178 protein-coding genes, 1 tRNA gene and 2 rRNA genes (2 of these 181 running past the window's edge) are annotated in these 192,500 nt (G+C 58.4%); 100 read left to right on the top strand and 81 right to left on the bottom strand.

Going from position 1 to position 192,500, the window contains the following annotated elements; all coding sequences use genetic code 11:
* The 6 genes from RDA78_RS10510 to RDA78_RS10485 form a co-directional block, all read right to left on the bottom strand.
* On the bottom strand, nt 1-701 hold the 5' portion of the coding sequence (locus tag RDA78_RS10510) for a dihydropteroate synthase (RefSeq protein ID WP_434055266.1). 184 nt of this gene lie to the left of the window's left edge; the window shows 701 of its 885 coding nt (coding positions 1-701); its start codon is at nt 699-701; the stop codon falls past the left edge of the window.
* A gap of 80 nt (nt 702-781) precedes the next feature.
* The gene (locus RDA78_RS10505; RefSeq protein ID WP_434055265.1) at nt 782-1,183 is read right to left on the bottom strand and encodes a dihydroneopterin aldolase; all 402 of its coding nucleotides are present in this window, start codon (nt 1,181-1,183) and stop codon (nt 782-784) included.
* A 97-nt stretch (nt 1,184-1,280) separates the two neighbouring features.
* Nucleotides 1,281-2,447 carry a mannonate dehydratase gene (gene uxuA, locus RDA78_RS10500; protein WP_434055264.1) on the bottom strand — a complete coding sequence of 389 codons (1,167 nt, stop codon included), beginning with the start codon at nt 2,445-2,447 and terminating at the stop codon, nt 1,281-1,283.
* A 28-nt stretch (nt 2,448-2,475) separates the two neighbouring features.
* Nucleotides 2,476-3,216, bottom strand: a complete 741-nt coding sequence (locus tag RDA78_RS10495; RefSeq protein WP_434055263.1) for an FCD domain-containing protein — start codon at nt 3,214-3,216, stop codon at nt 2,476-2,478.
* A complete protein-coding gene (locus RDA78_RS10490) occupies nt 3,213-5,030 on the bottom strand; it encodes a glycoside hydrolase family 2 protein (RefSeq protein WP_434055262.1) in 1,818 nt (605 codons plus the stop codon). Before RDA78_RS10490 ends, RDA78_RS10495 begins: the two co-directional genes overlap by 4 nt.
* A 27-nt stretch (nt 5,031-5,057) precedes the next feature.
* The gene (locus RDA78_RS10485; protein ID WP_434055261.1) at nt 5,058-6,041 is read right to left on the bottom strand and encodes a TRAP transporter substrate-binding protein; all 984 of its coding nucleotides are present in this window, start codon (nt 6,039-6,041) and stop codon (nt 5,058-5,060) included.
* Nucleotides 6,042-6,278: 237 nt separating this feature from the next.
* On the opposite strand from RDA78_RS10485, the gene RDA78_RS10480 reads away from it, so the two are divergent.
* From RDA78_RS10480 to RDA78_RS10415, 14 genes are all read left to right on the top strand, one after another.
* Nucleotides 6,279-6,803 (top strand): TRAP transporter small permease, encoded by a 525-nt coding sequence (locus tag RDA78_RS10480; RefSeq protein WP_434055260.1) that lies wholly within the window; start codon nt 6,279-6,281, stop codon nt 6,801-6,803.
* Between the two features lie 24 nt (nt 6,804-6,827).
* Nucleotides 6,828-8,129, top strand: a complete 1,302-nt coding sequence (locus tag RDA78_RS10475; protein ID WP_434055259.1) for a TRAP transporter large permease — start codon at nt 6,828-6,830, stop codon at nt 8,127-8,129.
* 19 nt (nt 8,130-8,148) lie between these two features.
* Nucleotides 8,149-10,536 (top strand): TIM-barrel domain-containing protein, encoded by a 2,388-nt coding sequence (locus RDA78_RS10470; protein WP_434055258.1) that lies wholly within the window; start codon nt 8,149-8,151, stop codon nt 10,534-10,536.
* 3 nt (nt 10,537-10,539) lie between these two features.
* Nucleotides 10,540-11,982: a mannitol dehydrogenase family protein gene (locus RDA78_RS10465; RefSeq protein ID WP_434055257.1), complete on the top strand. Its 1,443-nt coding sequence runs from the start codon at nt 10,540-10,542 to the stop codon at nt 11,980-11,982.
* A gap of 16 nt (nt 11,983-11,998) precedes the next feature.
* The gene (gene uxaC, locus RDA78_RS10460) at nt 11,999-13,405 is read left to right on the top strand and encodes a glucuronate isomerase (protein WP_434055256.1); all 1,407 of its coding nucleotides are present in this window, start codon (nt 11,999-12,001) and stop codon (nt 13,403-13,405) included.
* A 140-nt stretch (nt 13,406-13,545) separates the two neighbouring features.
* Nucleotides 13,546-14,796 (top strand): MHYT domain-containing protein, encoded by a 1,251-nt coding sequence (locus RDA78_RS10455; RefSeq protein ID WP_434055255.1) that lies wholly within the window; start codon nt 13,546-13,548, stop codon nt 14,794-14,796.
* Nucleotides 14,797-15,231: 435 nt separating this feature from the next.
* A complete protein-coding gene (locus tag RDA78_RS10450) occupies nt 15,232-16,098 on the top strand; it encodes an FAD binding domain-containing protein (protein ID WP_434055254.1) in 867 nt (288 codons plus the stop codon).
* 22 nt (nt 16,099-16,120) lie between these two features.
* A complete protein-coding gene (locus RDA78_RS10445) occupies nt 16,121-16,630 on the top strand; it encodes a (2Fe-2S)-binding protein (protein ID WP_434055253.1) in 510 nt (169 codons plus the stop codon).
* Complete coding sequence (locus tag RDA78_RS10440; RefSeq protein WP_434055252.1) at nt 16,627-19,047, top strand: aerobic carbon-monoxide dehydrogenase large subunit; 2,421 nt, start codon at nt 16,627-16,629, stop codon at nt 19,045-19,047. The genes RDA78_RS10445 and RDA78_RS10440 overlap by 4 nt, the downstream gene beginning before the upstream one ends.
* A 207-nt stretch (nt 19,048-19,254) precedes the next feature.
* Nucleotides 19,255-20,136 carry an AAA family ATPase gene (locus RDA78_RS10435; RefSeq protein WP_434055251.1) on the top strand — a complete coding sequence of 294 codons (882 nt, stop codon included), beginning with the start codon at nt 19,255-19,257 and terminating at the stop codon, nt 20,134-20,136.
* Between the two features lie 3 nt (nt 20,137-20,139).
* The gene (locus RDA78_RS10430; protein WP_434055250.1) at nt 20,140-21,339 is read left to right on the top strand and encodes a vWA domain-containing protein; all 1,200 of its coding nucleotides are present in this window, start codon (nt 20,140-20,142) and stop codon (nt 21,337-21,339) included.
* Between the two features lie 19 nt (nt 21,340-21,358).
* Nucleotides 21,359-22,234 (top strand): XdhC family protein, encoded by an 876-nt coding sequence (locus RDA78_RS10425; RefSeq protein ID WP_434055249.1) that lies wholly within the window; start codon nt 21,359-21,361, stop codon nt 22,232-22,234.
* 22 nt (nt 22,235-22,256) lie between these two features.
* The gene (locus RDA78_RS10420) at nt 22,257-22,826 is read left to right on the top strand and encodes an SRPBCC family protein (protein ID WP_434055248.1); all 570 of its coding nucleotides are present in this window, start codon (nt 22,257-22,259) and stop codon (nt 22,824-22,826) included.
* A gap of 58 nt (nt 22,827-22,884) precedes the next feature.
* The gene (locus RDA78_RS10415) at nt 22,885-23,073 is read left to right on the top strand and encodes a hypothetical protein (protein WP_434055247.1); all 189 of its coding nucleotides are present in this window, start codon (nt 22,885-22,887) and stop codon (nt 23,071-23,073) included.
* A gap of 106 nt (nt 23,074-23,179) precedes the next feature.
* Here RDA78_RS10415 and RDA78_RS10410 read toward each other — a convergent pair whose 3' ends face one another.
* The 6 genes from RDA78_RS10410 to RDA78_RS10385 all read right to left on the bottom strand — a co-directional run bounded on the left by RDA78_RS10410 (nt 23,180) and on the right by RDA78_RS10385 (nt 29,348).
* Nucleotides 23,180-23,830 carry a peroxiredoxin gene (locus RDA78_RS10410; RefSeq protein ID WP_434055246.1) on the bottom strand — a complete coding sequence of 217 codons (651 nt, stop codon included), beginning with the start codon at nt 23,828-23,830 and terminating at the stop codon, nt 23,180-23,182.
* Nucleotides 23,831-24,026: 196 nt separating this feature from the next.
* A complete protein-coding gene (locus tag RDA78_RS10405; RefSeq protein WP_434055245.1) occupies nt 24,027-25,052 on the bottom strand; it encodes a trans-3-hydroxy-L-proline dehydratase in 1,026 nt (341 codons plus the stop codon).
* A gap of 10 nt (nt 25,053-25,062) precedes the next feature.
* The gene (locus RDA78_RS10400) at nt 25,063-26,166 is read right to left on the bottom strand and encodes a cis-3-hydroxy-L-proline dehydratase (protein WP_434055244.1); all 1,104 of its coding nucleotides are present in this window, start codon (nt 26,164-26,166) and stop codon (nt 25,063-25,065) included.
* Between the two features lie 10 nt (nt 26,167-26,176).
* Nucleotides 26,177-27,424: an FAD-dependent oxidoreductase gene (locus RDA78_RS10395; RefSeq protein WP_434055243.1), complete on the bottom strand. Its 1,248-nt coding sequence runs from the start codon at nt 27,422-27,424 to the stop codon at nt 26,177-26,179.
* A gap of 41 nt (nt 27,425-27,465) precedes the next feature.
* Complete coding sequence (locus RDA78_RS10390) at nt 27,466-28,398, bottom strand: proline racemase family protein (protein ID WP_434055242.1); 933 nt, start codon at nt 28,396-28,398, stop codon at nt 27,466-27,468.
* Entirely contained in the window at nt 28,389-29,348 is a 960-nt protein-coding gene (locus RDA78_RS10385; protein ID WP_434055241.1) for a dihydrodipicolinate synthase family protein, read from the bottom strand. The genes RDA78_RS10390 and RDA78_RS10385 overlap by 10 nt, the downstream gene beginning before the upstream one ends.
* A gap of 361 nt (nt 29,349-29,709) precedes the next feature.
* Here RDA78_RS10385 and RDA78_RS10380 point away from each other — a divergent pair, with 361 nt between their 5' ends.
* The 4 genes from RDA78_RS10380 (at nt 29,710) to RDA78_RS10365 (ending at nt 31,806) form a co-directional block, all read left to right on the top strand.
* A complete protein-coding gene (locus RDA78_RS10380) occupies nt 29,710-30,369 on the top strand; it encodes a GntR family transcriptional regulator (protein ID WP_434055240.1) in 660 nt (219 codons plus the stop codon).
* Between the two features lie 80 nt (nt 30,370-30,449).
* On the top strand, nt 30,450-30,776 hold the full coding sequence (locus RDA78_RS10375; RefSeq protein WP_434055239.1) for an ArsR/SmtB family transcription factor: 327 nt from the start codon (nt 30,450-30,452) through the stop codon (nt 30,774-30,776).
* Nucleotides 30,773-31,231, top strand: a complete 459-nt coding sequence (locus RDA78_RS10370) for an SRPBCC family protein (protein WP_434055238.1) — start codon at nt 30,773-30,775, stop codon at nt 31,229-31,231. The genes RDA78_RS10375 and RDA78_RS10370 overlap by 4 nt, the downstream gene beginning before the upstream one ends.
* Nucleotides 31,228-31,806 (top strand): dihydrofolate reductase family protein, encoded by a 579-nt coding sequence (locus RDA78_RS10365; RefSeq protein WP_434055237.1) that lies wholly within the window; start codon nt 31,228-31,230, stop codon nt 31,804-31,806. Before RDA78_RS10370 ends, RDA78_RS10365 begins: the two co-directional genes overlap by 4 nt.
* Here the strand turns inward: RDA78_RS10365 and RDA78_RS10360 are convergent.
* Together RDA78_RS10360 and RDA78_RS10355 are read right to left on the bottom strand one after the other, a co-directional pair.
* Entirely contained in the window at nt 31,803-33,026 is a 1,224-nt protein-coding gene (locus RDA78_RS10360) for an oxidoreductase (RefSeq protein WP_434055236.1), read from the bottom strand. The two genes, RDA78_RS10365 and RDA78_RS10360, sit on opposite strands and share 4 nt — an antisense overlap.
* 71 nt (nt 33,027-33,097) lie before the next feature.
* Nucleotides 33,098-33,406 (bottom strand): ArsR/SmtB family transcription factor, encoded by a 309-nt coding sequence (locus RDA78_RS10355; protein ID WP_434055235.1) that lies wholly within the window; start codon nt 33,404-33,406, stop codon nt 33,098-33,100.
* A gap of 235 nt (nt 33,407-33,641) precedes the next feature.
* Here RDA78_RS10355 and RDA78_RS10350 point away from each other — a divergent pair, with 235 nt between their 5' ends.
* Complete coding sequence (locus RDA78_RS10350; RefSeq protein WP_434055234.1) at nt 33,642-35,600, top strand: adenylate/guanylate cyclase domain-containing protein; 1,959 nt, start codon at nt 33,642-33,644, stop codon at nt 35,598-35,600.
* A 5-nt stretch (nt 35,601-35,605) separates the two neighbouring features.
* On the opposite strand, the gene RDA78_RS10345 is transcribed toward RDA78_RS10350, so the two are convergent.
* Both RDA78_RS10345 and RDA78_RS10340 read right to left on the bottom strand, forming a co-directional pair.
* Nucleotides 35,606-36,379: a substrate-binding periplasmic protein gene (locus RDA78_RS10345; RefSeq protein ID WP_434055233.1), complete on the bottom strand. Its 774-nt coding sequence runs from the start codon at nt 36,377-36,379 to the stop codon at nt 35,606-35,608.
* A 156-nt stretch (nt 36,380-36,535) separates the two neighbouring features.
* Nucleotides 36,536-37,444, bottom strand: coding sequence for a LysR family transcriptional regulator (locus RDA78_RS10340; RefSeq protein ID WP_434055232.1), 909 nt, complete (start codon nt 37,442-37,444; stop codon nt 36,536-36,538).
* Between the two features lie 112 nt (nt 37,445-37,556).
* Between RDA78_RS10340 and RDA78_RS10335 the strand changes: the two genes are divergently transcribed.
* The 3 genes from RDA78_RS10335 (at nt 37,557) to RDA78_RS10325 (ending at nt 39,673) form a co-directional block, all read left to right on the top strand.
* On the top strand, nt 37,557-37,922 hold the full coding sequence (locus RDA78_RS10335; RefSeq protein ID WP_434055231.1) for a DoxX family protein: 366 nt from the start codon (nt 37,557-37,559) through the stop codon (nt 37,920-37,922).
* A 157-nt stretch (nt 37,923-38,079) separates the two neighbouring features.
* Nucleotides 38,080-38,730, top strand: a complete 651-nt coding sequence (maiA, locus tag RDA78_RS10330) for a maleylacetoacetate isomerase (protein ID WP_434055230.1) — start codon at nt 38,080-38,082, stop codon at nt 38,728-38,730.
* A 64-nt stretch (nt 38,731-38,794) separates the two neighbouring features.
* The gene (locus RDA78_RS10325) at nt 38,795-39,673 is read left to right on the top strand and encodes a LysR family transcriptional regulator (protein WP_434055229.1); all 879 of its coding nucleotides are present in this window, start codon (nt 38,795-38,797) and stop codon (nt 39,671-39,673) included.
* A gap of 182 nt (nt 39,674-39,855) precedes the next feature.
* Here RDA78_RS10325 and RDA78_RS10320 read toward each other — a convergent pair whose 3' ends face one another.
* Entirely contained in the window at nt 39,856-40,917 is a 1,062-nt protein-coding gene (locus RDA78_RS10320; RefSeq protein ID WP_434055228.1) for a Gfo/Idh/MocA family protein, read from the bottom strand.
* A 112-nt stretch (nt 40,918-41,029) separates the two neighbouring features.
* The gene (locus RDA78_RS10315) at nt 41,030-41,950 is read right to left on the bottom strand and encodes a LysR family transcriptional regulator (protein WP_434055227.1); all 921 of its coding nucleotides are present in this window, start codon (nt 41,948-41,950) and stop codon (nt 41,030-41,032) included.
* 131 nt (nt 41,951-42,081) lie between these two features.
* Between RDA78_RS10315 and RDA78_RS10310 the strand changes: the two genes are divergently transcribed.
* Nucleotides 42,082-43,098 carry a Gfo/Idh/MocA family protein gene (locus tag RDA78_RS10310; RefSeq protein ID WP_434055226.1) on the top strand — a complete coding sequence of 339 codons (1,017 nt, stop codon included), beginning with the start codon at nt 42,082-42,084 and terminating at the stop codon, nt 43,096-43,098.
* A complete protein-coding gene (locus tag RDA78_RS10305; RefSeq protein WP_434055225.1) occupies nt 43,099-43,887 on the top strand; it encodes a 3-keto-5-aminohexanoate cleavage protein in 789 nt (262 codons plus the stop codon).
* Between the two features lie 70 nt (nt 43,888-43,957).
* Here the strand turns inward: RDA78_RS10305 and RDA78_RS10300 are convergent, their stop codons facing one another.
* Nucleotides 43,958-44,356: a cupin domain-containing protein gene (locus tag RDA78_RS10300; RefSeq protein ID WP_434055224.1), complete on the bottom strand. Its 399-nt coding sequence runs from the start codon at nt 44,354-44,356 to the stop codon at nt 43,958-43,960.
* A 55-nt stretch (nt 44,357-44,411) separates the two neighbouring features.
* Here RDA78_RS10300 and RDA78_RS10295 point away from each other — a divergent pair, with 55 nt between their 5' ends.
* A complete protein-coding gene (locus RDA78_RS10295; protein ID WP_434055223.1) occupies nt 44,412-45,476 on the top strand; it encodes an Ldh family oxidoreductase in 1,065 nt (354 codons plus the stop codon).
* A gap of 53 nt (nt 45,477-45,529) precedes the next feature.
* Here the strand turns inward: RDA78_RS10295 and RDA78_RS10290 are convergent, their stop codons facing one another.
* From RDA78_RS10290 to RDA78_RS10245, 10 genes are all read right to left on the bottom strand, one after another.
* On the bottom strand, nt 45,530-46,069 hold the full coding sequence (locus RDA78_RS10290; protein ID WP_434055222.1) for an OsmC family protein: 540 nt from the start codon (nt 46,067-46,069) through the stop codon (nt 45,530-45,532).
* 61 nt (nt 46,070-46,130) lie between these two features.
* Nucleotides 46,131-47,090, bottom strand: a complete 960-nt coding sequence (locus RDA78_RS10285; protein WP_434055221.1) for a tripartite tricarboxylate transporter substrate binding protein — start codon at nt 47,088-47,090, stop codon at nt 46,131-46,133.
* 83 nt (nt 47,091-47,173) lie between these two features.
* Nucleotides 47,174-48,655 (bottom strand): tripartite tricarboxylate transporter permease, encoded by a 1,482-nt coding sequence (locus tag RDA78_RS10280; RefSeq protein WP_434055220.1) that lies wholly within the window; start codon nt 48,653-48,655, stop codon nt 47,174-47,176.
* Nucleotides 48,652-49,200 (bottom strand): tripartite tricarboxylate transporter TctB family protein, encoded by a 549-nt coding sequence (locus RDA78_RS10275; RefSeq protein ID WP_434055219.1) that lies wholly within the window; start codon nt 49,198-49,200, stop codon nt 48,652-48,654. Before RDA78_RS10275 ends, RDA78_RS10280 begins: the two co-directional genes overlap by 4 nt.
* 95 nt (nt 49,201-49,295) lie before the next feature.
* Nucleotides 49,296-50,225 (bottom strand): TRAP transporter substrate-binding protein, encoded by a 930-nt coding sequence (locus RDA78_RS10270; protein ID WP_434055218.1) that lies wholly within the window; start codon nt 50,223-50,225, stop codon nt 49,296-49,298.
* Nucleotides 50,226-50,236: 11 nt separating this feature from the next.
* Complete coding sequence (locus RDA78_RS10265; RefSeq protein WP_434055217.1) at nt 50,237-51,364, bottom strand: Gfo/Idh/MocA family protein; 1,128 nt, start codon at nt 51,362-51,364, stop codon at nt 50,237-50,239.
* 11 nt (nt 51,365-51,375) lie between these two features.
* A complete protein-coding gene (locus tag RDA78_RS10260; protein ID WP_434055216.1) occupies nt 51,376-52,893 on the bottom strand; it encodes a tripartite tricarboxylate transporter permease in 1,518 nt (505 codons plus the stop codon).
* Nucleotides 52,893-53,459 carry a hypothetical protein gene (locus RDA78_RS10255; protein ID WP_434055215.1) on the bottom strand — a complete coding sequence of 189 codons (567 nt, stop codon included), beginning with the start codon at nt 53,457-53,459 and terminating at the stop codon, nt 52,893-52,895. Before RDA78_RS10255 ends, RDA78_RS10260 begins: the two co-directional genes overlap by 1 nt.
* A 79-nt stretch (nt 53,460-53,538) precedes the next feature.
* Nucleotides 53,539-54,660 (bottom strand): tripartite tricarboxylate transporter substrate binding protein, encoded by a 1,122-nt coding sequence (locus RDA78_RS10250; RefSeq protein WP_434055214.1) that lies wholly within the window; start codon nt 54,658-54,660, stop codon nt 53,539-53,541.
* Nucleotides 54,661-54,710: 50 nt separating this feature from the next.
* Nucleotides 54,711-55,295: a carboxymuconolactone decarboxylase family protein gene (locus RDA78_RS10245; protein WP_434055213.1), complete on the bottom strand. Its 585-nt coding sequence runs from the start codon at nt 55,293-55,295 to the stop codon at nt 54,711-54,713.
* A gap of 223 nt (nt 55,296-55,518) precedes the next feature.
* On the opposite strand from RDA78_RS10245, the gene RDA78_RS10240 reads away from it, so the two are divergent.
* Nucleotides 55,519-56,454, top strand: a complete 936-nt coding sequence (locus tag RDA78_RS10240) for an AEC family transporter (RefSeq protein ID WP_434055212.1) — start codon at nt 55,519-55,521, stop codon at nt 56,452-56,454.
* A 24-nt stretch (nt 56,455-56,478) separates the two neighbouring features.
* Here RDA78_RS10240 and RDA78_RS10235 read toward each other — a convergent pair whose 3' ends face one another.
* Both RDA78_RS10235 and RDA78_RS10230 read right to left on the bottom strand, forming a co-directional pair.
* Entirely contained in the window at nt 56,479-57,117 is a 639-nt protein-coding gene (locus RDA78_RS10235; RefSeq protein WP_434055211.1) for a glutathione S-transferase family protein, read from the bottom strand.
* Nucleotides 57,118-57,164: 47 nt separating this feature from the next.
* Nucleotides 57,165-57,830 (bottom strand): FadR/GntR family transcriptional regulator, encoded by a 666-nt coding sequence (locus RDA78_RS10230; RefSeq protein ID WP_434055210.1) that lies wholly within the window; start codon nt 57,828-57,830, stop codon nt 57,165-57,167.
* Between the two features lie 279 nt (nt 57,831-58,109).
* Here RDA78_RS10230 and RDA78_RS10225 point away from each other — a divergent pair, with 279 nt between their 5' ends.
* The 10 genes from RDA78_RS10225 (at nt 58,110) to RDA78_RS10180 (ending at nt 67,124) form a co-directional block, all read left to right on the top strand.
* The gene (locus RDA78_RS10225; protein WP_434055209.1) at nt 58,110-59,255 is read left to right on the top strand and encodes a zinc-dependent alcohol dehydrogenase; all 1,146 of its coding nucleotides are present in this window, start codon (nt 58,110-58,112) and stop codon (nt 59,253-59,255) included.
* An 11-nt stretch (nt 59,256-59,266) separates the two neighbouring features.
* A complete protein-coding gene (locus RDA78_RS10220) occupies nt 59,267-60,190 on the top strand; it encodes a dihydrodipicolinate synthase family protein (protein WP_434055208.1) in 924 nt (307 codons plus the stop codon).
* Nucleotides 60,191-60,207: 17 nt separating this feature from the next.
* Nucleotides 60,208-60,687 carry a hypothetical protein gene (locus RDA78_RS10215; protein WP_434055207.1) on the top strand — a complete coding sequence of 160 codons (480 nt, stop codon included), beginning with the start codon at nt 60,208-60,210 and terminating at the stop codon, nt 60,685-60,687.
* A gap of 90 nt (nt 60,688-60,777) precedes the next feature.
* Nucleotides 60,778-61,839 carry a C4-dicarboxylate TRAP transporter substrate-binding protein gene (locus tag RDA78_RS10210; protein ID WP_434055206.1) on the top strand — a complete coding sequence of 354 codons (1,062 nt, stop codon included), beginning with the start codon at nt 60,778-60,780 and terminating at the stop codon, nt 61,837-61,839.
* A 102-nt stretch (nt 61,840-61,941) separates the two neighbouring features.
* Nucleotides 61,942-62,442 carry a TRAP transporter small permease gene (locus RDA78_RS10205; protein WP_434055205.1) on the top strand — a complete coding sequence of 167 codons (501 nt, stop codon included), beginning with the start codon at nt 61,942-61,944 and terminating at the stop codon, nt 62,440-62,442.
* A 12-nt stretch (nt 62,443-62,454) separates the two neighbouring features.
* Nucleotides 62,455-63,792, top strand: a complete 1,338-nt coding sequence (locus RDA78_RS10200) for a TRAP transporter large permease (RefSeq protein WP_434055204.1) — start codon at nt 62,455-62,457, stop codon at nt 63,790-63,792.
* Nucleotides 63,793-63,808: 16 nt separating this feature from the next.
* Nucleotides 63,809-64,114, top strand: a complete 306-nt coding sequence (locus RDA78_RS10195; protein WP_434055203.1) for a DUF1330 domain-containing protein — start codon at nt 63,809-63,811, stop codon at nt 64,112-64,114.
* Between the two features lie 28 nt (nt 64,115-64,142).
* A complete protein-coding gene (locus RDA78_RS10190) occupies nt 64,143-65,117 on the top strand; it encodes a quinone oxidoreductase family protein (protein WP_434055202.1) in 975 nt (324 codons plus the stop codon).
* Between the two features lie 9 nt (nt 65,118-65,126).
* Nucleotides 65,127-66,518 carry an SLC13 family permease gene (locus tag RDA78_RS10185; RefSeq protein WP_434055201.1) on the top strand — a complete coding sequence of 464 codons (1,392 nt, stop codon included), beginning with the start codon at nt 65,127-65,129 and terminating at the stop codon, nt 66,516-66,518.
* 99 nt (nt 66,519-66,617) lie between these two features.
* Nucleotides 66,618-67,124 carry a flavin reductase family protein gene (locus tag RDA78_RS10180; RefSeq protein ID WP_434055200.1) on the top strand — a complete coding sequence of 169 codons (507 nt, stop codon included), beginning with the start codon at nt 66,618-66,620 and terminating at the stop codon, nt 67,122-67,124.
* Between the two features lie 311 nt (nt 67,125-67,435).
* On the opposite strand, the gene RDA78_RS10175 is transcribed toward RDA78_RS10180, so the two are convergent.
* Nucleotides 67,436-68,338, bottom strand: coding sequence for a LysR family transcriptional regulator (locus tag RDA78_RS10175; protein ID WP_434055199.1), 903 nt, complete (start codon nt 68,336-68,338; stop codon nt 67,436-67,438).
* 117 nt (nt 68,339-68,455) lie between these two features.
* Here RDA78_RS10175 and RDA78_RS10170 point away from each other — a divergent pair, with 117 nt between their 5' ends.
* A complete protein-coding gene (locus RDA78_RS10170; protein ID WP_434055198.1) occupies nt 68,456-69,562 on the top strand; it encodes an LLM class flavin-dependent oxidoreductase in 1,107 nt (368 codons plus the stop codon).
* On the top strand, nt 69,559-70,374 hold the full coding sequence (gene pcaD / locus RDA78_RS10165; protein WP_434055197.1) for a 3-oxoadipate enol-lactonase: 816 nt from the start codon (nt 69,559-69,561) through the stop codon (nt 70,372-70,374). Before RDA78_RS10170 ends, pcaD begins: the two co-directional genes overlap by 4 nt.
* A gap of 60 nt (nt 70,375-70,434) precedes the next feature.
* Here pcaD and RDA78_RS10160 read toward each other — a convergent pair whose 3' ends face one another.
* The 8 genes from RDA78_RS10160 to RDA78_RS10125 form a co-directional block, all read right to left on the bottom strand.
* Nucleotides 70,435-71,067, bottom strand: coding sequence for a glutathione S-transferase family protein (locus tag RDA78_RS10160; RefSeq protein WP_434055196.1), 633 nt, complete (start codon nt 71,065-71,067; stop codon nt 70,435-70,437).
* A 186-nt stretch (nt 71,068-71,253) separates the two neighbouring features.
* The gene (locus RDA78_RS10155; RefSeq protein WP_434055195.1) at nt 71,254-71,994 is read right to left on the bottom strand and encodes a glucose 1-dehydrogenase; all 741 of its coding nucleotides are present in this window, start codon (nt 71,992-71,994) and stop codon (nt 71,254-71,256) included.
* A gap of 44 nt (nt 71,995-72,038) precedes the next feature.
* Nucleotides 72,039-73,493 carry an aldehyde dehydrogenase family protein gene (locus RDA78_RS10150; RefSeq protein WP_434055194.1) on the bottom strand — a complete coding sequence of 485 codons (1,455 nt, stop codon included), beginning with the start codon at nt 73,491-73,493 and terminating at the stop codon, nt 72,039-72,041.
* A 10-nt stretch (nt 73,494-73,503) separates the two neighbouring features.
* Nucleotides 73,504-75,093: an ABC transporter ATP-binding protein gene (locus RDA78_RS10145; protein WP_434055193.1), complete on the bottom strand. Its 1,590-nt coding sequence runs from the start codon at nt 75,091-75,093 to the stop codon at nt 73,504-73,506.
* Nucleotides 75,090-75,920 (bottom strand): ABC transporter permease, encoded by an 831-nt coding sequence (locus RDA78_RS10140; RefSeq protein ID WP_434055192.1) that lies wholly within the window; start codon nt 75,918-75,920, stop codon nt 75,090-75,092. The genes RDA78_RS10145 and RDA78_RS10140 overlap by 4 nt, the downstream gene beginning before the upstream one ends.
* Nucleotides 75,917-76,864, bottom strand: coding sequence for an ABC transporter permease (locus RDA78_RS10135; protein WP_434055191.1), 948 nt, complete (start codon nt 76,862-76,864; stop codon nt 75,917-75,919). Before RDA78_RS10135 ends, RDA78_RS10140 begins: the two co-directional genes overlap by 4 nt.
* Nucleotides 76,865-76,962: 98 nt before the next feature.
* Nucleotides 76,963-78,447, bottom strand: coding sequence for an ABC transporter substrate-binding protein (locus RDA78_RS10130; protein WP_434055190.1), 1,485 nt, complete (start codon nt 78,445-78,447; stop codon nt 76,963-76,965).
* On the bottom strand, nt 78,437-78,574 hold the full coding sequence (locus RDA78_RS10125) for a hypothetical protein (protein ID WP_434055189.1): 138 nt from the start codon (nt 78,572-78,574) through the stop codon (nt 78,437-78,439). Before RDA78_RS10125 ends, RDA78_RS10130 begins: the two co-directional genes overlap by 11 nt.
* A gap of 212 nt (nt 78,575-78,786) precedes the next feature.
* On the opposite strand from RDA78_RS10125, the gene RDA78_RS10120 reads away from it, so the two are divergent.
* The 4 genes from RDA78_RS10120 (at nt 78,787) to RDA78_RS10105 (ending at nt 84,452) form a co-directional block, all read left to right on the top strand.
* The gene (locus RDA78_RS10120) at nt 78,787-79,341 is read left to right on the top strand and encodes a LuxR C-terminal-related transcriptional regulator (protein ID WP_434055188.1); all 555 of its coding nucleotides are present in this window, start codon (nt 78,787-78,789) and stop codon (nt 79,339-79,341) included.
* 332 nt (nt 79,342-79,673) lie between these two features.
* Nucleotides 79,674-81,608, top strand: a complete 1,935-nt coding sequence (locus RDA78_RS10115) for a PrkA family serine protein kinase (protein ID WP_434055187.1) — start codon at nt 79,674-79,676, stop codon at nt 81,606-81,608.
* Between the two features lie 20 nt (nt 81,609-81,628).
* On the top strand, nt 81,629-82,951 hold the full coding sequence (locus RDA78_RS10110) for a YeaH/YhbH family protein (protein ID WP_434055186.1): 1,323 nt from the start codon (nt 81,629-81,631) through the stop codon (nt 82,949-82,951).
* Nucleotides 82,944-84,452, top strand: a complete 1,509-nt coding sequence (locus tag RDA78_RS10105; protein ID WP_434055185.1) for a SpoVR family protein — start codon at nt 82,944-82,946, stop codon at nt 84,450-84,452. The genes RDA78_RS10110 and RDA78_RS10105 overlap by 8 nt, the downstream gene beginning before the upstream one ends.
* Nucleotides 84,453-84,461: 9 nt before the next feature.
* Here RDA78_RS10105 and RDA78_RS10100 read toward each other — a convergent pair whose 3' ends face one another.
* A complete protein-coding gene (locus RDA78_RS10100; protein WP_434055184.1) occupies nt 84,462-85,382 on the bottom strand; it encodes a LysR family transcriptional regulator in 921 nt (306 codons plus the stop codon).
* Nucleotides 85,383-85,461: 79 nt separating this feature from the next.
* On the opposite strand from RDA78_RS10100, the gene tcuA reads away from it, so the two are divergent.
* Both tcuA and tcuB read left to right on the top strand, forming a co-directional pair.
* The gene (tcuA, locus tag RDA78_RS10095; protein WP_434055183.1) at nt 85,462-86,847 is read left to right on the top strand and encodes an FAD-dependent tricarballylate dehydrogenase TcuA; all 1,386 of its coding nucleotides are present in this window, start codon (nt 85,462-85,464) and stop codon (nt 86,845-86,847) included.
* A complete protein-coding gene (gene tcuB, locus RDA78_RS10090; protein ID WP_434055182.1) occupies nt 86,837-87,904 on the top strand; it encodes a tricarballylate utilization 4Fe-4S protein TcuB in 1,068 nt (355 codons plus the stop codon). The genes tcuA and tcuB overlap by 11 nt, the downstream gene beginning before the upstream one ends.
* A gap of 13 nt (nt 87,905-87,917) precedes the next feature.
* Here tcuB and RDA78_RS10085 read toward each other — a convergent pair whose 3' ends face one another.
* On the bottom strand, nt 87,918-89,450 hold the full coding sequence (locus tag RDA78_RS10085) for a multicopper oxidase family protein (RefSeq protein WP_434055181.1): 1,533 nt from the start codon (nt 89,448-89,450) through the stop codon (nt 87,918-87,920).
* A gap of 221 nt (nt 89,451-89,671) precedes the next feature.
* Here RDA78_RS10085 and RDA78_RS10080 point away from each other — a divergent pair, with 221 nt between their 5' ends.
* A complete protein-coding gene (locus tag RDA78_RS10080; protein ID WP_434055180.1) occupies nt 89,672-90,211 on the top strand; it encodes a helix-turn-helix transcriptional regulator in 540 nt (179 codons plus the stop codon).
* A gap of 169 nt (nt 90,212-90,380) precedes the next feature.
* The gene (locus RDA78_RS10075; protein ID WP_434055179.1) at nt 90,381-91,262 is read left to right on the top strand and encodes a homocysteine S-methyltransferase family protein; all 882 of its coding nucleotides are present in this window, start codon (nt 90,381-90,383) and stop codon (nt 91,260-91,262) included.
* A 47-nt stretch (nt 91,263-91,309) separates the two neighbouring features.
* Here RDA78_RS10075 and RDA78_RS10070 read toward each other — a convergent pair whose 3' ends face one another.
* On the bottom strand, nt 91,310-92,197 hold the full coding sequence (locus RDA78_RS10070) for a LysR family transcriptional regulator (RefSeq protein ID WP_434055178.1): 888 nt from the start codon (nt 92,195-92,197) through the stop codon (nt 91,310-91,312).
* Nucleotides 92,198-92,294: 97 nt separating this feature from the next.
* Between RDA78_RS10070 and RDA78_RS10065 the strand changes: the two genes are divergently transcribed.
* Both RDA78_RS10065 and RDA78_RS10060 read left to right on the top strand, forming a co-directional pair.
* Entirely contained in the window at nt 92,295-92,765 is a 471-nt protein-coding gene (locus RDA78_RS10065) for a c-type cytochrome (protein WP_434055177.1), read from the top strand.
* 21 nt (nt 92,766-92,786) lie between these two features.
* Complete coding sequence (locus RDA78_RS10060) at nt 92,787-93,347, top strand: luciferase family protein (protein ID WP_434055176.1); 561 nt, start codon at nt 92,787-92,789, stop codon at nt 93,345-93,347.
* Nucleotides 93,348-93,371: 24 nt separating this feature from the next.
* Here RDA78_RS10060 and RDA78_RS10055 read toward each other — a convergent pair whose 3' ends face one another.
* Nucleotides 93,372-94,739: a sensor histidine kinase gene (locus RDA78_RS10055; RefSeq protein ID WP_434055175.1), complete on the bottom strand. Its 1,368-nt coding sequence runs from the start codon at nt 94,737-94,739 to the stop codon at nt 93,372-93,374.
* Entirely contained in the window at nt 94,736-95,407 is a 672-nt protein-coding gene (locus RDA78_RS10050) for a response regulator transcription factor (RefSeq protein ID WP_434055174.1), read from the bottom strand. Before RDA78_RS10050 ends, RDA78_RS10055 begins: the two co-directional genes overlap by 4 nt.
* A 126-nt stretch (nt 95,408-95,533) precedes the next feature.
* Here RDA78_RS10050 and RDA78_RS10045 point away from each other — a divergent pair, with 126 nt between their 5' ends.
* From RDA78_RS10045 to RDA78_RS10020, 6 genes are all read left to right on the top strand, one after another.
* On the top strand, nt 95,534-96,640 hold the full coding sequence (locus tag RDA78_RS10045) for a tricarboxylate transporter (RefSeq protein ID WP_434055173.1): 1,107 nt from the start codon (nt 95,534-95,536) through the stop codon (nt 96,638-96,640).
* Nucleotides 96,641-96,710: 70 nt separating this feature from the next.
* Nucleotides 96,711-98,738: a tripartite tricarboxylate transporter permease gene (locus tag RDA78_RS10040; protein ID WP_434055172.1), complete on the top strand. Its 2,028-nt coding sequence runs from the start codon at nt 96,711-96,713 to the stop codon at nt 98,736-98,738.
* A 9-nt stretch (nt 98,739-98,747) separates the two neighbouring features.
* Complete coding sequence (locus tag RDA78_RS10035; protein ID WP_434055171.1) at nt 98,748-99,809, top strand: isocitrate/isopropylmalate dehydrogenase family protein; 1,062 nt, start codon at nt 98,748-98,750, stop codon at nt 99,807-99,809.
* On the top strand, nt 99,806-100,897 hold the full coding sequence (locus RDA78_RS10030) for a 4-oxalomesaconate tautomerase (RefSeq protein ID WP_434055170.1): 1,092 nt from the start codon (nt 99,806-99,808) through the stop codon (nt 100,895-100,897). Before RDA78_RS10035 ends, RDA78_RS10030 begins: the two co-directional genes overlap by 4 nt.
* Nucleotides 100,898-101,164, top strand: a complete 267-nt coding sequence (locus tag RDA78_RS10025; RefSeq protein ID WP_434055169.1) for a hypothetical protein — start codon at nt 100,898-100,900, stop codon at nt 101,162-101,164.
* A complete protein-coding gene (locus RDA78_RS10020; RefSeq protein WP_434055168.1) occupies nt 101,161-102,141 on the top strand; it encodes a D-2-hydroxyacid dehydrogenase family protein in 981 nt (326 codons plus the stop codon). The genes RDA78_RS10025 and RDA78_RS10020 overlap by 4 nt, the downstream gene beginning before the upstream one ends.
* Nucleotides 102,142-102,205: 64 nt before the next feature.
* Here the strand turns inward: RDA78_RS10020 and RDA78_RS10015 are convergent, their stop codons facing one another.
* Entirely contained in the window at nt 102,206-103,066 is an 861-nt protein-coding gene (locus RDA78_RS10015) for a LysR substrate-binding domain-containing protein (protein ID WP_434055167.1), read from the bottom strand.
* 124 nt (nt 103,067-103,190) lie between these two features.
* Here RDA78_RS10015 and RDA78_RS10010 point away from each other — a divergent pair, with 124 nt between their 5' ends.
* The 12 genes from RDA78_RS10010 to RDA78_RS09955 all read left to right on the top strand — a co-directional run bounded on the left by RDA78_RS10010 (nt 103,191) and on the right by RDA78_RS09955 (nt 113,669).
* Nucleotides 103,191-103,478, top strand: coding sequence for a DUF1330 domain-containing protein (locus tag RDA78_RS10010; RefSeq protein ID WP_434055166.1), 288 nt, complete (start codon nt 103,191-103,193; stop codon nt 103,476-103,478).
* Between the two features lie 588 nt (nt 103,479-104,066).
* Nucleotides 104,067-104,906: a transporter substrate-binding domain-containing protein gene (locus RDA78_RS10005; protein WP_434055165.1), complete on the top strand. Its 840-nt coding sequence runs from the start codon at nt 104,067-104,069 to the stop codon at nt 104,904-104,906.
* Nucleotides 104,907-104,978: 72 nt separating this feature from the next.
* Nucleotides 104,979-105,722, top strand: a complete 744-nt coding sequence (locus RDA78_RS10000; protein WP_434055164.1) for an amino acid ABC transporter ATP-binding protein — start codon at nt 104,979-104,981, stop codon at nt 105,720-105,722.
* Between the two features lie 201 nt (nt 105,723-105,923).
* The gene (locus RDA78_RS09995) at nt 105,924-106,607 is read left to right on the top strand and encodes an amino acid ABC transporter permease (RefSeq protein ID WP_434055163.1); all 684 of its coding nucleotides are present in this window, start codon (nt 105,924-105,926) and stop codon (nt 106,605-106,607) included.
* The gene (locus tag RDA78_RS09990) at nt 106,607-107,272 is read left to right on the top strand and encodes an amino acid ABC transporter permease (protein ID WP_434055162.1); all 666 of its coding nucleotides are present in this window, start codon (nt 106,607-106,609) and stop codon (nt 107,270-107,272) included. Before RDA78_RS09995 ends, RDA78_RS09990 begins: the two co-directional genes overlap by 1 nt.
* A gap of 15 nt (nt 107,273-107,287) precedes the next feature.
* Nucleotides 107,288-108,217: an N-carbamoyl-D-amino-acid hydrolase gene (locus RDA78_RS09985; RefSeq protein ID WP_434055161.1), complete on the top strand. Its 930-nt coding sequence runs from the start codon at nt 107,288-107,290 to the stop codon at nt 108,215-108,217.
* A 4-nt stretch (nt 108,218-108,221) separates the two neighbouring features.
* Complete coding sequence (locus RDA78_RS09980) at nt 108,222-108,863, top strand: flavin reductase family protein (protein ID WP_434055160.1); 642 nt, start codon at nt 108,222-108,224, stop codon at nt 108,861-108,863.
* A complete protein-coding gene (locus RDA78_RS09975; RefSeq protein WP_434055159.1) occupies nt 108,860-109,798 on the top strand; it encodes a dihydrodipicolinate synthase family protein in 939 nt (312 codons plus the stop codon). Before RDA78_RS09980 ends, RDA78_RS09975 begins: the two co-directional genes overlap by 4 nt.
* Nucleotides 109,788-110,573: an SDR family oxidoreductase gene (locus tag RDA78_RS09970; RefSeq protein ID WP_434055158.1), complete on the top strand. Its 786-nt coding sequence runs from the start codon at nt 109,788-109,790 to the stop codon at nt 110,571-110,573. The genes RDA78_RS09975 and RDA78_RS09970 overlap by 11 nt, the downstream gene beginning before the upstream one ends.
* Before the next feature lie 17 nt (nt 110,574-110,590).
* Nucleotides 110,591-112,054, top strand: a complete 1,464-nt coding sequence (hydA, locus tag RDA78_RS09965) for a dihydropyrimidinase (RefSeq protein ID WP_434055157.1) — start codon at nt 110,591-110,593, stop codon at nt 112,052-112,054.
* Nucleotides 112,055-112,066: 12 nt separating this feature from the next.
* Complete coding sequence (locus RDA78_RS09960; RefSeq protein ID WP_434055156.1) at nt 112,067-112,720, top strand: aspartate/glutamate racemase family protein; 654 nt, start codon at nt 112,067-112,069, stop codon at nt 112,718-112,720.
* 28 nt (nt 112,721-112,748) lie between these two features.
* The gene (locus RDA78_RS09955) at nt 112,749-113,669 is read left to right on the top strand and encodes a LysR family transcriptional regulator (RefSeq protein ID WP_434055155.1); all 921 of its coding nucleotides are present in this window, start codon (nt 112,749-112,751) and stop codon (nt 113,667-113,669) included.
* 157 nt (nt 113,670-113,826) lie between these two features.
* Here RDA78_RS09955 and RDA78_RS09950 read toward each other — a convergent pair whose 3' ends face one another.
* From RDA78_RS09950 to RDA78_RS09920, 7 genes are all read right to left on the bottom strand, one after another.
* Nucleotides 113,827-114,252, bottom strand: coding sequence for a GlcG/HbpS family heme-binding protein (locus RDA78_RS09950; RefSeq protein ID WP_434055154.1), 426 nt, complete (start codon nt 114,250-114,252; stop codon nt 113,827-113,829).
* A gap of 42 nt (nt 114,253-114,294) precedes the next feature.
* Nucleotides 114,295-115,500, bottom strand: coding sequence for a CaiB/BaiF CoA transferase family protein (locus tag RDA78_RS09945; RefSeq protein WP_434055153.1), 1,206 nt, complete (start codon nt 115,498-115,500; stop codon nt 114,295-114,297).
* Nucleotides 115,497-116,273, bottom strand: a complete 777-nt coding sequence (locus RDA78_RS09940) for an enoyl-CoA hydratase/isomerase family protein (RefSeq protein WP_434055152.1) — start codon at nt 116,271-116,273, stop codon at nt 115,497-115,499. Before RDA78_RS09940 ends, RDA78_RS09945 begins: the two co-directional genes overlap by 4 nt.
* Nucleotides 116,270-117,550, bottom strand: coding sequence for a TRAP transporter large permease (locus RDA78_RS09935; protein WP_197000742.1), 1,281 nt, complete (start codon nt 117,548-117,550; stop codon nt 116,270-116,272). The genes RDA78_RS09940 and RDA78_RS09935 overlap by 4 nt, the downstream gene beginning before the upstream one ends.
* Nucleotides 117,550-118,116: a TRAP transporter small permease gene (locus RDA78_RS09930; RefSeq protein WP_434055151.1), complete on the bottom strand. Its 567-nt coding sequence runs from the start codon at nt 118,114-118,116 to the stop codon at nt 117,550-117,552. The genes RDA78_RS09935 and RDA78_RS09930 overlap by 1 nt, the downstream gene beginning before the upstream one ends.
* Nucleotides 118,117-118,217: 101 nt before the next feature.
* Entirely contained in the window at nt 118,218-119,198 is a 981-nt protein-coding gene (locus RDA78_RS09925) for a TRAP transporter substrate-binding protein (RefSeq protein WP_434055150.1), read from the bottom strand.
* 35 nt (nt 119,199-119,233) lie between these two features.
* Nucleotides 119,234-120,412 (bottom strand): pyridoxal-phosphate-dependent aminotransferase family protein, encoded by a 1,179-nt coding sequence (locus tag RDA78_RS09920; protein WP_434055149.1) that lies wholly within the window; start codon nt 120,410-120,412, stop codon nt 119,234-119,236.
* 167 nt (nt 120,413-120,579) lie between these two features.
* On the opposite strand from RDA78_RS09920, the gene RDA78_RS09915 reads away from it, so the two are divergent.
* Entirely contained in the window at nt 120,580-123,423 is a 2,844-nt protein-coding gene (locus tag RDA78_RS09915; RefSeq protein WP_434055148.1) for an FAD-binding and (Fe-S)-binding domain-containing protein, read from the top strand.
* Between the two features lie 9 nt (nt 123,424-123,432).
* Nucleotides 123,433-124,122 (top strand): GntR family transcriptional regulator, encoded by a 690-nt coding sequence (locus RDA78_RS09910; RefSeq protein ID WP_434055147.1) that lies wholly within the window; start codon nt 123,433-123,435, stop codon nt 124,120-124,122.
* A 95-nt stretch (nt 124,123-124,217) separates the two neighbouring features.
* On the opposite strand, the gene RDA78_RS09905 is transcribed toward RDA78_RS09910, so the two are convergent.
* The 5 genes from RDA78_RS09905 to RDA78_RS09885 form a co-directional block, all read right to left on the bottom strand.
* Nucleotides 124,218-125,303 carry an Ldh family oxidoreductase gene (locus tag RDA78_RS09905; protein ID WP_434055146.1) on the bottom strand — a complete coding sequence of 362 codons (1,086 nt, stop codon included), beginning with the start codon at nt 125,301-125,303 and terminating at the stop codon, nt 124,218-124,220.
* Nucleotides 125,287-126,153, bottom strand: coding sequence for an ABC transporter permease (locus RDA78_RS09900; RefSeq protein ID WP_434055145.1), 867 nt, complete (start codon nt 126,151-126,153; stop codon nt 125,287-125,289). The genes RDA78_RS09905 and RDA78_RS09900 overlap by 17 nt, the downstream gene beginning before the upstream one ends.
* The gene (locus RDA78_RS09895) at nt 126,150-126,947 is read right to left on the bottom strand and encodes an ABC transporter ATP-binding protein (protein ID WP_434055144.1); all 798 of its coding nucleotides are present in this window, start codon (nt 126,945-126,947) and stop codon (nt 126,150-126,152) included. Before RDA78_RS09895 ends, RDA78_RS09900 begins: the two co-directional genes overlap by 4 nt.
* Before the next feature lie 8 nt (nt 126,948-126,955).
* Nucleotides 126,956-127,981, bottom strand: a complete 1,026-nt coding sequence (locus RDA78_RS09890) for an ABC transporter substrate-binding protein (protein ID WP_434055143.1) — start codon at nt 127,979-127,981, stop codon at nt 126,956-126,958.
* A 66-nt stretch (nt 127,982-128,047) separates the two neighbouring features.
* Complete coding sequence (locus RDA78_RS09885) at nt 128,048-128,974, bottom strand: fumarylacetoacetate hydrolase family protein (RefSeq protein WP_434055142.1); 927 nt, start codon at nt 128,972-128,974, stop codon at nt 128,048-128,050.
* A gap of 137 nt (nt 128,975-129,111) precedes the next feature.
* On the opposite strand from RDA78_RS09885, the gene RDA78_RS09880 reads away from it, so the two are divergent.
* Nucleotides 129,112-129,807, top strand: coding sequence for a FadR/GntR family transcriptional regulator (locus RDA78_RS09880; protein ID WP_434055141.1), 696 nt, complete (start codon nt 129,112-129,114; stop codon nt 129,805-129,807).
* A 134-nt stretch (nt 129,808-129,941) separates the two neighbouring features.
* The gene (locus tag RDA78_RS09875; RefSeq protein WP_434055140.1) at nt 129,942-130,625 is read left to right on the top strand and encodes a fumarylacetoacetate hydrolase family protein; all 684 of its coding nucleotides are present in this window, start codon (nt 129,942-129,944) and stop codon (nt 130,623-130,625) included.
* A gap of 322 nt (nt 130,626-130,947) precedes the next feature.
* Here the strand turns inward: RDA78_RS09875 and RDA78_RS09870 are convergent, their stop codons facing one another.
* Nucleotides 130,948-131,604 carry a DUF1028 domain-containing protein gene (locus RDA78_RS09870; RefSeq protein WP_434055139.1) on the bottom strand — a complete coding sequence of 219 codons (657 nt, stop codon included), beginning with the start codon at nt 131,602-131,604 and terminating at the stop codon, nt 130,948-130,950.
* A gap of 83 nt (nt 131,605-131,687) precedes the next feature.
* On the opposite strand from RDA78_RS09870, the gene RDA78_RS09865 reads away from it, so the two are divergent.
* The 7 genes from RDA78_RS09865 (at nt 131,688) to hutC (ending at nt 140,335) form a co-directional block, all read left to right on the top strand.
* A complete protein-coding gene (locus tag RDA78_RS09865) occupies nt 131,688-132,542 on the top strand; it encodes a MurR/RpiR family transcriptional regulator (RefSeq protein WP_434055138.1) in 855 nt (284 codons plus the stop codon).
* Between the two features lie 257 nt (nt 132,543-132,799).
* Entirely contained in the window at nt 132,800-134,353 is a 1,554-nt protein-coding gene (locus tag RDA78_RS09860; protein WP_434055137.1) for an ABC transporter substrate-binding protein, read from the top strand.
* Between the two features lie 421 nt (nt 134,354-134,774).
* A complete protein-coding gene (locus tag RDA78_RS09855) occupies nt 134,775-135,698 on the top strand; it encodes an ABC transporter permease (RefSeq protein ID WP_319384311.1) in 924 nt (307 codons plus the stop codon).
* 88 nt (nt 135,699-135,786) lie between these two features.
* Nucleotides 135,787-136,566: an ABC transporter permease gene (locus RDA78_RS09850; protein ID WP_434055136.1), complete on the top strand. Its 780-nt coding sequence runs from the start codon at nt 135,787-135,789 to the stop codon at nt 136,564-136,566.
* Nucleotides 136,563-138,230 (top strand): dipeptide ABC transporter ATP-binding protein, encoded by a 1,668-nt coding sequence (locus RDA78_RS09845; protein ID WP_434055135.1) that lies wholly within the window; start codon nt 136,563-136,565, stop codon nt 138,228-138,230. The genes RDA78_RS09850 and RDA78_RS09845 overlap by 4 nt, the downstream gene beginning before the upstream one ends.
* On the top strand, nt 138,227-139,168 hold the full coding sequence (locus RDA78_RS09840; RefSeq protein ID WP_434055134.1) for a DUF6963 family protein: 942 nt from the start codon (nt 138,227-138,229) through the stop codon (nt 139,166-139,168). The genes RDA78_RS09845 and RDA78_RS09840 overlap by 4 nt, the downstream gene beginning before the upstream one ends.
* Before the next feature lie 453 nt (nt 139,169-139,621).
* Nucleotides 139,622-140,335 carry a histidine utilization repressor gene (gene hutC, locus RDA78_RS09835; protein WP_434055133.1) on the top strand — a complete coding sequence of 238 codons (714 nt, stop codon included), beginning with the start codon at nt 139,622-139,624 and terminating at the stop codon, nt 140,333-140,335.
* A gap of 199 nt (nt 140,336-140,534) precedes the next feature.
* Here the strand turns inward: hutC and RDA78_RS09830 are convergent, their stop codons facing one another.
* From RDA78_RS09830 to RDA78_RS09800, 7 genes are all read right to left on the bottom strand, one after another.
* A complete protein-coding gene (locus RDA78_RS09830) occupies nt 140,535-141,566 on the bottom strand; it encodes a zinc-dependent alcohol dehydrogenase (RefSeq protein WP_434055132.1) in 1,032 nt (343 codons plus the stop codon).
* 5 nt (nt 141,567-141,571) lie between these two features.
* Complete coding sequence (gene hisD / locus RDA78_RS09825) at nt 141,572-142,897, bottom strand: histidinol dehydrogenase (RefSeq protein WP_434055131.1); 1,326 nt, start codon at nt 142,895-142,897, stop codon at nt 141,572-141,574.
* A 30-nt stretch (nt 142,898-142,927) separates the two neighbouring features.
* Nucleotides 142,928-143,728 (bottom strand): ABC transporter permease, encoded by an 801-nt coding sequence (locus RDA78_RS09820; RefSeq protein WP_434055130.1) that lies wholly within the window; start codon nt 143,726-143,728, stop codon nt 142,928-142,930.
* Nucleotides 143,725-144,669: an ABC transporter permease gene (locus tag RDA78_RS09815; RefSeq protein ID WP_434055129.1), complete on the bottom strand. Its 945-nt coding sequence runs from the start codon at nt 144,667-144,669 to the stop codon at nt 143,725-143,727. The genes RDA78_RS09820 and RDA78_RS09815 overlap by 4 nt, the downstream gene beginning before the upstream one ends.
* Nucleotides 144,670-144,736: 67 nt before the next feature.
* Entirely contained in the window at nt 144,737-145,840 is a 1,104-nt protein-coding gene (locus RDA78_RS09810; RefSeq protein ID WP_319384320.1) for a PotD/PotF family extracellular solute-binding protein, read from the bottom strand.
* 20 nt (nt 145,841-145,860) lie between these two features.
* Nucleotides 145,861-147,024 carry an ABC transporter ATP-binding protein gene (locus tag RDA78_RS09805; protein WP_434055128.1) on the bottom strand — a complete coding sequence of 388 codons (1,164 nt, stop codon included), beginning with the start codon at nt 147,022-147,024 and terminating at the stop codon, nt 145,861-145,863.
* A gap of 115 nt (nt 147,025-147,139) precedes the next feature.
* Complete coding sequence (locus RDA78_RS09800) at nt 147,140-147,907, bottom strand: glucose 1-dehydrogenase (protein ID WP_434055127.1); 768 nt, start codon at nt 147,905-147,907, stop codon at nt 147,140-147,142.
* Nucleotides 147,908-148,004: 97 nt separating this feature from the next.
* Here RDA78_RS09800 and hisC point away from each other — a divergent pair, with 97 nt between their 5' ends.
* From hisC to RDA78_RS09775, 5 genes are all read left to right on the top strand, one after another.
* A complete protein-coding gene (gene hisC, locus RDA78_RS09795) occupies nt 148,005-149,117 on the top strand; it encodes a histidinol-phosphate transaminase (RefSeq protein ID WP_434055126.1) in 1,113 nt (370 codons plus the stop codon).
* An 806-nt stretch (nt 149,118-149,923) separates the two neighbouring features.
* Entirely contained in the window at nt 149,924-150,841 is a 918-nt protein-coding gene (locus RDA78_RS09790) for an ABC transporter permease (RefSeq protein WP_434055125.1), read from the top strand.
* 40 nt (nt 150,842-150,881) lie between these two features.
* The gene (locus RDA78_RS09785) at nt 150,882-151,790 is read left to right on the top strand and encodes an ABC transporter permease (RefSeq protein WP_434055124.1); all 909 of its coding nucleotides are present in this window, start codon (nt 150,882-150,884) and stop codon (nt 151,788-151,790) included.
* Between the two features lie 85 nt (nt 151,791-151,875).
* On the top strand, nt 151,876-153,471 hold the full coding sequence (locus RDA78_RS09780; protein WP_434055123.1) for an ABC transporter substrate-binding protein: 1,596 nt from the start codon (nt 151,876-151,878) through the stop codon (nt 153,469-153,471).
* Nucleotides 153,472-153,525: 54 nt separating this feature from the next.
* Nucleotides 153,526-155,271, top strand: coding sequence for an ABC transporter ATP-binding protein (locus RDA78_RS09775; RefSeq protein ID WP_434055122.1), 1,746 nt, complete (start codon nt 153,526-153,528; stop codon nt 155,269-155,271).
* Here RDA78_RS09775 and RDA78_RS09770 read toward each other — a convergent pair.
* Nucleotides 155,268-155,810 (bottom strand): GNAT family N-acetyltransferase, encoded by a 543-nt coding sequence (locus RDA78_RS09770; RefSeq protein ID WP_434055121.1) that lies wholly within the window; start codon nt 155,808-155,810, stop codon nt 155,268-155,270. The two genes, RDA78_RS09775 and RDA78_RS09770, sit on opposite strands and share 4 nt — an antisense overlap.
* 289 nt (nt 155,811-156,099) lie before the next feature.
* Between RDA78_RS09770 and RDA78_RS09765 the strand changes: the two genes are divergently transcribed.
* The 8 genes from RDA78_RS09765 to RDA78_RS09730 all read left to right on the top strand — a co-directional run bounded on the left by RDA78_RS09765 (nt 156,100) and on the right by RDA78_RS09730 (nt 165,550).
* Nucleotides 156,100-156,993 (top strand): PHP domain-containing protein, encoded by an 894-nt coding sequence (locus RDA78_RS09765; protein ID WP_434055120.1) that lies wholly within the window; start codon nt 156,100-156,102, stop codon nt 156,991-156,993.
* A gap of 22 nt (nt 156,994-157,015) precedes the next feature.
* Nucleotides 157,016-158,563: an ABC transporter substrate-binding protein gene (locus RDA78_RS09760; RefSeq protein WP_434055119.1), complete on the top strand. Its 1,548-nt coding sequence runs from the start codon at nt 157,016-157,018 to the stop codon at nt 158,561-158,563.
* Between the two features lie 101 nt (nt 158,564-158,664).
* Complete coding sequence (locus RDA78_RS09755) at nt 158,665-159,564, top strand: CehA/McbA family metallohydrolase (protein ID WP_434055118.1); 900 nt, start codon at nt 158,665-158,667, stop codon at nt 159,562-159,564.
* A gap of 22 nt (nt 159,565-159,586) precedes the next feature.
* Nucleotides 159,587-161,116, top strand: coding sequence for an ABC transporter substrate-binding protein (locus RDA78_RS09750; protein WP_434055117.1), 1,530 nt, complete (start codon nt 159,587-159,589; stop codon nt 161,114-161,116).
* Between the two features lie 53 nt (nt 161,117-161,169).
* Nucleotides 161,170-162,090, top strand: a complete 921-nt coding sequence (locus tag RDA78_RS09745) for an ABC transporter permease (protein WP_434055116.1) — start codon at nt 161,170-161,172, stop codon at nt 162,088-162,090.
* Nucleotides 162,091-162,948: an ABC transporter permease gene (locus RDA78_RS09740; protein ID WP_434055115.1), complete on the top strand. Its 858-nt coding sequence runs from the start codon at nt 162,091-162,093 to the stop codon at nt 162,946-162,948.
* The gene (locus RDA78_RS09735; protein ID WP_434055114.1) at nt 162,941-164,647 is read left to right on the top strand and encodes a dipeptide ABC transporter ATP-binding protein; all 1,707 of its coding nucleotides are present in this window, start codon (nt 162,941-162,943) and stop codon (nt 164,645-164,647) included. Before RDA78_RS09740 ends, RDA78_RS09735 begins: the two co-directional genes overlap by 8 nt.
* 174 nt (nt 164,648-164,821) lie before the next feature.
* On the top strand, nt 164,822-165,550 hold the full coding sequence (locus RDA78_RS09730; RefSeq protein ID WP_434055113.1) for a GntR family transcriptional regulator: 729 nt from the start codon (nt 164,822-164,824) through the stop codon (nt 165,548-165,550).
* 149 nt (nt 165,551-165,699) lie between these two features.
* On the opposite strand, the gene RDA78_RS09725 is transcribed toward RDA78_RS09730, so the two are convergent.
* From RDA78_RS09725 to RDA78_RS09710, 4 genes are all read right to left on the bottom strand, one after another.
* Nucleotides 165,700-166,989 carry an ABC transporter substrate-binding protein gene (locus RDA78_RS09725; protein ID WP_434055112.1) on the bottom strand — a complete coding sequence of 430 codons (1,290 nt, stop codon included), beginning with the start codon at nt 166,987-166,989 and terminating at the stop codon, nt 165,700-165,702.
* Nucleotides 166,990-167,018: 29 nt separating this feature from the next.
* Complete coding sequence (locus tag RDA78_RS09720; RefSeq protein ID WP_434056131.1) at nt 167,019-167,780, bottom strand: carbohydrate ABC transporter permease; 762 nt, start codon at nt 167,778-167,780, stop codon at nt 167,019-167,021.
* A 118-nt stretch (nt 167,781-167,898) separates the two neighbouring features.
* Nucleotides 167,899-168,807: a carbohydrate ABC transporter permease gene (locus RDA78_RS09715; protein WP_434055111.1), complete on the bottom strand. Its 909-nt coding sequence runs from the start codon at nt 168,805-168,807 to the stop codon at nt 167,899-167,901.
* Entirely contained in the window at nt 168,804-169,961 is a 1,158-nt protein-coding gene (locus RDA78_RS09710) for an ABC transporter ATP-binding protein (protein WP_434055110.1), read from the bottom strand. Before RDA78_RS09710 ends, RDA78_RS09715 begins: the two co-directional genes overlap by 4 nt.
* 329 nt (nt 169,962-170,290) lie before the next feature.
* Between RDA78_RS09710 and RDA78_RS09705 the strand changes: the two genes are divergently transcribed.
* The gene (locus tag RDA78_RS09705) at nt 170,291-171,112 is read left to right on the top strand and encodes a metallophosphoesterase (RefSeq protein WP_434055109.1); all 822 of its coding nucleotides are present in this window, start codon (nt 170,291-170,293) and stop codon (nt 171,110-171,112) included.
* Nucleotides 171,113-171,280: 168 nt separating this feature from the next.
* Here the strand turns inward: RDA78_RS09705 and RDA78_RS09700 are convergent, their stop codons facing one another.
* The 6 genes from RDA78_RS09700 to RDA78_RS09675 form a co-directional block, all read right to left on the bottom strand.
* Nucleotides 171,281-173,272, bottom strand: coding sequence for a DUF3732 domain-containing protein (locus tag RDA78_RS09700; RefSeq protein ID WP_434055108.1), 1,992 nt, complete (start codon nt 173,270-173,272; stop codon nt 171,281-171,283).
* Complete coding sequence (locus RDA78_RS09695) at nt 173,212-173,694, bottom strand: three component ABC system middle component (RefSeq protein WP_434056130.1); 483 nt, start codon at nt 173,692-173,694, stop codon at nt 173,212-173,214. Before RDA78_RS09695 ends, RDA78_RS09700 begins: the two co-directional genes overlap by 61 nt.
* On the bottom strand, nt 173,694-174,899 hold the full coding sequence (locus tag RDA78_RS09690) for an ABC-three component system protein (protein ID WP_434055107.1): 1,206 nt from the start codon (nt 174,897-174,899) through the stop codon (nt 173,694-173,696). Before RDA78_RS09690 ends, RDA78_RS09695 begins: the two co-directional genes overlap by 1 nt.
* Nucleotides 174,900-175,057: 158 nt before the next feature.
* A complete protein-coding gene (locus RDA78_RS09685) occupies nt 175,058-176,893 on the bottom strand; it encodes an AAA family ATPase (protein ID WP_434055106.1) in 1,836 nt (611 codons plus the stop codon).
* Between the two features lie 143 nt (nt 176,894-177,036).
* Entirely contained in the window at nt 177,037-177,366 is a 330-nt protein-coding gene (locus RDA78_RS09680; protein WP_434055105.1) for a DUF6634 family protein, read from the bottom strand.
* 169 nt (nt 177,367-177,535) lie between these two features.
* Complete coding sequence (locus RDA78_RS09675) at nt 177,536-178,453, bottom strand: hypothetical protein (RefSeq protein ID WP_434055104.1); 918 nt, start codon at nt 178,451-178,453, stop codon at nt 177,536-177,538.
* An 85-nt stretch (nt 178,454-178,538) separates the two neighbouring features.
* Between RDA78_RS09675 and RDA78_RS09670 the strand changes: the two genes are divergently transcribed.
* Nucleotides 178,539-178,784 carry a helix-turn-helix domain-containing protein gene (locus RDA78_RS09670; protein ID WP_434055103.1) on the top strand — a complete coding sequence of 82 codons (246 nt, stop codon included), beginning with the start codon at nt 178,539-178,541 and terminating at the stop codon, nt 178,782-178,784.
* A 1,006-nt stretch (nt 178,785-179,790) separates the two neighbouring features.
* Here RDA78_RS09670 and RDA78_RS09665 read toward each other — a convergent pair.
* Nucleotides 179,791-180,693 (bottom strand): helix-turn-helix transcriptional regulator, encoded by a 903-nt coding sequence (locus tag RDA78_RS09665; RefSeq protein WP_434055102.1) that lies wholly within the window; start codon nt 180,691-180,693, stop codon nt 179,791-179,793.
* 310 nt (nt 180,694-181,003) lie between these two features.
* Between RDA78_RS09665 and RDA78_RS09660 the strand changes: the two genes are divergently transcribed.
* The 8 genes from RDA78_RS09660 (at nt 181,004) to RDA78_RS09625 (ending at nt 189,891) form a co-directional block, all read left to right on the top strand.
* Nucleotides 181,004-181,591 carry a DUF1236 domain-containing protein gene (locus RDA78_RS09660; RefSeq protein WP_434055101.1) on the top strand — a complete coding sequence of 196 codons (588 nt, stop codon included), beginning with the start codon at nt 181,004-181,006 and terminating at the stop codon, nt 181,589-181,591.
* A gap of 63 nt (nt 181,592-181,654) precedes the next feature.
* Entirely contained in the window at nt 181,655-183,271 is a 1,617-nt protein-coding gene (locus RDA78_RS09655) for a DUF1254 domain-containing protein (protein WP_434055100.1), read from the top strand.
* A gap of 67 nt (nt 183,272-183,338) precedes the next feature.
* Nucleotides 183,339-184,220, top strand: coding sequence for a hypothetical protein (locus RDA78_RS09650; RefSeq protein WP_434055099.1), 882 nt, complete (start codon nt 183,339-183,341; stop codon nt 184,218-184,220).
* Nucleotides 184,221-184,472: 252 nt separating this feature from the next.
* A protein-coding gene (locus RDA78_RS09645) for an IS630 family transposase (protein ID WP_434055098.1) occupies nt 184,473-185,418 on the top strand; the annotation gives its coding sequence in 2 pieces (ribosomal slippage) (nt 184,473-184,813 and nt 184,812-185,418; 948 coding nt in all).
* Nucleotides 185,419-185,720: 302 nt separating this feature from the next.
* Nucleotides 185,721-185,957 carry a hypothetical protein gene (locus RDA78_RS09640; RefSeq protein ID WP_434055097.1) on the top strand — a complete coding sequence of 79 codons (237 nt, stop codon included), beginning with the start codon at nt 185,721-185,723 and terminating at the stop codon, nt 185,955-185,957.
* 430 nt (nt 185,958-186,387) lie between these two features.
* Nucleotides 186,388-187,479, top strand: a complete 1,092-nt coding sequence (locus RDA78_RS09635) for a hypothetical protein (RefSeq protein WP_434055096.1) — start codon at nt 186,388-186,390, stop codon at nt 187,477-187,479.
* Between the two features lie 140 nt (nt 187,480-187,619).
* Nucleotides 187,620-187,937: a hypothetical protein gene (locus RDA78_RS09630; protein ID WP_434055095.1), complete on the top strand. Its 318-nt coding sequence runs from the start codon at nt 187,620-187,622 to the stop codon at nt 187,935-187,937.
* 154 nt (nt 187,938-188,091) lie between these two features.
* Nucleotides 188,092-189,891, top strand: coding sequence for a recombinase family protein (locus RDA78_RS09625; protein WP_434056129.1), 1,800 nt, complete (start codon nt 188,092-188,094; stop codon nt 189,889-189,891).
* Here RDA78_RS09625 and RDA78_RS09620 read toward each other — a convergent pair.
* The 3 genes from RDA78_RS09620 to RDA78_RS09610 form a co-directional block, all read right to left on the bottom strand.
* A tRNA-Met gene (locus RDA78_RS09620) sits at nt 189,848-189,924 on the bottom strand. The two genes, RDA78_RS09625 and RDA78_RS09620, sit on opposite strands and share 44 nt — an antisense overlap.
* Nucleotides 189,925-189,968: 44 nt before the next feature.
* Nucleotides 189,969-190,083, bottom strand: a 5S ribosomal RNA gene (rrf, locus tag RDA78_RS09615).
* A gap of 405 nt (nt 190,084-190,488) precedes the next feature.
* Nucleotides 190,489-192,500, bottom strand: a 23S ribosomal RNA gene (locus tag RDA78_RS09610) (it continues 711 nt past the right edge of the window).

The following is a 192,500-nucleotide window of genomic DNA, read 5'->3' as shown; positions in this document are numbered from 1 at the left end:
CGGAACGATTGCAGGATGCTGTCGGTCTGGTACCGGATCCTGTCGGGACCATCCGGCAAATGCAATGCAAAACCGAACCCTGGATCGACCCAGAGACGCTCCACGCCTGCATTGGTCGCAAGATCGACACGCTCCCTGAAGAAGGTCAACTGATGATCGAAAATGTCTTCGGCCGGTGGCAGGTAGTCTGCCGAGCGCGAGTTTTCTCCGGGCGTGTAGCACAGGATGATGCCGGCCTGGTGCGACGCGATTGCCTCGTAAAAAGCGCTGTCATCGACACGTCCGGTCAGATTGATCACACCGGCACCGGCTTCCAGCAGCGCGACGCCGACTTCAGGGTGATAGGTTTCGACAGAGACCAGGATGTTCTCCTCCGCGAGCGCCGTGACGACCGGCCGCATGCGGTCGATCTGTCTCTCGATGGAGACGATGTCCGCCGTATCTCCGGTCGACTCCGCTCCGATATCAACCATCGCCGCCCCTTCGAGCGTCATCCGCCGGCCGCGGTAGAGCGCGGCCTCGAACGTGTGGCAAACGGTTTCCCGGTAGGTGCTGTCCGATGACAGGTTGAGCACTCCCATCTGGTATGTCCTGTCCTCGAAGCTGCGGCCGAATTTTGGAAACGCGAACGTTCTGACCGGGGTTTCGAGGGCCTCCCTGTACTTCAACCACAGCGGCAGGATACGATCAGCGGAAATCATGAGAAAGGCTCCAGGTATTTGGGAGGCTGAGGGAGAGGAACGGCGTGACTGCGAGGAAACTGCCGAGAAACGCGGGATCGTCAGGCACGTCTGCGCGTGATCCGGATGCCGACCGCGCCGGCGTCGTCAAAGATGTCGGGCTTCGTTACCTTCACCGTGACCCTCGCCGCAAGCGGATTGGACAGAACGAACTCGGCAATGGCCTCTGCCCAGTCTTCGACAAGGTCAACGTGGCCGCCGGAGCCGGCCTTTTCCTGGATAAAGAAAACGGTGTCTGCATAGGAAACGAACGTGCCCGTTTTCTGGACCGTTTCGCGATATCCGGCAATCGTTTCGATTTCAACGCTGAAACAGACAGACTGGCGCCGGCCCTTTTCACTGTCGAGAATGCCGATTTCGGCAGGTAACAGCAGATTTTCAATCAGGATCGTGTCAGGGCCGTCTTCAACCAGGGTGCGCGTAGCGTCCGTCGTTTCGCTCATCAAACATTTCGTCCTTCAGAATCTGTTTCAGGACATGGATGTAGCCGGAAGCTGGACAAGGTCAAGTGAGGTCAGGTGACGTGAAGCCCGGCCGCGTTCAATGACCGTCAAAATAGTCGACGGCCCTGAGCACGCCGCGAAGCTCCGAAAGCCCCCTCAAACGTCCGATGGCCGGGTATCCGGGTGTGGACGTTCCGGTCAGATCATTCAGGATCCGGTGTCCGTGATCGGGGCGCATGGGGATCTGTTTCTCCGAACCGGTTTCCATGCGACGCAGTTCGCGCACAATCGACACCATGTCGATGTCGCCGGCCAGATGGGCGTCTTCATAGAAACTGCGGGGATCGGCCTCGCGCCGCGTTGCCCGAAGATGGGCGAAGTGGATGCGATCGCCCAAGGCGCGCGCGATCGCAGGCAGGTCATTGTCCGGGTGAACGCCAAGCGACCCGGTGCAAAGCGTGAAGCCGTTCGAAGGCGACGCATTCATGGAGGCAATTTGTTCAAGATCCGCGAGCGTGCCTGCAATGCGCGGCAGTCCGAACAGGGACCGGGGTGGATCGTCCGGGTGGATCGCCAGGACCGCGCCCGCTTCCTCGGCAACCGGGACAACGATGTCGAGGAAATTTCGAAGGTTCTGAAAGAGCTCCTGCCGGCCAACACCGCGATAGGCTGCAAGCCGCTCCCGGAACGTCTCGAGCGTGTAACTTTCCTCAGACCCCGGCAATCCCGCGATGATGTTGGCTGTCAGCCGGTCGCGGTCCTCCTTGGATGCGGACGCCAGATAGGCTTCCGCCGCCGCGATGTCGCCGGCGCCGTAGTCCGCCGCGGCATTCTCTCTTTCAAGAATAAAGAGGTCGAAGGCCGCGTAGGCAGAAAACTCAAACCGGAGCGCAGTCGCGCCGTCGTCAAGCTCAAAGTCCAGATCGGTCCGTGTCCAGTCCAGAACCGGCATGAAATTGTAGCAGATGGTCTTCACGCCCTGATGCGCGAGCGCGCGTGCCGTCTCTGCCCAGTTGCGGGCCCACTGTTCCCAACCGGGCGCTCCGGTCTTGATGTCTTCATGAACCGGGATGCTCTCGGCAACCACCCAGCTCAAACCCGCCGCCTCGATCATGCGTTTGCGTGCGGCAATCTCCTCTTCCGGCCAGAAGGTCCCGTTGGGAATTTCATGGAGCGCCGTGACGATACCGGTAGCGCCTGTCTGGCGGACATCCTTGAGCGATACCGGATCCTGGGGCCCGAACCAACGCCAGCTTTCGATCATCGCCTTGCCTTTGCTTTTCTTGTTGTTCTCAAGGAGACGCCACCGCGGGCGTATAGAGGTAACCGTCGAATTCCGGATCTCCCACATCGGAGAGCTCGAGCAGCGTCAGGCGCACGTTTTCGAGATGCTGCCACATTGCGCTTCGTGCCTGTTCGGCATTGCGGTGCCGCAGCGCCTCCAGGATCACGGCGTGGTCGTCGAGCCACCTGGTCCTGTAGCTGATATCGAAAATCCGGTCATGCAGCCGCGCCCACATGGAGCTGTTTTCCCGCTTGGTCCACAGGTCGGCAACCTGGTCGACCAGGACGCTGTTCTGGGTGGCTTCGGCAATGAGCAGGTGAAACTGTTTGTCGGCGAAATAATCCTCGACCCCGTTTTCGATCGCCTTGCGCTCAAGTTCGAGGGTTTCGCGCAGCTTCAGGATGTCGTGCTTGGTGATCGTGGACGCTGCGAAGCCGGCGATGCTGCTTTCCAGCAGCTGGCGGGCCTGCAGCAATTCAAACGGACCGAAATCCGCTTTGTGCACATTCAGGGAAATCTTCTCTCCGGACGCGACGTAGCTGCCCGACCCCTTGCGCACATCCAGATAGCCCTCGATCTCCAGAACGATAAAGGCCTCACGCACGAGAGACCTGCTGATGCCCAGTTCGAGCGAAATCTGGCGCTCGGTCGGAAACTTGTCTCCCGGCCGATAGCCTTCATTGGTAATCCTTCGTGCAAGCAGCTCGGCTATTTCCTGGTAGCGACGTTTTCCATCCTCGCCGGTCATGAAGCCTTCCCTGCGTTCTTCTCTGCGGCGGCAATCTCGCGATAGTAGTCCGCCAGAATATGGAACGCTTTTTTTTTGGTTTTCTTGTTCGCGGCAATCAGCCCCTTATGGTTATAGCCATTCTGGAAGATGTTTCGCCGGCGTTCAACGCGAAAATCATAAAGGATCCACGGGGACATGCCCTTGACGTAGTCCAGTTCCCGCAAAACCGCGATCTGTTTGCGGTATACCTCGGCCATGTAGTCTTCGCTGAAAAGACCGCGCGCCGGTCCGTGTTCGCCGATGACCCCGTCGGCTCCGGTCTCCGTAATGACCACAGGTTTGCCCGGATCGGAGTTTCGGCCGATCGCAGCGAGGTCATCGAAATTCTCTTCGTACCAGCCGTAATATTCATTCAGGCCGATGATATCGATGTGGTCTGCCAGCCGGTCCTCGATCCGGTTCGCCGCGTGGTTGACGAGACAGGCGGCCGATGTCAGCCGCGTGGGATCGAGCTTTCTGGCGGTCACGGCAAGCGCGCGCATGAAGTCCAGCCTCGCGTCCGTATCCGGGTTTTCGTTGCCGACGGACCAGATGATCACACTGGCCCGGTTCCGGTCCCGCTTGATCAGCTCGGCAAGCTGGTTCTCCGCGTCCAGGAACGTCGCCGGATTGGCAAAGTCAATTGCCCAATAGACCGGGATCTCCTCCCACAGAAGAAAACCCAGTTCGTCCGCCAGACGCGCCGCGAGATCATCATGCGGGTAATGCGCAAGACGCAGAAAGTTGCAGCCAAGCTCCCGCGCATGTTCGAATCGGCGCCGCAAATCGGCTTCGTTTGTAACCTTGCCCAGCACGGCGTCATCCTCGTGCACGGATATTCCGCGCAAGAACAGAGGGGTGCCGTTCAGCACGATATCCGTGCCGTCCCGCTCGATCTGGCGGAAACCGACCCGGTCCGAAACGCGATCCTCGCCAAAGGAAAGGTCGGCGTCGTAAAGAACAGGATTGTCCGGGCTCCAGAGCTCCGGCGTCACGGATAACGCAATCCTGCCCTTGCCGTCACTCACAGGTATCGTTGTGTCAACGGACAGGCCCGGAATGGACAGCTCGGCAGCACCCGACGATGCGCCAGAGATTTCGATCTCCGCGCAGACTTTCGAGAAGGTGCCGTCGGGCACCAGATAAAGAAAGAAATCCTTGATCAGGGAACGCGGTGTTTCAAAGAAGCTTATGTCGCGGTAAAGGCCGCCATAGTTGAACCAATCCGTGTTGCGCATCGGCACCCGGTCACGGGTGCGGGTGTTGTTGACACAGGCCATGAGCCAATTGCGTCCGGGTCGCAGCAGGCCCGTCAGTTCCACGCAAAACGGCGTCGACGCGCCATAGTGATTGCCGACGAACTCTCCGTTCAGAAAGATCTTGCAGTCATAGCTGGCCGCGCCGAAACGAACAAATTGGCGCTTGCCGTCATCGACACTCTCCATGTCGAGCGGGCGGGTGTACCAGGCGCTGCCCTCAAAGAAATACCATTTTTCCTTCAGCATGGCCCAGTTGGAGGGAACCGGCACCGTCTCACCCATATAAGGGTCATAGTCCCAGGGCTCAGTCCGGTCCTCCGGTGCCTCCGGCAGCATGGCAAACCATTTCTGCCGAAGGCCCGTGTCCAGGAGATCCACGCAGAAGTTCCAATTGCCGTTGAGACTTTCAGATGCCCGCCCGCCCATGAAAATCAGGCCATTGTGGTTCAGGGACTGCGTGTTGAACGGAAGATCGTAATCCTCGTCATGCAGCGCCTGCAGCGCATTTTCGGCGAGTTTCGAGCGTTCGAGCATCTTTCCGGTCTCCGGCTGGACCTCAGCTTACTGCGGCGCGATCGCCTTGATGCGGCCGATCAGATCAGCAACGACCGGTGATTTTTCAGCCGCTTCCTCGTGCATCGGCAGGACCGCCTCGATAAATGGACCCTTCTCGACTTCGATGAACTTGACGCCGAGTTCGCTCTTGGCCGTTTCAACGGCTGCCGCGCTCATGGCATCCCACTGCTCCCGATGGAAGTCCATCGACTCGCGTGCCGCCTTCGTCAGGGCCGCCTTGTGATCGTCGGACAGCTCGTTCCAGCTCTTGGAAGAAATCATGACCACGGACGGGATCATGGTGTGACCGTCATCGGAATAGACCTTGGAAACCTCACCGTGGCGCGCGGACGTCAGGGCCATCGGATTGTTTTCGGCGCCGTCAACGACACCTTGCTGCAGCGCGGAGTAGAGTTCACCCCAGGCGATCGGGGTCGGGTTTCCGCCGAGCAGTTCCACCATGCGGATCGCGGACGGGCTGGGCTGGACGCGGATCTTCATGCCTTCAAGATCAGCCGGGGACCGGATTTCCTTGTTGGCATAGAACGAGCGCGCGCCTTCAATGTAAAACGCAATCCCGATAAAGCCCTTGTCCTCGGAGGCGGCCAGAATGTCCGATCCGATGTCGCCGCTCAAAACGTCGTAATAATGGTCGGCATCGACAAAGATGTAAGGCAGGTTGAGCGCGCCGTAGGATTCCTCGAACGCTTCGAGCTCTGACGCGTTCGACCGGGCCATGTCCAGCGATCCGTTCTGCATCAGCTCCATGGACTCACGCTGCGTGCCCAGCTGCGCATTGGCGTAGATGCGGATCTTGAGATCACCGCCCGTCGCTTCTTCAAGACGCTCGGCCATGAACTCCATGGACTTGTGAAGCGGGTGGTCTTCCGGGTTGTTGTGATTGAGACGCAAGGTCTTTGCACTGGCGGCGGTTCCAAGCGCAACCACGCCTGCAGCCAGCACGGCTGCGAGCTTTGCGAACTTCATCATGATTTCCTCCCAAATGCAGGCCGGGCAAATGAATTCACCTCAAAAAAGGCACCACACCGGCTGCGGTTTCGCAGTCCAGATCGCTGCGGATGGAGAATTGTTCGTCCAATTTTTAAAATCAGTCAACCTTTTTTGCAATATTGGTTGACCAATTTGAATTCTTGACGCATGTCTTACGCGGGAATGCACCGCCATCATGCGTATAAACGCATCGCGGGCCGGTCTGGGAGGACAAACGTGACGAGCATTACAAGAGGCGTGGACCTTGTCCTGCGCCTTGTCATCACCCTGGCATTCGCCGTTCTTGTCGCCTGCGTCATCTGGCAGGTCTTCTCGCGCTACGTGCTGGAAAGCCCGAGCACGGTCACGGACGAAATGGCGCGCTTCCTGTTCATCTGGGTCGCGCTTCTGGGCGGCGCCTACACACTGGGACAGCGCCGGCACCTGGCTATCGACCTGCTGCCGCAGATCACGCATGGCAACCTCAGGCTCGCCGTCAACGCCGGTATCATCATTGCCATCGCAACATTTGCTGCGCTGGTCATGATCTACGGCGGACTGGATCTGGTGAACCGGACGCTGGCAACCGGACAGGTTTCCCCCGCACTCAGACTGCCGATGGGTCTCGTCTATGTCGCCATCCCCTTTTCGGGGATCTGCATCTTCTACTACTGCCTGACCTTTCTTGCCGACCTTTTCCGAACCGGCAGGGGACCGAACGACCAGGCCGGCACGCCCAGGGCGGGCGGCCCGCTTGACTGACCGCGCAGGAAATTGAGGCTTTAAATGGATACTCAGTCTGTCCTCGTCCTGTTCGGGACATTTGCACTGCTCATGATACTCGGCGTGCCAATCGCCTTCTCGATCGGCCTGGCGGCGTTTGCCACTTTCCTGCTGTTCATGTCGTTCGACCAGTCGGTCTATATCGTTGCGCAGCAAGTTGCCTCCGGCCTCGACAGTTTCACACTGCTGGCCATCCCGTTCTTCATCCTGGCCGGGAACATCATGAACCGCGGCGGCATCGCGATACGCCTGATCGAGTTCGCAAAGGTTCTGGGCGGCCGCCTGCCCGGCGCACTGGCCCATTGCAACGTCATCGCGAACATGATGTTCGGTTCGATTTCCGGCTCTGCAGTTGCCTCCGCTGCCGCCGTCGGCGGCGTCATGGCCCCGCTGCAGATAAAAGAAGGCTACGATCCGGCCTACAGTGCAGCGGTCAACATCGCGTCCTGCCCGACGGGCCTGCTCATTCCGCCAAGCTCAACCTTCATCGTCTATTCGCTGATCACCAACGGCACCTCGGTCGCGGCCCTTTTCGTTGCCGGATACATTCCCGGAATCCTGATGGGCCTCAGCCTCATGGTTGTCGCAGGGATCATCGCAAAACGGCGTGGCTATCCCGTTGCCGAGCGCCCAAGCGGGTCGGAAGTCGTGAAAAAAGCGGCCGATGCCATGTTGCCGCTCGGCCTTATCGTCATCGTCATGGGTGGCATCATCGGTGGCATCTTCACGGCCACGGAAGCGTCCGCCGTTGCGGTCGTCTACACGCTTTTTCTTGCCCTGATCTGGTACCGCGAGATTACCTTGAAGGAACTCCCAGGCATCATCTTGGAAAGCGCGGTGACGACATCGATCGTGCTCCTGATGATTGGCTGTTCCATCGCCATGTCCAAGGCCATGGCTTTTGCGGATATTCCCTATTCGATCTCCGACGCGCTGTTGTCGTTGTCCGAAAACCCGATCGTGCTTCTGCTCATCATCAACATCGCTCTTCTCGTGGTCGGCACTTTCATGGACATGACGCCGGCGCTGCTGATCTTCACGCCGATCTTCCTCCCCGTGGTTGAAGACCTCGGCATGGATCCTGTACATTTCGGGGTGGTCATGACGTTCAACCTGTGTATCGGTATCTGCACACCACCGGTCGGTTCGGCGTTGTTCGTCGGCTGTTCGGTCGGTGGCGTCAAGATCGGCCAGGTCATCAAGCCGATGCTCGGATTTTACGCGGTCCTGGTATCGCTGCTATTGGTGATAACCTATTTCCCGGCGCTCAGCCTGTTCCTGCCGCGCGTCCTCCTCGGATACTAGAGCGGCCCAGAGACACAAGATGAAAGCACTCAAAGCCTGGCAATTGACCGCCCGCACAGAAACCGGCGTGCGCCTGCTTGTCGAAGACAGGCATCACCTCAACATTTCGGTGCTGGAAAACGATCTCATCCGGATCTCGCTTTTGAAGGACGGCAAGTATCGTCTCGACCGGACCTGGGCGATCGCTCCGGCGGGAGACGCGCCTTTCGAGGGCCGTAACCGGGATGATACGACCGGATTTTCGTGCCCCGAATTCCACCTGGACGAGCGCGAAGACGGTATAGCAATCGAAACCGGGACGCTTCGTCTCAAAATTGGTCGACCACTTGCCTTGACCTGGGAAGCGCGCTTCAAGGCGGCCGATCCATGGAGCGAAGTCGCCCGGGACAGGCCCCTGAATGCCTACATGCTCGGGCGCAAGGATCACCGGAACCAGCACCATCTTCTCCGGTTTGCTGACGAGACATTTTACGGTCTCGGTGAAAAGTCCGGAGCGCTGGACCGGTCCGGCCGGCGGTTCGAGATGCGCAACCTCGACGCCCTCGGCTATGACGCCAGAACAACGGACCCGCTCTACAAACACATTCCCTTCACGATCACCGACAAGGGCGCTCTCGGTACCTGTGGCCTCTTTTACGATACGCTGTCCTCCTGTTGGTTCGACCTCGGCAACGAAAGAGACAACTACCACCCGCCCTTCCGCGCTTTCCGGGCCGAAGATGGCGATCTGGATTACTATTTCAGCTGGGCGCCTTCCGTGCTCGACATCGTCAAACGTCACCATTGGCTGACCGGCGGCACGGCCTTCATGCCGCGATGGGGGCTGGGCTATTCCGGTTCCACCATGTCCTACACGGATTCGGAAAACGCACAGGAACGGCTTCTGACGTTTCTCGACAAACTCGATGCGGAAGACATGCCGTGCGACAGTTTCCAGCTCTCGTCCGGCTACACCGCGATCAAGGGCAGACGGTACGTCTTTAACTGGAACACCGACCGCTTTCCGGACGTGGAAGGCCTGACGTCGGCCTATGCCGAGGCGAAAATAAACCTGATCGCCAACATCAAACCCGTGCTTCTCGACGATCATCCGCTCTACGAACAGGCTGTCGACTCAGGCCTCTTCATCCTCGACAGTGAGAGCGGCAAACCCGAAAAGTCGCCTTTCTGGGACGGAACGGGGTCCCATCTCGATTTCACCAATCCGGCGACCATCCGCTGGTGGCAGGACAACGTGACCGCCAAGCTCCTCAATCGGGGCATCAAGAGCACCTGGAACGACAACAACGAATACGAAGTCTGGGATGATGATGCGATCTGCGCAGGCTTTGGCGCATCGATCCCGATCAGTCTGATCCGTCCCCTGCATAGCCAGTTGATGACCCGCGCCTCCTATGAAGCCCAGCAACGGGACCAGCCGGACAAACGGCCCTACCTGATTTCCCGCTGCGCCTCTCCAGGAACACAGCGTTATGCCCAGACCTGGACCGGCGACAATCATACGAGTTGGGATACGCTGCGGTGGAACATCCCCATGGGTCTCGGTCTCAGCCTCTCCGGCTTTTACAATGTCGGCCACGATGTCGGCGGTTTCGCCGGGCCGAGACCTGAGCCGGAACTGTTTCTGCGATGGGTCCAGAACGGCATCTTTCATCCCCGTTTCACCATCCATTCCTGGAATGATGACGGGACGGCCAACGAAGCCTGGATGTATCCGGAAATCACGCCGCTTGTCCGTGATGCGCTCAAACTGCGGGCTCAGCTCATTCCGTATCTCTACACCCTGCTTCACCAGGCGGTCACCGAAGGCGAACCCATATTGCGGCCGCTCTTCCTGGATCATCCGGACGACCCGAACTGCAGAACAGCGGAATTCGATTTCCTTCTTGGAAAGGACCTGCTGGTCGCGACGGTTGTCGAAGCGGGTGCCGAAACGAGACGCGTGACACTGCCCGCCAACGCGGATGGCTGGTGGTCCTTCGACGGTTCCACCTGGCACGCGGGCGGAGAGGTGCTGGAGGTTCCCGTCACGGACGAAACGATTCCGCTCTTCGTTCGCGGCGGTTCTGTTCTGCCGATAGCCGCGCCCAATCTCCGTTCCGATGCGGGTTCCGACACGGATCGGACCTGGCGCATCTACCCTCAGCCCGCACACCGTCCGTCACGCACGTCCCGCGCCTACGACGATGACGGGGTCTCTCGAGATGCCTTGAGTGACCGCCACTGTCTCACAACATTTGAACTGTCACGAAAAGACGGCATGCTGCATCTGGACTGGTCCAGGTCCGGCAGTTGGCACCCTGCCTATTCCGGCGCGCGGATCTGGCTTGCCGATCAATCTGACCTTATCGTGAATGGTCACGCCTGTTCTGCGGGCGACACTCTCAGTCTCAACGCGGCCCCGTAATACATGTCCGACACATCGTCACCCGTTCAAACCATCCCCTATGACCGCAGCGCCTTGCAGCCCAGGATTTTGCATCTGGGCTTTGGCGCCTTTGCTAAGGCGCACGTCATGGTGTTCCACGACCACATGCTGCGGCAGACATCCGGGGACTGGGGCGTCATTGCCGCCCGGCTTCACTCCGGTGCGGAAGAAATGACGCAACTGGATCAGGCAGGCGGTATTTTCACGGTTGGTGAAATGTCCGGCGAAGACATTCATTTGCTTGAAATCGGCTGCATCTCCGGGACTCTCCATGCCAAGCGAGACGGCCTGCCGGCGCTGCTGAGCCGGATCGCCGATCCAGGGCTTGCCGTGATCACACTTACAATCACCGAGAAGGGATACTGTCTTTCAGGCGGCACCCTCGATCTTGGCCACGAAGGGATTCAAGACGACCTGGCCAATCCCGACACGCCCCGGACCGCGATCGCGATCATAGCGAAAGGGCTCGCGCTGCGTATGGCGGCAGGCGCATCCGGACTGACCATTCTGTCCTGCGATAATCTTCCGGCCAACGGGCATCTTTGCCGCCGGGCGCTGCTCGATTATGCCGCGCAGCTTGATCCGAAGCTTAGGGAATGGATTGAGGACGAGTGCCGGTTCCCCTGTTCCATGGTCGACCGGATTACACCTGCCATGACCGAGGCATCACAGCAAAAACTTGAGGCGGCGCTTGGACGACCCGATCCCAACGGCATCCTGTGCGAACCTTTTCGCCAGTGGGTCATTGAGGACACGTTCGCGAGTGAGCGTCCGCAATGGGATCTTGCCGGAGCGCAATTCGTTGCGGACGTTGCGCCATTCGAAGAGATGAAGCTGCGCCTATTGAACGGATCGCATTCCTTCCTCGCTTATCTCGGCGCGCTGGCGGACAAAGAGACAATCGCGGACTGCATGAACGAGCCCGTTCTGAAAGCGGCTGCAAAGAAACTCATGCTCGACGAGCAGGCCCCAACGCTCAAGGTGCCGGAGGGTGTCGATATCGTGCGTTACGCGGATGACCTTATCGCGCGTTTCTCAAATCCGGCGCTTCGGCACAAAACAACGCAGATTGCGTCGGACGGCAGCCAGAAACTGCCGCAAAGACTGCTTGCCCCGATCAGGGATCACCTTCGCACCGGCCGCCCCTGGGCGCTGTCCGCTTTTGCGGTTGCCGGGTGGATGCACTATTGCCGCGGCACGTCGGAAACTGGAAACACCCTTCCGATCAATGATCCGCTCGCCGATCAGATCCGGTCGATTGCCGGACAATCCGATGGTGCCGACTACGTCGACAACCTTTTGTCGCTCAAGCCGGTTTTCGGTGAAGAGCTGCCGGCGTCGCCGGCCTTTGCGGACAGGATCCGGTCCGCGTACGATGCAATCGGCTCCCGAGGCGTGATCAACTCGATCGCCGCATCGCTCTGACGACAGGACGCAACACATGACCGCACCATTTCTCGGGCCGGACTATTTCCTCGACACGGCGACAAGCCGCCGCCTCTACCATGAGGTCGCCGCGCCCCTGCCGCTCGTTGATTTTCACAATCACCTGGACCCGGCCGCAATTGCCGACGACAAACACTGGACCTCCATCGGTGAAATCTGGCTGGAAGGTGATCACTACAAATGGCGCGCGATGCGCTGGAACGGCGTCGCGGAAGACCTGGTGACCGGCACCGCCGACTTCCGGGACAAATTCGACGCGTTCGCGCAGACGATCCCGCATTGCGTCGGCAATCCGCTCTACCATTGGACCCACCTGGAGCTGCGCCGTTATTTCGGCTGGGACGGCGTCTTCGGCCCGGATACGGCTGCGGAAGTCTGGGATGTTGCCAACGAGACGCTTTCGAAGCCAAGCCACGGCGCACGTGGACTGCTTCAGCAGATGAATGTCAGCTACGTCGGCACCACCGACGATCCGACCGACGACCTCGCTCATCACGCAACCGCGCAAGCCGATCCGGATCTGGGATTCAGGATCGCGCCAAGTTTTCGACCCGACAAAGCGCTGTCACCCTCAGCGCCCGGGTTTGCGGACTATTGCCGCAAGCTCTCGCAGGCGTCTGGCGTCACGATCACGCGATTTGACGATTTGATCCAGGCGCTCCTTGTCAGGCTGGATCACTTCATCACGTTCGGCTGCAAGGCCAGCGACCACGCGCTCAACACGCTCCCGCAATTCGAAATGCGCCCTGAAAGCAACCTCGACCAGATCCTCCGGCACGGCATCGACAGTGCGCTGGATTCCGCGCAAGACGAAGCGGATTTCAAAGCCGCAGTTCTGGTGGAACTCGGGCAAGCCTACCGGGAGCGCAACATCGTCATGCAGTTCCACATCGGGGCCTTGCGCAACAACAACAGCGGCCTCTTTGCCCGACTCGGACCTGATACGGGCGGCGATTCAATGTCTGACCAGTCGGTCGCGGGGCCGCTGAACCAACTGCTTGACCAAATCGACAGGCGCAAGGGCCTGCCCCGCACCATTCTCTATTGCCTCAACCCGGCCCTCAACGAAGTGATGGTGACAACGGCGGGCAATTTCCAGGACGGCTCGGAGCCGGGCAAGATCCAGTCGGGACCGGCATGGTGGTTCAACGACCAAATGGAAGGCATGGAACGGCACCTCAATCAGGTTGCGCAGATGGGGCTGCTGTCGCGTTTCATCGGCATGCTCACCGATTCGCGCTCGTTCCTCTCCTTCCCACGCCACGAATACTACCGGCGGCTGGTTTGCAGGATGGTTGGCAGATGGGTCGAAGACGGGAGCATGCCCGCCGACAAGAACCTGACAGACGGGCTCATTCGCAGGATTTGCCACGAAAATGCCCGCGACTGGTTTGTTGAATAAAAGCAGCGCGATACGTTGGCGTTGCAGGCGCGTATCTTCGCCGAAGGTCATCGTTGCTGGCATTCTTCCTTTACCCTATCATGCGTTCCGGAGACCCGGTCTGGAGGCGGATACGGGCAACGAGGGAGGAGAGCCTCGGCATGACAGTGACGCACGAGCCCTGGCTCGTTGCGCTTTCCCTGGTAATGGCCTTTCAGGGAAGCTTTGTTGGTTTGAGCCTGGCCGTTCAGGTCAGAAACGCGGTTGAACCGAGGCGGCGGCTGCTCCTTGTCGGAGCTGCGCTGACACTGGCTCTCGCCATCTGGTCGATGCATTTCGTTGGAATGCTCGCCGTGAAGTTTCCGCTCGGGGTCGATTTCCTCGTGCTACCGACGCTTCTGTCTTTTCTCGTGTGCGTGCTCGTGGTCGGCGTTGCGGTCTTCACCGCCAGCAATCGCCGGCTCACATCCATCAGGCTCGGGCTGGCGGCGTTCGTCATGGGCACCGGCATCTGCACGATGCATTACCTGGGCATGTATTCCCTGCACACCTCGCTGCAGATGGCGCACAATCCGACCTACGTCCTGGCGAGCTTCCTCATCGCATTCAATGCCGCAGGCCTGGCGCTCTGGCTGCTGTTCGGCCTCGGCAAGCGCCCTCCCCTGGTTGTTTCGGCAGCGGTGATGGCGCTTGCCATATCGGCGATGCACTACACCGCGATGACAGGGCTGACCTACGAACTGACGCAGAGCCCGGACCAGTTGTCCGCCCCTTCGTTGGGGCCGGGAACGCTTGCCATTTTCGTGTCTTGCGTCGCTTTCCTCGTGTCGGGTCTGTTCCTTCTGGCTCTTGTTCCAAGCGAGACTGCAACAACCGCACCCGAGAATTCGGACGAGGACCAGCCAGAAACGGAACCGGCACAGGTTTCGGAAAACGGGGAGGCTGACCTCCTCCAGGCGGCCGAAGACCTCTCACGCCGGCCTGCCGCGGGCCTGCAGGCGGTTGCGTCCAAACCGAGGGCGTCGGCTCCCGCTTCAAGACGCACACTTCCAATCGAACGCGACGGTCAGAAAACCCAGATCAGCGTTTCCGATATCTCTGCCATTCACGCGGATGCCCACTACACCAAACTTTACGATGGCGAACGGGAACACTTCTGTCCGCTGTCCATCAGCGAAGCCGAACAGCAACTGGATTCCAAGGTCTTCAAAAGGGTCCACCGCAGTCACATCGTGAATCTCTCCCGGGTCACCAGTTTCAAACGCTCCGGCGACGGGGGTGTGCTGGTGCTCGAGGGCAGCGACGGGCAGACGGTTCCCGTCAGCCGGTCCAGATGGAGCCGCATTCGCGAGAGACTGACGACCCTTTCAGACACCTCCGACCAGCAGGATCAGGCCGCCCCGGCACAGTGAGCCGAACGGGTCCGTACCCTAGTGTGTGCAGTGCAAAAAAATCGACTTTTTGCCGTCGTTCGTGCGAATTGCACGAAATGCGACTCATTCAGAGCCAAACCGGTCAGTCTAGTGCGAGCGCGAAATACGCACCGGTTTTTCAGAGACTTTCGTCCAAAACCCTCGATCCGGGACGCCTGCAACTCGTGAAATACGTCAGGCTTTCTGACGCATTTCATGCCCGAAGCAACCGCTGTCGATGTATTGCCCGCGGTCTTCCGTGAATGGCGCCTTGAGTGTGCGGTGCACCCTTTATCAACCTTGGGGCATGTGACATTCCGCCGCCCAGTCGTGGCGGTCTGTGATTTTGCCGCTTGAGTGACACTGGACGCGACAGGCACCAATCGGCGTTTGGTTCCGGATCTGTCCGGGACGGCGAATGGGAGGAGAGAGAACGTGATCCCCGGTGAATTCACCTATCACAGGCCATCATCTGTGGCCGAAGCCGTTGCCATCCTGGCAAGCCACGGCGATGAAGCCCGGCCATTATCCGGCGGCCATAGCCTGATCCCCATGATGAAACTCCGCATGGCGGCCCCGGAGCATCTTGTCGATCTCGCCGGCATTGCCGACCTGAAAGGCATCACAGAGGACAGCGCCACGATCACCATCGGCTGCATGACCACCCAGCACGAACTGATCCACTCGGACCTTCTGGCCGGCAAGCTGCCGATCATCAGGGAAACGAGCCTGCTGATCGCAGATCCGCAAATCCGCTACATGGGAACGCTCGGCGGCAATGTCGCCAATGGTGACCCGGGCAACGACATGCCGGGCCTGATGCAGTGCCTGAATGCCACGTACGTCCTGACCGGACCGGATGGCGACAGAGACGTTGCGGCGCGCGATTTCTACGAGGCCGCCTATTTCACGGCACTGGCGCCGGAGGAAATTCTCACTTCAGTCAAGATCCCCGTTCCCCCGGCCGGACATGGCTATGCTTACGAAAAGCTCAAGCGCAAAGTGGGTGACTACGCCACGGCGGCGGCAGCAGTTGTCCTCAGCATGAATGCTGGCACGGTGGCAAGCTGCTCCGTTGCTTTGACCAACGTCGCTGATACGCCGCTCTACGCAGCAGACGCCAGCGCGATCCTGACCGGGTCCACGCTTGACGAAGGCACCATTGCCCGAGCCGTTGCGGCTGCGGAAGCGATTACCGATCCGGCATCGGACGGACGCGGCCCCGCAGAATACCGCACCAAGATGGCCGGCATCATGATGCAGCGCGCGCTTGCCCGTGCTTCCGGGCGCGCCGGCGCCTGAGACCCCGACCGAGGAAAACCCAATGAGTGATATCGAACAGATCCCGGTCACCGTGACCGTCAACGGCAAGAAGGTGCAGCGTTTCGTGGAAGCGCGCACCCTGCTGATCCATTTCCTGCGTGAAGAACTGAACCTGACCGGCCCACATATCGGCTGCGAGACCTCGCATTGCGGCGCCTGCACCGTCGAGATGAACGGCATGTCGGTAAAGTCCTGCACGCTCTTCGCCGCCCAGGCAAACGGCGCGGAGCTGACAACAATCGAGGGCATGGCCAATCCCGACGGCACGCTGTCGGCCCTGCAGGAAGGCTTCCGTCAGATGCACGGCCTCCAGTGCGGCTTCTGCACGCCCGGCATGATTACACGCGCGCATACGCTCTTGAAGGAAAACCCGAATCCGACGGAAGAGGAAATCCGCATGGGGATCGCGGGGAACCTGTGTCGCTGCACCGGCTACCAGAACATCGTCAAGGCCATCCAGTATGCCGCCGAACAGCTCAACCAGCCTGAAACCCAGGAGGCTGCAGAATGAATGACATGACCCCGACACGGGAACAGCGCGAAGCCGCCCTGGAAGGCATGGGCTGCAAGCGCAAGCGCGTGGAAGATGTCCGCTTCACGCAGGGCAAGGGCCAGTATGTGGACGACCTGAAACTGCCGGGCATGGTGTTCGGCGATTTTGTCCGCTCCCCTTACCCGCACGCAAAGATCACCAAGATCGACGCCACCGAAGCCCTGAAAATCCCGGGCGTGATCGCGGTTCTGACCGCCGAAGATCTTAAGGGCGTCAATCTTGCATGGATGCCGACCCTGGCCGGTGACGTGCAGATGGTGCTGGCAGACGGCAAGGTTCTCTACCAGAACCAGGAAGTCGCCTTTGTCGTCGCTGAAGACCGCTACATCGCGGACGACGCCATCCAGCTGGTGGAAGTGGAATACGAAGAGCTGCCGGTTCTGGTCGACCCCTTCAAGTCCATGGAGCCGGATGCTCCGGTTCTGCGCCCGGATCTCGAAGGCAAGACGGAAGGTGCGCACGGTCCGCGCAAGCACCACAATCACATCTTCAACTGGGAAGTCGGCGACGAGGATGAAACCGCGAAGGCCTTTGCTGAAGCGGACGTGACCATCAACGAGATGATTTCCTATCACCGCACACACCCGTCGCCACTGGAAACCTGCCAGTGCGTCGCGTCGATGGACAAGGTGAAGGGTGAACTGACCGTCTGGGGCACGTTCCAGGCCCCGCACGTGATCCGTACGGTCGCCTCACTGCTGTCCACGATCCCGGAGCACAAAATCCACGTGATCGCGCCTGATATCGGCGGTGGCTTCGGCAACAAGGTGGGCGCCTATCCGGGTTACATCTGCTCGATCGTGGCGTCGATCGTCACCGGTGTCCCGGTGAAATGGGTCGAAGACCGGATGGAGAACCTCTCCACCACGTCCTTTGCCCGCGACTACCACATGACCACGGAAATCGCCGCCAAGAGCGATGGCACCGTGACCGGTCTGAAAGTGCACGTCCTCGCCGACCACGGCGGCTTTGATGCCTGTGCCGATCCGTCCAAATGGCCGGCGGGCTTCTTCAACATCGTGACGGGGTCCTATGACTTCCCGGCTGCTCACCTTTCAGTGGACGGTGTCTACACCAACAAGGCTCCGGGCGGCGTCGCCTACCGCTGCTCCTTCCGGGTCACGGAAGCCGCCTACTGTATCGAGCGGGCGATGGATATCCTGGCGCAGAAACTGGACATGGATCCGGCCGACTTGCGCATGAAGAACTTCGTCAAGGCGGACCAGTTCCCGTATCAGTCGGCACTCGGCTGGGAATATGACAGCGGCGACTATCACACCGCCATGCAAAAGGCGATGGACACCATCGGTTACCGTGAACTGCGCGCCGAACAGAAAGCCAAACAGGAAGCCTTCAAGCGCGGCGAGACCCGCGAGGTCATGGGAATCGGCGTGTCGTTCTTCACCGAGATCGTCGGTGCAGGCCCGTCCAAGAACTGTGACATTCTCGGTGTCGCCATGTTCGACAGTGCGGAAATCCGCGTTCATCCGACCGGGTCGGTGATCTCGCGCATGGGCACGAAGTCCCAGGGGCAGGGCCACGAAACCACCTGGGCCCAGATCATTGCAACAGAAATCGGCATCCCGGCCGCGGACATCATGGTCGAGGAGGGCAACACCGATACGGCGCCCTACGGTCTTGGCACCTACGGCTCCCGGTCGACACCTGTCGCCGGTGCCGCCATTGCGCTCGCAGCCCGCAAGATCCGCAACAAGGCCCAGATGATCGCAGCCCACATGCTGGAAGTGTCCGAATATGACCTTGAATGGGACATCGACGGTTTCCAGGTGAAAGGCAATCCGGAAGCGCGCAAGTCGATGAAGGAAATCGCATGGGCGGCCTATCATGCGCCGCCGCCGAACATGGAACCGGGTCTGGAAGCGGTCAGCTACTATGACCCGCCCAACATGACCTATCCGTTCGGCGCCTATTTCTGTGTCATGGACATCGACGTTGATACCGGCGTTGCCACGACGCGGCGCTTCTACGCACTGGACGACTGCGGTACTCGCATCAATCCGATGATCATCGAGGGCCAGGTCCATGGCGGCCTGACGGAAGCCTTCGCCATCGCGATGGGCCAGGAGATCCGGTACGACGAGACGGGCAACGTGCTCGGTGCCTCGTTCATGGATTTCTTCATTCCGACCGCGGTCGAGACCCCGCACTGGGAGACCGACCACACGGTGACACCGAGCCCGCATCATCCGATAGGGGCGAAGGGCGTCGGCGAGAGCCCGAACGTCGGCGGTGTTCCGGCGTTCTCGAACGCGGTCAATGATGCATTCCAGTTCCTCGGCAGCACCCACATCCAGATGCCCCACGATGCGTGGCGTATCTGGCAGGCTGCAAAAGACCTCGGCGCACACGGCTGAGTGAACAGGGCATCGCGGGACGGCACCCCCCTCACCACGCCTGATCCCGCGATGCCCTTTTTCCGTCATTCCATGGCTCAACCATGGGGTCCGGGCCAATGCGGTCCTGTCGCAAGGGCCTCGTCAAATTGCGCGGGAACGGACTGGATTGCCGGAAAAATCCGGAAATAACCAAGAAAACTCTTTCAGGTGACCAAGACAACTCGGATGACCAAGACAAGGGAACAATTGGCGCAGGCGCTCTCGGAAACCGGCTATGTCGCCGATGACGGGTTGGCGACCGCTTTGCTGCTGACGGACATGTTGAACCGGCCGCTTCTGCTGGAAGGCGAGGCAGGCGTGGGCAAGACAGAAGTCGCCAAGGCTCTCTCGCGGCTGGAGGACACCGACCTCATCCGACTGCAATGCTATGAAGGTCTTGATCGTTCCGATGCGATCTACGAGTGGAACTACCAGCGGCAGCTTCTCGCCATCAAGGCACGCGAAGGGTCCGGCGAGGCGGCGGATCAGGTGGAAGAAGCCGTCTTTTCAGAAAAATACCTGCTGGAACGCCCGCTGCTTGCCGCGATCCGCCAGGAAAAACCGCCGGTGCTGCTGATCGACGAGGTTGACCGGGCCGACGAGGAATTCGAAGCCTTTCTGCTGGAGATCCTGTCGGACTACCAGGTCTCCATCCCGGAACTTGGAACGGTTGAAGCGACCAGCATTCCGCGTGTCGTGCTGACGTCCAACGGCACGCGCGAGCTCTCCGACGCGCTGCGCCGCCGCTGTCTCTACCACTATGTCGACTACCCGACGCCGGACCGTGAAGCGCGCATCCTGCTTGCGCGCATTGACGGTCTCGATGCGGCGCTCGCGCTCCAGATCGCCGAACTCATGGGTAAATTGCGCAAGGAAGACCTGACGAAAGTGCCGGGCGTCGCAGAAACCATTGACTGGGCGGCCGCCCTGCTCGGGCTGGGGACCAAAAACCTCCACGAAAGCCGGGAACTTGTTTTCGATACCCTCGCCTGCGTCCTGAAAACCCGCGAAGACCAGTCCCGCGTCACGCAGGAAGTCACCGACCGCCTTCTGGGCAAGGTGGCGTGAACGATGGCCGCCGCCGCGACCTTCACGAGCAAAGAGATCGGGGCCGCCCTGAGGGTTCGTCTCGCCGGCTTCGTCCGGTCGCTCAGGGACAGCGGGTTCAAGGTTGGCCTCGCGGAATCGCAAGACGCCCTGCGGCTCCTGCAGACCCCGGCCGTGCGAAAGGCGCACACGCTCAAGCGTGCGTTCCGGTCCCTCTTTTGCGGCCGGCTGTCGGACTGGAAGGTGTTTGACGAGCTCTTCGACGCCCACTGGACAGGCAAAGGCGTCAAAGCCGGGGTCAAGGTCTCGGGCAGCAGTTCGAATAAGAGCATGAAGACGATCCGGGAGCTGATGGATGCCCAGGGCACGCGCCAGGACACGGTTGCAGGCGATGTCGAACGGCAACCGGGCGAGGAAGACGAAGACACCGACGACAGCCCATCCGGACGGCGGGAGGGGGCGAGCATTGCGGAAAATCTCGGCCAGGTTGACTTCCGCAAGATGCAGGACCCCGAAGCGACGGCAAAGGCGCATGAACTGGCGGAACGTCTCGCCCGAACCATGCGCGTGCGTCTAACGCGACGCGACAGGCAAAAACGCAAGGGGCCACGCCTGGACCTCCGCAAGACGATACGGCATTCAATCGCCCATGGCGGCACGCCGATCGAGCTGATACGCAAGGGACCGCGCCAAAGGCAATTGCGGCTGGTGATCCTGCTGGACGCTTCCGGATCGATGAGTAACTACACCGCTGTGTTCACCCGCTTCGTGCATGGCATGCTGGACAATTTCCGCGAAGCCGAAGCCTTTCTGTTTCACACCCGGCTCGTGCATGTCTCCTCCGCTCTGTCGGAACGTGACGCGGCACGGGCGCTCGACCGCATGGGACTGATGGCCCAGGGCGTTGGCGGCGGCACCAAGATCGGCGAAGCACTTGCCGAATTCAATCGCTGGCACGCGGCACGGGTGATCCACTCGCGCACCTGCGTGCTGATCCTGTCCGATGGGTACGACACTTGCGCACCGGGCGCTCTCGGCGAGGAAATGGCCAAGCTTCGGCGGCGCTGCAAACGCATCGTCTGGCTGAATCCACTGATTGGCTGGCAGGGGTATGAACCCACGGCCGGCGGCATGCAGGCCGCCCTGCCACATGTCGATCTGTTCGCGCCCGCGCACAATCTCGACAGTCTCGCCGCTCTCGAGCCCTATCTGGCGAAGTTGTGATCCCATGGGAGATGAAGACATGAAACACGCATCCATCCCCGGCCCACACGCAGGTGCAGCCGCTGAGCTGACCAGTGACCTCCAGCCGCTCATGAGCCGTCTGCAGGACGCCAGCGAACCCTTTGCGCTTGCGACGGTCGTCAGGACCATCTCGGTCACGGCCGCGAAAGCCGGGGCGAAGGCGATCATCGCCAGGGACGGCAGCATCGCGGGTGGCTGGATCGGCGGCGGCTGTGCGCGCTCTGCTGTTGTCAAAGCAGCCAGGGCGTCGCTGGAAGATGGCGAAACACGGCTGATCTCGATCCAGCCGGAAGACCTGTTGTCGGATCTCGGTGTCGAAGCAGGAGAGGAACGGGAAGGCGTCCAGTTCGCCAAAAATATGTGCCCGAGCCAGGGCACGATGGATATCTTCGTGGAACCGGTTCTGCCGCGTCCAAGCCTTGTCATCTGTGGCGCGAGCCCGGTCGCCTTCGCACTTTCCAAACAGGCACCCACCATCGGCTTCGATGTCACGATCTGCGCGCCGGTGGAGGACCATGCCTCCTTCCCGGATGCTGTCCGCCGGATCGAGGGCCTTGGTCCGGACGCAATCGGAAACGCGGATACCTATGTCATCGTCTCAACGCAGGGACGCGGCGACCTTGCCGCGCTGGAAAGCGCCCTGTCCGTACCCGTGAGGCATGTCGGCTTCGTCGGCAGCCGCCGCAAGATCAGCGCCCTGAAGTCGAAACTGCGGGAAAAGGGCGTCAGCGATCCGGAACTTGAGCGGATCGAAGGGCCAGCCGGCCTCGATCTCGGCGCGATCACACCGGAAGAAATCGCGCTCTCGATCCTCGCCGAACTCCTTGTGATCCGGCGCAGGGGCCAGCGCCAAACCAATGTCCAATACATCTGACATCTCAATCGGAGTACCCCACATGCAAATGAACGACAGCCAGCGGATCGAAGCCCCGAGACAGAAGGTCTGGGAGGCCCTGAACGATCCTGACGTGCTGAAAGCGTCGATCCCCGGCTGCGAGGAGCTGACAAAACACTCCGACACCGAGATGGAAGCAAAGGTCAAGCTCAAGGTCGGTCCCGTGAAGGCGACATTCGGCGGCAAGGTGACGCTGAACGATCTCGACCCGCCAAACGGTTACACAATCGAGGGCGAAGGCTCCGGCGGCGTCGCGGGCTTCGCACGAGGAGGCGCAAAGGTCCGGCTCGAAGAAGACGGACCGGACGCGACCATCCTTCACTATGACGTCGATGCCAAGGTCGGCGGCAAGCTTGCCCAGCTTGGTGCGCGCTTGATCGATTCGACCGCCAAGCGGCTTGCCGGTGAGTTCTTCACGGCCTTCGCCGAACAGGTCGCACCGAGCGCACCTCAGGAAGATGCTGCCGGTGAAGCTGGCGCGGCAGAGGCCACTGAACAGAAGAAGGGATGGCTTGGCGGTCTCTTCGGCGGAAAGAAAACGGAAGCGCAGACGGAAGAACCCGTCACCTGATCCTGACGGCGCCCGGGCTCACACTTGCCGGGGCGCCGCGTGTCCGAGGGAGGAACACATGCAATATCCGCAATCCAGAGGCACCGCCGCTCTGCGCGAAATCCGGCAGGACCCGTCGCTCATGCTCGCGCTTGCAACGGGAACCGTGCTGACCGCATTTCTGCTGACCGTTCACGCGTGCTGCATCGGTCTCGCAACACCTGATCATCTGGCCGCTCTGCTGCAGATCTGCTTGCCGCTCGGCTGACAAATCGCCTTCGATGGTGGTCACCCCGGACAGGCGAAGCGCTGTTCCGGGGCGACAGGTTGAAATAGAGCCGAAGGCAGCCAGTCAGACCCAATCAATACCGGGATCAGGCCGGGGCCTTGATTTTGCGCAGGTAGGGCAGGACCGCGTCGAACTCACCGAACTTGGCACGGGCATCATCGTCGTTCACGCTCGGCGGGATGATGACGTCTTCACCGACATTCCAGTTCGCCGGTGTTGCGACGCCCTTCGACGACATCTGCAGGGCGTCGAGGGCACGGATGACCTCGGCAAAGTTCCGGCCGACCGTCATCGGATAGGTCATGGACAGTTTCAGTTGCTTGTCCGGTCCAATGATGAACACCGAGCGGACGGTTGCGCTGTGCGCCGGGGTCCGGCCATCGGGAAGGTAGGCTTCTGCCGGCAGCATGTCGAACAGCTTGGACACCTTCAGACCTTCATCCGCGATGATCGGGAAGCCCGGGGTCGCGCCCGAGACCTTCTCGATATCGACTTTCCATTTCTTGTGATCTTCCGCATTATCGACGGACACGCCGATGACCTTGGTGCCGCGCTTTTCCCACTCATCCTTCAGTTGGCCGACGACACCGAACTCTGTGGTGCAGACCGGTGTGAAGTCTTTCGGGTGACTGAACAGAATGGCCCAGCTGTCACCGATCCACTCGTGGAAGCTGATCGGGCCCTGATCGGTCTCGGCGGTAAAATCCGGCACGGTGTCATTGATGCGAAGCGACATGGAAAGTTTCCTTTCGGATATTTGCGAAAGCGGCAAACAGCCTCCCGCTGTTTGCGATGCTTTAACTAAGTCTTCCGCGCCCGATGAGCAATGGCCTCATCCACGATTATCTTTTTCATGACGCGTCAGACCCGGGATCGAGCTTACCACGCTTACCAAAAATGGGAATGTCGACCCGAGTGCTGACTCGACGGTGTCATGCGCCCCATGTATCACTCAGCTTGTAGCCTTGCGGCCAGGGGTCGTCCGGGTCGAGCATGTGCTGGTGCGTACCGGTAATCCAGCCGCGCCCGCTGATCTGCGGCACGATCCCCGCCGTTTCTCCGACCGTCGCGGTGCCGAGGATCTTGCCGGTAAATCTCGAGCCGATGATCGAAAGCGCTTCAAACTCCTGTCCGACGCGCATCTGGCCCCGGGCCGCCATCAGTGCCATGCGCGCGGACACGGCAGTTCCGCAAGGCGAACGGTCCACCTTGCCGGGCTGGATCGCGATCGCCGAACGTCCCGTGAAGCCGTTTTCGGTCTCGCTCAGGGGGCCGCAGAATGCGCAGAAGGAGATGTGGTTCCAATCGGGGTTCTCTGGATGCAAAAACCCGAGCTGTTCGTTCGCCGCATTTGTGATTCGAACACCGAGCCTTGCGATGTCCGCCGCCTCGCTTTCGTTCATGGCAAGACCGAGTGCCGCTGCCTCCACGACCACGAAACTGTCGCCGCCGAAAGCCGTATCGACCGTCAGGGTTCCGATCCCCTCGACTTCAAGCGCGACATCCATCTTGTCCGCAAAGCTGGCGACATTCCGGACGTGGATCTTTTCCGCCTTGCCGTTTCTGCAATCGGCGGTCAGGTGCACCAGCCCTCCTGGCGCTTCGAGAAGAAGTTCGGTAACGGGCTCAGTCATGGGCAATATACCGCTGTCCAGGAGCACGGTCGCCACGCAAATGGAATTCGACCCGGACATCGGAGGCGTGTCTTCCGGTTCCATGATGATGAAGGCTGCATCGGCGTCCGGATGTTTCGGCGGCACAAGCAGATTGACATGACGGAACACGCCGCCGCGTGGTTCGTTCAGCACAAAGTTGCGCAGGGTCCGGTCGCCGGCAATGAAGCTGCGCTGCTCCCAGAGCGTATCGCCCGGAGGCGGTGCGACACCACCGACGATGACGTCACCGACCTCGCCCTCCGCATGGCAGGAAATCACGTGAATTGTTTTGCTGCTGCGCATCTTGATTGCCTCATGAATAGCGGGCGACGGGCTCACCGAGCGCATCGAAGATCGGTGTGACGCCAAGGCCTGGACGATCGGGTGCCGTCATCCGCCCGTTCACGCGCTTCGGCGCGCCTTTGGCGATATCCACGGTGCCGTAACTGTTGAAGTCGGTCGCCGAGAAGGTGAATTCCGCCGGAGTCGACCTTGCCAGGTGAGCGATGGCCGCCGTGGTGATATCACCGCCCCAGGTGTCTTCAATCGTCATGGGAATGCCGTGCGCGACGCACAGGTCCCGCATCAATTTTGCCCTGGTGAGCCCGCCGACCTTTGAAATCTTCAGGTTGATGCAATCCATGGCATCCTCCTCAAGGCTGCGCACGAGGATGTTCGGGCCATCGATGACTTCATCGAGCACAAACGGAAGACCCGTGCGCCTGCGGATCGAGAGACATTCCTCGTAGGTCATGCAGGGCTGCTCGATGTAGACGTCGAGCGAGGAAACAGCGCCAACCACACGGGCCGCCTCGTGGCGGGTCCAGCCGGTGTTGGCGTCCGTGACAAGCAGGTCCGAGGGTTTCAGAACGTCGCGTGTCGCATGAATGCGTTGAATGTCCTCATTGGCGTCACCCCCGACCTTCAGCTGAAACTTGGTGTAGCCTTCGGCGGCATACCCTTCGATTTTCCGCGCCATGACGTCAGGCGCTTCCTGACTGATCGCCCGGTAGAGCACGACATCGTCCTGCGCAGAACCGCCAAGCAAAGTGTAGACCGGCTGGCCCGTTGCCTGTCCGAGAAGATCCCAGCACGCGATGTCGACCGGTGCCTTGGCATAGGGATGCCCGCGGAGCGCGGCATCCATGGCACGGTTGATCGCGCCGATATTGAGCGGATCCTGGCCGATGAGTTGTGGCGCAAGTTCTTCCAGGCCAGCCCGGACCCCGCGTGCGTAGCTCGGCAGATAGGCCGAGCCGAGGGGGCAGCATTCGGCGTAGCCTTTCAGACCCTCGTCTGTCACGATCTCGACGACCGTGCTGTCAAACACCTCGACAAAGTTCCCGTTCGACCAGCTGTAGCGTCCCTCCTTCAGCGGCAAGTCGACCTGGAAGACATTGATCGCAGAAATTTTCATCAGGCTCTCCTCAAAAGCGGCGCGCAGAAAATGGGGTCAGGTCGATGGGTGGAGCCGTGTCATTGACAAGATGCGCCACGAGCTCGGCCGTCCCGGCTGATTGTGTCAGACCCAGGTGACCATGTCCGAACGCATAGAACACGCGGCGGTCCGACGGCGACCGGTCGATAACCGGGAGACTGTCCGGCAGGGACGGACGATACCCCATCCACTGCCGGCCACCGTCACATTTCAGTTCGGGCAGAAAATGGCCGGCCTTGGTCAGCAGCGTCTCCGCGCGCCGGTAATTCGGCGGCAGCGACAAACCGCCGAGTTCGACCGCACCGCCAACACGAATGCCGTCGCCGATGCGCGTGACCACGAAACCATGTCCGGGGAAGGTCAGATGGGTTTTCAGATCAAAAGCCCCTGCACCAAGCGTGGTGTTGTAACCCCGCTCCGTTTCGAGCGGAAAACGGTCACCGATCGTCCCGGCAAGGTGATGCGACCATGCACCGGCGCAAATGATGACCTGACCGGCGCACGCCTCACCCTGCGGACCGGACAGACAGACGGATGTTTCGGTCAGTCCGAGCGAACCGACCTCGGTTCTTATGATCCGCCCCCCGCGCGACAGGTAGGTTTCCGTCAGTGTTTCGAGCCAAAGCGCCGGATCGCAGGTGTTGATCCACCCCGGGGTGAAACCGGCATGAGTGAAGCTTGAGCGGATACCCGGCTGGAATGCGGCAATCGCGCCCGGCGTCGCCAGCAATTCGAAGTCTATGCCGTGTGCCCGGCGAAGGTCCCATGAGGGCAGACTGGCCCGGTACTCACGCTCGCCCTGATAGAGCTGGAGCTGCCCTTCCCTGCGAAAGAGCCGTTCCGTGGCCGTTTCGCGGATCAGACTTTCCAGCGCAGTTTGTGCCGTTCCCATCAGATCCGCCTGGGCTTTCAGGGCCGCTTGATACCGGCCTGATCTGCTGGCGCGCCAGAAACGAAGCAACCAGGGTGCAATCTTCAACGCATAGCGCGGCGGGACCGACAGGGCGCCAAGCGGATCGAGCAGCCATTTCGGTGCCTTGCGCATGATACCGGGCGTGGCCAGCGGCTCGATATCAGTGAAGGCAAAAGCGCCGGCATTCATTTCCGACGCTCTCGGTTTGCCGTCGTGGCGGTCAAGCACGACAACCGAGCGTCCGCTCGATTGCAGTCGGAGCGCAGCCGTGATGCCGATGATCCCGGCTCCGACAACAATGATGTCCTGCAATTCGCTTTTCATCCGCGTTTTCCACGAAGTCCCGCCTGAAGCCGGGCAAAAATCTAAAAGCGTATCCCGGTGCGATAGGGATCTGCCGGATTGAACCTGAGGGTGGCATCCGAAGTGACATATGCCTGACCTGTAATCGTCGGGACAACGGTTGAGCCGGCCCCCTTCCGGTAACCGGCTTTATAGGTGCTGCCGATAACACTTTCCTGGATCCAGTCCTGTCCGGGCGCAAGCAGACCGTCTTCGGCAAGGCAGGCCAGTTTCGCGGAGCACCCCGTGCCGCAGGGCGACCGGTCATAGGCACCACCAGGACACAGGACGAAATTCCGGCTGTCGGCTTCCAGACTGACAGGCGGACCGAAGACTTCGATATGGTCTATCCAGGCGCCGTCCTTGCCCGTGATGTCGTTGTCCTCGAGGGCCTTGCGGATCTTCAGGGTCAGATCCGTCAGGTCCCGGATGTTCTGCGGGACAATGTCGACCGGGCTCTCCTTGACAAGGAAAAACCAGTTACCGCCCCAGGCGACATCACCGGTAACGGCACCAACGCCGTCAACATCGACCGTCACATCCTTCATATGGCGGTAGCTTTCAACGTTGGTGACGGAGACCGTGTTTGCATCATGGAGCAGGATTTCGACCACGCCGACGGGTGTTTCGAATTTGTGCCGGCCAGGTTCGATCCGGCCCAGATAGGCGAGCGTCGCACCAAGGCCGATCGAGGCATGCCCGCACATGCCGAGATTCTGCAGGTTGTTGAAAAAGATGACAGACGCAACGCGGTCGTCCTGTGACGGCGGCAGCAAAAGCGCACCGATGATCGCATCGTGGCCGCGCGGTTCGAGAACGACAGAGGCGCAGAAATCAAGATGATCCGTTTCCAGGCGCGCGGCACGCTCGGCGAGTGGCCCCGGTCCGAGATCCGGTCCGCCTTCGATCACGACCCGTGTCGGCTCGCCCGCCGTGTGACTGTCGATCACGCGCATTCGGCAATCACTCCGTCCTGCCGGGACCAGTCGGCATACCAGGCCTTGAAGAGGGCATACTGCGCCTCGGCGTAGTTGCGCTGCGCATCCGTCAGGGCGTCGGTCTCGTTGAATTGCAGACGGTAGATGTCTTCCCCGTTCAGAACCATTAGGTGCTTGTAATAGAGAACCAGATCGGGACCCTCGTCAAAACTGGACAATACCGCCATGGCGTCTTCCAGTTCCTGAGCGCGCTGGCGCGCCTCGACATGGCCTTCGGCGGCCTTTTGGCACAGGCGAACCAGATGAAGAACTTCCTTGGGAATTGCATTGCCGATGCCGGTGATGGCGCCGGTCGCACCGCAATTGACATATCCATGCAGAACCGCCGTATCGACGCCGACCATCAACGTCACTTCATCGTCCTGGGAGGTGATGTTCTCAGCAGCATAGCGCAGGTCTGCCTTACCCCCGAATTCCTTGAAACCAACGAGATTCGGAAACGCCTTGCGCAGCTCGAAGAAGAGGTCGGCGCGTGTTGCAAAGCCATAATAGGGGCTGTTGTAAATCACCGCTGGAAGCGAGCTGGCCGCAGAAAGAATCGCGCTGAAATGGCTGCGCTGCGCCGCGGCTGAACTGCCGCGCGACAGCACCCTCGGAATAACCATCAGGCCGTGGGCACCGACGTCCGCTCCATGCAGGGCATGCGCGACGGCGGAGGCCGTGTTGATCGCGCCCGTGCCGACGACGACGGGCACGCCCGCCTTCACGAGCCGCTCGACGCCTTCCATCCGTTGGGCATCGTTGAGCAGCGGCCAGTCACCCATCGATCCGCAATAAACGACCGCGGACATGCCGGCGGCAATCAGTTCCTGCCCCTTGGCAACAAGCGCGTCGTAGTCCGGTGTCCGATCGGGCCGGCACGGGGTCATGAGGGCTGGCATCACGCCGGTAAAGACATTCGACGTCATCGATCACTCCTTGGCAAAAATCTGCCACTATCCATGCGCATCGCCTGAGATGACGCGCTTCATAAGTTATTCCGAACGCTCGAGCCACAGGCCTGCATCAACGTGTCTCGAATAGCGCGCTCCTGGCGCATTTTTAGAGCGGAGTCTGCCTCGCCTGTATTCCGTTCGACCCGTCCGTATGCTTTCCTTGACTGCAGATCCCTCACACAAAACGTGACGCCATCGGACACGCTGCTCCACTGGAAAAGACCGCTGTTGGGGATTGATAAATCAGATTGGATCCAATATTCAATATTAAATATCCGAAAAATGACATCGTCCGCGAAATAAGATCCGGCGATACCGGTTAGGGATACGGCATTTGAAACTGACATCGATGGACATTTCCGCCACGGCCTCTGCGTCATCGATCGTTTTCGAAGCGCTGCGCAAGGCCATCATTCAGGGACAGCTTAAAGAGGGTGAACCGCTGCGCCAGGACGAAATCGCCCGGCTTTTCAACACGAGCCGGATCCCGGTCCGCGAGGCGATTTCCCGGCTCGAAGAACAGGGTCTCGTCAAGACCCGACGCTACAAGGGCGCATTCGTTGCCGAGCTCTCGCCAAGGGAGACGGAGGAGATCTTCAATCTGCGGGCGCTCCTTGAACCGGAGATCATCAGGAATGCGGTTCCACGGATGACACCGGCGCAACTCGTGGAGGCGCGCGAAAAATGCGCTGCGTTCTCATCGTCACAGGACCCGATGGCATGGGGCGATCTCAACCGCGACTTTCACGAAACGCTGTACAGTGCGAGCGACCTGACGTTTTTCAAGGAGATTGCGCATAACGCCATCGACCGGGTGGAACGCCAGATTCGTGCCCAACTGGTTATGTCGAACGGCATGGACCGCGCCGACCGGGAGCACAATGCGATCATTGATGCCTGCGAGGCGGGAGACGCGGACCATGCAGCCGATCTGACCCGCTGCCACATCGAAGGCGCCAAGGCGTCGCTTCTGAAACACTTGTCCGCAGTCTGAACGTCACGCTCCAGCGAAAGCTTGACGGAAGAGCATTCATTGATTTATATAGCCATATGGCTATACATTATCAGAACGAGATGGATCGGGCCTTTCATGCGCTCGGAGACGGCACACGGCGCCAGATCATTTCCATGCTCGCCAGAAACGGTGCGCAATCCGCAAATCAGTTGCGAGCACCCTTCGATGTCGCGCAGCCGACGATTTCCAAGCATCTGAAAGTGCTCGAAACAGCCGGTCTTGTCCGCCGCGAAATCACCGGACGCATGCATCTGTTCCATCTGGAAACCGCCCCCCTGCAGCAAACCGAGGACTGGATCGCCAGTCATCGCAGTTTCTGGGAAGGCACACTGCGCCGCCTGGATCAGTTCGTCAGCGCAACGGAGCCGAAGGACGGTCAGACATGACCGCGGCACCCGTTCCCCTGATCGTTCGCCGGACCATCAAGGCGCCGCGCGCGCGCATATTCAGCGCATTCCGGGACGCGGAGACGCTGACGCAGTGGTTTACGCCCGACCCGGGCATCACAGTGGAGGCACTGGAGTTCTCATTTGAACAGGGCGGACGCTTTCGGTTGCGCTACCTGATGCCCGACGGACGAACACCCTGTGTTGCAGGTATGTTCCGCGAAGTAGATCCCTCCCAGTACATCAGCATGTCCTGGGAGTGGCAAGCTCCCGATCCGTTTGAAAATGTTCCCATGACAGTCAGTTTCCGGTTCCTGGATGTTCCCGGCGGCACCGAGGTCGTCGTCGTGCACGAGGGCATTCCGTCGGACCAGGCATGCACCATCCACGCTGAAGGCTGGGAAGCAACGCTGAAGATCCTTGAAACCTTTCTTATCCGGGAGACCCGCTCATGAGAGACATTGCCGCCCTGACATTCGTCACACTGGACGGCGTGATGCAGGCCCCCAGCATGCCGGACGAGGACCGCAGCGGCAGCTTCGATCGAGGTGGATGGGCCGCTCCCTACTGGGAAGGTGTCATGGAGCAGGTGCAGGCCAATGCGATGGCCGAGCCTTACGACATGCTGTTCGGTCGCAAGACTTTCGACCTTTTCGCCGGACACTGGCCGGAGGTCGAGGACAATCCGGTGGCAGACAGGATGAACGCTGCCCGGAAACATGTCGTGACGTCTTCAAACGTCCCCCTCGCCTGGACCAACGCAGCACCGGTGTCAGGAGAGATCGAATCAGAGATCTTGAAGCTGAAGTCGCACGAAGGTCCCCTGCTTCAGGTTCACGGAAGCTGGCAACTGCTCCAGTTCCTGATCAGCCGGAACCTTGTCGACGAGTTCCGGCTCTGGACGTTTCCAGTCGTTGCGGGCTCGGGCAAGCGCCTGTTCGAGCCCGGCAGCGCACGGCAGGATCTGAAACTCATCAGATCTGCGCCCTGTTCCAACGGTGCAATCATGAGCATTTACAGACGCGGCTAGTGCTTTGAGGGAATGCCGCTGAAGTGCGCCCGCCAGCGGCCACAGCGCTCCGCGTCGCGCGCCTCATAGAGCTTCAACGCCTCCCGGGCGGTCATCTCGAATGCTGTTTCAGCATCCTCGCCAAGCGCTGTCAGGCGCATCGTGTACCAGGCCGTCACCGCACCTGCAGGCGGCGCTTCAAAGGCGGGAAATGCAGGGTCTCCAACTGTTCCGTTCAGCCAGTTTTTCGCTAGTCCAGGCTCCAAAACCATGGTGCGCGCCAGACCGACCGCGTCGGCAACACCGGATTCAATCACCGCCGTGGCGGCGGCCCTGGTCTTGTTGCCGCCCGTCAGCATGAGCGGAATGTCGGTGACCGACTTGGCGCGGCGCGCGAAATCCGCGAAGTAGGGCCCGGTAGCCGACACCCCGTCGGAGCTTGCCGGGGCGCCGGGAAAATAGGTGCCGCCGCTGACGTCGATGAGATCGACCGAGGTCCGATCCAACAGGCGCACCACTTCAATCGCCTCTTCCTCGGTAAGCCCCCCTTCCAGTTTGTCGGTGGAATTGATCTTGATGCCGACCGGAAAACCAGGTCCGACGGCCATTCGAACAGCATCAATGACCTCCCCGATCACGCGGAACCGGTTTTGGATTGATCCGCCATAGGCATCCGTCCGTTTGTTGAACAACGGCGACAGGAACTGACTGAACAGGAAGCCGTGTCCAGCATGGATCTGCACTCCACCAAAGCCTGCCTGCCGGGCAAGGGCAGCCGCCCCGGCATAGGTTTCAGGCAAGGTCCGGATATCTTCCGGCGTCATGCCATCGCATTTCAATCCCGCGACATCCAGGGGCGATGGCCCCTTCGGATGGCTGATGGGCGCATGCGCCAGGGCTCCCGCGTGGCCGAGTTGTGGCCAGATCTGCGCGCCGTCAGAAGAACCGCGCTCGGCCAGCCTCCGCAACGCGGTCATATCGCTCAACGGTCCAAGGACAAGATTGCCCGGCTTTTCCGGGAAATGCGGATTTGTCTGCACTTCGCCGATCAGTGACAGGGCTGCCCCGCCCTCCGCCCAGCGCTCGTACAGCCGGACCTGCAGGTCCGTCGGATTGCCCCGTCCGTCGCCAAGAGAATCCGACATCGCCGCCTTGACCATGCGGTTCTTCAACATGACACCGCAGGGCAGGTGCAAGGGCCGTTCGATCCCGCCTCCTGCATGTTTGTTCGCCTCGGTCATTTTCATCCTTCCATCGAAATATTTCGATATAACGTGTTACCAATCGCCGTCCCGGGCTGGCTCTGACGGCATCAGGTTCTCGACAGCTCGTCCTGAACCGCCTTCAGAAAGACCCGAATATTGGTCTCGTTACGCCTGTAGAATGTCCACTGGCCATGCCGCTCGGCGGTGACGAACCCCGCCTTTTTCAGGAGACCCATATAGTTCGAAACGGTCGACTGAGAGAGCCCCGCCTTTTCCTGGATATAGCCCACGCACACACCTTCCAGGCCCGCATGTTCAGGCAACGCAGGCGGAAAATTCGAGCGGTCCTTGAGCCACTCGAGGATTTTTCGCCTGATCGGGTTGTTCAGGGCTGCAATCGCATTGTCCACGTCCATAAATCGAAATATCTCGATATATATCTTCTTGTCAACCCTCGGTGTTCCCCTGACTTCCGATCCGAGTTTTCCAACGCGGAAGAGCGTATCCGAAGAGGCTCCGCGCCGCCGGACACAATCATTTCCTTGAAAAACGAATGTGTTCGTGCCGAACTGTCTGCTCAGGATCGTCTTCACCGGGCATCAAAGACACGCCACAGAGACCCAGACCGAGCCCACCAAACCGAAGGGGCGCATGCAGACCCAAAGCATCAGCACACGCTTCAATCTGACGCTCGCAATCATCGTTGCGATCATAATGCTGTTTTTTGCGGGTGCAGCTGTCCACTTTACCGGTCAACGAAACTCTGAAGCACTTGACGAGAAGCTCGACAACTACATCAGCATTTCCCGGGTCGGGCTTGAAGCTCCGTTGTGGAATTTCGACTATCCGATTGTTGAAGGGTATCTGGAGAGCCTGATCCTCGACAAATCCATCGTTTTCGCCGGTGTAACGTCAACAGACGGGTCCGAAGTTGTTCGGGAAAAGCAAAATAGCGGCGACATCGACTACACCACCATATCCGAGGGCCGTGACTATTCGGTTCGCGAGGGAAAAATCGTCCACGACGGCAACGAGATAGGCGTTATCCGCCTGGTTGCGAGCCGTGAAGCATTGCATGAAGAAATTCTCACCAACACGATTGCTATCGGCGTCGTCACGCTCATCGTTCTGGCGACGATAACGCTCGCATCCGTTTTGATTTCACGACGCCACATCGTCAAACCCCTGGCCGAGCTTCAGAAATCTGCAAGCGCAATTGGAGCCGGCAATCTGGATACGAGCATCAGCCTGTCCGCACAGGATGAAATCGGCCAGCTTGCCGGGTCCTTCTCGCTCATGCGTCAATCAATCAGACAATTGGTAGAGGAGCTTCGCCAGGCCAACGAAACGCTTGAGGCCCGTGTTGTCGAACGCACCAGTGAAGTGACAGCGGCTCGGCAGAAACTCGTCGATGCAATCGGCAGTACGTCGGAGGGCTTTGCCTTTTTCAACGCGGACGACACACTCATCCTGCACAACGAGCAATATCTGAAACTGCTCTACGGAGACACCAGGGTTGAAATCAAGCCTGGCATGTCATTCGAGGAGATCCTGCGCCTCGGGATCAAGGATGAGCTTATCGATGTCGAGACCGGTGATCCTGAAGACTTCATCAAAAGGCGTTTGGAGCAGCACCGAAATCCGACCTCATCGATCCTTCAGAAACGCGGAAAAGGCAAGTGGATACAGATCAGCGAGACCAAAACCAGCGACGGAGGCACTGTCGCGGTTTTCAGTGACGTTTCGGAACTCAAACTCCGGGAAACCGAACTGACCGAAAAAACCGTGATGCTCGAAAACCTGTCGAGCCAACTCGCAAAGTATCTCTCGCCGCAAATTTATGCGTCGATCTTTGAAGGCACCAACGAAGTCAAGCTGGCTGCAAACCGGAAAAAGCTCACCGTGTTTTTCTCCGACATCGAAGGCTTCACGGAAACGGCCGAGCGCATGGAGTCGGAGGAACTGACGGGCCTTTTGAACAACTATCTCACTGAAATGTCCAAGATCGCGATCGAACATGGTGCAACGATCGACAAGTATGTCGGTGACGCCATCGTGATATTCTTCGGCGATCCGGAAAGCAGGGGGATCAGGGAAGACGCCCTTGCTTGCGCGCGCATGGCAATTGCGATGTCCGAACGGATGACGGAACTGCAGGATCAATGGAAGAAGGCGGGTATCCTCGAACCGCTCAGATGCAGGATCGGCATTCACACCGACTATTGCACGGTCGGAAACTTCGGCAGTGAGAGCCGCATGGATTACACGATCATAGGCCGTGGTGTGAATACAGCCTCAAGACTGGAGTCTGCGGCCGAGCCTGGCCAGATTCTCGTTTCCTATGCGACACACGCCCACATTTGCGACGAAATCCTGTGTGCACCGCGTGGCAAGATAGAGGTCAAGGGAATTCCATATCCGATCGAGGTGTTCGAAATTGCCACGTCCAGGACTTCGGCACTTCAGGCGGAAATCGACGGGTCCGCCCCGGACAGACTCACTCTGGATATGGAAGCTCTTTCTGGCAAAGAACGCGAAAAGTTTGCGGGATTGCTCGAGACACTGCTTTCGGATCTCAAGAACGGCACCAGAGGTGGCAAGCCGGAATAAGCCGGTCAGTTCATCACAACGCCGGCCTCAACCCCATATTTCAGTTTCAATTCGTTTATCGCATCCGCTTCATTGACAAGGAACTGGTTGAATTCCGCGATAAGCTCAGGATGGTTCGTAGATGAAAGCAACCGCGCGCTTCTCACGTGCGGCAAGGATTGATCGAATGCCAGCGCCGCAGGTTGCCCGACCACGTTCTTGAGGTAGTAGTTGCTGGTCGCGACGTTGGAATAGGCCCCGTCGATGCGTCCCGCGATGGCCTGCTTCAGGAGGCCGGAATACGAGTTGTTCTCAAACAGGCTGACCTGTCCGCTCTCAATTTGCTCTTGAAAGCCGATTGGAGTCCAGCCCGCGACGAGGCCCAGTTTCTTGATCGCCCCTGTCCCTGCGCCCAACTTGTCCGGCCTCACCAGCACACCATTGACGTAGGTCACGACCGGATCGCTGTAGTGGATTTCCTTGTCTTTCTTGATATGGAGCGCCCATTTGTCGTTGTCCGGGTATTTCAGATCACCCACGCCGTTTACAAACTCATGAAACAGGCGCTTCACCGGAAAGGCCTTGTAGACAAAGGTGTACCCGTTCCGCTCCGCAAAGAGGTCGAGAAGCTCCCGGTTGAACCCGCCGTAAGTGCCGTCCTGATAGGTAGAATAGGGTGGCAGTTCCTCATAGTCCTGAACCACGACGGTATAGGTTTTCTGATCCGCAAACGCCGGGGATGACATCAGAAGCAGCAGCACTCCGATAAACCGGCAAAACAAACGTCCCGTGAAATCCATCTTTTCGAACTCCTTGGTAAGCAAGGATTGTCTAAAAATTCTATTGCCCGCGAAGAAATATGCGAGAAAACCGTACTCGATCTTCATTTCAACTAACTATAAACAGCGTATACGTCGCATGACAACGGAAGAAGCAAGATCGTGCGGACGGCGATTCTATCCGATTAACGTCGTTCCGCAGCCAGTTATCGCATTTGCGTCGCGCTGAAGGGCTTTTATATGCGCAAGCATCTCCTGCACCTTCTCGGTTCGATGCAGATCAACATGCGTTACCAGCCAAAGCGGGACGGCCCAATCCTCGTTGTCTGGAAAAATGGCCCGAAGACTGTCTCTGCCTTCCGCATCGAACGCGCTCAAAACCCCGAGCCCCAGTCCTGCAAGAACGGCTTCCCGAACGACGAGAGGATCGTTGGCAGCAACAGCCACCTTCAGATCCGCGATCTCGTCGAAAATCCAGGACCATATTGCGAGGCGGCTTTCATTGGCCGCCGGCATGACGAACTCATGGAATGCCAGGTCTGCCAGATCGCTTGGCTTGCCTTTTCGAGATAGATAACTGGTATGAGCGTAGAGGTTCAGCCCGACGCGCCCAAAGGACTGGACGACATAGTCGGGATGCTCCGGTTTCGCTCCTGCTCGCAGCGCGATGTGTGCTTCGCCATATTCGAGACGTTGCAGGTTTTCGGTTGACATGAGCGTCACCTGGCAATTCGGGTTCGCCAACCGAAAGGCCGCGATCGGTTCCATCAGCACGCTCGCAATCGGCAGAAGCGACGTGATCTTGATTTCGCCCTCGACGCGACCATCACGTCCCCTCGCACGATCAACCAGGTCTTCAAGGAGTTCGTCCGTCTTTTGCGCGGCCTTGAGGAGGTCTTCGCCGAGTTCGGTCAGCGTGTAGCCTTTCGGATTGCGGATGAAAATCTTTGCGCCCAACTCCTCTTCAAGAGCATCGATGTGACGATTGACGGTGGCTCTGTGCGCACCCAGGGCGCGCGCCGCGGCGCTTACCGTACCAAGCTTGGCGACGTGATAGGCCGTCCGAAGTTCGGTCCATTTCTCCATGTTATACCTGCTAAATTTTCGCGCATTTAGCGCGCTTTTCCGCGCATTGAATTGCAACGATGCAGCATACAATTTGGAGCAAGACAACGGCAAACCCTATCTGGAATTGGATATGACCTACCTTTCTCTTGGACTGCGCGCGCTCCTTACGCTCGTATTCGTAACCGCCGGCGGCGCGAAGCTTGTCGGTGTTCCGATGATGGTCGAGGGCTTCGACGCCATCGGATTCGGTCAGTGGTTGCGATACTTCACTGGTCTGATCGAAGTTGGCGGCGCGGCACTTTTATGGTGGCCGAACCGGCAGGCTGCCGGCGCTTCAGTTCTTGGCGGAACAATGGTCGGCGCTGTCATGACGCACTGGTTCATAACAGGCCCGTCGGCGGTTCCTGCGATCGTGCTCGGACTGCTTTGCGCGACAGTCCTTTACTTGCATCGTGATCAGGTCACGGCACTCCTGGGGCATGATCGGGCGTCCTAGTCGACCGGGCACGAAAGTTGACCGACTTTCGCGATGGGCCCACCTTGGGCGTGCGCCCGGTCTTTGAATAGCCATCGCTTCAATTCGCCCCGCGCCATTGCGCTTGTTCCTGTTGAGGGTCTATCAAGACCAGAAAGCAACCAACGGGAGATCCAAGATGGCGCGAACGGCAACCCTATCCGATTACTGGCGATCATCAGCCAGTTATCGCGTTCGCATCGCGCTGAACCTGCTGGGAATTCCGGCCACACTCAAACCGGTCAACCTGCTGAGCGGAGGTCACCGCTCCGAAGGATATCTGGCGCAGAACCCGCAAGGGCTTCTGCCGACGCTCGAGATCGACGGCAAAGTTCTGACCCAGTCCCTCGCCATTATCGAATACCTGCATTCAACCACCGATGGATCTTCGCTGCTGCCCGACGAAATCGACGGTGCGTACCGCGTACGCCAGCTCTCCTATGCAATTGCCATGGAGATCCACCCGGTTTGCAACCTCAGTGTCGCTCAGCATGTTCTGGACCTGACCGGCGGCGGCAATGACACCAGAGCGGAGTGGATGCGGCACTTCATTCAAAAAGGTCTCGCTGCCTTCGAGGAATTGCTACGAAACTCGGACGGTCCGTTCTGTTTCGGCGTGCAGCCGACCATGGCGGACTGTTGCCTGATCCCTCAAATCTACAACGCCGATCGCTGGGGAGCCGACGTTTCCGCATTTGCCAGAATACGTGAAGCCGCAGACGCGGCACAGGATCTGAAAGCCTTTCAGGACGCACACCCCGACGCGGTCGGCGCGCCGGCGGCCGAGTAGTCAGGCGTAAGCTCGCAGCGGAAGACCGGAGCGCCCCAAGCCAAATTAGAGGATAGTCCAACCTATGAATTTCCGGCAATTGGAGGCATTCCGAGCGGTCCGCGACACGGGTTCGACGACAATGGCTGCCGACCGGATCGGTGTCACACAGTCAACGGCGAGCCGCCTGATCCTGCAGTTGGAAGAAGACATCGGTTATCAGCTCTTCGACCGGCAGGGCGCCGGGCTGACGCTGACCCCGGAAGGGCTCGATTTTTCGGAAATCGCCGAGCGTATTCTGGCCGAGATCGAGCGCATCAACCTGATGTCGCGAAACATCCGGCAACTCAGCACCCGGACCGTGCGTATCGCGGCCATGCCTGCGATCGGCACCTGTATGACCCCCGAACCGCTCAGACGTTTTCTCGACGAGAATCCGAATGTGCATCTCAAGGTAGACTTGAAACCAAGATCGGAAGTGCAATCGCTTGTCGTCAACGGAAAATGCGATCTCGGGCTGGTGACCTTGCCGCTGTCGGATGACGGTCTGCATATCGAGCCGCTTTGCCAAGAGGAGACGGTCTGCGTCCTGCCGCCCGGACACCGCCTCGAAGAAAGAGACACCGTGTCCTTTGAGGACCTGTCCAGCGAGCGCCTGATCAGCATCGCCACGCACACGATCCTCCGCTATCGCCTGGAAGAAGCGCTCAGCAGTGCAGGCGTGCGGCTCGGGTCTGTCTGCGAAACGGATTCAACGGTGCTCGTTGCCAATCTCGTCGCGGCGAATGCCGGGGTTGCCATCATTCACAAAGTGGTGGCCGATATGCTCAAGGACCGCCTTGTCATTCGCCCGCTCACGACCCCGATCCAACTGTCTTACGGCATTATTCAACGCAGAGGCAGTTCGCCCCGGGTCCTGACGGAGCGGCTGATTGCATGTCTGAAGGATTCGTTTTCTGAATGACTGCTTTCGTTGGGCTTCAAACCCGCCTCGATGAAATCTGCCGTCACGCAAGCGCGCAGCGCGAACCGGGACCTGCTGCCGGCACATTGAGTTTTGAGCCAGGGCCCCGGTTACCGGGTCTTCGCCTCGTTCATCCTGGAAGGCACCGAATGATGCCAAGCTCGGGAAACAAGGGACTTTGCTTACGCCATGATCGAGCTCTGGTTGGCATCATTCAATGGCAGGTGAACCGGTTCGCCTCGCTCGGCCGACAGATCCGCCGCGATATAGACTTCCATGACCTGACGCGCCTGATCGGCCGTTACCAGAACCGGCTTGTCCCGGGCGCAGGCATCTATGAAATGATCCGTCTCCGGCGCCATCGGTCCGGCATAGGCATGCCCGACAAATTCACCCGGCATGGATGACATCGGAAACTGGATGCCATTGTCTTCGGTGTTCAACACCACATCCTTGTGGCTGTCATCGACCATGAGCGCGCCCTTGGTCCCGACCATCTCCAGCGTTGTGCTGGAATAATTGGGATAGCCGAGAGGCAGGATCCAGCCGGCACCGATGGTGAAGGCGATGCCGTTGTCCATCGTCACGATGATCCAGGTACAGTCCGGCGCGTCGACACCTTTGCCCTTCATGTAGCGATAGACGTTCTGCGCATAGACTTTCACCGGTTTGGCCGGCTCCAGGCACCACAAGACAAAGTCGAGATCATGGGTCGCTTCCATTGCGGCCGGCGACAGTTTGGTCCGGCCCGAAATCTTGTTGCCGAGGCCGCGCGTGATGTGGCGGCTGACCAGAGCGGAGACCGGATCGCCCAGTGTGCCGTTCAAAAGGCTCTCGCGAATATAGGCATATTTGTAGTTGAAACGCTGCGAATAGCCGATCGTGAATTTGACCCCGTTTTCCTTCGAAAGAGCCACAAGCTCATCGGCCTCTGCAAGCGTGATCGCAATGGGTTTTTCCAGGAAGACATGTTTGCGGGCCTGAAGAGCGGCTTTCGCCATGGGGTAATGTGTATCCTCAGGCGTTGCGGAAATGATCACCGAGGAGATATTGCCGTTTTCGATGATTTCCTGGTAGGTGTCCGTCGCCGTTGCCGGCGCATACCGGTCTTTCATTTCCTGAAGGCGTTCGCCGCGGGTCTCGGCAATATGGATCGCTGCAACTTGAGGGTTTCGGGCCGCAGCCTCGATGCGAATGCCACCGCACCAGCCCGCTCCGACAACACCCAGTTCGATCTGTTCCATAATCCTCGCTCCCCTGATGGCGGAGCCGCCGCAAGACAGGCCCCTTCTCTTGTTGAAAGCATGTTGGGCAAACGGATCTGACGGGTAAAATTCTGATTCTGCGTTGCCTTATTCAAACTCCGCATCGCGCCGCTTTTCGCGTCGAGGCAATGGTTCTCGTCAGTTCATCCTGCAGGATTTCGCAAAAGGCTTGCGCAGCGCCGTTGAGCGGTTTTGCCGCCGGTTCGATGCGGCTGTAGCTCACCGACAACTCCGGCCCGACGATCGGGTGTAGCCGGCGGCGCTGCCCGTCAATATCGGCTGCGCACATGATCCCGGGAAGGATCGTATGCCAGTCTGAACGGGCGACAAGATCGATCGTGCCGAACATCGCATCAAGCTCCAGGACATCCTCCACCTTGATGTGGTGATCCGCGAAATAGCGGTCGATACGGCGCCGACGGGAGTTGGCGGGGCTCGGAAGCACGTAGCGCAACGGCCAGTGTTCCTTCAGGTCGACAGGCCGAAGATGCGTATCGCCTGGCGCTCCCACCAGAAACTCGTTGTCGGTCCCCATGGGCTCTGCCCGAATGTTCTCATGTCCTTCGAAGGCCGGAACAATTGCAAAATCAAGTTCTTCACGCCCAACCGCTTCGATCAGCTGAAACGAATAGGCCTCCACCATGGACAGGCGGACCATCGGATAGGAGTTGGTGAACCGCAACATCGCCTCGGAAAGGACGCTTCGCGTTAGCGTAGGAATCAGGCCGACCCGCACCTGGCCGGTCAGGGTTCCCGACGCGCGCTTGAGCGTCTCATCCGCGTCGGCAGCCGCACGCAGCACGTCAATCGCCTTCGAGTAGAACAGCCTGCCGGTCTCCGTCGGGCTGACGCCCGTAGACTTTCGGATCAGCAATTGCACGCCGTAGCGGTCCTCAAGCTCTCGAACCTGCATCGAGATGCCTGATTGTGTTGCGTGTACCCGGTTGGCCGCAGCCGAAAAAGAACCTTCCTCGTAGACGGCAACGAAGAATCTGAGTTGTTGGAGCTTCATCCCTGGCCATCACTTTTTCTGTTGGCAAATATCATTGATAATGAGTTGCCTTGAAGGCGGCAAGACCTGCTAACTAGCACAGGGAGACGCCGAAAGAGCAGAAGAACCAGACCGGTCAACGGGGCAAAGCCATGAACATACAGAGTAAATCGTTTTGTGTCGCAGTCGCCGGGTTCGGTTGGTGGGGCCGTCATATCGTAAACCGCCTGAAACTCGTGCACGGGTTTTCCGTTCCGGCCGTGATTGAACCAAATGAGACTGTTCACGGTGAGATTCGCGATGCGGGCCCCACGCCTTACGCTGATTTTGAAGAGGTTCTGAAACGGCCTGACGTTGATGCGGTCGTGCTCACGACACCCAACCCGCTGCACGAGGAACAGGTGCTGAAATGCGCTGCCGCAGGCAAACATGTCTTTTGCGAAAAACCGCTCGGCCTGACCGGCGCGAGCGCGCGCAGATCGGTCAAGGCCTGCGCTGATGCGGGCGTGACGCTCGGAATCGGACACGAACGCCGTTTCGAACCGGCCATGGAGGCGCTCAAGGCAGAGATCGACCGCGGCAGCCTTGGCAAGATCATGCATGCTGAGGCGGCTTTCAGCCATGACAAGCTGATCAATGTGCGCTCAGGTGACTGGCGCACGTCCAAAGCGGTCTCGCCGGCAGCCGGCATGACCGCCATGGGGATCCATCTCACCGACCTTTTGATCTCGTTTTTCGGGCCGGTCAAAACGGTTCAGGCAATGACCGCGGATCGCTCGCTCGGTTGGGAGACGGGTGATCTGGTGACCGTTCAGCTCGGCTTCAGGGAAGGCATGACCGCCACACTGAGCGCGATCCTGCACACGCCTCATTTCATACGCATGCATGTGTTCGGCACGGACAAGTGGGTGGAGGCCCGCAACGAAACCCACCCGGACACGCCCGGCGGCAAGGTAAGCTATGTGGAATCGGTGACCGGAGAGCCGTTGAAGGAAACTCTTTATGACTGGAGCGACGCCGTGGTGAAAAACCTCGAAGCCTTTCGCGATGCGTGTCTCAGCCATAAATCCTATCGGTTTTCCCACGAGGAAATGATCCACAATATTGAAGTTCTGGAAGCAATTGCGCAGTCTGCCGAACATCGTGAAACCATCCATCTGAATGTCTGAATGATCGAACTTCCAAAAATTCTCGTCGCACCGAACGGTGCGCGGCGGGACAAGTCCGCCCATCCCGCATTGCCGTTGTCCGTCGATGAACTTGTCGATACATGCCGTCAATGTGCCGCGGCAGGTGCGGGTGGCGTCCACGCACACGTGCGTGACGATCAGGGCCGTCACAGCCTCGATACGACCCGCTACCGGGAAGTGATCGACCGGCTGGGGCGAGAATTGCCCGGCTGGTTCGTGCAGATCACGAGCGAAACAGCAGGCCGTTTCAGCGCACGCGATCAGCGGGACCTGATCACCAGCATGTGCCCGCGCTCGATCTCTGTCGCCCTCCGCGAATTCGTGCCGGACGAGGCCGCGTTGCCGGAAGCCCGACAGGTTTATCATTGGGCCGCCAGCAACGGCGTCTCGGTCCAGCACATCTGCTATTCGAAGCCCGAACTTGACCGTCTCATGGGCTACATCGCAGATGGAACCATTCCCGGCGGATCCCACCAGGTGCAGCTCGTTCTGGGGTCCTATGACGGTTCAATTGCAAGCCGTCCAGAGGACATAGAGCCGTTTATCCGGCCCATGGTGCGACACGAGGGAAACCAGGCGTTCGACTGGATGTTGTGCGCCTTCGGGCCAGAGGAGACCGATTGCCTTCTCCACGCGTTGAAACTCGGCGGCAAGGCGCGGATCGGATTTGAGAATTCCCTGTGGAATCGGGATGGCACGCTCGCCAGGGACAATGCGGATCGTGTCAGCGAACTTGTCGAACTGGCTGGCAGAGAAGGACTTCTCTAGTGCGGTGAATTTGAAGTTCGCATCATTGTTTCAGCAAACTCCGAAGCGAACTTCAAATTCGTAAACCGCACTAGACCTTATCGCCTGTCGACAGATGCGGAACGGTTTCGCCGGTTTCGACAAAGGTGCGCGTGACGTCACGGGCACCGTAAACCCAGAGAATGACCAGGCGGCCCTTGCCCCTGTTCTTGAAGTAATGCGGTGACCCGGCTTCGGCAAAGGCCGTATCGCCTACGCTCAGGTCGTAGGTCCTGCCGCCGACGCTGGCCTCGGCCTCGCCCTCCAGGATTGTGACCTGTTCGTCGCAATTATGGTAGTGCATCGGCGCGCTGCAGCCGGCCGGAAACACGGTCGTTCCGGTGGTGAACGGTACGGTTTCGCTGACGGCCTTGCCTATCAGGAGACGCGTTTCGACGCCGTCCCCGCGCTGGAAAGGCTTGATGTCCTGATGGGTGATGACGGTAGGCACGAATTCATCCTCTTGCTGAAACAGGGCGAGGCCCGGGAATAGATGGAGCAGGCACATGGCTGAAGCACTTGTAACCGCAAAGAACCTTGAACAATTCATCTTCCGGGTTCTGGCGGCCAACGGCCTGCCGGAGGTGGATGCCCGGACTGTTGCAAATCTCATGACAGCCGCCGATCTCATCGGTCAGGACGGCCACGGCGTCTTTCGCCTCGCCCAGTATGTCAAACGTCTGAAAGCTGGCGGGATCAACCCGACGCCGGATCTGGTCCTTGCCCAGGAGTTTCCCGCGAGTGCTGTCGTAGACGGCGACAACGGCATGGGACATCTGGTGATGGATAACGCGGCCAATGTCGCAATCGACAAAGCCCGGCAGACGGGTGTGTCCTGGGTCGGGTCGCGCAATTCGAACCACGCCGGCCCGGCATCCCTTTACGCAATGAAGGCGCTCGCGGAAGACATGATCGGCCTTTATGTCGCCGTAGGCAGCGCAAACCATATGCCGCCCTGGGGCGGGACGGATATGCTGTTGTCGACCAACCCGATTGCGGTTGCCATCCCGGCGGCCGAACGACCGCCGATCGTACTCGACATGGCCACCACGGTCGCCGCGTACGGCAAGGTCAAGACTGCTGCCCAGCGCGGTGAAATGATACCCGAAGGCTGGATGATCGACCGCAATGGCAAGCCCCTCCTTGACCCGAAGCGGTCCTCCGAGGGCTTTCTCCTGCCGATTGGAGGCCCCAAGGGCTATGGGCTTTCTCTGGTCTTCGGCATATTGGCAGGTGTTCTCAACGGCGCCGCCTTTGGCCGCGACGTTGTTGACTTCAATACAGATTCCGAAAGCAGAACCAATACGGGTCAATTCATCCTCATGCTCAACATTGGCGCCTTTATGGACCCGGTGGAGTTCAAGTCATCGATCGACGGGGTCTGGGACGAAATGAAATCCTCAGCGTGCCTTCCGGGCGTTTCGGAAATCCGCCTCCCTGGCGAGCGGCTTCACGCAACCCGTGTAGAAAGAAGCTCCAACGGGATCCCTTTGCCGGCCGCACTGCTTGAGGTGCTTGACGGCCTTGCCGAAGAAAATGCGGTCCCGAAGTTAGAACGTGCTGCGGGCTGAAGTGTCAGACCGGACCGGAATGCTCCGGCCGGTCTGACTTGGCCGGTTCCCGGTCAGGCGGCCTCTGCCCCCCAGTTGCGGCCGTTTATCATCCATGACTCCGATACGCGGCTGCCCGACATTTGCAGCATCTTGGAGACGGCGCAGTGATGGCGCAGTTTTTCAACCACAGCGGTGATGTCCTCATCGCTCCCGTCCATCTCTGCGGTGATGGAAATCCTCACGTCCGGAAACGGCACATCAATCGGCTCGACAAGCCTTGTTCCACGGCTGTCCATGGTCGTGACCACATCGATATCCATCGCGGTAATATCGACGCCATTGGCAGTGGCGAGCTTGTTGGAGATGACATGGGTGCATCCCACAAGACCTGCGATCATAGTCTCGACCGGCATCGGCCCCAGATTGGTCCCGCCACGCTCGACCGGCTCGTCTATTACCATCTCGACGTCACGCGCCCGAACCACCGACTTGGTGTTTGTTTCCTGGTGGCCCGAGACCTTGAATGTCCAGATTTGCTTTTCCTTGATCCTCATGCCAGATCCCTTCCGCAGGCGTGACGCGTCCCCGGCGCCAAGGTTGTCCGGGGTCATTCGTCGGTCTTAGAATTGCCATCGAAGACCGGCCGGGGTCCGGCCGGTCTCACACCAGGTCTTACTGCGTGATCGAAGCCACCAGATCCTTGTAAGCTGCTGCCTGCTCCTCGCGCATTTTCTGGTAGTCCGCCCCAGACATGTAGTCGACGTTTTCGCCGAGACGGGACATCATGCGATTATAGGTCTTATCCTCCAGAAGGGCCGCGAACGACGCTTCAAGTTTTTCAAGCACCTCCGGAGGCGTTCCGGCCGGGGCGAGAACCACGCGGTGCATGAAACCCACATCGCCTTCAACGCCGACTTCACCGAATGTCGGCACGTCCGGATAGATCCGCTCAGCACCTGCCGTTGCCAGAACCCGGACGTCCCCCGAGGCCAGCAAAGAGGACAGCGTCGAAGGGAAGCCCATCGTCAGATCCGCATCGCCTGACAGAAGCGCCTGCATAGCCGGACCACCGCCCTGGTAAGGCACCATGTTGAAATAGGCGTCCCGCGCCTTCATGATCTGCGCCGCAGGCACGAAAAGCGCGCCCCAGTTGCCGGAATGCGCCATGCGGATTTCTCCCGGCTTTTCCTTCGCGGCCGCAATCAGATCGTCAAAGGACTGATAGGGACTGTCGGCGCGAACAACGACGGCAATCGGCGCGTAATTGATGCGTGCGACAGGAACGAAATCGTCCATCGGCTTGTAGGGGAGATTCTCCACATGCTGTTGAAGCATGTCGATATAGTTGTGGCTGAAAAGCAGCGTATAGCCATCCGCATTGGCGTTGGCGACTTCCTGCGTGCCCTTCTGACCGCCGGCGCCCGGTGTCAGCCGCACGATCATGGCCTGATCGAGGAATGACGGGATCGTCGACGTGATCACCCGGGCGTTCAGATCGTGCGATCCGCCGGCTCCGAGCGGGATAACCATCGTCACGGGTTTTTCGGGATATTCTGCCAGCGCCGGGGAGACAGCTCCCGCGAGAGTCGCTGCAGCGGCAAAAACAACGCCTTTCCAAAGCTTATTGAACATGACTTCCTCCTCCATATGCATCGATTGGTTTTTTGAAAGGCCTGCGGGCGATGCGGACGCGGCCTTTCAGTCCCTCAAGACCCCTAGCCCGTCGCCAGCCTCTTCATCCTCCTCCAGAGGACGAAGCCGATGACCGGAATGATGAGCAGAAGAAAAAGCATGCCCTGACGCTCTGTCAGCAGGAACGCGAGCGGAGCGTTCTGTGCCATCGCGACCGTCTGTCCAAAGGCGTATTCCATTGGCGGACCGAGGATGAACCCCATCACCATCGGCATGACATCAAACCTGGCAGCCCGTGCAACGAGGCCGAATGCGCCGAAAGCAACAAGCATCAGAAGGTCGAACGAGTCCGAGCGGAACACGAATGCTCCGGCAAAGGCAAACATGATCACGACAGGCACCAATATGGAGTTTTTCAGCGTTACCAGCCGTGCAAAGAACGGGACCGACAAGTAGCCAATCACCAGGAACAGCAGGTTTGCGATCACCATCGCAATCAGGATGGCGAATACCGTTGCACCCTGCTCTTCAAACAGTTGCGGTCCTGGACGAAGGCCCTGCGCGACAAAGGCCCCGAGTAAGACGGCCGTGACATTGTCACCGGGTATGCCGAGCGTCAGCAAAGGTACAAGCGTTGGCCCATTGACTGCGTTGTTCGCCGATTCCGCGGCAGCAACGCCTTCGATTTCCCCCTTGCCGAATTTTTCCGGATTTTTTGAAGCGTTCTTGGCCGCCGTGTAACCCATCATGGCCGCAACCACCTGGCCGAGCCCGGGAATGATACCGATGCTTGTCCCGATCACGCAGGACCGGCAAAGTGTCCGGAAAATCCGCTTGAACTCGGACCATTTCAGCCGCTCACCGACGACTGCGGCCAACGCTTGGCCCTGTGTCGATCGCATGACAACGTTGACGATTTCAGGGATGGCGAACACACCGATCAGCATCGGCAAAAGCGGAATACCCGACTTGAGATCGAAGAAGCCGAACGTAAACCGCTCAACACCGCCCAGAGGATCCGTCCCGATAAAGGAGAGCCAGATCCCGAGAAGCATCATGATCAGGCTCTTCAGGACATTTCCGCCGGTGGTCACTGCGATGATCACGAGCGACAACAGCAGCACGGCAAAGATTTCCGGTGGTCCGAACTGCATCACAAGAAGCGCGATAGGGAAAATCATGATGAGCGTGAACACATCCGAAAACGTGTCGCCAAACGCGGACGAAACCAGGGCTGTATCCAGCGCCTTGCGTGACTGTCCCTTTTTTGTCAGCTGATATCCGTCAAGCGTCGTTGCAACCGCCGCGCCCGTTCCCGGCATGGACACAAGAATGGCCGGTACGCTGCCGCCGAACATGCCACCCTTGTAAATCCCGAGCAGGAAGGGAATACCAACCAGGGGATCAAGAAAGAATGAGATCGGCAGAAGGATCGCCATTGCCATCAGGGTCGTGAAACCGGGTAGCGCGCCGACCAGCATGCCACCGAAAAGGCCCAGGCAGATGAACACGATCGTGTCCAGACGGAACGCCATTTCAAACCCTTGGGCAAACTGCTCGATCATTGCGCCGCGCCTCCGGTTCCGCCGGACTCACCAAGGATGTAGGCGTAGAAAAATTCGATAGGCGAGAGTTCCGGCAAGGCCACCGCGAGCAAACGCGTCGCGCCCAGGTAAAGCAGGATTGGCGGCAGGCCCGCGATCAGGATTATTTGCCAGGGATTTCGGTTGCCAACGAGGATCGAGATCATCGCGAGCGACAGAACGCTTGAAATCAGGAAGCCGAGCGGCACCATTGCCAGTGCATAAAACAGCATGATCGCAAACAGCAGATAGCCGCGCATCCGGCTGTGATCGTTGTAGATCGCATCGGACCAGATGCCTTCCGGGCGCGTCTTGCAGCGATAGAGAAAGAGAAGGTTCAGCGCCACCAAAGCACCCAGAACCAGATAAGGAAACAGACTGGGCGAAATCGCGGTGAGCGACCGGCCGAAAAGCACCTTTGGCGGCGCCACCAGCAAAGACATGAACACAAGTGACAAGGCCGACGACACACCAAGGATTGCCGAGACAATCACTTCCGGATCGATGCGTCTGTTAACAGAATTCATCCGTGCTTTTCCTCCCGTAAGCACCAGACTAGCGACCTGCCAAAATGATCCGAAATGCTAACTTTGAGTAGACGCATGCAGAACACGAATAGCGTTCAAACCGCCTCTAACTCCCTGTCAAACAAAGAGATTAGCTCTTCATCAAATGCCTTTCGGGTCAGTTCGACTTCGTTGCGGCACCGGCTTGCAAACCGGGCGCGCTCTGTTTCGTTCAGGTCAATGATTTCGACGCCGTCTTCTTCGAGCGCGCGCCGGCAAATATCGTCATCTTCCTCCGCAAAACCGCGCTGTGCGAAGGTCGCCTCGGCAACGGCAGCTTTGACGGATTCGCGAATTTCCACCGGCCAGCTTTCAACGGTCTTGGTTCGGAAAAGAACCAGCGCGACACCCAGAAGATGCCGCGTCAGCGTGATTGATCGATGTGTTTTGTGAAGGTCGAAATTATAGATGTTTGTGAGTGGATTTTCCTGCGCATCGACCCTGCCGTCCGCAACAGCCGCCGGCAGATCGCGCACGTCGATGGCGCGCGGATCGAAACCGAGCGACCGGAAGACGCGCTGGTGATCCTCGTTTGCCAGAGTTCGCAGTCTCCGGCCTGTGCAGTCGTCGGGCGCACGGATCGGACTGCGGCTTGAAATGTGGCGCAGACCGTTGTCCCAGTATCCGAGCACCGTGTAGCCGGTGGCAGCCGACACTTCCCGCTTCAGCCGCTCGCCAAGCTCACCATCAAGCAGGGCGTAGGCGCGTCGGCGGTCCGGCACGACAAAGTGCTGGTCGAAAACCCCGAGTTCAGGCACACGCTTTGCCAGATAGCTTGAGGAGAAGTAACAACCGTCAAGATCACCGTTTTCCGTCATTGACAGTAGATCCGCGGCCTTGTGCCCGCGCTCGACAATATTCTCATCGAATTCCAGGGACGCCGCACCGTTGCTTGCCCGTGCGAGCGCTTGCGCAAGCGCGCGTCCTCCGCGCGTGTGAACGGATTTGTCTCCCTGATACCCGCCGAACCTGACAGTGATGGTCATTGAGATTTCTCCTAGGACAGTTCCGCCATCAGCTCGGCCGGGTCAGGGGGAAGGGCAACAGGCTCCCCGCGTTTCGCCGAGACGTCCATTGCCATCGTGAGAAGAAGGTTCCGGTGCCCGTCCTGCGCGGATGCATGCGGCGTATCGAGACCCGCGTAGAGCCGCTGATACCATGCATTCGTCTCTTCGCGCATCGGGCCCCAGAGCTGCCCGAGATGAAGGTCGCCCGGCGGGTAACTTGTCAGGAAATCGACATGCCGGTCCGGGGCCTTGTAACCCTCCGGCGCGTACCCGGCCCCTTGCGCGACATTGGTCGCCATAACGAGATCCCTGTGCGTGTCCTCAATGTCGATGACACCGACCGAACCGACGATACCAATCTCGATACCGTAGACCGCACCCGGCCAGACCTCGGGCAGCGCCCACGAGATATTCATGGAAAAGATCGTGCCGTCATCCATCGTGAAGATGCCGAATGTGGAGTCCTTGGTGCCCCAGGCCCCGAGCACCTTGTCGGTCGAACGGGCGTAGACACTGACCGGCGTCTTGCCCTCCATGAGCCAGAGCGACATGTCGAGACTGTGGGTTCCGGACACCACCATCGGTGTGAGGGTTGCCCGTTCCTGAGTGCGCTGGACCGTTGCAATCGGCACCATCCGATTCATGAAGGCGCGGGTCACCACGGAATGAACATCTCCGATCTGGCCGGTCACAAGGCGTTCCTTGACGGCCAGGAACCGGCGGCGAAACCGCTGGGTATATCCGATCACCGCATCGACGCCGGCTTCCTCGATCGCCGTCAGGATCTGTGCGGACTGCCGCGCATCCGTTGCAAGAGGCTTTTCGATGAAAAGGTCATGACCTTGCGAAACTGCCAGCATGGTTGGTTCGAAGTGGAAGTTTTCGTCGGTTGCGATGATGGTCGCGGTAATCTCCGGGCGAACCAGCAATTCCCTGAAGTCGGTGGTGAAAAAGTCAGCCTGAACGTCATCCGCAAGTTTCTGACCGATGTCCGACTTGATATCGCACAGGCCGATCCAGCCCACTCCCGGATAGGCGCGCGCGATCTCGGCGCGGATCCGCCCGATTGTTCCGCAGCCCACAATGGCCAGACCGATTTCCCTTGTCTTCGTTGACACCAGGCGACTCCTTAGTTTGGTGGGGAGGTGAGCGGTTCTTCAGCGTCATCTGTTCCTTTGCGCAGCGAGAAAAGGGCGCGAAGGACCCCTTCGATGACGACAAACAGCACCGCGAACATCAAGAACGTGCCGATCCACTGGGACAGGATGAAGCCGAGCGACTTGTCTTCGAAAACAAGCAGGGAGCGGCGCAGATTCTCATCGGCAAGCGGTGCCAGGATCACTCCGAGCACGACGGGCGCCGTGGGAAACCGCATCATCGTAAACAACCAGCCGAAGACACCGGCTGCAAACATGATCCAGACATCAGCCATCGTCAGCTTGACCGCGAAGGCACCGATCACGCAGACCGGGAGGATCATCGGCATCAAAATTCCGCGCGGCAGGCTAAACAGTTTCACGCAAGGGCCAATCAGTGCGAACGCAGCCACGTACATCATCAGATTCGCCACGATGAGGCAGGCGTAGATGAAGTAGATCAGACCCGGGTGATCGATCTCGATCGTCGGCCCGACGACGACATTCTTGAGCGTCAGCGCCGCCAGAAGAGCGGCCGCAGCCGCATTTCCGGGGATACCGAGTGCAAGCGTCGGCAGCATCGATCCGCCAATATTGGCATTGTTGGCCGTTTCAGCGCAGACGATTGCCTGGTAGCTGCCCTTGCCCCATTTTGCCTTTTCCTCCGGCCTCGCCCAGCGGCGGCCGATGTCGTAGGCCAGGAACGAGGCGACGTTGGCCCCCGCGCCCGGGATAGCCCCGATGAACGCTCCGATGGATCCCGAACGAAGAGCGCTTGGAATATACTTTGCGAGTTTGCCGAGAGGCGGAAACACGCGCCCGACGTCGGACGGAATTGTCGGCATGTCCTTCGCCGGCAGCGTGCGCAGGATTTCAGACAGACCGAACAGCCCGATCAGCACCGCCACATAGGAAATTCCGTCGTAAAGAGCAAAGGAACCGAATGTAAAGCGCGGTACCGCATGAATCGCATCAAGTCCGACGAAGGCGATCAGCATGCCGATCCAGCCGGCGATCCACCCCTTGAGCGGCAATGACCCCGCCGCCATCGAACCCGCAACCATGATCCCGATGATCGCCAGCCAGAACATTTCCCAGGATTTGAAATTCAGGGCGAATGCCAGGATAAGCGGGATCAGAAGAATTAGCAGCGCGATACCGACCATGCCGCCGACAAACGAGGCGGCAATGGACATGCCAAGCGCTTGGCCTCCCTCGCCCCTCTGGGCGAGTTGGTGGCCTTCGATCATGGTCGGCACGGCGTCGGGCGTCCCGGGGATATTGATGAGAACCGCGGAGATTGCTCCTCCGAAGACGCTTCCGGTATAGACACCCAGCATGAAGCTGATGGCGACGTCCTGGGACATTCCCGCCGACAATCCGATCAGCAGCCCCATGGCCATGGTCGTGGACAGACCCGGCAGCGCGCCCCAGACAATCCCGAGGCAGACGCCGCAGAGCGACATAACAAGCAGGCTCGGCTGCAGGGCCGCGACAAGTGCCTCGATCATCAGAAGGACCCCGGCAACGGGATGTTGAATACATGCTGGAAGACAGCGCTCAACAGCAGGGTCCATGTGATCGAAACGGCAGCGATGATCCAGAGCGGCCCATGCCAGGACATCCTCATGATGACAGCCAGTGCCAGGATGGTGACCGGTTCGAACGCGGTTAGGGAGTGTCGAAAACCTCCAAGCACGACGTCATGCCTGAAGGCGAGATACTGAAGTCCCGCGATATAAACCGCGATCGCACCGGCAAGCGCGAGTGACTTGAGATCCGTCGTGATATCGCGTCCGGCCAGCACCGGCATCCTGACACCGTTCTTCCATCTGCCGACGGCCGATGCACCAAGGCCAAGCGCCATGACCAAGAGACTTGCTGCGACAAGAAACGGCAAAAGGCCGGGCGCAGTCATCAGATCACTGGGAACCGGCAACGCCAGACTGCCAAGCATCACGGCAACGGTGAGCAGTATGAGCAGGACAGTCGCAATCAGGTCGAGCGCCGGCGAGGCATAGCCGGTACCGGCTTCTTCACCCTCGAATTTCACTTCAGAGTGCGGGTGATCGCTCACTGGCGTTCCCTCGATCCAGATGCAGGAAAGGTTCAGGCTGACCGGCCCCGGGATTGATCACCCGAGGCCGGACCGTTCATCAGGCGCCGGATTTGATCGGCGGCGGCGTGTAACCCTCGGGCGGCCACCAGGCGTCGAAGTCTTCCGGTTTCGGCAGACCGAGCTGTTCAGCGGTTTTCACTTCAGCGCCGATCTGGTCTTTGAACTTGTTGAAGATTTCAACGGTCACGGATTCCATCAGGGCGCCTTCGCGATCCGCTTCTTCACCAATCTTCACATCAGGCTGGAAGAACTTGGATTTCAGCAGCTCCTGGAAGCCATCGGAATTGACCGCGGCGACAAACCCGTCCGCAAGAGCCTGCATGGCTTCAGGTGGAATGTCGCGCTTGACCATGAAGTTGTAGGTTGCACCGACCGGCAGCAATGCGCGCGACTCTGGAATAATCGATGCGACGGACGGCAGAACGGTGCCATCATCCAGTGCGATGTCCTCGATACTGGTGTGGCAAAGATTGCGCAGTTTTCCGGCACGGATCAGGTCGATATGCTCGTGGAGCCCCCCGCCTGCAATATCGGTTTCCCCTTGCAGGCCGGCCAGCGTCGCGGGCTTACCGCCTTTATATGGGACATATTTCAGTTCGACACCGGCCATGTTGGCGATGATCATCGCAAGCTCGTGCCAGACACCGCCAGTTCCTGACGTTGAGATGGTCACACTTCCGGGATTGGCCTTGGCTGCGGCAATGACGTCAGCCATGGACTGGTGCGGGCTGTCAGCCGCCACCGACCAGGAAGCCAATGCGTTCGCCGCCTTGAAAGGCACCCAGTCCTTCCAGGGTGTGAATTCAGCATGCCCGAGAACTCGGACAAAGCGATTGTAGTTGGCCCCGCCCAGCACGGTGTAGCCGTCCGGCCGCTGCCCGCTTACGAATTGCGTTGCAATCCCGCCAACGGCGCCCGGCTTGTTTATGACATTGACGTTCCAGCCCTGCGCGTCCGCCATTTCCTGCGCAATTTTGCGCATGATGGTGTCCGTGCCACCGCCTGCGGAATACATCACGACCAGGGTTATCGGGCGTTCGGGGAATCCCGCCGCCAGTGCTGTACCTGGAATGGTAATCTGAAGTCCTGTCATCCCCGCTGCTGCGCCGGCTCCTGCCAGGAACGATCTGCGGCTTGCGCCATTCTTGTTCTCAGTCATGGTTTTCCTCCTCCTTGTTCGGACCGCCTCCTCAAACGGTCCGTGTCCCCTCACGCGTTCGCGTCAGGACCGTGGTATTTCTTGCTTTCCACAAAATTTATGACGCTCTCCTCCAACTCGGTTTCCATCAGCGCGTTCCAGCGGTTGTTGAAGCCGAACAACGCAATGACAGAGCAGATTTCGACGATCTGTGCCGTCGAGAAGTGATTTCTGAGAATGTCCATATCGGCGGGGTCTGCCGACGCAGGACACTGGCCACCCGTCAGCGCGACCCGCAGTGCGGCGCGCTCCACATCCGAAAACAGCGGATTGGTTTCAAACTCCCAAAGGGCTTCAAGCTTGTCCTGCGGCACCCCGTTGTCGGCGCCGTTCTTGAACGTGTGTGCGGAACAATAGCTGCAGCCATTGGAAAGGCTGGTGACATGCGCAACCATCCACAAAAGAGCCGGGTCAACCGTCGAATTGGGGTTGCGCACGACAGCGCGGATCAGGTTGAGAACGGCCTTGGCAATCTCCGGCCGGTGCGACAGCGTCAGCATGGAGTTGGCGACAAATCCTGTCTGACCTGCCAGCCACCTGATCTCCTCCGCCGCTTCTCGGCTTGCTTCAAGATCGACTGGGGCTACATGAGCCATCGGCACCTCCTGAAAAAATCGAATTTCTAGTCGTTGCTACATGAATATCGAATAACGAGAGCTTTTCTAAATCAGCTTTTCTGATAGCGTATATCGGCAATTCTGAACCTTGCGCAGCGGGTTGACCCTTGACGCGCGCTGTTTTCCTGCCGTCTGATCCAGCGCCGCAGCAAACCGGCTCCGTGCTTTGCCTGATCGCGTGTGATTGCCAGAGGATATTGATTTGATTGGTGAACTTGCCGGTGTCATTGCGCCTATCCTGTTGATGGCGGCAATCGGATACTGGATACAAAAGGCCGGGCCAAACCTCGAAACGAAGAGCATGAGCACACTGGTCATGATGGTCGGAACGCCGGCGTTGGTGTTTTCCTCGCTGACATCCACCGAACTCCCGGAGGCGGTGCTTCTGATGATGTCTCTTGGAGCCATATGTACCAGCATCATTGCAGGGGCTCTTGCATCTGCGTTTCTGATGATCTCGGGCTTCGATCTGCGCAGTTTTCTGCCCAGCCTGACGATGCCGAATTCGGGCAATATCGGTCTGCCGATCGTGCTTCTGGCCTTCGGCGAAGAAGGCCTTGCCATAGGCGTTGCCTTCTTCTTCGTGATTGCAATTCTTCAGTATACGGTAATGCCCATCGTGACCGCCGGATCCTTTTCGCTCGCACGCACGCTCAAGGAACCGCTGGTCTGGTCCGTGACGGCCGTGCTTATCGTGAAAGCAACGGGCATCACGCCTCCGGAAGTGATCCGCGAAACAACGCGCCTTCTGGGCGGGATGATGATCCCCGTCATGGTCATCCTTCTTGGCGCTGCGATCGCGCGGTTGAAGGTGAGCGACATCAGGACCGCGATGATCCTCGCCGCCGCAAGGCTTGTGATCGGGCTTGTCGCGGGCACCACGACTGTTGTGCTTCTGGGGGCAACCGGCATTGCTGCCGGCAGCCTGTTCCTCATGGCAGCGATGCCGTCCGCTATCGTGACTTATGTGTTTGCCGAACGTTTTGAACGTGATCCGGAAAAGGTCGCCGGCCTGATCGTCTCCTCGACACTCATGACCTTCGCCGCGTTGCCTGCGTTGCTTTGGGCCGGGCTCAGCATCGCAAACGGAAATACGCCGCTTGGCACTTTGCTTTCGTCCGTTTTTGCAGGTCTGTAACGCGGCAAGGGCCATGACTCTTTCCTACGGAATCGGGACGTCGTTCACATATTTCGGAACGTGATACCCACGCTGGACCGCCGGCCTTTCGGCAATCCGCGTGTACCAGTCCTTCACATTCGGAAAATCGTTCAGGTCGATTTCCTGCCACTCGAAACGGGAAACCCAGGGCCAGCAGGCCATGTCAGTAATGGAATACTCACCGCGGCCATCGCCTGCGATGAAATCACGGTCCTGAAGCCGGGTGTTCAGGACCTTGTAAAGCCGGTGGCCCTCGGTGGAATAACGCTCTTCGCTGTAGTCCGATTTGCCCTTGTTGTATTTCACGAAGTGGTGGACTTGCCCCAGCATGGGACCTAGACCACCCATTTGCCACATGAGCCATTCGATCGCTGCCCACCGGCCATCACCTTCCGGCAGGAACTTGCCGTATTTCTCGGCGAGGTAGAGCATGATGGCACCTGTTTCCATCATGGTCATACCGTTGTCGTGATCGACAATCGCAGGAATTCTGTTGTTGGGCGCAATCTTCAGAAAATCGGGTTCGTGCTGCTCTCCCTTGGAGATGTCGATTGCATGCGACGCATAGTCGACACCGAGTTCCTCCAGAAGGATCGATACTTTCCGTCCATTGGGGGTAGTCCAGGTATAAAGATCAATCACGCGTATTGCCTTTCGTTTCGCAATCCGGGCCTGTGAAACAGGCGGGTTTAGTCTTCGGGCAGGAATGTCGCTCGAACGGATTTCAGATGAGCCCGCATGGCGTCTTTTGCGCCTGCCGCATCACGGCGTTCAAGCGCTGCAACGATTGCTTCGTGTTCAGCGAAAGAATGGTAATCGGCCGGCGGACCTCCCTGAGGCACGTCGAGCCGTGCCCAGACCACTGATACACGAACCTTGTTCACCAGCCAGTGAAGTTCGCTCAACAACGTGTTCCCTGCCGCATCGGCAATTTCGGTGTGAAACGCAAAATCAAGCTCTTCGTAAGCAGGCCAAGAAGACGCCTGCCTCATGCTGCGCGTTAGCTCGCGCAGGCGGGCAAGATGGCGCGGCGTCGCGTGAATTGCCGCAAGAGACGTGAGCTCCGGCTCCAGCACCATGCGGGCAACCATCGCCTCATGCGGGCTCGTCCTGTCCGCGAGAAACAACAGATTGTCCGACGAGGCGTTGGCAACTGCGTAGGCATCTCCGAGAAACGTGCCTTTGCCGACCTTCCTGTGAACGACCCCTTCCGCTTCCAGAACCGTCAGCGCTTTCCTCAGGACGCCCCGCGACACACCAAGCGCATCGCAAAGTTGCCTTTCGGGCGGCAGCCGGCCCCCGGGCCTCAGTCCGGATTGTTCAAGCCAACCTCTGACGAGATCGAGAACAGGCATCGTCGGAACTTGCAGCTCTAAAACCAATTTGGTGCACCAATCCTAAAGCGCCGCGATTTTTTCACGCTTTCATTAAGCCACACCCTCAAATGAGACACAAGTATCGATTTTTTCTTTACATGAAGCGTTTTATCGTGAAATTATAAGACCAAAGAACCAAATTGGTTAACCATTGCAATTGGATCGCTTGCGCGGCGGCGCCGCCAGAAGGTCGCCGCAACACCCTTCAAGTGTATCAACCCGCAATGGCACCGGTGCTATACAGTCAGGGAGGGCTGCGTGAGCGCATTTGCAGAAACAACTGTTCCGTCCAGAATGAAAGCCTGGGTTCTCGGCGACCCTGATCAATTGCTACTCGTCGACAAGGACGTGCCGGTCCCCGGAAAAGCAGAAGCTCTGGTTCGTATTGATGCAGTTGCCATTTGCGCGACCGATCTTGAAATTCTGACCTATGGAACGCCCGCACTGATCGAAGGCGGTCCGCCCTTCAACAAGAACTTCACGCCTGGTCACGAATATATGGGAACCATCGCAGCGCTCGGGCCAGGCGTCGACGAATTCAGGATTGGAGACCGGGTCACCGTCGAGATTCATGCCGGTTGCGGCCAGTGCAAGCGCTGTCGGATGGGCATGTACACCTCATGCCACAATTACGGCAAGAACTACGGCGACCAGAACAAGGGACACCGGGCAAACGGTTTCACGACCGATGGCGGTTTCGCCCAATATGCCGTGAACAACATCAACACCATGATCAAGGTTCCCGACACGATGTCCGACGAGGAAGCAACGCTCGTCGTGACGGCCGGAACCTCCATGTACGGGTTGACTGAACTTGGAGGTCTGGTTGCCGGTGAAAGCGTCGTGGTCATCGGTCCGGGACCCATTGGTCTGCTTGCGGTCGCGGTCGCGAAATCGCTTGGTGCTTCGCCGGTCGTACTGGTCGGCACACGTGAAAACCGCAACAGGATCGGCCTTGAACTGGGCGCGGATGTCGCAATCGACGCCAGGAACGAGGACGTCGTTGCCCGGGTGAAAGAGTTGACGGGAGGCAAGGGTGCAGACTACGTCGTCGACTGCGCCGGCAGCGAAACAACGGTGAACCAGGCGGTGCACATGACCAACCGCGGCGGCAAGATCTGTCTCGCCGCGTTTCCCAAGAAACCGGTCGAATTCGACCTTGGCTACCTCGCGGTCAACAACATCTATCTCTACGGTATTCGCGGCGAAGGAAAGTCGGCAACCCACAGGGCCATGGCGTATATGGCGGCAAAACGGTTCGACGCGACCAGGATCCATACCCACACATTTCCTTTGGAAGACCTGCCCACGGCGCTGAAATATGCCCGTGAACGCGTCGACGACGCCATAAAAGTGGTTGTTTCCATGAAAGACATCCACGCCGCAGCGCAGGCGGCACAATAAGGAGCCGACTTATGTCAAAAGCCCGCCGCGGCATCTACGCAGCAGCCGTCACCCCCTTTGACGAAGAGGGAAATGTCGATGCGGGCAAACTGATTGCCTATTGCCGTCACCTTGTCACCGATGGTGGCTGCGACGGCGTTGCACCAACCGGCACAACAGGTGAAGGCAACTCCATCTCGGCCAGGGACCGCCTCGCCCTGCCCGCTGCATTCGCGAACGCAGGATTTGCCTCTGACCAGGTCATCTTCGGTACGGGGGCCTGCGCTGCCGGCGACGCGGTCGCCTATACCAAGGCATCGCTCGAGGCCGGTCTGCCGAATGTTCTGGTGCTGCCGCCGTTTTACTACAAAAACGCCAGCGACGAAGGCCTCTACGCCTACTACGTGCGCCTTATCGACAAGGTGAACTCGGACGCATTGCGGATCTATCTCTATCACTTCCCGCAAATGTCGATGACACCGCTGTCGCCATCGCTTGTGGCACGGCTGAAAGGCGAATTCGGTCCCGTCATCGCCGGGCTCAAGGATTCCAGCGGTGACTTTTCGCAGTCAGCCGCCTTTGTCGAAGCGACGGGCGGTGTCGACAAGGATTTTGACGTTTATCCGTCAAGTGAAGCGATGGTGTTCGACGCGATGGCGACAAATTGCGCCGGCATCATCTCCGGTTCGACAAATGCATTCGGCAATCTCGTTCGAGAGGCGCTGGACGCCAACGAGGCCGGACGTGAACAAGCACTGGCAAATGTAAAGGCGGCCCGCGCAACAGCTGCAAAATATCCCCTCATGCCTGGAATGAAACAGATCGAGGCGTGGCGGACGGGAGATGACAGCTGGACCCGCATGGCACCGCCCCTCGTCGAACTCACCCGGGAACAGAAGGCCGGGCTGCGTGCGGACCTCGACACGCTGCAGGCAGCACGAAACGCGGCACAATAGCGCGAAGGAAAACCCAAATGGCACAGGCCCAGAAAGCAAATCCGGTTTCGAACCACATACCGACGGCGACTGATCCGGCCGCATTCGCGCATTGGCCCGACGGCCTTTACGAGGCGATGAAGGCTGACGAGTTCAGCGGCGTTGTGGGATCGACGCTGGTTTCTGAAACGGACAGGGTCCGTGTCTGGCACCTGCGCCTGGCACCGGGCAAACGCTGCCCGTTCCATCGCCACGTGAACCCGTATTTCTGGTCCGCGCACCGCGCGGGAAAGGCGCGCGGTTTCTTTTCCAGCGGCGAGATCAGGGACGTCGAGCATCACGAAGGTGAGACCAGGCATTTCTACTACGGCGCCGGTGAATACATGCTTCACGCGGTGGAAAACATCGGCGATACGGAGCTCCTATTCACGACTGTTGAATTTCTTGACGGCCCCAACACACCACTTGAAGTGCCGGACAGTGTCCGGCTGCAGATACCCGGCGCGAGCGCCGCGTAACCGATTGGGAGACCGGCCCCCGTTCAAGAAGGCCGGCTCCCGATGGCACCAAGCATCGGTGCACTTGAACTATGTTCACGGGAGGAAATCATGAAGAAGACATTTGCCGGCGTCTCGCTGGCCGCGACACTTGCCTTGGGAAGCACATCGGCATTGGCCGATGAAATTACCCTGCGCATCGGCTCGGGGCATCCCCCGGGAGTGGTCTATGCCGGTCTGATGATCGACTATTTCCAGCCCGAGCTAAAGCGGCGTGTCGAAGAGAGAACCGACCACACGATCAATTTCGTCGAAGGATATTCCGGCTCGATCGTGAAGGTGACCGAAGTGCTCGAAGGCGTTCAGGACGGCATTATCGACATCGGCGGCTTCTGCTACTGCTTTGAGCCGTCTAACCTGCCGTTGCACGCTTTTCAGGTCATGATGCCGTTCGGCACGATGGACCCGGTACAGTCTCTCAAAATCGCACAGGACGTCTATGCCGAGGTGCCGTACCTGACCGATGTCTTTCCTCAGAAGTTCAATCAGGTCCTGCTGTCACGCATTGCCGACGGCGGCTACAATCTGGGCACATCCTTTGCCTGGGAAAACCTGTCGGACCTGAAGGACCAGAAAATCGCCGGTGCCGGCCTCAATCTCAACTGGCTGAAATATGCTGGCGTCTCGCCAGTGCAATCATCACTCGCAACTGCCTACACGGAGATGAACACCAACGTTTACGAGGGCTGGATCATGTTTCCCTCCGCCTGGGTAAACCTCAAGCTTTATGAACCCGGCCCCTACTACACGCTGATTGGCTTCGGCTCGATGACCTGGCACGGCCTGACCATCAACCAGGACACCTACAACGAGTTGCCGGACGACGTGAAGGAGATCCTCCACGAGGTTGCCGCCGATTACGAAGAGCAGACCGGCATCGTGAACCAGGCGGAATATGCGCGTCTCGTGGAAGAGTTGCGCGAGCTGATTACCGTGACCGAAATCGATCCTGCTGTTCGCGCAGCCTGGGCCGAGAGCCTGAAAGACTGGCCACAGCAGATGGCCAACGAACTGGAAGGACAGGGTCTTCCAGCCAAGCAGGTCCTGAACCTTGTGCTCGATAAGGCAGAAGACCGTGGATACACGTGGCCGGTGCGCTACGAGATCAAGTAACGACGTGCAGCCGACTGATGCTGCGGCACCGCGCTGCAGCATCTTTTTTGCCTCACCTGTGCGTGGTGTTGCCGCGCCATAGTTTTCGACGGCTCAAATCTCATGTTCCTGATCCGGGCAACCGACCGACTTACCAGACTGCTCATGATCCTGGCTGCGGCCTGGGCCTTTGTCCTGTGCTTCTTCATTCTGGCGGACATTATCTTCCGGGCCCTCAACATGCCTCTCCAGGGCACCAAGGAGATTGTGGCCAATTCGGTGGTGATGATCGTGTTCCTGCAATTGGGCTTCGCGGTCAGGTCCGGCTCCATGTTGCAGGCGGATTTTCTTGTTTCCGCCTTCAATCCGACGGTACGCCGGATTCTTGTCGTCCTGGGACTGCTTCTCGGGGCTGCCTTTTTCCTGTTCCTGATGAAGGCCGGTGTGAAACCGGCTCTCAGGTCATTTGCCAACGGCGAGTTTGACGGCGAAGGCGCCCTGCGCGTGCCGGTCTGGCCCGCGCGTTTCACGATTATCTTCGGCAGCGGCCTTGCTGCCTTCAACTATCTTCTTTTGGCCGCTGTCGAAGCCTTTGGCTTGTCCGACAAGCTGAAATTCCGGTGAAGGTTGTCCAACTTGTTTGATTTCGGAACTGCGCTCATCGTCATCGGAGGTCTGCTGGGTCTGGTGCTGCTCGGCGTGCATGTCGCTGTCTCTCTGGGCATTTCAAGCGCATTGGGCATCTATCTGGTGACCGGCAAGATGCGCATTGTCGAAGCAACCGTTGCCTCAACCGCTGCTGAGGCCTTGCGAGATTTTACCTTCGCCGTGATACCCCTTTTCATGCTGATGGGAGAATTCATCGGCCGCTCCGGCGCAATCAGCGATGTCTATAACGGGATCAACCGCGGCATCCGGCGCCTGCCCGGACGATTGGCGATAGCAACCGTGCTCGGCAACACGATCTTTTCCTTCGTCACCGGTGTCTCGATTGCCTCTGCCGCCGCATTCTCGCGGATCGCCTATCCGGAAATGAAGTCGTTCAACTATCGGCGCGGCTTTGCTCTTGGTGCCATTGCCGGATCGAGCTGCCTCGGCATGCTCATCCCTCCGTCCGTCCTGATGATCGTATGGGGCATTTTGACGGAGCAATCGATCGGCCGCCTGTTTCTGGCCGGCGTTTTGCCGGGAATCCTGTTGGCCAGCCTGTTTCTCGCTTACATCATCATATCCGCCATCATGAATCCGGAAATTGTCGGTGAGAACCGCCCCGGCGCTCAACAAAGGGAAACCGCGGCCGACCGCATAGAGATGAGCCACGGCCAGTTTCTCTCCAGCATGGCCGGTGTTTTCGGCATCATCCTTGCTGTGCTTGGCGGCATCTGGTTCGGGATCTTCACACCGACCGAAGGTGCAGGAGCCGGTGCGGCCCTCGCACTTCTGTTCGCTCTGCTGAAAGGCCTGACATGGCCGCAATTCATGCAAGCGGTGTATGCCGTCGGCAAAACGGCGGCTCCCATTCTTATCCTGCTCTTCTGCGCGGCGCTCTATTCGCGAACGCTCGCGATGACCGGGGTCACCACGGCCATTCGAGAGTTTTTTCTCTCCTCCGGCCTCGAAGCCTGGCAGGTCCTGACGGTCATCATCCTGATCTGGTTCGTTCTGGGCATGGTCATCGACAGCATCTCAATCATGCTGCTGACGGTCCCGATCGTCGAACCCATTGCGGTCGCCTTTGGCTTTGACCGGTTGAGTTTTGCAATCATCGGCATTCTGGCCATAGAGGCCGGCCTCCTGACCCCACCCTTCGGGCTTCTCGTTTACACGGTCAAGGCGGCCATCGAGGATCCGAAAGTCGGTGTCCAGGAGATCTTTCTTAGCTCTATCCCCTATTGGGGCATCATGCTGTTTGCCGCCATTCTGCTGATTGCCTTTCCACAAATCGCCAACTGGCTTCCCGAAACCCTGATGTAACTTACCGGAGGAAAACATGCCCGCTTACTGGATGGCGCGCGCCAGGATAAACGACCCGGTCGAATACAAGAAATACACCGACCTCGTGCCCGGCATTATTGCGAAACACGGCGGCAAGGTGCTTGCTCGCGGCGGCGACTATGAAATCATGGAAGGACCTGAACACTTTCACCGTTTCGTGGTCATTGAATTTCCAACACTGGAAGCAGGCGTCAATTGCTTCAGATCGGACGAATATCAGGAAGCGGCAGCCTATCGGAGGGCCAACGGTGCTGGCGAGGTCCAAACCGTCGTTGTGGAATCCGGTGACGCGACCGTCTGAGAACATCAATAACTGAAGGAGGCTGCTTATGCAGGCGCAACGTATCATGTTGACGGGGCAGGGAGCGCCCGAAGTCATGCAGATGGAGCCTTTCGAGGTTCCGTCACCGGGCAATGGCGAGGTTCAGATCGAACAGACCGCCATCGGACTCAACTATATGGATATCTACCAGCGCTCGGGTCACTACCCCCTTGCGATACCGAGCCCCCTTGGTCTCGAAGCCGCCGGCAAGATCACGGCAGTCGGGCCTGACGTTGATGGTCTCCATCCCGGAGACCGGGTCGTTTACGGCGGCGTGCTCGGCGCCTATGCCACGGTCCGTAACGCGCCTGCCGCCCGCGTGCTGAAAATTCCGGATGGCATCACGGATCAGATTGCCGCAGCGGTCCTGATGAAGGGCATGACTGCGGAGTATCTTCTGGAGCGCTGTTTCAAGGTCCAACCCGGTCAGGACGTCCTGTTTTTCGCAGCGTCGGGCGGTGTCGGCCAGCTTGCCGGCCAGTGGGGCAGGTATCTTGGTGCGCGGATGATCGGCGTGACTTCTGGTGCTGAAGGCTGTGCGCTGATAAGGACAATGGGCTACGATGAAGCCATAGACAGACAGTCGGAAGACATTGCCGGACGCGTCAAGGATCTGACCGGCGGAACAGGCGTGCCGGTTGTTTATGACAGCATCGGCAAGGCTACTTTCGAAACCTCGGTCGCCTCGCTTGCGACCTACGGCATGTTTGTCTCGTTCGGAGCGACCACCGGCGAGGCCCCGCCAGTGCCACCGAGCCTGCTGCAAAAGGCCGGATCGCTCTACTTCACGCGTCCGACGCTGGCTAACTATGTCGGCCCGAGAAAGGATCTCGAGCATTCTGCGAAACGGGTCTTCGACATGGTCCTGGCAGGTCATCTGTCGGTAAACATCAACCAGACCTGGCGGCTTGCAGATGTTGCAGAAGCACACAAGGCGCTTGAAGCTGGAACAACCACCGGCTCCTCGCTTCTATTGCCGTAGGGCCGGTTGATGAGGCTCACACTTCCTGCAGCAACCCTGATCAGCGCGGCGTTGCTCGCGCTGGCACTTTGGACATACGGCGTCCAGTCGCCGGATACACAGCGCAATCTCTTCTACGCAGCCGCAGTCGGGATTGTATCGATCGCACTGTTTGCGACACGCGTGGTTCCCGACATCGTTGCCGCGTTCGTGGTGTTCCTCTTAAGTCTCGCAATTGCCGTCGCGCCGCCGGCAATCGTCTTTTCCGGCTTTGCGTCTGGCGGTTTCTGGCTTCTCTTGGGAGGCATTGTTCTTGGCGTCGCGGTGATCGCCACAGGCCTCGGCGCACACATATCAAACAGGTTGCTGGCACTCTCCGGACGGTCCTATTCAAGAGCTGTCTTTGTCATGGCAACGGCCGGATTTTTGCTTGGCATTCTCATTCCCTCGACTATCCCGCGCGTCCTGATCCTGATTCCCGTTGCCGTCTCGCTGGCCACCTCGCTCGGACTGAAATCGGGAAGCAGGGAAGCCATGGGGCTTTGCGCAACAGCGGCCGCCGGAACGCTTCTACCCACCTACGCGATTTACACTGCCAACCTGCCGACAATCGTTCAATTCGGTGCATTGGAGAGCCTCTACAGCCTGAAAGCCACTTATTCGGGATATTTTCTGGCTCAGTTTCCGGTCAATCTACTGCGTTTCGCTGTTCTTGTTGTGCTTCTCCAGCAGGTTGGTGCGGCCTCCCTCGCACCGAAAGAAACGGCCTCCGAAAACGACAAGAAACTCACACAACCTCAAACTCGGCTGCTTGGTCTGCTGCTGATTGCGATTGTGCTTTGGTCGACAGACTTTATGCACGGGATCCAACCCGCCTGGATCGCGCTTGGTGCGGCAACTCTTGCCCTTTGGCCCCGTACCGGCCTGCTGCCCAAATCGGCGATGAAGGACCGAATTGATCTGACGCCTGCGATGTTGTTTTGCGCAATTTTTTGCGTCAGCGCCCTTGCGCGTCACGTCGGACTGGACACTGCGCTGGCAAATACCTTGATCGAGAAACTGGCCCTGGTTCCGGAACATCCTGTCTGGAACATCTATGCGATCTTTATCTTTTCAGTACTGCTGTCACACCTGACAACCGCTCCGGCAGCTCCGCTCGTCCTCGTGCCTTTCGCCGCGCCCCTTGCGTCCGCATCCGGCCTTCCGCTCGAAACCGTCGCGATGACACAGATGATCGGAATTGCCAGCCCGTTGCTGCCCTACCAGGCACCGCCGCTCCTTATCGCAATGTCGCTTGCAGATATCTCGACGGGCTTGCTCACCCGGGTTTGCCTTGCCTTGTTTGCCGCCGTGGTGCTGATCGGATTGCCTCTCACCATTGTCTGGTGGCATATCATCGGCTTGTTGCCTGCATCGGGATGAATCTTGCTCATCAGGAATGCTGATCGCAAGGATCAGCAGTTATAATTTGCCATAATGCCGCACCTCACTATCTTCGAATTTAATTGAAGGAGGGGTGCAATGAACGCCATGACGGATACCAAAGAGTTTGATATCGACCCGGCCGCTCTGCGCCAGACGCTGTCCTGCTTTCCAACCGGTGTTGCCATTGCAACAACGCGCTCGCGGACGGGAGAGCCCATTGGAGTCACGATCAGCTCGTTCAATTCCGTCTCCATGAACCCGCCGCTCATTCTGTGGAGCCTCGCCCGCAAAGCCGGCAGCCTGGCCGAATACAAGGCCCATCCCGGATTTGCGATCAATATTCTGTCCGCCGACCAGTCCCATCTCTGCAAACTCTTTGCCAGTCCCGAACGGGACCGGTTCTCAGGCCTTGAATGGATCGAAGGGGCTCACGGCGTGCCTTGTCTCGCAGGCTGCGCGGCCGCGCTAGAATGCGAGACCCATGCGGTCCATGAGGGTGGTGACCATGAGATTTTCATCGGCCGCGTGCTCGCTCACACGAACAGCGACAAAACACCCCTCGCCTTCGGCAAGGGGCAACTGGGCGCTTTCGCCGTCGGGTAATTTCAGGTTGGCTTGCGCAATCCTCAGCATCGTTATCCCGGATCGTTCACTCCAGATTTGAAATGCCCGCGCACGCAGTGATCCGGCTCGCGGCTGATCCGGCGTGCATTCAACAGCCATGAACAGGGGATACCGGCTTCCGGTCTTGCCGCAAGTGCGGCAGACCAGAACGACGATCTAGAGCGTTTTCCGGCCCAGTTGGATCATTTGATGAGGACATCCGGTTCACTAGGCACCTGAATCTGAAGTTCGCTTCGGAGTCTGCTGAAACAATGATGCGAACTTCAAATTCACCGCACTAGGTCGCTCGACTACTTTGCCACGAGCTTTCCGACTTCCTTCTTTATCTCTTCCAAGAACACGCGAGACTGGGTGGACATAGGCTGCCGCGCAGGTTCGATCTGAACGAGATCCAGAAAGAGAGGCGGTTCGTCAATCGGTGCAACGCGCCGGATGGCCCCGTCCATATCCGGAGCACAGATCACGCCCGGCAGAATGGTCACCCAATCCGACCGGGCAACGAAATCGAGCGTTCCGAGCATGGCGTCCATTTCCATGATGCGCTCGACCTGTACTGAATGGGTCGTGAGGTAATCCTCAATCCGCGCCTTGCGGATGTTGGTGCGTGAGGGCGTCACCAGCTTGAGCGGTGCAATCTCGCTGAGGCGCACCGGTTTGCCGTGGACCACACCGCTCAGCGCACCTCCGACAAGCATCTCCCGATCCCGGGCCAGATGGCTGACATTCAGGCCCATGGCACCGCCAAAGGCTGGAACCACGGCAAAGTCGAGCTCTTCAGCCTTGACACTGTCGGTGAGCGCACCGCTGTATCCTTCGACAATTTCGATCGAGACGTCCGGATGCTGGCGCGCCATGCGTTCAAGGGCCGGTGCAAGTGCCGCACGTGCAAGGACCGGCATGATCCCGGCGCAAACGGTTCCCGAAAGCGTGTTCTTGCGGCTTCGCGCATCGATGATCGCGTCTTCGGCGCCGCGCAAGACATCAAGCACCTTTGTGTAGTACCGGTTTCCGGCAGGCGTGAGCAGAACACCATCGCTTGTACGTTCGAATAGCCGGACACCAAGAACATCTTCAACCGCAGCGACATGTTGGGAGATCCCCGACTGCGTCGCATTCTCGCGCGCAGCCGCACGCGTGAAGGATCCTTCTTCCGCGACAGCTACGACCGACCTCATCTGGCGAAGCGATATCATCACAGCCTCATTAGATTTCTTGATAGCACATTTTAGTACTTATAATTTTCCCAAACACCAGCCCCGGCATAATCTTTGACAAGGATCAATGACACATCGCTAGAGGGGACAAGGCTCATGGAACTCGGTTTCTTCACCATGCCGATCCATCCGCTGGACAAGGACTGGAGGCTGACGCTGAAAGAAGACCGCGAAGCGTTCCTGCTTGCGGATGATCTGGGCTTCAAGGAAGCCTATTGCGGAGAGCATGTCACCGACCAGGCCGAGAACATTACCTCTTGCGCCATGTTCATCGCGTCGCTGGCCAGCAGCGTCAAAAACATGCGCCTCGGAACCGGCACCGTGAATATGCCGAATGCCCATCCGGCCGCTGTCGCGGCACAGGCCGCGATGCTGGATCACATGCTGGACGGCCGGTTCAACTTCGGCATTTCGCCGGGGGGCCTTCTGTCCGATGCGGAAGTTTTCGGCAATCTGGACGCCGACAGAAATGAAATGTTCCTGGAAGGCATCAACACGGTTTTGAAAATCTGGGAGAGCGATCCTCCCTACAACATCAACGGCAAATACTGGACGGTTACGACCGAACGCACCAGCATGGCTGAGATCGGCCAGGGCATCATGCCGAAGCCGCTGCAAAGGCCGCATCCGCCGATCGTCGTGACCGCGGTTGCGCCCTTCTCCAAGGGCGTGACGGAAGCGGCCGCGCGAGGATGGGATCCGATCAGCGCCAATTTCCTGATGCCGCAATGGGTTGCAAGCCATTGGCCGAAATATGTCGAGGGCTGCGAACGTGCCGGACGGCCGGTCCTGACGGAAAACTGGCGGGTCGCAAGATCCGTGTTTGTTGCAGATGATCTGGACACGGCACGCGAATACGCGCTGGGGCCACAAAGTCCCTACCGTTTCTACTACAACCAGATCCTCACGAAGATGCGCAAGAACAACCGGTTGGGTCTTTTCAAGACCCATCGTGACCAGCCCGACGACGAAGTCACGCTGGAAGGCGTATTGGACAAGCTGGTCACCTGGGGCACGCAGGACAAAGTGACTGAAGACCTGCTTGCCTACCGGGAAACAGTCGGCGATTTCGGCACATTGCTCTATGCCGGCAAGGACTGGGTCGACCCGGAACTCGGCAAACGGTCAATGATCCTTCTGGCGGAAAAGGTAAGACCTGCCTTCAACGCGGCGATTGCATCTGAAACGCAGGCCGCCCAATGACCGGACGTGTCGACCTTGGAAGCCACAGTCTCCAGACTTTTATCGACGGGCCGGACAGCGCCCCATGGCTGATCCTGTCGAATTCGCTGGGGGCGAGCGCCGAGATGTGGACCCCGCAGATCCCGGTTCTGACGAAACATTTTCGTGTCCTTCGCTACGACGCGCGTGGTCACGGCAAGTCGGATGTTCCGCCGGGGCCTTATTCCTTCGACCACCTTGTCGGCGACGTTATTGATCTGATGGACGCACTCGAGATCGAAACCGCCCGGTTTATGGGTCTGTCAAAGGGCGGAATGACCGGCCTCGGACTTGCACTTGCGCATCCGGGCCGGATTGAACGGGTGGTTTGCGCGGACGGTCGTTCGGACGCCCCGCCGCCTTTCAAGGCCATGTGGGATGACCGGATCGGCCTGGTCGAGCAGGATGGGATGAACGGTATTGCCGACGCGACGATTGCAACCTGGTTCACGCCCGAGTGGCTCTCGGCATATCCTGAAGAAGCGGAGAACGTGCGTCGCATGATCCTGTCGCACGATCCGGCGGGGTATATTGCCAATTGCCGTGCGTTGCAGGATCTCGACTACTTTCGGCATCTGTCCGCAATCCGCCTTCCTGTTCTTTATGTCGGCGGAAGTCATGACAAGGGGGCGTCGCCGGAAGTCATGCAGGCCATGGCGGACGCTACGTCCGGCGCGCGCTATGTCGAGATCCCGGGCGCTGCACACGTTGCAAACATAAACGCACCAGAGGCCTTCAATGAGGCCGTGTTGGGCTTCCTTATCGAAGACCTTAAAACCCGGGCGAGCGCATGACCCGCCCGGCTTTGTTGAAGTTTGCACGGCAAGGCCCTTGGCCTTGGGTTTTGATCCCGGTCAGGCGCCGGGAACTTTCATGCCCATGAAGTCGATCATGACGTTGTCTCGATAGGCCGGACGAGCGCACAGGCGGTCGTAGTAGGCGCGCAGTCCGGGCAGATCCGCCCGTTCGAAATCAAGCTCATAGTACCGGTAAAGAAGCCCGCCGATCTGATAGTCGACAAGGTTCAGCGTTTCCCCTCCGACATAGGGGCCATCAATGAGGCCTTCGAAAACCGTCATGGATTGCTTGAGCGTGGCGACGGCACTGGCGACACCCTTGTGGTCACGTTCATCTGCCGGGGTCCGAATGGTCTGCCAGAAGATCGTCGGGATAAGGGGCTGATAGATGTGCTGCTTTGACATATCTACCCAGCGTTCGATCTGCGCTGCTGCCATGGGGTCGGAAGGATGGCCGCCGTATCGACGCATCAGATAGCGCAGGATGGCAGAGGATTCCGGCAGCGCCTGACCGTCATCTTCCAGAACCGGCACCAGTCCGAGCGGGTTCATGGCCAGGTATTCGGGCGTATCGTTGCCGCCGAACGGACCACCGACATCCAGGCGCTCGTATTCAACGCCCAGTTCCTCAAGGCACCAGACCACGGGCTGCACGTTTGCCGACGATATGCGGCCATGAATTTTGATCATCGTTTCGGTATCCCTGTAATGCTGAAGTCGCCCCGGAGACGGCGCTATCGGATCATCCCCTTTTCAGCGCCTGCCACAAACCCTCAATTCGCAAAAAGACGTGATCGTGAGGCCTAATCTGTTTGCCCTGCATACAGAGACTCGGCTGACGCGCGTGAAATAGGACATCTGGCGCGCACCGGTATGTCAGATGCAGCGTCCGCCATCGACTTCCATCGCGACGCCTGTGACCATGCCGGCCTCGTCGGAGCACAGGAAACAGGCCGCGTTGCCCATATCCTCCGGCGTCGAAAAGCGCCCGATCGGTATCGTCGACAGGAACTTCGCCCGCGTCTCGGGCGTGTCTTCCCCCATGAAACTTTTCAGAAGCGGCGTTTCGCCGGCGACGGGGCAGATTGCGTTTACACGTACGCCGGACGGGGCAAGTTCCACCGCCATGGTCTTGGTCGCCGTGATCATCCATCCTTTCGACGCGTTGTACCAGTTGAGTTTCGGGCGCGGGCTGAGACCTGCGGTGCTCGCCACATTCAGAATTGCGCCCTTGCCAGCAGCAGTCATGGCCGGAACGAAATGCCGCGCGGTGAGATAGACGGACTTGCAGTTGACCGCAATCACCCTGTCGAAATCCTCTTCGCTGACATCCTGCAACGGCGTGGGCAGGTGTGTGACACCGGCATTGTTGACGAGAATGTCCACTGGCCCGAGCAGATCGGCCGCCTGTGCCGCCAGAGCCGCAACACTTTCATTCGAGGCAACATCCACGTGCGCCGCGAGAGCTCCGCTCTCCCTGGCCATCTCCTCGGCGGCTGCCACATTGAGATCGGCAATCAGAACCTTTGCGCCCTCGGCCACGAATTTTCGCACAATCCCGGCTCCGAAGCCGGACGCGCCCCCGGTCACAATGGCCGTTTTTCCCTGCAGTCTCATCTTTCCTCCTGATATTTTATGTCTTTTGCACGGGCAAGCGGTCTTCAGCCATGAAAGGCCGCGACTGTTTTCAAGGTGGTGAAGCCGTAAAGTGCCTCGAAGCCTTTCTCGCGCCCGTGTCCGGACTTGCCGACGCCTCCGAAGGGCAGTTCGACACCGCCGCCTGCCCCGTAATTGTTGATGAATACCTGACCGGTGCGGATTTTCCGGGCGATGCGCATCTGCCGGGCACCGTCCCGCGACCAGATGCTGGCGACCAGTCCGTAATCGGTACCGTTGGCAATCGCGACGGCCTCGTCCTCGTCATCGAATGGGATGACGACCTGGACCGGTCCGAAAATCTCGTCACGCGCCAGCGTGTGCGCAGGCAATACCCCGGAAAACAGCGTCGGACGGACGTAATTACCGCCCTCCGGCACGTCATCCAGAGATGCCTCGGCCGCTTTCTCCAAATCGTCCCCCCGGTCGAGATAGCTTGAAACGATGGCCTGCTGCCGCCCGGAAATCAGCGGGCCCACATCGAGATCGGACAGCGCAGGACCAACCCTGAGCGCTGCATATCTTTCACCCATCCGACCGACAAGTTCGTCGTGGATCGACCGGTGCACAAGGATGCGGGACGATGCCGAGCAGGTCTGGCCGGCATTCTGGATCCCCGCGTTGACCAGAAACGGCAAGGCGGCGTCCAGATCCGCGTCCGCAAAAACCAATTGCGGTGACTTTCCACCCAGTTCGAGTGTCACCGGCACCACATTCCGGGCGGCGGCCGTCTGAACATGCACCCCGGTCGCGACCGAACCGGTAAAGCTGATGTGGTGGATGCCCGGATGACCCGTCAGTGCCGCCCCTGCCTCCGCTCCAAGTCCCGGGACGACGTTCAAGGCCCCGGCCGGAAGTCCCGCCTTGATCGCAAGATCCGCGAAAGCAAGCGCGGTCAGACACGCGTCTTCGGCGGGTTTCAGCACACAGGCATTGCCGGTCGCGAGTGCCGCCCCGACGGAGCGTCCGATGATCTGCATCGGATAGTTCCACGGCACGATGTGCCCGGTGACCCCATGTGGTTCGCGCAAGGTGTAGACCGTGTAGCCGTCCAGATAGGGGATCGTCTCTCCATGCAATTTGTCTGCTGCGCCGCCATAAAATTCCAGGTAACGGGCAAGGGCGACCGCATCGGCGCGGGCCTGTTTGAGCGGCTTGCCGACGTCGATCGACTCGATGCGGGCCAGGTGTTCCACATTCTCCAGAACCAGCTCCCGCAGTTTGAAAAGTGCGCGCCCGCGCTCGACTGCCGTCGTCCGGCCCCAGTCGCCCTGGCAGGCATTGTGCGCGGACGCAACGGCGGCATCAATATCGTCCGAGGTGCCTCTTGCGATCGACCCGATCCGCTCCCCTGTCGACGGGTTCTCCAGCGGGAGGGACTTGCCACCCGCCGGCACCACCCACTTTCCGTCTATCAGGCATCGGGAGGGATCGAACCAAAGATCTAGCTGGTCTGTCATGACATCTCCTTCAGGCAACGTCGGCCGGCAGAACCGGCGCAGCGGCGACGAGTTGTTTGGTATAGGCATGGTGCGGCTTGTCGAAGACGCTGTCCGTCGGACCCTCCTCGACGATCCGTCCCGATTTCATCACAAGCACACGTTCAGTGATGGAACGCACGACACTCAGATCGTGCGAGATGAAGAGGTAGGTCAGGCCGAAACGATCCGCGAGACCGGCCAGAAGATCCAGAACCTGTGCGCGCACCGAAACATCCAGCGCGGATACAGCCTCGTCGAGAATGATCAGGTCCGGCTTGATGATGAGCGCGCGCGCAATTGCGATCCGCTGGCGCTGGCCACCGCTGAATTCATGGATGTATTTCCGGCTGTCATCGGCACTCAGGCCAACGCTCTCCAGCGCCTCGACAATCGCCGTTTCTCGTTCAGCACCGGCCGGAGGACCGTCCAGGAGGTGAAAGGGTTCCGTGATCAGGCGGTCAACGCGCCAGCGGGGATTGAAGCTGCCGTAGGGATCCTGGAAGACGACCTGCATGCGCCGGCGGACATCCCGGTTGACCCGGTGATGGCTGACAACCGGTGTTCCATCCAGCAGGATCTCACCTCCCTGGATCTCCTCCAGCCCGAGTATGGCGCGCGTCAATGTCGACTTGCCGCAACCGGATTCTCCGACAAGCCCGAGGCTTTCGCCCTTCCTGATCTCGAAACTGACATCGTCGACGGCCCGAACCTGCGCTACCCTGCCCCACCAGCCGTGCGTGTGGGTCTGATATTCGCGGATGACGTTGCTTACCCGCAAAAGCGCTTGTTCCTGGGCGGCACTGTTCCTTTCCGGAACATGCCCGGACGCTTCAAGAAGCGCACGCGAGTAAGGATGCTTCATCTTCCGAAACAGACCGTGCGCAGGCCCGCTTTCGACAACCTCACCGCTCCGCATGATCACAAGATCGTCGGCGAGATCGGCAACGACAGCGAGGTCATGGCTGATCAGCATCAGACCCATGTCTTCCTCGACGACCAACCGTTTCAGGAGATCGAGGATCTGGGCCTGGGTGGTGACGTCCAGAGCGGTGGTCGGTTCGTCGGCAATCAGCAGCTTCGGTCTCAATGCGATCGCCATGGCGATCACAACACGCTGACGCTGGCCGCCCGAAAGCTCGTGCGGATAGCGTGTCAGCGGAAACTTTTCCGGGGGCAACTCGGCACGGCGCAAAGCATCCGCTGCGCGCACAAGCGCTTCGGATCTCGGCACCCTTTCGTGAACAAGTATCGTTTCGGCGACCTGTGCGCCGATGGTCTGCAACGGATTGAGCGCCGTCATGGGTTCCTGAAACACCATGCCGGCAACCCGGCCACGAATACTGCAGAGATCTGCCTCGCTGGCGCTCAAAATGTCCTGTCCGGCAAGCGAAATGCTGCCGCGGCATTGCGATCCGTTCGGCAGCAGTTGCAGAACGCTGAAGGCGGTCATCGACTTGCCGGATCCGCTTTCGCCGATCACACCCAGCACACGGCCCGGCTCGACCTGCATCGAGACATTCCTGAGGATCGGTTCGCCGTGGATCTCAAGCGAAAGTCCATCGATCTCCAAAAGGCTCATGTCCGCGCCCTCCGGAGCTTGGGATCCAGCAGGTCACGAAGCCCGTCGCCGAGAAGGTTCAGACCCAGCACGGTCAGCAGGATCGCCATGCCCGGAAATATCGCCAGATGCGGTGCCAGTGAAATCATGGTCTGGCTGTCAGCCAGCATGCGTCCCCAACTGGCTGTTGGAGGCTGAGCGCCGAGTCCCACGTAGCTGAGGCCCGCTTCGGCAAGGATGCCGAGAGAGAACTGGATCGTCCCTTGAACGATCAGGAGATTGGTCACGTTCGGCAGTATGTGCTCGATCGAAATCCGGGCCGGTCCCTTTCCGGCGACCCGGGCCGCCATGACGTACTCTCGGCTCCAGAGAGTCAGGGCCGCGCCCCGTGTCAGGCGTGCAAAGACGGGAATGTTGAAGATGCCGATGGCGATGATCGCGTTCAGCGCCGATGCACCGAAAACTGCGGTGATCATCACGGCGATCAGAAGGCTCGGAAATGCAAAGACGAGATCGTTCGTGCGCATGATGATCTCGTCCGGCAGGCTGCCCTTTCGGGCGGCAGCGGCCAGACCGAGCGGCACGCCCACCAGCATGCCGATGCCGACGGCAACAAGGGCAACCGCGATCGATGTGCGCGCGCCGACCATGAGCATGCTCAAAATGTCCCGTCCGAACTGGTCTGTCCCGAACGGATGGACGAGACTGGGCAGCTTCATCCTGTCGGCGATGTTCAGGACCGTTGTGTCGTAGGGCACCCAGAAGAGGCTGATGAGTGCTGCCCCTGTAAAGATGAGGGTCAGCAGCGCGCCGGGGAGCGTGGACCGGTTGTGCAGAAGGCGCGTCATCGCCGCCTCCGCAATCTCGGATCCACCCAGGCATAAGCCAGATCAACGGCGAAATTCACGACGATAACCGCGAAGACCAGCAGCATGACAACGCTTTCAACGACGATCAGGTCACGCGAACTGATCGCCTGAAAGACAAGACGGCCAAGGCCCGGGAGATAAAACACATTCTCGATGATGATCGCGCCCGCGAGCAGGAAAGAGAATTGCAGCCCCATGATGGTCAGGACGGGGATCAGCGCATTGCGCAGGGCATGCCGCCACATTGCCTGCCCTCTCGTGAGACCCTTGGCGCGGGCGGAGCGGATATAGTCCTCGCCAAGCGTATCAAGCAGGCTTGACCGCATCACACGCGTCAGAATGCTTGCCTGCGGCAGGGCAAGTGCGATGGCGGGCAATGTCAGGGCTTTCATGCCCGCGAGCAGGCCTTCTTCCCATCCGGGGAACCCTCCGGCGGAAAACCAGCGCAGATTGATGGCAAAGACCAGCACCATAAGCATCGCGAACCAGAAATTCGGGATCGCGACGCCAAGCTGCGTCACGCCCATGACACCAGAATCGACAAGGGTCCCGCGTTTTGACGCCGCCCAGATGCCCGCCGGAAATGCAATCAGTGTGCTCAGGACAAGCGCATAAAGGGCCAGCGGCAAAGACACCCAGAGCCGTTCGCCGATCAGTTCGGCGACCGGTGTCCTGTAGGTGTAGGAGGTCCCGAAGTCTCCGACGAGCAACCCGCCCGCCCAGGACAGATACCGCTGCAGGATCGTGCCATTGAGGCCCAGCTGCTCGCGCAGTGCGTTCAGCGTGTCCTCCTGCGCATTGAGGCCGAGCATATAGGCTGCCGGATCTCCGGGTACGACTTCAAGCGTCAGGAAAATCAAGACGGATGCTGCCACGAGACTGAGGCAGAGAGACAGAAGGCGTTTCAGGAAATATTGCAACATGGCCCGTCACGCACCTGCCGGCACATCGCCGCCGGAAACTCTTGACCGTTTGAACCCTTTGGGCGCCCGCACAGCGCGAGCGCCCTTTTCCGGCGATTTCAGTCTTCCCAGGAGACACCCGTCAGGTCGGTCGCCTGGGTCGGCTGATTTTTCCAGAGCCCCTTGATCCGGGCGTCGGCGACAGTCGGAAACGCCAGTTGGAACAGATAGGCATTGACGTGGTCCCCGGAGATCTTTTCCTGCGCCTGTTTCAGAAGCGCCGACCGCTTTTCAGGGTCGTTTTCGCTGGTAATTTCCGCGAACAGCGCCTGAAAGTCCGGATTGTCGTACTGGAAATAATAGTCCGGGCGGGCATAGATGCCGATGTCCATCGGTTCGGTGTGACTGACGATGGTCAGACCGTAATCCTTACCCTTGAAAACCTGCTCCAGCCACTGTGCCCATTCAAGATTGGTGATCTCTGTTTCAATCCCGATTGCCCTGAGCTGCGAAGCGATAATCTCCCCGCCACGGCGTGCGTAGGACGGCGGCGGCAGCTTGAGCGTCGTCTCGAATCCATCAGGGAACCCGGCCTCGGCGAGCAGCTTCTTGGCAAGCTCCGGATCATACTGGCTCATCCCGGTCAGATCGACGTAGTCCGGGTTGTGCGGGGCGAAATGCGTGCCGATCGGCGTGCCGTAGCCGAACATGGCTCCGTCGATGATCGCCTCACGATTGATCGCATGGGCAACGGCTGAGCGCACCAGTGGATTGTCGAGCGGCGGCAGCTTGTTGTTCATCGCCAGGATCGTCTCGCCTTCCGTCGAACCGACAAGAACCTGGAACCTCGGGTCTGCCTCGAATTGCGGCAGGTTTTCCGGCGCTGGAAATCCGACAAAGGCGTTGACGTCCTCGGCCATCACCGAGGCGAACGCGGCCGTTGGGTCGGAGATGAACTTGAAGGTGACATTCTCAAGCTGCGCCGGTGTGCCCCAGTAGTCGGGGTTCCTTTCCAGTTCGATCTTGTCGCCCTGGACCCAGTCGGCAAACCTGAAGGCCCCGGTGCCCACCGGATTGGTCTTGATGTCGGCAATCGTTTCCGGCGCGACGATAACCGCATCGCCCCAGGCCATGTTGAAGAGGAAGCTGCTGTTGGCCTCTTTCAACGTAACCTCGACGGTCAGCGGATCGACGGCCTCGACAGCGTCAATACCTGCAAAGAGCGCCTTCTGGGCGTTCGCGCTGTCATCGGCCCGCGCCCGGTCGAGGCTGAACTTCACATCGTCGGCAGTCATGTCTGTGCCGTCGTGAAACTTGACGCCCTCGTTCAGCTTGAACGTGTAGGTCTTGCCGTCGTCGGATATTGTCCAGCTTTCGGCCAGCCCGGGATTGACGGTGCCGTCCGGCCCAAAGCGGGTGAGACCCTCGAAGACGTTGGAATAAAGCACGGAATCGATGGCGCCCGCGGCGGCGCTGGTCGGGTCCAGATGCGGCGGCTCGAGCTGCATCGCGACCACGACATCCGTCTTTGCTTCCGCAATGCCGATGCTTGCAGCCAGTACCAGGACACTGACCAGCCCACTCCCTACTTTCTTAAAACGCATAGCTCTCCCCATCTGTCGATGCCGCGCTCAACGGCCTTGCCAACAGGTCGATCAGCGAACGGCCCATGACATTCGCGGAATCGAGCATGTCTTCCACACTCACATATTCGTCCGGTTTGTTCGTCAAATCCAGAATTCCCGGCCCAGAAACGATGCATATTTCGATTTTCGACGATGCGATGACCGGAAAACGGGAGATCCCCTGTCATCTCGATGTCGGTCCGCTTCACGAATCAGCCGATCGGACAACACCATGCGACGGACTCCGGGATGGCAGAATTGACAATCAGTATGGTATGCTCGCGCTACGGTGCCAATACCGTAGGATCACGGTGACCCATGAACGAATTTGAAACGCTGGCTTTCGACCACGCGCCAATGGGCATCGCGCTGACCGAACATCGGATCATCCGGACCTGTAACCTGAGTTTCGCCGACATGTTCGGCTACAAGAAGCCTGATCTGATCGGGCAGAGTTTCCGCCTGCTCTACGGTTCGGATGAGGAATTCCACCAGATCCGCGACATCGGACTGAAGCCGTTAAGCCAGTCGCTTCCCTATACCGACGAACGCCTCATGCTCAGATCCGACGGGTCACGAATCTGGTGCCGTTTCCGCGCCAGAACACTGACGCCGGAAAGGCCCCTTGCGCGAACCGTTCTGTCCTTCGCCCTCATCGAGGACAGCGACAAGGGCCCGCAACTGACATCGAGGGAGCGGGATATCCTCCTGCTTCTGTCCAAGGGACAGACAAGCAAGGAAATGGCAAGAACACTGGGTCTTTCACCCCGCACCGTCGAAGACGTCCGGTCCCGGCTCTTGAAGAAATTCAATGTGAAGAACGTCGCCGTGCTGCTCTCCCGGCTGGGCGGATTTCGCAAGCCGGACACCTGACGTTCAAATGCGCATGACGATGCCAGAGCAAGTTCTACGCAAGTGTTATCGTGGAAGATATCAGCAATTTGTGCAGGATCTGAAAAAATAACGCCCAATTTTCAGACATTCTGGAGAAAAAACAGGCGAAAACTGCCAGGTTTCAAGTCTTCCGCCAATGCGAACCAGATCTTTACGCCGGAATGAAGGCAAATCCACGAAAAACGTTCGCAATTTTTTTTGAGATCGAAATTTTTGTGAAAGTCGAAAGTTTAAGTTGCCAGCGAAGGTGAAAGCCCCATCTACTTTAAGTGGGGGCAGGTACTCTGGGAGCGCCTAGCTGGAAGTGGAACATGGAGATCTATACACGGTTCGCCGAGGACTACAGGAATAGAAACCTGGAAGAAATTTCAATCCAGGATTACCTGCTTGGATGCAGAGACGACCCCTTGATGCGCGCGACGTCCGCCGAGCGCATGATGGCCGCGATCGGAGAGCCCGAGGTCATCGACACAAGCCAGGATCAACGGCTCGGCCGGATTTTCATGAACCGGACAATCAAACGCTACGCCCCCTTCAAGAACCTCTATGGCATGGAAGCGACGATCGAGCGCATCGTCGGCTTTTTCCGCCATGCCAGCCAGGGGCTGGAGGAACGCAAGCAGATCCTCTACCTGCTCGGCCCGGTCGGCGGCGGCAAGTCGAGTATTGCCGAAATCCTGAAGAAGCTGATGGAACAGGAACCCATCTACGTGCTGAAGGCCGGTGACCAGATCAGCCCGGTCTACGAGTCTCCGCTTGGTCTTTTCAGTGCCAATCGCGTCGGTGACCTTCTGGAAGACAAGTACAATATTCCGCGGCGCCTTTTGACCGGACTGATTTCCCCCTGGGCGACGAAACGCCTCGACGAATACGAAGGCGACATTTCCAAATTCAGCATCGTCAAGATCTACCCGTCGCGGCTGCGCCAGATCGGCGTGACCAAGACGGAACCGGGCGACGAGAACAACCAGGATGTCTCCGCGCTCGTCGGCAAGCTCGACATCCGAAAGCTGGAGGAATTCAGCCAGGACGACCCCGACGCCTACAGCTATTCGGGCGCACTCAACCGAACCACCCAGGGCATGATGGAATTCGTCGAGATGTTCAAGGCGCCGATCAAGGTGCTGCATCCCCTGCTGACAGCCACCCAGGAAGGGTCCTATGTCGGGACGGAGAATATCGGCGCCTTACCCTTCCAGGGGTTGATCCTGGCGCATTCGAACGAATCCGAATGGAGCCAGTTCAAGAACAACAAGAACAACGAGGCGTTCCTGGACCGCATCAGCGTGGTGAAGGTTCCTTACTGCCTGCGGGCCAGCGCGGAAGCCGATATCTACGGCAAGCTGTTGAGCCAGAGCGCTCTGGCCGAGGCCTCCTGTGCCCCTGAAACCCTGCCTCTGCTCGCGCGCTTCAGTGTCCTCACGCGGCTGCACGAACATGAGAACTCGACGCTTTATTCCAAGCTTCGGGTCTATGACGGCGAGATGCTGAAGGATTCGGATCCGAAGGCGAAATCGCTTCAGGAATACCGGGACGCGGCGGGTGTTGATGAAGGCATGAACGGCATTTCGACCCGCTTCGCCTTCAAGGTCCTGTCGGAAACCTTCAACCACGACACGGAAGAGATTTCCGCCGATCCGGTGCACCTGATGTACGTGCTTGAGCAGGCCATCAGGCGCGAACAGTTCGACCCGGAAACCGAGGGCCGGTATCTCGACTTCCTCAAGACGGAACTGGCGCCGCATTATGCGGAGTTCATCGGCAACGAGATCCAGAAGGCCTATCTTGAGTCCTATACCGACTACGGCCAGAACCTGTTCGACCGCTACATTGCCTATGCCGACGCCTGGATCGAGGAGCAGGACTACAAGGATCCTGATACCGGCCAGATCTTCGACCGCGATGTTCTGGAAAAGGAGCTGGAGAAGATCGAACAGCCGGCGGGTGTTGCCAACTCACGGGATTTCCGCAACGAGGTGGTGAAGTTCGTCTTGCGTGCCCGCGCGGAAAACCAGGGACAGAACCCGGACTGGCGGCGTTACGAGAAGCTGAGACAGGTCATCGAGAAACGCATGTTCGGCAAGGTGGAAGAGCTCCTTCCGGTCATCAGTTTCGGTGCCAAGCGCGACAAGAAAACCGACGAGAAGCACCACGAGTTCGTCGAACGCATGACCGGTCATGGCTACACCAAGCGGCAGGTCAGGAGACTGGTCGAGTGGTACATGCGCGTCAACAAGGCCGGGTAACGCCGGAGGCGGATTGACAGATGGCGCATTTCATCGACCGCAGGCTGAACCCGAAAGACAAGAGCTTGACCAACAGGCGGCGCTTTCTCAAGAGGGTCCGCACCCAGATCAAGAAGGCGGTTGAGGATGCCGTGCGCGAACGGGGCGTGGCGGATGTCGGCCGGGCCAAGGATGTCAGCGTTCCGACCGACGGCGTCAGCGAACCCTCGTTCCGAAAAGCCGCCAATGGCGGGCGGCGGGAACGGGTCCTGACCGGCAACAAGAGCTTTCAGACCGGTGACCGGATCGAAAAGCCGCCGCGCGGCGGTGGGTCCGGAGCCGGCCGTCAAGGGGCCCCTGACGGTGATGGCGAGGACGACTTTCTGTTCGCGCTCTCAAGAGAGGAATTCCTGGACTTCTTCTTCGAGGACCTGGAACTGCCGGATCTGGTGAAACAGAGCCTGAAAGAGATCACCCGGACGCATCCGCACCGGGCCGGCTATTCCACGTCCGGCGCGCCGGCCAACATCAACATTGCCCGCACGATGCGAAATGCCCTTGGCCGCAGGATCGGACTGAAAAGACCGACGGACAAGGAAGCGCAGGCACTCCTGAAAGAAATCCTCCGGCTGGAACAGGTCGCATCGCCAACGCCCGAACAGCGCGCGGAATTGGCCGACCTGCGCGCGGCCTACGAGATCCTGGCCAAACGGCGCAAGGTCGTCGCCTATATCGACCCGCTTGACGTACGCTACAATCATTTCGTTCAGCAGCCGGAACCGAATGCCAATGCCGTCATGTTTTGCCTCATGGACGTGTCGGCTTCGATGGGCGAACGCGAAAAGGACCTGGCCAAGCGGTTCTTCATGCTGCTGCACCTGTTTCTCGACCGGCGCTACGAAAAGACGGACATCGTGTTCATTCGGCACACCCATGATGCTTCGGAAGTTGACGAAGACACCTTCTTCTATTCGCCGCAGACGGGGGGGACCGTGGTGAGCACGGCCCTGGTCGTCATGAAAGACATCATCCTGGACCGTTATCCGCCCTCGGAGTGGAACATCTACGCGGCCCAGGCCTCGGACGGTGAAAACTTCGGCGGCGATTCGAAGCGCTGCGCCGCCCTTCTTGGCGACGACCTCATGCAGGTCTGCCAGTACTTCGCCTATGTCGAGATCGTCGGCGAAGACGAGGCTCAACTGATCAACAGCGAGGCGACCGGCATGGAGCTCTGGGAATCCTATGGCCGCGTTGCTGAAGCCTGGCCGAATTTCGCGCGAAAGCGCGTGGCGACCGCTGCCGATATCTATCCCGTCTTCCGTGAACTCTTCGCGCGCGAGCCCGCAGGTCAAGGCCATGGCTAAGCGCGCGGCAAAAGCAAAATCCGGCCTGCTGTTCGACCATGCCGACTGGGACTTCGACACGCTGCGGCGAACGCTGGACGCGATCGAAGACGTGGCGCGTGATGACCTGGGACTGGATTTTTATCCGAACCAGATCGAAATCATTTCATCCGAGCAGATGCTTGACGCCTATTCCTCGATCGGCATGCCGCTGATGTATCATCACTGGTCGTTCGGGAAGCACTTTCTCGGTCATGAGCGCCTCTACAGGAAGGGCGCGCGCGGGCTTGCCTATGAAATCGTGATCAACTCCAATCCGTGCATCAGCTACTGCCTGGAAGAAAACACGATGCCGCTGCAGGCGCTGGTGATGGCGCATGCCGCCTTCGGCCACAATCACTTCTTCAAGTCCAACCATCTGTTCCGGCAGTGGACGGATGCCGACGGCATTCTCGATTACCTCGAATATGCCCGCAAGTTCATCGCCTCCTGTGAAGAAAAGCATGGTTTCGGCGAGGTGGAGGCAACGCTCGACGCGGCACACTCGCTCATGCCGCACGGCGTCTTCCGGCATCGCCGCCCGCGTCAGCCTTCCCTGCGCGAGGCGGAGGAACAGCGGCGCGAACGGATCGCCGCCGCCGAACAGAATGTCCACTATCTCTGGAACACCATCTTAAACCCCGCGCCCGGTCAGGCGTCGACGGATACGGAACTCCTCGACCGCAAACGCGATATGCATCTTCCGGAAGAAAACCTGCTCTATTTCCTGGAACATTACAGCCCTGTCCTGACCACATGGCAGCGTGAGATCCTGAGGATCGTGCGCAATATCGGGCAGTATTTCTATCCGCAGAAACAGACGAAAGTGATGAACGAAGGCTGCGCCAGCTTCGTGCACTACTACATCTTGAACAAGCTGCACGAACAGGGACGCATCAGCGACGGCGCGATGCTGGAAATCCTTCACAGCCACACCAACGTGCTGACCCAGCCGGACTTCGACGACCCGCGTTTTTCCGGAATCAATCCCTACGCACTCGGCTTTGCCATGATGGACGATATCCGGCGAGTCTGCCTGGACCCGACCGAGGAGGACCGGGAGTGGTTTCCGGACCTCGCCGGGAGCGGCGATTGGCGCAGCGTCCTGAGGCACGCATGGGCCAACTATCGCGACGAAAGCTTCATCCAGCAGTTTCTCTCGCCGACCGTCATGCGGCGTTTCAGGATGTTTGCCTTGTCCGATGAATCATCATCGCGCTATTGCACGGTGACGGGCATCCACAACGAACAGGGATACCGGTATCTGCGCGATGCGCTTGCACGCGACCATGACCTTGCGGCGCTGGAACCGGAAATCCAGGTTGCGGATGCCGATCTGCTCGGGGACCGATGCCTGCATCTGAAGGCCATCCGGCGCAATTCCGTTCCCCTGGATCCGGACAGCAGGGCCGCCACGCTGAAACATGTCGAACGGCTATGGGGCTACAAGGCTGAAATCGTGGAGAGCAATGCGGCCAACTGACGACCCGTGTCAGATTTCGCTCAGGCTTTGGGACAGATCCCGAAAAGTCTTCTTGAAGGCCTCCGTGAGAGGATTTCCGGCGAGCCCGACACGTGTCAGCATTCCGACCGGACGGGACACGTCCGGATCGCCCAGTTTTCTGAAAGCCAGCGTTTTTCCCTGCGCCGAATACATCGCCGATCGCGGCAGCAGTGCGACGCCGATACCCTCGCTGACAAGGTCCATCGCGGTGGATGAGCGGCCGACCTCGTAGGTCCATTGGGCCGACAGCCTGCTTCTGGCCATCGCCTCGTCAATCAGGAGACGGTTTCCGGTGCCTCTTGCCGGCAGGATCAGCGGCTCATCCTGAAGATCAGGCCATGCGACAGTGCCCGCTGCGGCCAGGTGATGATCGCGGCGCAACGTAAGAACGATGCTGTCTTCGAAAAGCGGCTCGAACTCGGTATTCGGTTCAAGAGATCCGATCGAACAAATGCCGAAATCGGCGTCTCCCTGCGCCACCGCCTCGGCAACTTCATTGGCAGCGCGATCGAGCAGCCGGATCCTCGGCACGGCGCCGTCCTCCCGAAGTTTCCGGACCGCGGGTGCCAGCAAGGGAGTAACCATTGTCGGGATCATGGCGATCGTCACCAGCGAGCCGCGCTGGTGTGCAAAGGCCACGCTCTCGTCCCGCATGGCCAGCGCCGTCTCCCGCGCGCTTTCCAGCATCGCCTCGGCCCGCGCCTGCAGCCTCTTGGCGGCAAGCGTTGGTTTGACCGCGCGCGTGGTGCGTTCGAACAGAGCTGAGCCGAGCGTTTCCTCCAGTTTCTGGACCCTGCGGGTGATCGCCGACTGCGACAGGCTCAGGCGTTCCGCCGCGTGGTGAAACGAGGCGGTTTCCATGACCGCCAGAAAGGCCTCGAGATCATTGAAGTCGAAATTGATGCGCATGCCGCATTAATCAGTCAAAAAGCAACAATTGTCAAAACAATCAGGCTGCTGGTAAGACGGTTTCGAGAGGAAACACACCATGTCCAGCCCCTACGACATCGCCATCATCGGCGGCGGCAACGCCGCCCTCTGCGCGGCCATGACGGCCGCAGAAAAAGGCGCGAAAGTCGTTATCCTTGAAACCGCCCCCAAGGCCTATCGTGGCGGCAATTCCCGCCACACCAGAAACTTCAGATGCATGCATTCCGCTCCGCTCGGCCCACTGGTCGATGACTACAGCGAGGAAGAGTATTTCGAAGATCTTTTGAAAGTCACAGCCGGCAAGACCGACGAGACACTCGCAAGACTGGCGATCCGCACATCCGAGGAATGCCTGCCCTGGATGGAAGACCACGGCGTCCGCTTCCAGCCGTCCCTGTCCGGCACGCTTTCGCTGGCCCGGACCAATGCATTCTTCATGGGCGGCGGCAAATCGCTGGTCAACGCCTACTACCGCACCGCCGAAAAACTCGGTGTCTCGGTTTTTTATGAAGCCAATGTCACGCATCTGGCGCTTGAAGGCGACAGGATCGTGCGGATCGACTACACGCATGAAGGCGAAGCAAAATATGTTGAGCCCAGCGCCGTGATTGTCGCCTCGGGCGGATTTCAGGCGGATACCGAATGGCTTACGCGCGCCTGGGGCCCTGCGGCGAAGAACTTCCTTATCCGGGGAACGCCGTACAACCGGGGTGTCGTTCTGGCGGATCTTCTCGATCAGGGCGTCCAGTCGGTCGGCGATCCGACCCAGTGCCATGCGGTCGCGATCGACGGCCGGGCGCCGAAATTCGACGGCGGCATCGTCACGCGGCTCGATTGCGTTCCCTTTTCCATCGTCGTCAACAAGGAGGCAGACCGCTTCTACGACGAGGGCGAAGATGTCTGGCCCAAGCGCTATGCCATCTGGGGACGGCTTGTCGCCAACCAGCCGGACCAGGTCGGCTACGTGATCATCGACTCCAAGTCGCTCGAACTGTTCATGCCCTCGGTCTTCCCGCCGATCAAGGCGGATACTCTGGAAGAGCTTGCCGGGAAGATGGGGTTGCCGCCGGAGAAGCTGCGCAACACGGTCACCACATTCAATGCGGCGTGCGGCGACACGTCGAACTTCCATCCGACCGAACTCGACGGCGTCAAGACAACCGGGATCAATATTCCCAAGACCAACTGGGCGCGTCCGATCGATGAACCGCCCTTTTACGGCTACAGCCTGAAGACCGGCGTCACCTTCACCTATCTGGGCCTCAAAGTTGACGAGAATGCCCGGTGCAGCACGGAAAGCGGCCCCATTGAGAACCTGTGGGCGGCCGGGGAAACCATGGCTGGTTCCATCCTGGGACAAGGCTATCTCGCCGGTTTCGGCATGACCATCGGAACCGTTTTCGGACGTATCGCAGGCCGGGAGGCCGCCAATCATGCAAACTGATCTGCTCCAGGAAGCCCGCCGCCAGGCGGAGATCTGCAATGCCTGCCGCTATTGCGAAGGCTACTGCTCGGTGTTCCCGGCCCTGCACCAGGAACGTTTCTTCTCCGATGCCAACCTGACCCAACTGGCCAATCTCTGCCACAACTGCCGCGGCTGTTACTACGCCTGTCAGTACACGGCTCCGCACGAGTTCGATCTCAACCTGCCAAAGGCGCTTGCGGAAGTGCGTCAGGATAGCTGGGAAAGCTTCGCATGGCCCGCTCCGCTCGCACGCCGGTTTCAGAAAAGCGGCGTGATGATCGCCCTTGCGACGATCCTCGGCTTTGCCCTGCTGTTTTTGGCATTCCGCGCGCTCGGATCTGCGGGTGGTGACGGGTTCTATGCGGTTCTGTCCCACTCGGCCATGGTCGCGATCTTCCTGCCCGCCTTCCTGTTTCCGCTTGCCAGCATCGCCGTCAGCCTCAGACGTTACTGGAAGGAGACCGGCGGCAGGACGATCTCGTTCACCCAGATCGCGGACGCCTTCGGGTCCGCTGCAAAGATGAAGAACCTTGCCGGCGGGCACGGCGACGGTTGCAATTTCGAGGACGAAGACCGGTTCAGTCAGGCGCGCCATCACGCGCACCAGGCGGTCATGTACGGCTTTCTGCTCTGCTTTGCCTCGACGTCGGCCGGAACCATGCTTCACTATGTCTTCGACATGCCCGCACCCTATCCGCTTTGGTCGCTGCCGAAACTCCTTGGAATTCCGGGCGGCATCCTGATGGTGATCGGCACGGTCATGCTGGCCTCGCTGAAACTGAAGGCCGATCGGTCCCTCGGTGCGCCGTCCGCCTGGGGCGGGGAGATGGGCTTCATCCTGCTCCTGTTCCTGGTCGCGCTGTCCGGCCTTGCGCTTTACGCGCTCGGCAGCACGGCGGCCATGCCTGCGCTTCTGGCCATCCACCTCGGTTCGGTGCTCAGCTTCTTCCTGCTGACGCCCTATACCAAGATGGCCCACGGTTTCTACCGTCTCGCGGCCCTGGTTCGGGACGAGCAGCGGAAATCGGCGGGGTAACTCCCGCCGATCCTTATCCGGTCCTGTCGGTTACCGTGAACTGTCCCATCATGCCCTGATCTTCATGCTCCAGAATGTGGCAGTGATACATGTAGGGATAGTCTTCGCTCGCAAGGTGATCGAACCGGACAATAAACTCGGACCAGTCGTCGTCATCCAGCACCACCGTGTCTTTCCAGCCCGCCTGATCCGGTGTCACGGCAGCTCCCTCCATTTGCTCGACCAGGAACGAACAGCCATGCACATGGAACGGGTGCGCGCCCTGATCGGAGCGAACGCGCCAGCGCTCCCAGACGCCGCGCTCGACGCGCTCGTTGATCACGGCCATGTCCATCACCGCACCGTTGATCGTCATGGTCATGGCCGCGTGACCCGCATGGGCCCCGTGACCGCCTGCGTGGCCGGCATGGGCGCCATCACCGTCGCCATGATCCATTTCCAGAACGAATTCACGCGTCTTTCCGATCTCTTCCGGATCCGGACGCTCGATCGTTGCCAACCGCTCCGGAACGGGCGCAGTATGCGCGACGAGTGTTCTGTCGACGTTCAGAAGCAACGAGGCGGGAGCGGATGCCTGACCAGGCCCGGTCAGCAAATTCACCAGGCCGGAAACGCTCCCCTCGCCTTCCTCATCGATATCGTCCTCGAAAAATGTCAGCAGTTCAGCTGAGGTGTCTTCTGTCATGTCCACGATGATTTCACATCGTTCGCCGGGCGACATTTCCATGGTCGTCATCGGCACGGGCGCTTCCAGAAGGCCGCCATCGGAGGCGATCTTGTGGAACGTCCGGTTGTCGGCAAACGCGAGAATGTAAAAACGCGCGTTCGCGCCGTTGAGTATCCGTAGGCGCACTTTGCCTGCAGGAACCTCCGCGATTGGTGACAGAGCGCCATTGATCACGGCCGTGTCGCCAAACCAGCCATCCTCGCCGGCGTCTTCAAGAGAGTAGATCAGTCGTCCCGCTTCATCGAAGCTTCTGTCCTGAATGATCACCGGCAGATCGTCGTGGCCGTAGCGGTTCGGGAGTTCCTTTGAGACATCGTCATCATCATCGATGATGATCATGCCGGCGAGGCCGCGATAGGTCTGGGTTCCGGTTTTTCCATGGGTATGGGAGTGGTACCAGCATGTCGCTGCCGGCTGCACGATCGAAAGGGTTGGCTGCCAGCGTTCGCCCGGAGGCATTTCCAGCTGCGGCCCGCCATCCACATCTCCCGGAACATGGAGGCCATGTCCGTGGACGGAGACACCTTCTGTCAAAGTGTTGTGGTAGTTGAGGGTGAGGTCCGTGTTCCGCCGCGTGCGAATGGTCGGGCCCAGATAGTCCTGGTTGACACCGATGGTCGGCGTCATGACGCCCGGCTTGAAAGACCACTGGCCGGTGCGAATGGTCAGATCCAGCGGCGCGCCGTCGGTGCCATCGGCAATCGGTGGAATCGGCAGCGGCGGCCGGACCGTGTTCGACCATGCCGGTCCAGCCAGGCATGTGCCCGTGAGTGCAAGGCTGCCTGCGAGGAACCGGCGCCGGGAAAACGTGAGCGACATCTCTGATCTCCAAATCAACAAAATCCGTAAGGGCGTGCATGCTGCGCACGACAGCGAAAGAGCGCACGGCGCCCCGATGTACTTGTGAATGGGAAACGCGTAGGTATCCGTCCATCGGACAAATGCCGGATCGACGGCCTCGGGCATGGGACATAGGGTCAATTCAGCTTGATCAACCAGGTGCCAGAGCGCCAAAGACAGACAGAACAGGGAACGACTTCATGCTGGATACGAGCGAACCATTGTGGAATTGGCGAACCTTTTTTGCCGCGTTCGTTCTGATTGTCTTTGCCACCAGTGTTGTTGAAGTTTTCAACGAATTCCGGGCCGGCGAGACTCTCGGTTCCATGGGCGATGATCTTGCAAGGCTTGTGATCAGCGCATTGGTCCTGGGCGCCTTTCTGTACGATCGCCATGTCCAGCAGAAAACGCTGAAGGAACTGAGCGGACAGCTTGAAAAAGCGCGCGGCCAACTGGCGCGGCTTGATTCCCGTTCGGTTGAACTTGCAGGACAGTACCGCGCGGTCATGCAAAAGCAGTTTGATGCCTGGAACCTGACCGCCAGTGAACAGGATGTCGTGATCGGGATGCTGAAGGGTCTTTCGTTCCGGGAAATCGCCGGGCTCAGGGAGACGCGCGAAAAAACGGTGCGGCAGCAGGCCTCCACCGTCTATCGGAAAGCCGGCGTCTCCAGCCGGAACGAGCTGACCGCCTGGTTCTTCGAAGACATGCTGGATCCCCTGCCGGCCCATGACGGGTGAACAAGAGACGCACTGCGACCTGAAAACGTCGCGTCCGCACCTTGTCGGGCGCTGATTGCGAGATATAACCCCCAGACGCTTGGACACGAAACGAAGGCGCACGCGCGCGAAATCGCAGTGGTGCCGCCCCCTGATCGTGCAGAAAACAAACAGATATCCGGGTGCAGTGGTGGAAACGCAAAAGATAACAATTCTCGACGGCGGCATGGGCCAGGAGCTTGTCCGCCTGAGCGGGCTGGAACCCACCGGGCTCTGGTCGACGCGGATCATGATGGAACGGCCGGACCTCGTCGGCGCGATCCACGATTCCTACTTCGCCGCCGGCGCGCATGTGGCAACGGCCAACACCTACGCGATCCATCGCGACCGTCTGCGACCGAACGGCATCGAAGACCGTTTCGAAGAGTTGCAGCAGCAGGCCTGTGAAATCGCGTGCCGGTCCCGCGACGCACACGGCTCCGGATCCGTTGTCGGTTCCGTCGGCCCGCTCGGCTGGTCCTACAGCCACGACGGCGCCCCACCCGAAGATGAATCGGTTGAACTCTACGCGGAGATCTGCCGCATCCAGGCGGATTTCGTCGATTCCTACCTGATCGAGACGATTGCTTCGATCGAACAGGCAAGAGCGGCCGTCACGGGCGCGCTCGGCCACGGCAAACCGGTCTGGATCGGGCTCACGGTCGACGACGCCGACGGCACCAGACTGCGCTCGGGAGAAAGCCTCGCGGAAGCTGTCCGCGAGATTGCGGCGCTGTCCCCGCAGGCCATTCTTTTGAACTGCTCCATACCGGAAGCGGTCGCCGCCGGATTGAACAAACTGCCAGAGACAGACCTGCCGACCGGCGGCTATGCCAACGGGTTCACCGGCATCAGCAAGGCATTCATGAGCGCGGGCAGCGCCGTGACCAAACTCACCTCCCGTGTCGATCTCACCCCGGATGCCTATGCTGATCATGTCAACGGGTGGGTTGCTTCTGGTGCGACCATCGTTGGCGGCTGCTGCGAAGTCGGGCCAGCGCATATCCAGGAACTCGCGCGGCGGTTCGGCTGAGCACGCAACAAGGCTTTTGCGCACACCGCCCGGATGTGAGCGCGGTTTTATGCCGCTGGAGTGTCCTGCCGCGTGTCGCGGCGCATCGCAGCGGCAAAGAATTCAAGCAACGCTTCGATGTCCCGCTGCTGCCGGAAATCCTTGTGCGTTGCCACCCAAAGGCCCGTAAAGGGCAGCCCGGCAACGCTGCCTAGCGGTTCAAGCTGACCTGACTTTTCCCCGACAAAGGCGGGCAACATGGCAAGGCCGAGCCCCCTCTCGGCCAGGGCTGCCAGCATGAGGAAACTGTCCGCGGAAAACTCGAGCCGGTTTTCAACATTGGAAAGCTGCCATTCACCGACAGTGGATCCGGCAAAGCCGGGAGCGGTGCCGAGCCATTTGTGCGCGCTGACAGGCAGGTCCCTGATACGGGCAAGATATTCCGGGGAGCCGAAGACGCCGAAATCGACTGTACCCACCTTGTGCCCGCTGAGTTCCGGAGGCAGATCCGGACCGGGTCTCACGAGGATTTCAGCTCCCGACAGCGACAGGTCGATCGGATCGTTCGAAACGGCAACCTCGATCTTGACGTTCGGGTGCACCTTCCTGAAGTTTTCAAGATGATCCGGCAGAAGCAGGCAGGCAATCGTATCCGTCGTGGCGAGACGAAAGGTGCCTTCGATACCTTTCGCGGTCGAATCCAGACTTCTCCTGATCCGCGCCGAGGCGTGGTCCATGAGCTTGAGCGAAGCCAGGAGCGCCCGGCCTTCCGGTCTTAGCCGATACCCGTCCTTCTGCCTGTCGAACAGCTTGACCTCGCAGGACGCTTCCAGGAGCGCGATCCGTCTCAGGACGGTCGCGTGGTTTACACCGAGCGTGCGCGAGGCCGCCGACAGCGATCCCTGTTCGGCAACCGCGTGGACATATTGAAGATCGTTCCATCTGAGTTTGTGCATTTGTGCACAGCCCTTTGTCGCAATTTAGAGAATTTATAAGCGCATTAGATCATGAGATTTATCGGATGTTCAATTCTGCACATGAGAGGAGAGACTCATGAAACACGGACTGAAGGTTTTCTGCTCACTCGTTTTCATCTTCGTTGCGGGCATGGGCACATCCGTCGCCGACGGGCATTTCGAAAACGCAATCAAGGCACGCAAGGCGGTCATGGCGCTTTATGCGTGGAACCTCGGCCAGCTGGGCGCCATGGCAAAAGGGGACGTCGAATACAACGCGGAAGCAGCCAAGATCGCTGCGGAGAACATCGAGATCCTGGCAACAATGAACAACGGTTCCGCCTGGCCTCAGGGATCCGACAGCGCGGCCCTGCCCGGAAAGACCCGTGCAAAGGTCGAGGCCTGGACGACCTATCCGGAAAGCGCCGAAATCAACAAGAAGCTTGCAGCGGCCGCAGTCGCCATGAGCGCCGTCGCGGGTGACGGCGTCGATGCGGTGCGCGCGAATATCGGCGCCATCGGAGGTGCCTGCAAGGATTGCCACACCAAGTTCCGGGAAGCGGAATAGACCTAGCGGAGCCGCGCACATATGAAGACCTGGCATATGCCGCGACGCTTTGCGGTCGCGATCCTCATGATTGTCGGGCTGGCCCTTTTGCCGGCCCGGGCCGGGGATGACCGGCTCCCGATGCGGGACGGAGAAACCCCTGCAACCACCAATCGCGTCCCGCATATCCAGATCGGCGCAGTGCCCGTTCCGCGGCTGTCGGAGCGCCTGCTGCAGCGCGTGGCGACCTTGCCGGGTGTCAAGCTCCGCAACACGGTCATTTCGCTGCCCGGCGCCAAAGGGTTCTGGTTGAACGAGAACCTTGATCTGGCAAGGCCTCAGGCAATTGTCGGCGGACGGGAATTCGCACACTTGCATCCTGACGGAAGCCTGCACGCCTCCCTGCCACCTGCACGGGCGCGCGAAGCGGTGAAGGCGGGGTGGGCGGCCATGCATCCCTGGGCGAACAGCCGCCCGGGCTGGGAAGGCTTTGTTTTGCTCTATACGCCGCGCACCCAGGAGGAGACCGATATGGTTTTCCAGCTGCTCGTGGACGGCTACAACTACGTGACCGGCCGCAGTCACACAGCAGCAGACCTTTGAAGCCTGTCCCGGTGTCCGTGCCCCCTACCGCGCAACGGTGAAGCGTGCCTCTAGACCGGGTTCGCTGCCGCGGAGTTTCAGACCGCCTCCATGTCGTTCGGCGACACGTTCCACGATCGGCAACCCGAGACCGCTGCCGTCGCTCCGTTCCGAAACCTGTCCGAACCGCTGAAGCGCGGTCTGGATCTGCGCCTCGGTCAACCCCTTGCCGTCATCCCTGACGACAATCGTTGCGGCTTCCGGGGCGGTTTCCAGCGCAACGACGATTTCGGACAGGCCTGCACCGCCATGTTTCATGGCATTGTCGACAAGATTGGACACTGCTTCGCGGATCATCGTCCGGTCTCCGGTGACAGAGACATCACCGTCCGGCATCAGCGCGGTAATCGCCAGCTCGCCATTGTCTCTGCCCTGAAAATCCTTCGTCACGCCACCAATCAGCTCGTTGACCGAAAACGTTTCCTGTGCCGAAGCCGGGCTGATCGACTTGGTCCGCTCATAGGTCAGAAGCTTCTGTGCCAGAAGGCTTGTTTCCTTGGCGGCATCGACGAGATCGCCGGCGCGCTCGCGCATGGCCGCCTCGTTCGGGGCCGAACGCACCGATTCCGCCAATGCGAGAACACCGGCAACCGGGTTGCGCAACTGATGCGCCGCATTTGAGATGAATTCGCTCTGCGTCGCCATGGCCTCGGACACCTGTCCAAGCAGCCGGTTGAGCGTGCGCACAATGCCCTCTACTTCCACCGGAACCGGTCTTTGAATGGGCTTCAGAACCTCACCGGAGCGCAGGTCGATCGCCTGCTGAAGGTCGTTCAACGGATGCAAACCGATCCGGATACCGAACCAGACGATCAGCGAAAGGGACGTAATGATGGACGAGATCGTCACCAGCGAGCGCAACATCAGGTCCTGGACGAAGGTGGCGCGAATGGCAACGTCCTGCCAGACGGTCGTCGTGAACACACCGCTGAAGTCGTCGACCTGCATGCGGGTGCGCATGCGGAAACCGCGCACATCCCTGCCAAGATATTCCGCATTGAAATAGACCGGGGTGAGTTCTCCGTCACCGACACCGGCGAGCGGGATGCCCACCGGCGGTGTTGCATAGCCGGTGACGATGACGCCGTCGGGTGCATAGACATGGTAGAACACCGGTCCGCCAGAAGTGTCGGAGAGGATCTTGCGGGTGCTCGGCGCCAGCGCGTCGCCGCCGGACAGCGCAACATCGTTGGCGACGGCGAGCGCAGCAGACTGCAAGCTCCTGTCAAAGACTTCAGCGGCCGTGACCCGTGCGTTGTTGAGCTGCCAGAGACCCGTGGCACCGGCCACGAACAGCAGGGGAACCAGGATGATTAGGGTCAGGCGGAGGCGTAGAGAATAGGTTCTCTTCATGCGGACGCCTTGCCGAGGGAATAGCCGATGCCGCGATGGACCTGGATGTTGACGCCATAGGGCGCGAGGCGCTTGCGCAGCCTGGAGGCGTATACCTCGATGACTTTCTCATCGGTTTCGCTGCCCGCGCCATAAAGCTGATCGAGCAGGCTTGCCTTGGAAACCGTTCGACCGTTCGCCTGCGCCAGCGCGGCAAGCAGAGCGAGTTCACGGCGCGGGACTTCCAATGCCTGAGCGCCGTCAAGCAACTGCAGCGCGCCGGCGTCCAGTTTCAGAGGACCGATGTCGATGAGTTGCCGTGGCGCGACGCCCTTGCGTCGGCCAAGCGCGCGAATCCGTGCTCCCAGCTCTTCCATTTCAAATGGCTTGACCAGGTAGTCATCCGCACCTGCGTCAAGGCCCATCACAAGGTCTTCAGTCTCAGAACGCGCAGTCAGAAGAATGACCGGCCTCGGATCATCGCGGTCCCTGAGATCCGTCAGAAGATCCAGCCCGCTCCTGCCGGGCAGGTTGATATCCAGAATGACGAGATCGCCGCCTTCCTGTTTCAGGAACACATCTGCCTCATCGCCGTCATGGAGAATATCCACCGAATGGCCGGCATCGCGCAGCTGATAGGCGATCCCCTTTGCCAGACTGACATTGTCTTCTACGAGTGCGATCCGCATTTTTATTCTTTTTCGATGAAAGCTTGCTGCAAGCTTCGCAGGGAACACTGTCAGCATCAAGTCGCTTTTGCGAGCGCTGAGAGTGAGGCTGCGGAAACACACAGCCCACGCCATTGGGAGGAAAACATGGTTTTGAAAAAGCTTGCGCGCCAGCTGGCGCTGAGTGTGACTCTTGCTGCCGGTGCCTTCGTACCGGCCCAGGCCCTTGCGGCCGATCTCGATCTGTCCGGCAAAACTGTCGAATGGGTCATTCCCTTCTCCGAAACCGGCGGGTCCGCCAAGTGGGCGAACTTCTATGCGCCGCTCCTGAGCGAAGCGCTTCCGGGTCAGCCGACCGTCGTCGTGAAGTTCATGCCGGGTGCCGGTTCCACAAAGGGCGCCAACTGGTTCCAGAACCAGAAATTCGCCGACAGCGAAGGTACGGTAATCTTCGGATCTTCCGGTTCCACGCAGTTCCCGTATCTGCTGGGCGATCCGCGTGTCCGGTATGACTACAAGGACTGGAACGTGGTTCTGGCCTCCGGCACGGGCGGTGTTGCCTACCTGCCGCCGGACCTGGCCTCCAAGATGAACGGCAACGATGCCAGCGCGCTGAAAGAGACCGATTTCATCTACGGCTCCCAGGGTGCGACCCGGCTTGATCTCGTTCCGCTTCTGGCCTGGGAAATGCTCGGTCTGAATGTCGAGCCCGTCTTCGGCATCAAGGGCCGTGGCGACGGCCGCCTGATGTTCGAGCGCGGTGAAGCCAACATCGACTACCAGACCTCTTCGTCCTACCTGAAGGGCGTAACGCCGCTTGTTGAAGCCGGAACAGCCGTGCCGATGATGAGCTGGGGTGCCCTGGATGCCGACGGCAACATCGTCCGCGACCCGACTTTCCCCGATATGCCGACCTTCAAGGAAGTCTGCGAGGCGACCGAGGGCTGCGAGACATCCGGCGAGAAATGGGATGCCTGGAAAGCCTTCTTCATCGCCGGGTTCCCGGCCCAGAAGATGGTGTTCCTGCCGAACGGCGCATCCCAGGATGCGATCGACACCTATTCCAAGGCGTTTGACGCGGTCAAGGCACGCGGCGACTTCGCGGAGATTTCCGCGGGCCGGCTCGGCAAGTACCCGCAGATGACAGGTGCCGAGGCTGACAGCGCCCTCAAGAGCGCGACCGAAGTACCCGACAGCGCGAAGGAATTCGTGGTCGGCTGGCTGCAGGAACGTTACGGCGTTTCTCTGAAGTAACAGCACTTCCGCCCGTCCGGTCTGACCGGACGGGCTCTCTTACCTCAAAATCAAAATCCGGGGCGATCCAGTGGACATTCTTGGCACCGCTTTACCTGCGCTCGCCGATGCGTCGGCGATGATCTTTCAGCCCGCCGTGCTTGGCTACCTGATTCTCGGTGTGGTGATGGGCCTTTGTATCGGGGTCTTCCCGGGGCTTGGCGGCATCGCCGGCCTGTCATTGCTGCTGCCCTTCATGTTCGGCATGGATCCCGTGCTCGGCCTCGCGCTGATGATCGGCATGGTCGCGGTGGTTCCAACGTCCGACACGTTCGCCTCCGTCCTGATGGGCATCCCCGGTTCCTCCGCCTCGCAGGCAACCGTTCTCGACGGCTTCCCGCTGGCCAAGAAGGGCGAGGCTGCGCGGGCGCTCTCCGCTGCCTTTGCCTCGTCGCTTTTCGGCGGACTGGTCGGGGCGGCTTTCCTGACCGTTTTCATCCTGGTTGCGCGTCCGATCGTTCTGGAGTTCCGCACGCCGGAACTTCTCATGATCACGCTGTTCGGCCTGTCGATGGTCGGCATTCTTGCCGGGCAGGTCGCCATCAAGGGCATCGTCGCCGCCGGTCTCGGCCTGATGGTCGGAACCATCGGAGAAGGCGACAGCGCCGGCGCGTTGCGCATGGCGACCTATGACATGCCTTACCTCACCGACGGTCTGAAACTGGTCATCGTCGGCCTCGGCATTTTCGCCATCCCGGAGATCGTGGCCCTCCTGCGCCAGGATCGCGCGATTTCGGAGCGCTCCATGCTCGGGGGCGGCTGGCTTCACGGGGTGCGCGACTGGTTCGCCAACATCTGGCTCAGCATCCGCTGTTCGCTGATCGGCGTTACCGTGGGGGTCATCCCCGGTCTCGGCGGCTCCGTCGTCGACTGGATCGCCTATGGCCACACCGTTCAGACCTCGAAGGACAAGTCCAAGTTCGGCAGCGGCGACGTCCGCGGCGTCATCGGACCGGAAAGTTCCAACAACGCCAAGGAAGGCGGCGGCCTGGTACCGACGCTTCTGTTCGGCATTCCGGGCTCCGGCTCCATGGCCGTCTTCATCGGTGCCGTCGCCCTGCTCGGATCCGGCCAGATCGAGGTCGGGCCGTCGATGCTGAAAAACAATCTCGACGTCACCTATGCCATCGTCTGGCTGCTGGCGCTTGCCAATGTGGTCGGCACGATCATCTGCATTCTCGGCTCCGGCGGGATCGCGCGTCTGACCACGATTCCGTTCGCGCTGCTGGCACCGTTCCTGTTCATGATCATTTCGTTTGCCGCGTTCCAGTCGGGCCAGAACCTGATGGATCTGGTGGCACTGTTCGCCATCGGCCTGCTCGGCATTCTGATGCGGCGCTTCGACTGGTCGCGTCCAGCCTTCCTGATCGGTTTCGTGCTGTCCAATCCGGCGGAAACCTATACCAACCAGGCCGTCCAGATCGCCGCGTCGCGCTTCCGCAAGGGCTTTGCGGAGGGCATGGAGTACATCTTTTCGCCGATCGTGATCGTTCTCATCATCATCACGATCGTCTCCGTGGTCATCGGCCTGCGCCAGTCCAAGAACATCCGCGCCGAGGGCGACGTTCCGACCGGCAGCAAGCGCGCACCGCTGATCTTCCTGCTGGCGATCTTTGCTTACCTTGCCTTTGCCTTCACAAACGCTTCGCTGATCCCCGACTATGCCTCCGCGGACCGGGTCTTCCCGCAGTTCGTCGGCCTGGTATCGATCATCGGCTGCCTGATCCTGCTGTTCCGGATGCGCACCAGCTCCGAAACCAGCCCGCTCTTCAGCGACAGCGAGGCAGGAAACTCCGAAGGCAACCAGCATGGCCTGTGGCCGACGCTGGCCTGGTTTGCCGGGCTCCTGATCCTGACGTCGCTGATCGGGTTCATTCTCGCGCTCGCCGGCTTCCTGGTGGCGTTCATCCACTACCGCGCAAAACGCAGCCTGCCCTACGCGCTTGGCTACGGCGCCTGCGGTATCGCCTTCATGTGCGGCATGGCCTGGCTGCTCAACCGTGACTTCCCGCCGGGACTGCTGCAGTCCTACGTCACCCTGCCGTGGCCGCTGACCTGAGGCAACGGCATGACGCTCTCGCTGCTCTGTCTTGCCGGCGACGGCATCGGCCCGGAGATCATGGCTGCCACGAAAACCGTCGTGGCGGCAGCCTGCGCCAAGTCGGGTGTAGCGGTGACGCTGACGGATCGAACCATCGGATTTGCTTCGCTGGAGAGCGGGAACAGCACACTCGAGGAGGCTGTCATCGCGGCGGCGCTTTCGGCCGACGGCATCATTCTCGGGCCGGTTTCGCACAATGACTACCCGCCGAGGGAGGAAGGCGGCCTGAACCCGTCAGGCGTCCTGCGCAAGGAACTCGACCTTTACGCAAACATCCGGCCGGCGCAGAGCTTCACCGGACTGCCGACACCGACCGGGCGGGACGTGAATCTCGTGATCTTCCGCGAGAACCTGGAAGGCTTCTACGCCGACCGGAATCTCTTTGCCGGGAGCGGCGAGTTCATGCCGGTGCCGGGCGTTGCCATGGCGATGCGGCTGATCACGGAGCGGGGAAGCGAACGCATCGGCCGTGCGGCGTTCGATTTTGCGGCCCGGAATGGGCGCCGCAAGGTCACCGCAGTTCACAAGGCCAATGTCATGCGAACCAGCGACGGCCTGTTTCTGGACGTGATCCGGCGGATCGCGGCAGACCATCCGGCGATCGGGTACGAGGAAATTCTGGTCGATGCAGCCGCCGCCCTGCTCGTGCGTGATCCGGGCCGTTTCGATGTCATCGTGACGACCAACATGTTCGGCGACATCCTGTCGGATCTTGCCACCGAACTCGCGGGCGGGCTCGGGCTTGCTGCGTCCCTGAACCTCGGGGCGCACAACGCCGCCGCCCAGGCCCAACATGGGTCTGCACCGGACATTGCCGGGCAGGACCGGGCAAATCCAACATCCCTGATCGGTTCGGCCGCGATGCTGCTGCGCCACCTTGGAGCCGCCAAAGCCGCTTCGGCAATCGAAAGCGCGCTCAAAACAGCACTGGCCCACCCGGAAACCCGGACGGCGGATCTCGGCGGCCCGCTCGGCACGCGCGCCTTTGCATCCGTTCTGGTCAAGCTCATAGAGGAAAGCTACGCATGACGCAGACAGCCATCCCCTTTCTCTTCATGCGCGGGGGATCCTCGCGCGGGCCCTATATGAAACGCAGTGATCTGCCGGAAAATCTCGACCAGCTGTCGGAGGTTCTGATTTCGCTCGTCGGCGCAGGTCATCCATTCAACATCGACGGCATCGGTGGCGGAACGGCGGTCACGACCAAGGTCGCCATGCTGTCGGCATCCGAAGACGACTGGGCGGATGTGGATTATTTCTTCGCGCAGGTCAGCGTCGAGGAAAAGCTTGTCGACTACAAGCCGTCTTGCGGCAACATCCTTGTCGGCGTCGGGCCGGCGGCCATCGAGATGGGGCTTGTCGAGCCTGTCGGCGATGTCACGGAAGTCAGGATCAGGGCCGTCAACACGGGAACGCGTGTTGCCGCGCTGGTCCAGACACCGGGAAAACAGGTTCGCTACGACGGCAAGGCGTCGATCGATGGTGTCCCCGGCTCGGCTGCGCCCATCCAGTTGCAGTTCATGGATGTTGAGGGCAGCGCAACGAGCGGCCTGTTTCCAACCGGAAAGACAAAGGAAGAAATCAACGGCGTGGAGGTTTCCTGCATGGATGTCGCCATGGCCATGGTCATCGGACGCGCGGAAGACTTCGGAATAACCGGTTATGAAAGCGCGGCCGAACTGGATGCGAACAAGGCGCTGTTCGAAAAAATGGAGGCGGTGCGCCTGACTGCAGGCGAACGTATGGGATTGGGAGATGTCACCAAGTCGGTCATTCCGAAGTTCGGATTGCTTGCGCCATCACGCGAGGGAGGCACCGCCACCGTCCGGTATTTCATGCCCTGGAACTGCCATCCAACCCTTGCGGTCACAGGATCTCAGTGCCTGGCATCCTGCATTCTGGCCCCCGGTACGGTTGCCGAAGGTCTCGTGCCAGCACCGCCGTCGTCTCCCGTCAGAATAGAACTGGAGCATCCGATGGGGAAAATGGAAGTCGTGATAGACTACGGCGAGCAGGACGGGCAGTACCACGTCATATCCGCCGGGTTGATGCGCACCGCCCGCAAGCTGGCGGCGGGCGATGTCTTCGTTCCGGGAGATGTCTGGTCCGGATCCTGAATGGTCGTAACGGGCGCATGGCTGGAGGACAGGATGTATTTTGAAGACAGTCTCGATGCGGCACGCGCCGCGCTTGAAAACGCGCGGCAGTCAATCGCGGACGAAATCAGGGACTACCCGACACCTGTTTCGGGCTGCGATGCGCAATACAACCATCTTCTGTCGAAACGTGCACAGATCACCAAGGCGCTGAATGCCTTGCAGACAGACGTGTTCGTGCCGACCCCCCGGACACTGGTTGAAGGCAGTGGTGTGGAGAGCCGATGAAAGTACATATTCTGGATGACTGGTTCGACACGCTGCGCACGCTGCCGTGTTACACCAAACTTGAAAGTCACGACGTCACGGTCTGGACGGACCATGTCGAGGACCCGGCCGTTCTGGCCGCGCGCCTCGAAGCGGCAGAGGCGGTGGTTCTTTTCCGGGAGCGCACCAAAATCACGGCTGATCTCCTTGACCGGCTCGCGGGCCTGAAACTGATCTCCCAGCGCAGTGTCTATCCGCATATCGATGTCGATGCCTGTACCAGGAACGGTGTGCTGTTGTGTTCCAACATGCACGCCGGCACACCCAGCTACGCGGCCGCCGAACTCACCCTGACACTGATCCTGGCGAGCTTCCGGCAGATCCCCGAACAGGTTGCCTCGATCCGCAAGGGCGATTGGCAAATGGGGGTCGGGAGGAGCCTGCGCGGCAGAACGCTCGGCCTTTACGGCTATGGCCGCATTGCCAAGGCTGTCGCCGGCTACGCGGATGCAATCGGCATGAATGTGCAATGGTGGTCATCGGAGGCCGGACGCGCACGGGCTGAAGCCGATGGCGTCCGGGTCGCCGAAAGCCGCGAAGCCTTCTTCGCAAGCTCGGATATCGTGAGCCTGCACGTGCGGCTGAAACCGGACACTAGGGGCATCATCACCGCGGAGGACCTTGCCGCGATGCGTCCGAGATCCCTGCTGGTCAATACGTCCCGCTCGGGCCTGATCGTGCCCGGTGCGCTTGAAGCAGAGATTGCGAGAAACAGGATCTTTGCTGCAGTAGATGTCTTCGACACGGAACCGCTGACCGACACCGGCAACCCGCTTCTCACACATCCGAATGTCTTGCCGACGCCGCATATCGGTTACGTGACCGAAGACGAGTTCGACCTGCAGTTTTCCGACATCTTCGACCAGGTGAATGCCTATTCCGCCGGCGCGCCGATCAACATGATCAACCCGGAGGTCTGGACCGGCAGCAAAGGCTGACGCGCAGGTTCCGCATTTCCCGGATATCCGGCAACGGTCCAGGTCCGAGCTGACGACACGGGTGTCAGGCGGCGTCTTTCTGCAGAATGCGCCGCAATCCGTCGATCTTGCGTGACCGGGCGTTCCTCGGCCAGATCAGCAACGTCCGGATCAGGTTCTGTCCGTCCGGCAGCGCGTTGATGCGCAGGCGCTTGCTTTCGGGAAAGGTTGCGATCACGCTCTTGGGCACGAGCGCGGCCCCCATGCCGGTCAGGACGCAGCCGAGCATCGCGTGATACGAGCCGAGCTCGATGGTGCGCTCGGGCATCTCGTCCTGCAGCGCGTACCATTCTTCCAGTCTGCGCCGATGCGGACAGCCGTGTTCGAACACGATCATGGTGCCTGGCACATGTCCGGTCCCGCCGATTGGCGGGTGCTCCATTGATGTGACGATGACAGGCTCCTCCTCGAACGCGACGATCGAGTCGAACCTTGCCTCGGCAATCGGCTCCGCAACAAGCGCAGCATCGATTTCCCCGGCGAGCAGCGCATTCGCCAGCTGTGTCGGGTTTCCCGTCCTGAGCTCAAGAACGACATCGGGAAACGTCTGCGAATAAACGGAAAGAGGACCGGGAAGACGAACGGCAGCGGTGCTTTCCATGGATCCCAACCGGAAGACGCCGCGCGGCTTGCCGCCCTGCACGGCAGCTTCCGCCTCGTTTGCCAGCGACAGCAAGCGGTCGGCATAGTCCAGCAAGGTGCGGCCCGCAGGGGTCAGCACAAGACGCTTTCCCCGCCGATCGAACAGTCTGGTGTTCAGCTTGTCTTCCAGCTGCCGGATCCTGGTGGTGACATTGGATTGCACACGATGAAGTTTTTCGGCAGCCCTGGTGATGCCGCCTTCCCGCACGACCGCAACGAATATCTTCAGATCACTCAGTTCCATACATATCTCTCAAAGAGAACATTTGGTTCATAATTATTCATTTTTTCTCATGAAGAAAAAGCCTTATGTGCACACCCGTTCCCAAGGTGCGCCGCCATTCCGGCGCTGAAAACAGGAGTTACACATGTCAAAAGGATACTGGGTCGTGCGTGTTTCAGTCAAAAACGCGGAGAATTATCCGGCCTACCTCGCCGCGGCCAAACAGGCGTTCGAGAAATATGACGCGCGTTTTCTTGTCAGGGGCGGTCAATTCAGGGACCCGGAAGGCAAGTCACGCGAGCGTAACGTCGTCGTGGAATTCAGAGACTTCCAGACAGCACTCGCGTGCTACGACTCGCCGGAATATCAAGCGGCGCGCGCGATCAGAATGGCGAATGCTGAGGCCGATTTCCTGATCATTGAAGGCACATGATGCCATCGGGCGCACCGTCACCAAGAACCACTGACGAAAAGAAACGGAGCCCGTCACAGACGTTTGACGGGCTCCGTTTTGTCTGACTTTGGAAAACCGGCCACCTTGAGAGCCTCGCCTTTTGAAAGGTTATCCGGGCCGTCACACGAAGATGGACGCAGTTTTTTCCTGTCGCCGGAACAGATTGTCCCGGTGTTCGACGCTTGCCACGGTGCAGGCAAAGCATTGTCGGTTCCGGCCCGCGGACCATTTGCCGGCCGAAGTGCAACGCGACCTGAAATTCCTTTAAACTTCTGATTTCAAGCAGAGACTCCTGCCAACGAAGTCCGTTGTTCGAACCTTGCTTCCCGTCACGGCAGAACCCGTTTCTGCTTGCGTGGTGAGGAGAACACATAATGTGAGATTATATTTCTATCGGTATTATAATAGCTCCGATTATTGAACGTGACGCATTATTTTGCATGCTTAATTTCTGATCGCGCATCCGCTCGACACCGCCGATAGCGCCCTCCCGCGCCGTCATTGTTCTGTTTCCCGCATGCTGCTTTTCACTCCCGATAGCAGCAGCATGGTCGCAAGGAGATTTACATGAATTTCAAAGGCTTTCGAACGGCTCTTGCCATCTCCGCCTGCCTGGCGCTCACGCCTGCCGCTGCCGAGGAGGTCTACAACGTCGCCCTGGACGGCACCTTTGCCCCCCACGCTATGCCGAAGCTCGACGGCGGCGTTGAAGGCTTCAATGTTGATCTTGCCGAAGCGCTCGGCAAGGAACTCGGAGCGACGATGAACGTCACTGCGGCGCAGTGGTCAGGTCTCCTGCCGGGCATGCAGGCCGGCACTTACGATTTCCTCGTTGCCCCGACAACCGTTACCGAAGAACGCACGAAGAGCATTCTGTTCAGCGAAGGCTACCTGAACACCGACTTCCAGTTCGTCGTCAAAGCCGAAGCAGAAGATATCGACAGCCTCGACGGCTTCAAGGGCAAGACGATTGCCGTCAACAAGGGCTCCGCCTACGACAAGTGGGCCCGCGATCTGACTGATGAAGTCGGCTGGGTGGTCGAATCCTATGGCACCAACAGCGATGCCGTGCAGGCCGTGCTTTCGGGCCGCGCGTTCGCGAATGTCGCCGGCAACACGGTCAGCGCCTGGGCGGTGAAGAAAACGCCTGCTCTGAAGCTGTCCTACCTGCATTCCACCGGCAAGGTGTTTGCCATTCCGTTCCCGAAGGACAAGCCTGAACTTCGGGCGAAAATCGAGGGCGCGCTGGAATGTCTCAAGTCCAAGGGCGTGCTCGCGGAATTGTCTGAAAAGTGGTTCGGCGTCACCCCGGCTGAAGGCTCGGCAGCTGCAACGATCTATCCAGGGTATGGTGTGCCTGATCTGGAAGGATATGTTTCCGAACCTCACGAGCTGAGCTGCTCCTGATTTTTTCAAACTCTAAGCCGGGCAGGCCGTCAATGCCTGCCCGGCCCTGTTCTGACTTCAGGAATTTTCCGCGTGTCGCACGGACTGCCCATTCTTACGATTGACGATCTTCACCTTCGCTATGGCGACATCGACGCCCTCAGGGGGATCACCCTGGAGGCAGGAACCGGTGAGATGACGTTCCTGATCGGGCCGTCCGGGTCCGGCAAAAGCAGTCTCTTGAGATGCTGCAATCGCCTTGAAACCCCGACATCTGGCAAGATCTATGTGGACGGTGAAGACATCACCCAGAGATACATCAATCTGAACCGCGTCCGGCGCGGGATCGGGATGGTCTTCCAGTCCTTCAATCTCTACCCGCACATGAGCGCGAAGGGGAATGTCATGCTGGCGCTACGCAAGGTGCTCGGAAAGAGCCGCGCGGAGGCCGAGGCAATTGCCCGGAAACAGCTGGAACGCGTCGGCCTTTCCGACCGGGCTGGGCACTATCCGAACCAGCTCTCGGGCGGTCAGCAGCAAAGGGTAGCCATTGCCCGCTCACTGGCGCTTGAGCCCAAGATCATGCTGTTCGACGAACCGACCAGCGCACTCGACCCCGAACTGGTCGGCGAAGTTCTAAAGGTGATGCGGCAGCTGAAAGACGACGGCATGACCATGCTCGTCGTCAGCCACGAGATGCGCTTCGCGAAAGCGGCATCCGATCACGTGGTCTTCATGGCGGAGGGACAGATCGTCGAAGCCGGCCCTCCCGGCCAGATCTTCGACGAACCGGTTCACGCGCGCACGCGGACGTTCCTGCAAGAAGCCTATCACTAGGGTACGGACTCATAAATGAGACTGAAATGGCATGCGAAATGGCGAAATCCCGTTCGAAAGGGTGTGTGGAGGGTGCTCACGGCCCGGTCAAGCACGCTGACGCCACGGGGTGAAGCCATTTCCATGTCCGTCGGATTTGACCGGCTTGCTCCTCAAACCCTTTCGGCCTCATTTACGAGTCCGTACCCTAGAGCCCTTTGAATGACCCGTTTCGACCGCTTTATTGATACCTTCTTCAAACCGGAGGTGATGCAGCAATACTGGCCCGATATCGTGAGCGGCCTGTTCGTGACCTGCCAGATCGCAATCCTGGTCATTGTCAGCGGCATCTCGCTCGGCCTCGCACTCGCGGTTCTGCGCAGCTACGGCTACAAACTGGTCAATCTGCCGATCGTCATCTTCGTGGATCTGCTAAGAGCGCTGCCGCCCCTCGTTCTGATCCTCATCCTCTATTTCGGCCTGCCCAATCTCGGGATCAACCTTTCCGGGTTCCTTGTCTTGTGGATGGTGCTGACGCTGGTTCTGGCAGCCTTTGCCGAGGAGATCTTCTGGGCGGGCATTCTCTCGGTTCCCGAAGGGCAGTGGCAGGCAGCGCGGTCAACCGGACTGGGGCGCTTTCAGACACTGATCTACGTCGTGATCCCCCAGGCCGTCAGGATGACGGTCGCACCCTTGACCAACCGGACGATCGCGATCACCAAGAACACCGCGCTCGGAATGGTGATCGGTGTTCCCGAACTTCTCAATCAGGCCACCACGGCCCAATCCTTTGCAGCCAACGCAACCCCGTTGATGATGGCAACGATCGCCTATCTCATCCTCTTCATTCCCGTGGTCTACGCGGGACGGCGGCTTGAAAAGGCCTATGCCTGGAGGCGGCACTGATGGAACAGATCCTCTTCCAGTTCTTCAATCTGGACATCATGCTCCAGGCCTGGCCGATCATGCTGCGCGGTTTCGGCATGACCTTGCTGCTTTGCATCGTCGTCATTCCCAGCGGACTTCTGGGCGGGCTTGTCGTCGCCCTGGCAAGCACATCCGAAAAACGCTGGATCAGATGGCCTGTTGCCGTCCTGGTGGACAACTTCAGGGCTATCCCGCCGCTGGCGCTGCTGATCATGATTTCCGCCGGGCTGCCCTTTGCCGGCATTCGCATGAGCCCGTTCGCCGCCGTGTGTCTTTCCTTCCTCTTGAACAACTCCGCCTATTACGGCGAAATCTACCGGGCGGGCATCGAATCGATCGGCGCGGGCCAGGACGAAGCAGCCAGATCGACCGGTCTCACCAGCTTCCAGTCCATGGTCTACGTGATCCTGCCGCAAGCCGTCAGAAACGTCTTGCCCGACCTTGTCAGCAACACGATCGAGGTCGTCAAACTGACGTCGCTGGCCAGTGTCGTCGCCTTTGCCGAACTGCTCTACTCTGCCGACATGGCCCGTTCCGTAACCTACAACGCATCGCCAATCGTCATGGCTGCGTGCTTTTACCTCGTGCTCCTGTGGCCGGCGGTCCGGCTGGCCAGCCGCCTGGAGCGCAAGCTTTCGACATGATCAGGAGATCAAGTGATGCGTGAGATCGTAACCGCAGCTCTACAAATGGGTCCGATCCACAAGGCCGAAACACGCAAGGACGTGGTTGAGCGGATGATTGCCCTTCTGGACAGGGCAAAGGATGCAGGCGCGACCCTGGCGGTTTTTCCGGAACTCGCGCTGACAACCTTCTTTCCGCGCTGGTACATGGAGGACCAGGCAGATATCGACAGCTGGTTCGAAACCGAAATCCCGTCTGCGGAAACCCGGCCGCTCTTTGATCGTGCGAAGGCCTACGGTATCGGCATGTATCTGGGATATGCCGAAAAAACGCCGGATGGACAGCATTTCAATACTTCCATCCTGGTGTCGCCCCAAGGAGACATCATCGGAAAATACCGGAAAGTCCATCTTCCCGGCCATTCGGAATACGACACCGACCGCGCCTTTCAGCATCTGGAAAAACGCTACTTTGAACCCGGAGATCTCGGATTTCCCGTGTGGCGGAGCCAGGGCGGGATCCTTGGAATGTGCATCTGCAATGACCGGCGCTGGCCGGAAACCTATCGGGTCATGGGCCTCCAGGGCGTCGAGATGGTGATGCTCGGCTTCAATACGCCAGCGGTCAATTCCCAGATGTCGGCGGAAGGACCGGAGGACCGCCTGTTCCATCATCGCCTGAGCGTCCAGGCCGGGGCTTACCAGAATGCCACCTGGGTGATCGCGGTTGCCAAGGCCGGCATCGAGGACGGACATCCCCTGATCGGCGGCAGTCTCATTGTGGATCCGAACGGCAAAATCGTCGCCGAGAGCAGCACAGAGACCGACGAGATCCTCGTCCACGCCTGCGATCTCGACCTGTGCACTTTCGGCAAGGAGACGATCTTCGATTTCGCCCGGCACCGGCGGATCGAGCACTACGGACTGATCACCGAACGGACCGGTGCCGAACTGCCGCCGGAATGAGCCGATGTTTCTTGATTTCACAGCCCTATTGCCGCAGCAGCGCTACAAGCTTCTCACCGCCACTGTTGTTCCGCGTCCGATTGCGCTCGTCACCACCGTGTCCCCTGCGGGCATCGTCAACGCCGCGCCTTTCAGTTTCTTCAATGTCTTTTCGGAAGATCCCGCGCTTGCCATCCTCGGACTGGAATCGCGCCGCGATACCGGGACAATCAAGGACACGACCCGGAACATCATCGAGGGTGGCGAATTGGTCATCAATCTTGCCGACCGGCACATGGCGACCGCGATGGCTGCCTGCGCTGCTGACCTTGGGCCGGAGCGGAGCGAGCTCGAGTTTGCGGGGCTGACATCAACGCCATCCCACATGGTCGCGCCGCCCGGAATTGCCGAGGCACCCATCCGGTTCGAGTGCCGCCTGTTCGAAATGCGCCGGATTACGCCGCTCAGGCATCTGTGTATTGCCGAGATACTCGCATTGCATGCCAGGCCGGGTCTGGTCGACGCGGCAACCCTGCGCGTCGACACATCGGCCTACATGCCGGTCGGGCGGTTGCACGGCACCGAGTATTGCGAAACGCAAGACCGTTTCAATCTTACTGTTCCGCAGCCCGGTGCCCAAAAACCCTTTGGAGGAGAACAAACATGAAGCTGACTGTGGACGCCAAGGGCGTTTTCATCATATCGGCCACACCGTTTACGGATGCGGGCGCCATCGACTTTGATAGCGCCGACCGGCTGGTGGAGTTTTACCTCGACAAGGGCGTGACCGGCATGACCATCCTCGGCATGATGGGCGAGGCGCCAAAGCTGTCTGGAGAAGAATCCACCGCATTTCTGTCCCACATGCTTGAACGTGTTGCCGGACGCGTGCCGGTGATTGTCGGGGTCTCCAGCCCCGGCATCGACAACCTGGCGCAACTGTCGCATACGGCCATGGATCACGGTGCGGCCGGCGTGATGGTTGCCCCCATGCGGGGTCTGGCGACCGAAGAAAAGCTTTACGGCTATTTCGCGCAGGTCTTTGAAGCACTCGGGCCCGATGTTCCTGTCTGTTACCAGGATTTTCCCCTCAGCACCGGTGTCTCGATTTCCGCGACCCTGTTCAACCGGCTTGTTCAGGACTTCGAACAGCTCGTCATGCTCAAGCACGAAGACTGGCCCGGCCTGAACAAGCTGACGGCCGTGCGGTCCGCTGCGTCCGACACCGGGGCCCGCCGGGTGTCGATCCTGTGCGGAAACGGCGGACTGTTTCTTCCCGAAGAAATGATCCGTAGCGCGGATGGGGCCATGACAGGCTTTGCGTTTCCTGAAATGCTGGTGGGTGTCGTCGAGCTTTGCAACGCCGGCAAAGTGGATGCGGCGAGCGACCTCTTCAACGCCTACTTGCCGTTGATCCGTCTTGAGCAACAGCCGGGAGCAGGACTGGCAATCCGCAAGGAAATCCTGAAACGCCGCGGCGCGATATCGTCGGCCGCAACACGGCGGCCCGGTCCAGCACTGACGGCGGAAGACAGGCGGGATCTGGACAGACTTCTCGACCGCCTCGACACTCATTTGAAGGACATGGCCCATGGATCTTGAACTCAACGACAAGTGCGCGCTCGTTCTGGCATCCAGCCAGGGTCTGGGTCTCGGCATTGCAACGGCGCTGGCAAGGGAAGGTGCCCGTGTCTGCCTCTCCGGCAGATCGGAAGACAAGCTGGAGCAGGCCGTCAGCCAACTGGTCGGGTCCGGTTTCAAGGCAGACTACGCTGTTTGCGATCTCTCTGCCGAAACGGCGGCTGAAGATCTTTATCAAGCCGCGTGCGCAAAACTCGGACGCGTGGACATTCTGGTGAACAACACCGGCGGACCGCCTCCCGGCCCCACGACCGCACATTCCTCAGGCTTGTGGAGCAAGCAGTTCGACACGATGGTCACGCGGCTGATCGAGGTGACCAACCTGTGCCTGCCGGGCATGGCCGAAAACGGCTGGGGCCGTGTCCTGACAGTCGCTTCGTCCGGAGTTTTGCAGCCGATCCCGAATCTCGCCATGTCGAACACGCTTCGCTCCGCTCTCATCGGCTGGTCAAAGTCGCTCGCCAGCGAGGCCGCCATGGACGGCATCACCTCCAACGTCCTCGTGCCGGGCAGAATTCACACAGCGCGTGTCGACGAACTGGACGGCAAGGCCGCCGAACGGCAGGGCAAAACCCTGGACGAGATCAGAACCGCGTCGAGGGCGACGATTCCGGCCGGCCGGTACGGCGCAGTCGAAGAGTTCGCGGATGTCGCCGCCTTCCTGTGCTCGGCCCGCGCAAGCTATGTAACCGGCAGCGTCGTGCGCTGCGACGGCGGTCTTATCAAATCTGTCTGACGAGGAGCACCGAACCCATGGCTGACTACGACCTCATCATCAAGGGCGGAACCGTGGCCACCGCGACCGACACGTTCAAGGCCGACATCGGCGTCCGGGATGGGCGTATCGCGGCGCTCGGCCATGGGCTGGAAGGTGCGGCGAGGACAATCGACGCAACCGGCAAGCTGGTTCTGCCGGGCGGCATCGAAACCCATTGCCATATCGAACAGGAGTCGGCCACCGGGGCGATGACATCGGACGACTACTATTCCGGCAGCGTGTCGGCGGCTTTCGGCGGCAACTCGACCATCGTTCCCTTCGCCGCCCAGCATCGCGGACAAACGATCACCGATGTCATCAGAACTTATGACGATCGTGCGGCTCCGAAATCCGTTCTCGACTATTCCTACCATCTGATCGTGTCCGATCCGACGGAGACCGTCCTGAGCGAGGAACTGCCGATGGCATTTGAGCGCGGCATCACGTCGTTCAAGGTGTTCATGACCTATGACAAGCTGATCGTTTCCGACGAGGCCATGCTCGACATTCTGGTCACCGCTAGGGAAAACGGTGCCCTGACGATGGTCCATGCAGAAAACAATGCGCTGATCAAGTGGATGGTGAACCGGTTGATTGCGCGCGGGTATGATGAACCGAAGTATCACGCGGTCAGCCATCCAGGTGCATCCGAAGCCGAGGCCATCCAGAGAGGCATCGCCCTGGCCTCCTTCGTCGAAGCCCCGCTTCTGTTCGTGCATGTCTCCACCGACGCAGGCGCGCGGGCCATTGCCGATGCACGCATGAACGGCCACATGATTTTCGGTGAAACCTGCCCGCAATACATGTTTCTGACTGCCGACGATCTCGACCGGCCCGGAGCGGAAGGCGCGAAGTTCTGTTGCTCGCCGCCTCTCAGGGACAAAGCCACGCAGGAGATATTGTGGCGCCACCTGAACGCCGGAACGCTGCAGCTTTATTCGTCGGACCACGCGCCCTACCGCTTTGATGAAACCGGCAAGCTCTCCAGCGGCAGCAACCCGCCGTTCAACAAGATCGCCAACGGACTGCCCGGCATCGAACTCAGGGCGCCGCTCCTTTTTTCGGAAGGCGTCGCAAAGGGCCGTCTGTCCCTGAACGCTTTTGTCGCACTGACATCGACCAACGCCGCGCGGCTATTCGGGATGCAGCACCGCAAGGGGTCGATCGCCATCGGCCTCGATGCCGACATCGCGATCTGGGATCCGGACAAGAAGACACGGGTGACCGCCGCCGGCATGCATGACAACATGGACTACACCCCGTTCGAAGGCATGGAACTCACCGGATGGCCGGTCACGGTTCTCAGCAGGGGCAATGTGATCGTTGACGGCGGAGAGCTGAAAGCCGAGCGCGGCTCCGGCCAGTTCATCAAGCGGCGCCCGTTTGACGGCACAGGCTTCGTTCCCTCACGCGCATCCGAAATGAAGCCGGAAACCAATTTTGGCGCAAACCTGTTTTAGGATACCTCCGTGATGCCGAAAAAGATCCTGGTCATAAATCCGAATTCAAACCCGGCGGTCACGGAAGGATTTTCCGAGGCTGTCGAGCCGTTGCGCGTTGCCGGCGGCCCGCTGATCGAATGCGTGACCCTGGAAAGCGGCCCGTTCGGAGTGGAAACCCAGCAGGACGTCGACAGCGTCATTTTGCCGTTGCGCGATCTCATGCTGGACCACCTGGACGCGGATGCATTTGTCATCGCCTGCTATTCCGATCCGGGCCTGGCGACCTGCCGCGAAGCCGTTTCCCAGCCGGTGTTCGGCATCCAGGAAAGCGGCCTCTTCACGGCGCTCCAGAAAGGAGAACGGGCGGGCGTGATCGCGCTCAGCCCGAGATCGATCGCCCGCCATCTCCCGTATGTGCGCAGGATGGGGGTGGAAAGCCGTCTGGCCGCGGAACGCCCCTTGCATCTGTCTGTTGAAGACGCGGAAAGCGACGACGCGTTCGGCCGCGTTCTTGAAGTTGCCACCGAGCTGAAGGAACTGGATTTTGCGGACACGCTCGTACTTGGTTGCGCCGGGATGGCGCGCCATCGCCAAAAGCTTGAAAAGGCCGTAGGATTGCCGGTAACCGATCCGACGCAGGCAGCTGTCGGGCAAGCCCTGGGTGCCGTGCTGCTGACGCCGTAGACCCATAAGTCCAAGCCCGGAGCACCGCTTGAAAATTACCCGGAAGAATGACCTGAGCCTCCGGCTTCTGGAGATATTCGAAGCCCTGATGCGCTGCCAGACAACAGTCGGTGCCGCGGAAGATCTCGGCATCTCCCAGCCCGCGGTTTCCAACGGCATCAGTGCCCTGGAAAAACAACTCGGGTTTTCCCTGTTCGAGCGGACCGGACGAAAGCTGCAGCCAACGGAAGATGCGCGCCTGTTCCTCGCCGAAGTCGAGCCCCTGTTTTCGATCCTGCGCAACATCGAAACGGAAGCGCGCGAACTGCGCGCCGCCAAATCCGGGCGGCTGCGGCTATCGACAACACCCCCGCTCGGCCATGGAGCACTGCCAAGCATTCTCTCCGATTTCCTGGAGGACCGCCCCAACGCCACCGTCCGCTACTCCGTGCGCAGGCTCGAAACCGTTCTTCAGAACGTCAAGATGGGCATCGTGGACATGGGTTTTGTCCTCGGTTTGAGAACCCATCTGGATCTTGATGTCATTGAACTGGCCGAACAGAACATGGTGTGCGTGCTGCCCAACGGTCATCCGCTGGAATCCCTTTCGGTCGTCAGTCCTCAGGACCTGGCGGGCAGCCGCCTGATCGGCCTTGAGAGTCATATCGGCACCACCATCCGCCATGCATTTGAGGAAACCGGCGCACCCTTCGACGCCAAAGTGGAGGCGCGCTACTGCCACACGGCCTGCATTCTGGCAGCGCAGGGCATCGGCGCGGCGGTTGTCGATCCTTATTCGGCCCTGTTTGCCAGCAACCTGAATATCGTCACGCGTCCCTTTGTGCCGGAGACCAAGATCGTTGCCAGTGTCGCCGTCAGGCGTGGGGCAAACGTGCCGCGAATCGCGATCGATTTCATCGAACAGGTCAAAAAGGAACTTACCCGCAAGGCCCCGTACGACCTGATGTAGCTTGCCTGCCCTTCCCACAAAAAGGCCGCCCAAGAAGGGCGGCTGTTTTGTGGGTTGCGGGAGCGTGATCACGCCGGAACTTGTGCTTTCAGAGCAACCCTGACTGGAAGGCTGGACGTGCGGGTAACCGCACTGTGCCCGCTAGCCTGAGCGTCGGTCAGCCTCCGTCTGCCGTAAATCCGGCGGCCTCAATTGCTGCGATTGCGCAGGTTTCGTCGTTGTCGGACGAGTCACCGGTTATTCCGACTGCCCCGAGGATTTGACCGTCGTCTTTGACCAGGACGCCACCGGGAACCGGCACCAGCGATCCTTCGGCAAGGCTGTTCATTGCCTGGATAAAATATGGTTGTGACTTTGCCCGCTCAAACAGGGCACGCGAGCCGAGCCCCATACCGATCGCCCCCCGCGCCTTGCCCTGCGCAATGTCGGGACGCAGATTGCTGGTGCCATCTTCGCGGGCCAGCGCTATCAGAAATCCTCCGCTGTCAAGAACGGCGATTGTTATGGGCTTCATCCCGTGGACGCGGCGCCATTCCAGAGCCGCCGAGACAATTTTCTGCGCTGTATCTAAAGCAAGTGTCACTCCGACCCCCGATCTGCATGTTCACCTTGGCCCGTAAGCGGACTACGCCGCTATGACCGCCCCGCTCTCTATCAGGCTCGCAACCGTTTCTTGATCATAGCCAAGCTGTTCCAACACCTCTCGGCTATGTTGTCCCAACACCGGCGCGGCTCTGGCAACGTTGGCAGGTGTTTTGCTGAACTTGACCGGATGTCCAATGGTTTTGACATCGCCCGCTATCGCGTGCTTCGTCTCCACGATCATGTCACGCGCGACCGCCTGAGGGTCCTCGTGCATCTCCAGAATGCCCAGAACCGGACCGGCTGGAAGCGCTGCCGCTTCCATCTTGGCCAACCAGTTGGCAGTCGTGTCCTGCCGCAGTTTTTCATTCAGGATTTCGACGAGCTCAGGCAGGTTTTGCATCCGCGCCAGGTTGGACGCAAACCGAGGGTCGGCATCAAGCTCAGGCGAATCGATGACCTCCAGCAAACGGAGCCAGTTGCGCTGGTTCGCTGCGCCAACGTTGATCCAGCCGTCGCTGGTCGCGAACGCCTGGTAAGGCGCATTGAGCGGATGCGCGGAGCCAAGCGGCTGAGGGTTTTCACCGGTTGAAAAAGCAATCGCCGATTGCCAGTATGTTTGCACAATCGCGGCTTCAAACAGCGACGTGTCAACTTTTTGACCCAGGCCGGTCTTCAACGCATTTGCGTAAGCCGCGCTCACACCCATCGCCGCCAGAATACCGGCATTGATGTCTGAAATCGGTGCGGCCACTTTGACCGGCGGGCGTCCCGGCCCCTCGCCGGTGATCGACATCAGACCGGCCATGCCCTGGGCAATCAAGTCAAAACCACCGCGCTCCGCGTATGGGCCAGTACGCCCAAACCCGGAGATTTCGCAATAGATCAGGCGCGGGTTGATTGCGGCCAGAACATCATAGCCAAGACCCAGCCGTTCCATTGTGCCCAGGCGATAGTTTTCTATCACGACATCCGCATCTGAAAGGAGCTTGTGCAATACGTCTCGCGCCGTCGGGTCCTTGAGATTCAGCGCTATTCCCCGCTTGTTGCGGTTCATCATCATGTAGGCTGCGGATTCGCCCTCAATCTGGGGCGGAACGAACCGGCGGGAATCATCGCCTTGCGGCTTTTCCACCTTAATAACATCCGCCCCCATGTCCGCCAGCATCAGGCCGCACACCGGACCTGCCATGATGTGCGCAAGCTCGATGACCTTCATTCCGGTCAAGGGCCCGGTGGCGGCCGTCATTTCCCGGTCCATACCGGTCTGGACTTGCTCAGGAAGGCATCGATACCGATGTGAAAATCGTCGCTGGTGTAACACATCGCGATCAGGTCGTCGTCGTCCACTGCAAGTGCGGCACGGCGGCGACGCATGGCCTCTTTTGTGGCTCGCAAGGTCAGAGGCGCCATGGTGCTGACCAACTGTGCCAATTCCTCGGCGCGCGCCATCAGGGTAGCCTCATCCGGCAAAACCTCGCTCACCAGGCCAATCGCCTGGGCTTCTTCAGCCAGGATCAGCCGCGCAGTAAAGATGATTTCGCGGACGCGTCCTGCTCCCATCAGATCCGACAGGCGGGCAAGGTTGTCGCTGGCAAGGCAGTTCCCCAAGGTTCGTGCGATGGGAAATCCGAACTTGAGACCGGCAGAGGTGATACGCAGATCACACGCCGCCGCAATCGCGGCCCCACCGCCAGTGCACGCCCCATTGATCGCTGCGATCGTCGGCACCGGACAACGCTCCAGGTCGTCCAGCGCTTGCGCGATACGGGCTTCGTAGTCCAGCGCGTCCTGCGCAGTCTTGAAATCGCGGAACTGGCTCATATCGGTGCCCGCCGCGAACGCCTTTCCGCCATTGCCGGACACAACGATGGCACGGACCGATCCGTCGGTTGGCAGCGATGTACAGAGATTTGCGAGCCCGTCGTACATCGCAAATGTCAGCGCGTTGCGAGACTGCGGGCGATTGAATGCCACCCACAAGACACCGTCATTCAGGTGTTGCGTAAGCTCTTCGGTCATCGGTAAAAATACTCAACGAGGAACATCGGCACCGCTGGCACGTACGTGCAGAGCATCAGCACCGCCAACAGGACCGCGACAAAGAAGATATTCACTTTCGACACGGCCCAGATATTCGCCCGCGCCACCGAACAGGACGTTATCAGAACGGATGCAACCGGCGGTGTCTGTTGGCCGATCGCCAGGTTCAGCGTAACGACAAGACCAAAATGCACCGGGTCGATTCCCGCAGCGGAGATCAGCGGGATTACAATCGGGACAACCAGTATGATCGCGGCCGCCGAATGCAGAAAGAACCCTATGATCAGGAAAAAGAAGTTCAGGATCAGCAAGATCGCCCATTGCTGAGCGGTGACGGACAAGATCGCCTCCGCCAGCTGCTGAGGGATCTGCGCACGGGTCAAGAAGCCGCCCATCAGAACCGATGCGGCAACCAAAAGCATGACAACGGCGGTCTGTATGCCGCCATCAAGCATCGCCCGGCGCAAATGTGCCAGGTTCAGGTTGCGATACCAGGCAGAGACAACAAGGGCTGCAAGCACGGCCAACCCTGCCGCTTCGGTTGCGGTGACAAATCCGCCGAATATCCCGCCCAGGATGATCACCGGCAACGCAAAAGCGGGCAGCGCGTCCTTGAACGTCTCGCGTACGCGCGGCAGGTTGAATGCCTCTTCCACCGGGTAGTCATATCGTTTCGCGAACGCATAGGCGACACCCATCAACCCGGCAGCACCCAGGAGCCCCGGCACAACGCCGGCCACAAACAACTGCTCGACCGAAGTGTTGGCCGAGGCTGCATAAAGGATCATGGGGATCGATGGCGGAATGATAATCGCCAGAGAGGCAGAGGACGACGTGACAGCGGCGGAAAACTCCTTTGAGTAGCCGCGCTTTTTCATTTGCGGGATCAGAATCGAGCCCATTGCAGCGACGTCCGCGACTGCCGATCCCGAAATCTCCGCAAAGAACAGCGACACGCCAATGTTGACCATCGCCAGACCACCGCGGATGAAGCCGATGATGGCGGACACAAAATTGATCAGCCGATCCGTGATCCCGCCCGCGTTCATGATGGCACCCGCCAACACAAACATGGGTATCGCGATCAACGAAAACTTGGTGGACCCATCATACATGTCCAGGGCGATCGTGACCAAACTGCCTGTGCCCTCGACCGCCAGGAGGCCGATCACGCCACACATGGCCAGCGCAACTGCAATTGGTACATTGATGCAGATCATCGCCAGCAGTGCGCAGAAGATCGCGGCCATCAACATCAGGTACGATCCTTGTTCTTGATCATCTCTGCCTCAACCTCTTCCTCGATCTCCGCGTGTTCCAGCGAAATGCCGTCGGCGGTGACTTTCCAGTAATTCGGCAGGCTGAGAAGCTGGCACAGGATGAACAGGATCGCGCCAATCGGGATAATCGACTGGGTGAATTGAACCGGAACCCAGGTCAGTGATATCAGCGTGTCGCCTTCGAGAACTTCAAGAACCTGAAGCCCGGCTCGCGCCATCAAAACAAAGAAGATCAGCACGATTGCCTCGCCCGCCAGCAAGGCCGCCAGACGCGCCTTGACCGGCATTGCCAGAAGCACCGTGTCAAACCCGATGTGACGGCGGTGAAGCGCTGCGAGCGCCGAGCCGTAGTAGGTTATCCAGGCGAGCATGATCGCGGCGACTTCGTCATACCACGAAAAACTCTGGCCCGAGAGACGTGCAATCACTGCCGAAATGACAACGATGGTCAGAAGCACCATCAGCGAGATCGTGATCCATTCAAGCACTTTGCCGAGGATCGTGACAATCCGGGGTAGGAGTGAGTTTGAGAGCTGGTTCACTTCGCGCCTTGCCGTCTTGCAGGAGCCAAAGGAGGCTCACGCGGATCTGTATGGCCACAAGAATGAAGGGGCAGCGGATTGCCCGCTGCCCGATACAAGCGTCAGTTTGAATTCGCCAGACCCAGGACCTGGTTGATCATGTCTTGACCGCCGTCGACCTCGTCGGCGAATGCCTTGTAGATCGGCGCGGATGCCTCGACGAATGCATCCTTGTCAGCCTCATTTACTTCGACACCAGCGGCCTTGATAACGTCCAGCAATTCGGTTTCCAGCTGGGCCGCTTTTTCGTAGGTGAAGTCCTGAGTGGACGCCGCACAGGCGGTCAACCCCGCCTGCACATCTTCCGGCAGTTTCGCAAAACCCTTCTGCGAAGCGAGGATATAGGCAGGTGTGTAGACGTGCCCGGTAATCGACAGGTACTTCTGAACTTCCTGGAACTTTGCGGATGCAATCTGCGCATAGGGGTTTTCCTGGCCGTCCATCACGCCGGTTTGCAACGCGGTGAACACGTCCGAAAACGCCATTGGCGTTGGGTTTGCACCGTATTCCGTGAACATCTTGACACGCCACACGCCATTGGGAGTGCGAAGTTTGATGCCTTCGAGATCACTCGGCACATTGATTGGCCGCGTGTTGTTGGTGATGTGGCGGAAGCCGTTCTCGGCCAGGCCTACGATGTGATATCCGCCACCGTTTGCAGCGTCCTGAAACTTGTCCATCATCGCGTCCTGGACACGGCGCATGTGATCGCGGTCACGGATGATGTAGGGCATCTCGAAAATGCCGAACGTGTCATCGACCGAAGACATTACGGACGACGGAAGCGCGAAGTCGACCTGGCCCAGCTTCAGCTTTTGCAAAAGCTCCTTGTCCTTGCCCAACTGAGAAGAGCCGAATGTCTGCACCTCGACCTTGCCGTCCATCGACGAATTCACACATTCCGCGAAGTTGTCGACGCTTGCTTCAAACAGTGAACCTGGATTTCCGACATGGCCGAACTTCAGCGTGATGTCGGCGGCAAAGGCACCGCTTGTTCCGCCAATCGCAGCGGATGCCGCAATAAGAATTGCCTTGATGGTCATGTGTGATTCCTCCCTTGGAAATGTGACTGTTTGCGTCACTCTGCCGCGATTTGCGTGTTCTCCAGCAATTCCATCGCAGCTCCGACTCCCCCCGCGTTGTGGGGAACTCTGGCCTTTGTCAGACCCATTTCAACGCCTGCCAGCGTTGCGACCAACATGAGATCGTTGAAGTCACCAAGATGGCCAATACGGAATACTTTGTCGGCAACCTTCGACAGGCCGTTGCCCAATGAAATATCGTAGTGCTTCAAAGCCGTTGCCCTGAACCCGTCTGCGCTGTGGCCTTCCGGAACCATCACAGCCGTCAGCACACCGCTTTCCTGCCCCTGCTTGTTGCAAAGAACTTCCAGTCCCCAGGTGCGGACGGCAGCGCGCGCAGCCGCCCCGTGACGCGCATGTCGGGCAAAGACATTTTCCAGCCCTTCTTCGTGCAACATCTCAATGGCGACATTCAGCCCGTAGAGAAGGTTCGTGGCGGGCGTATACGGGAAATATCCGGTTTTGTTCGGACCGACCATATCCGCCCAGTCCCAGTATGACCGCATTAGCGTGGCCGAACCGTTTGCCGCCATGGCCTTGGCACTTATCGCGTTGAACGAAAGCCCCGGCGGCAACATCAGTCCCTTTTGTGATCCGGAAACCGTGACATCGACGCCCCATTCGTCGTGCTGATAGTCGAGCGACGCGAGACCCGAGATCGTATCGACCATGAACAACGCCGGATGTCCTGCGTTGTCGATCGCCTTGCGGATAGCGGCAATCGGCGAGACGGACCCGGTCGATGTCTCGTTGTGAACAACGCAGACGGCCTTGATCTCGTGATTTCTGTCCTCGGCCAGATATGCCTCGATCTGGTCCGGGTCGGCTCCTCCGCGCCAGTCCCCTTCAATGAACTCGGGCTTCAAACCCAGTTTTTCGGCGATCTTTTTCCACAAAGTCGCAAAATGCCCGGTTTCGAACATCAGCACACGGTCGCCCGGCGACAGAACATTGACCAGAGCCGCCTCCCAACCGCCCGTGCCCGACGACGGATAGATCACGACGTCCTGATCGGTCTTGAAGATAGTTTTGATGCCTTCCAGCGCCTGCGCACCGACTTTGCCGAACGCCGGGCCCCTGTGATCAATCACCTGACCGGAGATCGCGCGCAATATGCGATCAGGAACCGAACTGGGGCCGGGAATTTGCAGAAAATGACGACCAGCTTGTCTCATAAATCGAACCTTGTGGGACCTGCGTTTGAGCTTGGGTCACAGAATGACATTGAAGTTGTGAATATGCAATTTTTAATTCATAATTCATTTTCTGATTACGCGAACCAGGGATTCCGCCGTTGAACGACATTGCGCGTGAACTTTCAAAAAGGGTGTCGGGCGATCTTATGTTCGATTCGTTCTCGCGCGGCCGCTACGCTACGGACGCATCGATTTATCAGATGATGCCGGTGGGCGTGCTGGCGCCGAGATCCGAAGACGACATCCTGGCGGCGATTGACTGCGCGCGCGATCAAGGCGTGCCTATCCTGCCCCGTGGCGGCGGCACATCACAGTGTGGCCAGACCGTCAACGCTGCGATGGTTTTGGATAACACTCAGTATTTCAACGAAATTCTCGAACTTGACGTCGCAAACAAACGCTGTGTCGTGCGCCCGGGCGTCGTGCTGGATGAACTGAATAGGGCGCTCAAACCGCATGGGCTCTGGTTCCCGGTCGATGTCTCTACTGCATCGCGCGCGACCATTGGCGGGATGACGGGGAACAACTCATGCGGTGGGAAGTCCATCCGATACGGCATGATGAGAGACAATGTCCTGTCGATCGACGCTATCCTGGCTGACGGCAGCAAACATAGGTTCGGGGCCGGTCTTGCAGAGCAGAATGCGGCCTATAACGCGCTTTCCCATGACCTTGCGGCGATTGGCCAAAGGGAATCGGCTGAAATAGCTGCCCGGTTCCCCAATGTCATGCGCCGCGTGGGTGGCTACAACATCGATGCACTGACTTCCGGACTGGACGCCCAGAACCTCGCTCATCTCCTTGTTGGCTCGGAAGGCACGCTTGCCTACACCACCGCGATCGAGCTGAAACTTTCCCCGCTCCAAGACGGCAAGGCCCTGGGCGTGTGTCACTTCCCGACCTTCCATCTCGCAATGGATGCCGCACAACATCTGGTGACGCTTGATCCCGAGGGCGTTGAGTTGGTCGATCACACGATGATCGCCCTTGCGCGGGACATACCGCTTTTTGCCAGGACAATCGAAAGTTTCGTGACCGGCGCGCCTGAGGCTTTGCTGCTGGTGGAATTCACGCGCGCCAACGGCCGGCAAAAGTTAAAAGACCTCGACCAGATGATGGGTGATCTCGGGTTTTCCTGGACCGGGACCGGCAGGGCCTGGGGTGGTGTCACCGCGGTGACGGATGCAGGCCTGCAGGGACAGATCGCTGAACTGCGCAAATCCGGCCTCAACATAATGATGTCCATGAAGACCGCCGGGAAACCCGTATCGTTTGTGGAGGATTGCGCGGTCGAACTGCCTGACCTTGCCGTCTACACGGCCGGGCTCACGGAGATTTTTGAACGCCACGGCACCACAGGTACCTGGTACGCACACGCGTCGGTCGGGTGTCTGCACGTGCGCCCGGTGTTGAACCTGAAGCTGGACAACGACGTCGCCACAATGCGCGCGATTGCCGAAGAGTGTTTTGATCTTGTCGCGCGCTACAAGGGCTCGCATTCAGGTGAGCATGGTGACGGCATCGTCCGCTCGGAATTTCATGAAAAGATGTTTGGCTCTCGGATGGTCGCGACCTTTGAGGAGGTAAAGGACCGTTTCGACCCGACCGGCGTTTTTAACCCTGGCAAAATCGTCCAAGCGCCAAAGATGGATGACCGCAGCCTTTTTCGCTATGGACCGGATTATCAGACCTCAAACCTGAAAACCGAACTGGATTGGTCCGAGTGGTCGGGGAAAGATGGCGGATTTCAGGGTGCGGTTGAAATGTGCAACAACAATGGTGCCTGCCGTAAACTGAAGGGTGGCGTCATGTGCCCCTCATTTCGGGTGACGCGAAAAGAAAAGGATCTGACCCGCGGCCGCGCCAATACCCTCCGTCTTGCGATTTCCGGACAGCTTGGGCCCGATGCACTGGTATCCGACGAGATGGCAGATGCGATGAAGCTGTGTGTGTCCTGCAAGGGCTGCAAGCGCGAGTGCCCGACCGGCGTGGATATGGCGCGGATGAAGATCGAGGTGCTGTCTGCGCGCGCCGAAAAGCATGGCCTGAGCATTCATGATCGGCTTGTCGGCTATATGCCGCGATATGCTCCCTGGGCGGCGAAAATGCCGTTTCTCATGAACCTGCGGGACAAGGTGCCAGGTCTGGCCAAGGCAACTGAATGGTTGACGGGTTTCACAGCAAGACGCCCCTTGCCCAAATGGGCCGCCAAGCCGTTCAAGGACTCCGAGGTCAGCGCGGCCTCGATACCGGACGTTGTTTTGTTTGTTGACAGTTTCAACCGCTATTTCGAGCCGGAAAACCTGCGCGCGGCGGTCAGGGTTCTGAACGCCACGGGCAGTGTGGTTGATGTGGTAAGACCTGCCGGCAATAACCGTCCATTGTGTTGTGGCCGTACGTTTCTGTCGGTCGGATTGGTTGATCAGGCGCGGCAGGAGGCCAAACGGCTTGTCGACGCTCTTGTGCCCTATGCAGAACGTGGCGTTCCCATCGTCGGCCTGGAACCTAGCTGCCTATTGACCCTTCGTGACGAGATACCGGTGCTGTTGCCCGGAGAAGACAGCGCGAAGATCGCCAAACTGGCACTGATGTTCGAAGAGTTCATTGCCAATCAGGGAGACAATCCGCAGTTCTCGTCGCACTTTCAATCTCCGGCACCCGAGGTGACATTGCACGGGCACTGCCATCAGAAAGCAATGGGGGTTATGCCGGCAATCGAACGAACGCTGGCACTCTTGCCGGACACCAATGTTACCAAGATCGAAAGCAGCTGCTGTGGCATGGCAGGCGCATTCGGTTACGGTGTGGACACCTATGACACGTCGATAAAGATGGCCGAACTGGACGTTTTACCCGCTGCACGCTCCGCATCTGGCGATGCCATTATCGTTGCCGACGGGACGTCTTGCCGCCACCAAATCGCTGATAACACCGATCGCAATCCGATGCACATAGCCCGACTTCTCGACTTGGCACTGAAACGAGTGTAAACGCTGCAAATGACTGATGTATCCGCGAACATGATAATCGAACGAAGGTCGCTTCACCTTGAGCTGGTGGAGCGTCTGCGTCCTTTGATCATTGAAGGCCAAATGGCCCCGGACAAAAAAGTCCCCGAAAAGGCCCTTTGCGAACAATTCAGTGTCTCACGGACCCCATTGCGCGAAGCGTTGAAGGTTTTGGCCGCAGAGGGGTTGGTCCGGTTGGAACCAAATCGCGGAGCATGGGTCACCGCGATCACGATAGAAGAGGTCGAAGAGGTCTTTCCTGTGCTCGCCGTTCTCGAGGGCCTGTCGGGGGAGTTGGCCTGCGAAAAGATCTCTGATGTGGAAATTGCCAGGATCCGCTCGCTTCACGACGCGATGATACAAAGCTATCGTGACAGGGACCTGGCCGCGTATTTCAAGTTCAACCAGGAAATCCATCTCGGCATTCTTTCAGCGGCAAGAAACGAGACCCTGGCCAATTCCAGTATGGCATTGTCAGCACGTATGCTGCGCGCACGATATGCAGCCAATATGTCTGACGAACGCTGGGGCGAAGCCGTGGACGAACACAATGAAATAATTCGAGCGCTGGAAGCGCGCGATGGTAAGAAGCTGGCGTCAATCCTGATTGTTCACATGAAAAACAAGCAAAGCTCGGTGCTGCGCTGGTTGCAGAACGCACCCGACGATCAAGCCGGTTAAGGCTCACTGGTCTCAGTGTGACTTTGACTTGTCGCTGTCAGAATGACATCGCCCGCGTCGCCTCTCACGCGGGCGGGTCCCGGGCAACTGCCTTCTCAGCCCTTTGCGGGTTCATCCGGAAACGGAGCTTGTAGTCCGCAATCGGCAGCAAGCACATTCAGGTCGCGCCGCAGAGCGGGGTTCAGGGCAAGGCCGTTGGATCGGCGCGCATCAGCCGACGCGGTCTTTCCCTCGCCCGGCAAACGCACAGGATCATGACCTGGAAGGGGTTGCGAGGCACGCATCTCGTCGAAGACCCGACTGGCGGTGTTCGCAAAATCGTCCCCAATTCCGAAGGCCGCGGGGTCAAGTGCCATGACAAACAGCCCGGTATTGGTGGAAGAGGTCGTGTCGTTCGTGAAGTCGACGACGTCTGATCCGAAGGCAGCTCCATTGAGGACACCTGCCATGAGCCCGATGGCAACCGACAGGCCAAATCCCTTCGCGCCACCGATCGGCAGGAGGAAGCCCTCTGATTTGCGGTTTGGATCCGTGAGCGGTTTACCGTCCCGTCCAACCATCCAGCCTTCCGGCATCTCCTTGCCCTGTTGCAGAAGCGTTTTTATCTTTCCCATCGCTGCAACGGTGGTGGCCATGTCGAATACGAAAGGATCGGCACCGGCGGCAGGCGCTGAAAACGCAATCGGGTTGGTCCCGAGTAGAAGGTCGGTTCCTCCATACGGAGGAACGTGATTTGCGCTTCCGACTGCCGCCGCCATGCCAAGCAGACCAGCCTCGGCTTGTGGCCTCACGTAGAGCGCCAGGGGCCCGGCATGATTACCGCGCCGAACGCCAACCCAGCCGATTCCGGCCGCACGTGCCTTTTCGATAGCAAGGTCACGCGCCGCGGACATCGCAAGATGACCGAGCCCGTCGTCCCCGTCGATCACGCCCGTGGCAATTGTTTCATGCGCCACAGTCACCGACGGGGTCGGGTTGCAGCCACCGCCGTCCAAACGTGCCAGGTACTGCCGCAAGCGAAAAACACCGTGTGTGCCATACCCGAAGATGTCGGCCTCTACCATGAGCGTGGCGACTTTGACGGCATCATCATGCGGGACGCCCTTCGACTGCAGCGCCGCCGAAACGAAATCGCAAAGGCTGTTCACCGGTATGGTGGCTGCTTCATTGATCGTGCGCACCTACGGATTCCTTCTGCCAGAAGACGACCCTGCGCTGCGTCCATTGTACGATCAGGTACAGCACCAGCCCGACGAGGCTCAGATACAAGATCAACGAGAACACCCGAGGCGTGTTCAACTGGGATGCTGCGACCCTGATCAACTCGCCAAAGCCTTTGCCGCCGCCCAGGAATTCGCCTGTAATCGCGCCGGCCATGACTCCAACAGCGCCGATTTTGAGCCCCGTGAAGATCTGCGGCAGTCCGGTGGGAAGTTTCATCTTGATCAATGTCTGCATCCGGCTTGCGCCCATGGTCTTGAAGAGCATGCGGGCATTCTCATCGGCCGAGTGAAGGCCCGCTGCCGTTCCAACCACGATTGGGAACGTAGCGATAAACGCTGCCAAAGCCACTTTGGATTCGATGCCGAAGCCCAGCCAGGCAACAAAGAGGGGCGCAAAGGCGACCTTTGGCATCGTGTCGATGGCGACCAGGTAGGGCATGACGGCCTTTTCCCCGAACGCCGTTTCGCCGACGAGTACGCCAAGCGAGAAGCCGATGGCGATGGCAAGCGCGAACCCGTAGATCACCTCTTTGACCGTGATCCAGAGAGCGACAAGCATGTAGTCGCCGCTGAGAAGATTGTTCCCGACGAAAATCATGTCGCTGAAGGTCTCCCACGGTGTGGGCAGAATGATCGGCGAAACGAGTCCCAGACGCGTTACCAGGTCCCACGTACCGATGAAAACCACGAACACAAACGTCATGGCGATCGAACGGGGCACGGAATCTATGAATGCAACTTCCTGTACCCAGACGGTATCGTCCGCCGCCCCGGGCTCCAGCCGCTGATTGGTGGGCGCGTCAGTCACATGTTTTCTCCCTTGTCCAACATGCCGCGAATGTGATCCACGATTTCGCCAAATCTCGGCGTCGTCATCATATCGAGCGTGCGCGGCCGGGGCAGGTCGACGTGAACGATTTCCGCAATTCGGCCAGGGCGGGGTTTCATCACGACGATCTCATCCGACAGTATCACAGCTTCCTGGATGGAATGCGTGACCAGAAAGGCCGTGGCGTCCTGCTCACGGCAAATTCTCTGCAATTCCATATTCATCATGTCGCGAGACAGTTCATCCAGAGCGCTGAATGGCTCGTCCAAAAGCAGAACGGCCGGTTCGGTAATCAGCATCCGGCAGATCGACGCGCGCTGCGCCATGCCACCGGACAGTTCGTTGGGATAAACGTTCTCGAACCCTTTCAACCCGACAATGTCGAGAAGGGCATGCGCCTTTTCCTTGGCCAGCTTGGCGGCCGCTTTTCCGTCACGGATCTCGATCGGCAGCACGATGTTCTCGACCGCTGTTTTCCAGGGAAAGAGCGTGGCCTGCTGGAACATCATTCCGATGTCCCGACGCGGGCCGGTAACAGGCTTGTCCTGAAGGATCACGCGGCCTTTCGTGGGTGGAATGAGCCCTGCCATGATCTTCAACAGGGTCGATTTCCCGCAGCCGCTTGATCCGATGACCGACGTGAAGCTCCCGTGGCGCAAGGTGAGATTCACGTTCTCCAGTGCGACCACCGCGTTGCGTGCGTAGGTCTTGCTGACGTCGGTCAGTTCGTAAACCGGCGCGTCAGATGAGGCGCCGGAATTTTCATGTGCCAACGAGGCGTTCATTTGTCGACGGCCGCACTTCCGAGTTCCGCGAACTCATTGGTCCAGATCGCATTCAGATCGTCGAGCGGCCCGGAGATTTCTCCGCCGGCTACAAGAGCGTCCTGCCACTCTCCCCAGACTTGCTCAGGATACCAGCCCAGATGCGGAGTGTCGCCGGCAGCAATCGTCTTGGAACGAACCGCGTCGAACAGTGCCGACTGGAACTCCTTGTCCTCTCCTTCCTGCGGATTGCCTGCGGCAAGGTGGGCAAGAACGGCATCCCGATTGGCGTCGTCCAGCGCAAAGGCGTGGCCCTTGGCAAAGGCACGGCTCCACCCTTCGACAAGTTCCCGGTCGTTTGCGATCGTATCGGCCATGGTGGCAATGCCGTTGCCGAAGAACCGGCCGAATTCGGCGGGCGTTATGTCACGCACTTTCATGCCGCGCTGATTGAGAATGGCCGTATCCGCGGTAGACGCAGAGTAGGCATCAATCTCGCCGTTCAGAAACGCCGCGGTTGCCGGGCCACCGTCGCCGACGGTGAGGAACTCAAAGTCAGTGCCTTCGACCATTCCGGCACCCGTCAGCACGTTGCGGGCAAAGCCCACCTCCGCCCCGTCCGCCGTACCGGTCCCGATAACCTTGCCGCGCAGGTCCTCGACAGATTGATAGTCGGAGTCTTCCTGGACCGCGATGCCAAAATTGCTCCGGGCGGCCACGTTGTAGATGTGCACCGCATCCACGCCGCGCGAGCGCGCCGCGATAAGCGGACCCGGACCCGGGCGACCGAAGTGCGCTTGTCCTGCCGACAACGCCTGCAGAACCGCGCCTGAACCGTTGATCGCTTCGACAGTTACGTTCAAACCCTCGTCCTCAAAGAAACCTTCGCCGATGGCGACAAAGACCGGAAATGAGTTGATGGCAGACGGGCTCGGCTGCACAAAAGTGATATCGCGCAGACCTTGCGCAAAAGCGCTCTTTGCAAACAATCCTGCCACCGGCACCGCCGACAGCAACGTTGTGAATGTTCTACGGTTCATCATACGCTTATTCCTCCCTTCGCGTTCTTTCCAATCCCCCTCGTCCTATCGACGTCTTCGGAAGATCGCTTATACGGCACGCACCGAATTCGTGAGCGTGCCGATCCCTGAGATATTGCAAACGACGGTGTCGCCATCCTTTAGGAAACTCGGTGGGTCCATGGCGTATCCCACGCCCGCCGGCGTACCGGTCGCGATGATGTCACCTGGCTCCAACGTCATGCCTTCCGACAACGAGGCGATGAGTGTCTCGATATCGAAAATCATGTCCGCGGTGTTGCCGTTTTGCCGGATCTCACCATTTACCGTCAGCGAAATCGGCAACGCATGCGGATCATCAATGGCGTCCGCGGTCACAATCCACGGACCCATGGGGCAAGAGCCGTCAAAGGCCTTTCCCTTGAAATTCTGCCCGCCATGGCGGCGCTGGACATCTCGAGCGGAGATGTCATTCAAAATAGTATAGCCGAAGACGTGGTTCATTGCGTCCTCCTTGGCGATATTGCGCCCGGGCTTGCCAATGATCACCGCCAGTTCGACTTCGTAGTCAGTTTGCGTTGAAACGCTCGGAAAGGTCAGCACATCGCCACCCGGGCCTACGATGGACGTCGGCGGTTTGGTGAAGAAAACCGGATACTCGGTCACACCGACCTTTTGCTTCTGCGCCCGGTCTCCCTCGGTGATGTGTTCAGCATAGTTGCGCCCGACACATAGAACGTTCTTGCGAATGACGGGGATCGGCGCCAGCAATTCAGCCCCTTGAGGCAGAATTGCCGCGTCAAGGAGACCGGCTTCAGCGTCGTTCACCAGGCTGCTTGCGAGATCGATCGTTTCCGGCGGTCCGGCAATCAGATGGAGCATTGAATTTGCTTTCAATGCCTCGGCAGCAGGTCCCGTCAGGTTGTGCGCGGCTTTGGACAGGTCCAAAAGACGGTCGTCATTCAGAACGCCCGCACAGATTTTGTCTCCACCCGCTGACACTGTGGCTAGACGCACGATATCCTCCTCCCGAAACTGTCTTTTTTTTGCTGCAGAGTGTCGCAATATTCTGCGATCTCTTGCTAATCTTGGTGACAAGAGTTGATTGACTCTCGCTCTAATTCAATCAACCAATCACCAAATTGGGTGGCGATATGAACGAGACAACCGAACTATCACAAAGACTGCGTGACTTGATCGACAGTGCCGGATATCGGCTGAACGACCGCATCTTGCCGGAGCGCGAACTATGCAAACGTCTGGACACGACACGCAACCAACTGCGCAAAGCCCTTGCCGACTTGGAGGCGCAGGGGTTGATCTGGCGGCACGTCGGACGCGGCACATTTGTCGGCTCGAGGCCCGTCCTGAACCTTCAGGATGTTACCTACCTTCGCGACCAGATAAAGCCGGAACAGGTGGTCACGGTCCGCTACAACATTGAGCCCGAGTTGGCGCGGCTCGCGGCGAGGAATGCGAGCAAATCCGATTGTAAACAAATGAAGATTTGCGCCGAGAAGTGCCGCGAAGCAAAAGACTGGCGCGCTTACGAGGCTTGGGACAACAAGTTGCACCACGCAATCGCGCGCAGCACACGCAATCAGCTTTACCTGTACTTTTTCGAAACGCTGAACTCGGTGCGCCGCTCTATTGTCTGGGGCCAACCGCGCGATACTCGCAAGCCCGTGCCCGGCTATACCAGCTTTATAGAACACGATGCGATCGTGCGCGCGATCACGGCCAGAAATGGAGAGCTGGCCATGCAAATGATGCAGCAACACCTGCATTCGGTTTACTCACGGATGATGCCAGAAGTCGTTTTGGGTGAGATTGAAGCTCAACCAATCTAAGAAATGGTTGGCCCCAACTCGTCGCCAACGCGTTTATTTTTTGCGCATTCGGTCCAAGTCATAAAGCGAGCGGTCCCAAATCGGTATCGCAAGTCTGCGGGCCTAATCACAACAGACCGCAAGCGAGGAAAACGATGTCTGAGCACGTAATCGAGACACCAAAGGTCCACACCATTCCCACGAGCGACGGAAGGGCTTTTCCGGTCCGTCGTGTCTACTGCATCGGCCGGAACTTTGCAGCGCATGCTGTCGAAATGGGACACGATCCAAATCGCGAACCGCCTTTCTTTTTTCAGAAGAACCCAAACAATCTCGATGCTTCGGGGGAATTTCCCTACCCCCCTCACACATCTGACGTGCACCACGAGGTCGAGCTCCTGGTCGGTCTGAAGAGCGGCGGCACAAACATCGCCCTGTCAGATGCGCTTGACCACGTCTGGGGTTACGGCGTGTCCCTGGACATGACACGCAGAGACTTGCAGGGCGAAATGAAAAAGATGGGACGCCCCTGGGAAATCGGAAAAGCCTTCGAGCGGTCCGGACCGGTGGGCCCATTGCATCCGGTGTCCGAAGTTGGTCACCCCGATCAGGGGCGGATTGCACTGACGGTCAATGGCGACTTGCGACAGGAAGGTGATTTGAACCAGATGATCTGGAAGGTGCCGGAGATGATCTCGTATCTCTCCGAGTATTTCGAACTCTCGGCGGGCGATGTGATCATGGCCGGGACCCCTTCGGGTGTAAATGCCGTGCAGCCGGGAGATACTATGGAAGCGAGCATCGAATCCGTCGGCATACTGTCCGTCAAGGTCGTCTGAATCCGGGAGCGAGGCAGGCTCGGGCGATTTGGCCTTTCTCAGAAAGGCCAAACGCCGGATGATGACACTCTCGTTCATCATGAAAAGCGCACATCAGTTCCGTCCTGCACCAATCGGCAAGTCGGAAAGTTCAGGTGGACGCACCCGCAGGCTTTGGCCACGCGGGCTGATTTTGGGTGCGGGAGCCTGATCACACCGAGACGGTAACGTCTGGTGCATCCAGACTCTCTTTGTGTCGATTGGGTCAAAAGATCAGCAAGGTCGACTGCACCGCGAACAACGAATGCAGAGCCACCGCAATTCCGGCATCGCTCCCAAGCAGCTAATTTGCGAAAGGTCTGCGCTTTGTCGGCAGTTTCTTAGTCCAGGAAACGTAACCGGGATCTTCGATGCGGTCTATTAATCGCTCAAGCGCTTTCAGCGGCTCCTGATCGTAGTCCACGCGCAGATCGATGGGCGGGAGATCTTCAGCGACAATGAGAATTGCAGCCGACATCAGACCGCGGGCATCTCCTCCGATCTCGGCACCAGCCTTCAAACCCGACAGCAAGCGCCGGAGAAACCCGCCGGAACCTTTGAGAACCGCTTCCGCGGCAGCTTCAACCACTGCATTCCGGGCAAGCATATTGCCGCCAGCGCAAAGGTCGGAAGTTACGAATTCGGCAACCTCCGGCACGTTGCCGCTCCCGGAAAAGACACCGCCTTGGCCCGTTTGGTCGAGGACAAGCAATTGTCTGAAATCTCTCCCTGCATCCGGGTTCACAATACGCTCGATCGCGCCGACGGGATCAAGTCCGCTTGCCAGCGCATCAAGCACATCTTCACCCCACAGCGTGCTTGGATAGTATCCCTGGGATGCTGAGACCCCCAGGCCGGCACTCCCGCGCAGAACCCAGCCGCCCACGCACAGATTTCCAGTGGCGGCGGCGCCTCCCAATGCACCGGTATCCGGGTCCCGCGCCAGGATCGAGAAGGTCATCTCATGTTGAACCTTTGCGTTTGACTGAGTTTTGAGTAGTTTGTTTCACAGAGTTTCAGAAACTGTCAAACGTGAAGATTGCCATGGTACAGACAGCGCGGCTCTCTGAGCGCATTCTTGAGAGCTTTGACGACCTCACCAAATCCGAGCGCCTGCTGGCGGAACACTTCCTGGAAAACCCCGACAGCCTTGCACTCCACACAGCCGAGGAAATTTCTTCGCTGGCAAACGTGTCCAAAGCAACCACGGCCCGTTTTTTCAAGCGCCTCGGCTTTCCGAGCTTCAAGACTGCGCAACGCATGGCACGCGTCCGCCGCAATGACAGCCAGCACACCAAGCGTGTTTTTTCCGAACCCATACAACAACGCAGTGGACGCGGTGATCTGGCCGATCACCTTGCATCCGATGTCCAGAACCTCATCCGAACGATCGAAGCCATTCGCGGTGACGAACTGAAAGATGCCGTCACTTACCTGGCCAGGGCAGAAAAAGTCTGGGTCGTCGGCTTTGGTGACAACTACCCGCTGGCACATTTCGCACGCGCCCAACTCATCAAGGTGAAGCCGGACATCCGCATGATCCCGCTTGGCGGCTTTCCCGTGCCAGAAGAGTTTGCCTCGATCCGTCCCTCCGATGCCGTTCTTGCGCTGGCCATCGGCCGGCGGACGGCGACGCTGCGCTCGATCCTGCAATCCGCGCGCCTTTCCGGGGCCAGGACGATATCCGTGACGGATCTGACAAGCTCCGGCAATTCGGAACTGGCGGAAGTCACGCTGCGATGCCGCACCAGCGGCTTGTCCTACTTCGATTCCCTTGCCTCTCCGGTTTCGGTCATGACCTATCTGTGCATGGCCGTTGCGGATCGCCTCGGTCAGAACGCCGTCGACAGGTTGAAATACATCGACGGCATCCACTCTGAGTGGGGCGACCTGGGCTGAAAGCGACTCAAACGCGTCGTTTCACGCGCAGAAGACGCCGTCAAACGATTCAAAAATGAAATTAATATTGTCAAAACTGCTTTCTTTTTGACGCGGTATGCGCGGCCTCGTACCGTTTTCGTGGGCCTGCCCAGAAATCAAGCAGACGGATGTCAGCGCGCCGGATCGCTCTCCGGCGTTACGGTCGGCTTTGTCTCGCGCGACGGACGGCGTGCGCATGGGCAAGCACATCGCAGCTCCAAGGAGAGGATGTTGACATGATACTTAGAAGAAATTCCCTGCGCCGATTGGCAGGCGCGGCAGGCATTGTCGCCGGTCTTACGAGCTCGGCGGCAGCCGGTGACATTGTCTGGGCCCGGTACGGAGATATCGATTCCCTTGATCCGCATCGCGCCACCAGCACCTTGTCCCTCCAGGTCTGGGGCCTGCTGTACGACACGTTGCTCGCGACGGACGCAGACGGCCTGCCGGTTCCCCACATTGCGAAGTCATGGACCTCGAATGAAGAAGGAACGGAGTATACCTTCAGCCTGCAGGTCGGCGTGATGTGCCACGACGGTACACCGCTTGATGCAAATGACGTCAAATACACGATAGATGCGGCCTTCAGCGAGGAAACACCAAGTGTCACCAAGGGCAGCTGGGGTCCGATAACAAACGCAGAGGTCATTGATCCCCTTACAATCAAGCTCACGCTCGAGAAGCCTTTCGTGGCGATGATTCCATTCCTCGCGGACAGCTTCTCGTCCATCATTTGCGACAGCAATGGGGACGGCTTCGGAACCACCACGGCCATTGGCTCCGGCCCGTGGAAACTGGTGTCCTGGACCAAGGGCGACCGGATCGTTCTGGAAAAGAACCCGGACTACAAGAATTTCGGCAAGCTGGCTGAAAACCCCGGAGCGCCTCATGAGGACGGTCTCATCATCACGGTCGTCCCGGAACCTCAGGCGCGGCTGGCGGCCCTGAAAACCGGCGAAGTGCATATCGCGGAACCTCCGTTTGATGATGTGCCATCGATCAAGGACAGCGGCGAACTGGACATCATCGTTGCCGAGAACACGGGGCAAAACGTGTTTTGGGAGTTTGCGGTCCACCGCCCGCCGTTCAACGACAAGCGCGCGCGCCTTGCGGTTGCCCATGCAACCGATGCCGCTGCTGCGATCAGCCTGATCTATGGCGACCTGTCGGTTCAGGAAAACTGCCCGGTGTCACGCGGTGTTTTCGGCAACGACCAGGACTTTTGCGCCCAGTACCGTCCGGGATATGACCCGGAAAAATCAAAGGCACTGCTTGCAGAGCTTGGCTACAGCATGGACAAGCCGCTTGAAACCGCACTGCTCGTCTGGACCGGTGGAAACCGCCAGAAGCTTGGGGAAGTTTTCCAGGCACAGCTGGCAGAAGTCGGCATCAATGCATCGATCGAGATCATGGATATCGGATCGCTCAATGCCCGGGTTCGTCAGGAAAATGAAACGACGACCGGCACAACCGGATCCATGGATATGATGACATGGTCCTGGTACGACCCGGACATCCTCTACGCACTCTGGCATACGCCCGGTGCTTATCGCGGCTACACCTCTCCCGAACTCGACGCAATGCTGGACGAAACGCGCGTGTTGACGGACCCCGATGCCCGCAAGGCCAAGGTCCAGGAAGTGTTCAAGTATCTGCTTGAAAACGCGATCCACGTGCCGCTCTACACGCCCGGCTGGGAATGGGTCTTTGCCGTCCGGCCTGAAGTCGATGGTTTCTTCGTTGCGCCATTTGTCTATCCCAATTTCAGCGACGTGAAACTCGGCGGTTGAGCCGGCCTGCCGCCCGGATCCCTGATCCGGGCGGCATTTATCCAGATCAACACCTGTTCAATCGGAATCGATTGCACGGCAAATAGTTGATCGCATTCAAAGTGGTAGAGCGTCTTTGTCCGTTCAATCGAATGCATGATGCTCTAGGTACGGATTCATAAATGAAGCCGATTTGGCGGCAGAAATGGCAAGATCTCGGGAGGAAGCGTGTGCAGAGCGGGCTTTTTGCCCGGTCAAGCGCGGTGACGCTGCGAGGTACAGCCATTTTGCCGTCCTCCGGATTTGGCCGTTTTGGCCATCTTTCACGTCGCGAAAGGCTTGAAAATGAACCACAGTTCCTGCGCTTTCGCTTCTCGCAGTTGGTCAAAACGATCCAAACCAAATTGACTTCATTTATGAGTCCGTACCATAGGTCGACAAGATGTGGCGCTTTCTCGGCACCCGGATCGCAATGGGTGCACTGACAATCTGGATCACGACCATACTCGTGACGCTTCTGATCCACGCCGTGCCCGGGGATCCGGTCCAGATAATGTATGCCCAAAGCCAGGGCACGACCCCGGAACAGATTGAAGAAGTGCGGCGTTCTCTCGGCCTGGACAGGCCCATCCCCGTTCAATACGCAATGTTCATTGAGCGCCTTCTTCATGGTGATCTGGGCAATACCATTCGCGGCGGTCAACCCGTGCTCGATGTGATCATGCAGCGTTTGCCGAACACGCTGATATTGGCTTGTGCCGCGATGTTCATTGCCATTTTGATCGGCGTCCCGATCGGTTTCCTGGCGGCTTACCGGGAAGGGAGCGTTGTTGACATCTCCCTCATGGTTTTGGCCATTGCGGGGATCTCCATGCCGCATTTCTGGTTGGGACTCATGTTATTATTCTTCTTCGCGCTTGAACTGGGTTGGCTCCCGGTCAGCGGCAGCGGACCCCTGAACCTTATTTTGCCCGCTCTTACACTTGGACTTTCGAACGCCGCAATTTTCGCACGGCTCACCCGCTCTTCCATGATCGACGTGATGAGCCAGGACTATGTTCAGACGGCCTTTGCCAAGGGGTTGCCCAAGGCCCTGGTTCTGCGCCGCCACGTGCTTCGCGCCGGTCTCTTGCCTGTCGTCACCATGATGGGACTGCAATTCGCTTTCATGATGGGCGGCGCAATTGTCGTTGAGAACATCTTTTCCTGGAACGGCGTCGGCCGCATGGCTGTCGAGGCAATCTTCCAGCGCGATTATCCGATCATTCAGGGCTTCATCCTGACATTTTCCGTCGTTGTCGTCACAGTGGCGATCGTTATCGATGCACTGTATGCCGTGCTCGATCCACGGATCCGGCGGGCCTGAGATGCAGACGGCGAGCGAACCTCAAACACAACGCGTGCCACCTGGATTCTGGCGCCGGCTGGTGCGCTCGCCGAGTGGGCTGATCGGGTTGACCATAGTCCTCATTCTGATTTTCTGCGCTGCCTTTGCAGACGTGCTGGCGCCTTACAGCCCGACAAAGATGGGGGCCGGCGGCCGCTTTCTGCCACCTGGTGGAAAGTATCTTCTGGGAACCGATGAATTCGGCCGGGACATGCTTTCCCGAATTTTGTACGGCAGCCGCATCACGCTCCTGATCGGCGCAGTTGCCGTCGGCATATCGCTTACGGTCGGCATGCTGGTCGGCATGATCGCCGCATTCTGCCGTGGGTGGATCGAGGCGATCCTCATGCGCGGCACTGATGTGCTCTTTTCCTTCACGGAAACGCTGATCGCGCTCAGTTTCGTTGCCGTACTGGGCCCCAGCCTGCAGAACGCTGTTATTGCAGTCGGGGTCGCAGGCGTTCCGTTCTATGCGCGAACCTGCTACTCGGCAGCGCTTGTCGAAACGTCGAAACCGTATTTTGAGGCAAGCATCGCCGCAGGTGCAGGCCCCGCCCGACTTGTTCTCACGCATCTCCTGCCAAATGTTCTGCCAACGATGATTGTTGTTGCGACCCTCGGCGTTTCCACCGCCATCCTGGCGGCGGCAGGGCTCAGTTTCCTGGGTCTCGGCGCGCAGCCGCCGACTTCGGAATGGGGATACATGCTTGCCGGATCGCGCGACTACATCAATCGGGCGCCGTGGTTGATGACAATCCCAGGATTGGCGATCGCCATTACGGTCCTCGGCTTCAATCTTCTCGGCGACGGATTGCGGACAAGCCTTGACCCGGTGGAGCGGAAATGAACGCGCTCCTCTCCGTTCGCGACCTGGCGGTTCATATAGGAACACGGCCTTTGGTCGAGAACATCAGTTTCGACCTGAAAGCCGGAGAAGTTCTGTCTGTTGTTGGCGAAAGCGGCTCGGGCAAGAGCATGACCGCGAAGGCACTCATGGGATTGCTGCCGCCGGCGGCAACAGCAACCGGCAGCGCAGAGTTCGATGGAGTTGATCTACTCAAGGCTGGCACCGCGCCTCCGCGGGGCACGGGGATCGGACTTATCTTCCAGGAGCCCATGACCGCGCTTACTCCCGTGCTGAACATCGGGCTTCAGTTGACCGAAGCTCTCGTAAGCCACCAAATCTGTGACACAAGTGAAGCACGGCGCAGAGCCGTCGCGATGCTGGATCGGGTCGGCATCCCTCAGCCTGAGATGCGGATGCGCCAGTTTCCGCACGAACTGTCCGGTGGAATGCGCCAGCGCATCGTCATTGCAATGATGATGCTGCTCGGCCCCCGCGTTCTGATCGCAGACGAACCCACAACAGCCCTGGATGTCACCGTTCAGGCTCAGATTCTGGACCTTTTGCGCGAGATCGTTGCCGAGACGGGTATCGGTCTCATTCTGATCACTCACGACATGGGGGTGGTCGCCGAAATGTCCGACGCGGTCCTGGTAATGAAATCTGGACAGGCCGTTGAGCATGGTCCAGTGACCCAGATCTTCAAAAGCCCCAAGGCGAACTACACACGCACCTTGCTCGATGCGGTCCCCCGCATTGACAGCGCCAGGGAGCAGACAGAAACGAAGCAAGACGTTCTCCTATCCGTAAATGACATTAACAAGACCTTCAACGGCCGGGGGCCTCACCTGTTTCGCAGCCACGGCACCCGGGCACTCGACCATGTTTCGCTGAACGTTCGAACAGGGGAGACGCTGGCGCTGGTTGGAGAGAGCGGATCGGGCAAGACAACCCTTGGCCGGGTCATCGCCCGGTTGACGGAGGCCGATTCAGGCAAAATTCAACTGAACAGCCTGGATCTGACCGCCTGCAAGGGACCTCGTCTGCGCGCGGCGCGGCGGCAGGTTCAGATGATCTTTCAGGATCCGTATGCGTCCCTCGACCCGCGTCAGACGGTCGGTTACACGATCGCAGAACCATTGATTGTCCATGAAAAGTTGCGGCGCTCCGAGCGAACCGAACGCGTCAGGCAACTCATCGAGAAAGTCGGTCTCGAAGCAGATATGGCCCGGCGCTATCCGCACGAATTTTCCGGCGGTCAACGCCAGAGGATTGCCATTGCCAGGGCGATCGCGGCCAGCCCCTCACTGGTCGTCGCGGATGAACCGACATCCGCACTCGATGTTTCGGTTCAGGCTCGTATCCTGGATCTGCTTGAGGAGTTGAAGCGCGGCGAGGAACTTACGATGCTGTTCATCTCGCATGACCTCGCGGTGGTTCGCCAGATTGCGGACAGGGTTGCCGTTATGCGGCACGGCAAAATTCTCGAACTGGGACCCACGACACAAATATTTGCCGCACCCCGCCACCCTTATACGCGCGCATTGATTGATGTGGTGCCGGTCCCGGATCCTGCACGCAAACGAGGTGTGCGTCCGGCTTTGAAGGGGAGCTACCCTGCCGGCCCTCTTGTTGAGGCTTCCCCCGGTCACTGGGTGGCGTCATGACCGTCGGCATCGCGGCAACCGGTCCGAATGCAGGCGCGGGCGTCCTCGCAGGCCTTCGTGCGATTGAGGCGATCGGCCAAGGCGCAATTGGCGGGTTCGTCAGTCTTGCGGTTCTGTCCGAGGATCAACAACTTATTCGGTCAGAAACACAGACGGATGGCGTGAGTGGGCTTGTCCAAGGTGCACTTCCTGAAACCTTGCTTGGCGCACCGTTCGCCGCACTTATCTCCAGCGGTCCGAACCGGCCTGTCCCCCTGGCCCAGTTCGTTGCGGCAAAGCCGGGTGTCGGGCTTGTCACCGGTCATCGCTTTCCACAAATGCCGGCCGATGATGGCATACCACTGAACGCCCATGTTCTGGGTGCAATGGAACGTGGTCAAACACCACAAATGGCCATAGCTGAAGTCGTTGATCGGTTTCCGGACCATGATGCAGGATTTGTCGCACTCTCAATTGATGGCACCATCGCCGTTGGCAACATGCCTGCGGTTCTTCTGCGACGGGATCATGGGTGCGCGGCGCGCACCCTGCAGAACCCTCCGGTGTCTGTCGCCACAATCCATAACGCCATACATCCAAAGCGCGTTCTGGCTGACATGATCAACGACGTTGTTCTTGAGGAAATGTTGCGTCACCCGGCTGCAGACCACTGGATAATTGCGGCGCAAGGTATCCGGTTGGCGAAAGGTGAACGCCCAGAAATTCATATCGATCACGACGACAAGGTCGTTCAAATGCTTCATCCGCAGGCGACGCGGCACCCAGATGCAGTTCCCTTTGGTCTGGGCGATCAGGTACGGATCATACGCAATGGAGAGTTCGTCGGTTGGTTGGGATATGAACCTTTCATGATCGTCAAAGACGGAGTGATCGTGACCATGGACGGCAAACCAAGTCTGGAATTGCCTGTTTTCGGCAGCCGGGGATTCAATTGGTAAAGTCCGCGCTATTCTCTCTTCGTACCACCAAAACCGAGTGTCCTCTCGGCGCGTAACTGATCAACCCCCATCACCAAGACAGTCCGTCAGCGAGCCAGACGCTAGTAGATTAGCGGCAATCGTTGGGGGAGCTGTGAGATCTTGGTGATCTTCAGCATGTTCTGGCGACCGAAAATATGTTCGAGTGCGGTTTCATCCGCATTGCCGGGTGCGATGCAGAACACGTGTCCTTCTCTGCAGCAAAGCAAACCAAACGATATGGAACAGCGCCCAGGAAAAGCGGAATCGAGGGGCAACGCTCGATGTCAATCAAACGCTCCCGTTCATGAGCCTTCTTTGCCCACACGAAAACTATGAGACATTTCTCTCTCGCCGAAAATTGTCCCCGCATAGTTCTTCAAGTATATACTTGAGAGCTGACAACTTGCGAAACGACAACGAGCACAGGCACCTTTGACCCAGTCCCTACACAAGAAAATTCTCGACGATGTCCATAGCAAGATCGTGACCGGCGAATGGCCGGCGGGACACCGAATACCTTTCGAGACCGATCTTGCAAAACACTATGGATGTTCGCGCATGACAGTGAACAAGGCCTTGAGCCAGTTGTCCCGGGCCGGCCTGCTGGAACGCAACAAGAAATGGGGCACCTTTGTCAAGGAACCGCAGACACTGTCGGCAGCACTGGAAATCTCCGATATCCGCAAGGAGGTAGAAGATGCCGGGAAAACATACAGTTACTCACTACTTAGTGACACGATCAGAGCCTCAACCGATCGGGAAGCGCAGCAGCTTGACCTCTCCAGAAGCGACCCGGTGCGAGACATCACCTGCTTGCATTTCGCGGACAGCGAGCCGTTTTGCCTGGAAGAGCGGATTATCAATGTCGGCATCGTTCCGGGCTTGAAAGAGATCAGCTTTGACAGCGTCTCGCCTGGTCTCTGGATGTTGCGGAACATTCCCTGGAACATCGCTGAACATCAGATCCATGCGCTCGCAGCAGATGGCGCTATCGCGAAAACGCTCCAGGTTCCCGATGGCTATCCATGCCTTGTCGTCGAACGCAAGACCAGGCAGAACGAAGGGTTTGTGACAATTGCCCGCCTGTTCTATCCCGGCGACAAGCACAGACTTGTCGCCAGTTTTACACCGACCGGTGCCAGTTAGGACCATGAGTGCACAGCTCTGAAGGAACGAGGATGCTTGGCGGCAATAACCTTCAATGACAGTCGGCGACGTAAAACCCCGCACCCGTGTTCCGGACCAACAACACCTGGAGCGTGCCCGCTGCCGAAGCGCCACGGCATCCCCTCGCCTCCGGCACAGGTTCACCGCTGGAGAAAAACACCTTTCGGCTGCAGTTTTTTCAGTGTGCGCCAGGTTCACCGGCATTGGAAACATCAATCAGCGTTTTGATGCCAGTCGCTTTGCCTGAGCAAATCCGGGCGTATTCTGCCGGTGTGTCTTCCAGCGAGACCCTGTGTTCAACGAGCGGTCTGAAACGATCGGAATGCCGTTCAAGCAGCTCCACAGCGCGGGGCAATTGATCTTTGAATGCGTGGCAACCGACAAGCGCCAGCTCCCTTTCGACTGCGCCGACAGGATCGAACGGAAACGTTCCGGATCCGATTCCGACCAGCCCCAACGTCGATCCACTCAGCTTCGCAGCAAGATTGCAAATGACTTCCACGTTGCCGGTCGTGTCGATCACGTGGCGCACGGTTTTCCCGGGCAGGCTCTCGAACTGGTCGAAGGCCGCAAGATCAACCGGACGCCCCGCACATGCCGTGGCAACGGTTTCAACGCGGAGGCGGTCGCGGTCACAAAAGAGGAGCGGCCGTTGGCAGAGAATATCGGACGCTACGGCAATCAACGCGCCAATCGGCCCGCAGCCGACCACCAGCAACGGATCATGGTTTTCGATCCGAACCCGGTCGAGAGCATGAAGTGCGACTGCAAGCGGCTCGGAAAGCGTTGCAATATCCAGATCCATCGAGGGATCACAGGCAAGGACCAGCCGTTCAGGGAGCGTTGTGAAATCAGCAAACCCGCCGTCGATGCTTTCGCCGACAAATCCCAGCTTGCTGCACAGGTGATTGTTGCCTTGCAGGCAGTTGCCGCATTTTGTGCAATAGTCCCTGGAGTCGGCGACGACCTTGTCGCCGACCGATAGTCTTGTGACCCCTTCCCCCACCGCATCAACCGTCCCGGCAAATTCGTGACCCGCGATTGAGGGTCGACGTGAAATCCATTGACCCGTCTTGTAGTTGTGAATGTCCGATCCGCAAATGCCTGCAAAGGCCACCTTGATCCGGACCTCTCCCCTGCCCGGCGCGGGCGCAGGATCAACATGCTCAAACCTAATGTCCAGCGGATCGTGAAGCCGCACTGATCGCATGCAATTCACCCTTCCAGGTAGGGGTCACGCATCTCCGACACGGCATTTTCATGCGATGAAAAACCTTCGTAACGTGCGAGCACTCTGGAATGCTTCGCCATTTCGGCATAGGCAGGACGGGTTACGTAGCCAACGGAACTGCACTTCACGAAATCATGCACCGACAAGGGACCATAGGTCCGCGCGCCGCTGCTGGTCGGCAGAACCGCATTCGGTCCAAGTGCGAAGTTTCCGATGCAAACAGGGGTGTGCGGCCCCATCAGGATCTCCGCTGCTTCAGTGATGTGTCCCAGATGCTCAAAGGGTTCCGTCGACAGCAATTCAAGATGCTCGGGCGCGTAGTCGTTGATGAAACGGTAGCTCTCTTCCACGCCAGAAGTCAGTATCACGCCACCGTTGTCGCCGCACAGCACCGCACGTGAAAACCCGACCCGCAGGTCCGTCATTTTCGCCCAATGGTTCGGCAATGCCGCAAGCGCTTCTTCGGCGACGCGTCTCGAATGGGTCACCAGATAGGCGGAGCTGTCGGGTCCGTGCTCGGCCTCGATCAACAGATCAAGCGCCGCAAGGCCGCCATGTACCGTATCATCCGCAAAGATGATCGCTTCTGAAGGGCCGGCTGGCAGGCCGGGATCAATGACGTTCGAGAGCAATTGTTTGGCAGCCACGACCCAGGGGCTGCCCGGCCCCACGATCTTGTGCGCCGGACGGACCGTTTCAGTCCCGAACGCCGCGGCCGCGACGGCCTGCGCACCGCCGCACTTGTAAACTGTCTCGACACCTGCGATACGCGCGGCCACGAGCGTCGCCGCATCGACACCGCCATCCGGCGTTGGCGGCGTGAAGATAGCCAGTTCTGGAACCTCTGCCACCACGGCCGGAACCGACGTCATCATGGTGACCGAGGGAAAGGCCCCCTTGCCGCGCGGAACATAGAGCGCGACGGAACGGATCGGGGTGTACCTGTCCCCGGCAAATGCGCCGGGCTTGATTTCCTTGAACCACATCGGCGCCGGTTTTTGTTCCTCGTGAAAGCTGCGAATATTGGCAATGCCGTGCCGGATCGCCTCGATAACCTCGGCATCGACCGCTTCAAAGGCGGCATCGAATTCCGCTTCGCTGGCCTTTAGCGTTGCAGCGGTCAAGGATGTCGCGCCGTCAAAATCCTGCCCGAAGCGCACAAGCGCTGCGTCGCCTTCCGTTTTCACCGCCTCAATGATCGGCTTGGCTTTTTCCATGAAACCGGAGAGATCCGCTTCGGAGCGTCGCAGAAGATCGTGATACGCTTCCGAGCTCAAGCTGCTGAGTTCATGGAAGGATACTTGTGACATAGACCCACACCTTTCGAGCGCCAACCGGCGTTACTTGGACTTCAGGAACACTTCCAGACCGACGATCCTGTCAAGAATGATGATCGCCAGCGCAGCGACCGCGATAAAGACGACGGACACCGCCGCAAGGTCGGGCGTTATGATCGCCCGGATCGAATTGTAAATCTGAACGGGCAGCGTCACGATCCGGGCATCAACAAGCAGCAGGCTCACCAGAAATTCGTTCAGCGAGAGAATGAACATCAGCAACGCCCCGGTGATCACGCCCGGTGTGACCGCCGGCAGCGTCACGTTGAAAAAGGTCTGCAACGGACCCGCACCGCAGCTTTGTGCGGCAAGTTCAAGATCCGGATCCAGCGATGCGGCGCTGGAGGACACGGCCCATATCATGAATGGTAGGTTGATGACCGCCGTCGCGATACCGATCGGCCAGAGGCTTCCCAGAAGCCTCAACTCGCCGAACAGAAGCATCAGGCCGATGCCCGACCCGATGAGGGGCACAGTGAACGGCAACAGCAGATAGATCTGCAGCGCTCCCGCCCATTTCACCTGATACTTGGACAGGGCGATCCCCGCGAGCGTTCCGGCAGGCACCGACACGGCGACGCAAATACAGGCGACAATGACAGAGCGCAAAAACGCCTGCTGAAGATCGCGCTCTCCCAGTATGGCCACGTACCACTTGAGGGAAAACCCGTCGGGTGGAAAGTCTATGATGCTACCGGCCGTGAAAGACGCTCCGAGAACCACCAGTGTCGGCGCGGACAAGGCCACGACGCAGAGGATTGCCACGGACCAGAAGACAATTGTTTGCGTGGGTGAGCGATTCATTTCCGGTTCGCCCCCAAGGCCAGCGTCCCGGCGCCGAATACCGCAAAGACAAGGCCGACAGTCATTGATCCCACGGCAATAAGGATAAGCGTCAGCGAGGCCCCGAAGCCCTGATCGGACGTCCTGAAAAACTGGTCGTAGATCGCATTGGCGACGAAGTCCTGCGAACCACCGCCCAGAATGGCCGGCATGGCAAAGTCCGTCAGCGAAAGGGTCAACACGACCACACCCGCGCCAATCAGGCCAGGCCTTGCCATCGGCAGGACCACATGGAAAAGCGCCCTGACCCAGTTGGCACCGAGAGACGTTGCAGCCGCTTCGATATCTTCGGGAATTGCCGTCAGAGCAGGTGCCAGCATCAGGACACCGAATGGCAGCATGTATTGAACAAGTCCGAACAGAACCGCCGGATAATTGAAAAGAAGACGCAGCGGTTCGACGCCAACGAGAGCAAGCGCATCGTTAACGATGCCCTGATTTCCGAGAATGATCAGCCATCCGTAGGCGCGCACGACCTGACCGATGAAAAACGGAAGAAACAGCGCGACAAGAAGGAACTTTCTGAGTAACGCGCTGGATGTCCTCACCATCACGTAGGCGTAGGGAAAGGCAAGCAGCAGCGTAACCGCGGTTACGATGACAGCCCCAACGAGGCTGCGCCAGATGACTGTCGCCGTGAAACTCTCCGAAAAGGCACGCTGGTAGTTTTCAAGTGTCCAGTAGTCGGAAAAGAGGAACGTGCTCCGGTCAAGTACGCGAAGCGACGAATCTCCTATGTAAAGCAGGCCGACCGCGAGCGTGCCGACAAGAAGGACAGCTGGCGTCAGCAAGAGGTAGGGCGTCAGCCGGCCGCCGCCTCGCGGCAGCACAAGGGCAAAGGCCGCTTCCAGCACGTCCATGAAACGCCAGCTGATCGGGTACGAAGTCTTGTATCTGCGCATGAAGGGCTCGAATGGGTGGGATGCCGGGCAGGTCTCACCCGCCCGGCTTGGACCAGTTTGCCTGCGATCAACCCTGCATGATCTGCTTGAATTTCGAGAACCACTCGCTCTCGTTTTCCACCTGGATCTGGCCCGAAATACGGATCAGTCGTTCGAAGTCTTCAGGCTTGGTCGGGTAGGACGGATCTCCAGCCAGACCTTCCGGAGGTGTCAGCCCGGGCACAACACCCGGCAGTCCGAGCCCATCCAGCCAGACCTGCTGGTTTGCCTGGGTCAACGCGGAATTGATGTACTCCCTGGCCCAGTATAGATCGGATTCGGAATGACCTTTCGGAATCCACAGACCGTCCGTATCGAACTTTGCGCCTTCTTCGGGAACCGTCCAGGCAATGTCGACACCGCTTCTTTTCGCACCGAGCGCGTTCGTGGAAATCGTGCACGCAGCATCGATCTCGCCTCGCTGGAACCACGTGACGAAATCCGGATCCTCACCGAGCAGCGGGTTCTGCGCCTTGATCTTTTCGACGAACTCCCAGCAGGCATCCATGTTGCCCGGGATGTCCTCAAGCGTGCCGCCGCCCGCGACCTGTGCCGGGAAATGAAAGCCGATACCGTCGTTGTAAAAGGCGATCCGGCCCTTGAATTTCGGATCGAGAAGATCGTGATAGGACTTCGGAGGACCATCGGGGAAGGCTTCCGGACGATAGGCGAGCACGTAGACGTAGCCGTAAGTGTTGACGATCGGATAACCGTCCACGCCGACCGGCTTTGCAAGATCAGTGGTACCGGAGAGGTTGGACAGGTCGGACAGATCTTCGCAAACGCCCCTGAGGGCTGACTTGGTGGCGTTCGTTGTCGTGTCCCAGTTGATGTGAATGGGCGGCGTCCGATTCTGCGCAACCGCGGCCCAGACTTTCGGCTGGATTTCATTGTCCTCCGTCAGGTCGTGAACGATGCGAATGCCCGTTTTTTCGGTGAAGGGATCCGAAACGCCGTTCTTGAGCGCCTCCACCCATGGACCTCCCCATGCACGGATAATGAGTTCGCTCGGCTTGTCCGGTTCAGCCGCCCGTAACACGGAAGGCATCGAAACAGACGCAAGGCCGGTTGCGCCGACGGCGGCCGATGCTTTGAGAAGAGATCTTCTGTTCAGTTTTCTTTCAAAGTTCATGTCGTTCCCCTTTTCATGGACTAACGGCACTTCTTCGCGCCTTGTTGTTTGGCCGGGAAAATCTGCAAATCCCGGTTCTTCCACCCTATGTGCACGAGGGCGCCCGGTTCGAGGGCGCTCTGATCATTCCGATCGTGATGAATAATTTTCAGCGTCTCGCCGCCGAGCTCCGGGACCTCGACTTCGTACACATGGCGTTCGCCTTCAAAAATCGCGTCCAGAACGGTGCCCCGGAAATCGGCATCAAGTCCCGCCATCGACTGTCCGGCTGACGCAATACGTATCTGTTCCGCGCGTATCGCCCCCTTGATCGGCGTTCCGTCCTCCAGGGCAGCGGCCCCGCCGTGAACGCCCATCAATTCGACATTGCCGAACCTTGCGGTCGCGTCAGCGCTGGTGACCCGCGTCAGGATCCCGGAAAGGTCGTTGGTCACACCGACAAAATTGGCGACAAACGGGTTGCTTGGCATCCTGTACATCTGTGTCGGTGCCGCATTTTGCTGGATTTCACCGTCATTCATCACGATGATCTGGTCGGAAACGACCAGGGCTTCCCGCTGGTCGTGAGTCACGTTGATCGTGGTGACACCCAGTTCCTTCTGTATTCTACGGAATTCAAGCTGCATTTCTTCCCGCAGCTTCCGGTCAAGGGCGGCCAGCGGTTCGTCGAGTAGGAGAAGATCCGGTTCGAATACCAGCGCCCGTGCGATCGCCACGCGTTGCTGCTGTCCGCCCGACAGTTCATGGATCCGCCGGTTTTCGAGTCCGTCGAGCCGCACCAGCTTCAGATACTCCGCCACCCGGTCCGGGATCGTGCGCGCATCAAAGCGACGCATCTTCAGGGGAAAGGCCACGTTCTCCGCAGCCGTCATGTGCGGAAACAAGGCAAGCTTTTGAAAGACCATGCCGATCGAGCGCTTGTTTGCCGCCACCGCTCGAACCGAACGGCCGTTGATCAGGATTTCGCCGCCGGACGGTGTCAGAAAACCGGCGATCAAGCGCAGAAGTGTTGTTTTGCCGGACCCCGACGGGCCAAGGATCGTAAGAAACTTGCCGTTCTCAAGTTCGAAGCTTGCATCTTTAACAGCTTTGAACGTTCCGAACGTCATCTCGACGTTAATAGCCGAGACTGCCGCCGCTTGGATCTCAGTCACTCTTTGCTGCCTTTGTGCGTCGCGAGACATGACAGGGCTGGTCTGCCGATACGCTATGTCTATACATGAAATCGAAATTGCGAATTCTTGTCAAGACATGCGAGGCCTCTCCGGAGCATATGCCGCCAGGCACACTCCCGTTAGGTCAAATTGCGGCAAGATAGCCGCCGTCGATCCCCAGGCATTGACCGGTGATGTATCGCGAGGCATCGCTGGCCAGAAACACCACCGCGCCCTTGAGGTCCTGCGCATCGCCAAACGTCCCGAGCGGGATTTTTGCGAGCATCGCGGCCTTCCAGGCATCATCCTGATAGAAGACGTCCGTCAACTCCGTTCGAAAGTAACCCGGAGCGATCGCATTGACACGGACCTTCTGCGGCGCCCATTCCGCGGACAGGGCCCGGGTCATGCCGAGCAGCCCGGACTTGGATGACGTATAGGGCACTGCGGTTGGCACACCGACATACGACGTCAGGGAACAGACGTTGATGATAGAACCGCCACCGCTCTCAAGCATGTGTCGGGCCGCTTCCTGCGCGCAGAAAAAGGCACCTTTCAGGTTGATCGAATTGATCCGGTCCCAAAGAGCCTCGTCGACGTCGAGAGACGGACAGACCTCTTCGTAGCCGGCATTGTTGATGAGAATGTCCAGCCGACCCGCTTCCCTCGCAAATCCGGCCACTTCAGATTTCATCGCCGGGACATCCTGAACGTCCAGCTGCATTTTGTGTGCGGTTCCCCCGGCATTCTCCACCAGCGATTGCGTCTCTTCAAGGGAGCCCAGGAACCTCGATGTGATCGCAACGGTGGCTCCAGCCTCCGCCAACCCGACCGCCATCGACTGGCCGAGGCCCCGGCTCGCGCCTGTGACCAGTGCCCGTTTGCCGGTCAGATCAAAATTTACCGGTGCCATAGTCTTGCTTCCCTCCGGCTCATGCTATTATGTATATACATAGACGCGTTCAATTCAACTGTACCCCGTCTGACACGAGCACCAGCACGAGCCCGCGATGACCGATCTGGACAAACTAATCCGGCCAAGCCTCAAACAGCTTGAACCCTACAATTCGGGTCTGTCCATCGCGGCGGTCCGGACGCTTTGCGGACGTGCGGAAGTGAACCGCCTGGCATCGAACGAGAACCCTTTCGGACCTGCACCAGACGTGCTGGAGTATATCCGCAAGCAGCAGGATCATTTGCACATATATCCGTCAAGCGAGGCATCCGACCTGCGGACCGGGCTTGCAGCGTATCTCTACACGGATCCGGACCTGCTCGTTTTCGGCAACGGTTCTGAAGAACTGTTGTCGATCATTTTTCGCAGTGTAATCGAGCCTGGCGACAGGGTGATTACGCTTTACCCTTCCTTCCCGCTCCACGAGGATTACGCAGTTCTCATGGGCGCCGGCATCGAGCGAGTGGCCCTGAGCGACGACCTGACCATCGATGTCGACAAATTGGTCGAGGCCGCCGGCAAACCCGCAAAACTCCTGATCTTTTCACATCCCGTCAATCCTGTAGGGTGCTGGATGTCGCGCGACGACCTTTTGAAGGTGTTGGATGCCCGGCATCCGGAGACCCTGCTTGTGCTCGACGAGGCCTATTTCGAATTTGCCCTGAACGGGGACTACTGCGGCGGACTCGACCTTCTGGCGCCGGGCAAGGGACATTGGATCGTTCTCAGAACGTTTTCCAAGGCCTGGGGGCTTGCCGGCCTCAGAATAGGATATGGCGTGTGCAGCTCTCCCGCCTTGGCAGCGGCCCTTGACCTGACCAAGACACCCTTCAACACAAATACGCTCGCCCAGAGCGCTGCCTTGCTTGCATTGGGCAACGAAGCGCACATGAAGAAAAGCGTCGCAGCGATTGCCGCAGAACGCGACAAGATGCGTGCGGCATTGTTGGAACGGGGCTTTCGCGTCGCACCGACGCAAGCAAACTACGTATTCTTTGAAACAGACCTGCCCTCGGCTGACTTGGCGGACACCCTCATGCGCCTTGGCACATTGGTCAAGCCCTGGAAGCAGGAGGGTTTCGACAGGTTCATCAGAGTGACCGCGGGACGACAAGAAGAAAACCGGCAATTTCTTGAACACCTGGACAGCATCGGGGCTCAGGCTTGAGCCGGACTGTGCTGCCAATCGGAACACCGCCTAACGTCCTCATCCGGCCGGAACACAAATTCCAGCATTTTCCTTTCCGCTCTAAACCTGCCGATTTAGCGGTCGATTGAGCGTGTTTCTTGGAGTGCAAAACAAAAAAAGCCCGCAGGCTTTTGCAATGCGGGCTAATATTGGTTGCGGGAGCAGGATTTGGTGTTTTTTTGCCCTTGTGCGTCGGGCTTAGCCCTCCTTGAAGGGGCCGGGGGAGGTTCTCGCCTGTATCCCCCACCCGAATACGACAACAGCCCCACCCCTTACGGGATGAGGCTGTTGTCGAATTTGGTTGCGGGAGCCTGATCACACCGAGACTTTAACGATTGGTGCTTTTGATGGCATGCATGGAACTGACGGACCTTCCAACAGTTTAACGTCGGCGGTTTCATAGCGAATGCCGCTTGCATTGTCTCCATACCCGCCGTTCTTCCACCCCGGAAATTATTTCCGAAAGCCCTCGGCGCTCGAGCCGCCGCGGCCTGGTCGGCGTTAAAAGGCGAGCGGAGCACTTGCACGCTTTCCAGGCAAAATATCCGCAAACCAAACGGGTTTGCGTGAACAGTCTGCAACGCTTTTATGAACTCCGCCCGCCGTCATGAGGCTGTAAATCGGACGCGCTCCATTCATCCCGCGACTTGAAGAAACGGGGTGAAGATGACGTCGGTTTGCTGCGCATTACGACAGTGCTCTTCCGCGCCGTTTGATCCGGTTTCGCGGGTTTTGGCGCGACAGGCATTCGACGCCGCTCGACGGGTTCGATTGAGGGAGTACTGATGCATTTCATCCTGATACGGACAGCAAGAGCGATATTGACGATGGTCTTCGTCGTGACGGCTGTGTTCTTTGCCAGCCGATATTCTGGAAATCCAATCGACATCATGTTCCCCGAAGGGCTGAGCCCGGAAGAATATGCTTTCTGGGAACGCTATTTCGGCCTGGACAAGGGTTTTTTCGCGCAGTACGTCGCCTATTTCCGCGGCCTTCTGGAAGGCAATTTCGGCCTCAGTCTTACCGAGTTTCGCCCTGTTACCGAGATCTACGCCGAGCGTCTTCCCAATACGATTATCCTGTTTGGCGGAGCCTTTTTACTGGCGATAACGGTCGGGCTTCCGCTCGGGATCTATGCGGCGGTCAAGCGCGACAAACCTGTTTCGACCGCCATCATGGCCGTTGCATTCTTTGGATACGCCATTCCGAACTACATCCTCGCCATTTTCATGATCCTGATTTTCAGCTTCACGCTGCATCTGATGCCGTCCTCCGGCAACATGACCTGGGTTCACTTCATCATGCCGATCATAACCCTCGCTCTGGCGATGATGGCCTGGAATATCCGTTTCACGCGCTCGGCGATGCTCGAAGTTCTCAACGAAGACTTTGTTCGAACCGCCCGTGCGAAGGGCCTCAGGGAAGCGCTCGTCGTGAACAAACACGCCCTTCGCAACGCCATGATCCCGATCGTCTCGAATCTGGGGCTGCAAGTTGCCGGTTTCGTCGGCTGGGTCGTTCTGGTCGAGGCGGTCTTCGCATTGGAGGGCATTGGCTCCCTGATCGTGCGCGGCGCTCTTTTGCGGGATTTTGCGGTCTTGCAGTTCGGCGTGATTGTCTGGGCCGCGGTCGTGATCGTGGCCAATCTTCTCGTCGACATCATCTACGCCATTCTCGATCCGCGCGTGCGGATCGCAAACTAACAGTCGCAAGTCAACCTTTGGGGCAAGGACCTAGCGCTCAATGACCACTGCCGAAACGGTAACACTCGAACCGGACACCGAAAAGCGCCAACCATCAAAACTCTGGAAAGGCGTCAAGAGCGCCAATTGGCTGATCAAATTGTGTTTCGTCGTTCTGGTGACCCTCGTCACGATTGCTCTGCTGGCGCCGGTTCTTGCAACGCATGATCCAAACGCCCAGAGCCTGTTGTCGCGACTGCGTCCGCCGATCGGCTTCGATGGCTACAAACCAGGGTACTATCTCGGGACAGACGAACTCGGGCGCGATCTTTATTCGCGCGTCCTCTACGGGCTGCGGTTCACCTTGCTGATCGCCGTGATCGGATCGCTCATTTCCATGCTGTTAGGGTCCACGATCGGTATCCTGTCCGGATACTTCGGCGGCATTATCGACAACATCCTGATGGGTCTGGTCGACATACAAATCGCCTTTCCCTTCACGCTGATGGCACTACTTGCGGTGGCCGTTTTCGGAACGGATCTGACGATTTTCGTGGTCATCATCGGTCTTGCGGATTGGGACAAGTATGCCCGCGTCGTCCGTGGCCAGGTGTTGTCCATCCGCGATGCCCCCTTCATCGACGCGGTACGGGTCACCGGGGCAAGCCCTGCCCGTATCGTTCGCCATCACATGCTGCCGAACATCGCTTCGCCGATCATTGTCCTTTGGACATTCGGTGTTTCCAACGTGATCCTGCTGGAAAGTTCCTTGTCCTTCCTTGGCCTGGGTGTCCAGCCCCCGACCGCGACGCTCGGGTCCATGACCGGCTTTGGCCGCGACTATCTGGCGTCCTACCCGCATATCGGATTGGTACCGGCCTTCACGATCCTGGTGATCGCACTGGTTTTCCTGCTTCTGGGCGACTGGCTCAGAGACACGCTTGACGTTCGTTTGAAGCGTCAGGCCTGACAACAGCTCCGGGCCGGCCTCTCTTTCAAAATCACCCGGTCCGGAGCCTGCAATGACTCAATCATCGCAAGGGGAATACTGACAAATGAAACACTTGATCGCAATCAGCGCCGTTGCCGCGCTCTTGTCGTCAACAGCGCTTGCACAGGAATTGAATGTCGCGACCGCGAACCTGTCCGCCTATATTGATCCAGGCGCGGATCACTCCAATGTCGGCTCGCAGTTTTACGTCAATTCCATGGAGCCACTTCTCTTCAAGGATCCGACTTCGGAAGAAAACTCCTTCGGCCCCGGCCTTGCCGCGTCCTGGAAAGTGACCTCCCCCACCGAGATCGAGCTGACCATTCGTGAAGGCGTGAAGTTTCACAACGGCGAAGACATGACCATGGAGGACGTGGTCTGGAGCCTTGAGAACATGATCACTCCGGGCTATCCGGCGCGCATCGAGCGGTCCAAGGAATTCTTCGGCAACGTCAAAAACCTTGAAGTCGTTGACGACAAGACCCTGAAAATCGTGTCCGAAAAGCCGGAGCCGCTGATCGAGCTGATCCTTGCTGCCCAGCAGGCAATGATCCTGCCGAAAGACTACACGATGGGTCTGTCCGGTGATCCGAACGCTACAGAAGAAAGCGACTTCATCGCCTTCCGTCAGGCTCCGGTTGGAACCGGCCCATACAAATACGCCGAGTTCACGCCGGAAACGCGGATCGTATGGGAAAGGTTCGACGATTACTGGGGCGAAAAAGCGCCATACGAGCGTGTGAACGTGCGCCGTATCCCGGAACTGGCCGCGCGCGTGACCGCACTGGTGAACAAGGAAGTCGACCTCATTACCAACGTGCCACCGGATCAGCTTGACGTGATCAACGGCACGCCGGGCTTCAAGACCGCAGGCGGTGTGACGCCTCTCTTCCACCTGATGTATTTCGGTGGTGGCGAAAAGGGCAGTATCATCACCAAACCGCTCCGTCAGGCCATGGTCAAAGCTGTCGACCGCAACCTTCTCAATGAAGCGCTGTGGGGCGGCCAGGCTGTCGTGCCGAACACGCATACCTACCCGCAATACGGCCCCTATTATACGCCGGACATCGTGACGTTCGAATATGATCTGGAAGGCGCCAAGAAGATCATCGCAGACAACGGCCTGGAAGGCACCAAGCTGCCCTTCTATACGGACCCTGTCTACTACACGAACGGTTTGCTTGCTGCCCAGGCGATGCAGGAAATGTGGCGCGAGATCGGCGTCGAAATCGAACTGAAGGTCGTAACGTCCTGGAATGATCCGGGCACGCCCGGCGGCTGGGGCTCCAAGGACCAGGTTCACAACTGGTCGAACCCGATGTATTTCGCCGACCCGCATGGCTCGTTCGGCAAGATGTGGGCGCCGGAAGGTGCCGGCATGACACGCGGTCTCTGGGATCCATCCATCGGCATGGACGAATGGGCGAAGCTCTATGAAGCATTCCGCTTCGAGACAGACATCGAACTGCGCAACATCGCCTATGAAAAGCTGATGGAACAGGTGAAGGAAGACGCTCCGTTCCTCGTTCTCTACCAGCCCTTTGAAAGCTGGGGCATGCGGGAAGATCTCGATTGGGCGCCTTATCCGGGCCACATCCCCTATGTCCTGGATTTCCGTGCCGGCTTCATCGGCGACGCCAAGAACGGCATCACGCGATAAAAAAGACACGGGGGCCTGTCAGGCCCCCGCTTTCCATTGAAAAGGTTGCTCGCAATGTCAGACCCAATCTTGTCGGTCCAGAACCTTCGTGTCTCCTTTGGTTCGGGCGAAACAAAAGTCGAGGCCGTGAAAGGCATCTCCTTCGACCTGATGCCTGGCGAGACGCTGGCGATTGTCGGCGAATCCGGGTCAGGCAAGTCGGTCTCCGCCATGTCCACCATGGCCCTCATTCGGCAGGCCGGGGGAAAAATCGATGGCGGAAAGATAATCCATGACGGCCGGATCGACATGGTGACGGCCACCGAGCCGGAAGCCCGCGCCGTCCGCGGCAATGAAATCGCGATGATTTTCCAGGAGCCGATGACCTCTCTCAACCCGGTCTTTTCGGTCGGTGAGCAGATCATCGAGCCGCTCATTACCCATTTGGGTTTTTCAAAGGCCGAGGCAAAGACACGTGCCCTTGCTGCCATGGACGAGGTTCGCATTCCCGAACCTGAGCGCCGCTTCAACCAGTATCCGCATGAACTGTCAGGCGGCATGCGCCAACGCGTGATGATTGCGATGGCCCTGGTGTGCGAGCCGAAGATCCTCATCGCGGATGAGCCGACAACCGCGCTGGACGTTACGATCCAGGCGCAAATCCTCTGGCTGATCAAGAAGCTGAAGGCCGATCACAGCACCGCGGTGCTGTTCATTACCCATGATCTTGGCGTTGTCGCCCAGATCGCCGACCGTGTTGCCGTCATGCAGACCGGGAGCCTGGTGGAAATCGGGCCGGTCGAACAGATTTATCAGTCTCCGTTCCATCCCTATACACGGCGATTGCTCAATGCCGTGCCGGTGCTTGGAACCGCGGTTGCAAAACCGTCCGTCAAAGCGACAGACATTCCGATGCTCGATCTGGAAAACGTGTCTGTTCGCTATCCCATCCGCTCCGGATTGCTGCGCCAGGTCAAACACGAGGTGCTGGCGGTGGATCAGGTGTCTTTTTCAGTGCCCAAACGCACGACGCTCGGTCTTGTCGGTGAATCGGGGTGCGGAAAGTCGACAATTGCGCGCGCGGTCATAGGGCTGGCCGAGCCTAGCTCCGGAACGGTCAGGGTAGACGGCACAGACACGTCAACGCTGTCCCATGAGCAACGTTTCGCCTTTCGGGCCAAGACCGGAATTGTCTTTCAGGACCCCTTCGCGGCACTGTCCCCCCGCAGAACGGCGTTCGACCAGATCGCCGAACCCATGATCATTCATAAATGGGGAGACCAACCCAAGATCCGAGAGCGGGTCAGGTGGCTGCTCAATCGTGTCGGGCTGTCCGACCAGCATCTCGACCGGTATCCGCATGAATTTTCCGGAGGACAACGCCAGCGGCTCTGCATCGCGCGTGCGCTTGCTCTGGAGCCGGATCTCGTGATTGCGGACGAACCCGTTTCAGCGCTTGATGTTTCGGTACAGGCCCAGGTGCTGGAACTCTTTTCCGAGCTTCAGCGCGAACTCGGTCTGACCTATCTCTTCATTTCCCACGATCTGGCGATCGTAGAGCAGGTCAGCGAGGCTGTTGCGGTGATGTTCATGGGGCGTCTCGTGGAGTACGGTCCGGCAAAGACCGTGCTGTCAGATCCGGCGCATGACTACACAAGGAACCTCCTGGCTTCGATCCCGGTTCCAGATCCGGCAAAGCCGATGGCAACGCCTCAGCTTTATGACGAAGGCCGCAAGTCACCTATCGCGCCAAGGGGTGCGATCACCGAACCGATTGATTTTCGCGAAGTCTCCACCGGCCATTTTGTTGCAGCCGCCTAAGGAGCAGGGGCCCCGATTTTAATGCGCCAGCGCAGAGCCGCGCCGCCTCCAAAGGACATGTCCTTTTCGAAAGTTTCAATGAGGGCACCGCCACACTTCTCAATAACCTTTGACGAGGCGACATTGTCCGGATCGGTTGTCAGCTCTACCCATGGCAGTTGTAAAGGTTCGATTTCCTTCAGCAGCGCACCCAGAGCCGCCGTCGCATGGCCCTCGTTCCGTCGCCAGGGAACGACAGCATACCCGATGTGACCAAGCACGTGCGAGGGTAACACCGCCGTGCCTTGCTGCCACCGGAAACCAATGCTTCCGCAAAAACCGTCCGCCCAGATCCAACGGGTAAAACTTGGCAGCCGCTGAACATTGGAGCCATCCGGCAGCACGACTTCCGGTCCCTTGGCCTCCCTGTCCTCAAGACCTTTCAGAAAGTTATCCGGATCAAGCGCTATCTTTTCCAGCTGCTCCCTGGCGGCTTCACGCGGACGCACGTTGTTCGCAGACCAGCCACGGCGGAGCGCACTTTCATATTCGGCCAGCATTGAGGGATCAGGGCGGCGCAATTCCGACATTTCTAAAGAGACCACGCGAAGCCAAAGCCTGACGGATATCGACAGAGCAGATTTTCAAGACACAGGGCTGTCGCCGCTCAGTGCAACACCCATCGGCACAAAAGGAATAGCACCCCGGCATCATCAAACAGAGCAGCGCCATGCGCATACTTCGCAGGTTTGCGTGAAGGTTCTTTGACCCTTTCGCTGCATCGGCGCTTTGAAGCCCGCGCGTCACAAACAAGCGTTAGCAGAGGTCTTGTAATACGGAGGCACTCGAATGCTTGACGCGTTTTCGGCTCCTGGCCGTTTTTTTAAAGGCAATCTGCACGGACACAGCACGAATTCAGACGGCGATCTTTCGCCGGAACGGCACTGCAAGTTCTATCAAGACGCCGGGTATGATTTCGTTTGTCTCAGCGACCATTTTCGCGAGGTCTACGGATTTCCCGTCACTGACACGTCAGCCTACCGGAACGCGGGTTTCACAACGATTTTGGGCGCCGAGCTTCATTCGGGAAACATCGGCAATGGCGAAATCTGGCATATTCTGGCCGTCGGACTTCCTCCGGACTTCGCTCCGACTGATGCGGGTGAATCCGGGCCCCAGCTGGCGCAGCGCGCACTTGATGCCGGCGCGTTCGTCGCCATTCCGCACCCGGACTGGTACGGACTGACGCTGGATGACGGGCTCAGCCTGCCTGAGGGTGTCCACGCTGTTGAGGTTCATAACAGCATCTGCACGGCGACCGGTCGCGGCGAAGGCGGCTACCTCCTTGATCAAATGCTGACGGCTGGCCGCAAACTCGGCGCCATCGCTGTCGATGACGTCCATCGCTACCAGCGGGACGCGCTTGGCGGCTGGGTCAATGTGAAGGCAGAAGCCGGATCGCCGGACGCTTTGCTCGATGCGCTCAAGCGCGGTGCCTACTACGCATCAACCGGCGCAGAAATTCTTCACCTCGAACGGAACGGCGACTGGATCCACGTTGAAACCTCACCAGTTGACAGCGTCTGGCTTCTCGGCCGCGGCGCTAAGAGTACGCATGTTTTCGGTGAGGGCATCGCGCGCGCGAAGCTGCCACTGGAACCCTTTGTCGGTGGCTGGGCGCGGCTGGTGATCCGGGCAACTGACGGTGCCCGCGCCTGGACCAACCCAATCTGGCTCGACTGACCTTTCACCCAAGGAGAACCTCATGAGAAAACCTATGTTGACCACGGCTCTGGTCGCGCTGGGTTTGGGCGTCGCCACGATGCCGGTCCAGGCGCAGGAAATGCGCATCGCACTTTCCACATTCGAAAAAGGTCTCGACCCGCAGGACAACACCGGCAATTCCGGTGCGCCGATGCTCTATCAGATCTACGACACGCTGATTGAGCGCGACAGTTTCTCAACACCGCTCTCGTTCAAGCCTGGCCTTGCGACGGAGTGGACCCAGATCGAACCGACGGTCTGGGAACTCAAGTTGCGCGAAGGCGTGGTGTTCCACAACGGTGACACCTTCGATGCCGATGATGTCGAGTTCTCGCTCGACCGCATGTATCATCACGAAGACCCTGAATTCTTCAGTGCGTGGGGCCGCTGGCATTACAATTTCAAGGATGCGGAGGTCATCGATCCCTACACAATCCGCATTCACACCCTCCGACCCGAACCCGCCTTTCTGACCTTGATCTCGTCACGCTCGGCCGGCATCACGTCGAAGGATTACCAGGAAGAGGTGGGCTTTGACACGGCCAAGCTCAACCCGGTCGGCACCGGCCCTTACAAGGTCGCAACATTCGTGCCTGGCGAAAGCCTGGTTCTTGAGCGCTTTGACAAGCACTGGGGAGAGCCTGCCGCGCTCGACAAGGTCACAATGCTCCACGTGCCCGAGGTGGCCAGCCGGATCACAGGCCTAGTGAACAACGAATTTGATTTAATCACGAACATACCGCCTGATCAGGCGAATACACTTAACGTCGAGGGTGTCCGCACCCAGGGTGTGACCTGGCCCATGTTCCATGTGTGGCTGATTCACCAGAACGTCGCCCCCACCGACAACCCGCTGGTCCGTCAGGCATTGCGCCTTTGCACCGACCGCAAGGCTCTTGTCGATGGCCTCTGGAACGGTCTGGCCGAAACACCGACGGCACACCAGTTTGCCGAATATGGCGCACCGCTTTACATCGAGGGGCTTGACCTCATCAAATACGATCCTGAAGAAGGCCGCCGTTTGCTTGCCGAGGCAGGCTACAACGGCGAGGAGATGGTGGTTTCGCATGCTGGAAACTACTACCTTTATGGCGATCTCGCCGCGCAGGTCATCCAGCAGCAATGGGCCGAATGCGGTTTGAATTTGCGCCTCCAGGAAGAAGACTGGGCGACCTTTCACGGCTCGCAGCCCCACGACAGCATCAACTTCCGCACCTGGTCGAACCCAATGTACTACCCGGATCCCATGGGTGCGATGGATACGCACTGGTCGCCCAAATCCTGGGCATCGCAGCGCAAGCTCTGGACCCCTTCGCATCCTGAATGGGAAGCAACCTACGAAGCCGCCAGGTTCGAAACGGACCTGGAAAAACGCCGCGCGGCCTACCAGCGCCTTCTTGAGATTTCCGAGGAAGAGTCAGGCTGGCTGCTGCTCTACAAACCCCATGAGCTTTATGCCATGCGCGAGGGCATCTCGTTCGATATCCCGATCGCACAACGGCCCTACGTTATTCCGCTGCGCGGCGGCGAAATAACCGTGAAGAAGTAAGCACGTTTCAAACCTTTAGCGGGCGGCAAAACCGCCCGCGGACAAAGCGACGGTGCCCCGCACCGCTGGCAATTGGGATCCCCCTTTTCAGGAGTAACAGCATGCTTTCCGCATTCTCCAGTCCCGGCCGTTTCTGGCGGGGCAATCTGCACGGTCACTCGATCGTTTCAGACGGAGCGCTGGAGCCCGAGGAAGTCTGCCAACGCTACGAGGCGGAAGGGTACGACTTCATCTGCCTCAGCGACCACTTCATGAGCCGGTTCAACTTTGCAATCGCCGACACCAGCGAATTCCGTTCCAACAAGTTCATGACGATTATCGGAGCTGAGATACACGCCCCTCAAACCTCACGCGGCATGGACTGGCACATTCTTGCCGTCGGGCTGCCCCACGATTTCCCGCCCACGGCTGCTGGCGAGACCGGCCAAGAGCTCGCCAGACGCGCTGCGGAAGCGGGTGCCTTTGTCGCCGTTGCCCATCCGTACCTGTCCGGTCTGACCATCGACGACATCCTGTCAATCGATGTGGCGCATGCCATTGAAGTCTTCAACACCACCGCCGCAATCCGCTACGGGCGGGGAGATGGATCCGTACATTGGGACCTTGCGCTCCAGGCAGGGTGCAGCCTTGGCGGGATCGCCGTCGATGACAGTCACTTCCGGCAGAATGCCATGGACGGCTTTGGTGGCTGGGTGATGGTCAAAGCCCAGGAAAATACGCCTGAGGCTTTGGTTTCCGCACTCAAGGCCGGTGACTACTACGCCAGTCGGGGTCCTGTCATCGAGACAATCACACGTGACAACGGAACGCTTTCAATTCGCTGTTCGTCTGCAACCCAAGTCACGCTCGTGGGCAATGTCGGTGAGGCCGTGCACGTCTCGGGAACGGCCCTGACCCGTGCGGACCTGCCCCTTGACCGGTTCGGCACAGGCTGGTGCCGCCTGGTGTTGCGCGACGCCTCCGGCCGTCAGGCCTGGACCAATGCGCTGTGGCTCGATTGATCACTTAAGCAAGGAGGAATTCATGAGAAAACTTCTACTATCGACGGCAATGTTGGCACTGGTGATGAGTGCCAACGCCGGTGCTCAGGAATTGCGCGTCGGGCTTTCCACGCACATCACCAACATGGACCCGCAGGACCAAACCGGTAACAACGGCGCCCCCATGCTCTACCAGATCTACGACACGCTGATTGAGCGTGACAGCTTCTCCAATCCGCTCACGTTCAAGCCGGGTCTTGCCACCGAGTGGAAGCTGGTTGAGCCGACCGTCTGGGAACTCAAGCTACGTGAAAACGTCAAGATGCATGACGGCACGACGATGGATGCCGACGATGTCGCCTTCTCGCTGAATCGGATGATCCTTGAAAAAGACCCGGAATTTGCCGCTGCCTGGGGCCGCTGGTTCTACAATTTCGAGAAAGTCGAAGTGGTGGACCCGCTGACGGTGCGTATCCACACCCTGCGTGCCGAACCAAATTTCGAGACGCTGATCTCGGCCCGTTCGGCCGGTATCACCTCAAAGGAGCACTATGAGAAGCTGGGTTTCGAAGATGCCGCCCTGAGCCCGGTCGGCACCGGTCCTTACAAGGTGACCGAGTTCGTGCCGCGTGACCTGGCCGTCATGGAACGTTACGACGATTACTGGGGTGAAAAGGCCCCTTTTGAGAAAATCGAATTCAAACATGTGGAAGAGGTTGCATCCCGTGTGACCGGCCTCGTCAACGGCGAGTTCGATCTGGTGACCAATATCCCGCCGGATCAGGAAAGTGCCGTCCAGGCCGATGGCATCAATACCATGGGTGTCACCTGGCCGATGTTCCACGTCTGGATTATCGCCCAGAACACTCCACCGACCGACAATCCCCTCGTCCGCAAGGCCCTGCGCCTGTGCACGGACCGCCAGGCCATGGTCGATGGCCTGTGGGGTGGCAAGGCGCATGTTCCTCTCGCCCACCAGTTCGAGGAATATGGTGCGCCGTATTTCATTGAAGGACTTGAGCTGATCAAGTTCGATCCGGAAGAAGGCAAGCGTCTGCTGGCTGAGGCAGGCTACAACGGCGAGCCTGTCCTGGCGCAGTTCCCGCGCTCCTATTACCTTTACGGGGATCTGGCGGCACAGGTCATCCAGCAGCAATGGGCCGAATGTGGCGTCAAGCTCGAGCTCCAGGAGGTCGACGAGATCGACTATGAACGGATGAACGTGCGCGCTTGGTCGAACCCGATGTACTATCCGGATCCTATGGGCGCTATGGATACCCACTGGTCGGACAAGTCCTGGGTGTCGAGCCGCGGGCCGCTCTGGTCTCCCTCCCACCCGGAGTGGAAGACGACCTATGAAGAGGCGCGTTACTCCACAGATCCGGAAGTTCGCAAAGACGCCTACCGCAAGCTTCTCGACCTTGCCGAAATAGAGTCCGGCTGGATCCTGCTCTACGAGCCGCACGAGCTCTACGGCATGCGCGATGGCTTGTCTTTCGAAATCCCGGTTGCACAGCGCCCCTATGTCCTGCCGCTGCGCGCCGGCGAAGTGACCATCGGCGAGAACTACTGAAACACATGGCCCCCGGTGGAACATCCGGGGGCCATTAGCCTTACAGGACTGTGATGTTTCACTTCATGTCGATCCGGCTGACGCGTGCGCTTGTCACCATGTTTCTGGTGCTTGTGATCGCGTTCGCGACGCTTCGTCTGTCAGGCACACCGTTTGAGGTCATGTATCCGGAAGGCATCACGGCAGAGCATCTGGAGGCTCTGGAAGCGAAATACGGGCTCGACCGCCCCTGGCCAGAACAGTTCGTGAGCTATCTCGGCAATGTGGCCGAGGGCAATTTCGGCCGCTCTCTCTATACATCCGAACATGTCTGGAAAATGTTCGCCGACCGCATGCCCTATACGATTATCGTCGGCGGTCTCGCACTGCTTTTGGCGATCGCGGTCGGTATTCCGCTCGGTGCATTTTCAGCGCTCTATCGGTCATCGCCCGCGTCGCGCGCCGGCATGGGCTTTGCTTTTCTGGGGTATGCCGTACCGCATTTCGTGATCGGCATCGCGCTCATCCTGTTTTTCGGCTATTACCTGCGCGTCCTGCCGACAACCGGTCTTGAAACGCCGCGTCACTACATCTTGCCTGTCGTGACCCTTGCCATTCCCATAATCGCAGCGATCGCAAGGTTCATGCGTGCAGCCATGCTGGACGCCATCGGCCATGCCTATGTCAACACGGCCGTCTCCAAGGGTCTGACAGATGGCCAGGTCGCCCGCGGCCATATCCTGCGAAACGCCATGATTCCGCTGATCACCGTTCTCGGTCTCGAAATCGCCGGCCTCCTGAATGGAACAATCTTTGTAGAAGCGGTGTTTTCGCTCCCCGGGGTCGGCCGGGTCCTCGTCGATGCGGTGGAAGGGCGGGACTTTCCGGTTCTGCAATTCGGGTTGATTGCCTATGCCGGCATCGTCGTGATGGTGAACCTTCTTATCGACTTCTGCTACATCGCGGCCGATCCGCGCATCCGGGTGGAGGCCTGATTGACCGACACCGCCGCGCCGCAGCAACGAACGCTCAGGTTCGATACACTCACGGTGTCGGCGGCGGCCCTGCTGTTCATTATTGCGGTCGGGGTCTTTGCGCCCGTGGTCGCGCCCCACGACCCGAATTTTACCAATCTCTTGGCGAGATCCAAGCCGCCTGCCTGGATTGATGGCGGCAGTTGGGCCCATCCCTTCGGCACCGACAATATTGGCCGCGACCTTCTGAGCCGCTGTATCTACGGCATTCGCACGAGCTTTGGAATTGCAACGCTCGGCCTGATCTTCAGCGCCTTCCTGGGGATTTCCCTCGGATTGCTGTCCGGCCTGGGCGGTGCGTGGACCGACCGCGCCGTCATGACCATGACCGACGTTTTCCTCACGCTGCCGGACCTGCTCTTGCTTTTGTGCGGCATCGCGCTTCTGGGAACTGATATCTGGGTGTTGATCGTTGTGATTGGGTTCATACGATGGGAGGCTTATGCACGCCTTGTTCGCGGCCAGGTTCTCAGCCTGAGGGCTGAAGGGTATGTAGAAGCGTCACGGGCGCTTGGTGGCGGTCCCGTTCGAATTGCCCTTTTTCATATCCTGCCCAACCTGGCTTCCCCGCTTGTGGTGATCCTCACACTTTCCTTTCCAGGTGTCCTCTTGATGGAGGCAGGCCTGTCGTTCCTCGGCGTCGGTGTCCAGCCTCCGACTGCCTCGCTCGGGCGGATGATCGGCGACGGCCGCGATTATCTTATCAACGCCTGGTGGATCTCCGGAATGCCATCGATCGTCCTTGTGACGATCACCCTGCTGTTTCAGCTCATCGGAGACAGCCTCCGTGACCGAATTGACGTTTTGAGCGATGACTGAACCGTTCCTGAGTGCCCGAAACGTTCACGTCTATTTTCAATTGCCGGGCGGCGGCCGGCTTCACGCCGTCCGTGGTATCGACCTGGACCTTTTTCGCGGAGAGACGGTCGCGATTGTTGGCGAAAGCGGTGCCGGCAAATCGGCGTTTGCAAAGGCGATCCTGCATCTGCACCAGCTCCCGTTCACGCCAAATCGCACTAAGATTGAAGGCTCGGTTTCGCTCAACGCACCCTTCAGTGCTGATTTGGTGCGCGCAGGCGATGACGTCATTCGCGATGCGCGCGCGAGAGCCGTCGGCATGATCTTCCAGGACGCGCTTTCCGCGTTGAATCCCGTTCACAGGATCGGAAACCAGATCGAGGAGGCTTTGCGGCAGGTGGAGCCGGGCATTGATCGCGAATCCGCCATGAACCAGGTGTACAACATCGTCCGGGCCATAGGTCTGCCTGATCCGGAACGCGCGATACGTGCGTTTCCGCATCAGCTTTCCGGCGGACAATGCCAAAGGGTCATGATCGCCATTGCAGCCGTTCGATTTCCAGTTGCCTTGATCGCCGATGAACCGACCACTGCCCTTGATGTCACAGTGCAGGCACAAATCCTCATGCTCCTGAAATCGATCCAGGACGTCCGGGGCATGGGGATGCTTTTCATCTCTCATGATCTGGGCGTCGTGGCGGAGATTGCTGATCGGGTCGCCGTCATGTATGCGGGTGAGATCGTCGAAATAGGGACTTCTGCCAAGGTGTTTTCCGCTCCCGAACATGCCTACACGCGCGCCCTGCTTGCCAGCCGGCCGGGAATGGGGAGCCGCCGACGCCCAACAGATCCAGCAGCCATTGGTTCGACCAAAAAAACAGGCGGCAAGGCGAAAAGCGCCCCGGTCCTGACGACCGACAAGGTTTCTTTCGGGTATCGTTCGCGGCTGTTTGGCCGTGGCAGCCATCGGTTTGTGCTTCAAGATGTATCGCTCGACATAGAACCCGGCGAAGTCCATGGACTTGTAGGAGAATCCGGCTCCGGCAAATCCACGTTCGGTCGTCTTGCGCTTGGTTTTTTAAAACCCGACAGCGGCAGCATCAAAACCTGCGGGACAACGCCATATGCTGTTCGCGGAGTGCACCGGCGGGATCTTCGCAGAAACGTGCAGGTCGTTTATCAGGACAGCGCAACCGCGCTCAATCCGCGCATGTCTTTGGGTCATTCGGCAGCCGAAGGACTTGTCATCAACGGAATGGCCTTGGAGGACGCCAGAGAGGAGGTGCATCGGCTTTTTGACCGCGTGCGCCTGCCGACCGCATTGATGAACCGGTATCCGCACGAGGTTTCCGGAGGCCAACGCCAACGCGTCTGCATCGCCCGCGCAATCGCGACAAAACCAAAGCTATTGATCGCTGACGAACCGGTGACGGCACTCGACGTTTCCGTCCAGGCGCAAATTCTAGACCTCTTCGGTGAATTGCAGGCCGAACTTGGTCTGGCCATGCTCTTGATCTCTCATGACCTTGGCGTTGTGCGCGAATTGTCATGCAAAGTCTCGGTCATGCATAACGGCCGGATTGTCGAAACGGGTTCGACAGCTGATGTCTTCGACCACCCAAGAACCGCGTATAGCCAAAAACTGATATCCAGCATTCCCGGTCAGAACTCACCCTTGGACAAAGTGGCTGTGCGTACAACGATGGCCGGCAAAGGCTGATCGCTCCACTTTACGCGCATGTGACCGGGCAGTCGGTTACACAAATGCTTCACTTAAGGTTCACGCAAAGTAAGCGGCTGTGCGCTAGTTTACCTGTGTTGGCTTGGCACCACGACCCATAAAGTGACGCCAGAAGTTCGTGTCAGCGGTAGCCGAAAACCGGAGTTTACTGCTATGGATTCTCCTGCTCACAAAACGTTCGAACCCGAAGCGCATTGGCGAGACATTGCAGGCGCTCTCCGCGCTAAGATCGATGAAAGAAGCCTGCTTCCAGGAACAAGGCTTCCGTCCCTCGAAAAACTCGCCAGCCAGTCAGGTACGTCGATCCATCAGGCACGCAAGGCGATCGAGCAGCTGAAACGAAGCGGTCACGTTACGGGTTGGCGCGGCAAGGGAAATTTCGTTTCCGAAGACACGTTTGTCTATCGTTTGAGCGCACGGACGCGGTTTAACGCAAACCTCTCCGTTGAAGGCAAGGAGACGACCCTGAAGATGGTCGGGCGAATGCGCAGATCAGCTCCGGATCATGTTGCAAAAGCGTTTGGACTGAGGATAGGTGCCCAGGTTCAAAGGGCAGAATTCGTTCGCGTCGTTGAAGACCGTCCGGCGATCCTGGCGCGGCACTACTATCCGCTTTCTCCCCGTTTCCAGAGCATCCTTGATCTGATCGGCCACCACGGCAGTGTCACAGCCGCCCTCGCACAGTGCGGCATCTCGGATTTCCTGAGGCGTGAGACGTCGATATCCGCGCGTCTTCCAACCGCACACGAAGCGCTGATACTGGAGATCCCAAGGACCCAGCCGGTATTGACGACGATTGGTGTCAATGTCGGTGATGGCGATTGTGTCGTGGAGGTCTCTGAAGCCGTTTGCAGGAGTGATCGCGTGACCTTCAAGGCGTGATCCCCGACAAGGTCGCCGACTTCGGTCCCGCACACTCGCATCAACAGTCCCGAATGCCGTTCGGCATGCCCGGCGAAGCCTTGGACATCAAAAATTCTTTGAAAAAGTACCGAGCCGCCGATTGGCGGCCCGGCAAAGCTTGCGGCCGATCAGTTGCGCGGCAGCAGGGCCTCGGTTTCTGCAACCATGGCTTCAAGTGCTGCTTCCGGTGTCAAGTCGCCGTTCATCAGTTCGGCAAAGATCTCCATTTGAACACGGCCGATCTTGACGCTGTTCGTGCCCGGATAGCCGTACCATGTCTGCGCTCGTTCGATCTGCTTGAGCGACGTCGTCCAGTTCGGGAAGTTCTCGTAGTGATCGCCGAGATAGTCCGGTCCGGCAGCCAGCTTGTTGGTGGGCATGTAGCCGGATCCGAGGACCGCGATCTCCTGACCTTTCGGTCCGGAAACGAACTTCACAAAACGCCATGCCGCTTCCTGCTTTTTCTTGTCGCTTGTCAGGATCATCGCAGCATTGCCGCCTGTCGGCACACCGCCGTTTTCGGTGTTAGTAACCGGATAGGTGCCGGTGACATACTCGAAATTGCCCTCCGAACATTCGCCAAACCTGCGCACAGAAGCAGTGGACGTGAAATGAATACCCTTCTTGCCGGCGCAGAACAGCGTCACGCTTTCTTCCTTGGTGATAAGCGGCATGCCGCCCTCTTCGACAAAACGGACAGCAAGTTTCATCGCATCGAGACCGATTTCGTTGTTCCACGCAACAGCCGTCTCATCTTCATTCATCATCCGGCCGCCGGCTTGCTTGATGAGCGCCTGGAAGAGCCAATCGTCCCAGAAATTGTGAGCGTCGTAGGACATTCCGTAGGTTTCGTCGCCCAATGCGTTGATTTTTGCAGCCAGCTCGATCAGCTCATCCCAGTTGGTTGGCAGATTTTCAGGGTCGCCCCCGGCCTGGCGGATGAGGTCGGCATTGTAATGGACGATCGGTGTCGAGGCGTTGAACGGCATCGCATACTGGACACCATCCACGGCACCGAGCGCGATGATGTTCGGCGCGTAGTTTTCTTCGATCCAGCCGTCGCCTTCTGCGGCAATGAAATCGGTCAGCGGCACGATGACTTCTCGCTCGGACAGAATGCGCGCTGCCGGCGGCAGGAGATGGTAGCCTGAGTAGTATACGTCCGGCAGGTCGTTTGCCAGCGACGCACGCAGAACCGAAAGATGCGCAGCACCGTAGTCTGCACCCGGGGCGCGGAACTCGATCTCGATGTCCGGGTTCTGGGCCATGAACTCTTCCGCAATCGGCTTGTGAAAGCGCTGGTGTCCGGCCCAGGCATGGAAGACCTCTAGCTTGGTCTTGTCCTGTGCTGCGCCGGGGCCGGCAAAGCCCATCGTGATGACGCTCACTGCCGCGAGCAATTTCAGGGTAAATTTCATGGAACTCTCCTTCGTTTTGAAGACGGTGGCTACTTCACCCCGGTCATTGTGATCCCCTGGATGAACTGGCGTTGCGCGACGAGAAACGCGATGACAAGCGGCGCGGAAATGATCGTGGCCGCGGCCATGAGTGAGCCGAAATCCGTTCCGGATTCCGGATCGAAGAAGAACGCGACTCCCAGAGGCGGGGTTGCGAGCGAGTCTTTCGAAATCACGATGAGCGGCCAGTAGAGGTCGTTCCAATGGGCCGCGATGGAGAAGATCGAGAAGGCGGCGATCGCGGGCCACGCGGCTGGTGTCACGACCCGCCAGACGATCTCGAATTCGCTCATGCCATCGACACGCGCGGCCTGGATGATCTCGTCGGGAAAGCTCTTGAAGAATTGTCGGAAAAGGAAGATCGCGAAGACCGACAGGAAGAACGGCAGCATCAACGCGAAATAAGTGTTGAGCAGACCGAGATTGGCAAGCGCTAGGTAAAGCGGTAGGGCCGGAACCTGGATCGGGATACACAGTCCCAGCAGCACAAGCGAGAAAACCCATGGGGCTGCACGAAACTTGATCTTGGCGAGCGCATAGGCACAGGGGATCGATGTCAACAGCTGCACGATCAATATACCGCCGCACACGATTGCACCGTTCAGCATCATCCGCATCAGCGGGATGGACGTCAGCGCATAGGTGTAATTCTCCACCGGCTGAGGATTTTTCGGAAGGACGTCCAGGCCGGCCGAAAAAATCTCGTTGCCCGGTTTCATAGAGGTCAGCAACATCCAGATGATCGGCAGCATCACGAAAACAACGCCGGACAGAAGCAGCGCATGGGTGAGCGCCAGCCGCCCGAACTTGCCCAAACGATGGAAGGTGACGGAGACGGACTCCGTAGAGGCGCCCTGCGGCGCGAAGGGTTCAGCGGTAGTGGACATTGCGGTCAATCACCCAGGCCTGAACGACGGAGAAAAGAAGAATGAAAGTCAGAAACGCGACGGTGAGCGCCGAGGCGTATCCGATGCGGAAATACTCAAAGCCCTCAAGGTAGATGGAAAAGAGCAGCACCTCGGACGCGCCGCGTGGCCCGCCATTTGTCAAAACGGCAACCGTATCAAAAACCTTGAACGCCGTGATGGTTGTCGTCACAACCACGAACATCGTTGTTGGCCCGAGCATCGGCCAGGTGACGCGCAGAAACCTGTCGACCCAGCCATCGGCACCGTCCACCGCTGCTGCGTCATAAAGATCCTGCGGGATCGCAGAAAGCCCCGCGATAAACAGGATCATGTTGAAGCCGATAAGCTGCCAAAGGGCGATCAGCGCCAGCGAAAACAGGACGACATCGCGGTCGCTGAAAAATCCGATCGGTTCGAACCCGAGCGCGACGATGACGGCATTGACCGGACCGATCTTGCTGTGAAGCACGAAGTTCCAGACAATTGCCATGGCAACCAGCGTGGTCGTCACGGGAAGGAAGTAGATAACCTCGTAGATCCGTTTTGTGCGAGTGCGCGCATGGACCATGATCGCCACCGCCAGACCCAGCAGCACGGCCGACGGGACAAGGATCGCTACATAGGTGAAAGTGTTGGAGATCGATCGCCAGAAAGTCCGGTCACCCAGCATTTCCTGGTAGTTCCCAAGACCAACCCAACGCCAGTCGAGAGCGCCCAGTTCGTAATCGGTCAGGCTGATGCCGATCACCACGAGGCTGGGGCCTAGGATAATGCCGAAAATCAGCAACATGGCGGGCAACGCAAAGGCGTAGCCATATCGTGCCTGGGTCAGCTCCTGGCGCGCGACCCCTTCCGGTGACGTCCCGGTCATTGGGCCGCCGCCTGCGCCGGGGCGCTCGCCTTTGCGGTTTCGATCCTGTTGCCGTCCCCGTCGAAGACGAGCAGTTGCGAAAGGTCGAATGTGACAAAGACATTGTCGCCAATCCAGCCGGCATCGCGCGCCGCGGTTATCGCGTTCGTCGTTGTGCGCAACGTCACCCTTTTGCCGTCGACATCCAGGTCGAGAACGGTTTCGTGGCCAAGATCTTCCATGGCTACGAGACGGCCGGCGACTGACCCTGCTGTTTGCGGCGCTGCGAGGATGACCGCCTCCGGACGCAGACCGATCTTTGCACCGGGGCCTGCCTCCACGCTGAGGGGTTGACCGAAGAGGCTCAAAGCGCCTGACGCGTCAACATCCGCATCGAGCAGGTTTATCTTTGGGCTGCCGAGGAACGCCGCGACGCGGGTGTTTGCCGGACGCTGATAGAGTTCCTGCGGTGCACCCACCTGTAAAACCTCGCCCGCTTCCATCAGCGCGACACGGTCCGACATGGTCATCGCCTCGACCTGGTCGTGGGTCACATAGATAAAGGTTGCACCAAGTTCTGCATGCAGCGCGGCCAGCTCCTTACGCATGTGAACACGTAGCGATGCGTCGAGATTCGACAACGGTTCATCCATCAGGAACACGTCCGGCTGGCGCACCATCGCCCGGCCAAGCGCGACGCGCTGCCGCTGGCCGCCGGACAATTGCGACGGCCGCCGGCCGAGCAACGGCTCGATCTTCAGCTGTTCTGCGGTTTTTAGAACATCCTCACGGATCTCTGCCTGCAACCGCTTGCGGCGCGGCGACAGGAACCGCAAAAGCGGCAATCGTTCGGCAAGATAGCAGCGGTCGATCTCCAGCGGCGTCGCCATATTCTGGGCGACGGTCATGTGCGGGTAGAGTGCGTAGGACTGAAACACCATGGCGATGCGGCGGTCCTTCGGACGAAGGTGATCAACGGCGCGGCTGCCGATCGTGACGCTCCCGCTGGTCTGTGCCTCAAGGCCGGCAATGATCCGTAACAGGGTCGATTTCCCGCAGCCGGATGCGCCGATCAATGTCAGGAACTCGCCATCCCGCACGTCAAGGGAGACGGATTTCAAGACATCGACCTCGCCAAAGGTCTTGGAGACATTTTGTAATCGAACTTCGGCCATGCACTCACTCCGCGGAACGGGAGGAGCATCGACATGTTTTGCGACATTTTATTTTCAAAAGATCGCAAACAAAGCCACTATGTGTATTCGTTTAGCGACAGTGAAAAATAGCGCGCTGAAATAAATACAGACAAACGATACAAACTGTTATTTCGCTTAATTTTTACAAAAACTTCTGATTTTTTTCAAAATGCTGTCATGCGCGAGAGCTGTAAGTATCCGCTCGAAAAATAGCGCTTCAAATTGGTTCTTTGTCAGCCAGTCGCTTGGGCCGCACGCGCAGGTTCCTCATCCACAAAACATGACATTCAGCATCAAAGGGTATCGATATGCTCAAATTCATCATTCTTTCCGATCTGCATATCGTCCCGGAAGGAAAACTCAGCCACGGGCTCGACACGCTCGACCGGCTGACCCAGGCCGTCGATTACGTGAATGAAACCCACGGCGATGCCGACTTTGTCATCTGCGCCGGAGATCTGGCCGATCACGGCGAAGCAGCGGCATATAAAAGGCTAAAGACGGAGCTCGAACGCCTGAACACCCCCACATACCTGACGCTCGGAAACCATGACGACAGACCGACCTTTCTCGACATCTTCGGGAATGACCTTGCAAGCGAGACCGGCAATCTCGATCATGTCATCGATGCTGAGGGATATCGCGTCATCGTCCTGGACAGTTCGGAGCCGGAACTGATGGGGTCGGGACGCCTGTCAAAGGCCCAACTCGACTGGCTCAGCAAACAGTTGGATCGGGCGATGGACCGGCCGGTCGTGATCGTGCTTCATCACAACATCACGAAATTCCATGTGCAAACTGACTTCATCATCCTGGAAGAGCCGGAGGCACTGATCGATGTCGTATCCCGTCATCCCGACGTCCGGCAGGTGATCAGCGGTCATGTCCACATGACCACGGCCGGAACCGTGCGCGGCATTCCGTTCTGCACGCTCGGCGGTGGTCACTATTCCATCGAACCGATGCTGGAAAGCCGCTCCGGACCCGTTCCAGGCGGGCCGGTACCGCGGCGCGAAGGCCCGGGACAACTGGCCGTGGTGCTCTGCGACGAAGCGTCGGTCGTCGTCCATATGGAAAACTTCCTGGACCGCCATCTCGTCCTGGCGCCTGACCTTTTCGGTTGGAGTTAGGAAAAACAGCGACCAGTCTGGGTCCTCCCGCAGCTGGGCGAAAACCTGGTTTCTGGAAGAAACCCGCGTTCGTTCTCGTTGCATCAAAATAAAAAAGCCGCCCATGGAGGGCGCCGATTTAAAAAGTGATTTTGCGCCAAGCAGTCGCTCATTTTGAACGTTCGCGTACTATTGTCGCTCTGGCCAATCTGGTGGAATGAGTTTCTCCCCTGATGCTTTCGTCCAACGCTCACGGGTTGCACTGACGTATCGATGGTCATCGTCGATGTAAGCGTGCTCGATTAGGAGAACCTGTAGACCCACTCTACGTGCAGTTTCATCAAACAGGAATTCTACAATCTTTCGCATTGCCTGCCGATCACTATCGACTTCCATCTCGTCCAGGCGCTTCTCATCACCTCCCTCAGGATAATACGGGCGGCTAATTTGGTCGATGACCAATAGTCCAGGTACCGGGCCACGTATTGCCTCAAAGTGCTTGTGAAGAGCAAAAGAGAGGGCCAAATGAATTGACAGATAGTTTTGGTCTGAACCAATTTCCGCTAGAGACAAAACAGATCGCCTTTCGGGTTCAATCAACGTCAATCTAGGCTTAGCTGAAAATTGCATTCGAGCGTTTTTTGCGGGAACCTCAGTCGGCAGTTCAGTTAGCATCTCCGTTGCGTAACTAGAGATCATGTTCTCCGCATCTCGCTGCCGGTCCAGCTTCGCTTGAGGGTCTGCCTTATCCCTTAGCTCGTTAATTTCATCCTTCAAGGGCTGTAGATCAACCTTTGGGAGATCAAAGTCTTCAACCGTGGTCTCCAAAAATTGACTGGCTCTGCCTACAACCAGAGCTCGTGCTTGAGCAAGCGTAGCAGCGCGCCGAGCAGCTTCAGTTTGCCGAATTATTGCCCTGATCTGAGACTCAATCTCTCTGAGACGGACCAAGCTTGAACTAATCTGAGCTTCAACTTCAGTGAATTGTTCAACCAATTCAGGGTGAATTTGATCGACAGTCGCAACCTCTTTACGAATAATATCAAACGAAGCTTGGATCTCCGCGGCCATGCTATGGCCCAATTCGGTTTCTGCATCACAGACTGGACATCGTCCCGTATCGAGTTTGAGGTGTTCGACCAATGCCAATTTGTGTGATTGGCCCGACACCGCAGTTTCGTAACCTTGCGCTTCGCGAATAGCTCGCTTCAGTGCTTTTCGTTGTTCCCTAAAAGCAGCAATTTCTGCCACAATTGATTGGCGTTCGTCTTCAAGCTCGCCTATTTCGTCTCCATCCTGTGCGCGCGTTGTCTCAAATTCGGAATTGGCGACCCTAAGAAGCTCTTCAATTAAGGTTTGATCTGACACTGTAGGATCTGGAGCCTCGACCAATCCAACTTCTGCCGCTTGGCTCAAAATTGCCATCGCTCGCTCAGTTAAAAGACCTTGGCTACGTTCGCGAGCTTTTTCTTCACGGCTTAGACGGGTCAAGGCGGCTTCCAGCTGACGAAGACGCCGCTCGGCAAGAACGCTTTCTTGATCAACGACGCCAAGGAAATACGGCAATGTCGCTTGAATGTCTCTTGCCTTGTCCGAGCGGTTTAGGTCATGCAACAAAGTGTTTTTGCTGACGATTACATCGCCAGACAAAAACAAGTAGGGAGTTACGTGTCTGACGGTCGCCCGACCGACTTCCGCTTTTTGCGTCGTATCTGCGTCTTCGATGTCGTTAATTCCAAAAACTCGCTCGATTTCTTTTCGAGCGTATTCTCGCGGCGTCCCTCCTTCTAACGCTTCAGCTATCTTTGGAATCGTGAGAGATTTCCCAGTTCGGACAAACATTTGCCCGGTACCCTTGCCGGCTTTTGGAATGTTGCGTCCGACAATCATGTGAATGTCATCTTTCACCCAGTGCACAGCAACCGCTTCTGCATGACCTCTTACGTACCAAGGCAGATTGCAGTTGGTTGAGCCGAGGCAGTAGTCTATCGCATCGATCAGTGCAGACTTGCCCGTACCGGAGGCCCCCGTGATCACATTCACTTGGTCTGGCTTAAATTCAATCGTCCGGCGCCTCCCTTCGGCTCCAAAGAACGCGATCTCCAAAATGTTCCAGCGGCTCACAATATCACTCCAAAGGCTGAAAAAACCGACCCTGGCGAACCAGCCTTTCCCATCCATCTACCAAGCCGTTCAGCCCTTTTGATTGCCTTCTTCGGTTCTGTAGGCAGTCTTGTTATCGGTGCTTTGATCGGCGGTTTCGAACCGAGGCCAATTGCACCCTTTTCAAGCAATTCGAGTGCGTTAGACATCAACCCCAGCCTCAACGAAGCTGTTACAACGTCGAGTGATGCATCTAGTCGAGCACCGAGATTTAGACGTAGTTCAGGGTATCTATTGAGCCAAGCTAGTAGACCGGTTTTGGCGTTTGTTTCAGAAAAAGACCGCTCGACGTCTCTCGACATCGCGATTGGGAGAGCAAGGTATAATAGGGCAATTGAAGGATTTCTGGTGGAAGCTAACTGATATTCACGGCAAAACGCCACTATCGCATACGTCCCAAACGCAGGATTTGTCTCTGCATAGAGGTCGTGAGCTACCATCATTTTTTAAATCCCAACAGCGCTTTGAAATCAGGATGCCACCCAACTTGACCCGTCGTTGATAGGACTTGAAAAGAGCCCCTGACGTAATACGGCGCTATAACTGTCGGAGCGATTGGTTCCAAATCGTTGGGAGCACCATAGTGGCTCCATTTTAGCAGTTCATGTCCCTTGGCTTTTGCTTCTGCCTCGCTTGCCCCGCCGCATTTTTCACTAATTTCAGCGTGTCGATCGGCCCATTCCTCGGCAAGTCTCTCATCATATCGAAGTATGAGTTCATGTCTCGCCGGGTTCTCTGTTGACCACGCGGAGCGAGTTTCTCGAGCTCGCCACTCTTCCCGTATCGCCCGTTTTATTTCACTTTGAGAACCGTCAACCAACGAGATTTGCTTTTCAATCATGCTGTCAGGTTTGTGGGAAGAGGGAGGACTTGACGTTTCAAATGGATTGGGAAGTCTATCAAGTTCAATGTCCGCGACAATTTGTGAATGACACCGAACGATTTCAAATCGAGAGATCGCCTTCGGTCGCTTGTCGCACATTGAGTAAAGAACTTGGCGATCCCACCACTCCACGAGCCTCTGAGCGACCTTTAAGCGATGTTCCGCGGGCACCGAAGTAAGACTATCTGCGAGTTCTTCCTCGATGTCCGTAATATTTGATCGCCCAGGTTTGAGTTGTGCTGCTGAAATCAGTTTATATCTAGTGTCACTGCTAAGTTCCAAGAATGCCTTGCAGCCAGCCTCCCGTTCTGCGTGAGGCAGTTTCTTCCCAGAAGTCTTTGCTTCTGCGCGTTCCTTCTGAACTCGTTCAGCTTCTTCTTTAAGTGCATGGACAAGCTCATTTCGATCTGAGTGCTCATCAAGTAACACCTCAAGCACAGATCCCGCTTGAACATCTGCCACGCTAACTAGGTTAAAGCTAGTGCGCGCGATGTCTACGTCAGGGAGCGCATCGATCCAAACTCGAAGAGTTTTCCAGAGTAGCGCACTCTTCAGCGTCACCGGCGACGGTTTTTTGGAAAGAGAATGTTTTAGTTGTTCAAGAAGGGTTTGACCGGATGCAACTAAAACTACGTCGTCAAGCGATTCAACAAGGATTGCGACCTCGTCCTCGGTCTCCTTCCACAACCTAAGTAGAGCATAAAGACCTTGATACCGAAACCCTAACGCAGCCTCGCTAGCGCTGTGCTCAAATTCGCTCAATGTGCGTTTCTCTTTTAGTTGGGCTAAACTGCTCAACCTAAACGCTAACATGCACTTCAAAAAACTCTCAAGTAGTCAAATTTAATTTGGAAACGCGACTATCGGCATCAAAGTTGAAAAAAGGTGCTTGGAGCCTCTAAAGACGGACGCTGCCTGCCTCAAATCGCGCGCTGAACGGGAGCATCCGATCTGGAAATAATTTCCAGAACCTCCCGCCCTTCCAATTTGTGCCGCTGCATCAGGATGTCGACAAGCGCGCGATGAGCTTGTTTATTCTCCTCAAGGATTGCGCGCGCATCTTCGAAGGCCATCTCGAGAGTCGCTTCGACGCGACGGCGCAGTGATCGGTCGGCAAGCAGGAGTTCCTGAACCTGCCTCGATCCGTTCGGGATCAGGTGCACCAGACTATTTCCGAGCCCGAGGCTTGCTTCCATCTCTGTTGCAATACGAGTCGCGGACGCCAGGTCTGAGCCCATGCTGCCACCGCCACCGTCAGCGATCTCTCCAAAGGCCAGCTCCTCAGCGGCAAGACCGGCTAGATGCACCATCAGCCGGGCTTCGTAGTCGCGACGTGTCCGGCTCTTGAGCATTGATTGTCTGACGTCCATGGAACCCGCCGCGCAATTCGCACCATCTGGCGCGAACTCTGGTTCGATCTTCAGCTGAACGATTTCACCGTCGCCAACCATTGCCTGGACAATTGCGTGTCCTGCTTCGTGGACCGCAATGCGCTTGACCTCTTCCGGGCTGAAAGCAACCTTTTTCGGCAGCCTGGCAACGAGATCTTCGTACCGGAGTTCCCGCTTTTCCTTTCGCGCCGAACGCCGGGCGTCGCGCACGAGTTTTTCAATGTCGGCTCCTGATTGTCCTTCTAGACGCTCAGCGTGTTCGGACAGATCTTCGCCATCCAATGATTGCTTCAGGTGCCAGCGTAGGATTTGTTCGCGGGCTGCGTGATCCGGCAGCGGAATTCGGATCGTCTGCTCCAGGCGTCCCGGCCGAAGGAAAGCTGGATCGACGAGTTCCGGAAAATTGCAAGCCGCGACGACGACGATGCCTTCGCGGTCTTCCACACCGTCCAAACACTCCAGCAATCCGTTGATTTTCTCGACGACGTATTGCGCGTTGTCACCGCGGACTGTCCTGCGATCGCCGACAGAGTCGAACTCGTCGAGGAATAAGATGCAGGGTGCCTTCTTTCGAGCCTCCGCGAATGTCCCACGCATGGCTCGCAGGAGATCACCCAAATGACCAGCTGATTGCCACTGGGCAAGAGAGGAAGCGACAAGCTCGACGCCGCAGCTTTTCGCCAGTGCCTTCGCATACGTTGTTTTACCGGTTCCGGGAGGCCCCGCAACAAGCACACCGCGATTAACATCCGACCAGGGCAATTTTCCTGTTCGCCACTCTTTCAGATCCACTGCAAGCTCCCTGCCCCACTCCCCAGCCTCACCAACACCCACGAGAGTGTCGAGAGAGAGCCCGTCCTCGAACGGACGGCTGTCGGCTTTACACGGATCACTCGCGATCGCGTTCAGGACCTTGCGCCAGGACTTGCCCCTGGATCCGACCATGGTCAGGTCGAACAAGCTGAATTCCGTCAGTTGCTCGGCCTCCTCCAGGCTGATATTGACACCGGCACAGTAAGAAAAAGCAGCTCGGATGTGCCGCGCTGTCGGCTTTTCCAGATGAATGACTGCGTCCGCAATTTTCCTAAAAAGACTGGGCAGGTCTTCTTCGTCTTCCACAACCGCAAAGATGTCCTTTTTGCCCTTTAAGGCAAACAGGAACTCCTGTTCAGTCTTTTCACGCTCTCTGGGCTTTCTAAAGTCAGCCGGTTTGCACTCAAGGAATACCGGCAACGGGTCCGATTGCCGGTTTCTCAATACCCCCAAATCCGGCAGGCGCAGAATAGTCAGTGCATCCTGAATTTCATCGACCGGCGGTTTTTCACCGGCGACGATACCGATCACTGGAGGGTGCCACAGCTTCATCTCCGGCACCGAGCGCAGTGCACGGCGGACGGTGCAATGCATAAGGAATGCATGAAACCCTGGTTTCTTTTGCTGGAAGTAATGGCGTAAGACGTCGGACATACAGACACTTTCTTGAGAAGCGGCAACAAATGGTTTCTTATTCAACGGGAAACGTGCTCGCCAAGGCGATACCAGCGCGACAAGGTCCGCCCGGCGCTAATGTCGTTCAGAACGACGAAGAGCGGCGAACTCACCATCGGCGTGTCATTTCCCCTGATGGTTGGGTGCCCCGTTACATTTCCCGATAGAGCAGCGATCCCGCGGAGGAATACGCGGTAATCATCCAGGAACGGCGCGTTGGACAGGGCTTCGCGCGAAGGATATCTACCCGCCCGCAGTGACTTAAGATCATCAAGCAGCCCTTGCAGTTTTTCGATGTCCTTCGACAGCAGTTCCGGTGCCCTTGGGTCTTTGAGGTTTTCAAGGAACATGGACAATACTCTCCTGTTCCCGCCGAAGGATCTTCAGGCGGGCCAAAATGTATGGTGTTGAGTGCGTGTTGACCCTTCCGGATTGGTCCGGCGATAGGCCACTTTTTGCGTCACGACGTTCTTGCGTGAATCGTGCTTATCATCGCCGGTTTGGCATGAAACGGAGAGTCTAGGCTCCGACGCTTTGCATCTGACGGCCTTGACGTCGAAGCGGAAGAACGGACAAACACTCGGCAAGAGAGGGTCGTGCACAGGCCACTTCAGTAGATGTCTCGACGCGATCTTCCGCATACGAGGTGATTTTCTCCACCTGCCTATCAGTGTCCGCTGGTCCGCAGTTATTGCCAATCGCCGCCAACAGACGCGGCGCCATGCGAGCGGCTATACTGGACTCTAGGTAGTCCGACATCGCTTCGACCTGGCAGGCGATCGGGATTCCAAAATACTCATCGACCGATTCACGCGTCACCTTCTTCCGGGCTACAATCCCGGAGCGACCATACCAGTCGACAAGCACTTTTTTCACGGACAGCACCGGAAGCCCCTTTCGCAGCATAATGTTCCTCAACATCAATCCGGCGGCAGTCAGATCTTCTCTAGCGTCTCGAGCCTTTCGCCCTCCCTGGGCGCCACCTCCACGCTTCACAGAGATGACATGCAGGTCGCAAGTTTGATGATCGAAGACCACGATGTCGATGACCACACTCTTTCCGTGGCCCCCGTCGATAGGCAGGTTTAGATCGTCAAGTTTGTCGAGCTGATTGCATTCGACCAATGACATCGCTTCCTTGGAAACGGTCAACGCGACCTGGGTCTGCACCTCATACCTGTCACCTGCTTCTGCGAAGGCGTGCGCAATGGCCTTTTCGAGCAACAGGCCGTGGCGTTTGGGTAGGCTGTCCAGTGGTCCCCTCACCTGAGTGAGTTTGTTACCCAACAGCTCGTCCGGGCAATAGGTCTTGTCGAAGCATTCCTGCAACGCGGCATCGACCGCATCGCGGATTTCATCGGGGAGATCCGCGAAATCAGGTGCATAAGCACTCTTAACGTCTGGATTGGTGGTGGGATTTGGGAATTGCTTGTGCATAGGCTTCCTTTCGGGTTGATGGGACGCCCTTAAATTGCACAAAATGATCAGAGTGAACAGAATTGAATCGAATTATGGTTAACAGATGATAAACCCGAAGCAGTGCCGAGCGGCCCGGGCCTGGCTGGGATGGTCTCAGGATGACTTGGCTGAAAGGGCCAAATGCGCTCGCCGAACCATAGCCGCATTCGAGCAAGAAAAGTCCGTACCTTTCGACCGGACACTGCGTGACATTCAAAAAGCTCTTGAAGACGCCGGGATCACCTTCCTGATGGCCGGCGCAAGGGGAATTGGATTGCGTGAAGGTCGGGACAACTCAGGCAACGCCTAAAACGGATTACCAAAAAGGCGACGCGATACAGCCTAGGTTGCCCACAACCTGGATCGAAGTCATTCAAGTTACGCTTTTTCGATTCAAGCGCCGAGACTTGCGATTCAGACAGCCAAATGAGCGTTTCAGCGGGAAACGCCGTTCTCGAGGTTTTCGATTCAATTCATTGAACGGGCGTTACATGAGTGAACGGCGTTCCATTGAACCAGCCACACCATCAATTCGGAAATAATTTCCGCGAATTGCGGTTCCAGCACGAATAGACGTAAACAGGGATTTGCCGATATTGGCCGCAGACTAGATCCATGGCCAGATTGGGGCGGGGAGCGGACTGGCGGCTTACGTGATCCGATCGCGAATAGCTGACATTCATCGACCCTAGTTGTGGTGACGAATCCGGCCCGTAGCAGACGTAGGGCACCTTCTCAAGCAATGTCGGCTTCACTCTTGAATGGTGAAGATGAACCCAAACTTCTCCCTTATGCAATCAGCTTATCTGGACCCATACGCGCTGACGGGGAACAAGAGCTAAAACAGCGAATCTAAACAAAAAAATCTGGTTGGTTGATAAGTACGATCGACAATTGGCATCTTCAGACCTCTACTCGCCTGGATTTCATGACACCTACATAACATCACGCAAGTGTTTTATCTCTTTGACAAAACTGCAAAGAAAAGTTTCGAGTATTTGGTTAATATTTGGGCCAGTATTCATCACAAAAGCAACCAAAGCCGCAGGTATCAAAAATTAGACCAATATTTGATTTTTCGGGCCACTGCTTCATCTCAGATGGAGAAGAACTGCTCAATCCCGCCTTCTTGTTGTAGCTGTATCCAAAACTAAACTGGGTTTTTCTCTATATGGAACCAAGCTCACCTCCAGATTGCTTGGAGCATCATAAATCGACAGTTATCTGCTTGTTTTGCTGGCACTGATTCCATCATTTTCCCGCCCAGCAGCACTTGTGAATCAGGACCCTTGTATCAGCAATATCTAATATCACGCTCACCTATCAAGTGACTGCCTTCGAAGTTGCCCGGGCGAAACGCTTACCCAGCGTCGTACTGCGCGGATGAATGCCGGCATACCAGAGTAGCCGAGTTCATCCGCGATAACGCTAATCGGAGTTGATGAAGTCCGCAGCGCGAGGAGCGCCCGGGTCCGACGGACGTCGTCTACGAGTTCCTGGAAGTTGGTGCCTTCGGAGGCGAGGCGTCTCTGCACACTCCGCAAGCTTATTCCACTTGCATCCGCGAGACGTTGCACCGAGGGCTCTCCTTTCTCGATCAGATTTGAGATATAGAGCCTCGCCGTGTTTGAGTAGGGCTTTGCCGTCCGAAACGTCGTCCAGCCGTCAGGTGGTTTCTGCTGCCCGAGGTCGCGCACCTGTCTCGGGAATGGGCGGTCGAGGACTTCATCCGGGAGGAAAAGCGAAAGCGTGCCTGACGTGCTGGCAACCGGCCTCGTGCCGAGGCTGCGATCAAGATGAGCGAAGCCCAACTCAGGATGGGGTGTCATCTCGATGCGACCGAACGGCTCATCGTTGAAGTCTGTCATCCGACACAGCATGCGAATAAGGGCCGCGACATATTGGTGAACAATGTGCCGCGTTTCGCCGTCCAAATTGAGAATAAGCAGTTCTCGAACAATAATCCCGCCTGGTGCCGGCACGATCGCGAACTGCTCGTGGGTGCTATGCCGGGAAATTGCGACGCAGAGGCGGACTAGCGCGGCACGAGGAGTTGCTCCGCCGAGCATGACTTGGCCGAGTATATCCAGGTCGCAAAAACTCTTCTTTGTGACGACGCGAACGCCGATGTCGGGTCCTTCCCGCACTGCCATACGTTGCATCACCGAAAGCGCGCTGATCAAGGAAACCGGACGGTCCGGCACTTCCCACGGTTCCATAGGCAAGTCAGACGTCACGAGGCCCTGTTCGATAGGCCGCCCGTTGTCTCGCATCCACAGTAGGAAAGGCGCGAAGTCGGCAGCCCTGACAATTGGGAAGGCAGATGACATCGTCTTCCAAGAACCTTTCATAAAAGCATATTATTACTTTACGACAATAACTCTATCACAGATTGCCAGAACGTGGCGCGCAAGGTGAACTTCGGGTCCTGGCGTTGGTCTATAAGCATTGAGTTGAACAGCACATCACGTGACGTCCGCGTTTCCCAATGTGCATTGACGCGTTTCAACCGACGAGAGGAATTGCTTGATGAGACTTTCAACGGTGACGCTCCTAGCGGGCATTCTCCTTACCGGCGTTGTGGTTTCCGGGCAGGCCCTCGCAGCGAAAGTCTTTGCCACAACCCACCTCAACATTCGCACGGGCCCTGGGGAACAGTTCCCGGTTGCAGGTGAGATGTGCTGGAACTCGCACGGCGAAATCGACGGCTGCGCGCCTGATTACAGTTGGTGCCAAATTTCGACCAATAACGGCATCGGCTGGACCGCAGGCCACTGCCTTATTGAGAATTCATCAAAGCGAACCGAGACGATCGAACAATTCGGCGCCCAATCGGGAATCCCGGTGATCGTACTTGAAACGGTCGCAGCCGTCAGATCGGTCGAACGGACACCCACTGGTGGAGCCTTGGTCGAGGCGATAACGTCAGCCGCGGAGCTTGTTGAGTATGTCCTGGCGAGGCCGGTGGCTCCGGTCCATGTTGCAGGCGAGATCGTTGTAGGAGCAGCAATTCCGACCGAGCTCTTGCTCTACGAAGTGCCGTCATCTCCATATCAGTACGCGGTCGTCAACGGTGTGACCGTTCTTGTCGAACCGACAGTGCGCAAGGTTATCTAAATCGTCCGGTGAACCGTGCGCATGGATGGATAAGTTTTGCATTTGCTAGAAAGGGTTGAAGAAATGAGACACACAGTTTTCCTTGCAGTTGGACTGGCGTTTTCCGTCGCAAGCTACCCAGCGCTCTCGGAAGTGCCAGATGAAGTCGTCAAGTCCCTTGGCGCGCCTGACAGAATAGAGACAAGCACCGGAACGCTTGAGTTTTCCAAGGGCGTCCCGACGGAGGCCACGGCCCAAACGGTCTTCGATCAGGTCGATTTTACCCGCGCGCTCAACGTCTACAACAACAGCTTCCGCGGCGCATCGGCGCTCGGCTTGAAAAAGGGCTTCCAGGCTGCTGGCGCCCAGAGCGGGGATGTCGTCATTTTCGAGCAACTAATGGATTCCAGTTCGTTGTTTCTGACAGCAAATGCCGATACCGTCTACTACATGTCGTGGCTCGACCTGTCCGACGGGCCGATGGTGATCGAACAGCCCTCCGGTGGCCTCGGTGCGATAAATGACATGTGGTTTTCCTGGGTTATCGATATCGGCCGACCTGGTCCGGATCGTGGTCTGGGTGGGAAATATCTGATCGTGGGGCCTGACTATGACGGTCCGCTGCCGCAGGGCGGTTATTTCATCGCTCACGCCAAAACCAACACGGTCCTCTACGCGCTTCGGGCATTTATCGATGGCGGCAACGACCCGAAGCCTGCCGTAGAGAACATCAAACAGAATCTGAAGTTCTATCCCTACAAGGCGGGCAGCTTCGGCACGCCCGTCGCCGAGGCTCTGGAGGGCACAGTTGCCTTGGCCGGTGAGCCCGATATCCCTGCAACGAAGTTCATCAATACCAGCGGCATGTCCTTCAACACCATTCCACCGAGCGACTACGGCTTCTTTGAGTGGATCAACGAGAACGTCCAAAACGAGCCCGCCACCAGCTATGACGTCGAACTCGCCGGACAGCTTGCGGCGATTGGCATCGTGCATGGGCAGGACTTCAATCCCGATGATCGTATGAAGAAGATTCTGACTGATGCCGCTGCCGCGGGCCAGGCCTATGGGCGCGCACTACAGTGGCAGGCGCTCGAACGGCATCCTAACTGGGCCTATTACGAACGCTCCTACTGGACGAACATGCTGTGGGAAGGAGGCGCGTTCTTTGAAACTCCACCGCCCGCGTTCAAAGACGGCAAGTTCGAGCCGTTGCCGCCGACGGGAGCGCGGACGCTGGACAGCCGCACGGCGTTTTACTATGCGTACACGCTCGATAGCCCTGGCATGATCATGAACCTGCCCGAGGTCGGCTCGCAGTATTTGATCGGGTTTCTCGACTCCGATGGAAATCCATATGATGGCTCCAAGACCTACAAGGTGACACTGCCTAAGGGCATTCCGGCAAAGGCGTTCTGGTCCTTCACGCTCTATGACAACCAGACGCGCTCCATGCTGCAAACGCCGCAAAAATTCCCCCGCTCCGGCAGCCAAAGCTATCCAACGCCGGCTGCCGCCGCGGAAGAGGACGGCTCTACGGTGGTCTATTTCGCGCCAAAGAAGCCGGAGGGCGTGGCAGACGGCAACTGGATCCAGACCGATCCCGACAAAGGCTATTTCAACATTCTGCGCCTCTACGGCCCCATGCCGAGCTTCTTCGACAAGTCTTGGCGGCTGAGTGAGGTCGAACTGGTGAACTGACAACAAATAAGCCGGCTCGGACACCGAGCCGGCTGCCGGCTACCCAAAATTTCGACGGAGAGTTCCAATGAAACTAATGAGCAGTCCCACATTGGCCTCTCTTTTTGTTGTTGAATTGGCGGCGTCGGCGCTTGCTTTGTTTGAGCAAAACGGATTGAAGCAAGCGTGCAAACTGACTGAAACAAGTATCTTCAAAACTATCAGTTGGATTTTTCTCGGGATAGGTCTTTCGACACCTGCGATCGCAGCCGATGTGCGCTCTGACCTTCCTTTCGAGCAGTCTCACGGCTGGAAATTCAGCGCGGATGTTTATGGGTGGCTGCCGCAGATCGATATGGAAACTGCTGCCGGAGACGAAATGACCTTGCCTTTGTGGCAAATCTTGCAAAATCTCAATTTTACCGCAATGGGAGGTGTTTCTGCACAGAACGGCAGGTTCGGCGGATTTTCCGACTTCCTCTATATGAATTTGCAGGGCACGCGAAACTCAACAGCCAATCTGATTGGCAGGCCGGTTGAAACCGGCGTCGGCATTGCCATGCAGGCGTTTGTGAATACGACGGCGGTCAGCTATTCCTTTGTGCAAAATGAACACTCCGAAATCAAGGCATTCGCGGGGGCGAGGTATCTCTGGCTTGAATCAGATTTCAGTTTCAACATCGGTGGCATCGGAAGCGAGGTTCTTAGCCAGGGCCATGTGATTGATGGGATAGTCGGGCTCCGCGGTCAAACCGACATCGCAAAAAACTATTTCGTTACATATTACGCTGACGTGGGTACGGGTCAGAGCGACATTACCTGGCAGGCGTTGGCCGGTATCGGCTACAGGTTCAAGAAATTCGATGCCATCCTTGGATACCGGTATCTGGGATGGGATTTCGACAGCAAGGCAAACCTTGACAGTCTGGACATTCATGGACCCATGATCGGTATCAAAGTCAATTTTTGATGACTGTGAAGCGCATATCGGAACCAAACCTTCTGATCACGATTGTCGCGACGCTAGCGACACGCTGCTCTGCTACGATCAGGCGCCCGGATTTTTGACCTTAAAATTGTCATCAACACGCATGCGTTAAGAGTGTCAGCATTCAGTAGGTCGTCACCTAGAGCCTTTTGATTGAACACAGAGTCGAATTGGGATTCCCTTTTTCCGATTTGAGTGATTCATAGGTTTCCATCTGATTTGATGGAGGACTATATGGCGCGGGCTTATGGATCTGATCTTCGCCGCCGTGTTGTTGATGCGATTGAGGGGGGCCTCTCGACGCGTGCGGTGGCTCAGCGCTTTTCAGTCGGGATCTCGACCGCCGGTTCCTGGCACCGTCATTGGCGTCGGACGGGCAGCTATGAAGCGCAGCGCCAAGGCAGCCGAGGTGGCTCGGTTCTGGATGGTCACAAGGACTTTCTTCTTGGCCTGATTGAAGGCAAGGCTGATATCACTTTGCAGGAGATGGCCGAACAGCTCCAGATGCAGCAGTCGTTGCAGGTCGACCCCACGACGATCTGGTACTATCTGCGCCGCCTTGGGCTGACGTATAAAAAAGACAGCGCATGCAGAAGGGCAGCAGCGTCCCGATGTCCTGAAGCGTCAGCAAGCTTGGTTTGAAGGCCAGCCCGAGCTTGACCCGGATCGGCTGGTCTTCATTGACGAGACCGGCGCCTCCACGAAGATGGCAAGGCTTTACGGACGTTCACCGCGCGGAGAGCGCTGCCGCGCAGCCATTCCGCACGGCCACTGGAAAACAACGACATTTGTCGGTGCCCTCAGGCGTCATGGCATGACCGCTCCCATGGTGCTGGATGGCGCTATGCATGGCGCCGCTTTCCTCGCCTACGTGGAGCAGGTTCTGGCCCCGACACTCAAACCCGGCGACATCGTCATCATGGATAATCTGCCCGCGCATAAGCCAGTCGCCATACGAGAAGCCATTGAAAAAACCGGAGCACGCTTACGCTTCCTGCCGCCCTATAGCCCCGATTTCAATCCGATCGAAATGGCCTTCTCAAAACTCAAGTCCATTTTGAAAGCCAAGGCATGCCGCACAATCGACGAACTCTGGCAAACAATCGGAACCGCGATCGAAGCCTTCAAACCAGACGAATGTGAAAACTATTTCAAGGCTGCTGGATATGACCCGATTTAAGGTCAAAATGCTCTAGAGCGGTCGGTCCTCTCACGGCCGATTCCGGTCATTCGTTCAAACCGCCGCGAATTTCCGCTCTCCGCCCTCTCTTCACTTTCGCTGCATTCGGAAAGAAAGTCAGCTTTCAGGACACGTTCTCAACTTTTTGAATGCCAACTTGGAAGCGCAATGCAGTCGTTCGATCCAACCGATTCGGTGGCGGCGTTCTTCAGCAGGCGAACTGAAGATCTCGTTTGAGAAAGTACAGCGAGCAATCTACGATCCGGTATTCGCTTCTATGCACGCACGAAAGTTCAAAAGTCATGGCCAATGAGAGGGACGTCAAAAAAAACCAAGACACTGAAACTGCCGCAGCTCTCGCGGAACGGAACAACACCCCCGCGGAAGAGGTAGAGGCAACAGAGCAATGGTTGGACGATTTCACGGAGCGAATGATGCGTCCGGGCCAAGAGGAAGAGGAGTTCTTTGCCCGTCGCAGGCAACGTGGACTTGGTGCCGGTCTTGACGAGAACGGCAAGTTGGTGAAATCGAAAAGCTGATAAGGCGTAAAAAAATCTCTCTGAATCTTAGGTTTCATCAGTGACGTCACTGTTAACCAATTTTGAGTTTGTGCAGCAAGGATTCGCACAAGGATTCAATTGTCCGCACACTCGTTCTTCGCGAATCCTTGCGCGATTTCCGAAGCATGCTTTCCTGGGCGTTGCATTCCCTCGCTTTGAGCTCAAATAGCACCCAAAAATGAATCCTTGCGGAGGGCTTGTCGGCCGAAACACCCATAAGGATTCGTCGATGCGAGCGTGAGGTGGCCCCACGAGGCTCAAATCTTTATCTCATTGTAAAATATTACTTTTTTCAAATGAGAGTCCATTCGCCAAGAATGGAAGCAGTTGTTTTCAAGCTTACGATGATGAGCTATTGCCTGGATTGACGCGGCCAAGAACCGGCCGCCAGCAAACCAGGAGATTGAAGGTGAAAACAGAAAATCGCGCAATTAATTTTGAAGAATTATCAAGTGAGGCCAGGGCACGCATTGAAGCAATCAGCAAGGACATCCTTCGTCTCGGTAAGAAAGATACCGAAGCGACATTTACACTTGGCGCCCTGCTCGAAGAAGCGTCCGACCTCATCGATGATGAAAAGGTCTGCAACGGCTGGCTGATTTCTCAACTCGGGATTACGAGCCGGCATGGACGTACACTGAGAGCAGTGCACCGAAATCTGTCAACGTACAAAGCCAAGTGTGTCGAGCACGGTGTAACGCCGACCAACCTTTACAAGCTCGCGCATGCCGACGCAGAAAGCGTTGAAGCGGTTTTGAAGCTTTATGAAGACGGAAAGAGACCGCTCGGCAAAGATGTCGACGTCATCGTCAAACGCAAAATCGAGCCAGATGAGACTGAATTGCCGGTGGAAGACCTCCCCGGACTGACCGGCCTTGCCAAATACGCGGCTCAAGAACAGCGATCGCGGATCGCGCGGTTGAAGAACCTTTTGCAACAGATTTTAGTTCACATTGTTGAAGCGTATGAGCCGAAGTTGCGCGACAGAGCCGTCATCAAAAGTCAACTTCGCGAACAAATCCGCCTGCCATCCGAGGAAGCCTACGAGCTTCTTAACGTCATGATCGGCACGTTGCGGCGCCACCATCACGGCCAAGAAGCGATCGGACAGCTTGCGCTCAGCAAGCCGGACAATGACGGCGGCTGGACGCGATTGCTGGAGACGCTTCGCACGCTCCAATATGTCGAAGACGTCTCGTCTAAATCGCTGCCTGACTATCTGATCAACACAGCAATCCCGCAAATGAAGTGGGGGCTCAAACTTCAGGACGAAGACATTGGCACGTTGTTCAAAGCGGCTGCGGAAAAGAACAATCCGCCAGCTTCGAAGGACGCAAAGCCCAAACCACGCCTCAAAATGGCCAATGACGATGAGCCCGCCGGAGAGAGCGGTGCTGCGAAGGGGCCAAGCAAAGCGCCTGATGGAGCAGCGACAAAAGCTGCTGCTGAGCAGTTCAGACTTCCAGACTTCATGTTGAGAAAAGCGAATAACGCCGCTTAGATCGGTGACACGGTGGTGAGCAAAACCCACCGCTGATCCCTTTTGGGTCTCTTCAAGACCAGGGTGCGCGTGCCCGGAAATAATTTCCGGCACGTTGCCCTGCCCCCTGTCGACAATCAATGACGAACACAGGAATTCAAATGACTGCACGCCCTTCTTACAAACAGCGCCTGGCTCAGAAAGCCGAACGGCAACGTGACTATCGTCAACGCTTAAGGGCACGAAGACGCCCATCGCGGGCTGACATCTCCATTACGCTGTTCCACTGGCTCACACAGCGAACCGCTCGCAAAGGGAACTGGAAAGTCTTCGACAGGATGATGAACACGGTGAGAGACAGACTGGTCGCCCGCGGATTTGATAAGGCGGAAACCGAACAGGCAATCGACGCTCTCGTCAAGAAAATCGAAGGCGGCTGGGAGTTCCAGCGCAAGCCGGAATTCGAAGACAATGAATAACGGCGTTCTCTGTTCGTGTAACTCGTCCCCACGTTACTCCCTGGAACGGCGTGGCCGCATGAATCGCAAATTTCGAACGCGAAAAAACCCCGCGGACACCAAGAAACCGATCTGCCAAAACTGATCACGAAAATCCCAGTAGGACCTCGGACGCATGACCAAGACAGCCATCATCTATGCCCGGTATTCCGACGAAAAACAGAACGAACAAACCATCGAAGCGCAGATCAGCGCATGCGAGGAATATGCGAAGCGGCAAGGTTGGACTGTCGGCAATGTGTTTTCCGACTATTCGACGACGGGTTCGTATTTCAAGAAGCGCCCGGGAATTCACAAGTTCCTGGAACGCGCCAAACGCGGCGACATCCATGTCGCCATCTGCACGGCAACGGACAGGCTGTCGCGCGACGGCGAACACTCGCACCATATCCTCAAGGCCCTGACGCATCACGGCGTCGAGTTGCATACCAGCCAGTCCGGCAAGGTCGACACGCTGGAATTTGGCATCCGGGCCGCGATCGCGGAAGACTATCTCAAACAGACGGCCGCCAAGACGCGGGACGGTATGCGTTATACCGTTGGGCAAGGTCGATTGGCCGGTGGCCTCTCCTACGGCTACAAGGTTAAACAAATTCACGACGCCAACGGAGACCGTATCCCCGGCTACCGTGAGATCGTTCCTGAGCAAGCGAGTATCATTCGGCGGATATTCGAAGACTATGCGAACGGAAAGTCTCCGCAAAAAATTGCAACAGAACTGAACGAGGAAGGCATCCCAGGCCCTCGCGGTAAATTCTGGCGCGACACCGCCATTCGCGGCCACGTCGGTCGAGGAACCGGCATTCTCAACAATGAACTCTATCTTGGGCGTATCGTCTGGAACCGGCAGAAGTTCTCAAAAGACCCGGAAACGGAGACGCGCAAGGCCAGATTGAATGACAAGGACCAATGGGTCCACGGCAAGATCGAAGATCTGGAAATCGTACCCGTCGAACTCTGGAACAGGGTCAAGGAACGGCAACACGCCGTAAATGCGACTTACAACAAGAGCCTAACAAACCCGCTGAACGCCAAGCAACGCCCCAAATACCTGCTCAGCAGGCGTCTGGAATGCGCGGAGTGTGGCGGTCCCTATGCCATCATGGCGAGGGAACGGTATGGCTGCACCAATCACAAGAAGAAACTTGGCTGCCAGAATTCTCGAACCATCACCCGTCAGAATCTGGAACAGCGCGTCCTAAAGGCATTTCCGCGTTCTATGTTTTCGATCACCAATCTGAACGACCTCACGGACAAGGTGAACAGGCAACGCAAGGCATCTGCGACGAACCAGTCTGGCGAGCGCGCCGCGCTCGAACGCGAGGTTTTAAAAGTTGAAAAGAAAATCCAAAATACAGCAGAGGCAATCGCGATCGGTGCTGGTGCCGGACTGGCAACCCTGACCCAAATGCTTGGTTCACTTGAGGGTCAGAAGACAGCCCTTGAAAAACAGTTGCAACACCTGATCAGCGCAGACACCGAGGTGGAATTACTCTCGGAAGCCATCGTTACAAAGGTGATGGTTGCAGCCCTTGAGACTATGGCGACGATGGACATGTCGAAGGTCGACCCTCAATATCGGGATCCGTTCTTCTCCCTGATCCAAAAGATGATCCAGAAGGTCATCATCGCTCCCAACCCCATCAAGGGTGTCGACCTTATGATCCATGGACGTCTGGCTACAATCCTGGCGACCCTCGAGGCATGGCACGCAGAAGAAGCCAACCTGACTGAGAAATACAAACAGGAATATCTGGAGAAGTGTGCCGCCGGAACACTGAAGACCGATGAGGAGGAGGCGGCGTTTATAGAGCGTGTAAACACCGAGCTCGAATCAAAAAGGCGCTCGTATGAGCGCCTTCAAGTTTCGGTGGTTGCGGGAGCAGGATTTGAACCTGCGACCTTCAGGTTATGAGCCTGACGAGCTACCGGACTGCTCCATCCCGCGTGAAGGTCGAGGATCGGTTGAAGAGATTTCACTGCGTTTAGCAGGCCTGGCGGCGACCTACTCTCCCACACCTTAAGATGCAGTACCATTGGCGCTGGGGAGTTTCACGGCCGAGTTCGGGATGGGATCGGGTGGGGGCTCCCCGCTGAGGCCACCAGGCCGGCGAAGCGCAGTTTTGTCGTGAACTGGTTGGATCTGTCCTCACGGTTGATCGGGCTTCGCCCTAACCTCCGGACGGGGCGCGCAAACGTGCGCGGCGGCCGGTCGGCCTTGCGAACCTGACGGTTCGGGCTCTTTTCCCTTGCGGGATCGGAACCTGAGGCCTTCATGAGAACTGGTCTTTTCTTAATTATCGGTTTTCAGATTGGTTTCGTCTTCTCTTCCAGAGCGTTGCCAGGGACATGACGAGGAAGCTTCAGCTTCCAAGCCCACGACCGTGGGCCGCCAATCGTTTGGCGCCCCGTCTGGAGCGCAGTCCGAAGGACGTACGCGCGTGAGGACATAAAAACCAGTCTTTCCAAAGCGCCAAGGCGCTTTGGCAAAGATGAGCATTGATTAATGAGAGCGATCAAGCCGAACGAGCTATTAGTAAAGCTAAGCTTCATGTGTTGCCACACTTCCACACGCTTCCTATCGACGTGGTGGTCTTCCACGGCTCTTCAGGGAGAACTGGTTTTGAGGTGGGTTTCCCGCTTAGATGCTTTCAGCGGTTATCCCTTCCGTACATAGCTACCCTGCAATGCGGCTGGCGCCACAACAGGTCCACCAGAGGTACGTCCATCCCGGTCCTCTCGTACTAGGGACAGATCCTCTCAATTCTCCTACACCCACGGCAGATAGGGACCGAACTGTCTCGCGACGTTCTGAACCCAACTCACGTACCACTTTAATTGGCGAACAGCCAAACCCTTGGGACCTGCTCCAGCCCCAGGATGTGATGAGTCGACATCGAGGTGCCAAACAATGCCGTCGATATGGACTCTTGGGCATCATCAGCCTGTTATCCCCGGCGTACCTTTTATCCGTTGAGCGATGGCCCTTCCACGAGGGACCACCGGATCACTATGGCCGACTTTCGTCTCTGCTCGACTTGTCAGTCTCGCAGTCAGGCAGGCTTATGCCATTGCACTCAACGAGCGATTTCCGACCGCTCTGAGCCCACCTTCGCGCGCCTCCGTTACCATTTGGGAGGCGACCGCCCCAGTCAAACTACCCGCCACACACGGTCCCGGATATTGTTGTACCGCGGTTAGATATCCATGACGACAAGGGTGGTATTTCAAGGGTGACTCCACCTCAGCTGGCGCCAAGGCTTCAACGTCTACCACCTATCCTACACATGTCGTGACGAATACCAGTGTGAAGCTGTAGTAAAGGTGCACGGGGTCTTTCCGTCTGACCGCAGGAACCCCGCATCTTCACGGGGAATTCAATTTCACTGAGTCTATGCTGGAGACAGCGGGGAAGTCGTTACGCCATTCGTGCAGGTCGGAACTTACCCGACAAGGAATTTCGCTACCTTAGGACCGTTATAGTTACGGCCGCCGTTTACTGGGGCTTCAATTCGGTGCTCTCACACCTCCTCTTAACCTTCCAGCACCGGGCAGGCGTCAGACCCTATACGTCGCCTTGCGGCTTCGCAGAGCCCTGTGTTTTTGATAAACAGTCGCCACCCCCTGGTCTGTGCCACCCCCTCGTGGTTGCCCACAAAGAGGTCTCCCTTCTCGCGAACTTACGGGAGCATTTTGCCGAGTTCCTTCAGCATAGTTCTCTCAAGCGCCTTGGTATTCTCTACCAGTCCACCTGTGTCGGTTTCGGGTACGGTTTATAAGGTGGAGCTATTTCCTGGAACACATTCGCTGCACCCCCAATCCAATAAGGAGATACAACACACTGCATCCGTCACTACCACCAAGCTGCAGAATATTAACTGCATTCCCATCGACTACGCCTTTCGGCCTCGCCTTAGGGGCCGGCTAACCCTGCGCCGATTAGCGTTGCGCAGGAACCCTTGGACTTTCGGCGAGCGGGTCTCTCACCCGCTTTATCGTTACTCATGTCAGCATTCGCACTTCTGATATCTCCAGGACCCCTCACAGGTATCCCTTCGCAGACTTACAGAACGCTCCGCTACCGCGTGCTTACGCACACCCGCAGTTTCGGTGTATGGCTTGAGCCCCGGTACATTTTCGGCGCGGGACCCCTTATTTAGACCAGTGAGCTGTTACGCTTTCTTTAAATGATGGCTGCTTCTAAGCCAACATCCTGGTTGTTTTGGGAGTCCTACATCCTTTCCCACTTAGCCATAACTTAGGGACCTTAACTGGCGGTCAGGGTTGTTTCCCTCTCCACAATGGACGTTAGCACCCACTGTGTGTCTGCCGGATAGTACTTCTCGGTATTCGGAGTTTGGTTAGGATCAGTAAGGCGGTAAGCCCCCATAGCCCATCCAGTGCTCTACCCCCGAGAGTATTCATCCGACGCTCTACCTAAATAGATTTCGCGGAGAACCAGCTATTTCCGAGTTTGATTGGCCTTTCACCCCTAGCCACAGCTCATCCCCGACTTTTTCAACA

The sequence above is a fragment of the Roseibium sp. genome (genome assembly GCF_051016195.1).
Lineage (GTDB): Bacteria > Pseudomonadota > Alphaproteobacteria > Rhizobiales > Stappiaceae > Roseibium.
Note: the sequence above shows the minus strand (reverse complement) of the source record. Positions and strands in the feature narration are given on the sequence as shown.

Excerpts from the sequence above, each read along its gene's own strand:
- RDA78_RS10250 (WP_434055214.1), bottom strand. The coding sequence starts at position 54,660 with ATGACTGAGAACAAGAATGGCGCAAGCCGCAGATCGTTCCTGGCAGGA.
- RDA78_RS09735 (WP_434055114.1), top strand. The coding sequence starts at position 162,941 with ATGACTGAACCGTTCCTGAGTGCCCGAAACGTTCACGTCTATTTTCAA.
- RDA78_RS10110 (WP_434055186.1), top strand. The coding sequence starts at position 81,629 with ATGGCGCATTTCATCGACCGCAGGCTGAACCCGAAAGACAAGAGCTTG.
- RDA78_RS09805 (WP_434055128.1), bottom strand. The coding sequence starts at position 147,024 with ATGTCTCGCGACGCACAAAGGCAGCAAAGAGTGACTGAGATCCAAGCG.
- RDA78_RS09870 (WP_434055139.1), bottom strand. The coding sequence starts at position 131,604 with ATGACCTTCTCGATCCTGGCGCGGGACCCGGATACCGGTGCATTGGGA.
- RDA78_RS10440 (WP_434055252.1), top strand. The coding sequence starts at position 16,627 with ATGAATGACATGACCCCGACACGGGAACAGCGCGAAGCCGCCCTGGAA.
- RDA78_RS10405 (WP_434055245.1), bottom strand. The coding sequence starts at position 25,052 with ATGCGCAGCAGCAAAACAATTCACGTGATTTCCTGCCATGCGGAGGGC.
- RDA78_RS10325 (WP_434055229.1), top strand. The coding sequence starts at position 38,795 with ATGAATTTCCGGCAATTGGAGGCATTCCGAGCGGTCCGCGACACGGGT.
- RDA78_RS10495 (WP_434055263.1), bottom strand. The coding sequence starts at position 3,216 with ATGACCGGCGAGGATGGAAAACGTCGCTACCAGGAAATAGCCGAGCTG.
- RDA78_RS10310 (WP_434055226.1), top strand. The coding sequence starts at position 42,082 with ATGAACATACAGAGTAAATCGTTTTGTGTCGCAGTCGCCGGGTTCGGT.
- RDA78_RS10400 (WP_434055244.1), bottom strand. The coding sequence starts at position 26,166 with ATGAAAATTTCTGCGATCAATGTCTTCCAGGTCGACTTGCCGCTGAAG.
- RDA78_RS10035 (WP_434055171.1), top strand. The coding sequence starts at position 98,748 with ATGACGCTCTCGCTGCTCTGTCTTGCCGGCGACGGCATCGGCCCGGAG.
- RDA78_RS10430 (WP_434055250.1), top strand. The coding sequence starts at position 20,140 with ATGGCCGCCGCCGCGACCTTCACGAGCAAAGAGATCGGGGCCGCCCTG.
- RDA78_RS10365 (WP_434055237.1), top strand. The coding sequence starts at position 31,228 with ATGAGAGACATTGCCGCCCTGACATTCGTCACACTGGACGGCGTGATG.
- RDA78_RS10415 (WP_434055247.1), top strand. The coding sequence starts at position 22,885 with ATGCAATATCCGCAATCCAGAGGCACCGCCGCTCTGCGCGAAATCCGG.
- RDA78_RS10245 (WP_434055213.1), bottom strand. The coding sequence starts at position 55,295 with ATGGCTCATGTAGCCCCAGTCGATCTTGAAGCAAGCCGAGAAGCGGCG.
- RDA78_RS10475 (WP_434055259.1), top strand. The coding sequence starts at position 6,828 with ATGGATACTCAGTCTGTCCTCGTCCTGTTCGGGACATTTGCACTGCTC.
- RDA78_RS09860 (WP_434055137.1), top strand. The coding sequence starts at position 132,800 with ATGATACTTAGAAGAAATTCCCTGCGCCGATTGGCAGGCGCGGCAGGC.
- RDA78_RS10210 (WP_434055206.1), top strand. The coding sequence starts at position 60,778 with ATGAAGAAGACATTTGCCGGCGTCTCGCTGGCCGCGACACTTGCCTTG.
- RDA78_RS09935 (WP_197000742.1), bottom strand. The coding sequence starts at position 117,550 with ATGTTGATGGCCGCGATCTTCTGCGCACTGCTGGCGATGATCTGCATC.
- RDA78_RS10280 (WP_434055220.1), bottom strand. The coding sequence starts at position 48,655 with ATGATCGAGCAGTTTGCCCAAGGGTTTGAAATGGCGTTCCGTCTGGAC.
- RDA78_RS10305 (WP_434055225.1), top strand. The coding sequence starts at position 43,099 with ATGATCGAACTTCCAAAAATTCTCGTCGCACCGAACGGTGCGCGGCGG.
- RDA78_RS10370 (WP_434055238.1), top strand. The coding sequence starts at position 30,773 with ATGACCGCGGCACCCGTTCCCCTGATCGTTCGCCGGACCATCAAGGCG.
- RDA78_RS10435 (WP_434055251.1), top strand. The coding sequence starts at position 19,255 with ATGACCAAGACAAGGGAACAATTGGCGCAGGCGCTCTCGGAAACCGGC.
- RDA78_RS09890 (WP_434055143.1), bottom strand. The coding sequence starts at position 127,981 with ATGATGAACCGTAGAACATTCACAACGTTGCTGTCGGCGGTGCCGGTG.
- RDA78_RS10005 (WP_434055165.1), top strand. The coding sequence starts at position 104,067 with ATGAATTTCAAAGGCTTTCGAACGGCTCTTGCCATCTCCGCCTGCCTG.
- RDA78_RS09940 (WP_434055152.1), bottom strand. The coding sequence starts at position 116,273 with ATGACCGAAGAGCTTACGCAACACCTGAATGACGGTGTCTTGTGGGTG.
- RDA78_RS10025 (WP_434055169.1), top strand. The coding sequence starts at position 100,898 with ATGGTCGTAACGGGCGCATGGCTGGAGGACAGGATGTATTTTGAAGAC.
- RDA78_RS10105 (WP_434055185.1), top strand. The coding sequence starts at position 82,944 with ATGGCTAAGCGCGCGGCAAAAGCAAAATCCGGCCTGCTGTTCGACCAT.
- RDA78_RS09640 (WP_434055097.1), top strand. The coding sequence starts at position 185,721 with ATGGCCAATGAGAGGGACGTCAAAAAAAACCAAGACACTGAAACTGCC.
- RDA78_RS10320 (WP_434055228.1), bottom strand. The coding sequence starts at position 40,917 with ATGGAACAGATCGAACTGGGTGTTGTCGGAGCGGGCTGGTGCGGTGGC.
- RDA78_RS10170 (WP_434055198.1), top strand. The coding sequence starts at position 68,456 with ATGGAACTCGGTTTCTTCACCATGCCGATCCATCCGCTGGACAAGGAC.
- hisC (WP_434055126.1), top strand. The coding sequence starts at position 148,005 with ATGACCGATCTGGACAAACTAATCCGGCCAAGCCTCAAACAGCTTGAA.
- RDA78_RS10315 (WP_434055227.1), bottom strand. The coding sequence starts at position 41,950 with ATGAAGCTCCAACAACTCAGATTCTTCGTTGCCGTCTACGAGGAAGGT.
- RDA78_RS09625 (WP_434056129.1), top strand. The coding sequence starts at position 188,092 with ATGACCAAGACAGCCATCATCTATGCCCGGTATTCCGACGAAAAACAG.
- RDA78_RS09700 (WP_434055108.1), bottom strand. The coding sequence starts at position 173,272 with ATGGATGGGAAAGGCTGGTTCGCCAGGGTCGGTTTTTTCAGCCTTTGG.
- RDA78_RS09725 (WP_434055112.1), bottom strand. The coding sequence starts at position 166,989 with ATGAAATTTACCCTGAAATTGCTCGCGGCAGTGAGCGTCATCACGATG.
- RDA78_RS09720 (WP_434056131.1), bottom strand. The coding sequence starts at position 167,780 with ATGCTGCCGATCATCTGGATGTTGCTGACCTCTATGAAACCGGGCAAC.
- RDA78_RS09995 (WP_434055163.1), top strand. The coding sequence starts at position 105,924 with ATGACCCGTTTCGACCGCTTTATTGATACCTTCTTCAAACCGGAGGTG.
- RDA78_RS09855 (WP_319384311.1), top strand. The coding sequence starts at position 134,775 with ATGTGGCGCTTTCTCGGCACCCGGATCGCAATGGGTGCACTGACAATC.
- RDA78_RS10355 (WP_434055235.1), bottom strand. The coding sequence starts at position 33,406 with ATGGACGTGGACAATGCGATTGCAGCCCTGAACAACCCGATCAGGCGA.
- RDA78_RS10065 (WP_434055177.1), top strand. The coding sequence starts at position 92,295 with ATGAAACACGGACTGAAGGTTTTCTGCTCACTCGTTTTCATCTTCGTT.
- RDA78_RS10390 (WP_434055242.1), bottom strand. The coding sequence starts at position 28,398 with ATGCGCGTGATCGACAGTCACACGGCGGGCGAGCCGACACGGGTCGTG.
- RDA78_RS09875 (WP_434055140.1), top strand. The coding sequence starts at position 129,942 with ATGTCTGAGCACGTAATCGAGACACCAAAGGTCCACACCATTCCCACG.
- RDA78_RS09745 (WP_434055116.1), top strand. The coding sequence starts at position 161,170 with ATGTTTCACTTCATGTCGATCCGGCTGACGCGTGCGCTTGTCACCATG.
- hydA (WP_434055157.1), top strand. The coding sequence starts at position 110,591 with ATGGCTGACTACGACCTCATCATCAAGGGCGGAACCGTGGCCACCGCG.
- RDA78_RS10395 (WP_434055243.1), bottom strand. The coding sequence starts at position 27,424 with ATGAAAAGCGAATTGCAGGACATCATTGTTGTCGGAGCCGGGATCATC.
- RDA78_RS10425 (WP_434055249.1), top strand. The coding sequence starts at position 21,359 with ATGAAACACGCATCCATCCCCGGCCCACACGCAGGTGCAGCCGCTGAG.
- tcuA (WP_434055183.1), top strand. The coding sequence starts at position 85,462 with ATGTCCAGCCCCTACGACATCGCCATCATCGGCGGCGGCAACGCCGCC.
- RDA78_RS09945 (WP_434055153.1), bottom strand. The coding sequence starts at position 115,500 with ATGACGGCCGCCACCGGGCCCTTGACCGGAATGAAGGTCATCGAGCTT.
- RDA78_RS10285 (WP_434055221.1), bottom strand. The coding sequence starts at position 47,090 with ATGTTCAATAAGCTTTGGAAAGGCGTTGTTTTTGCCGCTGCAGCGACT.
- RDA78_RS09865 (WP_434055138.1), top strand. The coding sequence starts at position 131,688 with ATGGTACAGACAGCGCGGCTCTCTGAGCGCATTCTTGAGAGCTTTGAC.
- RDA78_RS10055 (WP_434055175.1), bottom strand. The coding sequence starts at position 94,739 with ATGAAGAGAACCTATTCTCTACGCCTCCGCCTGACCCTAATCATCCTG.
- RDA78_RS10220 (WP_434055208.1), top strand. The coding sequence starts at position 59,267 with ATGTCAAAAGCCCGCCGCGGCATCTACGCAGCAGCCGTCACCCCCTTT.
- RDA78_RS10455 (WP_434055255.1), top strand. The coding sequence starts at position 13,546 with ATGACAGTGACGCACGAGCCCTGGCTCGTTGCGCTTTCCCTGGTAATG.
- RDA78_RS10215 (WP_434055207.1), top strand. The coding sequence starts at position 60,208 with ATGGCACAGGCCCAGAAAGCAAATCCGGTTTCGAACCACATACCGACG.
- RDA78_RS10020 (WP_434055168.1), top strand. The coding sequence starts at position 101,161 with ATGAAAGTACATATTCTGGATGACTGGTTCGACACGCTGCGCACGCTG.
- RDA78_RS09705 (WP_434055109.1), top strand. The coding sequence starts at position 170,291 with ATGCTCAAATTCATCATTCTTTCCGATCTGCATATCGTCCCGGAAGGA.
- RDA78_RS10150 (WP_434055194.1), bottom strand. The coding sequence starts at position 73,493 with ATGACAGACCAGCTAGATCTTTGGTTCGATCCCTCCCGATGCCTGATA.
- RDA78_RS10195 (WP_434055203.1), top strand. The coding sequence starts at position 63,809 with ATGCCCGCTTACTGGATGGCGCGCGCCAGGATAAACGACCCGGTCGAA.
- RDA78_RS09810 (WP_319384320.1), bottom strand. The coding sequence starts at position 145,840 with ATGAACTTTGAAAGAAAACTGAACAGAAGATCTCTTCTCAAAGCATCG.
- RDA78_RS10030 (WP_434055170.1), top strand. The coding sequence starts at position 99,806 with ATGACGCAGACAGCCATCCCCTTTCTCTTCATGCGCGGGGGATCCTCG.
- RDA78_RS10135 (WP_434055191.1), bottom strand. The coding sequence starts at position 76,864 with ATGTTGCAATATTTCCTGAAACGCCTTCTGTCTCTCTGCCTCAGTCTC.
- RDA78_RS10115 (WP_434055187.1), top strand. The coding sequence starts at position 79,674 with ATGGAGATCTATACACGGTTCGCCGAGGACTACAGGAATAGAAACCTG.
- RDA78_RS09920 (WP_434055149.1), bottom strand. The coding sequence starts at position 120,412 with ATGAGACAAGCTGGTCGTCATTTTCTGCAAATTCCCGGCCCCAGTTCG.
- RDA78_RS09815 (WP_434055129.1), bottom strand. The coding sequence starts at position 144,669 with ATGCGCAGATACAAGACTTCGTACCCGATCAGCTGGCGTTTCATGGAC.
- RDA78_RS10050 (WP_434055174.1), bottom strand. The coding sequence starts at position 95,407 with ATGCGGATCGCACTCGTAGAAGACAATGTCAGTCTGGCAAAGGGGATC.
- RDA78_RS09830 (WP_434055132.1), bottom strand. The coding sequence starts at position 141,566 with ATGCGATCAGTGCGGCTTCACGATCCGCTGGACATTAGGTTTGAGCAT.
- RDA78_RS09685 (WP_434055106.1), bottom strand. The coding sequence starts at position 176,893 with ATGAAGCTGTGGCACCCTCCAGTGATCGGTATCGTCGCCGGTGAAAAA.
- RDA78_RS10230 (WP_434055210.1), bottom strand. The coding sequence starts at position 57,830 with ATGCCTGTTCTCGATCTCGTCAGAGGTTGGCTTGAACAATCCGGACTG.
- RDA78_RS09985 (WP_434055161.1), top strand. The coding sequence starts at position 107,288 with ATGCGTGAGATCGTAACCGCAGCTCTACAAATGGGTCCGATCCACAAG.
- RDA78_RS10120 (WP_434055188.1), top strand. The coding sequence starts at position 78,787 with ATGAACGAATTTGAAACGCTGGCTTTCGACCACGCGCCAATGGGCATC.
- RDA78_RS09975 (WP_434055159.1), top strand. The coding sequence starts at position 108,860 with ATGAAGCTGACTGTGGACGCCAAGGGCGTTTTCATCATATCGGCCACA.
- RDA78_RS09790 (WP_434055125.1), top strand. The coding sequence starts at position 149,924 with ATGCATTTCATCCTGATACGGACAGCAAGAGCGATATTGACGATGGTC.
- RDA78_RS10410 (WP_434055246.1), bottom strand. The coding sequence starts at position 23,830 with ATGTCGCTTCGCATCAATGACACCGTGCCGGATTTTACCGCCGAGACC.
- RDA78_RS09880 (WP_434055141.1), top strand. The coding sequence starts at position 129,112 with ATGAACGAGACAACCGAACTATCACAAAGACTGCGTGACTTGATCGAC.
- RDA78_RS10045 (WP_434055173.1), top strand. The coding sequence starts at position 95,534 with ATGGTTTTGAAAAAGCTTGCGCGCCAGCTGGCGCTGAGTGTGACTCTT.
- hisD (WP_434055131.1), bottom strand. The coding sequence starts at position 142,897 with ATGTCACAAGTATCCTTCCATGAACTCAGCAGCTTGAGCTCGGAAGCG.
- RDA78_RS10345 (WP_434055233.1), bottom strand. The coding sequence starts at position 36,379 with ATGGATTTCACGGGACGTTTGTTTTGCCGGTTTATCGGAGTGCTGCTG.
- RDA78_RS09665 (WP_434055102.1), bottom strand. The coding sequence starts at position 180,693 with ATGGAACCGTGGGAAGTGCCGGACCGTCCGGTTTCCTTGATCAGCGCG.
- RDA78_RS10485 (WP_434055261.1), bottom strand. The coding sequence starts at position 6,041 with ATGATGAAGTTCGCAAAGCTCGCAGCCGTGCTGGCTGCAGGCGTGGTT.
- RDA78_RS10275 (WP_434055219.1), bottom strand. The coding sequence starts at position 49,200 with ATGAATTCTGTTAACAGACGCATCGATCCGGAAGTGATTGTCTCGGCA.
- RDA78_RS10085 (WP_434055181.1), bottom strand. The coding sequence starts at position 89,450 with ATGTCGCTCACGTTTTCCCGGCGCCGGTTCCTCGCAGGCAGCCTTGCA.
- RDA78_RS09990 (WP_434055162.1), top strand. The coding sequence starts at position 106,607 with ATGGAACAGATCCTCTTCCAGTTCTTCAATCTGGACATCATGCTCCAG.
- RDA78_RS09675 (WP_434055104.1), bottom strand. The coding sequence starts at position 178,453 with ATGCACAAGCAATTCCCAAATCCCACCACCAATCCAGACGTTAAGAGT.
- RDA78_RS09755 (WP_434055118.1), top strand. The coding sequence starts at position 158,665 with ATGCTTTCCGCATTCTCCAGTCCCGGCCGTTTCTGGCGGGGCAATCTG.
- RDA78_RS10175 (WP_434055199.1), bottom strand. The coding sequence starts at position 68,338 with ATGATATCGCTTCGCCAGATGAGGTCGGTCGTAGCTGTCGCGGAAGAA.
- RDA78_RS10260 (WP_434055216.1), bottom strand. The coding sequence starts at position 52,893 with ATGATCGAGGCACTTGTCGCGGCCCTGCAGCCGAGCCTGCTTGTTATG.
- RDA78_RS10010 (WP_434055166.1), top strand. The coding sequence starts at position 103,191 with ATGTCAAAAGGATACTGGGTCGTGCGTGTTTCAGTCAAAAACGCGGAG.
- RDA78_RS09960 (WP_434055156.1), top strand. The coding sequence starts at position 112,067 with ATGCCGAAAAAGATCCTGGTCATAAATCCGAATTCAAACCCGGCGGTC.
- RDA78_RS10070 (WP_434055178.1), bottom strand. The coding sequence starts at position 92,197 with ATGCACAAACTCAGATGGAACGATCTTCAATATGTCCACGCGGTTGCC.
- RDA78_RS10375 (WP_434055239.1), top strand. The coding sequence starts at position 30,450 with ATGGATCGGGCCTTTCATGCGCTCGGAGACGGCACACGGCGCCAGATC.
- RDA78_RS09715 (WP_434055111.1), bottom strand. The coding sequence starts at position 168,807 with ATGACCGGGACGTCACCGGAAGGGGTCGCGCGCCAGGAGCTGACCCAG.
- RDA78_RS09910 (WP_434055147.1), top strand. The coding sequence starts at position 123,433 with ATGACTGATGTATCCGCGAACATGATAATCGAACGAAGGTCGCTTCAC.
- RDA78_RS10190 (WP_434055202.1), top strand. The coding sequence starts at position 64,143 with ATGCAGGCGCAACGTATCATGTTGACGGGGCAGGGAGCGCCCGAAGTC.
- RDA78_RS09750 (WP_434055117.1), top strand. The coding sequence starts at position 159,587 with ATGAGAAAACTTCTACTATCGACGGCAATGTTGGCACTGGTGATGAGT.
- RDA78_RS10185 (WP_434055201.1), top strand. The coding sequence starts at position 65,127 with ATGAGGCTCACACTTCCTGCAGCAACCCTGATCAGCGCGGCGTTGCTC.
- RDA78_RS10360 (WP_434055236.1), bottom strand. The coding sequence starts at position 33,026 with ATGACCGAGGCGAACAAACATGCAGGAGGCGGGATCGAACGGCCCTTG.
- RDA78_RS09730 (WP_434055113.1), top strand. The coding sequence starts at position 164,822 with ATGGATTCTCCTGCTCACAAAACGTTCGAACCCGAAGCGCATTGGCGA.
- RDA78_RS09915 (WP_434055148.1), top strand. The coding sequence starts at position 120,580 with ATGTTCGATTCGTTCTCGCGCGGCCGCTACGCTACGGACGCATCGATT.
- RDA78_RS10295 (WP_434055223.1), top strand. The coding sequence starts at position 44,412 with ATGGCTGAAGCACTTGTAACCGCAAAGAACCTTGAACAATTCATCTTC.
- RDA78_RS10080 (WP_434055180.1), top strand. The coding sequence starts at position 89,672 with ATGCTGGATACGAGCGAACCATTGTGGAATTGGCGAACCTTTTTTGCC.
- RDA78_RS10015 (WP_434055167.1), bottom strand. The coding sequence starts at position 103,066 with ATGGAACTGAGTGATCTGAAGATATTCGTTGCGGTCGTGCGGGAAGGC.
- RDA78_RS09775 (WP_434055122.1), top strand. The coding sequence starts at position 153,526 with ATGTCAGACCCAATCTTGTCGGTCCAGAACCTTCGTGTCTCCTTTGGT.
- RDA78_RS09840 (WP_434055134.1), top strand. The coding sequence starts at position 138,227 with ATGACCGTCGGCATCGCGGCAACCGGTCCGAATGCAGGCGCGGGCGTC.
- RDA78_RS09710 (WP_434055110.1), bottom strand. The coding sequence starts at position 169,961 with ATGGCCGAAGTTCGATTACAAAATGTCTCCAAGACCTTTGGCGAGGTC.
- RDA78_RS10420 (WP_434055248.1), top strand. The coding sequence starts at position 22,257 with ATGCAAATGAACGACAGCCAGCGGATCGAAGCCCCGAGACAGAAGGTC.
- RDA78_RS09785 (WP_434055124.1), top strand. The coding sequence starts at position 150,882 with ATGACCACTGCCGAAACGGTAACACTCGAACCGGACACCGAAAAGCGC.
- RDA78_RS09630 (WP_434055095.1), top strand. The coding sequence starts at position 187,620 with ATGACTGCACGCCCTTCTTACAAACAGCGCCTGGCTCAGAAAGCCGAA.
- RDA78_RS09820 (WP_434055130.1), bottom strand. The coding sequence starts at position 143,728 with ATGAATCGCTCACCCACGCAAACAATTGTCTTCTGGTCCGTGGCAATC.
- RDA78_RS10100 (WP_434055184.1), bottom strand. The coding sequence starts at position 85,382 with ATGCGCATCAATTTCGACTTCAATGATCTCGAGGCCTTTCTGGCGGTC.
- RDA78_RS09695 (WP_434056130.1), bottom strand. The coding sequence starts at position 173,694 with ATGGTAGCTCACGACCTCTATGCAGAGACAAATCCTGCGTTTGGGACG.
- RDA78_RS09670 (WP_434055103.1), top strand. The coding sequence starts at position 178,539 with ATGATAAACCCGAAGCAGTGCCGAGCGGCCCGGGCCTGGCTGGGATGG.
- RDA78_RS09770 (WP_434055121.1), bottom strand. The coding sequence starts at position 155,810 with ATGCTGGCCGAATATGAAAGTGCGCTCCGCCGTGGCTGGTCTGCGAAC.
- RDA78_RS09780 (WP_434055123.1), top strand. The coding sequence starts at position 151,876 with ATGAAACACTTGATCGCAATCAGCGCCGTTGCCGCGCTCTTGTCGTCA.
- RDA78_RS09970 (WP_434055158.1), top strand. The coding sequence starts at position 109,788 with ATGGATCTTGAACTCAACGACAAGTGCGCGCTCGTTCTGGCATCCAGC.
- RDA78_RS10205 (WP_434055205.1), top strand. The coding sequence starts at position 61,942 with ATGTTCCTGATCCGGGCAACCGACCGACTTACCAGACTGCTCATGATC.
- RDA78_RS10145 (WP_434055193.1), bottom strand. The coding sequence starts at position 75,093 with ATGAGCCTTTTGGAGATCGATGGACTTTCGCTTGAGATCCACGGCGAA.
- pcaD (WP_434055197.1), top strand. The coding sequence starts at position 69,559 with ATGACCGGACGTGTCGACCTTGGAAGCCACAGTCTCCAGACTTTTATC.
- RDA78_RS10335 (WP_434055231.1), top strand. The coding sequence starts at position 37,557 with ATGACCTACCTTTCTCTTGGACTGCGCGCGCTCCTTACGCTCGTATTC.
- RDA78_RS09765 (WP_434055120.1), top strand. The coding sequence starts at position 156,100 with ATGCTTGACGCGTTTTCGGCTCCTGGCCGTTTTTTTAAAGGCAATCTG.
- uxuA (WP_434055264.1), bottom strand. The coding sequence starts at position 2,447 with ATGATCGAAAGCTGGCGTTGGTTCGGGCCCCAGGATCCGGTATCGCTC.
- RDA78_RS09845 (WP_434055135.1), top strand. The coding sequence starts at position 136,563 with ATGAACGCGCTCCTCTCCGTTCGCGACCTGGCGGTTCATATAGGAACA.
- RDA78_RS09655 (WP_434055100.1), top strand. The coding sequence starts at position 181,655 with ATGAGACACACAGTTTTCCTTGCAGTTGGACTGGCGTTTTCCGTCGCA.
- RDA78_RS10160 (WP_434055196.1), bottom strand. The coding sequence starts at position 71,067 with ATGATCAAAATTCATGGCCGCATATCGTCGGCAAACGTGCAGCCCGTG.
- RDA78_RS10340 (WP_434055232.1), bottom strand. The coding sequence starts at position 37,444 with ATGGAGAAATGGACCGAACTTCGGACGGCCTATCACGTCGCCAAGCTT.
- RDA78_RS10270 (WP_434055218.1), bottom strand. The coding sequence starts at position 50,225 with ATGACCATCACTGTCAGGTTCGGCGGGTATCAGGGAGACAAATCCGTT.
- uxaC (WP_434055256.1), top strand. The coding sequence starts at position 11,999 with ATGACCGCACCATTTCTCGGGCCGGACTATTTCCTCGACACGGCGACA.
- RDA78_RS09660 (WP_434055101.1), top strand. The coding sequence starts at position 181,004 with ATGAGACTTTCAACGGTGACGCTCCTAGCGGGCATTCTCCTTACCGGC.
- RDA78_RS10470 (WP_434055258.1), top strand. The coding sequence starts at position 8,149 with ATGAAAGCACTCAAAGCCTGGCAATTGACCGCCCGCACAGAAACCGGC.
- RDA78_RS10505 (WP_434055265.1), bottom strand. The coding sequence starts at position 1,183 with ATGAGCGAAACGACGGACGCTACGCGCACCCTGGTTGAAGACGGCCCT.
- RDA78_RS10180 (WP_434055200.1), top strand. The coding sequence starts at position 66,618 with ATGAACGCCATGACGGATACCAAAGAGTTTGATATCGACCCGGCCGCT.
- RDA78_RS10290 (WP_434055222.1), bottom strand. The coding sequence starts at position 46,069 with ATGACCCCGGACAACCTTGGCGCCGGGGACGCGTCACGCCTGCGGAAG.
- RDA78_RS10155 (WP_434055195.1), bottom strand. The coding sequence starts at position 71,994 with ATGAGACTGCAGGGAAAAACGGCCATTGTGACCGGGGGCGCGTCCGGC.
- maiA (WP_434055230.1), top strand. The coding sequence starts at position 38,080 with ATGGCGCGAACGGCAACCCTATCCGATTACTGGCGATCATCAGCCAGT.
- RDA78_RS10140 (WP_434055192.1), bottom strand. The coding sequence starts at position 75,920 with ATGACGCGCCTTCTGCACAACCGGTCCACGCTCCCCGGCGCGCTGCTG.
- RDA78_RS10350 (WP_434055234.1), top strand. The coding sequence starts at position 33,642 with ATGCAGACCCAAAGCATCAGCACACGCTTCAATCTGACGCTCGCAATC.
- RDA78_RS09980 (WP_434055160.1), top strand. The coding sequence starts at position 108,222 with ATGTTTCTTGATTTCACAGCCCTATTGCCGCAGCAGCGCTACAAGCTT.
- tcuB (WP_434055182.1), top strand. The coding sequence starts at position 86,837 with ATGCAAACTGATCTGCTCCAGGAAGCCCGCCGCCAGGCGGAGATCTGC.
- RDA78_RS09680 (WP_434055105.1), bottom strand. The coding sequence starts at position 177,366 with ATGTTCCTTGAAAACCTCAAAGACCCAAGGGCACCGGAACTGCTGTCG.
- RDA78_RS10130 (WP_434055190.1), bottom strand. The coding sequence starts at position 78,447 with ATGCGTTTTAAGAAAGTAGGGAGTGGGCTGGTCAGTGTCCTGGTACTG.
- RDA78_RS09925 (WP_434055150.1), bottom strand. The coding sequence starts at position 119,198 with ATGACCATCAAGGCAATTCTTATTGCGGCATCCGCTGCGATTGGCGGA.
- RDA78_RS09650 (WP_434055099.1), top strand. The coding sequence starts at position 183,339 with ATGAAACTAATGAGCAGTCCCACATTGGCCTCTCTTTTTGTTGTTGAA.
- RDA78_RS10060 (WP_434055176.1), top strand. The coding sequence starts at position 92,787 with ATGAAGACCTGGCATATGCCGCGACGCTTTGCGGTCGCGATCCTCATG.
- RDA78_RS09760 (WP_434055119.1), top strand. The coding sequence starts at position 157,016 with ATGAGAAAACCTATGTTGACCACGGCTCTGGTCGCGCTGGGTTTGGGC.
- RDA78_RS10490 (WP_434055262.1), bottom strand. The coding sequence starts at position 5,030 with ATGCTCGAACGCTCGAAACTCGCCGAAAATGCGCTGCAGGCGCTGCAT.
- RDA78_RS10445 (WP_434055253.1), top strand. The coding sequence starts at position 16,121 with ATGAGTGATATCGAACAGATCCCGGTCACCGTGACCGTCAACGGCAAG.
- RDA78_RS10385 (WP_434055241.1), bottom strand. The coding sequence starts at position 29,348 with ATGACGTCGAATGTCTTTACCGGCGTGATGCCAGCCCTCATGACCCCG.
- RDA78_RS10465 (WP_434055257.1), top strand. The coding sequence starts at position 10,540 with ATGTCCGACACATCGTCACCCGTTCAAACCATCCCCTATGACCGCAGC.
- RDA78_RS09800 (WP_434055127.1), bottom strand. The coding sequence starts at position 147,907 with ATGGCACCGGTAAATTTTGATCTGACCGGCAAACGGGCACTGGTCACA.